A 223,871-nucleotide genomic window follows, 5' to 3' on the forward strand; every position below is an offset into this window, starting at 1 on the left:
TGCGCTCCAGCAGCAGCACCGCGACGTCGTCCGTCAGCGCCCCGCCGTTCAGCTCCTCGACCTCGGCGATCGCGCTGTCGACGAGCCGGCCCCGGGTGAGCCCGGCGGACTGGTGGTCGGCGATCAGGTCGGCCAGTCCGTCCTGGCCGAGGCGCCGCGACCCGGCCCCGACCCGGCCTTCGATCAGCCCGTCGGTGTAGAGCAACAGCCGCCAGCCGGGCTGGAGTTCGACCTCGTGGGCGGGCCAGGCGGCCCCGCCGTCGTGGCACGGCAGCAGGCCGAGGGCGGGCCCGGCGTGGTCGGCGGGCAGGGTGGCCGGGGCGTGGTCGCGGCCGAGCAGCAGCGGCGCCGGGTGCCCGGCGAGGTAGAGCCGGGCGCGTTCGCCGGTGCCGAGCGAGTCGAGGTCGGTGGTGCCGCCGGGCTCGATGACGAGCATGCAGAGCGTCGCGAAGATCTCGTCGCTGCGCCGTTCGTGCTCCAGCACGTGCTGGAGGGTGGTGAGCAGGGTCTCGCCGGTGAGACCGGCGAAGACCAGGGTGCGCCACGCTATCCGGAGTGCGACGCCGAGCGCGGCTTCGTCGGGGCCGTGGCCGCAGACGTCGCCGATCACGACGTGGACGGTGCCGTCGTCGGTGCGCACGGCGTCGTAGAAGTCGCCGCCGAGCAGGGCGCGGCGGCGGCCGGGGCGGTAGCGCCGGGTGAAGGAGAGCCCGGCGCCGTCGAGCAGCGGGGTGGGCAGCAGGTGGCGCTGCAGCCGGGCGTTCTCCTGGCCGCGCAACTCGGCTTCGACCAGGCGGCGCTGGGACTCGTCGGCCCGCTTGCGTTCGACCGCGTAGCGCAGTGCGCGGGCCAGCAGCGGGCCGTCGGTCTCGTGCTTGAGCAGGAAGTCCTGGGCACCCGCGGCGACGGCGGCGGCGCCGAGTTCGGCCCCGGCGGCGTCGGTGAGCACCACGACGGGGATGTGCGGGGCGCGGCGCAGCAGTTCGTGCAGGCCTTCCAGGCCGTCCGAGGGGTCGGACGGGTGCGGCAGGTCGGCGGGGGAGGCCAGGTCGAGCAGCACGCAGCCGAACTCGCCGCCGCGGGAGCGTCCGCGCCGGCCGGCGGGGGAGGACTGGGCGAGCAGCTGGGTGGCCTGTTCGAGGCCGCGGGCCCAGTGGATCTCGATCGAGGTGCCGCTGTCGGCGACCGCCGCCTTGATCAGCTGGGCGTCCGAGGCGTCGTCCTCGATGACCAGCAGCCGCAGGGGCGCGACGGCGCCGTCGACGGGTCCGTCTCCGGGCGCGGGGGCGTGACCGCCTCCGGTGGGGCGGGAGGGGCGGCGGGTGCCGTGCGCGGTCCGGGCCGGCTGCGAGCGGGGGTGGGGTATCGGGGGAGCGGCCGTGGCCGGGCCGGTGGTGGCCGGGCGGGTACGGGCATGGCCGACGGGGGCGCCGTCGTGGGCGCCCGGCAGGTCCGCGGCACCAGGTGCCCGCCCGTCTCCCGTTGCGGGCATCGGTGGTTCCTCCCTTTCCCCGCCTGCGTAACGGCCGGCGTCCGTCCGCAGTGCCCGCCTGGCACCGCGCGTCGGGGAACTTCTCGCGACCATAACGTGATCTCCGGGGATTTCTCTGGCCGACCGGCGCCGTTGTGGCTATTGCCACGCCGGTGGCGGTGTGGTGATCGGATTCGGACGACGGCTCGGATCCCGGCCCGGCGGCTGCCGGGCGGGTCCGGGGAAGGGGGTAGGTGGTGGTGACGCGGATCACCCTGGTCGAGGGTGACATCACGGCACAGGAGGTGGACGCGGTGGTGAACGCGGCCAACTCCTCGCTGCTGGGCGGCGGCGGGGTGGACGGCGCGATCCACCGCCGGGGCGGGCCGCAGATCCTGGAGGAGTGCCGCCGGCTGCGGGCCTCGCACTGGGGCAAGGGGCTGCCCACCGGGCGGGCGGTGGCGACCACGGCCGGGCGGCTGCCGGCCCGCTGGGTGGTGCACACCGTCGGGCCGGTGTACCTGGCGGAGGAGTACGAGGAGCGGGCTGGGCTGCTGGCCTCCTGCTATCGCGAGTCGCTGCGCACGGCGGCCGGGTTGGGCGCGCGCACGGTGGCCTTCCCGGCGGTGTCGGCGGGGATCTTCGGCTGGCCGCCGGCGGACGCGGCCCGGATCGCGCTCGGCACCGTCGCCGAGGTGCTGGGCGGCGGTGACGCGCTCGCGGGCGCGGAGCTGGCGGAGGTGCGGTTCGTGCTGTTCGGGACGGAGATGTACGAGGTGTTCGAACGGGCCCGGCGGGAGCTGCTCGGGCAGGGGGGCTGACGGGCGCGGTGCGCGCCGGGCGGCGTGTGGTGTCGCCGCCCGGCGGTCTCCATCGTGGCGTGACGAGGCGTCAACACGCCAGAGATATTCGATAACTCGTTCGAGTGAATGAGGCGCGTCGCTCACCAGCCCGGCCCCGCCGGGCCCCAGCGGGCCTCCGGGAACCCCGTCCGGGCCCCGCAGAATCCGGGCCCGACCCCGTCCTACGGGGCCAGCGCCGCCCAGGGCAGCGTGACCTCGCCCTGCCGCCACCGCCCGCGCGCGTCCACCAGCGGCCAGCTGCCCGCCAGCGCCGTGCAGGCCGCCACCCAGCGCTGCCGCGCCCCGAACGCCCCGTACGGCGCGGCCGCCGCCCAGGCCCGGTCGAAGTCGGTCAGGAAGGCGTGCACCGGCCGCCCCGGCACGTTGTGGTGGATCAGCGCCTTCGGCAGCCGCTCGGCCAGGTCGGAGGGCTGGCCCAGACCGCCCAGCCGGGCCGCGAAGGTCACCGTCCGGGGCCCTTCCGGCCCCAGCGCGACCCAGACGTGCCGCCGCCCGATCTCGTCGCAGGTGCCCTCGACCAGCAGCCCGTCCGGGGCCAGCCGGGCGCACAGCCGCTCCCACACCCCGGCCACCGCCGACTCCTCGTACTGCCGCAGCACGTTGGCCGCCCGGATCAGCTGGGCCGGCCCGCCGCCGTCCAGCGGCACCTCGAAGCCGCCGCGCCGGAAGGTGAGCAGCGGCGGCTCGGCGTACGGCAGCGCGGCCGCGACCCGTTCCGGCTCGATCTCGATCCCGACCACCCGGACGTCCGGCCGCACCGTGCGCAGCCGTCCGGCCAGCTCCACGGCCGTCCACGGCGCCGCGCCGTAGCCGAGGTCCACCGCCACCGGGGGCCGCTCGGCGGCGCGCAGCGCCCGGCCCAGGGTGTGGGCGATCCAGCGGTCCATCCGGCGCAGCCGGTTGGTGTTGGTGGTGCCCCGGGTGACCGTCCCGACCGGCCGTCCGGTCCGGCCGCGGGCGGGCGCGGCGGTCGCGGGGTCGAAGGAGGCAGCCATGCCCAGAAGGGTAGTCGGCGGTCGCGGGGCCGGGCGTCCCCGGCCTGAGCTGGGCGGATGCCGGCCCGGCGGACCGGTCGCCGGGAGCGGGAATGCCGGACGCCCGCCCAGTGGTTGGCACACTGGTGGTGATGTGTGCCCGGACGGGGCAGCGCACACCGGACATGTGGCGGGCCCGTTCACGCGGACCGCCGAGACGGGCCGCACACGAGGAGGCTTCAGCCAGGTGATCCAGCACCCCGTCCGTTCGGTACGCCGTGCCCAGTCCGCGACGCCCGCGCGCGGCCGGCTCCAGTCGCTCGTCCCGGGCCGTCGCCGCCCGCGCCGGATAGCCATGCTCAGCGTGCACACCTCGCCGCTGCACCAGCCCGGCACCGGCGACGCCGGCGGGATGAACGTCTACATCGTCGAGCTGGCCAAGCGCCTGGCCGAGCTCAACATCGAGGTCGAGGTGTTCACCCGGGCGATCTGCTCGGACGACGCCCCGACCGTCGAGCTGGCCCCCGGCGTGCTGGTCCGGCACGTCACCGCCGGCCCGTACGAGGGCCTGGTCAAGGAGGACCTGCCGGCCCAGCTGTGCGCCTTCACCCACGGCGTGCTGCGCACCGAGGCGGGCCACCGCCCCGGCCACTACGACCTGGTGCACTCGCACTACTGGCTCTCCGGGCAGGTCGGCTGGCTGGCCGCCCAGCGCTGGGGGGTGCCGCTGGTGCACACCATGCACACCATGGCGAAGGTCAAGAACGCCGCGCTGGCCGAGGGGGACACACCCGAACCCGCGGCCCGGGTGATCGGCGAGACCCAGGTGGTCGAGGCGGCCGACCGGCTGATCGCCAACACCACCGAGGAGGCCGCCGAGCTGGCGCTGCACTACGCCGCCCGGCCGGACCAGCTGGCCGTCGTCCACCCCGGGGTCAACCTCGACGTCTTCCGCCCTGGCGGCCCGCGCGCCGGGTCCGAGGCCCGGGCGAGGCTGGGCCTGCCGCAGGACGCGGCGGTGCTGCTGTTCGCCGGGCGGATCCAGCCGTTGAAGGCGCCGGACGTGCTGCTGCGGGCGGTCGCCGCGCTGCTGGAGGCCCGTCCGGGGCTGCGCGAGCGCCTGGTGGTGCCGGTGGTCGGCGGGCCGTCCGGCACCGGGCTGGCCCGGCCGGAGAGCCTGCACAAGCTCGCCGCCCAGCTCGGCATCGGCGACGTGGTGCGGTTCCACCCGCCGGTCGGCCAGGAGCGGCTGGCGGACTGGTACCGCGCGGCGACGGCCCTGGTGATGCCCTCGTACAGCGAGTCCTTCGGCCTGGTGGCGCTGGAGGCCCAGGCCTGCGGCACCCCCGTGGTGGCGGCCTCGGTCGGCGGCCTGCCGGTCGCGGTGCGGGACGGCGAGTCCGGCAGCCTGGTGCAGGGCCACGACCCGCTGGCCTGGGCGCGTGCACTGGAGCCGTACGTCACCGACCCGGCGCTGGTCGCCCGGCGCGGGGCGGCGGCCGCCCGGCACGCGGCCGCCTTCGGTTGGGACACCGCCGCGGCCTCCACCGCCGAGGTCTACGACGGCAGCCTGGCCCGCCCGGCCGGCCGGCTCGCGGTGGCCCGGCGCCGCTGAGCGCCGACGCCCGGGCCGGGCGGCGTCCTGGCCCGGGTCGGCGTCCTGGCCGGGTCGGCGGCTGCGCGCCGGGGGTACCGCCGAGTAACGTCACCCCCATGGCAATCCGCACCAAGGACGAGGCCCTGACCCTCCTGCGCACCGCCCTGGACGACGCCGGGGTGGCCTGGGAGCCGGCCGCCGCCGACCCGTACACCCTGGTGGCGACCCTCCCGGGCACCCGCAAGCTGAACACCGCCTGCGCACTGCGGGTCGGCGACCACACCCTGTCGGTGAACGCCTTCGTGATCCGCCGCCCGGACGAGAACCACCAGGCCGTCTACCGCTGGCTGCTGGAGCGCAACACCCGCCTCTACGGCGTCGCGTACGCGGTGGACGCTCTCGGCGACGTCTACCTGGCCGGCCGGCTGCCGCTGGAGGCGCTCACCCCGGACACCGTCGACCGGCTCCTCGGGACGGTGCTGGAGAACGCGGACGAGCCCTTCAACACCCTGCTGGAGCTGGGCTTCGCCTCGGCGATCCGGCGCGAGTGGGAGTGGCGCACCAAGCGCGGGGAGTCCACCCGCAACCTGGCCGCCTTCGCCCACCTGGCCGCCCCGGCAGCCGACGCCACGGCTGCCGACGCCCCGGCCGCCGACGCCCCGGCCACCGACTGACCGGGGCGGGCGGCACTCAGGCGTCGGCCGGGGCCTTCGCCGGCTCCGCGACGGGTGCCGCCACGGCCGTCACCTCCGACACGGCCCCGGTGCGCCGGCGCCCCGTCGCACCGGTCCGGCGTGCCAGCACCACGTACCCGAGCGCCGCCGCCGTCCCGATCGCCCCGCAGACCGTCCACAGCACCACGGGACCGGCGTACTGCAGCAGCAGCCCGCCGCCCGCCGGGCCGAGGAGCGAGGCGAGCGACCAGGACAGCCCGTAGACGCCCTGGTAGCGGCCGCGTCCGTGGGTCGGCGCCAACTCGGCGACCAGGCCCATCATCACCGGGGTGTGCAGGATCTCGCCGACCGTCCAGACCACCACCGAGAGCGCGAACAGCCAGGCCGAGGAGCCGGCCAGCGCGGCCAGCCCGAAGCCCCAGCCGGTGAGCAGGCAGCTGGCGATCAGCATCCCGGTCCGTGAACGGCCCTCCATCCACCGGGTCAGCGGGATCTGCAGCACCACGATCAGCAGCCCGTTCAGGCCGACGACCAGCCCGTACTGGGTAGACGAGATGCCGGAGGCGCCCATGTCCACGGCCAGCGTGGTGCTGCCCTGCTGGAAGACCAGGGCGACCAGCAGGGTCAGCCCGACCAGCACCATGAAGGGGGCGTCCCGGAGCACGGTGAGCAGGCTGATCCCCGGCTCGGCCGGGTCCCCGGCCTTGCCGGGTACGGCCTGCGGCCTGGTCTCCGGGATCCGGATGAAGATCACCACGGCGCAGACCAGCGTGCTCAGGGCGTCCAGCAGGAAGAGCGTGAGGTAGCCGTGGGTGGCGATCAGCCCGGCCGCGGCGGCGGACAGGCCGAAGCCGATGTTGATCGCCCAGTAGTTCAGCGAGTACGCCCGGACCCGGTCCTCCGCGGGGACGAGGTCGGCGATGATCGCCGAGGTGGGCGGCCGGGTGGCGTTGTTGCACAGGCCGACCACGAAGGCCACCGAGGCGATCGCCACCTGGCCGTCCATGAAACCGAGCACGGCGGTGGAGGCGGCGGTGCCGAGCTGGGCGGCGACCAGCGTGGGGCGGCGCCCGATCCGGTCGGTGAGCACGCCCGCGCCGATCGCCGAGACCGCCGAACCGGCGCCGAACAAGGAGGCCACCAGGCCCGCGTAGGAGGCCGAGTACCCCCGTTCGACGGTCAGGTAGAGGGCCAGGAACGTCACCACGAACGAACCGAGCCGGTTCACCAGCGTGCTCACCCAGAGCCACCAGAACTGCCTCGGCAGCCCGCCCACCGTCTCGCGCACCAGTCTTCGGATCCGGGGATTGGCGGCCAGGGCGACGAGCATGTGGGGGCTCCCGAGGGCAGGCGTCCGCCGGGCGGCGCGGGCGGGCCCGACCGCCCGACGCATGTAAGTGGCAGATAAGCGCTGCACACATTACTCATCCCCCGAGGTGCCCACCAGGGGTTTTCCCGCCCTCCACTAAGCTGGGCGCCATGGCTGACACGACCTACCGACTCATCCTGCTCCGTCACGGCGAGAGCCAGTGGAACCAGAAGAACCTCTTCACCGGTTGGGTCGACGTCGACCTCAACGAGAAGGGCGAGAAGGAGGCCGCCCGCGGTGGCGAGCTCCTGGCCGCCGAGGGCCTGTTTCCCGACGTGGTGCACACCTCGCTGCTGCGCCGCGCCATCCGGACCTCGCAGATCGCCCTGGACAAGGCCGACCGCCACTGGATCCCGGTCAACCGCAGCTGGCGCCTGAACGAGCGCCACTACGGCGCGCTCCAGGGCAAGGACAAGGCCCAGACCCTGGCCGAGTTCGGCGAGGAGCAGTTCCAGCTGTGGCGCCGCTCCTACGACACCCCGCCGCCGGTGCTCGCCGACGGCGCCGAGTACTCGCAGGCCGGCGACGCCCGTTACGCCGACATCCCGAGCGAGCTGCGCCCGCGCACCGAGTGCCTCAAGGACGTCGTCGACCGGATGCTCCCGTACTGGTACGACGCCATCGTCCCGGACCTGGCCGCCGGCAAGACCGTCCTGGTCACCGCCCACGGCAACAGCCTGCGCGCGCTGGTCAAGCACCTCGACGGCATCTCCGACGCCGACATCGCCGGCCTCAACATCCCGACCGGCATCCCCCTGGTCTACGAGCTGGACGCCGACTTCAAGCCGCTCGCCAAGGGCGGCCGCTACCTCGACGCCGACGCCGCCGCGGCGGCCATCGAGGCGGTCAAGAACCAGGGCAAGAAGTAACCCGCTTGCCGACGAGGCCCCGCTCCCGGTTCGCCGGGGGCGGGGCCTGTTTCGTTCAACCGGCCGGTGTGGGGCGGGAGTTGGGGTGGGCTCGAAAATGGTTCAGACCATTGACGGGTGGTGGCGCCGACTCCTACCGTGGGGGCACCGGGCTGGCGCAGGCATGCCAAGGATTCCCCCATGTCCCGGCCGCCGCACCCCCAACGCGCGCGCGTCTGCGCCCCGGCGCACTCTCCATCCACCCCCACGGAGGAGCACCATGCGCACACGTCATCTGGTCGGGGCGGCCGTCGCCGCGCTCGCGATCCCGCTCACCCTGGCCCTCCCGGCCCAGTCGCACGGCTTCATCACCACGCCGCCCAGCCGCGCCGCGCTCTGCGACGAGAGCGCGAACGCCGTCCCGTGGGACTGCGGCGACATCCAGTGGGAGCCGCAGAGCGTCGAGGGGCCGAAGGGCTTCCCGGCCGGCGGGCCCTCCGACGGCACCATCTGCGCCGGCGGCAACTCCCGCTTCGCCGAGCTGGACGACCCGCACGGCGGCGCCTGGCCGACCACGCCGGTGACCGCGGGCCAGCGGCTCACCTTCACCTGGAAGTTCACCGCCCGGCACGCGACCACGGACTTCCGGTACTACCTGACCAAGCCGGGCTACGACGCGAGCCAGCCGGTCACCCGGGCCAACCTCGACCTGACGCCCTTCCTGACCGTCCCCTACGGCGGGCGGCAGGTGCCGGGCACGCTCAGCCACACCGGGACCCTCCCGAGCGGGCGCACCGGGCACCAGGTGGTCGTCTCGGTCTGGACGATCGCGGACACCGGGAACGCCTTCTACTCCTGCACCGACGTCCAGTTCTGACGGTTCCGGAACGGCCGGGCGGGCGTCCCGGGGTGCACGACCGCGCACCCCGGGAGGCCTCGGCGGCTGCCCTGGCGGCCGTTCCGGCCGCCGTGCCTCAGTGGCCGCCGCAGCAGCCGCCGTCGGCGCCGCCGCACTGGCAGGGCGCGCCGGACTGGCAGCCGCAGCCGCAGCCGGGGCCGCAGCCGCAACCGGCCGCGAGGACGGGCAGCAGCTTCGGGGCGGGCGGCTCGGCGGTGTGGTGGGCGGATGCCGGTCGGGTCGGGTTGGCCTTCATCGAGCTCTTCCCTCCTAATGACGGGAACACTCCGGTGCCCCCACCGTCGAGTGAAGCGGCCGTTCGGAGGGAGCGTCAACAGGCGCGCAGTGGTGGGGCGTCCGGAAATCCGTGCACCCGCACCACCCTCGCCACAGGTTTACTCACCCCCGGGGGTGAGCGGCACTCACTCCGCCCCGGCTGCCTCGGCCGCCTCGGTGGCGGCCACGAACTCGGCCACGTGCTCGCCGGTCACCAGGTACACGACGCGCTTGGCGACGGACACCGCGTGGTCCGCGAAGCGCTCGTAGTAGCGGCCGACCAGGGTGATGTCGACGGCGGTCTCGATGCCGTGGTGCCAGCGCTCGTCGATCAGGTGCGACAGCAGCTCGCGGTGCAGGGCGTCGATCCGGTCGTCGTCCTGCTCCATCTCCAGGGCCTTGTCGACGTCCTTGGTGGCGATGACCAGGCCCGCCTTGGCGACCAGGCGCTGGGCGAGCTGGCCCATCTCCAGGACGGTGGAGTGCAGGTCGGCGGGCACCGCCGAGTCCGGGTAGCGCATCCGCGCGACCTTGGCGACGTGCCGGGCGAGGTCCCCGCAGCGCTCCAGGTCGGCGCTCATCCGCAGCGAGGTGACCACGATCCGCAGGTCGGTGGCGACCGGCTGCTGCCGGGCGAGCAGGTCGATGGCGCGGTTCTCGAGCTCGTGGTGGAGCTCGTTGACCTTCTCGTCGGCGGCGATCACGCTCTCCGCCAGCGCCAGGTCCGCGTCCAGGAGAGCGGTGGTGGCCCGGCCCAGGGCCGACCCGACCAGCCGGGCCATCTCGACCAGGCTGTCGCCGATCGCATCGAGTTCCTCGTGGTACGCGTCGCGCATGTTCTCTCCTCAGTAGCTGTGTCGGTGGCGGTGCCGACCGGTCAGCCCGTCCGACCATCGTTCCGGTGTCCGGGTGACCGCTGCTGGTGGCGCGAATGGTACGCGCACACCCGAGACCGTGGCCGCTCTTCGGCGCACCGATCTCTCCCACACGGGCTGCATGGCCAACTCTGTGCCGTTCGGGCGACGGCGCACGGCCGGTGTGGTGAATCAGTAGCTACGTGGAGGTGAATTCTCGGCAACGCCTGGTCGATGCCTTGACCCAGCCCTTGGGGAGTGGCCAGGCCGTGCGCTTACGCTGGCCACATGGACGTGAACGTGGCCGCTGCCGCTGCCTGCGCCATAGCCGGGCTCGGTGTCGGCCTCACCGCCTCCATCGCCTTCCGTTGGAGCGAGCGCGAGCAGGCCAAGGGCAAGTACACCAGCGGCAAGCAGTACGGCCGGTACCAGACGCTGGGCACCGGCACCCCGGAACCCCCGCTGCCGCCGGGGGTCGACACCGTGCTCTCGGTGCTCCGCTCCTGCGCGATCGTGCTGGGCGAGGGCGACGAGGTGGTCAAGGCCAGCTCGGCCGCGTACGCGATGGGCCTGGTGCGCGGCGGCGCGGTCGCCGTGGACCAGATGCTGGCCCTGGCCCGCGCCACCCGCCGGGACGGCGAGATCCGGCAGGTGGAGCTGGAGCTGCCCCGCCCCGGCGCGGCCCGCGCGTCCGAGCCGCTCGCGGTCTCCGTCCGGGTCGCCCCGCTGGGCTCCCGGCTGGTGCTGGTGCTGGTCGAGGACCAGACCGAGCGCCGCCGGGTGGAGGCCGTCCGCCGGGACTTCGTGGCCAACGTCAGCCACGAGCTCAAGACCCCGGTCGGCGCCCTGTCGCTGCTCTCCGAGGCGGTCGCCGACGCGTCCGACGACCCGGAGGCGGTGCAGCGCTTCGCCGGCCGGATGCAGGTCGAGGCGACCCGCCTGGCCAGCCTGGTGCAGGAGATCATCGACCTCTCCCGGGTCCAGGACGACCGGCTGATGGTCGACCCGGAGCCGGTCGCGGTGGACGAGCTGATCGCCGAGGCGATCGACCGCTGCCGCCAGCAGGCCGCCGCCAAGCAGATCCTGATCGCGGCCGGCGGGATCGCCGGGCTCTACCTGCACGGCAACCGCGGCCAGCTCGCCGCGGCGCTCGGCAACCTGGTGGAGAACGCCGTCAACTACAGCCCGCCCCGCACCCGGGTGGCCATCGCCACCCGCCGGATCTCCAGCGCCGCCGCGCTCGGCGAGGCGGACGGCGAGCTGATCGAGATCTCGGTCACCGACCAGGGCATCGGCATCTCCGAGAAGGACCGCGAGCGGGTCTTCGAACGCTTCTACCGGGTCGACCCGGCCCGCTCCCGGCAGACCGGCGGCACCGGACTCGGCCTGTCCATCGTCAAGCACGTCGCCGCCTCGCACGGCGGCACCGTCTCGGTGTGGAGCGTGGAGGGGCAGGGTTCGACCTTCACCATCCGCCTGCCCGCCGGCCAGGCCCCCGCCGACGCCCCCGACGAGGACTACGACGACCTGGACGACGCCCCGGACGACGACCTGGGCGAGGACTTCGACGACCACCTCGACGCCGTCGACGCCGCGCCGGACCACGACGAACCCCGCAGCGCACGCCGCGCCGAGCCCGGTGCCGACACCGCCGGGCCCGCCACGGCACCCCGGACCCTCACCGCGGACCGCACCGAGCGTGCGGCCCGTTCGCTCCCCGCCGGGGAGCGGGAACAACCCCTGACACAGACAACCCAGCTTGCCCCGGAGGCCTGATCGTGACCCGAGTACTGGTGGTCGAGGACGAGGAGTCGTTCAGCGACGCCCTCTCGTACATGCTCCGCAAGGAGGGCTTCGAGGTGGCCGTCGCCGCGACCGGCCCCGACGCCCTGGAGCAGTTCGAACGCAACGGTGCCGACCTCGTCCTGCTCGACCTGATGCTCCCGGGCCTGCCGGGCACCGAGGTCTGCCGCCAGCTCCGGGTGCGCTCCAGCGTGCCGGTGATCATGGTGACCGCCAAGGACAGCGAGATCGACAAGGTCGTCGGGCTGGAGATAGGCGCTGACGACTACGTCACCAAGCCGTACTCCACCCGGGAGCTGGTCGCCCGGATCCGCGCGGTGCTGCGCCGCCGCGGCGAGGACGGCGGCGCGGGCGACAATGGCGGCGGTCCGGGCGCCCTGGAGGCGGGCCCGGTCCGGATGGACGTGGACCGGCACGTGGTGACGGTGGACGGCGCCAAGGTCGACCTGCCGCTCAAGGAGTTCGACCTGCTGGAGATGCTGCTGCGCAACGCGGGCCGGGTGCTCACCCGCATGCAGCTGATCGACCGGGTCTGGGGCGCGGACTACGTCGGCGACACCAAGACCCTGGACGTCCACGTGAAGCGCCTGCGGGCGAAGATCGAGCCCGACCCGGGCGCGCCGCGCTACCTGGTCACGGTCCGCGGCCTGGGCTACAAGTTCGAGCCGTAAACCGCGGGCCCGCGAGGGACGAGGACGCGGGAGGCCCCTGCCGGCAGTCGTCGGCGGGGGCCTCCCGCGTTCCTGCCCGACTGCCTGGCTGCCCGGCCACAGGGTCAGGCCACGCGGCCACGCGGCCACGCGGCCCACGGGGGCACGCGAAAGCCTCCCGCAGGCCCCGGAAGGGCCGGCGGGAGGCTTTCGCGCGCTGCGTCAGGGTGCGCCCGGTCGGCAGCGCGTCGTGTCAGTGGGCGGCCGGCGCGGTGGTGCCGGTGGCCGGGGCGGCCGGGGTGGTCGCCGTGCCGGCACCGGTGGCCGGGGTGGCCGGGGCGCTCGGCGTGGTGCCGGCCGGCGGCGTGGCCGGCGTGCCCGGCGTGGTCGGGGCGGTCGCGGCGGGGGAGGTGCTCTTGGAGGGCACGGCCGCCGGGGTCGGGCCGAAGCCCTTGTAGAGGTTCTTGTCCGAGTCCGGGCTGACGCCGGCCTGGACGTCGACCTTCTGGCCGTCCTTGAAGGCGAAGGTGGTGTTGGCGAAGCCGCCGATGTGGACGGCGGCCGCGCTCACCGAGGCGGAGGGGTTGCCCTGGCCGCCGATCGCGACCGAGCTGCCGGCCGGGATGACGAGGGTGGGCTGCGGAGCACCCGCCGCGTCCGCGAAGGTGGCGGAAGCGTTGCCGACGGTGATCGACTGCAGCTCGGCCGGGGTGGTCGCCGTGTTGGAGATGTTCACGACCACGTTGGCGGGGCCCGTGTAGTCACCCGAGGTACCGGCCCCGGTGACGATCACGATGTTGTTCAGTCGAAGGTTCGTCCCAAGGGTCGCCGCCGCGTTGTCCGGCTTGATCTGCAGGGTGTCCGGCGTGTTGCTGGCTGCGCAGGAGGACAGCGAGGCGATGGCGAGGGCGGCGATGGCGGCGATGCTGCCGCGTCGAAGGCTGCGGCTCATGCGGCGGCTACTCCTAGGTCACGTGTCGACAGGTCAGGTCTCAGATTATCGACCTCACTTATGCGCTCCTCACGGGGTGGTCCCCGTGTCGCACTCCCGGGGCCCCGCGGGGGCCGTCCGGCCGTACCCATGGCATGAACCGGTCATCGGTAGGACAAGCTTCGACCAAGATCGAATAACGATCCGGTCACGGCCCGGAACGGGGCGAAAGCTCAAGATCCAATCATGGTTGCGGGGGTGTTGCGCAAGGGTTTCGCCGGACCTCGGAACCGCCTCCGACCTGCGGGAAGCCCCCCTCGAACATCGGTCGCAGCACGTCACGGGGGTCCTTGTCAAGCCCCGGTACCGGCCCTGACCTGCGAAAACGCCCTTCGGGTGGGCCGCAAGGCGTGTTATTCTGGAAAGCCACGGAAGGGGTCCTGTCACATGACGTTCAAGGTTGGCGACACGGTGGTCTACCCCCATCACGGGGCCGCGCTGATCGAGGCCATCGAAATTCGCCAGATCAAAGGTGTGGACAAGACCTACCTGGTGCTCAAGGTGCAGCAGGGAGACCTGACGCTCCGCGTGCCCGCCGAGAACGCGGAGTTCGTCGGCGTGCGCGATGTGGTCGGCCAGGAGGGTCTGGACCGGGTCTTCGAGGTGCTCCGCGCACCGTACACCGAAGAGCCGACCAACTGGTCCCGTCGCTACAAGGCGAACCTGGAGAAGCTCGCTTCGGGCGACGTTATCAAGGTCGCCGAGGTCGTGCGCGACCTCTGGCGTCGCGAGCGCGAGCGCGGCCTCTCGGCCGGCGAGAAGCGGATGCTCGCGAAGGCGCGCCAGATCCTCGTCAGCGAGCTCGCGCTGGCGGAGAACACCAACGAGGACAAGGCGGAGACGCTGCTCGACGAGGTGCTCGCCTCGTAGTGCAGTCGGGCTTCCGCCCCACCGCCCACAGCGCCCGGTGCCGGCGTGCCGCTCCCAGGATGAACCGTCCGGGGGTGGTGCAGTGGCACTCCGGGCGCTGAGGCGTGTCCGGACGACGCCCCCCCACCCGATCCGGTCCAGGCCCGCAAGACCGTTTCTGCACCGTTTCTGCGCAGTTGTGCGGCGGGCAGTGGACCAGTTGTTCTTCGGAAGGGGCCCCGCGCCCGCCGGGCACGCCATGGCCATACCCACTTCGCCGAAGGAGTGAAACCTGAACGCGTCAGGAGCAGTTGCAGCAGCAGTGGTGCCCGCCGCCGGACGCGGTGAGCGGCTGGGGCCCGGTGCCCCGAAGGCCCTGCGGGAACTGGGCGGGGTGCCGCTCCTGGTGCACGCCGTTCGGGCGCTCGCCCGCAGCCGGGCGGTCGGCCTGGTGGTGGTCGCCGCGCCCGCCGACGGGGTGGCCGAGGTGGTCGCCCTGCTGGACGGCCACGGGCTGGCCGGCAAGGACGTCCGGGTGGTGGCCGGCGGCGCGACCCGCCAGGAGTCGGTCCGGCTGGGCCTGGCGGCGATCCCCGAGGACGTCGAGATCGTGCTGGTGCACGACGCGGCCCGTCCGCTCGTCCCGGTCGAGGTGGTGGACGCCGTCGCGGCCGCCGTCCGGGCCGGGGCTCCGGCGGTGGTGCCCGCGGTGCCGCTGGCCGACACCGTGAAGCGGGTCGAGCCGAACCCGGGCCGCCCCGAGCCGGTGCTCGACACGCCCGAGCGGGCCACCCTGCGCGCGGTGCAGACCCCGCAGGGCTTCGACCGGGCCGCCCTGGTCGAGGTGCACGCCAAGGCGCTGGCCGAGGAGGCCGCCGGCGGCGCCGACGCGGTGCCCGTCACCGACGACGCCGGACTGGTGGAGCGCTACGGCGGCACGGTCGTCGTGGTGCCCGGCCACGAAGAGGCGTTCAAGGTCACCCGTCCGCTGGACCTCGTGCTCGCCGAGGCCGTACTCGCCCGCCGGAGGGCCGCCGATGACTACTGAGCCCCTGATCCCCCGGGTGGGGATCGGCACCGACGTGCACGCCTTCGAGGCCGGCCGCCCGCTGTGGGTCGCCGGACTGGAGTGGCCGGACGCCGGGGACGGACTGGCCGGGCACTCGGACGCCGACGTGGCCGCGCACGCCTCCTGCGACGCGCTGTTCTCGGCCGCCGGGATCGGCGACCTGGGCGCCCACTTCGGCACCGACCGCCCGGAGTGGTCCGGGGCCTCCGGGGTGAAGCTGCTCGGCGAGGCGGCCCGGCTGGTGCGCGAGGCGGGCTTCGAGATCGGCAACATCGCGGTCCAGGTGATCGGGGTCCGGCCGAAGATCGGCAAGCGGCGGGCCGAGGCGCAGGCCGCGCTGTCCGAGGCGGCCGGAGCGCCGGTCTCGGTCTCCGGCACCACCACCGACGGCCTGGGCCTGACCGGCCGGGCCGAGGGGTTGGCCGCGATCGCCACCGCCCTGGTGTACGAACGGCGTTGAGCCGTTCGCCGGCGGTCCGGCCGGTCGGCGGTCGGCGGGCGTCGGCGGGCGGTCGGCGGTCCGGCCGGAAACAGACGGCTGTTGACGGGTGTTCACCGAATGCCGCGGGGGCCCGGATCGGTAGGGTTCGGTCCGGGCCCGTGCGGAGCTCACCCCCGGGTCGTACCGTCGCCGACGAGAAGAGGTTCCCGATGACTTCCCAACTCTCCGACCGCGCCAAGGCGTTGATCGACGGCAAGAGCTTCGCCGTGGTCTCCACGATCCAGCCGGACGGCAGCCCCCAGTCCTCGGTGGTCTGGGTCAAGCGGGACGGCGACGACATCCTGTTCTCCACGGTCCAGGGCCGCCGCAAGCACCTCAACCTGGTGAAGGACCCGCGGGCCTCGATCGTGATCAACCCGCCGGAGAGCCCGTACGAGTACCTGGAGGTCCGCGGTTCGGTGACGCTGACCACCGAGGGCGGCCGGGAGTTGATCAACGAGCTGGGCTTCAAGTACCGCGGTGACCAGGAGTACGGCTTCGACGGTCCGGACGACGTCCGGGTGGTCGTCCGGCTCAGCCCGCGCAAGGTGGTCGGCAGCATCTGACCGGCCGGACGGGCCGCGATTCCCCGGGGCGGTCCCGCCGTTCCCCGGGGAATGCCCGGTCCGTTCCCGGTTAATGTCGCGGGGCACCCCCCGCCGCCCACTACGCTTGACGCTGTGAGCATTCGTCTGTACGACACCAGCACCCGACAGGTACGCGACTTCGTCCCGCTTGTACCGGGTTGTGTCTCGATCTACCTGTGCGGCGCTACCGTCCAGTCGGCGCCACACATCGGGCACATCCGGTCCGGCCTCAACTTCGACATCATGCAGCGGTGGTTCGCCTACCGCGGCTACCAGGTGACCTTCGTCCGCAACGTCACCGACATCGACGACAAGATCATCGCCAAGGAGCGCGAGCTCGGCACGCCGTGGTGGCAGATCGCCTACGAGAACGAGCGCGCCTTCAACGACGGTTACAACGCGCTCGGCTGCCTGCCGCCGACCGTCGAGCCGCGGGCCACCGGGCACGTGCCCGAGATGATCGAGATGATGCAGGGGCTCATCGAGAAGGGCCACGCCTACGCGGTCGACGGCAACGTCTACTTCGACGTGAAGTCGTACCCCGACTACCTCGCGCTCTCCAACCAGAAGCTCGCCGACCTGCGCCAGCCCGAGGGCGAGGGCGAGACCGGCAAGCGCGACCAGCGCGACTTCGCGATGTGGAAGGCCGCCAAGCCGGGCGAGCCGAGCTGGGAGACGCCCTGGGGCCGCGGCCGTCCGGGCTGGCACCTGGAGTGCTCGGCGATGGTGCACAAGTACCTGGGCCCGGCCTTCGACATCCACGGCGGCGGGCTGGACCTGATCTTCCCGCACCACGAGAACGAGATCGCCCAGTCCAAGGCCTACGGCGACGACTTCGCCGCCTTCTGGGTGCACAACGCCTGGGTCACCATGGCCGGCGAGAAGATGAGCAAGTCGCTCGGCAACTCGGTGCTGGTCTCCGAGATGGTCCGGGCGTGGCGGCCGATCGTGCTCCGCTACTACCTGGGCGCCGCGCACTACCGCTCGATGATCGAGTACAGCGAGGACGCGCTGCGCGAGGCCGAGGTCGGCTTCGGCCGGATCGAGGGCTTCATCCAGCGGGCCGTCGAGCGCTGCGGCAAGGTCGACGCGGCGCCCGAGGTGCCGTCGGCCTTCGCCGAGGCGATGGACGACGACTTCGGCGTCCCGCAGGCGCTGGCCGTCGTGCACACCGCCGTCCGCCAGGGCAACAGCGCCCTGAACGCGGACGACAAGGAGAGCGTGGTGGCGCGACTGGCCGAGGTCCGTGCGATGCTCGGTGTACTGGGCCTCGATCCGCTCGACCCGCAGTGGGCCGGGGCGGAGCGCGGCGAGGACCTCCACGGTGTGGTCGACTCGCTGGTCCGTCTGGTCCTGGACCAGCGGCAGGCGGCGCGTCAGCGCAAGGACTTCGCCACCGCGGACGCCATCCGCGACCAGCTCGGCCTGGCCGGGTTGGTGATCGAGGACACCCCGTCCGGCCCGCGCTGGACGATCAACAGCCAGTAACCCCATCTGACGATCGGGGTGATGGGTGGGCCGTACCGGACCGGTGCGGCCCTCCCGCATGACGTAGCGCATGCCGTCGGCCGCCGCCGCACCGAGCGGAGCGGCCGGGCATGCCGGACAGACAGGAAGTACAGCCATGGCCGGCAACAGCCAGCGCAGGAACCGCCGCAACCCCGGGTCGAAGAAGGGGGCCGCTGTCGGTACCGGCGGGCACAGCCGGAAGGCGCTGCAGGGCAAGGGCCCGACCCCGCCCGGTGAGGAGCGCAAGGGCCACCCCAAGCAGCGGGCCGCCAACGCCGCGATCAAGCGCGAGCGGGACGCCAAGGCCCGGGCCGGCATGCGCCGGGCCGGTGCCGGCGGCCGGGGCGGCCGCGGCGGCGCGGGCAGTGCCGAGCTGGTCTTCGGCCGCAACTCGGTGGTCGAGGCGCTCAAGGGCGACGTGCCCGCCAACGCCCTGTACGTCCAGCAGTTCATCGACACCGACGACCGGGTGCGCGACGCCTTCCAGGCCGCCAACGAGCGCGGCATCCCGCTGATGGAGGCCCCGCGCGCGCAGCTGGACCAGATGACCGGCGGGATGAACCACCAGGGCCTGGTGCTGCAGGTCCCGCCGTACGAGTACGCCCACCCCGAGGACCTGCTCGCCGAGGCCTCCGACGCCGGCCAGGACGCGCTGATCATCGCGCTGGACGGGGTCACCGACTCGCGCAACCTCGGCGCCGTGGTCCGCTCCGCCGCCGCCTTCGGCGCGCACGGCGTGGTCATCCCCGAGCGCCGTGCGGCCGGCATGACCGCCGGTGCCTGGAAGACCTCCTCCGGCGCCGCCGCCCGGCTGCCCGTGGCCCGCGCCACCAACATGACCCGCACCCTGGAGGCCTACCAGAAGGCCGGCCTGATGGTCGTCGGCCTGGCCGCCGACGGCGAGGCCGAGCTGGGCGACCTGGAGCTGCTGAACGGCCCCGTGGTGATCGTCGCGGGCAGCGAGGGCAAGGGCCTGTCCCGCCTGGTCTCCGAGACCTGCGACATGCGGGTCCGGATCCCGATGAGCGGCCTGACCGAGTCGCTGAACGCCGGTGTCGCGGCGGGCATCGTGCTGTACGAGGCCGCCCGCATGCGCGCCAAGCGCTGATTCCCGGCAGGTCCGGACCAGCACGGACGGACCCCCGTCCGCAGGAGAACTTCTGAATTCTCCGCGATCCGAGTGAAAAGCGATCGGGCCCGACCGGGTCCGATCGCTTTTCTCATGATCACTTCAAGTATGCGCCGGACATCCACCCGGGAGAGTGTCCTAAGCGGCCGTCACCCGGTTAGACGGGCGTGGACGTGGACACCAGAACACCTCGGCGCCCCCTGTTCGGCGGGGGCAGCACCGGGATAGAGGCGGGCCCCGGGATCGACACCGTCAAGGTGCCGTCGGACCCCGCGCGCCTCAGCAGCACCCAGGCGAGCTTCCGACTCCGGCTCGGCACCCCGGTGGCGCCGCTGATCGACGCCCCGGCGGGACTGCTGTCCACCGGCGCCGCGTTCGGCGACCCCTACGCCAACCAGGGCCTGATCCGCCGTCCGCTGGTCACCCCGCAGGTCGTCGTGCCCGCCTCCGCCGTCCCGGCGCTGGCCGGAGCCGCGGCCGGGGCCGCCGGCGGCGCGCAGCGCCGCAAGGGCCGGGTCACCGCCGTCACCTGGACCGGCCAGGCGGCCCCCGGCGACCTCGCGGCCACCCGGCTCCTGGAAGCGGTGCGGACCAACGGCGCGCCCGGCGGCGGCCCCGACGGCGCGGACACCCAGGTGCTGCCCGCCTACGCGGGCGCCCGGACCGTCCCCCGCCAGCCGCGCGAGGGCAGCGGCACCGCCACCGACGCCGGCGTCGGCCCGGTCGGCGAGCCGCACGGCTGGACCCCCAGCGGCGAACTGCCGGAGGTCTCCGCCGCCTCCGCGGCCGACGGCAAGCAGCCCTGGTACCCCGGCCGCCGGGTCGACCTCGGCCTGGTGCTGCTGCCGCTGCGCGCGGTGCTCGGCTCGCTCTCCGTCTACGCCGGGTTCAGCAAGCTCTGCGACCCGGTGTACTTCGACGGCGGCGAGCGCGGCTCCATGATGCGCTGGCTCTCCTCCCTGCACCCGTGGAAGGTCGCCGAGCCGCTGCTCGCCTTCGCGATGGCGCACCCCGTCGGCTCCGGCCTGGTGGTGTCGTTCACCGAGATCGTGGTCGGCGTGCTGACCGTCCTCGGCCTGTGGCAGCGGCTCGCCGCCGGGGCGGCCATGCTGCTCTCCGCCGTGCTGCTGTTCACCGTCAGCTGGCGGGCCGTCCCGGTCTACGACACCCCCGACCTGATCTTCCTCGCGGCCTGGAGCCCGCTGCTGATCGCCGGGGCGCCGTTCGCCTCGCTCGACGGACGGCTCAACCTGGAGGCCTGGCGCCGGATCGGCACCGGTGCCCCCGGTGCGCTGCGCCGCCGGGTGCTGCGCCGCGGCGCGGTCGTCACCACCGTCGTGGTCGGCCTCACCCTGCTGCTCGGCTCGATGCTCGGCGCGGCCGTCCGCACCGGCGGCCGCCCGCACCAGGAGCCCGGCCGACCGTCCGGCGACTACGGCACCCCGGTGTGGCCGTCCGGCAGCCCGTCCGGCGCCCCCGGCGGCCAGGGCGCGTCCACCCAGCCCCAGCCCGCCGCCCCCCGCCCGGCCACCCCCACCCCGAGCGCCGGCACGCCGTCCACCGCCCCCGCCAAGTCGGCCGGGGCCACGCCCAGCGGCAAGCACTCCGGCAAGCCCGAGACCGGCGGCTCCTCCCCGGCGCCCGCCGCGCCGTCCGCCGGGTCCGGCTCCGCGCCCGCCCAGCGGACCCCGGCCCCCGGCGGCTCGGGCAACGCGCCCAAGCCCAGCCCGAGCAACGGCTCGGGGCTGCTCGGCGGGGTGCTGGGCAGCGGACCGGTACTGGGCAGCGGGCCGCTGGCCGGCCTGTCCGGCGGAGAGGCCGGTGGACAGGCCGACGGGCAGGCCGGTGGGCAGTCCTCCCGTCCGGGGACGCCGACCGCCACCTGAGGCCGCCGGACGCGCTACGGCCGGGTGCTCCGTGGGGGAGCACTCGGCCGTCGTGCTGCTCGGCGGTTCCGCGGGCTTGCCCTCGCCGGGCCTGTGTCCGTCCTCCGCCTGTTCTCGGCCGGTCTCCGCGTCGTCAGCGGGAGCTGTCGCGGTAGGCGGCGAGCTCCTTGGCCGCCTCGGTGAGGTCCTTCGCGGTGTCGATCGCGCGCCAGTACACGCCCTGCGGCAGCTGGTACCCGGCGAGCCGCTTGCTGCGGGCGAGTTGGGGGAAGGTGGTGCGCTCGTGGTCGCCCACGTCCGGCAGCAGCTCGGCGAACTCCGGGCTGAACACGTACAGGCCGGCGTTGATCAGGAAGGGCGAGGGCGGGGCCTCGATGAAGTCCAGCACGTTGCCGAACTGGTCGGTCTCCACGGCGCCCCACGGGATCCGCGGCCGGGCCAGCGCGAGCGTCGCGACGGCGTCCCGCTCGTGGTGGAAGGCGGCCATGTCGCGCAGGCTGAACCGGGTCCAGATGTCGCCGTTGGTGGCGTACCAGGGCTCGTCCGGGCGCGGCAGCGCCTTCGCCGCGTACTTGAGCCCGCCGCCGCGCCCCAGCGGCTCGGCCTCGACCACGGTGCGCACCCGCAGCGGCAGGTCCGCCGTGTCGAGCCACTCCTCCAGCACGTCGGCCAGGTGACCGCAGGACACCACGACGTCGGTGACGCCCTCGGCGGCCAGCCAGGCCAGCTGGTGGCCGAGGATCGGCGTGCCCGTCCCCGGGATCTCGACCAGCGGCTTGGGGCGGTCGTCCGTGTAGGGGCGCAGCCGGGAACCCTGGCCGCCGGCCAGGATCACGGCCTGGGTGACGGGAGTGGTGGTCGGCCGGGTGTGGTGGGGCTGCGGGGACGCGAGGTCGGCGGTGGTGCCGGAGTCAGCGGTCATGGCTGAACAATAGGGCGCCGGAAGGGGGTTGGCGCCTCAAGTGGACCGCTCGTCCGGTGATCCGCCGGCCGCCCGGCCGCCCGGCTGTCCGTCGGCCGACGATGCCGTCGGCCTTCCGGGGAACGGTCGGCCGTCCGGGGATCCGTCAGCCGACGACGCCGGCCGCGAAGGCGCCGTCGCAGACCGGGCGGGCGAAGGAGCGGGCCCGCTGTACGTCGCCCTGGTACTTGCGGACCGCCGCCTTGCCCAACTCGGTGGCCAGCGAGGTGCAGTACGGCGTCAGCGACGGCTGCTCGCGCATCGAGCGCTCCAGCAGGTCCAGCGCGGCGGACGGGTTCTTGGCGCGCAGCTCGTCGAGCAGCGCCACCCGCAGCGAGTCCTGCGGGGCGAGCCCGTCCGTCCTGGCGGGGGCCGCGGACGACCGCCCGATGCCGACGCCGTCGCCGCTGGAGGCCGCCACGACCTGCTGGTCGAGCGCGGTCGGCGGGGCCCACGGGACCCGGGTCACGGCGAGGGTGCCGGTGGTCACCAGGACGACCGGCAGGGTCAGGGCGACGGTCTGGCCGATACGGCGCACAAGCTGCTTCACCCTCAGGAGAGTAGCGGTGGGTAGGCCCCGGATCGCCCTCCGTCACGCCATCGAGTGACAGGGTGTCCGGGTTGTCCCTGCACCGTGTTGACGTGGGGGTGTACGGACGGAGCCCGTCGGACCGCGAACGGTCCGACGGGCTCCGGAGCTGCCCCGTGCGAGGGGAGGTGTGCCGGGCGTCAGCGGCCCAGGCGGGCCCCGGTGCTGGTGGAGAAGACGTGGGTCTCCTCGGCGGTCGGCACGACGTGGACGGTCTCGCCGCGGGCCGGGATCTGGCGGCCGGGCACGCGGACGACCAGGTCCTTGTCCACGCCGCCGATCTGGGTGGTGCCGTAGACGAAGCCGTCCGAGCCGAGCTCCTCGACCACGTTCACCGTCACCGCGACACCCTCGATGCCGCCAGCCGGGACGATCTGGAAGTGCTCGGGGCGGATGCCGACGGTCACCGTCTTGTCCGTCGCGGCGCCGGCCAGGTCCTCGCGGGAGATGTTGACCACCGAGCCGCCGAACTTCACGCCGCCGTCCACCAGCGGCACCTCGACCAGGTTCATGGCGGGCGAGCCGATGAAGCCGGCCACGAACAGGTTCGCGGGCTTGTCGTACATGTTGCGCGGGGTGTCGACCTGCTGGAGCAGACCGTCCTTGAGCACCGCGACCCGGTCGCCCATGGTGAGCGCCTCGGTCTGGTCGTGGGTGACGTACACCGTGGTGATGCCCAGGCGGCGCTGCAGGCCGGCGATCTGGGTGCGGGTCGAGACGCGGAGCTTGGCGTCCAGGTTCGACAGCGGCTCGTCCATCAGGAAGACCTGCGGCTGGCGGACGATCGCCCGGCCCATCGCGACACGCTGGCGCTGACCGCCGGACAGCGCCTTCGGCTTGCGGTCCAGGTAGTCGGTCAGGTCGAGGATCTTCGCCGCCTCCTCGACCTTGATGCGGATGTCCGCCTTGTTCACGCCGGCGATCTTGAGCGCGAAGCCCATGTTCTCGGCGACGGTCATGTGCGGGTAGAGCGCGTAGTTCTGGAACACCATCGCGATGTCCCGGTCCTTCGGCGGCAGGTGGGTGACGTCCCGGTCGCCGATCCGGATCGCGCCGCTGTTGACGTCCTCCAGACCGGCCAGCATGCGCAGGCTGGTCGACTTACCGCAGCCCGACGGGCCGACCAGCACGAGGAATTCGCCGTCCGCGATCTCCAGGTCCAGCGCGTCCACCGACGGCTTGGTCGCCCCGGGGTAGACACGGGTCGCCTGGTCGTACGTGACAGAAGCCATGGTCGTTCTCTCCTTCACCGGCAGGAACGTGCCGGACGATCCGAGTAAAGGGGGTTCGTTCGTCTCGGTCGGCCGGGCAGTGGTCTGAACCACTGCACACACCGACTCCCGGCGACGCTACCTGCGCTTCCGCCGCTTGTCAGCCCCCCGCCGCCCGCTTTTCCGCATCGGTTCCATCACGCCCACCCACCCCGCCAACCCCGGGATATCCCCCCACCCCACCACCCCGGCCCGGTAGACTGCCCCCGGTGCCGCCGTGATCCATCGCGGACGGCCACCGTGCCTCCTTAGCTCAGCTGGCCAGAGCACCGCTCTTGTAAAGCGGGGGTCGTCGGTTCGAACCCGACAGGGGGCTCAGCTTCCGGCGCAGGTCAGAGTGCCGAAGAACGCAGAACGCCCCGGGCCGTGATCGGCCCGGGGCGTTCTGACATCTCCGGATGACATCAGTCGGTCTTGCGGCGGCGCTTCAACAGGCGGTCCATGTGGCTCATCGCCTCGCGCTGCCTCTCCTGCACCACGTGCGTGTAGATCTCCATCGTGACGGCGATCTGGCTGTGGCCGAGGATCGCCATCAGGTCCCGGGGCGCGACGCCGGCGGCGGACAGGAGCGTCGCGCACCCGTGCCGGGTGTCGTGCAGCCGGATCGGCGGCAGGGCCTCGGCCTTGGCGACCCGGGTGAACGAGCGGGTGAGGTTCCGCGGCTCGATCGGCTGGCCGGTCGCCGTGGTGAAGACGGAGCCTGACTCCGGCCAGTCCCTCCCCGCCGCCAGCCGCAGGCGTCGCTGCTCGGCCTGGCGGAGTCGCTGCCAGCGAAGGGGAGCGACGCACATCATCGGGAGCGGGATGACCCGCTGGCGGCGCGACTTCGGGGTGTCCTCGTACAGCTCGCCGTCCCGGCGCTGGAGTTGGCGCCGGACGGTCAGGGTGCGGTTCTCCAGGTCGATGTCGGACCAGTGCAGCCCGAGGATCTCCCCTCGCCGCAGGCCGAGCGCCACGGCGAGGACGAACGCGGCGTACAGCGGGTCCCGCCGGGATCCCTCCAGGAAGATCAGCGTGTCGTCGAGGCTCCAGGGCTTGGTCACTCGGTACTCCACTCGGGGGGCTTGGACGAGCTTGGCGACGTTGCGGGTGATCAGTTCGTCCCGCACGGCGGCGGAGAGCGCCGTGCGGAGCACGAGGTGCGACTCTTTGGCGGTGGCCGCCGACACCTTCTTGGTCACGGTGCTGATGAGCTTGCGGACGTCGGCGGTGCCGAGCTTCTCCAGGCTCTTGGAGCCGAGTACCGGCACCAGGTGAAGCCGGACGTGCATCTCGTACTTGTCGTACGTCGTCCGCTTGCGGTGCGGCGCGATGAAGTGCTCCAGCCAGTAGGGGAGCCACTCGGCGAGCTTGGCCGACCGGGTGGGCGTCGGGACGCCCTGCCGGTCGCGCCGGACGAGTTCCTGGCGCTTCTCGTCGCACTCCGTCCAGGTCTTGCCGTAGACGAACTTGCGGGCCCGGGTGCCATCGGGCTGCGGGACGTAGACGGCAGCCTGGTACCGGCCGTCCTTGCGGAGGGTCACGGTGCCGGCGCCATTGGGGTTGCGCTTCTTCACCATCAGGCGGCTTCCTCCATCTTGGTGCGGACGTAGTCGTGCAGGGCGGTCACGGGGATGCGGCGGGAGGCGCCTTCCTTGAAGCTCGCAAGCTTCTTCGTGCGGATGAGGTCGTAGACCTTGCTGCGACTCAGCCGCAGGGCCTCCATGACCTCCGGGACTTCCAGAGCGAGGGGCGGGATGGTGCTCACGTGGGCTCCCTGGGCGGTGGCAGGGACAGGGGCTTCTCGCGGGGCGTGTTTGTCCGAGGTGGGGATTTCTGCGTCATCGCGTCATCTGCGTCATTCAGGTCTGTGACCTGCGGTTTTGCGTGACGCAGCGGGCGGGGTCTGCGTCACCGGTGCGTCATCGGCCGCGTCATCCGATGACGCAGGTGACGCAGGATGACGCAGCGGCCGTCGTCTGCGTCACCACCTTCGGCGCAGGTCAGAGGCGGTTTCCGAGGCCGTGTGACGCAGGTGACGCAGCGTCTTCCTACTTAGGAAAAGAAGGGGGCTGTTGATGTAGTTAGGCGTGCCTCAGAGCGTGAAGAAGGAGCCGCTTCGCGGCACGACCTTTGGGCGGCTTCGCCGAACAGCAAGAAGAGCACCCGGCGGCGACGGAGCCGAGTGCTCTTCTTGCTTGTCCGGAGCGGTCAGAGCAGCCGGGTCTGCTCGTGCTCGACGGGGGCCGCCGGTCGGGCCATTTCGAGGTAGCGGCGCTCCTTCGTACGGCCGGAGTCGATGAGGACGCCTCGGGCCGCAAGGGTGGGCTGGAGGCGCTTGAGTCGGTCGGAGAGGACCTTGCCGGTGGTCGGCCAGCCCTTGGGCAGGGGGCGGAGCTCGTCGCCGCTGTAGAGGCGGCTGAGGCACTGCAGCCACTCGGTGGAGGACATGCGTTGCGCCTGTCCCGGGGCGATGGTCTCGGCGTGCTGGAGGACGGTCTGCGCCAACAGGTCGCCTTCGATGACGTCGTCGTTGAGGTCGTCCAGGCTGGCCCGGTAGGCGGCCAGCGATCCGAAGCCGGTCGCGGTGTCGAGCTGTGCGCACAGGTGGGCGAAGTCGGCCATGCGCAGGTCGGTCGGGGTCTCGGCTTCGGCGGCGCGGACCTTGACCGTCAGGTCGAGCAGGGACCCGAGGACGACGGGCAGCACCTCGGCGTACTCCGCCCACAGCTCCGCCTCGGTGCGCCGGATGCTGGGGCGCTCCAGGCGCAGGGGCAGGAGGCGTTCGGCGAGGTCGGGGCGGATGACGCCGACGTCGATGCCGGTCAGCAGCAGGGGCCGGCGGTAGGCGGAGCGGTGCACGTCCCCGTCGGTGAACAGGGCGCGCTTGACGGACTCGGCTCCGGTGACGATGCAGCACATGGCGTCGGACAGGTCCGGGCCCATGTGGCTCAGGTTGTCCAGGGCGGTGACCCACCCGGCCGCGACCGCCGCGATCAGGTCTTCCTCGCCCTTCGGGGCCCGGCGCAGGTCCCCGCTCATGCCCTCGATGATCCTGGTCAGCATCCGGCCGCCGGTGGACTTGCCCGCGCCCTGCGGGCCGGTGAGGAACGGGGCCGGGACGGGCACGGACGGCCCCAGGCAGCCGATCAGCCACGCGATCGCGAGGCACTCGGTTGCCGCGTCGGCGAAGTTCGTCAGCCGCAACAGCAGGTCGATGCCCTTGCCGTCGGTGTCCCGGGCGGGCAGGGGGAGTTCTCCGGTGAGCTGGGTGCGCTTCCAGCACACCTCACGCGGGTCGGGGACGGTGATGTCCCAGCCGGTGGGGTGGATGCGCACGGACTGCCCGTCGGCGCGCCCGAGGTCGAGCCACGTGGCGCCGTCGAAGCCGGGGGCGACCCGGATGTGGACGGGCTGCACGTCCTCGGTCAGTGCGAGTGCTTCGATCAAGTCCAACGCCTCCTTGATGGCGGTGCCGTTGAAGACGCCGCGCCCGTCCTTGAACAGGCCGGCCATGAGTTCCTGGCGGTGGCTGCCGGTGGTGCCCTGGGAGCGGATCGGCCGGGCCACGGGGTGGCCGGTGCGCTGGGCGTACACGGCGCCGTCGGCGGTGCGGAAGTACCGGAAGTGCTGGCGGGCGTAGTCGGCGACGACCACGCGCGCCGGGTTCTTCTCGTCCTCGGCCACGGCTACATCCCCAGCCGGGTCAGGGCGTTGGCCCAGGCGTCGGCGCAGTGCCGGGGCGACTCGCCCTTGGCCTGCGCGGCGGCGAACAGCCGCTCGGTGTGCGCATCGGTCAGGCACCCGCACCGGCCGTGGGTGGAGAGCACGGCGAGGAACGTTGCGAACACCGTGCTGTGGACCGCGCTGAGCGCCTCGGTGATGCGCTGCTCGGCCATGGCGATTCCGCGGCTCAGGTACGCCGGGGTGCGGTGCGGGCACTTCCCGCCCCCGGCCAGAGTGGGCACCGCGACCGCCGCCGGTCGGACGACCGCGGGCGTCTTCACGACCAGGTCGCGGACGACGTCCGGCAGGGCCGTCATGGTGCCGGCGCCGGGGCCGAGCCACCGGGCGTACTGCATGGACGACTTGATGTCCACGTCGGGCCGGACCGCGTTCCGCGAGGGCATGACGCCCTGGTAGAGCCAGTGCTCTCCCCGGGTGGTGGGCACGGTCCGCGTGGCGGGCAGGGTCTCGCGCGCCCAGGTGATGGCCTCCGCGTTGTCGAGGTCGACGACGGTCCACCCGGCGCCGCCGGGGTGGTAGGCCACCGCCGCCGCCTCGCGCCACGCCCGCGCCCACTCGGGCGAGTTGATGACGTCGGGGTCGGTGGTCGCGGCGGCCCAGCCGTGGCACGGCCTCGGGCAGGCACAGGGGCCGGGGGTCTTCATGTTCGGCCGGCCGCCGCACGCGTTGCCGGTGCAGCGCTGGCAGTTGCCGAACGTGGCCTTCCCGGCCCGCAAGGGCAGGGCGGGCACGCCGTCGGCGGCCAGGGAGAGCGCGGTGGACAGGTGCTCTCCCCGGATCGGGGGCAGATGGGTCATGCTGGACTCCTCCAGTTCTGTGCTGGATTGGCGGCGCCCCGGTTCTTGGCGGAAGGGGGCCGCCGTTCTCGTTCGCCGCGTTCGCCTCGGCGCAGACCTTGTGGGAAGGCCTGCGCCGCTCGTCCCGCAGCGGGGTGGGGCGGCCGCACCAGCGGCAGGGGCGGTCGCCGGTGCGGTCGTAGTGGCGGGCGTCGCGCCAGTCGAGGTGGCTGCCCACCGCCGGTCAGTACGTTTCGGTGTCGGGCGGGGTCCAGCCGGGCCAGAAGCGGGCGGCCCAGGACGGGACGACGAGCAGGCAGCTGCGCCGGTCGGGGTTCCAGCAGCCGCAGTTCACGTACTCGGCGTCCGGGTGCTCGCCGGTCTCGTCGTCCCATCCGTCGGTCCACCAGCCGTCGCCCCCGCACTGGGGGCAGCGCGGGCGGGGGGTGTCGATCAGCCAGAGTTCGAGCCGGGGCAGGGTGTAGCAGGTCAGGCGCAGGGCCATGCGAGTCTCCCCAGGTCAGCGGTTGCGGTTGGTGACGTTGACGCTCACGTTCACGGCGCCCCCGCCGCCGCGGCTGCCCCCGCCGCTGTTCTTGAGCAGGTAGAGGACGCCGAGGGCGGCGACGAGCAGGCCGAGCCCGGTGGTGGCGGCGGCGAGGGTCTGGAGCAGGAAGCCGAGTCCGAGTCCTCCGGCGCCGATGCCGATGCCGCCGGCGAGCAGGCGGGCGGGCCACACGTCCCGGGCCGGAACGGCGACCGGCGCCGGGAGCGGGGCGGGGGCCACCGGGGCGGGCAGGTAGGTGAGCCCGGGGTGGTGGATCGGCGCGGGGAGCGGGGTGGGCGGGTGGTAGAGGGCGAGGGGCGCGGGGGCGGGCTGGTGGGCGTAGTAGGGGGTGCCGTCCGGGGTGTAGAGCACCGTGGGGACGGCGGGCTGCGGGGCGGTGTGGTCCACGGTGCGTCTCCCGTCAGGAGGTGTCAGGGCAGGCGTCAGAGCGGGGTGTCAGACGGTGTCAAGGGCCGTCTGACACCCCGTCTGCCTAGGGGAATGGGTGTCAGGGGGTGTCAGGTGTCAGGGGGTGTCAGACCAGCGCCGGGGTGGGGACGATCCGGTACCGGCCGCCCTTCGCGGTGGCCACGAGACGGCCTTCGTCCACGAGTCGGCGGAACTCCCCGGAGACCCACGGGCGGGAGCGGCCGAACTGGGCGGCCTGCTGCATGACGTCCTTGGGGCCGATCACCATCACGCCGGCCTGCTCGAAGGCGGCCACGATGGCGTCCATGGCGGCCCGGGCCTCTTCGGGGGTGAAGTCCGGGGCGGTCGACTCGGGGCCGAAGGCGATGCCGGCCATGCTGTCGGGGACCGGGGGGAGTTCGGCCTGCGGGTCCAGGTCGGCGTCCTCCGGGTCCACCCGCCCGTCGACGTCGTCACTGCCGTCGTTGTCCGGGGTGGCGTACACGCTGTCCTCGTCCTCGTCGGTGGCGCCCTGGTGGCGGTCGGTGTAGGCCTTGCCGGCGGTGGCGGCGGCGGCCTTCGCGGTGACGGGGTCGACCTTGGCGCCGTTGCGCACCGACCAGGCGGCGAGCTGCTCCATGACGCGGGCGGCCTTGCCGGTGAAGCGGAAGGTGCGGCCGGGGGAGCTGTAGCGCTGCTCTTCGACGCCGGGGGTGACGAGGTAGCAGTAGCCGGGGCGGCGGTTGGCCCAGGCACCGGGGCGGGCGCCGGCGTCCAGGACCGGGCCGGGCAGGGCCATGCCCTCGTCCCGGGCGTCCAGACCGAACGCGAGCGCGCTGGGCAGGCTGGCCCGGGTGCTGGTGGACATCTGGTCGTGACTGGGCCGCTGGAGGCTGATGACCAGCGCGATCCCGGCGGAGCGGGCTTCCTGGGCAGCGCCGGTGAACGCGTCCTCCCCCATGAACCGCAGGGTGTTCGCCGCTTCCTCGTACCAGGCGACCAGGAACGGCATCCCGGGGCAGCCGCAGGCGCGGCCCTTCTGGCAGGAGTGCGCCGGATCGGACTGCTGCTCGGCGGCGGCCGGCGTCCACTGGCGGTAGCCGTGGGCGCCGAGCCAGCGGGTACGGGCGGGGATGGCGGCCTGCATGGCGGTGACCATGGTCTCGGTCGGGGCGCCGCCTTCGACGGCCCAGTCCAGGCCGGGCCGCAGCGGGCCGAAGTCCTGGAAGGCCTTGGGGTCGCTGAGCCAGACGATGACGTCCCGGCGGCCCATGATCTCGGTCAGGACGTTCAGCGCGCCGTCGCCCTTGCCGGATCCGGACATGCCGCAGATCAGCAGGTGGGTGCTGTTGCGGCCGGCCTCCGGGTCGCCGGGCAGCCACAGCATGAGCGGGGAGCCGTCGTCGTAGCGGCCGATGACCAGCGGCTCGGCGATCGACCCACCCACGTTGGTGGGCATCTCCCACTCGACCACCTCGGCGAGCATGTCGCGGGGCACCACGACCAGCTCACCGCGCCGGGCGGAGTCGGGGTCGGGCAGGTAGCGCACGGCGGTCGGGGCGACGTCCAGGCCCGACGCGATGTTCGGCAGCGCCCGGGTGACGTCCTCGTTGGTCATCTCCCCAGCGGGGAGGGTGAGTTCGGCGGTGACGCGGTTCGGTTCGACTTCGGCCTTGCGGATCTTCGCTCCGGCGAGCTTGACCTTCTCCAGCAGCGAGCCGTCGGCGTTGTCGGCGGCCTGGACGGCGTCGGGGTTGCGGCGCATGACCTGGCGGATGTTCCAGGACAGGGCCACGACCGGGCCGCCCATCAGGAAGGCGTCCGGCAGCGGCCCGGCCGTCGGCCCGGCGAGCGCGGCCCCGGTCACCCACGCCGAAGCCGCGGCCACCGTCACGGCCGAGTGCAGACGCCGCTGCGGGCCCGTGCGCTTGCCCGCCCACCAGGTCATGCCAGTCAGGGCGACGGAGCCCAGGGTGAGGCCGACGCCGGCCGCCGCCGAGCCCTGCCACTCCAGGGAAGCGGCGGACCCGGCGATCCCGACCATGCCGGTCAGGATCCACGGCGGGGTGTAGGGCTTAGCCCGGTGCGCCAGCCACGCGGCGATGCCCCGCCCCGTGCTGGCCCCTTCCAGGTTCTCCCGGTGCTGCTGGTCAGGGTCGACGTCCTTCTTCGACATGGCGGGCTTCCTCTCAGAACTGGAACGGGCGCCGCTGCTGCTGCGCGGGGCGGGGGGTCATGACGTCGGCGTACTCGCGCTGGAAGGCCGCCCAGGCGCCGGCCGCGTCCTTGGCCGCGTCGGCCAGGGCGTCGGCGGCCTTGGAGACCTTCTTGGCGACGGCGCGGGCGCGCATCTTCGCCCGGAACCCGTGGTCGCCCGGGACGGGCGGGGCCTGCTCCAGCGCGGCCTTGAGGATCTCGGCCCCCACCTCCACCTCGATCGCGGAGTAGGCGGCGAACGCGCGCAGCGCCTCGCAGTAGGAGCGCACGTCGGCGGCCGAGTAGAACGCGGGCTCCGGCAGGACCAGGGGCGAGGTGCGGTCCACGCCGGTGCCGGGGTTCGCGGCGGCGCCCGGCCGCGGGGCGCCGCCACCGCCACCGTTGGTGGTCTTGTTGAGGTTGATGCTGATCCCGGGGGCGAACGTCGCCCCGGAGCCGAAGCCGTTGCGGTTGTTGTTGCCGCCGGCGTTGTTCGCGCCGCTGTTCGGCGACGTGGTGTTCACGCTCATTGCGGTGCCTCCCCTGCGGGCCGGGACTGTCCCGGCTCCCCGCCCCCGCCCGACCCCAGATGGGCCGGGCGAGGACAGGCAGCCGTCAGCCGCGGGACGGGGTGACGGCGTCGCCGTCGGCGGTGCGCTCGTGCACGGGCTTGTCGAGGTCGCGGTGCACGAGGTCGACGGGGATGCCGGTCTTGGACAGGCGCCGGGCCAGGGCCATGGCGACGGTCGCGGCGCGGTGGCGGCCGCCCGCGCAGCCGACCGCGATGGTCAGCGGCGCCTCGGCCGGCCCGGCCTCGTAGGCGTCGGCCAGCAGCGCGGTCGCGACGATCAGCTCCCGGATACCCGGGGTCGTCAGGACCGCCCCGCGGACCGGCAGGTCGTTCGCCGTGAGGTCGCGCAGGGTCGGGTCGACGTGCGGGTCACGGAAGTGGCGGCGCAGGTCGAGGGTCAGGTGCGCCTCGGGCGGGGCGCCGTGCAGGTAGCCGAACGAGGTGACGGTGATCTCGGTGACAGCCATGTCCGGGCCCCTCAGCGCTGGTTCTTGCGGCCGGAGATGGTGCGGGCGGTGACGTCGAGGCGACCGGCGCCGGTCAGGCCGATGTCGCCGGAGACCGTGCGCACGGACACGCTGCCGGTGGCGCGGGTGCCGGCGGTGAGTCGGACGTCGCCGGAGACGGTGGTGACGGTGGCGGTGTGGCCCTCGTGGACGGCGATGTGCACGTCTCCGGAGGTGGTGCGGATCTCGGCGTCGGTGCCGGTGCGCTGGGCGGTGACGTCGCCGGAGATCGTGGTGGCCGACAGGATGTCCACGGAGTCCAGGTGCACGTCGCCGGAGGTGGAGGTGACGGACACGACGCCCAGGTGGCCGGTGGCGTCGAGGTCGGCGGAGACCGTCTTGAGCGCGATGCCGAGAGCGGCGGCCGGCAGGAGCACGATGGCGGTGACCGGGCTGGCGCCGATGTGGTGGACACTGCCGCCGGTGACGATCCGGCCGTTGATGATCGTCATTCCGGTGACGTTGCCGGTGACGGTCCCGAAGGACTGGATCACGGTGTTGCCGCGGCCGCCGACGAGGGCGAGGCCGGTGTCGACGTGCGGGACGTCGATGCTCACGGTGTTGCGGCCCTCCGACATCCGGGCCCGGTTGACGGCGTCGGCGGCGGGGCCGTGGTCGTCGTCGGTGGTGAGGTGGACGGTGATGGCCGTGGCGGCGGGGTCGACGAAGACGCGCACCCGGCCGGTGGGCAGGTCAAGGGCGAGCCTGTCGGCGTGGGTGGCGCGGAAGGTGCGAGCAGTGCTCATAGCAGGTCTCCCTGGAGTCAGGCGGCGAGCGCGGTAGCGCAGGTCACGCAGGTGCCGAGGTGCGCGGGAAGGACGTAGCCGGCGTCCCGGCCGCAGACGGGGCAGGTGCGGCGGGCGGCGTTGGCCTTGGCCAAGGCCGCGGCCTTCGCGGGGGTCATCGGCCGCACCGGCTTGGCCCGGTCGAGCCGGTAGAGGTAGGCGACCCGGGCGCCGGTCTTGCTGCGACGGGAGCGCCACATGATCTGCGCGACGACGTCCTGTCCACCGGGACGCAGGCCCTTGGCGCGGAGCTGCCGGCGGGTGAAGAGGCCACGCGGGGCCATACGCCACGGGTAGGTCGGGGTGCCGCCGTGGCGGGCTCCGTCGGGGTCCCAGTGGCGGGGGCGGCTCACCGCTCGCCGTCCCTGGCGGACTCGGGCAGCTCGAAGTAGCCGACCAGCCTGATCGGCGTGCCGGCGTGGGTGGTGGTGACGTCGAGCCAGGCGAAGCAACCCGTCGTGGAGAGGTCGACACCGGCCGGGTCGATGCCGAGAGCCTGGCGCCACTGCTCGAAGTCGGCGAGGGAGTTGTCGCGGTGGAAGGCGAGGGTCATGCCCTCGGTGAGCGTCAGGTTGCCCGAGGCGTCGCGCTCGTCGGCGACGACGCGCTCGCTGGTGATCCTCGGCGCGGGGAGGCCACGGTGGGCGGTGAAGAGCGCGAGCAGAGAACCGACGGCGTTGATCTGAGCGCCGGCCGTGGTGGTGTCGGTGGTGGTGGTCACGATGCCTGCTCCTCGGTGCGGGGGGCGGTGGTCTCTTCGGTGGTGGCGGGTACGGCGTGCAGGGCAGGCCGCTCCGGACCGGCGCCGCGCAGTTCCTTGTAGCGGGCGGCGACCCAGCCGCCCGACCAGCCGGTCAGGTCGGCCGCCCGGCGCTGCGGGATGCCGGCCATCACGCAGTCCTGGATCTTCATCCGGGCCTGGTCCTCGGGCAGCTGCTCATCAGTGGCGGGGGCGGTGAGGAGTTCCTGCCGGAGCCGCTCGATCTCGCGCTCGGCGGCCTGCTCACGCTCGCGCTCACGGCGCTCACGCTCGCTCACCTCGCGCTCACGACGCTCGCGGTCGGCCCGCTCGGCGTCCTGCCGGCGCTGCCGTTCGTCGCGGTCGGCGGCGTCCCGGCGGGCCTGCTCGTCCCGTGCTTCACGGGCCATGCGCTGCTCGTGCTCACGCTGCTCGCGGGCCGTCTGCTGCTCGCGCTCATGGCGCTCACGGTCACGCTGTTCGGCCCGGGCGAAGTCGGCCAGCCGGTCCTCTCGTTCCTGCTGCCGGCGCTCCTCCTGACGACGCTCGCGCTCGGCCCGCTCATCGCGCTCACGGGCCGCTCGTGCGGCCAGTGCGGCGGCGATCGCCCGCCGGTAGGCGAGGGAGGTTTCCGCCGTGACGATCAGCAGCAGCGGCGCCACCGCGTGGACCGCCACCCCCACCCGATCACGGTCCAGGGCGGACTGACCCACGTTGAGCAGCACCGTCATGGCGCCGGTCATCCAGCGCAGCACGACCGGCCACCGGCCGCCGTCGCCGTCCAGGCGGGCGAGCGTGCTGTCCATCCGGACCACGATCACCACCGCCGCGTCCACGACCAGCGGCAGGATCGGAGCCGTCCACCCCCAGTCCTTCGGGGTGTGGTGGGACATGAGCGGGGTCACCGTGAGCACGCTGTAGAGGACCGCGCCGAGCGTGATCGTCCACGTGCCAACCGCCAGCGCCTTCTCGGCCGAGCGGATCTGTTCCGGGCTCATCGGCGCCTTCACCGCGACCACCTCCCGGCGAGCGGAGAGCCCGTCGTGAGCGCGTCGTGAGCAAACGTGAGCGCCGTGAGCGCGAGTCCGGCCGTCACGCGGCCACCCGCTCGACGCTCGCCGTGCGGCGGACGACCGCGGGGCGCCCCAGCGGCACCGGCGCCATGCTCAGCAGCCGCCCGGCGTAGCCGGCCAGCTCCAAGTCTTCCCGGCGCAGGTCCGCCAGCACCGCGTACGCCACGTCCAACCGGGCCTGGCGCTCGACCGCCGACTCACCGGCCACGCCGGCGAACAGCTCCTCGTCCACACCCAACGCCAGCTCCGCGAACTCCTCGGAGCCCACGGCGCGCTGGCCTGCAACAATCGACTTCACGGGTCTACCTCTTCCAGTAGGGAGGTGGGCCCCAGGGGCTGCCGCGCTCCGGCCAAGGAAGGCGCGGCGGCCCCGACTCATTCGGGCCCAGCCACTCGTCACATCACGAGCAGCCATGACCCCCGACCCGCGCCCGCAGTCATGGATACGGGGCGGATCAGGGACCAAAGACACTCGTTCTTGATCAACACACTGTTGAGTTCTCAAGGAGCAGCGATCCATGCAGCTCGTAGGGCGTGCGGCTGGGCCGCCTTCCCCCGACATCTGCGGGTCGCATCTGCGCAGGTCACGCCCGTTTTGGGCGTGACCCATTACAAGCATCTTGTTCCCATTGAGCCGCTGGCTCAACTGGTAGGTACAAGCTGCTGAACATGATGCTGCACTCACGGAGCGCGATCGTCAAGCCCATTGGTTCAACATGTAGGAACCAGTTGACTGGATGCGTCATGATTGAGGCATGAGCACCCAGCCGCTGTACCGTCGCGTGGCCGACATCCTCCGGAGCGAGATCAGCTCTGGAGTCTTCGCACCCGGTGCCCGCTTGCCGTCCGAGCGCGACCTCTGTGACCGCTTCGACGCTTCCCGGAACACTGTCCGCAATGGCCTGAAGGTGCTCGTGTCCGAGGGCCTCATCGCGCCCAGTCAGGGGTTGGGCTACGAGGTCAGGTCACACGAGGTCTTCAGCCTGAACGCCTCGCGCTTCGAGAACCTGACTTTCCCCCAGAATGGAGATGCCTACAACACCGACGTCACGCAGGCCGGGCGCCGACCGCACCAGGAGTTCCGCGTCGAGATGCAGCCCGCGTCCGCCGAAGTCGCGGAGAGACTTCACATCGCGGAGGGCGCGACGACGGTCCTGCGATTCTGCCACCGCTATGTCGACGGAGTGCCGTGGTCGACCCAGGCCACGAACTACCCGATGTGGCTGGTCGAGAGGGCTCCGCGCTTGGCCGAGCCTGGCGACATCGACGAGGGGACGACTCGGTACCTGGCCGGAGTCGGGGTCGAGCAGATGGGCTACTTCGATGCCATCTCGACCCGGATGCCCACACCCGAGGAGAGCAGGTTGCTCCAGACCGGTGACGGCGTTCCGGTGCTCGTTTGGCGCCGCACCGGCTACTCGGTGGACAAGCCGATCCGCTTCACGATCACGACGCTCCGTGGAGACCTGAACGAAATGAACTACGAGATCGGCGACCTGACTGCTCTGGGCGGCGAAAAGTGATCATTGAAACCGCCAAGCCTGCCGACCTTGAGTACCTGCTCGCCTCTCGGCGCGAGGCAGCTGCCTGGCTCCAGACCCTCGGCAGCGACCAATGGAGTCGCGACTACCCCGCAGACAAGCTGCTGGCCACGATCGACGCTGGCATCGTCTTCATGTTGCGAGACGGCGCGGAGACGGCCGGAACGATAACCGTCACACCGGAGGCTGAGCCGGGGCTCTGGAACGACGACGAACTCGCCGAGCCGTCACGATTCGTCAACAAGCTGACCGTGTCGCGAGCCTACGCCGGCCGCGACATCGGCGGACGCCTGTTGAATTGGGCAAGCGAGCGCGCCGCCACCGAGGGCGCTGCGTGGCTCCGGTTGGATGCCTGGACCACGAATGAACGTCTGCAGCAGTACTACCTGGACCACGGATTCACCCACGTGCGAACGGTGCGAGAGGGGGGCGCTGTGAACGGCGGTCCGCGCGTGTCAGGCTGGCTGGCCCAGCGTGTCGCAGGCTCGGCCGAGCATGGATTCACCGACGAAACCCTGCGCGCTGCAGCCTAGTTAGCGCCGGGGCCCGGCGGCTTTGCGCTGTCGGGCCCCGGGCCTTGTGAGCGCCGACCGGGGCTGCATCTGGGTAGTGCTGACATCACTATCCGACATCAACACGCTCGGACGCCGATGCATCCGGACGTCCCCGTGGGCACTCTGATTCGGCGGGCCGGATGCGTTCGGACCGGTCCCCGACGAGGGCGTTTGATCTTGTAAAGCGGGGGTCGTCGGTTCGAACCCGACAGGGGGCTCCGTGGCGGAGACGTCGGAGGGGCCAGCTCACCGGGGTGATCCGGTGCAGCTGGCCCTTCGTCGTTGCTGTGGTGCTACTCGGGCTGTGCCACGCGCGTGCCAGAACGCATCGGTCGCGGCCGATCTTGGGTAGCGAAAGGGTGGCCCCGTAGCGTGTGGCCATGGATGGCCCCCTTGCGGATGAGTTGCCCAGTGAGCTCGCGCGGATCAAGAAGCAGCGGACTGAGCTTCGACGTCTTGAGTACGCCCTTTCGAAGCAGGCGCGGGATGCAGTAGCCCGCGCACTACTTGCCGGGATGGCGCCGGAAGAGATCGCGGCCGCGACTGGATACAGCCTTCGGACCGTTGAGCGGTGGCACAGTTCCGTGAAGGCTGTTCAACGGCATCATGCGGCTATTGCTACGCGCCGGGAGCGGGCTTTTCCTCCGCTGGGGCAGCGTCTTGGCCGTCGAGAACGAGCGCGCATTCGACGCCTTCGTGCGCTTGGTGCGGAGGTCGACTATGAGGTTCAAGCGTCGCTGTGGAGCAAACGAAAGCGTCGACGCTAATGTGATCTGCGCCACTGCGGATCTTGTGTTAGACGCGCGCGCCCGGGCGTGCGCGCGCGATGTTGCGAGCATTCGATCCGGATGATCAACATCCGTTTCTGGAGCCCATTCTGACTGTCAATCTGGTGCTTAGATGCTGCTCAAACGCCAAGGGCTCCCATCGACCAGCGCCTCCTACAGCAATTGGTCGAGGGAGCCCACAAGTAAGCCCAGGGAGGCCTACGTGTTCGGAAAGACTAGGCGACTGAGTAGCGTGCTGCGCAGTCACCCAGGAAAGCGAGGGGTGGCCGGCAGGCGCCTGTTGCTTCGCAGCCTGGCCCGGTCGGCAGCGCTCAGTTTCGTCACGGGTGCGAGTGGTGCACTTGGCGCGCTTCTGGTGCAGCTCATCGTGCAGTAGCTGACGGGATTGGGGCATGCCGCCCGGCGCGTCATGGGTCGGCATGCCCTAGCCGTGAGTGGGATTCGCATCTTCGAGGGCCTGCCGGGCGGCCTCGCCCATCTTGTCGGCGATGGAGCGGTCCCGGTCGCTGGTCATGTGCTGATAGATCAGCGCGGCCCGGGTGGTGCTGTGGCCCATCCTGGTCATGAGCTCCCGGGTGCTGGCCCCGTTCTGTGCGGCGATGTTGTTGCCGGTGTGCCGGACGTCGTGGAAGTGGATGTCCGGGGAGACGCCGGCCTTCGCCTTGGCAGCCGTCCAGTCGTCCCGGAAGTTGCTCCGGCGGAGCCTGCCACCCCGGGGGCCGACGAAGAACAGGCCGTCCTGCCCCTCGGATGCGTGACGCTCCAGGTGGCGTTCGAGGTCGGGGACGATCAGGTCCGGGAACGAGACCGGGCGAAAACCGGCGCGGCTCTTGGGTGCCTTGGTGATCAGCTTGCCGCTGCTCAGCTCGGCCTGATTTCGGCGGACCCAGAGGATACGGGCGTCCAGGTCGACGTCCCGGCGGTGGAGCGCGGCCAGCTCGCCGAGCCGGAGCGTGGTGAACGCGGTCAGCAGCACGAGCGCCCGCCACTGCGGCTGGATGGCCGCCGCCACGGCGTACACCTCCGGGACGGTCAGGACGGGGCGTTCCGGGACGTCGTAGACGTCGGCGCCCTTGATCCGGCACGGGTTGCGCTTGATCAGTTCGTCGTCCACGGCGGTGGTCATGATGCTGCGGAGGAGCTGGTATGCCTTGACCACGGTCGGCTCGCCAACTCCGCCTTCCAGGAGGCGAGTTCGCCACGTACGGATGCGGGCGGCCGTGATCTCGGAGATGAACTTCTCGCCGAGCGCGGGCTTGATGTGCAGCCGAAGGACGCCCTCGTACCGCTCCCTGGTGGTCTCTTCCAGCTTGCGGTCCTTGAGCCACTCGTCGGCGAAGTCGCCCAACTTGACGTTCCCGGCATCCGGGTCCGTCCACTGCTCGCGCTTGATGTCAGCCTCGATGAGCGTGAGCGCGACCTCGGCATCCGTCTTGGTGGGGTAGGTCTCTTCACCGGGGCGCATCAGGCCGGTGACCGGGTCGGGATAGCGGATCTGGAAGCGGCCGGAGGGGAGCCTGCGGACCGAGCCGAAGCGCCGGCGGTTGCCCCTGTTGTTCGCCATCAGGCGGCCCTCCTGAGCTGTGTGCGCCGGACGGTGACCGGCTGGACGGTGCGAGCGGTGATGAACTCGGCGATGGCCGAGGCCGGGATGCGGACGTGGCGTCCAAGCTTCACGAAGGCGATGCGTCGCTCGGCGATCAGCCGGCGGGGGAACCGTTCGGTGGTCCCGAGCAGTTCGGCGGCCTGGGCGGTGGTCAGGAGGGGGTCCGGAGTTGTCATGCTGCCTTCCTCTCGGGAGCGATGGCGGTTGCCGCGGAGTCGAGCCCTTCGGCGCGGGTCAGGGCTTCGTCCAGTGCTTGGCGCCAGCGGACGCGTTCGGCGACGGCGCGCAGGAGGCGGGTGGCGAGGGGTGACATGTCGGGGTCGCCGGGGCGGACGGGCTCCCAGACGTAGCGGTTGGGCTCGGTTCGGCCGGCGGTGTCGCCGAGGACTCCCAGGACCCAGGCGCGACGTTCGGCGCGGTGGTCGGTGAGGGTCTTGCCGGACCACTTGCGGGAGACCAGGACGCGGCGGCCGCCGTAGCCGAGGTGTTCGCGCTTGTGGGCGCGGCAGCGGCAGGCGCCGGGGCGTAGGCCGGGGTGGGCGTTCTTGGGCTGGAGGCCGTAGAGGAGCCAGTTCGCGCAGGTCGGCGAGCAGGGTTCGTAGCGGAGTTCGGCGGCGAGGCGGTCGACGTGATTGGTCTCGGACTCGTCGGCCGGGGTGTGGCACTCGGCGACGGACTTGGTGAGGTACTTGGTCAGGTACCGGACGCAGCGGGCGGCCTGCGGGGAGCCGACGAGGACGCCCTGGGCGTCGAGTTGGGGTCCGAAGCGGAGCACGTGCAGGGGCTCGGCGGCGGGGTCGGTGTCGAGGCGGTCGAGTGCTTCGTCCCAGGTGGGGAGCGGTTCGCCGGTGGCCGGGTCGGTGAAGGCGCCGGGTTCGGGCAACCAGGTCGGTGCGCTCTCGGGGGTGTGGAGCAGCTGGTCGGTGCTCGGCCACCAGACCTGGTGGTAGGTGGCGGTGACGACCTGGCGCAGCTCGGCGCGGGAGATGGTGCCGCGCAGGGCGAGGTGTAGGTGCGGTGCGAGGCGGCGCTGAGGTTCTACGACGGCGAAGTACTGGACGTCGTAGCCGACGAAGCGGCGGAGGTTCTGGATGAACCGGTCGATGAGCTTGGGGAAGTGGAGCGCGTCCCGAGCGGCCCGGCGGTAGTCGTACGTGGTCGGGTCGACGGGGGTGCCGTCCCCGCGGACGCGGCCGTACGAGGGCAGGGTGAGGGTCAGGAACAGCGACGGGCGGAAGGTCTTGCCGTCCGGGGCGGTGTAGGCCTTGCCGAGGGTGCGGTTCTCCACCGGGCGCCGGGGCAGGTCGGGGGTGTCCTGGCGGCGCCGAGTGGAGCGGACCCGGCGAGCGGCCGGAGCCGGGGCGAGGGAGCCGCGTACGCCGCTGTCGGCGAGTTCGGTGTCGATCTCGGCGAGGAGGGAGGTGAGTTCGTTGGCCTCCGGGCCGGTGGCCAGGGCCTGCGCCGTGGTCAGGTCGGCCCGGAGTTCGGTGAGGTACTGCTGAGCGTTGGTGGCGGGGTCGGGTTCGAGGACGGGTTCCTCGGTGAGGTGCCAGCCTTCGCGGCACTGGGCGGCGCGCAGGCGGCGCTTCCGTTCGGCACAGCTCGGGCAGAGGCTGGCTCGGGTGGCGCCGCACGGGATGTCGACGATCTCGGTCTGGCCGGTGACGATGTCGGTGCGGCGGACGGCCACCGGCCGGACGCAGACGCCGTGTTCCTCGGCGACCTGGCGGAGCACGGAACGGGCCAGGGGCATCCGGGCCCGTTCCGCGCGGGTAGAGCCGGTGGAGCCGCTCATCGGCGGTCTTCCGAGTAGCAGAAGGTGTAGAGGGCCTCCATCAGGCGGACCAGGTCGCGGCCGGTGTTGATGGGCGGGTAGCCGGCGTCCTCGATCCGGCGGGCGATGTCGAACAGCATGCCGCGGGTGAAGCGCGGGTCCTGGCCGTCCTTCGGCGTGGGGACGGGGTAGTTGGCGGCGCTGGGGAGACGGTTGTCGGTCATGGCGGTACCTCCGGTCAGGGGTGGATGGTGGCGACGGTCTTCGCCAGCCAGGCGAGCAGGTTGTTGATCAGGGACGCGACGCCCGTCTCGGGGAGGAGGAAGCCGAAGACGCCGCAGAGGATCAGGTGGGTGACCCTCAGGGCCTTGTGGCGGAGGAGGACCGCGATCAGGGCGCCGAGGAACAGGACGAAGGAGCCGGTGAGGATCACGGGCGAGCACCACCTTCGGGATTGGTGTCCAGGGGGCTAGACACTGCGTAGATGGAGTTGTCTCCGTACTGGGCGACGAGGGCTTCGATCTCGGTGTCGGAGACGTAGGCGGCCCGAACGCGGAGCGGGGTCGGGCGGCCTTCGTTGCGGACGTAGCCGACGCCCGCGCCGGTCGTGGGGTCGGGAGAGATCAGGTCTGCGTACGCGCCCCGGTCGCGGGCGCCGTTGCCGAGGACCATGTCCACCTGAGTGGCTTCGTCCATGCGCAGGGCGATCCGGTCGGGGAACAGGTTGCGGAGGTTCATGACCTCCTTGCGCGGGTCCTGGATCGCGCCGACGAAGCAGAAGCCGACCGAACGACCCTGACTGGTCAGGGTGGCGATGGCCGCCTCGGCACGGCGACGGAGGTCCCGATCCGGCTGGTAGGCGGTGAGGAAGGCGAGTTCGTCGGCGAGGATGACGACGAACGGCGAAGCGAGGGTGGGGGTGTGGGCGCGGAGGCGGCCGGCGAAGGACAGGGCGCGTTCCTGCATCCGGTCGACGGCCTCTTCGAGCAGGTCGACCATGTGGGCAGGGTCGCTGGCGTACTTGGTGAACAGGCCTGCGCCGAAGGACAGTTCCATGCGCTTGGGGTCGAGTGCCCAGATCTGCACCAGGCCTTCGGGCACCGCGGGGAGCAGTCGGCGGACCACGCCCCACAGGACCGAGCCTTTGCCGGAGCCGGTGACCCCGGCAACCAGAACGTGCGTGCCGTGCAGCCGCAGCCGCCAGGGCTCGCCGTCCTCGCAGGTGCCGATCTCTACCGACCGCCACTGGACTTGGACCAGCGGTTCGGCCTCAGCTCCGCTTCCGCCGCCAGCTCCGCGAACAGCCGTCCCGCTCGGCGCGACAGCTTCAAGGCCGCCACCAGCGTCCGGAAGCTCAGGTGCCGAAGCCGCCCAGGCCGATGCAGCGACCTTCCGCGCTCCGCCCGCCAAGCGACGAAGGCGAAACCGACACCGGCCCGCCAGTGACCGGACCCGGCTGAACCACCCCCTCAGCCGGCCGCGGATCGAGAGCCGAACAGGCTTGGGAGCCTGGCCCGTTACCGTGAACGGCCGGGCGAGCGGATCGGATGTCCAGGCCCGCAGTACCACGGCCCCGCGCCGCGGACTGGTCACCTCCACCCGGTGAACGCGCCAGGCGTGCGCGATCCCGAGTGCATGCTCTGCGACTTGCTCGGGGACCTGCCCGGGCAGCAGCCCGATGAGGACGTCCAGGCCGCCAGGGTGCTTGCGCACCCGAGCGATGCGCGGCCAGACGTATTCGTACGCGGCATCGAAGCGGGGAAGCGGTGCCTGCTGCCAAAGCCCCAGGGCGTAGCTCAGCTCCGGCCAGCCGCGTCGGATGCGCGAACGCAGAGAGTTCGTCCGGTACACCAGCCAGCCGACGGGACCGGCGACGTAGAGCACGATGGCCAGCCGTCCGCCGGCCGGCCCGAGGTAGGTCGCGGCCCAGGAGTAGCCGATCCAGGCCGCGAGCAGAGTGAGGAGCGCGGTCGTGATGTTGCGGTTGCTCAACTTGGACATGACGGGTTTCGCCTCATCTCACATGTGGTTGCGGTTGGGGTGTCCCGCCCCGGCGCACGATCCAACGTCCGTCCGCACGCCGGGGCTTGCGGTGCCGGGTCAGGCCGCGGACTTCGCCGAGGAGCGATTCGCTGCGGGCGCCCGGACGCCGGTGGCCTTGAGCGAGTACGCGACCCGGCCGCCGTTGTTGACGTAGGCGGTGACCGTCAGGCCGTCGAACTCGACCGGCCGGAACGGCAGGCCCGGCGCGGCGTCCGGCAGGACCGGCAGCACGGGGGCCACGACCTTGACCCGCGCGGAGGTGTCGCGCGCCTCCGGGTCCGGGTCGATCACCGAGACGACCCACAGGGGCTGCCCGGTCGCCTTGTCGCGCGCCTGGACCTTCGCACCGCTCTTGCTCGCCTCGAAGTCCGCGACCGGCTCGACGGAGACGGCGAAGGCGCCGGCGGGGAACACGTCCTCGAAGCGGACGGGGATCGCACCACGGATGGCCATGAAGACCTCTCTTCACGTCTACCCCCCTAGACAGTCGAAGGCCGACCGCCCCGAGAGTGCCGTCTAGGGGGGTAGACAACAAGGTAGGCATCGAGGAGGACGTTGTCTAGGGGGATATACAAAGATCTTGACGGCGTGTCACGGCCGCGCGATGCGGCATCGACGGCAGATCGGGGCTGATCAGGGCTTATGGGGCGGGATGTCGATCTCGTACGACAGTCGGAAGTGGTCGGCGGCAAGCACGATGTCCGCCGTTTCGACTGCCAGTTCGCCTGCCCAGTGTGTACGTTCTATTGCGAGCACGGTGGAGCCCAGCGGGATGCCGAGCGGATCCGCCTCGATTTCAAGGACCGGCCGCGCGGACACGTCCTCGGCCACCCGCGTGACCGCAATGCCGACGCCGGCCATTCGTGCCACCACGCCCAGTCCGGCCATCGGTCCCATCTCGGGCAGCACCACGGCCGTGCCCCCGATAACGGCCATCGGCTCCCAGCTGGTGGCGAGTTGGGCCGGCGCGCCGTCGGCCCGGAAGAGGTACTGGCTCTGCATCACCGGATCGCCTTCCGCGATGCCGAGTCGAAGAGCGAGCGAAGCGGTTGCGTAGGTCTTCTGTGAGTCGCAGGACCACGAAGGCTCAACGCCGCGCGCACGGCTCTCCGCGGCAAACGGACTTCCGGTGACCTGGTAGCGCCCACGTGCCATCCGCGCCGGCACCGGCCGAACGCGCACGTACGTCCCCGAGCCCGGGCGCCCCTCGATCAACCCCTCGGCAGTAAGGACCCGGAGCGCCTGTCGGACTGGCTGTTCCGAAAGCCCGTGGTCACGGCACAGCTCCGCGATGCTCGGTATCCGAGAACCCGGTGCCCGGTCACCCGAAACGATCTCGGCGCGCAAGGCATCGGCCAGTCGCAGGTATGCCGGCCGCCCCAACTCTCCCACGAGCGCCTCCATCTCACGTTTTCTCACATCAGCTTGACAACCTCGGACCCGAGCTTTCAAGCTCGAATCCGAGCTTCACGCTACGTGTCTGGCCGATCGTGCCACAGAGAAGCAGAGGGGTACCCCCATGCCATGGATCGCCAAGTTCCCGGGAGTTCCCGAGTCCGCGAGTGCGGCTCGCAGGCTGGTCCGCGAAGCGCTCGGCGACGACCCCAGGGCCGCGGACGCCGAACTGATCATCTCCGAGTTGGTGACCAACGCCGCCCTTCACAGCAAGTCCGGCCAGGGAGGCTCGGTGTGGGTCGAGCTCCGGTACTCGCCGGCCTGCGTTCGCATCGAGGTCGCTGACGAGGGCAGCCGGGACGGTCTCCCCGCCCACCGGGCCCCCGACGAACTCTCCAACTTCGGCCGGGGCCTCATGCTGGTGGACTCCGTGGCCGACTCCTGGGGCGCGCACAATGACGGCGATGACCTCAGGTGCGTGTGGGCGGAGCTAACATCCACCGCAGAAGAACAAAGCCGCACCCAAAACCGCTTGCCCATTTCACGGGGTGTATAGCCCCCTATACAGCGACGGCTTTCAATGCCGTCAGGAGATCCCGCGATGCCCCACGACTCACAGCAAACTGGCCGACACCTGCGTTTGCTGATCCTGTCTATCCCCCTAGACTCTGCGTTGACTGGGGCAGACACCGGAGGAGACATGGCGGGAGAAACGCAGCGGATCGCCGCCATCAAGGATCCGTTCGAGCTACTCCGGGCGGCCACCGTCCGACTTGCCGAGGCTCAGCAGGAGGTCACCGAGCTGTCGCGGCTGCGGCAGCGGGTGATCTCCGAGCTGCACGAGCAGGGCATGTCCTACGCCCAGATCGCCGCCGAGGCCGGACTCACCCGAGGCCGGATCCACCAGCTCAAGCAGTCGGCCCCCGCGCCCGAAGGTGCGTTCCTGGGCAACGCGCGGCTGATCATCGCCACCCCGCTCAAGCAGGAAGCCGGCAACTCCCGCCCGGTCCTGGCCGCCGAGGACTTCGCGGCCGCCCAGCGGCTCGGCGATCTCGCCCGCTCGTACAAGCTGGAGCCGAGCTTCGAGCATGTGCCGATCGGCGGTGAGATCGACCTCAACCGCGAGGACATGATCGTCATCTGCGGGCCCAGGCTCTCCAGCCACGTCGCCGGCGTGCTCGCCCAGGACCCGTCGATCTGCTTCGAGCGCGCCGAGGACGGGCCCTGGACACTCCGCGACCGCGAGACCGGCATCGCCCACCGCTCCGGGATGGACTCCGACCCCAGCACCAACTCGGACGTGGCCTACCTCGGACGACTCCCGCGGCCCGACGGCCAAGGCCTGATCATGGTCCTCACCGGCATCCACCCCCAGGGCACCCTTGGCGTCGTCCACCTGATCGTCAACGACCTTGCCGACCTGTACCGGCAGGCCGGGACGGACCGGTTCTCCGTCCTGCTCAACGTGGACTACAACCCGCAGGACAACGAGCCCGTACGCGTCCGCCTACTGTCGCCGTTCTACCGGCACGAGGCAGACTGACCGGGTGCACCTGGAGATCGCGACCGAACCCGCCCGCCTGGACCGCCCCAACGAGGACTTCATCGCAGCCAGCCCGAGCGCCGTCGTCCTGCTCGACGGCGCCGGCACCCCGCCCGGATCCGACTGCGGTTGTGCCCATGGCGTGGCGTGGTTCGTCACCCGGCTCGGCGTCAACCTCCTTGCGAGCGTCACCAACCAGCCCGACCGGGCCTTGACCGACTGCCTCGCGGATGCCATCACCACCACCGCGGCACTGCACCCCGAGTGCGACCTCACCCACCCCGGTACGCCGTCCGCCACCGTCATCGCGGTTCGCCTCACCGGTCAGGACCTCGAATACCTGGTACTCGCCGACTCCACCCTGATCCTCGAACACACCGACCCCACCGCCGGCCCGGTCGCCATCACCGACGACCGCGAAGCCCAGGTCGGTGCAGCCCTCCGGGGCTCCATGGATGCCGTGCCCACCGGTACGCCCGCCCACGCCGACGCCCTTCGTGGCTACGTTGAGGCCATGCGCGCCCACCGCAACCAGCAGGACGGCTTCTGGGTGGCCACCGCGGACCCCTCCGCCGCGTACGCAGCCCTCACCGGTAGCGTCCCGCGCGCCGACGTCACCGGCTTCACCATGCTCAGCGACGGCGCGTCCCGCCTGGTCGACCGCTTCCACCTCGCCGACTGGACCGAGGCGTTGAAGCTCATCCGCGACCATGGGCCGGCCGCGCTCATCCGGGAAGTCCGCACTGCCGAACTCAGCGACATCAACGGCCAGCGCTGGCCCCGCGGCAAGGCTCACGACGACGCCGCCGTAGCCACCGTCACGCTGTAGTACGCGAACCCCGAAGCCGTACTGGAGTCACTGCCGAATTCCGCTCTACTGGGTCAAGGGCGCGCGCCCTGCGCGCGCCGCTGCCCCGCCCCGGGCGGCCGACGCCGGGCGTGCGGGCTGGCGCCCGGTCCCGGCGCGACCGCCCGGTCAGGGGCAGCAGGGTGGCTGGGGCGGGCGGCTCCGCGGTTTTACCCACCTCCCCGGCCAGGGACCCGCGTCGAGCAAGACCGGGGGGCCACTCGGCCAAACTGCGGTCAGGCCCCAAAGCCCTGACCGAGTCGCAGCAGCTTACGGCCCCCCGATCATGCTCGACCCCAGACCGGACAGGACACCGGCCAAAACCGCTCCACCGCCCTGGATGCCTGCCCTGGAAGCTCACGGGTCGGCAACGACGTACCACTGCCTCATGTCCGGATCCAACTCGTCCGGACCCTCCGTTAGGGGTGTGAAGCCATTCCGAGCAGCCATGCGCTCACTGGCACGGTTGCGTAGGTCGATCCGGCATACGACGAGAGTGCTTTCGCTCCGAGATCGTTCGACTGCGTCACTGAGCGCCCTGTCACAGAGCTCATCGGCTACGCCCCCGCCAGTCCCACGCCACCCCAACGCCACGCCCATCGCTGCCAGCAGCCGAATGGGTCCGTCGTAGCCGCCCAGCGCTTCCCGAAGCCAGCTGTCGTACTCAGGTGCAGGGAGCATGTGGGCAGCCGCGGCAGCGAGCTTCTCATCTGCCGCGACTGCTATACACACGCGTGAATCGTCAGTTCGCCCTGGCAGCGCCAGAGAGGGAGCCTTCTCATGGAACCACTTCTGGACGATCAGTTCCCAGGGGCGCGGATGAGGCACTGGCTTCTTCCGCTTAAAGGCGGAAGCAGGCGCCGGATGAGTGCATGTGAAGGTCTCAAGACGCTGCCGATCAGTTCCATCGGCGAAGCGCCAGACCAGATCGTTCAATCGTGCGACCGCACCTTGCGCCGAGCTAGCTGACCAGTTTGGAGGTGACGTCGAAGCTCTGCTGCTGCCTCCTGAGACATCGGTGCGCGCAGTCGACGGTCGTACGAGTCAACATCCATGGCTTGATCAGCCGCAGCGTATGGAACGGCTACGACAACGGGCCTGCTCTGCGCCACAGCGAGCATTCGGGTGACGTGGGCGACCAACGTGTTTGTTGTGGGCAAGCCAACTCGGATCTGGCCGACACCATTCCCACTACTTAGCGTCATCGTCTGCGGTGTCACCGAGATCACTCCCCCCTGTCTTGTCGAATATCTCAGCTGCGCCTTGCAGAACGTCGATCAGCTCCTGCAGCCGGGCACGCGAGAGCACGTATCGTCCCAGAGTCTCTACCCGGAGGGAACCCATCTCGCGTAGGCGCTGTTCCATCTGTGCCGGCGTTCCGTTTAGAACCGGCGGTTCTACCTGCCCGATCGTGAGGTAGACCGAGTCAGGTTGACCGCTTGTGTCCGGTAGGCCTACCGACACAAGGAACTGGTTGGCGGGTCGAGCGAGCTGGTCAGTGTTGTGCCAAGCCAGATCGATCGCAAAACGGCTGTCGGGGCTGGGCTCGGGCGCGGTCACACCAACAGTGTGCCACTGGTAGGTGAGGCCTACTCGCTTCCTGCAAAGCTGGTGCTTGATCGCGTTCCCCGCGTTACGGCAGGTCTTGTCTCTCATGACACCTGGCGTGCGGCCGTCTGCAGCCTTCCGGCTGCCTTCGGCTTGAGCGGAGAGACGTCGCCCGGCCGTGCCACGGGCGTGCCAGAACGGGCGGTACGTGGCGGTGAATCGCGGGCGCCCGCGGCGAGACAGCTCGGAAACCGGCAAGGTAGGCGTGCCGCAGGTCACGCTGGGTGTCGAACGACTGTCCTTGTAAAGCGGGGGTCGTCGGTTCGAACCCGACAGGGGGCTCCGTGGCGGAGACGTCGGAGGGGCCGGCTCGATCATGATCGAGCCGGCCCCTCCGCGTGTCGGGGCGTCCGTGCGGGACGTGGTCAATCGCTGGCGGCGGCCGGTGGGCCCGATTCCTTCGGTTCTTCGGATTCCGATTCCGATTCCGCTTCCTCTGTCTCTTCCTCTTCGGCCTCGGGGCGCACCGTGGCGGTGGTTCCCTCGTCCTTCTTCCAGGTCGCCGAGACCTTGAGGGAGGCCTTGCCGCTGGATCCCGCGACGGCGCTCACCAGGAGGCCGGACTTGACGGAGAGCTCGATGCCGAATTCGAGGGTGAACTCGTCCGGGGCGGCGGCCCGCAGGCCCGAGCGGACGCTGCCCACGACGGCATGGAGGGTGTCCGTGAGGTCGTCGAGCCGGTAGGTGAGGCCGCGGAAGGCCACGTCGCGGGGGCCGCCCTCGTCCTCGACGCGGGCCCAGAAGGTGCCTCCGTCGGGTGTCTCGACCCGGACGAGGTCCGACATTCCGCCTCCAAAGATGGCGTCGATTCCGCGCAATCGAAATGCGGGATTCCTGAAGCCGGCGGTCGGCCGGCGCTCTAGTATCCCCGACGGGAACTCCGGTGGAGGGGCGAAGGGTTGGTACCGATGGGCACGGAATCGCCGCCTGCGGGCGCGGAGCGCATCTACCTCTCCGACGTGGAGCCGCACGCCGCGGCGCCGATCGACCGGGCGTCCGACCTGCGGTCCCGGGTGCTGTTGCACGTGCTCTTCGCCGACGCCCTGTTGATCGGGGACTCGCAGAGCCTCAACAACCGGTACTTCAGGGCGCTGGTCTCGGCCGAGGAGGCCCGGCAGGTCCCGTGGGCGGAGGAGGGCGCGGAACTGCCGGACCTCGCCCCGCTGCTGGAGTCCGGCCGGATCCGGGTGGCGGTGCGCGCGGGGAGGACCCTGCGGGAGATCAGGGACGACCACAGGCGGCGGAACGTGACGAACGTGCCCGAGCCCGGCTACGTCGCACGGCTGACGGCGATGTCGGCGGCGCACGCGGTGGGCTACGACGGGACGGCGGTGGCGGCGCGCTTCAAGGCCGGTGTGCTGGCCAGGATCGACGTCGCGAGCCGGCACGCCACCGGTGGCACCCGGACCGCGCTGGAGGACGCGCGGAGCTGGATCGCCGACCAGCAGCCCTTCGACTACAAGGCGCTCCGGGACTGGCTGGACAAGTACCGGGTGAAGGACCCGGGCAGCAGCGCCGAGCTGATCCTCGCGCTGCAGTCGGTGGACGAGTGGGCGGGCGAGTCCTACCGCCGGGCCCTGCCCGGTGTGCTGGACGTCGGCATGGCCGGACCGCGGGACGGGTCGGGCACCCTGTCGGCCGCGCGGAGCCGCCGGATCGTGGAGGAGGCCGGGTTGCCCGCCGTCCTGCTCGACAACCTCCTGCTGTCCCAACTCCCCCTGGAGGTGGTGCTGGAGGCCGTCGAGCAGCCCTCCCGGAACGCCCTGGTGCGGGAGCTCGGCCAGGTGCGCCGGGGGCTGCGGCCGGACGACGCGGTGCTGCGGCAGTCGGTCGGCGAGTTCAGCGCGTGGATGCTGGAGGCGTTCGAGCGCACCTTCCGCGGTACGGACGGCCTGGCGTGGGCGCGGCTGCGGAGCGAGACCCGGCTGATGCGCTTCCGGCTGGACGAGGACACGGTGACCGGTCGGCTGGGGGTGGGCCTCGAAGTCCGCGGGGCGCCGCTCGACGGGGCCCGGGACCTCTCGCTCGACGTGGTGGCCGGGTTCGGCGCGGCCGCGCCGGACGGCGACGAGGTGCGGGTGGCGACGGGGCCGCGGCGGCACCTCGACCCGCTGCACCGGATGATCACCCTCGGCGGCTGATCACGCCCTGACGGTCGGGGACAGCACGCCGGAGTCGGCGGCCGCGAGGGCGTAGGCGGCCAGCGTGACCCCGCAGGTGATCCGGCCCCCGCGGAGCCACTCCGCCATCTCCTCCGGGGAGACCCAGACCGGCGGGCTCACCGACTCCATCGCCTCCGGCCGGGCGGAACCCTCCTCCGAGGGGAGCACGGTGGCGCAGCAGACGTGGATGCCGGTCTCGATCAGCCCGGTGTCCGCGTGCACCAGTCCGAGGGTCCGCACGGAGGAGGCGGAGAGGCCGGTCTCCTCCCGGAGTTCGCGTGCGGCCGCCTCCTCCGGGCTCTCGCCCGGCTCGCAGCCGCCGCGCGGGAACTCCAGGGAGACGGCGCCCACCGGGTAGCGGTACGAGGGCACCAGGGCGATGCCCTCGGGGCCGACCGGGACCACCACCACACCGGTCTGCGCCCACTGCCAGCGGAGGTACTTGCCGGGTGCGCCGCCCGGGCCGACGACGAGGTCGTTGTTGAGCTGCCCGAAGCGGTTCGCGAAGACCTCGACGGCCTCGTGGCGCAGGATCGGGGCGGGCGTGGCGGACGTCCGGTCGTCGATGGTCATGGCGCTCCCTACCGGCTGTCGGGTGGGCCTCCGGTGGGACGGCCCCGTTCGCCATGATCTCCCATGGCGGCCAGTTGCTCCACCCAAGAGTTCGTCTCGGCCGAAAACTCCCGTATCTCGCCGCCGAGTTGGACCAGCACCCGCAGGGACTGCCGTTGGGCCGCGAGGCGTTGACGGTTCCCGGCGGGAAGGTCGGCGCGCAGGTGCGCGGCCTCCCGCATGGCGAGGTACGCCTCCCGGTCCCGGCCGGCGCCGATCAGGGCGAGCGCCTGCCGGTGCAGCCCGTCGGGCAGCCGGGCGAGGTAGCGCCCCGGGTGCCGTTCGGCCAGGTCGCGCAGCAGGGTGACGACCCGTTCGCCGGCCGCCACCGCCTCGGCGGTCCGGCCGGTCCGCCGGTGGCACTCGGCGAGCACCTCGACGCAGGACAGCAGGGTGGCCTCCTGTCGGACCCCAGGAGCGGCCGCCTCGCACAGTCGTACGCTGCGGGCGGCCTCGCCGTGGGCCGCGTCCACCTGGCCGTCCTCCAGGCGCAGTACGGCGAGGAGGCTCAGCGCGGTCGCGGTGTCGAGCAGCCGTACCTGCCGCAGCCGGTCCCTCGGTTCGGTGTCGGCGAGCAGTTCCTCGTAGTGGGCGACCGCGGACCTGCTCTGCTCCAGGGCGGGCACGGTCCGGCCGGCGTGGTGCAGCAGCAGGCTCAGGTTGTGGAGCGCCGTCGCGTACTCCGGGAGGTGGCGTCCGGTCTGCTGGACCAGGTCGCGGCTGAGCCCGACGGCCTGCCGGGCCGCGGTCAGGGCCGCCGTGTCCCGCGCGCCGCCGGGGCCGGTGCCGTCGTGGCCGGTGTCGCCGGGGTCGGCGTCGTCGGGGTCGGCGTCGTCGTGGCCGGTGCCGTCGGGGTCGACGTCGTCGAGCCGCAGGCTGTAGCCGACCAGCCTGCGCAGCCTCAGCAGTTGGTCCGCCTCGGTGAACTCCTCGTCGGGAAGCTCCAGGAGCCGGCGCAGGACGACGACCGAGACCGGCGACATGCTCGACGGATAGCCGGGCAGCCGCTGTTCCACGGCGGTGAGCAGCGGGGGCTCGCAGGACTCCAGGGCGGTCAGCATGACGGCCGCGAGGGGCTCGGCGTGGGGCAGCAGGGCGCCGTTCGCCGCCAGCGCGGGCAGGAGCACGTCCGGCCGGTCGGCGACGGCGCGCGCCAGCACGGCGTCCAGGGCGCGGTGCGCGGGGTGGGCGGCGATCCGGCCCACGTCCGTGCAGCCGCGGGCGCGGGCGAGCACCTCGACGGCCGCCTTCGCCGCCTCGAACCGCTCCTGCGCGGGCCCGGCGAGGGCGGGGTCCGTACGGGTAGGGACCGTACGGGCGGGGTCCGTACGGGTGGGGGACAGCAGCGCGGTGAGGTACGCGTGGGTGTGGCCGGAGCTCTCCGGGGTGCTGAGCACCCGGCGGGCGAGGACCTCGCCGATCCGGTTCGGCCGCAGCGGGGCGACCTGGTCGCCCTCGGCGGGGTAGACCGCCCACAGCGCGGTGCTGACGCGAAGCATGTCGGGGACCGGCCGGTGCGGGAGGACCGCCGCGTGGACCTGCTCCAACACCGCGACGAGATCGGCCCGTTGCCTGCCGGGGGCCAGCGTGGGGACCAGCAGGAGCCCCGCGGCCAGCAGCCTGCCGCTCTCGCCGGCGAACGACGGCTCCCGGGGATCCCACCAGGTGAGCGTGGAGTGCCAGATCCTGATCTCGTGGTCGCAGACCCGTTCGAGCGGATCGCCGTCCGGGGACCAGGTGCGGCCCTGGCGCAGCGTCAGGACGGCGTCCAGCGCGAGTGCCAGCACCCCCAGGAGCGAGCCCTCCCGGTCGGCGCGGGCGTCCAGGGTGGACGGCGGGGTGAGTCGCGGGGAGCCGAGCCGCTCGGCGAAGACCCGGAAGGCGGTGGCGGCCACGGAGGCGTCCCCGGGGGCGGGGACGGTCCTGGCGAGCTGGACCACGCTCGCGTCGGCCAGTACCCCGTCGTCGAGGCCGCTCTGCAGTGCCTGCCAGAGCGGCTTGTCCGCGCGGGCGAGCAGCAGCACACGCAGCCGCATCCGGTCGGGCCCGTACCGGTCGACGTGTTCGAGCAGGGCGCAGACGTCCTCCGGCCGGGCCTGGGCGTGGTCGAAGACGACGAGCACGGGGATCCCGTCGGCGAGGGCGGCGGTGAGCCCGGCGGTCCACTCCGGCCGGTCCAGCGCCTTCCGCTCCGCGACGCCGGCGATCCAGCCCGCCCCGCCCATGAGGCCGCACAGTTCGGTGGCGAGCCGGGTCTTGCCGGAGCCGCCGGGCGCGTGCAGCAGACGCAGCAGGAGGTCGGGCTCCTCGTCGCACCACCGTCGGAGGTCCGCCAGTTCCGGGCGGTCCAGGAACGGCATCGCCCCGTGGGTGAGGAGTTGGGCCGGGGTCGGCGGACGTCTGCTCGGCCGGGGGCGGTCGCGTCCGAACAGCCTGTTCTGCCGTCCGGCCCGGTCCAGCGCGAGGTCGCACCAGTCGGTGCCGGGCCGGTGGTGCCCGTCGTTGGCCTCCGCCAGGGCGGGGAAGTGGGCGCGCACCGCGTCGACCGGGACCAGCCAGCCGCCCGCCTCCTGCCGGTCGTCGCGCGAGGTCTTGAGCACCCCGCACACCCGGCCGGTCCGGAGGTCGAGCACCGGGCCGCCGCTGAACCCCGCGACGACCCGGTCGCCCTGGAGCCTGACGAACCGTCCGCTCCCGCCGGCCACGTGGAGGCGCAGGCTGTCGTGCTGCGGGCCCGACTCCAGGGTCTCGTGGCTGAATCCGTGCACGACCACCTCGGTGCCCTCCTGGGGGGCGCGCTCGCCCAGCCACACACCGGGCAGTGGCAGCGGCTCCCGGAGGTGCAGCAGGGCGAGGTCGGGGAAGCCCTGGACCCGGACCGCGGGGTCGGGTTCGGGGAACACCGCGCCCACGTCGGCGACGAGGGTGCGGCCCTGGGCCGTCACCGTCACCTCCAGGTGGCCCTGGACGACGTGGGCACAGGTCAGCACGGTGTCCTCGGCGACCAGGAACCCGGAGCCGAGGCTCCCCGGGGCGTCGATGGCGACCGTGTGCGTGGCGGCCAGCCGGCTGAGCTCCTCCCGCCGCCGCCACGCCGCGTCCTCGTCCGTCACGTCCGCTCCTCCCCGGGCCCGGCGCGCCGGTCGTCCCGGGGCGCCGGTTGTCACGGCACCAGGGTTCCGTCCGGCGTCGGCGGAATCCAGAGGCTGTGGCGGTTCGGGAGTTCGCCGGTGGCGGACAGGGGGTGGCCGGGCGGGAGTTCGTTGAACGCTGGCGGGCCCTAACCGGGCGGGAGGGTGAGGGTGGCGACGGCGCCGCCGGCGGGGTGGTTGCTGAAGGTGAGGGTCGCGCCGATGACGCGGGTGTGGCCGGTGGCGATGGTGAGGCCGAGGCCGTGGCCGCGGCCGCGTTCGGGGGCGTTGGTGCGGAAGCGCTGGGGGCCGTGGTGGAGGAGGTCGTCGGGGTAGCCGGGGCCGTGGTCGCGGACGGTGATGCGGCGGCCGTCGACGTGGAGTTCGACCGGGCCGGCGCCGTGGCGGTGGGCGTTGAGCAGCAGGTTGCCGAGGATGCGGTCGAGGCGGCGCAGGTCGGTGCGGACCTGCCGGTCGGCGGTGTCGGAGGTGCCGGCGGTGTCGGAGCTGATGTCGACGGTGACGTCGAGGCCGGTGAGGGTGACGGTGCGGCGGACGGCGCGTTCCAGCGGGACGGCGGAGAGGTCGGGGGATTCGACGTCGGCGTCCAGGCGGGAGACCTCCAGGAGGTCCTCGACCAGGGCGCGCAGGGCCTGGACCCGGTTCTGCACCAGTTGGGTGGGGCGGCCGGGCGGCAGCAGTTCGGCGGCGGTGACCAGGCCGGTGAGCGGGGTGCGCAGTTCGTGGGCGACGTCGGCGGTGAAGCGCTGTTCGTCGGCGAGGCGGCGGTGCAGGGTGCGGGACATCAGGTCGACGGCGGCGGCGAGGTCGGCGACCTCGTCCCTGCCGTCGACGAGTTCGCCGATCCGGGTGTCGGTGCCGCCGGCCGCGATGCCCCGGGCGGCCGTGGCGGCGGTGCGCAGGCGGCGGCTGATCCGGTCGGCGACGAGCACGCCGGCCAGCACGGTGGTGAACACCGCGGCGACCACGGTGATCAGGATGATCCGGTCCAGGTCGGCGATCGCCCGGCGGTCCTGGGTGAAGTCCACCCGGACGGAGAGCACCCCGCCCTGGACCGGGCCCGCCGCCCACATCGACTCGCCCTGCGGGTCGGCGGCGAGGAGCGAGCCCTGCCGGCCGGCGGCGGCGAGTTCGCGCAGCCGGGCGGGGAGGGCCGGGTCGTCGACGGCGGCGCCGGGGCCGGGGGTGCCGCGGCCGTAGTCGGTCAGCGCGGAGCCGAGGGCGGTGGCGGCCGCGGTGCGGGCCTGGTCGACGTGCTGGCGGATCATCGCCTGGTGCACCAGCAGGCCGACGGTGACCGCGACCAGGACGGAGATGGTGGCGACGGCGGTGGCGATCTGCCGGCGCAGGGTCATGCGCCGCAGGGCCATGTGCCGCAGGGATATGCGCCGCAGGGCCAGGCGTCGCAGGGGTACGCGCCGCAGGGTCGGCCGGCGCGGGGTCATGCCGGGCGCCGCAGCTTGTAGCCGAAGCCGCGGACGGTCTCGATCCGGCCGGAGCCGATCTTGGCCCGCAGGCGCTGCACGTGGACGTCCACCACCCGGGTGTCGGCGCCCCACTCGTAGTCCCAGACGCGCTCCAGCAGCGCGGAACGTTCCAGCACGATGCCGGGGGCGGCGGTGAACTCCAGCAGCAGCCGCAGTTCGGTGGGGGTGAGCGGGACGAGGCGGCCGTCGACCCGTACCTCCATGCTGTCGGTGTCCACCTGCAGCCCGTCGACGGTGCGGAGGGAGGCGGCGGAGGGCGCGACGGGGTCGTCGAGGACCTCGGGGGCCGGGGTGACGGCGGCGGCCGGGCCGGGTTCGACGGCCGGGGCGACCCGGACGCGCCGCAGCACCGTACGGATCCGGGCCACCAGGACGGCGCTCTCGAACGGCTTCACCACGTAGTCGTCCGCGCCCGCCTCCAGGCCGGACACCACGTCGACCGGGTCGGTGCGGGCCGACATCATCAGGATCGGCAGCTGGCTCTCCTCCCGGATCCGGCGGCAGAGGCCGACGCCGTCGAGCAGCGGCAGCATGACGTCCAGCAGCAGCAGGTCGGGGCGGACGGCGTGGAAGGCCTCCAGTCCCTCCAGGCCGTCGGCGGCGGTGGTGACCGGGAAGCCGTAGCGCTCCAGGGCCATCCTGGTGGCCTCCCGGATCACCTCGTCGTCCTCGACGAGCAGGATGTGCGGCTGGGCGGGGGCGGCTGCGGTGGTCATCGCTTCGCTTCCGGGACGACGGCGGGGCCGGACGGCTGGGAGGTGGGTCGGGCGGCGGACGGGGAGGCGACCCCGGCGGCCGGGGGCTGCTTCGGCCCCGAGGAGGGGCGCGCCGGGCCGGGGACGGGCACGGGGACGCGGTCCGGGCCGGCGGCGGACGTCGCCTCGGCGCCCGGGTCGGCGGTCGGGAGCAGGCCGACGCCGTCCACCCGCCGCTCGACCAGGGCGAGCCGGTGCCCGTCCCAGTGGTAGTGGCTGCTGGTGCGGGTGGCGTAGGTGGTCGGCTCGTACAGCCAGAGGTCGGAGTCGACGGTCGCCGCGCTGGACATCTGCTGGACCTGGGCCCGCAGGATCGGTACGACCCGGTCGTCGGCGAGCGTGTAGACGTGCAGCACGAGGGCCCCGGGGGTGGCGACGGCGGTGATCAGCTCGGGCCGGCCGTCCCCGGTGAGGTCGCGGAACTCGGGGGCCCGCACCTCGCACCCGGCGCAGGAGTCGAGCGCGCGGCGCTCCTCGGCGCTCACCGCCGGGTCCTTGGCGAGCAGGGTGCGGACGTCGACGGCGGTGAGGTCGTGCCCGGGCACGGTCAGGTCGGGTACGGGCTGCGGCGGGGCCTGGGAGGTGGCGTCGGTCGGGGACGTGGGCGGCGGCGGCGCGGTGGCCAGGTCGGGCCAGAGCGGCTTGGCCACCGCGGACGGGCTGGGCGGGGCGACGGCCGGGCGCGGACCGTCGTCCCGCAGGCCGCCGGGGGCGGCGCGGCCGAAGGCCAGGACCCCGAGGGCGGTCAGGGCGGCGAGGACGGCGAGGGCGGCCGCGGGGACGGCGCCGGGGCGGCGGCGGAGCGGGGTCGGTGCTGCCACGGTCGGTGCTCGTCCTCCTCGGTCGCGGTCGGGCCTCTGACGCCGGGCGTCTGGTGTCGGACGTCAGGCGGGCGGTCGGTCGGGCGTCGGACGTCCGGCGTCAGGCGTCGGACGTCAGGCGGTCGGGCGTCCGGGTCCCGGAGTGGGACGCGGTGGGCCGCGGCGTCGGTTCGTCGCTCCCCGTGGTCGTCCCCAGTTCTACCGGGCCCGGCTCCGGCCCGGTCAGGCCGGGTCGGCCAGCACGATGATGTTGTCCGTCCAGTGCCCGTCCGGGCCGATCCGTCCGCCGCAGGTGATCAGCCGGAGCGCGGGCCCGGGGGTGTCGCCGTAGACGGCGTCGGTGGGGAAGCGGTCCTTGGCGGCCTGGAGCAGGCTGCGGACGGTGAAGTCGACGGTGCGGCCGTCCGCCCGCCGGATCCCGATCCGGTCGCCCACGTGGAGTTCCGGCAGGCGCTTGAAGACCGCCGGGCCGTTCTTGGTGTCGAGATGGCCGATCAGGACGGCGGGGCCGGCCTCGCCCGGGGCGGGGCCGTTGCGGTACCAGCCGACCTGGTCGGCGTGGTCGGCCGAGGGCACCTGGACGGTGCCGTCGGAGTTCAGGCCGAGGTCGGTCACCGGGGCGTCCACGCCGATCGAGGGGATCAGCAGGCGGTTCGGCGGCGAGGGGGCGAGCGGCTGGTCACCGGCGGTCGGCGCGCCGACCGGGGCGGGCGCGCCGGCGGTGGGGGCGGTGGCGGGTGCGCCGGCGGCGGGGGCACCGGCCGCCGGGGCGTGGCCGGAGGTCTCGATCCGCACCACCGGGGTGTCGCGGCCGGACAGGGCGAGGGTGCTGCCGAGGGCGATGCAGAGCAGGCCGGCCGTACCGAAGACGCTCCGCCGCAGCAGGCTCGGGCCGGGCGGGGCGGCCCGCCGCCGCCCACGACCGCCCCGCCGGTCGGTCCCCGCCGCCGGGGGCACCCCGGCGCCGCTTCCCCGCCCGGCCGGGTGCGGGGGAAGGGCGCCGGGGTGCCCGGCGGACCCGGGACGGGTGTCAGCCACGCGCACCGGAACGGCGGCGCAGGACGGCGAAGCCCAGCGCACCGGCGCCGACGGCGGCGACGGCGCCGCCACCGACCAGCATCAGCCCGTTGCCGTCGGTCGCGCCCGAGCCGTCACCGGCCTGGGCGGCGCCCTTCGGCACCTCGCGGACCTGCGGCTGGGAGCCGGCCGGGCCGTGCGACGGGGTGGCGGTGGCGGTGGCGACCGCCGGGGCGGCGCCCTCGGGCGCCGACGCCGACGGCTGGCCGGGCTTGGCGGGGGCGGCGCTCGGACGGACTCCGCCGACGGCCGCGCCGCCCGGCGCGGCGTTGGAGGGGGCGGCGGACGGCTTGGCGGGGGCCGGCTGCGGGGTGCCGTCGGCCCAGGCCTGTCCGCCGGTGACGACGGTCACCAGTGCGGCGCCGGTCAGTGCGCAGACGGCCAGCAGACGGCGGGCGGGCGAACGGTCGGTACGGCTCCTGCTCATGGCGGGGGTCTCCTTCGTGGCTCTGGTGGACGCGTCAGTGGCGGGACCGCGGTTCCCGCCAACGGCGCACCGGGGGCGCGGCCCGTGGTGCTGGTACGGCCGGTGCGTCGTCAGTGACGCTAGGAGGGCCGTGTCGCAGTCCCCGCCCGGCCGCGTCACGGTCGCCCATCGGCTGGGTAACGGTCCCCGGGCCCGCCGGAACGGCCCTGTGACGTAGGCGGGGCCGAGCCCGTGACGTACGCGGGAACGGCCCCGTCAGGAGACCGAACCGGGCCCGCGCCGAACACCGCTGAGCATCCCCGCCCGCCCGTCCGTACCTCCCGGTGTGGGGGTACGACCGAGTGAAAGGTGGCAGTGATGAGCATCCTCGCCAACCTCCTGCCGGCGATGCGGCAGTCCCGCAAGGACCGCGGGCACGACAAGGAGGACCGGAACACCAACAACACGACCAGTCGCGGTCGTCGTCACGGCCGCAAGAACAAGCACGGGCACTGACGACCGACGGACCGCTTCCGGTCCCCTGGTCAGGACGAGCGAGTGTGGTCACTGCGGCGGTTGACGGCCGTCGACACCGGTGACGGCGACGGCCGGACCGATCCGGTCGTCGCCCCGGCGCCGGCCGTGTCGCTGCGGCGCACGTTCCGGCGGTTCTGGCCCTACACCCGCGGGGGACGGCGCTGGCTGGCCCTGCTGGTGGTGGTCGTCCTGTTCGGCCCGGTCGTCGACGCGGCCATGGTCTGGCTGTTCAAGATCGTCGTCGACGACGTGCTGGTGCCGCGCAGGTTCGGGCTGTTCCTTCCGGTCGCGCTCGGCTACGCCGGGCTGACCGTGGTGGCGGGGGCCCTCGACTTCGCGGACCAGACGCTCTCCACCTGGGTCAGCGAGCGCTTCCTGCTGGCCCTGCGGGCGGACGTGTTCCGGCACTTGCAGGGCCTCTCGCTGGGCTTCTTCGAGCGACGGCGGCTCGGCGACGTGCTGTCGCGGCTGACCGCGGACGTCGAGGCGGTCGAGACCTTCCTGCTCTCGGGCGTCCTGGACGCGGTCGCGTACGCCGCCGAGCTGGCCGTCTTCCTGGGGGTGCTGTTCTACCTGCGCTGGGACCTCGCGCTGACCGCGCTGGTGGTCGCGCCGTTGTTCTGGCTCACCGCCCGGCGGTTCTCGACGAGGGTGAAGGACGCGTCCCGGGAGCGGCGGCGCCGCAGCGGTTCGGTCAGCGCCCTCGCGGAGGAGACGCTGGGCAACATCGCGCTGGTGCAGGCGTACAACCGGCAGGACTGGGAGCAGGACCGGTTCGTGCGGGAGAACCTGGCGCGGTTCCGGGCGACCATGGCGGCGACCCGGCTGCGCGCCCTGTTCGCGCCGATCGTGGAGATGCTGGAGCTGGTCGGCGCGCTGATCGTGCTCGGGCTGGGCGCCTGGGAGTTGGTCCACGGCCGGCTCACCCTCGGTGAACTCCTCGTCTTCGTCGCCCTGTTGAGCCGGCTCTACAGTCCGATCCAGGGCATCGGGCGGCTCAGCAACGGCTTCTTCTCGGCCTCGGCCGCCGCCGAGCGCATCATCGAACTCCTCGACCAGCAACCGCAGGTGGCCGATCCGCCGCGGCCGCTGCGCGCCGCCCGGGTGCGCGGGGCGGTGGCCTTCGACGGGGTGTGGTTCCGCTACCCGGGCACGGCCCGCGCCGCGCTGTGCGACCTCTCGCTCCGCGCCGAGCCGGGCGAGACGGTGGCCCTGGTCGGCGCGAGCGGGGCCGGCAAGTCGACGGTCGCCAAACTCCTGCTGCGCTTCTACGACCCGGAGCGCGGCGCCGTCCGGCTGGACGGCATCGACCTGCGCGACCTGGCACTGACCGACCTGCGCGAGCAGGTCGCCGTGCTGTGGCAGGAGACCCTGGTCATCCACGGCACCGTCCGGGAGAACATCGCCTACGGCCGCCCGGGCGCCACCGACGCCCAGATCACGGCTGCCGCCCGGGCCGCCGACGCCCACGAGTTCGTCAGCCGGCTGCCGGACGGCTACGACACGGTGGTGGGCCAGCGCGGGCGGCTGCTGTCCGGCGGCCAGCGCCAGCGGATCGCGATCGCCCGGGCGATGGTCCGGGACGCGCCCGTCCTGCTGCTCGACGAACCGACCACCGGTCTCGACCCCGAGTCGGGTCGGCGGATCCTGGAACCGCTGGGGCGGCTGATGAACGGCCGGACGACGATCATGATCTCGCACAACCTGCTGACCGTACGGAACGCCGACCGGATCGTCCTGCTGCGCGAAGGCCGCGTGGTGGCCTCCGGCAGCCACCGCCACCTGCTCGCCCACGACGACGACTACGCCCGGCTCGCCCGGGCCGCGACCCCGACGGAAGTCGCGCGGTGAGCTCCCGGGAGCCGATGACCGCCGGGGCGCCGATCGCCCCCGGCTACCAGGTGCTCGCCCACCTCTGCCGCACCGGCTGGCTGGACGTCTACGACGCCTGGAGCGAGGAGCGCGACTGCCGCTGCGTCGTCAAGGTGCTCCGGCCCGACCACCGCCGCGACCGCGAACTGCGCGAGCGCCTGCTCCGGGAGGGCCGCTGGCTGACCGCGTTCACCCACCCGCACCTGGTGCGCGGCTACGGCACCGGTGAACGCCCGCAGCCGTACGCGGTGCTGGAGACGCTCAGCGGCGAGACCCTCGCCCACCTGATCGACCGCAGCGCACGCCGCCCGGCCGCCACCGACCTCACGCTGCTCGGCCTGCACCTCTGCTCGGCGGTGCGCTACCTGCACGGCCGGCACCTGCTGCACCTCGACCTCAAGCCCGCCAACGTGGTGATCGACTGCCGCCGCGCCAAGGTGCTCGACCTCAGCATCGCCCGCCCGCCGGGCCCGGGCCGTCCGGGGGCCGGCACGGACGGCTACCTCGCCCCCGAGCAGCTCCTGGGCGGCGACCTCACGGCGGCCACCGACGTCTGGGGCATCGGGATCACCCTGTACGAGGCCGCCACCGGCGAACTCCCCTTCGACGGCGAGCCGTTGACCCCGGCGCCCCCGGTGTCCCGACGCCGCCGGCTGCCCCGCCCGCTCGCCGGGGCGGTCGACGCCTGCCTGCGGCTCGACCCGGCCGGCCGGCCGTCACCGGCCCAACTGTCGGCGGCACTCGACGACTTGCTCCCGCAGGGCCGCCGCGCTGTCATGCCGCCGGAGGGGTAGTCGAAGGCGCGCGGCCAGGCCCTGTCCGGCCTACCGGGCCCGGGACCGCAGCTGCCGCAAGGTCCAGCCGGCGCCGGGCGGTTCGGACAGCGGACGGGTGTGGGCGGTGAAGAGCTCGGCCGCGCGGCGGTAGGAGAGCCGGGCGCGGCCGGTGTGGGGGCAGCGGTCGGCGGCGGGGGTGCCGGCCGGGGCGCGGCGGTCGGTGAGGAAGAGCGGGCCGCCGGCGCGGCCGGCGACCAGCAGCGGGAGCAGCCGGGCGGTGCCGGTGCCCCAGCGGAGCCCGGGGCGGTCGGAGCGGGGGCGGGTGCGGCGGCCGGGGAGGTCCAACTGGTCGGTGTCGAGGGCTAGGACGGACTCGATGGCGGCGCCGGACTCGTGCAGCAGGTGCCAGAGCGTCTGCTCGCGCAGCGGCGCCCGGCGGGCGAACAGGGCGCGCAGCTGCTCCTTGCCCAGCGGGCCGCCCCCGGCCCTGGCCCCGCCCCCGGCGCGGCTCCCGCCCTCCGCCGGTTCGGCGGGCAGCGGGCCGGGGCGCAGGGCGGTGCTCGGGTCGCCGTCGATCCAGCCCTGGGCGCGCCACCAGGCCACGGCCGCGCGCAGGGTGGAGAGCTCGCGGTTGAGCGTGCGCGGGTCGGTGGCGGCGGCGCGGCGGGCGACGGCGGTGTGCAGCCGCCCGGGGGCGTCCGGGTGGTCGAGCAGGGCGAGCGGCAGGACGGGCGGGCGGGCGCGCCGCCGTTCGGGGCCGGTGGGGGCGGGTCGGTCGGCGAGCGCCCAGGCCCAGGTGTGGAGGGCGATCCGGTAGATCCGCCGGGAGCCCTCGGAGAGTCCGGAGGCGGCCAGGTAGTGCTCGACGGCGAGGCCGTACTCGACCGGGGGGAGCTCCGTCACATCGGCCTTCTTCCGCAGTAAACGACTGTCTCGCATCACCGTCCAGGCTAGCGGTGATCCGCAGTAAACCGCAGTTCAATGGCCACGAAAGGGCCAATTTACTGCGGCAGAACCGGCCCCTCCAGACATTGAGGCGAAAAGGCTCAACTTTTCCCCCGGAAACCCTTGAACCCGGCTCCCCGGCGCGCGCAGACTGACTGCCCATGGCAGTGGAAACCGAACGGACCCCGGCCCGCCCCCGGCGGCCGGGAGACCGGCTCGCCGTGCTGCGCGAGCGTGAATTCACCCGCTTCTTCGTCGGGTACACGACCTCCCTCCTCGGCTCCTCGATGGCTCCGGTCGCGGTCGCCTTCGCGGTGCTCGACGGCGGCGGCGCGGGTGGCGGCACCGGCGGCAGCGGCACCGACCTCGGCTGGGTGATGGCCGCCCGGATCCTCCCGGTGGTGCTGGTCCTGCCGGCCGGCGGGGTGATCGCCGACCGGCTGGGCAGCCGCCGGCTGATGCTGGGCACGGACGTCCTACGCGGCCTCGTCCAGGCGCTGTTCGCCGCACTGCTGGCGGCCGGGCACGCTCCGGTCCCGGCGATGGTCGTGCTGGTGGCGGTGTGGGGGGTCGGCGAGGGGCTGTTCATGCCCGCGTTCGGCGCGATCGTGCCCGCTCTGGTGCGCCGCGAGGAGCTGCGGGCGGACGGCAACACCCTGCTGGGGCTGGCGCGTTCGGTGTCCACGGTGGCCGGGCCCGCCCTGGCCGGGCTGGTCACGGCGACCCAGGGCCCGGCCGCGGTGCTGCTGATCGACGCGCTGACGTACGGCGTCGGGGCCCTGGCGCTGGCCGGCCTCCGGCTGCCCGGGCGGGTGCCGGCGGGCGGCGGGGAGTCGATGCTGCGGGAACTGCGCTCCGGCTGGTCGGAGTTCACCGCGCGCCCGTGGCTGTGGATCACCACCGTGCAGATGGGCCTGTTCAACCTGCTGGTCTGGGCCCCGTTCCTGGTGCTCGGCCCGCTCACCGCGCAGCGGGAGCTGGGCGGCGCCCGGGCCTGGGGCCTGGTGATGGGCGTGTACGGGGCCGGTGCGGTGCTGGGCGGGCTGCTGATGCTCGGTCGCCGCCCGGGGCGTCCGCTCGCGGTGGCGACCGTGGCCGGTCTGGCCTGGGCGCTGCCGTCCGCGGCGCTGGCGGCGGGGGTGGCGCTGCCCTGGGTGGTCGCGGGGGCGCTGGTGGCGGGGGTCGGCTCGGCGGTCTGCGGGACGCTGTTCAGCACCACCACCCAGCGCTGGGTGCCGGCCGAGCTGCTGGGCCGGCTGACCTCCTTCGGGGCGCTGGGCGCCTTCGTCCTCGGCCCGCTGGGACTGGCGGCGGCCGGTCCGCTGGCGGACCGGTTCGGCGCCGGTGACGTGTTGTTGCTCGGGGCGGTCTGGCAAGTGGCCGCCGGGGCCGTAGTGTTGGGCCTACCGGCCGTACGGAATCGACGCTGGGAGGAGGGCCCGGGCAGCTGACCCACCCCTCGGACGGCTCCGGGGCGCACCCCCGGCCACCACCGGTGCGGCCCACCGCGCACCGTGACCGGCCGGCCCCGGAGTGCCGCCGGTCGCTCCGCCCACGCGTGCGTGCCTCCGCGGCGGGCGGGGTGGCCGGGTCGGTCGTACGGTGGAGGGGCGGGGGTCACGGAGGAGGTTGACCATGCCCGGTTCGCTCACCATCGGCCACCACCAGGCCGCGGCCGTCCTGGACCACACCGATGCCGAACGGCTGGCCACCGTACTGGCCGAACTGGCCTACCTGCTGGAGATCCCGGGACCGAACCGGATCAACGAGGCGCAGCTCGCCGTGCTGTGCGAGGGCCGGGCGCCGGACCGCGCCGAACTGTCGCACTGGGCGCGGGCGCTGTCCGCGGAGCTCAAGGGGCAGCACTGAGGCCGGGGCCGCTCCCTTCCGGTACCCCGAGCCCGCACAACACCTCCGGCGCCCCGCCGCCCCGCCGTACGATGGCGAGCGGGGCGGACCAGCCCCTCGGACGCCGGTGCCCCCGCCGTCCGACCCGGTGGAGGGCGGGGGCCCGAGCGTGCCGCAGTCGTCGTTGTCCTGGCTGACCGTGCCCACCCCGCTGCCCAGCGGCCCGATGCACATCGCGGTGACGCCGCTGGGCGTGGCGGCGGCCGGTTACGGCGGGTGGGACGGCGAGGTGCCGCCGTGCACCGACCCGGCGAAGATCGCCGCCGTGACCGAGCGGATCGGCGCCTACCTGGCGGGCCGCACCCGCGAGTTGGGCCTGCCGATCGACTGGAGCCTCAGCTCCGGGCCGCACCGCGCCGTGCTGCGCACGCTCTGGGAGCAGGTGCCGTACGGGCAGACCGTCACCTACGGCGAACTGGCCGCCCGTAGCGGGGTGTTCGAGGACGTCACCGAGCCCGGCCTGGCCGCCCGGACGGTCGGGCAGATGATGGCCGCCAACCCGGTCCCGCTGCTGGTGCCCTGCCACCGGGTGGTGGCGGCGGACGGAATCGGCGGCTTCGGCGGCGGCCGGGTCGGGATCGACGTGAAGCGCTGGCTGCTCACCCTGGAGGGGGTGCTGGAGCCGACGCTGGACTGGAACGGCCCGCTCTAGGGTCGGTCGGCAAGCCCCTACGACCGCACCGGCACCCGCCGCGGCAGCACCGGCTGGATCCCCGACACCAGGGTGTACTCGATCCCCGCCACGTCCGGCGGCCCGCCGGCCTCGACCCGCTCCCCGAGCGCCAGCCGCACCGCGTCCCAGGCCAGGTTGAGCCCGCACAGCCCCAGTTGGTACAGCCCGGCGGCCGGGCGGGTGTTGACGTCGATGACCACCGGCCGCCCCTGCCACTCGCGGAACTGGACGTTGCACAGGTACGCCATCCCGCTCGCCGCGACCAGCCGCCGCACCGGCTCCAGGTAGCGCTCGTCGGTGGTGAAGCCCCGGCGGCGGCCGTCCTTGGTCCGTCCGACCACGGTGAGCGGGCGGCCGTCCCGGTCGGCCAGGCAGTCCACCGAGACCTCCGGCCCGTCCAGGTACGGCATCACCAGCAGGTCGAGCGGCTCGCCCCCGGCGGCGGGGGCGGCCAGTGCCGCGGCCACCTGGTCGACCTGCACCCGGTGGTCCCAGCCGGCCAGCCGGGCCGGGTCGTACGGTTTCCGGGTGAGGACCCGGAAGCCCGCGCCGCCCGCGCCGGTGGTGGGCTTGAGGCAGGCGGTGTGCCCGTCGTCCTCGATCCGCTCGACGGCGGCCAGCAGTTCGTCCGGGGTGCGGACCCGCCACCAGGGCGGGGTGGGCAGTCCGGCGGCGGCGATCGCGGCGTAGCCGTCCGCCTTGCCGGCGAAGGCGGCGACCGCGGTGGCGGGCGGGCAGAGCAGGGTGGTGCCGAGGGCCTCGAACTCCGGTAGGGCCAGGGCGACGGCGAGTTGGTGCAGTCGGGGCAGGAAGACGTCGACGGAGTGCCGGGCGCAGTAGTCGAGCGCGTAGCGGACGTAGGCGTCGGTGGGCAGGTCGGCGGGTTCCGGGGTGCCGTGGTCGGCGGCGGCGAGCACGGGGGAGTCCGGGTCGGCGTGGGTCGCGTGGACGACCACCGGGCGTGCGCCGGTGCGCAGTTGCTCGATGAAGTGGACGTTCTCGGAGTAGGTGCGGTTCAGCCAGACCCGTACGGGTGAGTTCATGCGACGCCTCCCGGACCGTAGTTGACGAAGGGTCAGGGCACCCTAGCGGTCCGTTCGACGGCTTCGAACGGCAGGGCGGGTGCGGACCGGATCTGTCAAGGGGTGGCGCGGGCGGGGCGGTCGATGGGGGAAGATGGCGGGTCGGGGTTCCGGTAGTTTCGAATAAATAGTCGAACAAATATCGATCAGGTGATCTAGTCGTACTATTTGTTCGGTTATTCGGAACCACTCGAATGAGTGATTGCGGGACGCCCCCGAACGGGCCCACCATGAAGCTGCAACATGAATGCGCAAGGCGACACTTCATCGGGCATGCGAAGGGCCTCCCTTATGTCGACCGAAACCAATGCCGGTATTCCTGCGCCGGGCGCGCAGCCGGAGATCCGGCAGCAGCAGTCACTGAGCACGGCGGGCGCGCGGAACCTCGCCACCACGACCAAGTCCGCGCCCCAGATGCAGGGCATCAGCCCGCGCTGGCTGCTCAGGATGCTGCCCTGGGTGGAGGTCTCCGGCGGCACGTACCGGGTCAACCGCCGCCTGCGCCACAAGGTCGGCCGCGGCCGGGTGGGTTTCGTCAAGACCGGTTCCGAGGTGCGGATCGTCCCGCAGACGCTGGCCGAGGTGCCGGTGCTGCGCGGCTACCAGGACGACGCGGTGCTGGAGGAGCTGGCCGGCCGCTTCGTGCAGCGCCAGTTCGCCCCGGGCGACGTCCTGGTCACGGCCGGCACGCCGATCACCGAGGTCTTCCTGATCGCGCACGGCAAGCTGGACCGGCTCGGCACCGGCAAGTACGGCGAGGAGACGGTGGTCGGCACCCTCGCCGACGGCGACCACCTGGGCGACGAGGCGCTCCAGGAGGAGGACGGCGCCTGGCCGTACACCGTCCGCGCCGCCACCTCCGGCACGGTGATGGCGCTCGCCTGGCCCTCCTTCCAGGAGCTGCACGACCGCTCCGAGTCGCTCCAGCTGCAGATCATGGAGTACCTGAACGGCTTCCAGCAGGCCCAGAACAAGCACGGCGAGGCGGCGATCGGCCTCTCCGCCGGCCACCAGGGCGAGTACGACCTGCCCGGCGCCTTCGTGGACTACGAGCTCAAGCCGCGCGAGTACGAGCTGAGCGTCGCCCAGACCATCCTCAAGGTGCACAGCCGCGTCGCCGACCTCTACAACCAGCCGATGAACCAGACCGAGCACCAGCTCCGGCTGACCATCGAGGCGCTGCGCGAGCGCCAGGAGCACGAGCTCGTCAACAACCCGGAGTTCGGGCTGCTGGAGAACGCCGAGTACGACCAGCGGATCCAGACCCACTCCGGCCCGCCCACACCGGACGACATGGACGAGCTGCTCAGCCGTCGCCGCAGCACCAAGATGTTCCTGGCCCACCCCAAGGCCATCGCCGCCTTCGGCCGGGAGTGCAGCAAGCGCGGCCTCAACCCGGGCACCGTCGAGGTCGAGGGCAAGCACGTCAACGCCTGGCGCGGGGTGCCGATCTTCCCGTGCAACAAGATCCCGATCATCGGCGGGCACACCAGCTCGATCATCGCGATGCGCGTCGGCGACCACAACCAGGGTGTCGTCGGCCTGCACCAGACCGGAATTCCGGATGAATACCAGCCGGGCCTTTCGGTCCGGTTCATGGGAATCGACGAGAAGGCCATCATCTCCTACCTGGTGAGCGCCTACTATTCGGCCGCGATCCTGGTCCCGGACGCCGTCGGCGTGCTGGAGAACGTGGACGTCGCCCAGCGCTGACGACGGGCTCCCGGCTCGGCCTCCGAGCCCGAATCCGCGCCGCCCGGCCGGGGCACCAGCCACCGGCCGGGCGGCGCGCCGCGGTGTGCACGGCCACCGGCCCGCCGCCCCGGCGCAACCCGGCCGCCCGACGGGCCGGCCGTCCCACGACATACGGGGGAGGAACCCATGACGAGCTCCACGCTGGAGCGGGACCACAAAGAGGGCCACGAGGCCGCGGACATCCTCGCCCGCGCCCGCGGCCTGGTCGACCCGGTCCTGCGGGCCGCCGTCGACTCGCTGCCCGGCACGATGCGCAAGGTCGCCGGGTACCACTTCGGCTGGTGGGAGGCGGACGGCACGCCCTCCGAGTCCTCCTCCGGCAAGGCGATCCGCCCGGCGCTGGTCCTCGCCGCCGCCCAGGCCCTCGGCGGCACCCCCGGGACGGCCGCCGCCGCGGCCGCCGCTGTGGAGCTGGTCCACAACTTCACCCTGCTCCACGACGACGTCATCGACCGGGACGACACCCGCCGCCACCGGCCCACCGCCTGGCGGGTGTTCGGCACCACCGAGGCCATCCTGGCCGGCGACGCGATGCACTCCCTGGCGCTGCGCCTGGTCGCCGAGGACGCCCACCCGGCCGCCCGCGGCTCGATCCGCCGGCTCGCCGACTGCGTGGTCGAGCTCTGCGAGGGCCAGCAGATCGACTGCGCCTTCGAACAGCGCAACGACGTCTCGCTCGCCGAGTGCCTGGCGATGGCCGAGGCCAAGACCGGCGCCCTGCTCGGCGCCGCCTGCGCGATGGGCGCGCTGTATGGCGGCGGTTCCGAGGAGGCGGCCCGGGCGATGGACGGCTTCGGCCGCGAGATCGGCCTGGCCTTCCAGCTGATCGACGACCTGATCGGCATCTGGGGGGACCCGACGGTCACCGGCAAGCCGGTCGGCGCGGACCTGGTCGCCCGGAAGAAGTCGCTGCCGGTGGTCAAGGCGCTCGGCTCCGGCACCCCCGCCGGGGCCCGGCTCGGCGAGCTCTACGCGCTCGAACGCCCGCTCACCGCCGAGGAGTTGGCGCAGTGCGCGGCCGCCGTCGACGAGGCCGGCGGGCGCGGCTGGGCGCAGGGCGAGTCCTGCGAGCGGATGGCCGCGGCGATGGCACAGCTGGCCGTGGCCGTACCGGAGCCGGCCGCGGCGGACGAACTGCTGGCGCTGGCCGAACTGGTGACCCGCCGCAGCCACTGAGCGAGGCCCGCCGGGGCGGGGAGCGACCCCCGCCCCCGCCCCCGCCCTCGGGCTCCGCGCTCAGGCTCCGCGCGAGGCCCCCGCCCCCGGGCGCCTCACCCGTGTGCGGCCAACAGCCGCTGCTCCTTGGCGGGTTCGATCCCCTGGGTGAACGGCGCCCCCGGCACCAGCTTCCGCCCCTCGGTGTCGGTGTCCTCGGCCGGTCCCCGGGCGCGCAGCCACTCCCAGGTGTCCCGGGCGGTCTCCGCGAACGGGCGGCAGCGCAGCCCGGCCGCCTCGGCGCGGCTGCTGTCGACCTGCCAGATGTACCTCCACTCCGGCAGGTCCGGTGCCCAGAAGGGCAGTTCGAGCCAGGGGCCGACCTGGTCCGGCCCCTCGGCCAGCAGGGCGGCGTCCCCGACCGGGACCAGTTCGGTGCCGGGCGCGCCTGCGAGCTCCCGGCAGGTCTCCAGCCACTGCCCGAAGGTGAGCCGCCCGGGCGGCGCCGTGGTGAGGAAGCGGCCGACCGTCCCGGCCGTCAGCAGGTCGAGCCCGAAGGCGGCGAAGTCCCGGACGTCGATCACCTGGATGGTCCGCTCCGGATCGCCGGGCGCGAGCACCCGCCCGCCGCGGGCCATCCGCTCCAGCCACCAGGGCAGCCGGCCGCCCAGCTCGTACGGGCCGATCAGGAGTCCGCTGCTGAGCACCAGGGTGCGTTCGGCGCCGAAGCCCGCCAGCACCGCGCGCTCGCCGCCCGCCTTCAACTCGCGCCCGAAGGGCTGGTCGGGCGGGGTGTCGGCGGGGCAGGGGAGGAGCGGGGAGTCCTCGGTGATCACCTGGGTGCCCCAGTCGGCGTAGGCGTGCACCGAGGAGACGAAGGTGTAGTGGTCGGCCCGTCCGCGCAGCAGCCGGGCGGAGAGCGCGGCCTGGGCGGGCTGACGGGCGGAGGTGTCGACGACGGCGTCCCAGCGGCGGCCCTCGACCAGTCGGGCGAGGTCCTCGGCACTGTCGCGGTCGCCCCGGACGGCCTCGACCCCGGGCAGGTCGGGGGCGCTGCGGCCGCGGTTGAAGGTGGTGACCTGGTGGCCGCGGGCGAGCGCCTCGGCGGCGTAGGCACGTCCGAGGAAGGACGAGCCCCCGAGCAGGAGGATCTTCATGCCACTCAGCCTGTCCCCGCCGGCCCGCCGCCACGCCCGGGTTAGCGCTGGGCAGAGCGCCGGACCGGATCCGCCCGCCGCAGGCGCCGCCCGACGTGCCACCCCCACCCACCCCCCTTAGCATCCCAGGTGTACCGATCTGCCCCGATCCATCCTGATCCACCCCTTGTCTGCCCTTGTCTGCCTGATCCGGCCTGGAGAGCGACAGCATGGTCAACCCGGCACTCGTCGATCCGGCCACCATCCGCGCGACCGCGGCCGAGGCCTGGATCCGCGCCCACCCCCTCCTGCGGAACTACCGGGCCCTCTACACCCAGGCCCTGGACGACGCCGACCCGGGCTACGTCGGCGGCTTCGGCGTCTTCCGCCACACCACCCGGCCGGCCGGGCCCGCCGACACCGACGCCGTCACCCCCGACAACGACACCCTCCCGTCCCGCGCCTGGCTCGACCTGCGCGCCGAACCCTGGGTGCTCTCGGTGCCCGCCACGGACGACTACCGCGCCCTCGCGGTGCACGAACTCGACACCCTGCCCGCCGGGTTGATCGGCTCCCGGACCACCGGCCAGGACGCCGGGGACTTCCTGGTGGCCGGCCCCGACTGGCAGGGCGAGGTCCCGCCCGGCATCACCGGCGTGATCCGCGCCGCCACCCGGCTGGTCGGCGTCGTCGGCCGCACCCGCCTGCCCGGGGACACCCCCGCCGACCTCACCGCACTACGGGCCGTCCAGGAGCAGTACCGGCTGCGCCCGCTGCACGCGTACGCGGGCACCCCGGCGCCCGCCCCGGCCCCCGAACCGGTCTGGCCGGTCTGGCGCGACGAGGTCCCGGAGGGCGTCGAGTTCCTCACCTTCCTCGACTTCCTGCTCGGCTTCTTCCCGCCGACCGACGCACTCCCGCCCGCCGAGACCGCGCTGCGCGGCCGCCTCACCGACCTCGGCGTCGACGGCCGCGGGGAGTTCGAGCCCGCCGCCCTCCCGCTGGAGGTGCGGGCCGAACTCGGCCGCGGGATCGCCGACGGCCGCGCCCGGCTGACCCGGGCGGTCGCCGAACTCCGCGACTCCGCAGGCCTGTTCGGCACCCGCGAGGAACTCGGCGGGGACTTCCTCCGGCTGGCCGTCGCCGCCGAGCTCGACCCGTACGGCCTGCCCACCGAGGAGGTCTGGTACGGCCGTTGGGCAGCGGACGGCGAGGGCCGCCGCCCGCCGAACGCCGCCGACCGCGACCATCTGATCCGCTTCGCCCCGGACGCCCTGCCACCCGCCCGCTTCTTCTGGTCGGTGACCGTCTACGCGCTCCCCGGGCACCGGCTGGTCGACAACACCCTGGACCGCTACTCGGTCGGCGGCGACACCCCCGGCCTGCTCCGCGACCCGGACGGCGGCCTGACCCTCTACCTCCAGCACAAGCGCCCCGCCAACGCCGACCACTCCGCCAACTGGCTGCCCGCCCCGGACGGCCCGTTCGCCGTGGTGCTCCGGATCCACGGCCCGGAGGCCGCCGTACTGGACGGCCGCTGGCAGCCCCCGCCGCTCACCCCGCGCTGACCCCGTGCCGACCCCGCGCTGACTCCGCCCCGCCCTGGCCCGCCCCGCCCCGGCGCCGACCCGACGAAGGACCCCGATGAACCTGCCCGAGCTGGAGGCCCTGGCCGCCGACGCCTACGTCTACGGCTACCCGCTCGTCGCCGGCCTCACCATGGTCGAGCGCTTCGCCAAGGGCGGCCTGGGCACCCTCCCGGCGGCGCCGTTCAACCACTTCAGCCACGCCACCCGGCTGGCCGGCCCCGGCGACCACTTCGTCTCGGTCAACAACGACACCATCTACTCGATCGCCCAACTGGACCTCTCCGAGGGCCCGCAGGTGCTGCACGTCCCGGACACCGCCGGCGCCTACTACGTGCTGCAGTTCATCGGGGCCTGGACGGACAACGTCGCCTACCTCGGCAGCCGCGCCACCGGCACCGCGGCGCAGACCTGGCTGGTCGTCCCGCCGGACTGGCACGGCACCGCGCCGGACCCGGCCCGGGTGATCGAACTGCCCACCACCGTCGGCACGATCGTCGGCCGGTTCGCCTGCGACGGCCCGGACGACCTGCCCCGGGTCAAGGCCCTCCAGGCCGCGCTCGCCCTGGAGCCGCTGGAGCCCGGCGGCCTGGTCGCCGGAGTCCCCGAGCCCGACCCGGACGTCCCCGAGCGGCTGGCCTTCTTCGAACGCCTGCGGGTGTGGATGCAGGCCTTCCCGCCGGCCACCCCCGACATCGAGTACCAGCGCCGCTTCGCCCCGCTCGGCCTGCTGGACGACGGCGCCTCCCCGTACCGCGCCGCCGCCGCCGAGTGGACCCTCGCACTCGCCAAGGGCCTGGCCGCCGGGCGGGAGCGGGTCGAGGACGCGACCCGCCCGCCCGAGGACCACCCGCTCGGCGAGTGGCGCTCGGCGCTCCACCTCTTCGACTACAACATCGACCACCTGGGCCCCGGCACCCTGGACGACCCCGAGTGGCGCATCCCCGACCGCCGCGCCGCCTACCTCAGCCGGGCCGCCGCCGCCCGGGCCGGCCTGTGGGGCAACCACGCCTACGAGGCCTCGTACGCGATGACCTACGACGACTCCGACGGCCGCCCGCTCACCGGCGCCAACAGCTACACCCTCCGCTTCGAGGAGCCCCCGCCGGCCGAGGCCTTCTGGTCCGTCACGATGTACTCGGTGCCGGACTACTACCTGGTGGAGAACCCGGAGGACCGCTACTCGATCGGCGACCGCACCCCCGGCCTGGTCTACGGCCCGGACGGCTCGCTGACCGTGACCCTCCAGCACGAACCGCCCGAGGACGCGACGGCCGCCGCCAACTGGCTCCCCACCCCGCTCGGCGAGTTCCGCCCGATCATCCGGCTCTACCGCCCGAAGCCGTCGGTCCTGGACGGCAGCTACCAGGTCCCCCCGATCCACCGCCACTGACGCCCCGCCCCCGCCTGCCCCCCGCTCCCGCCGCCCGGCCCACAGCACGCGGAGCAGGAAGTCGACCTGGCCGACTTCCCACTCCACGCGGCACCGCGGCCCGCCTGCCTAGTGCCCCGTCGCCGCCCCCGTCGGGTGGGGCGAGGCGCCGGCCGTCGGAGACGCCGTGGTCGCGGGTGCGCTGCTCGGCGATCCGGAGGGGGACGGCGGGACCGTCCGGCTCGGCGTCGCGGTGGGCTGGGCCGGGGCCGTCGTCGAAGGCGACGCCGGCGAGGAGGGCGAGGCGGAGGCCGACGAAGGCCCCGAGGGCGCAGGCCCCGAGGAAGGCCCTGCCGAGCTCCCTGCCGAACTCCCCGTCGAGTCCCCCGACGAGGGCTCCGCCGAGGAGGACGCGGTACCGCCCCGGTTCTGCGGTCCGCCCTCCAGGGTGACCACCGCCTGGGAGGGCGGCAGCGCGATCCGGGCGGTCCAGTGGGTGGTGGGCGCGAGGTCCTCGTCCACGGTGACGATCACGGTGATCCGCTGCCCCGGCGCCAGCGTCCCCGAGTCGCGGCTGAGCCGGAGCCAGCCGGCGTCCGTCACCGCGTGCCAGCGGATCTCCGTGGTGCCGGAGTTGGTCAGGGTGAGCACCGTCCGGCTGCCGTACTCCCCGGCCTCGACGGTGAGCAGCCCGGCGGGCGCGGGGTTGCCCGCGCCCGGTGCGGAGGCCTGTTCGACCGCGGGGGCCGGGGCGGCGACCAGGGCGGGGCTGCCGAGCGGGGTCGCGCCGCGGGCCGGCACGGGGACCAGCGGTCCCTGGAGGGTGAGCCGCGGAAAGCCGGGCAGCAACGTTTCTGCACCACTCCCGCCACCTCCGCCACCCGCCCCACTGTCACCCGCACCCGCCAGCTCCAGCCCGGGCATCCCCGCGCCGCCGCCCGCGCCCACCCCGGCCGACCAGGGCGGCCGCTGCCCGGCGTCCGACCCGGCCCCGTCCACCCGCACCGCCGACACCGAGGCCGCCGCCCCCGCCCCGGTGCCGCCCCGGTGCCCGGCCCAGAGCGCCACCACCGGCGCCGCCAGGACGGCCGCGAGCACCCCGGTGGTCACCACCCGCCGACGGACCGCCAGGCTCCGGCCCGCGTCCGGCGCCCGGTGCCGGGGGAAGCCGCCGTGGTCGAAGCGCAGCCCCGGTTCGGCCGCCGCGGTACCCCGCCGCCCCGCCGCCCCTGCCACCAGGGGCTGCGCCGCGCCGCCCACCGCGGCCGGCGCCGTCAGCAGCGGCAGCCCGGACAGTCCAGACAGCCCCGGCAGCCCGGACGCGCCCTCCGCCGCCCCGCCGGCGGCCACCCGCTCCGCCGTTCCCCGGCAGGTCGGGCAGTCCACCACGTGCTGCACCAGCTCCCGCCGCAGCGCCGGGCCGAGCACCCAGTCCCGCCAGGACTCGGCCCCGGCCCCGCCCAGCCGGTCCAGCTCGGGGCAGCTACCCACCCCGAGCACCAGCAGCGCCGCCCTGGTCCGGGCCACCTCGGCCTCGGCGGCGGCGAGCAGGGCCCGGGTCCGCTCGAACGGCAGGCCCAGGACGGCCGCCACCTCCAGCGGGGTCAGCCGGTGCCGGACGGAAAGCTCCAGCGCCTCGCGCTGCTCCGGGTCCGTACCGGCCGCCTCCGGCCAGGCGAGCGAGGCCAGCTCGCGCCGCCGCCGGACCGCCTCCGCGCCGGTCGCCTCCGCGCCGGTCGAATCGGCCCCTGGCCCCGTGCCGGTCCCGTCCTCCGACCCGCTGCCGCTCTCCGGCCAGCTCCCGCCCTCCGAGCAGGCCCCGTCCGCGAGCCGCCGCAGGCAGCAGTACCGGGCCAGTGAGAAGAGCCAGGCCCGGACCAGTCCGGGCTCGGCCAGCCGGTTGCCGTGCCGCCGGGCCAGTTCGCGGACCTCACGCAGGGCGCCGGCCGCCGCGTCGTGCTCGCACAGCACCGAGAGGCAGTAGGTGAACAGGCCGTCCACCTGCCGGTCGTACGCCGCGAGCACGGCGTCCGCAGCCCCGACGGGCCCAACAGTTCGCGTTGTCACCCGTCCGACGGTAGGAGCAGCGGGCGGTCCGTCCCCGCCGTTCGCCGCGTATGTACTTCTTTCGGGTAACAACATCGCCCATCTGTGTGGGCGCGCGTCCGGTCCGGCGGTGGTCCTCCGCTGTCACACCCAGCCGCTACCGTGGGCCGCATGCCTCCGCGTTCCAAGACCACCGCCAAGCCGCGCCCGGCCTACCGCTGCACCGAGTGCGGCAACCAGCTGCCGAAGTGGGTCGGCCGCTGCCCGGAGTGCAACGCCTGGGGCACGGTCGAGGAGTACGGCGCGGTGCCGATCCGCACCACCGCCGCGGGCCCGGTCAGCGCGCCCGCGCGGCCGATCGCCCAGGTGGACGGCCAGGTCGCGACGGCCCGCTCCACGGGCGTGCCGGAGCTGGACCGGGTGCTCGGCGGCGGCCTGGTGCCCGGCGCGGTGGTGCTGCTGGCCGGCGAGCCCGGCGTCGGCAAGTCCACCCTGCTGCTGGACGTCGCGGCCAAGGCGGCCACCGACCGGCACCGCACGCTCTACGTCACCGGCGAGGAGTCGGCCGGCCAGGTCCGGCTGCGCGCCGACCGGATCAACGCCCTCTCCGAGCACCTCTACCTCGCCGCCGAGCAGGACCTCGGCGCGGTGCTGGGGCACATCGAGGCGGTCAACCCCGGCCTGCTGATCCTGGACTCGGTGCAGACCATCGCCTCCGCCGAGCTGGACGGCGCCCCCGGCGGCCCGGCCCAGGTCCGCGAGGTGGCGGGCGCGCTGATCCGGGCCTCCAAGGAGCGGGGCATGGCCACCCTGCTGGTCGGCCACGTCACCAAGGACGGCCAGATCGCCGGCCCCCGCCTGCTGGAGCACCTGGTGGACGTGGTGCTGAGCTTCGAGGGCGACCGGCACGCCCGGCTGCGGCTCATCCGCGGGGTCAAGAACCGCTACGGCGCCACCGACGAGGTGGGCTGCTTCGAGCTGCACGACGAGGGCATCGTCGGCCTGGCCGACCCGTCCGGCCTCTTCCTGACCAGGCGTGACAAGCCCGTCCCCGGCACCTGCCTCACCGTCACCCTGGAGGGCAAGCGCCCGCTGGTCGCCGAGGTGCAGGCGCTGATGGTGGATTCGCAGATCCCCTCCCCGCGGCGCACCACCTCGGGCCTGGAGTCGCCCCGGATCGCGATGATCCTGGCCGTGGTCGAGCGGCACGGCGGGGTGAAGCTCGGCAAGCAGGACATCTACACCGCGACGGTCGGCGGGGTGAAGCTCACCGAGCCCTCCGCCGACCTCGCGGTCGCGCTCGCGGTGGCCAGCTCCTCCACCGACACCCCGCTGCCCAGCAACCTGGTGGCGATCGGTGAGGTCGGCCTGGCCGGCGAGGTGCGGCGGGTGACGGGTGTGCAGCGCCGGCTGGCCGAGGCGCACCGGCTGGGCTTCACCCACGCCCTGGTCCCGCCGGACCCGGGCAAGGTGCCGCCGGGCATGAAGGTGGTCGAGGTGGCCGACATCGGCGAGGCGCTGCGGGCCATCCCGGGCCGCCGCCGGGCCGCCGCCAAGTCGCGCTCCGAGAGCCGCTCCGAGACCCGCGGTGAGGCCCGTACGGAGGGGCGTGGTGAGGCTCCGTCGGCCCCGCCGGCGCCCCGCGCACCCCGGGTCCCGGCGTACCCGGAGGAGCTGATGGACGGCTGGGAGCCGCTCGACTCCGATGAACTGCGCTGACCCAAGCCCTGCCGAAGCCGCACGCAGTTAGACTTTCCCCAGTCTCATTGGCCAGAAGGCAGTACCGGAGCGGTACTGAGCGACAGAGCAACAGACCGCGGACCGGCGCACGGCGCGAGGCGCGCGGCACGGGGTCGACCGGAGGAGTCACGTGGCAGCCAGCGACCGGGGGGCGGACAAGGCCTCCCGTGAGGAGGCCCTGCTGCGGGCCTCCCTCACCGCCATCGCGCCCGGTACCGCGCTTCGTGACGGACTGGAACGGGTCCTGCGGGCCAATACCGGTGGCCTGATCGTGCTGGGCTTCGACAAGACCGTCGAGCCGATCTGCACCGGCGGCTTCGTCCTGGACGTCGAGTTCAGCGCGACCCGCCTGCGCGAGCTGTGCAAGCTCGACGGCGCGGTGGTGCTGGACAAGGACATCACCAAGATCGTCCGGGCCGGCGTCCACCTGATGCCGGACTCCACCATCCCCACCGACGAGACCGGCACCCGCCACCGCACCGCCGAGCGGGTCAACCGGCAGACCGGCTACCCGGTGGTCGCGGTCTCGCATTCGATGCGGCTGATCGCCATGTACGTCAACGGCACCCGCCGGGTGCTGGAGGACTCCACCACCGTCCTCTCCCGCGCCAACCAGGCGCTGGCCACCCTGGAGCGCTACAAGCTGCGCCTGGACGAGGTGGCCGGCACGCTCTCCGCCCTGGAGATCGAGGACCTGGTGACGGTCCGGGACGTCACCGCCGTGGCCCAGCGCCTGGAGATGGTCCGGCTGATCGCCACCGAGATCGCCGGCTACGTGCTGGAGCTCGGCATCGACGGCCGTCTGCTCTCGCTCCAGCTGGACGAGCTGATCGCGGGTGTGGAGCCGGAGCGCGAGCTGGTCGCCCGGGACTACTTCCCGGAGCGCGCCGCCAAGAAGGGCCGCACGGTCACCGAGGTGCTGGCCGACCTGGAGGCGCTCACCCACGCCGAGCTGCTGGACCTGCAGACGGTCGCCAAGGCGCTCGGCTACTCCGGCACGCCGGAGTCCCTGGACTCCGCCGTCTCCCCGCGCGGCTACCGCCTGCTGGCGAAGATCCCGCGCCTGCCCAACACGGTGATAGAGCGCCTGGTCGAGCACTTCGGCGGCCTGCAGAAGCTGCTCGCGGCCAGCATCGACGACCTGCAGACGGTCGAGGGCGTCGGCGAGACCCGGGCCCGCTCGGTCCGCGAGGGCCTGTCCCGCCTTGCCGAATCGTCCATCCTGGAGCGCTACGTCTGACCGGACGCGGACGCGCAGCGGACCACGAACGGCCCCCGGAGAAACGCTTCCTCGGGGGCCGTTCCGCGTCCCCGGACCCCGCGGCACGGAACGGCCGACGTGCCGCCGGGCCGACGTGCCGAAGCGCGGAGCCCCCGACCGCTCGGCGGCCGGGGGCTCCGTGGGGACGTGACGGGCGTTCAGCTGTCCAGTCGGATCGAGGTCCGGGCCGACACCTTGTCGCCGGAGAGCCCGGTGAGCTCCGCCAGCACCACGTACGTCCCGTTCGCCGGGGCGGTCTGGTCGGCGGTCGCGCACTGCGGCTTGCTGCGGCTGCGGTCCCAGGTGAAGGTCTCGGTCTGGCTGCCGTTCGCCGGGATCTGCACCCAGATGTTGCCCTTGTCGGGCGGGCAGTCGCCGGAGGACCAGACCCGGTCGTTGTTGCTGCCGCTGCTGACCGTGATCACGGAGGCGGTGCGGCCCAGGTCCACCCGGCAGTTGGCGCCGGAGGAGTTCTTGACCGTCAGCGCCAGCTTGGGCTTGTCCTTGGGCTGGTACGAGTTCTGGGTGCCGGCCAGCTCCAGGGCGACCTGCGAGGAGGAGCAGACCGGGAGTGCCATCACCTCGGCGGTGTTCACCGCCGGGGCGCCACCGCCCGAGCCGCCGGCCCCGCCGGGCGCCGGGCTGCCGCCACTGGAACCGCCCGCGCCGCCGGACCCGCCCGAGGTACCGGACCCACCGGTCCCGCCCGAGCCGCCGGTCCCGCCGCCGCCACCCGTGGCGCCGCCGCTGAGGCCGACCTCGCTGCCGCCGCCGCTGGCCACCGGCCCGCCGCCGGAGCCGCCGGCCGGGTGCGCCGCGGGGCCGCTCGGCGAGGCGCCGGGCGTGATCGCCTGAGCGGGCGTCTGGCTCTGGGACGGTACGGGCTGCGCGGCCTTGCTCGACGAGCCGCCGTCACCGCCCCCGCCCTGATCGGTCATCAGCCAGGCGATCAGGGCGACGACCGCCGCGACGGCGACGAGCACGACGACACGCCGACGCCAGTAGATCGAGGCCGGCAGCGGTCCCACGGGTTGACGCAAAGAGGGCACGATCAAACTCTATGGGACTGCGTGTGGCGATTGACTCACCAACACCGCACAGTCGCCCCTTCTTTCACATGATCCGCCATTTGATCCGTTCGAGGGAGTCCTTTCACCCGGATGCCCGGCCGGAAACCGGCGGAAAGCCGGCCGGAGACCCGCTGGAGTCCGGAAGGAGCCCGGGTGGCGACCCGAGCGGAAACCGGGGGAGAACGGTCCGTCCGGAGCTCCCGCATCCGCTTCGATCCGGCTCCGCGGCCGTGGGAGGATCGAAGGGCCATGACTGCCATCACCGCCACCGAAGCCGCCCCCGCGCCGCCACTGCCCCTGCCGCTGCTGCACTCGACCGTCATCGACTGGTACGAGGCCAGCAAGCGCGACCTGCCCTGGCGGACCCCCGACGCGACGCCCTGGGCCGTCATGGTGAGCGAGTTCATGCTCCAGCAGACCCCGGTGAAGCGGGTGCTGCCCGCCTGGCAGGCCTGGATGACCCGCTGGCCCACCCCCGCCGCCCTCGCCGCCGAGGCGCCCGGCGAGGCGGTCCGGATGTGGGGCCGGCTGGGCTACCCGCGCCGCGCGCTGCGCCTGCACGCGGCCGCCGTGGCGATCACCGAGGAGCACGGCGGGGAGGTCCCGGACGACCACGCCACGCTGCTCTCGCTGCCCGGGGTGGGGGAGTACACCGCCGCGGCCGTCGCCTCCTTCGCCTTCCGCCAGCGGCACGTGGTGCTGGACACCAACGTCCGCCGGGTCTTCGCCCGCGCGGTGACCGGCGTGGAGTACCCGGCCACCGCCACCACCGCCGCCGAGCGCCGCACCGCGACCGCGCTGCTGCCGGACGACGCCGGGACGGCCGCCACCTGGGCGGTCGGCGTGATGGAGCTGGGAGCCCTGGTCTGCACCGCCCGGGGCCCGGAGTGCGGGGAGTGCCCGCTGTTCACCGTCTGCGCCTGGCAGCGGGCCGGCCGCCCGCCGTACGAGGGCCCCGCCCGGCGCGGCCAGACCTACGAGGGCACCGACCGCCAGGTGCGCGGCAAGCTGCTCGCGGTGCTGCGCGAGGCGCACGGCACCGTCCCGCAGGCCCGGCTGGACGCGGTCTGGCCGGACGCGGTGCAGCGCGCCCGGGCCCTGGACGGCCTGGTCGCCGACGGCCTGGTCGAGCCGGTCGAGCAGGGCGTCTACCGGCTGCCCCAGTAGCCGGAGGCGAAGCCCCCCGGACAACGAGGACGGCGCCCCCGGGAGATCCCTTCCCGGGGGCGCCGTCGTCCGTGGGCGGTCGTCAGACGGCCGCCGCCTCCAGCGAGGCCTCGGCCGGCTTCTCGCCCTTGCCGGTGCCGCGCAGCGGCACCTCGCGCAGGAACAGTGCGGCGGCGATGGCGATCACGGCCACCCCGGCGCCCCACAGGAAGACGGTGTGCATGCCGTTGGACACGGCGTGGTGGTAGGCGTCCTGGACGACCTCGGGCAGCTTGCGCAGCTCGGCCGGGCTCACCTGGCCCGGGTCCTTCGCCCCGCCGCCGGCCGAGGCCTGCTCGCCCAGGCGCGAGGTCATGGTGTCCTTCACCCGGTTGTTGAACAGGGCGCCGAACAGCGCGACACCGAAGGAACCGCCGATGGTGCGGAACAGGGTGGCGGTGGAGCTGGCCACGCCCATGTCCTTGAGCTCGACGCTGTTCTGGGCGACCAGCATGGTGATCTGCATCAGGAAGCCCATGCCCGCGCCGAGTACGACCATCCAGCAGGCCGAGGTGAAGCTGCTGGTCCCGACGCCCATGGTGGAGAGCAGGACCATGCCGGCGGTCATCACGACGGTGCCGATGATCGGGAAGATCCGGTACTTGCCGGTCTTGGTGACGGCCTGGCCGACCACCAGCGAGACGACCAGCATGCCGAACATCATCGGCATCAGCAGCAGGCCGGAGTTGGTCGCCGAGGCGCCCTGGACGATCTGCTGGTAGAGCGGCAGGAAGACGGTCGAGCCGAACATCACGAAGCCGACCACGAAGCCGATGATCGAGACCAGGGTGAAGTTCAGGTTCTTGAAGAGGCTCAGCGGGAGCATCGGCTCCTGGGCCCGCTGCTCCACGTAGCAGAAGGCGATCAGCGAGGCGACGGCGAGCGCGGCCAGGCCGAGGATCTCCTTGGAGCCCCAGGCGTACTGCTGGCCGCCCCAGGTGGTGATCAGCACCAGCGAGGTGATGCCCGCGGTGAGCAGCACCGCGCCCGGGTAGTCGATCCGGGCGGTGTTGGTGACCTTCGGCAGCTTGAGGGTGACGACGACCACGGCGAGGGCTATCAGGCCGAGCGGCAGGTTGATGTAGAAGGTCCAGTGCCAGCTCAGGTGGTCGGTGATGAAGCCGCCGACCAGCGGGCCGCCGATGGTGGCGAGGGCCATCACGGCGGCGAACATGCCCTGGTACTTGCCGCGGTCACGCGGCGGGACGAGCGCACCCATGATCGACATGACGCCGACCATCAGGCCGCCGGCGCCGAGGCCCTGCACGGCGCGGAAGCCGATCAGCTCGTTCATGTTCTGGGACAGGCCGGACAGCGCCGAGCCCACCAGGAAGATCACGATCGAGGTCAGGAAGATGCCCTTGCGACCGTAGAGGTCGCCGAGCTTGCCCCAGATCGGGGTGGAGGCGGCGGTGGCCAGGGTGTACGCGGTGACCACCCAGGAGAGGTGCTCGGCGCCGCCGAGGTCGCCGACGATGGTCGGCATCGCGGTTCCGACGATCAGGTTGTCGAGCATGGCCAGCAGCATCGTGACGACCAGGCCGACCATCACGAGGCGGATCTCGCGGGGTGACCGCGGCTGCTCCTCCTCGGTCGCCTTGTCCTCCGGTACCGGGCCGGCGGTCTTGGACTGTGACATGGGGTGGGGTCTCCCGGAGGGGTGTTTCGGACGGGCCTCGCGCCGCGGTGCGGATCACTTACTTGACGCCCGGCTAGTTTATCGATCGTCGGCACGGTAGGCTTTTTACTAGCCGGTCGTCAAGCCAGTTTTAAGACCGAGCGCCTGGGCAGGGAGAATGGGCCCGGGGCGGACGCCACCCTGGGTCCGCAGCCGTCACCGCAGCAAGTCACCGCAGCAAGTCACCGCAGCCGTCACCGACGCAGTCAACGAGGCAGGCCATGGGCACTCCGCACAGCCCCCGCAGCGACACCCGGGCTCGCATCATCGAGGTGTCGTTGGAGCTCTTCTCGGAGCAGGGCTACGAGCAGACCTCGCTGCGTGAGATCGCCGACCGACTGGGCGTCACCAAGGCCGCGCTGTACTACCACTTCAAGACCAAGGACGACATCGTCCTGGGCATCGTGGAGCGGATGGCCGCGCCGATCGACGAGATCATCGCGTGGGGCCGGGAGCAGGAGGCCTGGAGCCCGGAGATGCGCGACGAGTTGATCCGGCGCTACGCGGACGGGATGACCGAGCGGGCCCCGCTGCTGCGCTTCTTCCACGAGAACCAGCCCGCGCTGCGGGAGTCCCCGGCCGGGCTGGCGTTCCGGGAGCGCGTGATCACCATGATGCAGCTGGTGCACGGGCCCGACGCCGGGTTCCGCGACCGGCTGCGGGCCACGATGGCGCTGTTCACCGCCCACTCGGCGTTCTTCCTGCTCAAGCAGGACTCCTCCGACTGCGGCGAGACCGAGAACGTGTGGGGCGAGAAGCTGCCGGCCGCGGACCTGGAGGAGGCGCTCGAAGCGGCCCGCGAGGTCGCGCTGGAGATCAGCAGCCGGATCGGCCGACCCACCACCGGCACCACCGGCTGATCACCGCGGCACCGCGGCACGGCGTCCTAGAACGCCGTGACTCCGTGCGCGGAGAGGTAGGCGATCGGGTTGACCACCGCGCCGTAGCGGTTGCTGGTGCGGATCTCGAAGTGCAGGTGCGGCCCGGTCGAGTTGCCGGTGTTCCCGGACAGTCCGACCCGTAGGCCCGCCGGCACCCGGTCGCCGGCCGACACCGAGACCGCCGACAGGTGCGCGTACTGCGCGAAGTGCCCGTCGGCCAGCCGCAGCACGACCTCCTTGCCGTACGCGCCGTCCCAGCCGGCCGAGACCACGGTCGCGTCGCCGACCGCCAGCACCGGCGTGCCGGGGGAGACCGCGAAGTCCACCCCGGTGTGGTACCCGGCGGCGTAGCTGCGGTTGGGCTTCCCGAACGGGTTGCTGGTCGGCGCGTCCGGCGCCGGCGCCGACCAGTCCGGCGCGGGCGCGGGTGCGGGGTCCGGTGCGGCCTCCGGCTGCGCGCCGGGCTGCTCGGCGGGCGCGGGCTCCGCGGCGGCCGGGTCGAGCGGCAGCAGGTTGGGCGCCACGGCCACGAAGGCCTGCGCCGAGGCGGCGTCGTCCGGCAGCTTGTACGGGCTCGGCCCGGCCACCTGCACCAGGCCCGGGTTGGGCACCTCCGCCCGCGGGGCCGTGAAGGCCGAGCTGCCGGGCGTGGTCGGCCGTACGGTCTGCGCCGAGGCGCTGCCCGGAGTGGCGATCAGCAGCACGCCCGCCAGCAGCGCGGCGGCCGCCCCGGCCGAGGCCACCGCGTGGTCGCGCTCGGTCCGCTGCCGGCTGCCCGGCAGGGTGGCGTGCCGGGGGGTCGTGAGCAGCCGCAGCGACGGTACGGCGCGGCTGCGGACGGCCTGGCCGATCCGCGGCTGCCAGACGGCCGCCTGGGCCGTCGCGCGGACGGCGAGCCGGCGCAGGGCCGGCCCCACGGGCGGGACGTTGGACATCGCGGGTCGTACCTCACGGTCGTGCGGGGGCAGCACGGAAACGGCCGGTCGGGCGGTCGGCTGCGCTGGGGAGCACTCAGCTTTAACCGTCACCGAGCGCAGCCCCAAACCCGGCGATGTACTACCCCGTGTAGTCGGCGTGGCGCCGGGGATTCCCACCGACGGAGTAATGATCATGAGATCGGATCGCCGAGGCCCGACCGGGTCCACGCCGCGGTCCCGCCCCGCCGACTACTAGGCCCGGTCGTACCGCGCCGAACCGCTGTGACCAGCGCCACCCGGTGCGCGCGCTCCCGGGCGGGGCCGGCCGACGGAAAGCGCCCGGCCTCCGAAGAGCGCCCGGCCGCCGAAAAGCGTCCGGCCCGCCCCCGCGTGGTGGCGGGGGCGGGCCGGACGTGGAGAACTCAGTGCCGCGCGATCACGGCCTGACCGTCAGGACGATCAGTTGTCGACCGGGCGGACCCGGATCCAGGTCTCCAGGTAGTTCGCGGACTCGTTCTCGACCTCGATGCTGGTGCCGGTCTTCGGCACGTCCACACCGGCGTACTGGTCGTCCTTCGACCACCAGGACTTCAGGTCGTTGAACTCGTCGACGCCCTTGGACTTCGGGATGACGGTCTCGACGTCGGCCTTGTGCAGGGTCAGCGCCGGGACGCGGCGCGAACCGAAGGTCGAGTCGAAGCCCTGCATGCGCGGACGCATCAGGGTGCCGTCGGACCACTTGATCGGGGCCGGGTGCGAGTCGACCGGCAGGACCAGGCCGTGGCCCGGGTGGGCGCTGACGTTGTTGTCGGTCTGCGACTCGTCCCAGTACCAGATCAGCAGGCCGGGCTGGTACGAGTAGTGCTCGACCCAGCTGGGCTTGGCGGCCGAACCGAAGTTGTACGGGCCGGTCTTGAGGGTCTGGTCGAACGACACGTACTGCTTGTTCTCCGCGATGTAGTACTGCGCGTAGTCCTTGGTGTACGAGCCGCCGAAGCGGGTGAAGCCGGCGGCGGTCCAGCCGTTGTCGCCGTTCTCCACGTCGTCGCTGAACACGGTGGCACCGTCGGCGACCACGGCGATGTTGTCCGCCGCGAAGCCGCGGTAGTGCAGACCGCCGTCAGTGGTGTTGTGGTAGCGGAACTGGATCTTCTTGCCCGCGTAGGCGTCCAGGTTGAACGACAGGTCGCCCCAGGCGGCGGTGAGGCCGCTGAGGGCCGGGCGGCCGTTCTCCTTCGGGAGGGCGGCGCCGTTCCAGGTGCCGTCCACCACGGTCCAGGTCTTGCCACCGTCGGTGGAGACCTCGCCGAAGGCGTAGTCGAAGTCCGGCTCCAGCTCGTACCAGGCCTTGGCGTTGATGCTGGCCTTGGTCTTGCCGGTCAGATCGATGTCGCGGGTCAGCGTGACGTTCAGGTTGTCGGCGCTGCCGCTCCACCACTCGTTGTTGCCACCGAAGGGCTTGTTGATGTCGGTGGTGATGCTCTTCTTCGGCAGGTCGACGATGAGCGCCTGCGGAAGGTTGGTGTTGTACTCGACCGGGCCGATGTGGTGCGTCGACTCGGTGCCCGCCTTGGCGCGGTCGACCTTGAGCCAGCCGAGCTGGTACTTGCTCCAGGCGTCGAGGTCGTTCGGCATGTCGCCGATGCTGTCCTTGCCCTCGCCGAGCCAGGAGCCGGAGGACATCAGGGACCAGAAGCCGACCGAGTTGTCGATGCCCTTGCCGGCGGTGTCGTAGAGGTCCGGCAGACCGAGGTCGTGGCCGTACTCGTGCGCGAAGACGCCGAGGCCGCCGTTCTCCGGCTGCATCGTGTAGTCGCCGATCCAGAAGCCGGAGTCACCGACCTGGACGCCGCCGAGCTTGTTGTTGTCCGGGCCGGCCTGGCCGGTCAGGTTGCCGTAGACGTACGAGCGGTGCGCCCACAGGGCCTTGCTGCCCTGCTTGCCGCCACCGGCCGACTTGTCCTCACCGGCGTGCACGATCTGGAAGTGGTCGATGTACCCGTCGGGCTGGTTGAAGTTCCCGTCGTGGTGCGACCCGTAGCGGTCCCACTGGTCGTACGAGGCCAGCGTCGCCTTGACCTGCTCCTTGGTCTGACCCTTCGCCAGCTGGTCCTTGTACCAGATGTCGACGGCGTCGCGGATCAGGTCCTGGGCGCTGGAGCAGACGTTGGAGCCGCAGTAGTCGGAGCCGTAACGGGCCTCGTTCCACGGCACCCGGACCCAGTCCGAGACCACGCCGTCGACCGTGTAGCGGCCCGAGGACTGCTTCTCGTAGAAGGTCTTCAGCGAGGGCTTGTCCTTGGCGAAGTACAGGTCCTGGTAGTGCTGCTGGTTGTAGTCGGCCTGCCAGGCGGTCGAGTTGTTCGTGGCGCGGTCGGGCGCCTCGATCTCGTTGTGCTTGGGGCCGGCCTCGCCGCCGTACTTGACCTTGCCGTCGGCGGTCTTGGTGGTGTTGTCGACCTGGTCGCCGAAGTCGACCAGGATCGTGAAGATCTTGTCCGAGCGCTCACGGGGGAGCTCGACGTACTTGTCCTTGCCGAGCTTCACGCTGGTGCTGCCGTTGTGCTGCTCGACCTGGGCGGTGCCGTTGAGCAGCTGCTCGGTGGCGGCCTTCTTCTCCGCGTCGACCTTGGCGGTCAGCGGGCCCGGGATGTTGTGCTCGGTGTTGACGGACTGGACGGCGTCGGCCGGGTCCTTCGGAACCGGTGCCGAGCCGGCCGCGACGGCGCTGCTCGGGAACAGACCCGCGCCGAGCGTGACTATGACCGCCGCCGCGGTGGTGACCGCTGCGGCTCTCCTGGTGGTCTTCAACGTTGTGACGCCCTCCCCGACCGAGCTGACTCTTGGCCAAGGCCCGGTAAACCAATATGAAAGACAGGTGGACGTCATTTGACCGAAGTGGAGCTGGAAAAGATAGACCTTGACCCTGACATGGCCACGGCGCTATGCTCGCCGATTTCATGTCAGCTGACGGCAGGTCAGAAAACGCCTGGTCCGGGCCCTGCGCGGGAATCCGGAACGCAACGAGCCCCCGGCGCGAACGCCGGGGGCTCGTGGCTGTGAAGTTGTCTGTTAAATGTTGGTCTACTTCGTCAGGTCCGGACCGGACGAAGCGACCTCGGCCGGGGTGTCCGCGACGGCCGACTTCTCCTCGCCGCGGAAGGTGAACTTGGCGTCCTTGCCGTCGCCGTCCACGTCCACGACCACGATGTGGCCGGCCCGCAGCTCGCCGAAGAGGATCTTCTCGGAGAGGTGGTCCTCGATCTCGCGCTGGATGGTGCGGCGCAGCGGACGGGCACCCATGATGGGGTCGTAGCCGCGCTTGGCCAGCAGCTTCTTGGCCTCGACGCTGAGCTCCAGGCCCATGTCCTTGTCCTTGAGCCGCTCGTCCACCTTGGCGATCATCAGGTCGACGATCTGGATGATGTCGACCTCGGACAGCTGGTGGAACACCACGATGTCGTCGACGCGGTTCAGGAACTCGGGGCGGAAGTGCTGCTTGAGCTCCTCGCCGACCTTCGCCTTCATCCGCTCGTACCCGGTCTGGGAGTCACCCGTGGCCGCGAAGCCCAGGTTGAAGCCCTTGGAGATGTCCCGGGTGCCGAGGTTGGTCGTCATGATGATGACGGTGTTCTTGAAGTCGACCACGCGGCCCTGGGAGTCGGTCAGACGACCGTCCTCCAGGATCTGCAGCAGCGAGTTGAAGATGTCCGGGTGGGCCTTCTCGACCTCGTCGAAGAGGACGACCGAGAACGGCTTGCGGCGGACCTTCTCGGTCAGCTGGCCGCCCTCCTCGTAGCCCACGTACCCGGGCGGGGAGCCGAACAGCCGGGAGACGGTGTGCTTCTCGGAGAACTCGGACATGTCGAGCGCGATCAGCGCGTCCTCGTCGCCGAAGAGGAACTCGGCGAGCGTCTTGGACAGTTCGGTCTTACCGACGCCGGACGGGCCGGCGAAGATGAACGAACCGCCGGGGCGCTTCGGGTCCTTGAGGCCCGCACGGGTGCGCCGGATGGCCTGGGAGAGCGCCTTGATGGCGTCCTTCTGGCCGATGACGCGCTTGTGCAGCTCGTCCTCCATGCGCAGCAGCCGGGAGGTCTCCTCCTCGGTCAGCTTGAAGACCGGGATGCCGGTGGCGGTGGCCAGGACCTCGGCGATGAGCTCCTCGTTGACCTCCGCGACGACGTCCATGTCGCCGGCCTTCCACTCCTTCTCGCGCTTGGCCTTGGCCTGCAGGAGCTGCTTCTCGTCGTCGCGCAGGGACGCGGCCTTCTCGAAGTCCTGCGCGTCGATCGCGCTCTCCTTCTCGCGGCGCACGTCGGCGATCTTCTCGTCGAACTCGCGCAGGTCCGGCGGCGCGGTCATCCGGCGGATGCGCATGCGCGAGCCGGCCTCGTCGATCAGGTCGATCGCCTTGTCCGGCAGGAAGCGGTCCGAGATGTACCGGTCGGCCAGGGTGGCGGCGGCGACCAGGGCGGCGTCCGTGATGGAGACCCGGTGGTGGGCCTCGTAGCGGTCGCGCAGACCCTTGAGGATCTCGATGGTGTGCGGCAGCGAGGGCTCGGCGACCTGGATCGGCTGGAAGCGGCGCTCCAGCGCGGCGTCCTTCTCCAGGTGCTTGCGGTACTCGTCCAGGGTGGTGGCACCGATGGTCTGCAGCTCGCCGCGGGCCAGCATCGGCTTGAGGATGCTGGCGGCGTCGATGGCGCCCTCGGCGGCGCCCGCGCCGACCAGGGTGTGCAGCTCGTCGATGAACAGGATGATGTCGCCGCGGGTGCGGATCTCCTTGAGCACCTTCTTGAGGCGCTCCTCGAAGTCACCGCGGTAGCGCGAGCCGGCCACCAGGGCGCCCAGGTCCAGCGTGTAGAGCTGCTTGTCCTTGAGCGTCTCCGGGACCTCGCCCTTGACGATCGCCTGCGCCAGGCCCTCGACCACGGCGGTCTTGCCGACGCCGGGCTCACCGATCAGGACCGGGTTGTTCTTGGTGCGGCGGGACAGCACCTGCATGACCCGCTCGATCTCCTTCTCGCGCCCGATGACCGGGTCGAGCTTGGCCTCGCGGGCGGCCTGGGTGAGGTTGCGCCCGAACTGGTCCAGGACCAGCGAGGTCGACGGGGTGCCCTCGGCGGGCCCGCCGGCCGTGGCCGACTCCTTGCCGCCGCTGGTCTGGTAACCGGAGAGCAGCTGGATGACCTGCTGGCGCACCCGGTTGAGGTCGGCACCCAGCTTCACCAGGACCTGGGCGGCGACGCCCTCGCCCTCGCGGATCAGGCCGAGCAGGATGTGCTCGGTGCCGATGTAGTTGTGGCCGAGCTGCAGGGCCTCCCGGAGCGACAGCTCCAGGACCTTCTTCGCCCGGGGGGTGAAGGGAATGTGACCGGACGGGGCCTGCTGGCCCTGGCCGATGATCTCCTCGACCTGCTGGCGCACGGCCTCAAGGGAAATCCCGAGGCTCTCCAGGGCCTTGGCGGCGACGCCCTCGCCCTCGTGGATCAGACCCAGGAGGATGTGCTCGGTGCCGATGTAGTTGTGGTTGAGCATCCGGGCTTCTTCCTGAGCCAGGACGACAACCCGCCGCGCGCGGTCGGTGAACCTCTCGAACATCGTTTATCGCTCCTCAGAGCGGTCGGGCAGTTCGGGGTCCGTCCCCGCCCTGTCCTTCCGCATGCTAGTCCCGCTCAGCGGCGCGGCCCACGGATTCACTCCCCGGTAGAGGAGCGAGATGCTGCGCGACCAGCCGACACCAATCCCAACCTGATGCTGGGAATCGGTGTTCCCACAGGTGGGCCGGATGCACCGGAAACCGCTACGCCATCGGCGAACAAGAGTCGCCGGGGCGGAGCCGGGTCCTCTTCGGCCGGTCGCACATGCTGCCCCTGGACGGGTCGAAGCACCCGTCCACCTGCATTCATACCCGGTATCGGGGCGGTTCTCGCGCAGTTTCCGCGGTGGCGGTGTTCGCCTGGCGAGAAGTCCGGCCGCGGTGACGGTGGTTCGACGGCGGCCGGGGACGGTCGTACGCCATCCCGGGGTGTCCGCGTTACCGCTTCGCCCCTACAGCGTTGCACAGCTCGTGATTGTTCCGCCGCCCGAGCCCGCAGCCCCGGCCGGCCGGGCAGGCCCGGGCCCCGGGGCCCCCGGTGCGGCGGCCGGCCCGGTGCGCGCCGCGGGGCGCGGAGGTGCCACCTCCGCGCCCCGCGCGTGTGTCGTCGGTGCCGTACGCGGCCGCCGGGGCCCCGCATCCGCTCCGGCGGGCCGGTGGTGGCGCCGGGGTCAGGCCACGTTGGCCTTGTCGTAGGCCTCGCGGACGGTGCTCGGCACCCGGCCGCGGTCGTTGACCTCCATGCCCTGCTCCTTTGCCCACGCGCGGACCTTCGCGGTGTCGGGAGCGCTGCCGGACGGCCGCGCAGCGGCGGCGCGGCCCGGGCGGCGGGGCCCGGCCAGCCGGCCGCTCTGCTTGCGGCCCTTCTCCAGGTAGGGCGCCAGCAGACCGCGCAGCTTGTCCGCGTTGGCGCTCTTCAGATCGATCTCGTAGGCAACGCCGTCGAGCGCGAACGTCACCGTCTCGTCCGCCGAACCGCCATCGAGATCGTCTTCAAGAATGACCTGCACCCTCTGTGCCACGGGCTTCCCTTTCCGCTAAACGACCCATTGCCTAAGGAAAGGAAAGCGCCTTTCTGCGGAAAACACAAACCCTTGACCGGCGCGGAGCCGCTCAGAGGTGCAGCAGCATGCGTGAGTTGCCCAGTGTGTTGGGCTTCACCCGCTCCAGGTCGAGGAACTCCGCGACACCTTCATCGTACGAGCGGAGGAGTTCTTCATAGACGTCCGTAGCGATCGCCGCCGGGTCTGTCGTACCATCATCGGTTTCCTGGAGCTCCCCGATCTCGACGAAACCGTGTTTCGCGAAGAACGGAACCTCGAACGTCAAGCAGAAAATCCGACGGACGCCCAGCCAGCGGGCGGTCTGCACCAGCTTCTCCAACAGCACGTGCCCGATCCCGAAGCCCCGGCAGGACGGATCGACCGCGAGGGTGCGGACCTCGGCGAGGTCCTCCCACATCACGTGCAGGGCGCCGCAGGCCACCACCGCGCCGTTGTCGTCGCGTTCCGCGACCCAGAACTCCTGGACGGATTCGAACAGTGTGACTGTGGGCTTGTCGAGCAGAATGCCGTCGCGCGAGTAGGCGTCGATGAGCCCGCGTACGGCCCGTACGTCCGTGGTCCGCGCGCGGCGGATGGTGACCTCCATGGCGGGACGTTATCGCGTCGCGCCCGGCGGGGTCTCCCCGGTATCCGCTCCGCCGGTATCGGGGCCGTCCGCGGGGGAATCCGGGGCGGGCTGATCCGCCGCTGGATCGGGCGGGAACAAGGCCGCGACCCGCAAGGCGTCCCGGAGGGCCTCGCGCTGCTCCGGCGACATCAGGCCGAAGAAGTGGACCAGGGCCGCCGCGGGATTGTCGCCGGTGGCCCAGGCGTCGTTCATCAGGGCCGCCGTGTACGCCTCACGCGAGGAGACCGGTTCATATCGATAGGCCCGGCCCACCCGCTCGCGGCGCAGCCAGCCCTTTCTGTGCAGCTTGTCCAGGACGGTCATCACCGTGGTGTACGCGATTTCGCGTTCCGACTGCAGATCCAGGAGAACCTCGCGAACCGTCACCGGTCGGTTCCACCGCCACACCCGGGTCATGATGGCGTTCTCAAGTTCGCCGAGTTGCCGGACCATAGTGCGGCCAGGATAGGGAGTGAATGGGGCAAATCTTGTGAAGTGCGCCAAACCGGCGCGCCGCCACCCCCGGGAATCGGGAATGGCGGCGCGGGTGGTTCGGAGCGGCTGACGACGCCAGTCGATCAGTCGGTGTCTTCCTTGGCCTTCTGGGCCCCGCCCTGGCTGCGGATGATGGCCCGCACCAGGAATCCGAAGCCGATCGCCATGACCAGCGGCGGCACGATCGCGCTGACGTAGTCCATCAGGTCACTCCTCCTCGGTCTTCTCCGCCGCGGCGGCGGAGGCCTTCGGCTCCGGCTTCACCAGCGGGAAGAGCACGGTCTCCCGGATGTTCTTGCCGGTCAGCAGCATGATCAGGCGGTCCACGCCGAGGCCCAGGCCACCGGTCGGGGGCATCGCGTACTCCAGGGCGCGCAGGAAGTCCTCGTCCACCTGCATCGCCTCGACGTCGCCGCCGGCGGCCAGCAGGGACTGCGCGGTCAGGCGGGCGCGCTGCTCGACCGGGTCGACCAGCTCGGAGTAGGCGGTGCCGATCTCGGTGCCGAAGATCACCAGGTCCCACTTCTCGGCCACGCCCGCGACCGAGCGGTGCTGGCGGGTCAGCGGGGAGACCTCGGTCGGGTAGTCCTTGATGAAGGTCGGCCGGACGGCGTTCTCCTCCAGCAGGCGCTCCACCATCTCCAGCACGATCTGGCCGTGGCCCCAGTTCTTCTCGAACGGGATGCCGTGCTCGGTGGCCAGCGCGCGCAGCTCCTCGACGGAGGTCTCCGGGGTGACCTCGACGCCCAGGTGGGCGGAGATGCCCGGGTAGACGCTGACCTCCGCCCACGGCTCGGCCAGGTCGATCTCGTGCTCCACGCCGTGCGGGTCGAGGCCCTTGATCACCGTGGTGCCCAGGGCGTCCCGGGCGGCGTTGACGATCGTCGCGCGGATCAGCTCGGCCTGGGTGTCGTAGTCGCCGTAGGCCTCGTACGACTCCAGCGAGGTGAACTCCGGGTTGTGGGTGGAGTCCGCGCCCTCGTTGCGGAAGTTGCGGTTGATCTCGAAGACCTTCTCGGCGCCGCCGACCACCAGCCGCTTGAGGTACAGCTCGGGGGCGATGCGCATGTAGAGGTCGATGTCGTACGCGTTGATGTGCGTCTTGAACGGACGCGCGTTGGCGCCGCCGTGCACCGGCTGCAGCATCGGGGTCTCGACCTCGATGTAGCCGCGGTCCTCGTAGGTGCGGCGGATCGAGCGGACGACCTTGCTGCGCAGGTGCAGGATCTCGCGCGCCTCGGGGTTCACGATCAGGTCGACGTAGCGCTGGCGGACCCGGGCCTCCGGGTCGGTCAGGCCCTTGTGCTTGTCCGGCAGCGGGCGCAGGCACTTGGCGGTGAGCTCCCAGCGGTCCACCATCACCGACAGCTCGCCGCGCTTGGAGGTGATCACCTCGCCCTCGACGCCGACCTGGTCGCCCAGGTCGATGTCGGACTTCCAGGCCGCCAGCCGCTCGGCGCCGAGCTTGTCCAGGGAGAACATCACCTGGAGGTCGCCGGAGCCGTCGCGCAGGGTGGCGAAGCAGAGCTTGCCGCCGGTGCGGGACAGGATCACCCGGCCGGTGATGCCGGCGCGCTCGCCGGTCGCGGTGTCGGGTTCGAGGTCCGGGTGCTTGGCACGCAGGTCCGCGATGGTGCTGGTGCGGGGGAATCCGACCGGGTACGGGTCGACCCCGGCCGCCCGGAGCCGGTCCAGCTTCTCGCGCCGGACGCGCATCTGCTCGGGAAGGTCGTCGGTCGCGGGGACAAGGCTCTGATCGCTCACCCCACAAGGGTAGCCAGCCACACACGGTGCTCCGCGACCGGATATCGCCGGAGGGGAGGCCGTCGGACCGACGGCCTCCCCTCCGGGGCGGGTGCGGGCGGCTCAGCCGGTGCCGGTGGCGAGCTCGACCTCCTCGCCGTCCCGCCCGGCCTCCGGGGCGGGCCGGGCCGGAGGCTTGGGGCGGCGGCCGAAGAGTTCGGCCGGGGTGGGCATCCGGTGCGGGCGGGGCGGGGTCTGCGCGGCGGCGGGCTGCTCCGGGCGGGAGTCCCGGGAGTCGGTGCTGCTCATCGTGATCCGTCCTCCTACAGGGGTGGGGTGACTGCTGGGTGGTGCGGCGGGGTTCGGTACGGCCACCAGGTGGCGCGGCTGCCCGGTGGAGAGCGCCAGGCGCTCACGGACGGCGGCCTCGGCCAGGGCGTGGCAGCGCCCGGCGAGCCGGGAGCGGCGGGCCCGCTCGCCGTGGCCGCAGGGCTGGCGGGTCAGCCCGCGCAGGGCGGTGAGGTCCTCGGGTCCGGGCAGGTAGCCGTCGGTCACCGCCTCCTCCAGGCGCTCCAGGTAGCCGGGGGCGCTGCCGGGCAGGGCGGCGCGGTAGCGGCCGAGGTCGGCGAGCAGGAAGGCGCGCAGCCGGCCGCCCTCCTGGACGGCCTCGTCGATGGCCTCGGTCAGGTGCAGGGCGTCCTGGACGTCCTCCGCCCACAGCTCGGCGCCGGGCCCGGCGAGCGCCGTCCGGTCGGGGGCCTGGAGGTGGACGGGGACGGCGGGGTGCAGGGCTTGGGCGAGGGCTCGGCGCAGCACGCGGACTTCGTCGGCGCTGAAGGCCATGCCGCCGCGCGATCCGTGTGGCGTAGGCATGGGTTGACACTACGTGAGGAATATCCGATTTGTCGGTAACGTCGCGCGGAATTCCGCGCGGTCGGCCCGCTGGAGAAACCTTTCGCCAAGCCTGTGACGCTGCCCCGCACCCACCGGGTCAGCCGAGTGACCGGGGGGTGCGGGGCAGCGGGGACGGCGGGCGGGGTCAGCTCGGCCGGTTGCGCTCGTACACCAGGCGCAGGCCGATCAGGGTCAGCCAGGGCTCGTGCTCGTCGATTGTGGTGGCCTCGCCGAGGACCAGCGGGGCGAGCCCGCCGGTGGCGATCACCTGGACGTCGTCCGGGTCCTTGGCCAGCTCCCGGGCCATCCGCTCGACCAGGCCGTCGACCTGACCGGCGAAGCCGTAGAGGATGCCGGACTGCATGCCCTCGACGGTGTTCTTCCCGATCACGTTGCGCGGCCGGGCCAGCTCGATCTTGCGCAGCTGGGCGCCGCGGACGCCGAGCGCCTCGACCGAGATCTCGATGCCGGGGGCGATCGCGCCGCCCACGTAGTCGCCGCGCGCGTTGACGGCGTCGAAGGTGGTCGCGGTGCCGAAGTCGACCACGATGCACGGGCCGCCGTACAGGTGGTTGGCGGCCAGCGCGTTGACGATCCGGTCCGCGCCGACCTCCTTGGGGTTGTCCATCAGGACGTGCACCCCGGTCTTCACGCCGGGCTCCACGATCACCGCGGGGACGTCGCCGTAGTAGCGGCGGGTCACCTCGCGGAGCTCGTGGAGCACGGCGGGGACGGAGGAGCAGATCGCCAGGCCCTCCACCGCGGCCTCCCGGACCGCGGTGCGACTGCCCGTCAACCCGTGCAGCAGCACCGCCAGTTCGTCGGCCGTGCGGCGCGGATCGGTGGAGATCCGCCAGTGTTCCACCACTTCCTCGCCGTCGAACAGGCCGAGCGTGGTCTGGGTGTTGCCGACGTCGATGGTGAGGAGCACGGGAACGCTTTCTGCGAGTCGGGACGGGATCGGGGCAGGAACCGCTCTCGACCTGACGGTCAGGCGCGCAGGTCCAGGCCGATGTCCAGGATCGGCGAGGAGTGGGTCAGCGCGCCCACGGCCAGGTAGTCGACACCAGTCTGGGCGACCTCGCGCGCGCCGGCCAGGGTCAGTCCGCCGGAGGCCTCCAGCTTCGCCCGGCCGGCCACCAGCGCGACGGCCTCCTTCAACTGCTCGACGGTGAAGTTGTCCAGCAGGATCAGGTCCGCACCGGCCTCCAGCACCGGGGGGATCTGCGCCAGCTCGTCCACCTCGACCTCGACCGCCAGCTCCGGGTACGCGGCCCGGACGGCCCGGAAGGCCTCGGCCACGCCGCCCGCGGCGACCACGTGGTTGTCCTTCACCAGGGCGGCGTCCGAGAGCGCCATCCGGTGGTTGGCGCCGCCGCCGCAGCGGACCGCGAACTTCTCCAGGGCGCGCAGGCCCGGGGTGGTCTTGCGGGTGTCCCGGACGACCGCGCCGGTGCCCTCCAGGGCGTCCGCCCAGGCCCGGGTCGCGGTGGCGATGCCGGACAGGCGGCAGAGCAGGTTGAGCGCGCTGCGCTCGGCGGTCAGCAGGTCGCGGGTGCGCGAGCGGACCGACAGCAGCACCTGGCCGGCCTCCACCCGGTCGCCGTCCTGGACGTGCCGCTCGACCTCGAACTCCTCCTCGCAGACCAGCGAGACGACCGCCTCGGCGACCCGCAGGCCGGCCACCACACCGGCCTGGCGGGCGGTGAAGTCGGCGGTCGCGACCGCGTCGGCGGGCACGGTGGCCACCGAGGTGACGTCCTCGCCGCCGGCCAGGTCCTCGGCCAGCGCCAGGGTGGCGATGTCCTCGACCTCGATCGGGTCCAGCCCGGCCTCCTCCAGCAGCTCGGCCAGCTGCGGGTCCAGGCCGGTCTCGTAGCCCTCGCCGTCCCCGCAGGCGCAGCCGTCGCCGCAGCCGCCCTGGTCGGCCAGGGGGAGTTCCTCGTGCGCGTGGGTCATGGTTCTACTGCTCCTCGGGAGTGCTGACGGGGTCGCCGGAGGCGGCGAGGGTGGTGATCAGGTGGCGCCGCCAGTGGGCGTCGTCGCGTTCGGGGAAGTCCTCGCGCCAGTGGCCGCCGCGGGTCTCCTCGCGCTGCGCGGCGGCCGCCACCAGGGCGGTGGCGACCAGCAGCAGGTTGGCGGCCTCCCAGGTCTCCACCCGGGGGTCGGCCGGCTTCTCCTCGGCCACGTGGGAGCGGGCCTGCTCGCCGAGCAGGGCCAGCCCGGCCGCGGCGTCGGCCAGCGAGGCGGCCGAGCGCAGCACGCCCGCGCCGCGCGACATCAGCCGCTGGATCTCGGCGCGCGCCTCGGAGGCCGGCAGCGGCACCGGCCGGGCGGCCTGCGCGGCGGCCACGTCCACGGTGCGCTCGGGCAGTTCGCCGGCCGCGTGCCGCTCGGCCAGGTCGGCGGCGATCCGCTCGGCGAAGACCAGGCCCTCCAGCAGGGAGTTGGAGGCCAGCCGGTTGGCGCCGTGCACCCCGGTGCAGGCGACCTCGCCGCAGGCGTACAGGCCGGGGACGGAGGTACGGCCGTGCCGGTCGGTGCGGACGCCGCCGGCGGCGTGGTGCGCGGCCGGGGCGATCGGGATCGGCTCGGTGACCGGGTCGATGCCGTGCGAGCGGCAGGAGGCCAGGATGGTGGGGAAGCGGTGCTCCCACATCTCGGCCCCGAAGTGCCGCCCGTCCAGGAACATGTGGTCGGAGCCCTGCTCCTGCATGCGCCGGGTGATGGCCTTGGCGACGATGTCGCGCGGGGCGAGTTCGGCCAGCTCGTGCTGGCCGACCATGAAGCGCACGCCGTCCGCGTCCACCAGGTGGGCGCCCTCGCCGCGCACGGCCTCGGAGACCAGCGGCTGCTGGCCCGCGGCGTCCGGGCCGAGCCAGAGCACGGTCGGGTGGAACTGGACGAACTCCAGGTCGGCGGCGGCGGCGCCGGCCCGCAGGGCCAGGGCCACGCCGTCGCCGGTGGAGACGGCCGGGTTGGTGGTGGCGGAGAAGACCTGCCCCAGGCCACCGGTGGCGAGCACCACGGCGCGGGCCCGGACGGCGCCGACGCCGTCGCGCTGGCCCTCGCCCATCACGTGCAGGGTCAGCCCGGCGGTGTGGCCCTCGGCGTCGGTCAGCAGGTCGAGGACGAGCGCGTGCTCGATCAGTTCGAGGTCCGGGTCGCTGCGGACGGCGGCGACCAGGGCGCGGGAGACCTCCGCGCCGGTGGCGTCCCCGCCCGCGTGCACGATCCGGTGGCGGTGGTGGCCGCCCTCGCGGGTGAGCAGGATCTCGCCGTCCGCGTCGCGGTCGAAGGCCGCGCCGACGGCGATCAGCCGGCGGACGGCGTCCGGGCCCTCGGTGACCAGGGTGCGGACGGCCTCCTCGTCGCAGACGCCGGCGCCGGCCACCAGGGTGTCGTCCAGGTGCTGCTCCGGGGTGTCCCCCTCGCCCAGGGCGGCGGCTATGCCGCCCTGGGCCCAGCGGGTGGAGCCCTCGTCCAGCACCGCCTTGGTGACCACCATGGCCCGCAGGCCGGCCTTGCGGACGTTGAGGGCGACGGTGAGACCGGCGATGCCGGAGCCGACCACGACCACGTCGGTGGCGGCGGTCCAGCCCGGGGCCGGGGCGGTGAGGCGGTGCGTAGCGGACATGACTCAGTGACTCCTTCAGCGCGTGGCCGTGGTGGCCGCGCCGTCCTCGTCACGGTACGCCGCGTCGCCGCGGAGCAGTCCGCTGCCCTCCGGGGCCTGCGCCGGGTCGCCGCCGAAGCCGGTGATCCGGTTGTTCCCGTCCACGAAGACCACCTTCGGCTCGTAGCCCTTGGCCTCGGCCGTGTCCATCTGCCCGTAGGCGATGAGTATGACGAGGTCGCCCGGGTGGACCAGGCGGGCGGCGGCGCCGTTGATGCCGATCACGCCGGTGCCGCGCGGGCCGGCGATGGTGTACGTCTCCAGCCGGGCGCCGTTGTTGATGTCGACGATGTGGACCAGCTCGCCGGGGAGCAGGTCGGCGGCGTCGAGCAGGTCCTCGTCCACCGTGACCGAGCCGACGTAGTGCAGGTCGGCCTGGGTCACGGTGGCCCGGTGGATCTTGGACTTGAGCATGGTGCGGAGCATTGCGGGTCACGCCTCCTGTGAGTGCATGCCTGAGGGGTTGAACTACCTGTTCGGCGAACTGTTCAGCGAACGATTCCGTGCTGGACGGTCAGCTGCCTAGCGGCAGATGACGTGAACGTTGTCGATCAGGCGGGTCGAGCCCACCTGCGCGGCGACGGCCAGCACCGCCTCGCCCTGGAAGTCGTCCGCCGCCTCCGAGAAGTCGTGCGGGTCGATCAGGGCGAGGTAGTCGAGGGTGACGCCCTCGGCGCCGTCCAGGACGGCGGAGGCGGCCTCGCGCACGGCCTTCGGGCCCTGCGCGGCGACGTCCCGGCCGGCGAACAGGGCCTTGGACAGGGCGAGGGCGCGGGTGCGCTCCTCCTCGGAGAGGTAGCGGTTGCGCGAGGACAGCGCCAGGCCGTCCTCCTCGCGGACGGTCGGCACGCCGACGATCTCGACGTCGAAGTCCAGGTCGGCGACCATCCGCTGGATGAGCGCCAGCTGCTGGGCGTCCTTCTCGCCGAAGAAGGCGAAGTCCGGGTCGGTGATGTGCAGCAGCTTGGCGACGACGGTCAGCACCCCGTCGAAGTGGCCGGGGCGGGTGGCGCCCTCGAAGCGCCCGCCCATCGGGCCGGCCGCCAGGCGCACCTGCGGCTCGCCGTTCGGGTAGACCTCCTCGACGGACGGCGCGAACACCACGTCGGCGCCGTTCTCCTCGGCCAGCTTGACGTCGGCGTCCAGGGTGCGCGGGTAGCGCTCCAGGTCCTCGGCCGGGCCGAACTGCAGCGGGTTGACGAAGACCGTGACCGCGACCCGGCCCTCCCGGCCGACCTGCTTGCGGGCGGCCCGGACCAGCGCGGCGTGGCCCTCGTGCAGGGCGCCCATGGTCATCACCACGGCGTTGTCCACCGGGCTCTCGTCCGGCCAGAACGCGGCCTCGAAGTCGTCCACGGTGTGGGTGACGACGGCCCGGTGGACCTTCGGCGCCCGCTGGGCCTTGCTCGGCTGCTTCCCGCGTGCCATCAGTGCTTCTCCTCGTTCAGTACGTCCAGCAGCGCCGCCGCCGACGCGTCGTCGATCGTCCCGTTGGCGAGCGCCCGTTGCGCGGTGGCGCGGGCCATCGCCCGGTACGCCGCCGGGATGTCCGGGGACACCGTACTGAGCTGCGCCAGGTGGCGCCGTACGGTGCCCGCGTCGCCCCGGGCGACCGGGCCGGTGAGGGCCGCGTCGCCGGAGCGCAGGCTGTTGTCCAGGGCGGCGCCGAGCAGCGGGCCGAGCATCCGGCCGGGCTCGGCGACGCCGGCCGTGCGCAGCAGGTCCATCGCCTGGGCGACCAGGGTGACCAGGTGGTTCGCGCCGTGCGCGAGGGCGGTGTGGTAGAGCGGGCGGACCTCCTCGGGCACCCACTCGGGCTCGCCGCCCATCTCCACCACCAGCGCCTCGGCGACCGGCCGCAGCTCCTCGGGGGCGGTCACCCCGAAGGGGCAGCCGGCCAGCCGGGCGAGGTCCACCGAGGTGCCGGTGAAGGTCATCGCGGGGTGCAGGGCCAGCGGCAGCGCCCCGGCCCGGGCGGCGGGCTCCAGGATGCCGACGCCGTGCGCGCCTGAGGTGTGCACCAGCAGCTGGCCGGGGCGGACCGCCCCGGTGGCGACCAGCCCGGCCACCAGGTCGGCGAGCGCGTCGTCCGGGACGGTCAGCAGCACCAGGTCGGCGGCGGCCATCACCTGCGGCGGGGTGACGATCCGCACGCCCGGCAGCAGGGACTCGGCGCGGCGGCGGGAGGCGGCGGACACCCCGGAGGCGGCGACCACGGTATGCCCGGCGAGCTGCAGGGCGGCGCCCAGCGCGGGGCCGACCCGGCCGGTGCCGACCACGCCGACGGCGAGCCGGGCCGGTCGGCTGCTGGGGTCGCCGAGGCCGTCGGCGAGCGGGGCGAACTCTCCGAAGTCGGCGAAGTCGGACGAATCCATGTCCACCCTTGTCCTGAATGACCGTTCCGGTCCGCGTCGGGTACCGGACGTACCGCCCCAGTGTACGGGCGGCCCCGGCAGTCGTCCCTGGGCGTGGCTAGGCCCTGTCCGGCCTAGTCGGACGCCCCGGCCCGGATCAGCCCGGCCTCGTACGCCAGCACCACCGCCTGGACCCGGTCGCGCAGCCCCAGCTTGGCCAGGATCCGGCCGACGTGGGTCTTCACGGTGGCCTCGGAGAGCACCAGCCGGGCCGCGATCTCGCCGTTCGACAGGCCCTGGGCGACCAGCAGGAACACCTCCCGCTCGCGCTCGGTCAGCGGGCCCAGGACGTCCGAGCCCGGCGCGCTGTGCGGGGTCGGCAGCACCTCGGCGAAGCGGTCGATCATCCGCCGGGTGGTGGTCGGGGCGACCACGGCGTCCCCGCCGTGCACCGCGCGGATCGCGGCCACCAGCTCGGTCGGCGGGACGTCCTTGAGCAGGAAGCCGCTGGCCCCGGCCTTGAGCGCGGCGAAGGCGTACTCGTCCAGGTCGAAGGTGGTGAGGATGAGCACGTGCGGGGCGTTCGGCAGCGGGCTGCCGTCCTCGGCCAGGCAGATCCGGCGGGTCGCCTGCACACCGTCCAGGCGCGGCATCCGCACGTCCATCAGGATCACGTCCACCTGCGTGTGCCGCAGCCGCTCCAGCGCCTGGGCGCCGTCGCCCGCCTCGGCGGCGATCTCGATGTCGCCCTGCGACTGGAGGATCATCCGGAAGCCGGTGCGCAGCAGTTCCTGGTCGTCGACGAGCATCACGCGGATGGTCAAGGTGGCTCCTAACAGAGGACGGGGGGCTAGTGTGCCGCCTTGAGCGGGAGGACGGCGCGGATCCGGAAGCCGCCGCCGGGGCGGGGGCCCACGTCGAGGCTCCCGCTGACCATGCCGACCCGCTCGCGCATGCCGATCAGGCCGTGGCCCAGACCGTCCGTGCCGCCGGCGGCCAGTTGTTCGTCGGTGCTGCCGCGGCCGTCGTCCTCCACCAGGACGGCCAGCTCGCGTTCGCCGAAGTCGACCGCCACCCGGGCGTGCACGTCGGGGCCGCCGTGCTTGCGGACGTTGGTCAGTGCCTCCTGGACGATCCGGTAGACCGTCAGCTCGACGCCGCGGGGGAGTTCGCGCGGGTGCCCGGAGGTCGCGTAGTCGACCTCCAGCCCGGCCGTGCGGACCTGCTCCAGGAGGTCGGGCAGCTCCTCGACGCCCGGCTGCGGGACGTACTCCTCGGCGGTGCCGGCGGTGCGCAGCACGCCCAGCAGGCGGCGCATCTCGACCAGGGCCTGCCGCCCGGTGGAGGCGATCGTGCCGAGTGCCTCCTTCGCCTGCTGCGGGGAGTTGTCCAGCACGTAGGCGGCGCCGTCGGCCTGGACGATCATCACCGACACGTTGTGCGCGACCACGTCGTGCAGCTCGCGGGCGATCCGGGCCCGCTCGGCCGCCACGGCCACCTTGGACTGGGCGTCCCGCTCGCGCTCCAGCCGGGCCGCGCGGTCCTCCAGCTCGGTCAGGTAGGCGCGCCGCACCCTGGTCAGCCGGCCCCAGGCCCAGCAGAGGATGAACGGGGTGCTCATCAGCACGGTGACCAGCAGCGCCTCGGCGACGCCGTACGGCCGGGAGACGTACACCCCGGTGTGGTCGGTGGTGGACGTCTTCACCAGGTGCATCCGCCAGAACGCCAGCGGACCGGCGGAGAGCCCGGCGAGCAGGGCGAGCCGGGAGGTCCACTTCTGGCCGAAGGCGGCGCCGGTGTAGGCGAACACCAGGTAGGCGATGGAGGAGGCGCCCGGGTCGATGTCGGCGGCGACCTGCCCGAGGCCGACGCCGGTGGCGGCGGCGACGGTGACGTCGGGGAAGCGCCGGCGGAAGACCATCAGCAGCGGCAGCAGCACCGCGACCAGGATCTCGGAGTTGAGGCGCCAGCCGCTGTCGGAGGAACTGTCGGACACCAGGGCGAAGAAGAGCACGAGCGACGCCCAGACGGCGTCGACCACCATGGGGTGACGGCGGAGCCAGGCGTTGAGTCGATGCACGTGTCCAGCCTAGGCAGTCGCACGAGGTGCCCAGGTCCGCCGGTAGGGCGATCCGTCCTACTCCGTAGGTCGGAGACGCCCCCGCTCCGGTTGGGAGGGGCCGCGCACCGGCGGGTAGCGTCCCGCCCCATGACGTGGATGCGGTGGGCGCCCGCCATGGAACGGGCCCTGTACGACCGGGACGGCGGCTTCTACCGCAGGCCGGAGGGCCCGGCCGGGCACTTCCGGACCTCGGTGCACGCCTCGCCGAGGTTCGCCCGTGCGGTGGCCCGGCTGCTGCTGGAGGTTGACGAGGCCCTCGGTCGTCCGGAGGAGCTGGCCCTGATCGACGTCGGGGCCGGGCGCGGGGAACTGCTGGCCGGGGTGCTGGCCGAACTGCCCGGGCCGGTGCTCGCCCGGCTGCGCCCGTACGGCGTGGAGCTCGCCGACCGGCCCGCCGGACTCCCGTCCACAGCCCTGTGGACGACGGAGCCGCCGCGCGGGGTGACCGGGCTGCTGTTCGCCAACGAGTGGCTGGACAACGTGCCGCTGGACGCCGGGGAGGTCGACGAGGACGGGGTGCTGCGCTACCGCGAGGTGGACACCGCGACCGGCGAGGAACGCCTCGGCGAACCCGTCTCGGCGGCCGACGCGGCCTGGGCCGAGCGCTGGTGGCCGGCCGTCGAGCCCGGGGAGGTGGTGGAGTTCGGGGCGCCCCGGGACGCCGCCTGGGCCCGGGCGGTGGCCGGGCTGGAGCGCGGCCTGGCCGTCGCCGTCGACTACGGGCACACGGCCGGGCGGCGGCCGCCGTTCGGGACCTTCACCGGTTTCCGGGACGGCCGGGAGGTGGCCCCGGTGCCGGACGGCTCCCGCGACGTGACCGCGCACGTGGCGCTGGACGCCGTCGCCGTCCCCGGTCTCCACAGCCTGTGGACGACGCAGCGCGAGGCCCTGCGCGCGCTCGGGGTCAGCGGCGGGCGCCCGCCGCTGGCGCTCGCCTCCACCGACCCGGCCGGCTACCTGCGGGCGCTCAGCGGCGCGGGGGAGGGGGCCGAACTCACCGACCCGGCCGGGCTGGGCGGCTTCGGCTGGGTCCTGCAAGCCGTCCGCATGCCGGTACCGACGAGCCTGGCGGCCCTGCCGGGATGGCAGACTCTGGGGTCATGAGGGAGACCACGGTCGGCATCGGGGCGGGAGCCGAGAACTTCACCGGCGGGGCGGGCACCACCGACATGGTGCTCAACATCGGCCCGCAGCACCCGGCCACCCACGGCGTGCTGCGGCTGCGCCTGCTGCTCGACGGCGAGCGGATCGTCACCGCCGAGCCGGTGATCGGCTACATGCACCGCGGCGCGGAGAAGCTGTTCGAGGCCCGTGACTACCGGCAGATCATCATGCTGGCCAACCGGCACGACTGGCTCTCCGCCTTCTCCAACGAACTCGGCGTGGTGCTCGGCGTCGAGCGGATGCTCGGCATGGAGGTCCCCGAGCGGGCGGTGTGGATCCGCACCCTGCTCGCCGAGCTCAACCGGGTGCTCAACCACCTGATGTTCCTCGGCTCCTACCCGCTGGAACTCGGCGGGATCACCCCGATCTTCCACGCCTTCACCGGCCGCGAGGACCTCCAGCACGTGCTGGAGGAGGCCTCCGGCGGCCGGATGCACTACATGTTCAACCGGGTCGGCGGCCTCAAGGAGGACCTCCCGGCCGGCTGGCTCGGCCGGGTCCGCGCCGCCGTCGCCACCGTCCGCTCCCAGCTGCCGGTCTTCGAGGACCTCGTCCTCGGCAACGAGATCTTCCGCGCCCGCACCGCCGGCGTCGGCGTGCTCACCGCGGCCCAGGCGCAGGCGTACGGGGTCAGCGGCCCGATCGCCCGGGCCAGCGGCCTCGACCTCGACCTGCGCCGCGACGAGCCCTACCTCGCGTACGGCTCCGAGGAACTGCGGCAGGTGCTCACCGTCGTCACCCGCGAGGAGGGCGACTGCCTCGCCCGCTTCGAGTGCCTGCTGGAGCAGACCGGCAACGCGCTGGACCTCGCCGACGCCTGCCTCGACAAGCTCGCCACCCTCCCGCCCGGCCCGGTCAACCAGCGGCTGCCCAAGGTGCTCAAGGCGCCCGAGGGCAGCACCTACGCGTGGACCGAGAACCCGCTCGGGGTCAACGGCTACTACCTGGTCTCGCGCGGCGACAAGACGCCGTGGCGGCTCAAGCTGCGCTCGGCGTCCTTCAACAACATCCAGGCGCTCACCGAGCTGCTGCCCGGGACGCTGGTCGCCGACATGGTGGCGATCCTCGGGTCGATGTTCTTCGTGGTCGGCGACATCGACAAATAGACCGACCGGTCTACTGACGGTTGTCTGGACCGACCGGTCTACCGAGGGTCGTCTGGACCGACCGGTCTACTGGTAGCTCTGGACCGACCGGTCTACCGACGGCAGGCCCGGCTCCCCTGAGGGGGACCGGGCCCGCAGCCGCTACTTCTTGTCCTTGGCCTTCTTGACCGGGTCCGCCGGGTGCGGGGCCACCCTGCGGTCGCCCTTGGTGGCGATGCGCTCCTCGCACAGCCGGGCCAGCACCTCGTACGCCTCGCGGCCCATCAGCTCGGTGAGCTCGGGGCGGTAGCTGACGTACACCGCCACCGCGCCTTGGTGCGCGGCCGGGGCGCCGGTGCACCACCAGTGCAGGTCGTGGCCGCCCGGGCCCCAGCCGCGGCGGTCGTACTCGCCGATCGTCACCTGGAGGTAGCGGGTGTCGTCGGGGCGGTCGATCCAGTCGTAGGTGCGGCGGACCGGCAGCTGCCAGCAGACGTCCGGCTTGGTCTCCAGCGGCTCGCGGCCCTCCTTGAGGGCCAGCGCGTGCAGGGCGCAGCCGGCGCCGCCCGCGAAGTCCGGGCTGTTCACGAAGATGCAGGCGCCGTCGACCCGGCGGGTCTGGCGGTCGCCGTCCTCGTCCAGCATGGTGACGCCGCCGTCGTTGCGGATCCGGCCCTTGGCGTCGGTGCCCTCGGCGAAGTTCTCCCACAGCTCGGGCGTCAGCCGGGCCGCGTGGCCGAGGACGCGCTTCTCGTCGTCCTCGTCCGAGTAGTGGGCGCCCAGCGTGCAGCAGCCGTCCGACTCGCCGCGGCCCTCGCGGATGCCGTGGCAGCCCTGGCCGAAGACGCAGGACCAGCGGGAGGTCAGCCAGGTCAGGTCGCAGCGGAAGACCTGCTCCTCGTCGGCGGGGTCGGCGAACTCGACCCAGGCGCGCGGGAAGTCGAGCGGGACCTCGTCGCGCGGGATCTCGCGGCGCAGGGTCGGCATCGCGAGGTCGACGGGGGCGGGGGCGGCCGGGGGCTTCGCCTGGGCCTTCTTCTTGGACGTTTCTGCTGGTGCCACCCGGCAAGGGTAGAGCTTCGCGGGGGTGTACGGGCCGGTGGGCGACGCCCGCCGCGCGCCCGGGACGCGTCCGGCACCCGCCCGGGTCGCGTTGGGCACGCGCCCGGGACGCGGTGAAGGCGGGGTGAAGAGGTGCGGCCGTCCGCCGGGCGGAGGCGGCCGCGTGCCTAGGATGGCGGCCGCGGTCCGCTACGGGGAGGTACGGGGATGGCAGGCGGCAGCACCGGCGAGTCCGACGGCGACGGCACCGGGTTCGCCCTCAAGCCGTGGGAACTCCAAGGCGAGGGCAGGGAGTTCGAGAAGCTCGGACGTGAACTCGGCAAGGCCGTCGGCACCTTGGAGAAGGACCTGGCCGCGCTCGGCGCGCCCTGGGGCGCCGACCAGCCGGGCAGCGCCTTCGCCGCCGTCTACGGCCCGGCGCACGGTGAACTCCTCGGCGGGCTCAGAGCCCTGGCCGGCCAGGTGGGCCAGGTCGGCGCCGGACTGCACACCATGGCCGAGCGGACCACCGACACCGACACCTCGACGGCGGACGGCTTCGGCGCGCACACCGGACCGGCCGCGGCCGCGCCGGGGGCGGTCGCCAGGCCCGCCGTGTACCAGGGCCCGCCGACGGCTTCGGGAACCGGGGCAACCCCGGGGGCGGCACCGGCCGTCCCCCAGGACATGTCGGTCTGAACGGCCCGGCTCGAAGGGGGAGAAGCGCGTGTCCCGGAAACTGCCCGAGGAACTGGTCCCGCTCCTGGCCAGGACCGGCCACCCGTGGCCGCAGGCCGACGAGGGGGCCCTGCGCACGGCGGCCGCGCACTGGCGGGAGTTCGCGGCGGAGGCCGAACGGATCACCCGCCGAGGCGGCGAGTCCGCCCAGCGCGTGGCCGCCGACAACACCGGCCACGCCGTCGACTCCTTCACCGCCTACTGGCGCACCTGCAGCGACGGCGGCAAGGGCCGCCTGCCGGACGCCCACACCGCGGTCGGGCTGGTCGCCGCCGCCTTCGACACCGCCGCGCAGGACGTCGACGGCTGCAAGGCCGAGATCATCGCCACCCTGCGGAACCTGGCCGCCGAGCTCCAACAGGCCCGGGAGCAGGCCGCCGAGGTCCGGCGGACCGCGGCCGAGGTGGCCCGCAACGCCGACCGGACCGGGCAGACGGGGCAGAGCGGGCAGACCGGCCGGACGGGAGTGTTCGGCGGACTGGCGAAGTCCGTCGCCGGCTTCGCGGCCGGCGTCGAGAACACCGCCGCCGACCAGGTCGCCGCGGGCATCGAGGCCGTCGCGGTGGAGACCGCCGCCCTCAAGATCGCCGGACTGCTCGCCGAACTCGGCCGCGGCATGAAGGACGCCCTGGCCACCGCGCTCAAGGACCCCTCCGCCGTCGCCCTGCTGCGCCTGGGCGCCGCGGCCACGCCCGGCGTCACCACCGCCTCCTACCGCACCGCGGCCGGCTTCGACCCGCTCGCCGCCGGACTGCCCGCCGCCCTGGGCGAACCGGGCGTGCTCGGCAAGGACGGCACCGGCCTGGTCGTGCTCTCCGGGAAGGACGGCAAGCCGCTGGTCGGCGTGCCCGGCCTCAGCGTCGCGCTCGACGCCCACGGGCAGCCCGTCCTCGGCACGGACGGCAAGCCGGTCATCCTGCGCTCCGACGGCACACCGGTGGCCGATGCCGCCGGGCTGCTGGTGGTGACCGGGCCGGACGGCAAGCCGGTGGTCGGGGTGGCCGGCCTCGCCGTCCGGCTCGACGAGCACGGGCAGCCGGTGCTCACCGACCGGGCGGGCAAGGACCTGCACGGGCTGCCGCTCGCCGACCTGACCGACCTGACCGACCTGACCAACCCTCGGGACCCCAGGGACCCCAGGGCTCCCGGGGCTTCCGGGGGCGACCCGAAGGTGCCGGGGGAGCCGACGGCGGACCGGGCCGGCGCGCCGGTGGTCCCGTCCGTGCTCTCCGTGGCGTCGTACGTCGCGGACCCCACCGCGGACCCCACGGCCGTCTCGGCCCCGGTGCCGACGGCCGACCCGGCCGCGGCGGCCACCGGCCCCGCGTACGGAGGCTCGTACGGCGGATCGCACCGGGCCGTGGCCGCGGCCGCCGACTGGTCGCCGCCCGCCCGGGACGACGGGCCGTCGGTCCGGGCGGCGGCCCCCGCCCACCAGGGCGGCTCATCGCCGGCGGCGGGCTGGTCGGACGGGGACTACCCGCTCCAGGCGCCCACCCGCACCAACGGCGGTGGCGGCACCGTGCCGGTGACCGTACGGACCGACTCCGTGGCCGCGCCGCCCGCGCCCGTCACCGCGCCGTCCACCGGCGGACCCGTCTACAGCCCGGCGCCGGACACACCCCCGGTCGTCCGACCGATCGGCGTGGTCGGTGTCGGCGGCGTCATCGGCGCGCCCGGGCCGTTCGGGACACCGGCCTACTCGGGCGGCTACCCGGTGGCCGGCCCGATCGGCGCCGTCGGGCCCGGCCCGATCGGCGCCGTCGGGCCCGGCCCGCTCGCCGCCGGCGGCGGCGGATACCCGGCGCACCCGGCCACGCCCTTCGGCAGCGGTGTCGGGGCGGGGACGCCTGCCATCGGCGCGCCCGTGGTCGGCACCCCCGTGGTCGGCACCCCCGTGGTCGGCACCCCCGTGGCCGGTGCACCCGCCGTCGGCGCGCCGGTGGCCGCCGGACCGCAGCCCGGCGCACCCCGCACCCCGGCCGGAACCCACGGCCCGGCCACCGCACCGCCACCGCCACCGCCACCGCCGACCGAGCCGCCGATCGTCGGCACCACCCCGGTCATCGGCCGGCCCGAGCCCCACCACCCCGACGGCCGCCGCCGGGACACCGCCGTGCCCCTCGCCGACCCGGCCCTGGCCTGGGGCGCCGTCCCGGTCGCCACCGCCCACGCCCTGGCCCTCCAACTCGCCCTGCGTGCCCGCCGCGGCCCGCTCGCCGACGACCCCGAACCCCGACTGCGCACCATCGCCGACAGCCGCCCGTACGGACGGCCCGGCGGGCTCGGCCCGGTCGACCCCCAGCACCAGGCCGAACTGGAACGACGGGTCCCCCGCGACCAGGACGACCGGCCGGCCCGCCACCCCGACCCGGCGGCCGGCGGCTGGACCGAGGCCGTCAACGCGGGCGGCCACCACCAACCCGGCCGGGCCAACAACAGCCTGGAGATCGCCCTCTCCGCCGTCGACACCTACACCGGCCGCCCCACCTGCGCGGCCCCGCGCATCCCCACCGAGGGCGACGCCGGCGAACGCGGCGGCCGCGACCGCGCCGAACGCGAACTCGGCGCCCCCTTCCGCGACCTCGGCGACGGCGGCCAGGCCTTCACCCGCCTCGCCGCCGAACTCCGCCGGGCCGGGCACGGTGCCCAGGCCGTCCTGCTCACCCTGGACGCCTACGGCCGCCCGCACGCCTGGAACGCGGTCAACCACCGGGACGCCGTCACCTACCTCGACCACCAACTCGCCCGCCGCGGCCCCGCCCCCCTCCACCCCGCCACCCAGGGCCTCTGGGCCATCGCCCTGACCCCGGACGGCCGCCCCCTCGACCTCGCGGTGGCCTGAGCGCCTTTGCAGCCGGGAACAGCGCTGCTGCACGCGGAGACGCGTGCAGCAGCGCTACCTTCCAGGCATGACCGCCCTGACGATCCGGGACGTCCCGGAAGACCAGCTCCGGATCCTCGAAGTTCGTGCGGCCCGGGCCGGCAAGTCGCTCAACGCCTATGTCCTGGACCTCATCGTGCGCCAGACCTCCAAGCCCACGCTGGCGGAGACGGTGGCCCGACTGGATCGGGAGACCAGCGCCGGCGTCAGCACGGTGGACGTCCTGGCCGCGATCGACGAGGGGCGGGAGCGGTGCCCCGAGTCGCGGACCTGAGGCTCACGGCGCCCCGAGCCGGCGCAGGACCGTGGACGCGGGAGTGCCGGGAGCGGTGCCGGACCGGACGGCGGTGTGGATGCGGTCGCCCTCCGGGTCGCGGTAGAGCTGTGCGCGCAGCCACCAGCGGCGCAGGACGCCGTCGATCGTCTCCTCGTCTGCCTCGTCCATCTCCCGGTGGAACTCCTTCCGCTGTGCCGGGGGGGGAGGGCTGCGGCGACGGCGCCCTGGGTGCGGGCGACGGGCTGTCGGCCGTGCACGGGTGTGGTGTTCACCGTTCCTCCGGATGTCATGGTCGGGCGGGCGGGGTCCAGTGTCGTCCCCGGTGGCTGATCGGGGCTGGATGATGGTGGCGTTCGGATTCGGTTCGACGGGGGTGGACGCGTGATCGCTCGGGCGCAGGCGGTGGAGGCGGGGCACCGGTGGATCAACGGGGATCTGCCGCAGGGGGCCGGGGTGGCGCGGCGGGTGTGCGCGCATGAGTTCGAGCTGGGGTGGGTGGTCTGGGCGGAGCCGCCGCGGGTGGAGGTGGATCCGCGGACGGGGGAGCGCCGGGCGCCCGAGGAGGTCGGGGCCGCGTGTGCCGTGGTGGACCGGGAGAGCGGGCGGTTCACGGTCTGGCCGTCCGTGCCGGTGGACGAAGTGGTCGGGCTCTACCGGGACTTCGTCGGTGCGGGCGGCCACGACCCGACCCGGCCGCTGGCCACCGGCCGTGGTGCCCGGGCCGAACTGACGTACCGGGACGGCACCGGCGGCACCCGCACGTTGGCGCTGCGCTCGGCCGCCGGGCTGCCGCATCCGGCGCTGCGCGGCTGGTGGTGGCTGCGGGAGCGGGGCGTCGCGGCGGAGGACGTGCTGGCGGTGCGGACCGACCTGCGGATGGCGGCCCTGCCCGGCGGCTACTGGTCGTACGCGCTGGCGGCCGAACTGCCGCACGCCCGGCTGGACTTCGACCTGCCGTACGGCCCGCGCTTCGACCACCGGGCCGCCGCCGTACGGGAGTTGCCCGCCGGGACCGCCGGTCCGGACGCGTCGGACGCGTTGGACGGGCCGGACGGGCCGGGGCGCAACCGGGTGCCGTTCCCGCGGGCGGTGCCGCCGCTGCCGCCGGAGCCGGACGCCGCGCTGGCGCAGCGGCTGGCCGGGCGGTTCGGTCCGGCGGGCGTGCAGCGCTTCGACCCGGCGGAGGTGGTGCGCGCGGAGCTGCCCGGGGAGGCGGCGGCGCTGCTGCTGGCGGTCGGGCTGCCGAGGGCGGTGGACGGCTTCTTCGCGCTGCACCACCCGGGTGCGGAGGCGATCGCGGACGGCTCCCGCCCGGGCACCGTGCTGCCCCCGCTCGCGCCGTACCTCGCCGCGCTCGGCCGCGGCACCCGGGCGGCCGAACGGGAGCGGACGGCGGCGGCCGGGCAGCTGGTGCTGGGGACGGACGGCTGGGCGCTGATCACCCTCGACCCGGCGGACGGCGCCGTCCGGGCGGTCGACCCGGACGACGCGACGGCCCGGCACTGCAACGCCGACCTGCGGGCCTTCGTCCGCTGCCTGGAGCTGTTCGCCGGCTGGTGGCCGACCCTGCGCGGGCTGGACCCGGCCGCGGCGGGTACGGCGGTGGACGCCCTGCAGCGGGGGCTGGCGGAGCTGGACGGTACGGTCTACGGCGATCCGGAGAACTGGTGGGCCGTCATCGTGGAACAGTTGTGGGACGGCCTGCTCTGATCCGGCCGCGGGCCGTGGCGATCCGGCCGATCCCGGCGATCCCGGCGGACCGGGGAACCGGACGTCGGTGCGGGGCTGTCAGGAGGATCAGACGACCGCGTACCAGCCGACCCCGAGTGACCGAAACCGACCGACCGACCCCGAGTGACCGAAACCGGAGCACCGAGCCGTGACCGCCCCGCCCCGCGCCGCCCAGACGGCCGCCCTCGCCGCGCTCGCGGTCCTGGCCACCGGGTGCGCCTCCGCCGGTCCCGCGCTGCAGGCCCGCTCGGCCGCCGCGCCGCAGGTGTGCGCGTCCCCGGTGGTGATCGGGCACCGGGGTGCGCCGTTCAACGCGCCCGAGAACACCATGGCCTCCTTCGACACCGCGCTGAACCAGGGCGCGGACTGGCTGGAGACCGACGTGCAGACCACCCGGGACGGCGTCCCGGTGCTGATGCACGACCCGACCGTGGACCGCACCACCAACGGCAAGGGCGCCGTCGCGGACCTGACCGCCGCCCAGGTCGCCGCCCTGCGGGTGACCGTCGGCCCGGGCGGCGCCCAGCCCGTCCCGACCCTGGAGGAACTGCTGACGCGCCTCTCCACCAGCAGCGCCACGCTGCTGATGGAGATCAAGTGGCAGCGCCCCGAGGACGTCGCCCGGATCGCCCGGATCGCGGCCGGCAGCCGGGCGCACGTCGTGCTCTACTCCTTCTCGGTCGCCAACCTGCGCCAGGCCCACGCGGTGGCCCCCGCCCTGCCGGTGGTGCTGATCCAGAGCGGCGGGATCGCCGAGGACCCGGGGGACCTCAAGCTGGACGGCATCGCCCTGGACGCGGGCCTGGCCAGTGCCACCCGGATCGCGGCCGAGCGCAAGGCCGGGCGCGAGGTCTACGTCTGGACGCTGGACGACGCCGAGGCCTGGCAGCTGATGACCGCCCGGGACGCCGACGGCCTGATCACCGACACCCCGGGCCCGGCCCGCCGCTGGGTGGACGCCAACTGCCGCACCGAGCGCCGGTCCGGTCCGCGCGGCCACTGAGCGCGCGGCCACTGAGCGCGCGGCCACTGAGCGGGCGGCCACTGAGCGCACGGTCGTCGGGCACCACCCACCGATCGCACCCGGAACGGTCGGGAACGACCTGGACCAGCGCGAATACGGTCACAACCGATCTCCTCCACGGCCGGATCGCGTAGCGTGGAGAGTTATGCGACTCGGTGTACTCGACGTAGGTTCCAACACGGTCCACTTCCTCGTGGTGGACGCCCATCCGGGTGCCGCCCCGCTGGCCGCTTACTCGCACAAGGCCGAACTGCGCCTGGCCGAGCTGCTCGACGGCTCCGGCGCGATAAGCGAGGCCGGCGTCGACCGGCTGATCGGCCACATCGCCTCCTCGCTGCGGGTCGCCGAGGACAAGGGCGTGGTCGACATCCTGCCGTTCGCCACCTCGGCCGTCCGCGAGGCCGCCAACGGCGAGCAGGTGCTGCGCCGGGTCGCCGCCGAGACCGGGGTCGAACTCCGGGTGCTCTCCGGGCAGGACGAGGCCCGGCTCACCTTCCTGGCCGTCCGGCGCTGGTTCGGCTGGTCCTCGGGCCGGCTGCTCAACCTGGACATCGGCGGCGGCTCCCTGGAGATCGCCTGCGGCCTGGACGAGCAGCCGGACGTCGCCTGCTCGCTGCCGCTCGGCGCCGGGCGGCTGACCGCCCGCTGGCTGCCCGGGGACGTCGCCGACCCGGACGCGCTGCGCGAGTTGAGACGGCACGTCCGCGCCGAGATCGCCAACGTGGTCGGCGAGATCTCCCGGCTCGGGGCCCCGCAGCACGCCGTCGCCACCTCCAAGACCTTCAAGCAGCTGGCCCGGATGACCGGCGCCGCCCCCGCCGACGCCGGCCCGTACGCCGACCGCCGGCTCACCCGCAGCGGGCTCGCCGCCTGGCTGCCGCGGCTGTCCACGATGACCGTCGCCGAGCGCGCGCAGATCCCCGGGGTCTCCGAGGGCCGGGCCAAGCAGCTGCTGGCCGGGGCCCTGGTCGCGGACGCCGCGATGGACCTGTTCGGCCTGGACGAGCTGGACGTCTGTCCGTGGGCGCTGCGCGAGGGCATCATCCTGCGCGAGCTGGACGCCATGGACAGTCCCACCGACCAGCGCCGCCCCGCGCTCACCCAGTAGCGGGGGAGCGTGCCGGCGGTCACTCCGCCGGGCGTCCGCCCCCGTTCGGGGCGCGCTCCGCTTACGCTGTCTCCCGTGGTGCAACCAGCGGGCGAGGACGGAACGCAGGAGGGCCGCGCTCCCGGAGCGGACGGGCAGCCGCGGCCGGCCGGCCCGCGCGGCCGACTCGGCACGGCCGGGCTCGGCAAGGCGGTCAAGGGCGCCACCGCGGCACAGGCGGGCAAGGTGGCCAAGGTGGCCAAGGCCGCGAAGGTCGCCAAGAGCGCGAAGGCCGCCAAGGCGGCCAAGAGCGCCAAGGCAGCCAAGAGCGCCAAGGCCCCCGCCAAGGCCACCTCCGCCCCCGCCAAGAAGACCGCGGCGCGCAAGGCCGCCGGCGCCGCCAAGGCCGCCGTCCAGTCCGTCCGCTCGGTGAAGGCCGCCAAGCGCGACGCCGCCCGCCCGCCGCTGCTGCGCACCACCGACCGGCTGGTGCTGCCCCAGCACCCGACCCTGCACATCCCGGACACCAAGGTGGCGCTGTCCACCGCCTCGGTGTACCCGGCGAGCACCGCCGTCGCCTTCGAGCTGGCCGCCAAGCTCGGCTACGACGGGGTCGAGGTGATGGTCTGGAACGACCCGGTCAGCCAGGACCTGGAGGCGCTGCGCCGCCTCTCCGACGCCCACCAGCTGCCGATCCTGGCCGTGCACGCCCCCTGCCTGCTGATCACCCAGCGGGTCTGGACCACCGACCCGTGGACCAAGCTGGTCCGGGCCCGCGCGGCGGCCGAGAAGCTCGGCGCGAGCGCCGTCGTGGTGCACCCGCCGTTCCGCTGGCAGCGGCAGTACGCCCGCGAGTTCGTCGAGGGCATCAACCGGATGGCGGGCGAGACCGACGTCCGCTTCGCCGTCGAGAACATGTACCCGTGGCGCTACCGCGACCGCGAGGTGCTGGCGTACGCCCCCGGCTGGGACGTCACCGACGAGGAGTACCGGCACTTCACCATCGACCTCTCGCACGTGGCCACCTCCCGGATCGACGCCTTCGAGATGGTCGAGCGGATGGGCGACCGGCTCGCCCATGTCCACCTGGCCGACGGCAGCGGCTCCGGCAAGGACGAGCACCTGATCCCCGGCCGGGGCAAGCAGCCCTGCGCCGAACTGCTGGAGCACCTCGCCCGCACCGGCTTCGACGGCCACGTGGTGCTGGAGGTCAACACCCGCCGCTCCGCGTCCCCCGCCGAACGCGAGGCCGACCTGGCCGAGGCCCTGGCCTTCACCCGCTTGCACCTCGCCACCCCCTCCCGCGTACGCTGATCGCCCGGCCCGATCGGGCGTGAACTGCCGTACGCAGGGGGAAATGTGACGGACTACCAGAACTACCGGGAACTCGCCGTGAGCTTCGGCGCGGTCGCCGCCGAGTACGACCGGGGGCGCCCCGGCTACCCGGACGAGCTGTTCGACGCGGTGGAGCGGCTCTGGGGCCGCGGCCTCAAGGGCGCCCGGGTCCTGGACGTCGGCGCCGGGACGGGCATCGCGACCCGACTGCTGGCCGCCCGGGGCGCCGAGGTCGTCGCGGTCGAGCCCAGCGACGGCATGGCCGCCCAGTTCCTGGCCTCCTCGCCCGCCCTGCCGCTGGTCCGCGGCACCGGCGACGACCTGCCCTTCCACGACGCCTCCGCCGACCTGATCACCTACGCCCAGGCCTTCCACTGGACCCGCCCCGAGCGCTCCGTCCCGGAGGCGGTCCGGGTGCTGCGGCCGGGCGGCGCCGTCGCCACCTGGTGGAACGTGCACGACGAGACCGTGCCGTGGGTCCGGGCCCGGGCCGAGCGGATGGCCGCCGCGCTGCCCGACCGCTACCGCGGCTACGGCGGGATCAGCGGCCACACCCGGCACTTCGCCCCGGCCGGCCTGGTGGTCGAGCGGACGGTGCTGCACTGGGAGCGGCAGGTCACCGTCGAGCACGTGCTCACCGACCTGACCTCCCGCTCCTACCTGGCCTCGCTCAGCCCCGAGGAGCGCGCCCCGGTGCTGGCCGCCGAGCGGGCGGCGATGGCCGTCGAGTTCCCGGACGGCCTGGTCGCAGAACCGTTCAGCCTGGACCTCACCGTGGCCGTCAAGCCGGCCTGACCGCAGGCCGTCCGCACGCCGTCCGCAGGCCGCCCGTCCCGCCGCCCGGGGCCGCCCGTCCGCCGCAGGCCCCCGCACGCACCCCGCCCCGGCTGCCCGCATCGCGGACGCGCCGTCCGCCGGCCGGACGGCGGGCGTAGGCTCGTAAGCCACAACGGCCCCCGCACCCTGATCACCGGCGGGGCGCCGGCGAGAGCCCCGAAGGAGTGGAGCACAGTGCCCGAGCTGAGGTCCCGTACGGTCACCCACGGTCGCAACATGGCAGGCGCCCGGGCGCTTCTCCGGGCCGCCGGCGTAGCCCGCGAGGACTTCGGCAAGCCGATCATCGCGGTCGCCAACTCTTTCACCGAGTTCGTCCCCGGCCACACCCACCTCCAGCCGGTCGGCCGGATCGTCTCCGAGGCGATCAAGGAGGCCGGGGGCATCCCGCGCGAGTTCAACACCATCGCCGTCGACGACGGCATCGCGATGGGCCACAGCGGCATGCTCTACTCGCTGCCCTCGCGCGACCTGATCGCCGACTCGGTCGAGTACATGGTCAACGCGCACTGCGCCGACGCGCTGATCTGCATCTCCAACTGCGACAAGATCACCCCCGGCATGCTGATGGCCGCGCTGCGCCTCAACATCCCGACCGTGTTCGTCTCCGGCGGTCCGATGGAGGCCGGCAAGGCCACCCTGGTCGACGGCACCGTGCGCAAGCTGGACCTGATCGACGCGATCTCCCAGGCGGTCAACGAGAACGTCTCCGACGAGGACATCGCGATCATCGAGGAGAACGCCTGCCCGACCTGCGGGTCCTGCTCGGGCATGTTCACCGCCAACTCGATGAACTGCCTCACCGAGGCGATCGGCCTCTCGCTGCCCGGCAACGGCTCGGTGCTCGCCACCCACACCGCCCGCCGGGCGCTGTACGAGCGGGCCGGGCGCACGGTCGTCGAGATCACCAACCGCCACTACGGCCAGGACGACGCCTCGGTGCTGCCGCGCGCGATCGCGAGCCGCGCCGCCTTCGAGAACGCCATGGCCCTCGACATCGCCATGGGCGGCTCGACCAACACCATCCTGCACCTGCTCGCCGCCGCCCAGGAGGCCGAGCTGGACTTCGACATGCGGGCCATCGACGCGGTCTCCCGCAGGGTGCCCTGCCTGTCCAAGGTCGCGCCCAACGGCTCGTACTACATGGAGGACGTGCACCGGGCCGGCGGCATCCCGGCCATCCTCGGCGAGCTGTACCGGGGCGGGCTGCTCAACGAGGACGTCCACACCGTGCACTCCGACTCGCTCGCCGAGTGGCTCAAGACCTGGGACGTGCGCGGCGGTTCGCCCTCCGCCGAGGCCGTCGAGCTGTGGCACGCCGCACCCGGCTGCAAGCGCTCCGCCGAGGCCTTCTCGCAGTCCGAGCGCTGGGAGTCGCTGGACACCGACGCCGCCGGCGGCTGCATCCGCAGCGTCGAGCACGCCTACTCGGTCGAGGGCGGCCTCGCCGTGCTGTACGGCAACCTCGCCGAGGACGGCTGCATCGTGAAGACGGCCGGCGTCGACGAGTCGATCTGGACGTTCAGCGGCCCGGCGGTGGTCTGCGAGTCCCAGGAGGCCGCGGTCGAGGCGATCCTCGCCAAGCGGATCAAGGAGGGCGACGTCGTCGTCATCCGCTACGAGGGCCCCAAGGGCGGCCCGGGCATGCAGGAGATGCTCTACCCGACCTCCTTCCTCAAGGGCCGCGGCCTGGGCAAGGCCTGCGCGCTGGTCACCGACGGCCGGTTCTCCGGCGGTACCTCGGGCCTGTCCATCGGCCACGCCTCCCCGGAGGCGGCCTCCGGCGGCATCATCGCGCTGGTCGAGGACGGCGACACCATCGCCATCGACATCCCGGCCCGGACGATCTCCCTGGAGGTCCCGGACGAGGTCCTCGCCGAGCGCCGTCGGGCGCTGGAGGCCGGGCACGGCTACCGGCCGCAGAACCGCGAGCGCCAGGTCAGCCAGGCGCTGCGGGCCTACGCGGCGATGGCCACCTCGGCCGACAAGGGCGCCGTCCGGGACGTCAGCAAGCTCGGCTGACCCCGCACACCCCGGAGGAGCCGTCCCGGCCGGGACGGCTCCTCCCTCGTTCCGCGGCGCCCGGGTGATAATCGACGACGTGAGCGAGCAGCCCCCCACCCCCGCCCCCAAGCCCGCCGGCGCCCCCGAGCCGGAGCCGATCCGCTTCTTCGGCACCTCCTGGCTCCACCGGGACAACGGCTACTGGCTGCGCCGGGTCGGCGTCTCGGTCGGCGCCCTGGCCGCCACCGCCGCCGCCGCACTGGTGCTGCGCTTCGGCGTCGAGGGCATCGCCCTCTCCGAGAGCGGCGGCTTCCTGAACGGGCTGCTGACCGCCGCCATCGCGGTCTGCTCGCTGATGGCCGTCCGACGCACCTGGAAGGTCCTCACCGAGGGCAAGGAGCAGCTGACCGGCTGGATGGCCGAGGACAAGTCGCTCGGCGCCGTCTGGCTGATCGGCGGGGTCGGCAGCCTGGCCGCCTACTTCGCCCGCAGCCTGGTCGAGGCCCCCGGCGAGGCCGTCCGGCGGGACGCCCACCGGAAGGCCGTCGAGCAGTACGAGAAGCGCCAGGCCGGCCGCAGCGGCCGCCCCGGCGGCAAGCGCAAGCGCTGACCGCCGACCCGCCGCCCCTCCGCCCCGATCCTCGCCGCGGGTTCCTAACCCTTGCCGCGGGCCTGCTTCACCGAGCCCACCACCCCGGCGATCACCAGCAGCAGGCCGGCCGGCAGCAGCGAGATGAAGAAGGACCCGAACAGCCCGCTGTCGCCGAGGAAGTACTGCGCCAGGGTGTTCAGCACCAGCAGTCCGCCGGCCGCCGGGAGCGCCGACTGCCACGGGTGCGCGTCGGCCCAGCGGCGCAGCCGCCGGTCGGTGGTGTCGCGGCGCAGCTGACCGCCGACGGTGCCGACCAGGAAGAGGAAGAACAGGGCCCAGCCGGCCGGTCCGGCCAGCATGGCCAGTGACCAGTCCCCGGAGATCGCCTCGACCCCCAGGGCGGTCGCGCCCACCACCGCACCGACTCCCGCGGCCGTCCGCCACGGGCCCATCGTCGCCGAGGCGGCGGCGAGTTGCCGGTTCTCACGTCGGGACATTTCGTCGTGTGCCATGGCTCCACGGTGCGCCCGCCCGGGCCCGGAGGCCATAGGGGAAACCCCCGAGTTTTCTCCCTAGGGGCAAAGCCCGCGCCCGGACCCTTCCGGCGCTCCCGGGCCGTCCCCGCCCCTGCGGGGCCCTGCGGACCACGGACCGGACGGTCCGGACGGGCGCCGCCGGGCGGTGCGAGGATGGCCGCAGTACCGAGGCAAGGAGCGGACCATGGGCAGCAGCGCAGCACACGGACAGAAGATCGCCTTCCTGGGCACCGGCAAGATCGGCGAGGCCCTGCTCTCCGGCCTGCTGCGGGCCGGCACCGACCCGGCGGACGTCCTGGTGACCGCCCGCCGCCCCGAGCGCGCGGCCGAACTCGCCGACCGCTACGGCGTGGTGGCCGTCTCCAACGCCGAGGCCGCCAAGCTCGCCGACACCCTGATCCTCGCGGTCAAGCCGCAGGACATGGGCACCCTGCTGGAGGAGCTGGCCCCGCACATCAGCCCGGACCGGCTGGTGATCTCGGCGGCGGCCGGCGTCCCGACCGCCTGGTTCGAGGAGCGGCTCGCGGCCGGCACCCCGGTGGTCCGGGTGATGCCCAACACGCCGGTGCTGGTGGACGAGGGGATGAGCGTCATCTCCGGCGGCTCGCACGCCCGGGAGGAGCACCTGGCGCGCGCCGAGGGGATCTTCAGCTCGGTCGGCAAGGCGCTGCGGCTGCCGGAGGCCCAGCAGGACGCGGCCACCGCGCTGTCCGGCTCGGGCCCGGCCTACTTCTACTTCCTGGTCGAGGCGATGACCGACGCGGGCATCCTGCTCGGCCTGCCCCGGCAGGTGGCGCACGACCTGATCGTGCAGTCCGCGATCGGCGCCTCGGTGATGCTGCGCGACTCCGGCGAGCACCCGGTCAAGCTGCGCGAGGCGGTCACCTCCCCGGCCGGCACCACCATCGCGGCGATCCGCGAGCTGGAGAACCACGGGGTGCGGGCCGCGCTGCTCGGCGCCCTGGAGGCGGCCCGGGACCGCTCCCGGGAGCTGGCCTCCGGCGGGAAATGACCCCTGCGCGACCCCTCCCGCAAAGGCGGCGCACGCCCTACGCTCTCGGCCAACATCGTTCTACCGGCCAGTAGCGAGGTCCCGCATGAGCGTCGTCCCCCCTGTCCTCCCGCCCGGCCTGCGGGCCGGGCGGGCCGCGCTCGCCGTCAGCTTCCTGCTCCAGGGCACCACCTTCGCGCTGCTGGTCACCTGCATCCCGGAGATCCAGCACCGGTACGGGCTGAGCGACGGCCTGCTGCCGGTCTTCCTGGCCGCGGTGCCGATCCTGGCCGGGGCGGGCTCGATCCTCTCCGAGCAGCTGGTGAAGCGCACCGGCGCCCGGGCCGTGCTGCGGGTCGTCCAGCCGGCCGTCTGCCTCAGTCTGGCGGGCGCCGGGCTGGGGGACACGCTGTGGCAACTGGCCCTCGCGCTGGGCGCCTTCGGGCTGCTGGTGGGGGCGCTGGACGCCAGTATGAACATGCTCGGGGTCGGCCTCCAGCACCGCTACGGCCGCTCGATCATGATCGGCTTCCACGCGGCGTTCAGCCTCGGCGGGATCCTCGGCGCCGCGGTCGCCGGCCTCGGCTCGCACTACGACCTGGGACTGCCGGTGCTGTTCGGTACGGCCGCGGCGGTGGTCGCCCCGCTCGCGGTGCTGACCGGCACCCGCTTCGCCGGACCGGCCGAACTCGGCGACGCCGTCCGGGAGGCCGCCGAGGCCGCCGCCCGGACCATCCCCTGGCGCCCGCTGCTGCCGCTCTGCCTGGCGATGGCCTTCGCGTACATCGCGGACGCCTCGGTCTCCAACTACAGCGTCAAGTACCTCACCGACGGCCTGGGCAGCCGGGAGGACCTCGCCAAACTCTCCTACCTCGGCTACATGGTGGCGATGCTGCTCGGCCGGGTCCTGGGCGACCGCGCGGTGCAGCGCTTCGGCGCCGTCCCGGTGGTGCGCTCCGGCGCCGCGCTGGCCGCGCTGGGCTTCGGGCTGGCCGCGCTGGCGCCCACCGCCTGGGCGGGCATCGCCGCGTTCACCGTGCTGGGCTTCGGCATCTGCGCGATCATCCCGCAGGTGTTCGCGGCCGGCGGCCGGCTCTTCCCGGCCAACTCGGACGCCGCCGTGGCCCGGCTCAACCTCTTCAACTACGTGGGCTTCCTGATCGGTTCACCACTGGTCGGGGCGATCGCGGACGCCGGCTCGTACCGCTGGGCGCTGCTCGCCCCGATGCTGCTGGTGCTCGCCGTGCTGCCGCTGGCCGAGCGCTTCGCCCCGGAACCCGCACGGCTGCCGGCCCCCGCCGCCGTCTGACGGTGGGGGCGGGCGGGGCCCGCCGCCCCCACCCACTACGGTGGAGGCCATGCCCGAAGCCGAGCGTGACTCCTCCTGCGGCCTGCACCTCTACTGGGACGAGGCCGTCACCGCCTACGACTTCGGCCCCGGCCACCCGATGGACCCGGCCCGGCTCGCGCTGACCATGCGCCTGGTCGAGGCCCTCGGACTCGCCACCGGGCCCGGGGTGACGGTGCGGTCCGCGCCGGCCGCCGGGGAGTCCACCCTGCAGCTGGTGCACACCAAGGAGTACGTCGAGGCGGTCAAGCACGCCGCCGCCCACCCCGAGCAGTCGGACCCCCGGCACGGGCTCGGCACCGACGACAACTGGTCGTTCCCGGCCGTCCACTCGGCCGCCGCGCTGATCGCCGGCCAGTCGGTCGCCGCCGCCGAGGCGGTCTGGCACGGCGAGACCCCGCACGCCGTCAACTTCGCCGGCGGACTGCACCACGCGATGCCCGGCAAGGCCTCCGGCTTCTGCGTCTACAACGACCCGGCCCTGGCGATCGCCCGGCTGCTCGAACTCGGCGCCGAACGGGTCGCCTACGTCGACGTGGACGTCCACCACGGCGACGGCGTCCAGGAGGCCTTCTGGAACGACCCGCGGGTGCTGACCGTCTCGCTGCACGAGCACCCGGCCACGCTCTTCCCGCAGACCGGCTGGCCCACCGAGACCGGCGGCCCGGACGCCCCCGGCTCCGCCGCCAACCTGCCGCTGCCCGCCGGCACCGGCGACGCCGGCTGGCTGCGCGCCTTCCACGCCCTGGTGCCCGAACTGCTCGCCGCCTTCCGGCCGCAGGTCCTGGTCACCCAGCACGGCGCGGACACCCACCTGGAGGACCCGCTGGCCCACCTCGCCGTCACGGTGGACGCCCAGCGGCTGATCGCCGAGGAGCTGCACGGGCTGGCCCACCGGCTCACCGGCGGCCGCTGGGTGGCCACCGGCGGGGGCGGCTACGCCGTGGTGGACGTCGTCCCGCGCAGTTGGACCCACCTGGTCGCCACCGCCGCCGGCCGGCCCGTCGACCCGGCCACCGAGACCCCCGAGTCCTGGCGCGCCGAGGTCTACCGCCGCACCCGCGGCCCGGCCCCGCTGCGGATGACCGACGGCGCCCGCCCGTCCTGGCGCGACTTCGACTCGGGTTACGATCCGGCCGACCGTCTCGATCAGGCCATCCTCGCGGCCCGCCGCGCGGTGTTCCCCCACCACGGTCTGCTGGCCTGAATCCGCCGTCCCGGCCGCGCGCCGGCGGGGCCGTGCGTACGCCCCCTGGGGCGAACCGCCGAGTGACTACGTACTGCAACGGTCCTATCTCTCACCGTACGAGGACTGCACTTCCCCTCTTCCCACTGGTACCACCCATAACTACTCTGGGGATACACGTGTGCCGGTGGAGTCACCGGAGGGGAAGCCGGTGCCTTGCACACGGGTAAGGGTCGGGTGATGGTCATGAGTTCCGTCGAGCGTCCCCTGCAGGAAGTCGTCTTCCTGACCGTGGCCGAGGTGGCCGCGGTCATGCGGGTGTCCAAGATGACGGTGTACCGGTTGGTGCACAGCGGAGAGCTGCCGGCCATCCGGGTCGGACGGTCCTTCCGGGTGCCCCAGCAGGCGGTGCACGAGTACCTCAAGGAGTCCTACGTGCGGCTCGAGAGCGCGTAGCACCAGGCCGGGCGGGGGCGGGTCCACAGCCGTGGATCCGTCCCCGTTCGCCCCGGATTTCCCGCGAGTTTCCCGCTTCAGGGGAGCGCGATTACGGCCCGGGCCACGCGGACGGTAGGCTAGGCCCTCACGTCAGTCGTATGGACTCCGTCTCTCACGGACGAGAGTCTCAGTGAGCGAGGGTTGTTCCGTGGGCTCTGTCATCAAGAAGCGTCGCAAGCGTATGGCCAAGAAGAAGCACCGCAAGCTTCTGAAGAGGACCCGCGTTCAGCGTCGCAACAAGAAGTAAGCGCCCCCGGCCGCGCTGAGCGCGCCCAGCGCTTCCACCGCCCGTCCCGGCCCTCGTGGCCCGGGGCGGGCGGTGTCGTTTCACGGCCCGGTGGGGCGGCGCGGTACGGTGCACGCAGGCCGCTCGGGTCGAGGGAATGGGGTGCAGCACCGTGGGTGTGGTCGTGCTCGTCACCGGCGTGGCACGCCATCTCGGTGCCCGCTTCGCCGCCGAGCTCCGTCGCCGCCCGGGGGTGGACCGGGTCGTCGGCGTGGACGTGCAGCCGCCGCGGCTGCCGCTCCGGGAGCCGGACGGACCGGCCGCCCCGTACACCTTCCACCAGCTCGACCTGCGCCGCCCCGCGGTCTCCCGGGTGATCGCCGAGCACCGGGTGGACACCGTGGTGCACCTGAGCGTCAGCGCCACCGGTCTGGGCTCCACCAACCGCTCCGCGGTGAAGGAGTCCAACGTCATCGGCACCATGCAGCTGCTCGGCGCCTGCCAGAAGGCGCCCGGGGTGCGCCGGCTGGTGGTGAAGTCCACCACCGGCGTCTACGGCTCCGCGCCCCGCGACCCGGCGGTGTTCAGCGAGCGGATCCAGCCGAAGGACCCGCCCGGCGGCGGCTTCGCCAAGGACGCGGCCGAGGTGGAGGGCTACGTCCGCGGCTTCGCCCGGCGCCGTCCGGACGTCGCGGTGACGGTGCTGCGCTTCGCCAACATCGTCGGTCCGGGCGCCGACACCCCGCTCAGCGAGTACTTCGCGCTGCCGGTGCTGCCGACGGTGCTCGGCTACGACCCCAGGCTGCAGTTCGTGCACGAGGACGACGCCGTCGCGGTGCTCTGCCGGGCCGCCGGCGAGCCCGAGCCCGGCACCGTCAACACCGGCACCTTCAACGTGGCGGGGGAGGGCGTGCTGCTGCTCTCCCAGTGCGCCCGCCGGCTCGGCCGCCCCACCCTGCCGCTGCTGCTGCCCGCGGTCAGCTGGATGGCCGTGCTGGCCCGGCAGACCCGGCTGGTCGACGTCTCGCCCGAACAGCTGCGGCTGCTCACCCACGGCCGGGTGGTGGACACCACCCGGCTGCGGGAGACCTTCGGCTACCGTCCGGCGTTCAGCACTCCGGAGGCCTTCGCCGACTTCGCCGCCGCCCGGGGCCCCGGCCTGCTGCCGCCGGAGCGGCTGGCCGCCGTCACCGACCGGCTGACCGCCCTGCTCGGCCCCGAAGGGGCCGCCCCCGCCGTACCGACCCGCCGCCCGAGGAGCTGAACCCGCGATGAGTGCCGCCGCCGACAACGCACCGGGCGAGGCCAAGGTCATCCCGATCGAGTCCGCCCCCAGCTGGAGCTCGCCGCAGGCCCCCGGCCTGGCCGACCGGCTCGCCGGGGCCGTCGGCGGGGCGCTGTCCGGGCAGCTCGGCCCGGCGGCCACCCGGCTGTTCGGCAAGGGCTGGGAGGGCCGGGCCACCGAGGGGCTGGCCTTCCTGCGCCGCCGGATCACCGGCGACTACGAGGTCGACGAGTTCGGCTTCGACCGGGAGCTCACCGAGGAGGTGCTGCTCTCGCTGCTGCGCCCGCTGGCCGAGAAGTACTTCCGGATCGACGTCCAGGGGATCGAGCACGTCCCGGCCGAGGGCGGCGCCCTGATCGTCGCCAACCACTCCGGCACCATCCCGCTGGACGCCCTGATGACCCAGGTGGCCATCCACGACCACCACCCGCACCGCCGGCACCTGCGGATGCTCGCGGCCGACCTGGTCTTCGTGCTGCCGGGCGTCAACGAGCTGGCCCGCAAGGCCGGCCACACCCTGGCCTGCAACGAGGACGCCCAGGCGCTGCTGGAGCGCGGCGAGCTGGTCGGGGTCTGGCCGGAGGGCTTCAAGGGCATCGGCAAGCCGTTCTCCGAGCGCTACAAGCTCCAGCGCTTCGGCCGCGGCGGCTTCGTCTCCTCGGCGCTGCGCGCGGGGGTGCCGATCGTGCCCTGCTCGATCGTCGGGGCGGAGGAGACCTACCCGATGATCGGCAACGTGAAGACGCTGGCCCGGCTGCTCGGCCTGCCGTACGTGCCGATCACCCCGACCTTCCCGTGGCTGGGGCCGCTCGGGATGCTGCCGCTGCCGACCAAGTGGACGATCCGCTTCGGCGAGCCGATCGCCACCGACGGCCATCCGCCGGAGGCGGCGGACGACCCGATGCTGGTCTTCGACCTGGCCGACGAGGTGCGCGAGACCATCCAGCACACCCTGTACCAGTTGCTGGTGCAGCGGCGGTCGGTGTTCTTCTGACCGTGCTCTCCTGACCGTGCTCTTCCGGCCACGGTCCTCCGGTCGTCCCGCTCGGGACCGGACGCGGTGGGGGCCCGGCCGGACGCGCGTCCCGCCGGGCCCCCACCGCCCCGCTCAGCTCCCGCCGAGGATCCGCAGCCCGGGCAGCAGGCCGGGGATCAGCGGAGGCACGTCCACGCCCTGCTGGGCGCCGCTCGGCGTGCTGGGCGCACCGGACGGCGGCTGCGGCACCTGCGGCGGGGCCGCGTCGGCGCTCGGCGAGGGCCGGCCGCCGGTGAGCCCGCTGGTGAGGTTGCCGACCAGTCCGTTGACGGCGTCCGGTGCGCTGCTGGGCAGGGTGCTCGGCAGTCCGCCGCCCTTGGCCCCGCCGCCGGCCGTGCTGCCGCTGCCGGCGGTGTCCGGGGCGCGGTCGGTGCCGGGGCGGTTGCCGCTGCCCGTGCCGCCCTGGGACTGCGCGGAGCCGGGTGCGGCGCCGGAGCCGTCGGGCCCGGTGCCGGCCGGGGAGCCGCCGGTCGAGGAGGAGGAGTCGTCGCCCGCTCCGGTGCCGCCCGGTCCACCGCTCTTGGCGGGGGGCTGGGTCAGGCGCAGGGGCGCGACGTCCTCGGTTATGTCGTCGAAGAGCTGGTTCACCAGGTGGGCCTGCTCGGTGAGTTGGACCGGCAGCCGGCCCTGCAGCTCGCTCCAGCGGCCGTCCTCGTCGTGGGCGAAGCCGGCCAGCGCGCGCATCGGGCCCAGTGAGCCGTTGCTGCGGTAGACCGAACGCAGCAGCTCGCGGCCCTTGAGGGCGTCGGCGTGCATGTCGTCCAGCGCGCGGCGGACCCGGTCGACGGTGCCGGGGCTGAGCCCGGTGGTCGAACCGGACGGCCCGACCAGGGCGTTGGCCTCGCCGAGCCGGGTGGCGGCGTTGCCGAGCAGCAGTTCGCCGCGCTCCGAGTCGGAGTCCGCGAGGTCGAGTCGGAGCCCTTCGAGGCCGCGCTTCATGCCGTACAGCGTGTCCCCGGGGAGGGCACTGGTGCTTGCGGCGGCCGCGCCGGCCAGGCTGCCGACGGCGAGCCCGGCGACCAGTCCGCCGATCGCGAAGCGGCGGCTCCACCGGCCGCGCGGCGCCGTCCGGATCGCCCGGTGGCGGCGCTGGCGGGGCACCGCGGCGCCCGGCCCGCCCGCGAAGGCCTGCTCGAACGCGGCCATCAGCTGGGCGCGTTGGACCGTCCGGACCTCCTGGTCCAGGACTGGCCCGGGCAGTGCCCCCAGCGCGTCGGCCACCCCGACCAGTTCGGCCATCGCCACCGAACCGGCTTCGGCGGCAGCGATGTTGGCCGATTCGGCGGTGGCCGCGCGGAGTTGCTCCGCCTGGTGGGCCTCCAGCGCCTCGGCGAAGGCCTTCGCCCGTCGGTGCTCCAGCACGTTTGCCGTCACGGGCCACACCTCCCTTCGTCGTTGTCGACACCCCGGCCCGCCGGACGGTTGCCCCGGCGGGCCAAAGCCACTCCATCGGGTGACAGGTCACAATTCGGCTTGACCGTATGCCTGGTGGGGGCTTGCATGCTGGCCAACGAGCGGTACGGGCGGTCGGTTACGCACGGCTGATCATCGGACCGACCGTTCACCCGGACGTGTCGCCCGGGTGGCAGTGGTGACGGGCCGTCGGGCCGGCGCCGGGTCGGGCCCCGCCCGGGCCCTATCGCTCCCTCGGTCACCGTCGCCTCACCGCGCGTCGGGCGGCAGGAGCCGGGCGAGGGTGCGTACGGCGCGGTACTGGAGGGTCTTGATCGCACCCTCGTTCTTGCCCATGATCCGCGCCGTCTCGGCCACCGACAGCCCCTGGAGGAAGCGCAGCGTCACGCACTCCTGCTGCTGGGGGTTGAGCCGGCGCACCGCGTCCAGCAGGGCGGCGTTGGAGAGCGACTCCAGCACCGACTCCTCCGGGCTGCGCTCGCACTCGTTGGAGTCGAGCATCTCGCCGGTGGTGACCTCCAGCCGGAACCGGCTGGACTTGAAGTGGTCGGCGACCAGGTTGCGCGCGATGGTGACCAGCCAGGCCCCGAAGTCGCGGCCCTGCCAGGTGAAGGTGCCGATCCGGCGCAGCGCGCGCAGGAAGGTCTCGCTGGTGAGGTCCTCGGCGGTGGCCCGGCTGCCGACCCGGTAGTAGATGTAGCGGTAGACGGTGTCCGCGTAGTGGTCGTAGAGCCGGCCGAAGGCCTCGCTCTCGCCGGCCTGGGCCCGCTCGACCAGCTCCATGATCGGGTTGTGCTCGGTCTCGTAGCCGGGGCTCGGCGCGGTGCGGGTGCGGCTGCGGCCGACGCCGGTGCTGCCGGTGCGGCTGCGCGAGCCGGTGCCGGTGGAGCCGGCGGCGGTGGTGCGCAGCGCGGTGCCGGGGCCGTGCTGGTGGCCGAACGGCACACCGGCGGGCACGAGTTGGGGCGAGGCGGCGAGCTGGCTGCGGAGCAGGGTGCGCAGCAGGTCCAGGCCGGTGGAGATCTGCCGCTCGGCCGGGCGGCCGCGGAGGCCGGTGCGGGGGCGCAGGGGCGCGGACGACGGGCGGGAGGGTGCAGGCGCGTCGTTCCGGACGGGTGGGTACACGGGACTCCCAGAGGCAGAACTGTGGACGGATCACCTCCGCCTGCGCGGAGAGCACTCCCCATGACATCCGTTCGAGCGGGACGCATGGGTGACGTGCATCCAGGAGAGAATAACGCTTTGTGCAATGACAGCTACACCGTGTGGTCGAAGTGGTCGTTTGGGATCCATTTGTTGCGCATATTCGGCTGACACTGACCGGAGATGTCGGCGTTCATCCGGCTCAACGTGACCGTTCGGGCGCCCAGGGTGACCAATTCGGCGGCACTGCGGGCGGTTTCCCAGCCTTGGGGCCCCGCAACCCCCGACTTTCCCGGCCTGGCGAACGATCAGAACCGGTCACCGGGTGACAAGTTCGCACAGCGGGCCCGGACAGCCTTGTCGGAGCCGGGAGTTCGCTCGTACGAGGGGCCAGGTCAGGCCCCTGATTGACGCCCTCTCACCCGCACGGGGGAGCGGCAGAAACGGTTCCGTGGACGGCCGTCCGGCCCGGACCGGGGCTCAGCCGCGCCGACGGCGGCGCCGCAGCGCCACCCCGGCCGCGGCCGCACCGGCCAGCACCCCGAGCGCGGCCGCCGCCGGCAGGCCCGCCCGGGCCGCCTTGCGCCCGGTCCGGAAGTCGCGCACCCGCCACCCCTGCGCCCGGGCGTGCCGCCGCAGCGCGCCGTCCGGGTTCACCACGTACGGGTGGCCGACCAGCGAGAGCATCGGGATGTCGTTGGCCGAGTCGCTGTAGGCCGCGCAGCGGTCGAGGTCCAGCCGCTCGCGCCGGGCCAGCGCGTTCACCGCGGCGGCCTTGGCCGGGCCGTGCAGCAGGTCGCCGACCAGCCGGCCGGTGTAGTGGCCGTCCCGGGCCTCCGCGACGGTGCCCAGCGCGCCGGTCATGCCGAGCCGCCGGGCGATGATCCGGGCCACCTCCAGCGGGGCGGCGGTGACCAGCCAGACCCGCTGGCCGGCGTCCAGGTGCATCTGGACCAGGGCGCGGGTGCCCGGCCAGATCTTGTCGGCGACGACCTGCTCGAAGACCTCCTCGCAGATCACCTCCAGGTCGGCGGTGCGCTTGCCGGCCACGATGCCCAGGGCGGTGTTGCGGGCGTCCGAGATGTGGTCCGGGTCCTCGGTGCCGTGCAGCCGGAAGAGCGCCTGCTGCCAGGCGAAGCGGGCGATGTCGCGGCGGGTGAGGAAGCCGTGGCGGTAGAGGCCGACGCCGAGGTAGAAGATCGCGGCGCCGCGCAGGATGGTGTTGTCGCAGTCGAAGAAGGCGGCGGCGCGCGGGTCGTCCCGGTCCGGGGTGTGGTTCCCGGCCGGGGCCTTGGGGGCCTTCCCGGGCCGGCCGGGTGCCGGGCTCCCCTCGGTGGCGGGGGCCGCCCCGGGCTCCTGCGCCACCGGGGCGTCCGTCGCGGGGGAGAGCAGCGGTTCGGCGCGCAGCGCGGCCTCGGCCGCCGCTGCCGCGGCCTCGCCCGCCAGGGCGCTCCGCTCGGTGGTGGAGCGTCTCGCCTGGGTGAGCCTTCGGAGCACGGCCATGTCACCGAGCATAGCCAGCCGGGCGGGGAGCGGCCGTGACGGAGCCGTGCCCGTGCGGTGAACAGCTGCCGGGCGGGCGCCGCCCCGGGCCGGAGGGGCGGGTCGAGGACAATGGGCAGGTGAGCCCACTGCTGCGACGCAAGAGCCCCGAGCCGGCGGCCCGTACCGTGACCCTGGTCGGCAAGCCCGGCTGCCACCTGTGCGACGAGGCCCGGGAGGTGATCGTCCGGGTGGCGGCGGAGCTGGGCGCGACCTTCGAGGAGAAGGACATCACCCGGGACGAGGAGCTGTACCGCCGCTACTGGGAGCAGATCCCGGTCACCCTGGTCGACGGCCGCCAGCACGACTTCTGGCGGGTCGACGAGAACCGCCTGCGCAAGGCCCTGGGCGGCTGAGGAGGGGTTCGTGCGTGCACCACCTCCCCCGCCGACCGGCGGGGGAGCTTCGCCGAATCGTTGTCGAAGACACTCCGTTCCGGCGTGGGGCCGGGCGCCCCGGTCGGCTTACGATCGAACGCGTTTACGCCCGTGGGGGGCTGAGCACGCGAGGAGTGCCGCCATGCTTCCCCGTCCGACCCCCGCGCTGCCCGCAGCCCCGGGCTTCGCCGTGGTGGACGTGGAGGCGACCGGCCGCAGCCCGTGGCGGCACCGGGTGGTCGAGGTCGCGGTGGTGCTGCTGGACGAGCGGCTCCGCCCCGAGGGCGAGTTCGCCACCCTGCTGGACCCGCTGGGCCCGGTCGGCCCGACCCATGTGCACCGGATACGCCAGGCCGACGTCGAGGGCGCGCCCCGCTTCCGGGAGATCGCCCCCCGGCTGCTGGAGCTGCTGGCCGGCCGGGTGCTGGTCGGTCACCACGTCAGCTGCGACCACGCCTTCCTGGAGCGCGAGTTCGCCCGGATCGGGGTGCCGCTGCCGCCCGTCCCCCTGCTGTGCACGATGCGGCTGGCCGGCGCCCACCTGCCGCAGGCCCGCGGCCAGGGCCTGGCGGCCTGCGCGGAGGCGGCCGGTCTGGGCTGGTTCCCGGCGCACACCGCGCTGGGCGACGCCCGGGTGACGGCGGAGCTGCTGCGGCACTGCGCGGGCGTCCCGTCCTGCCCGCCGGACGACTGGACCGGGCCGCTGCGCGAGGCCGCCCGGGTGCCCTGGCCGCGGCTGGGGCGGGCCCGTTCCCGGCCGTCCGGCGGTACGGTGCCACTGCTGCGCCGGGAGGCGCCGTACGGCCCCTGGCTGCCCGGCGCCCGAGCCCCGGAAGTGGTCCTGACACAGGCCGGTGCTATGAGCTCATCGGCGTGATGCGTGTCACTGTGCCGGGACAAATCGGACACCATCTTTGTGCACACGTTCACAAACGCTTAGCCTGGCTGCCAAAGCCCAGCTTCACCCACAGGAGCACCGTGGCAATCGGCCGATCACCACAGAGCAGTTCGCAGACGCCCGACCAGGGCGCCGCGCGCCGACCCGCGCGCGCCCGGGGCATCCCGGAGGCGACCGTCGCCCGCCTCCCCCTCTACCTGCGGGCCCTCACCGCGCTCTCCGAGCGTTCGGTGCCGACCGTGTCCTCCGAGGAACTGGCCGCCGCCGCCGGTGTGAACTCGGCCAAGCTGCGCAAGGACTTCTCCTACCTCGGCTCCTACGGCACCCGGGGCGTCGGCTACGACGTCGAGTACCTCGTCTACCAGATCTCCCGCGAGCTCGGCCTGACCCAGGACTGGCCGGTCGTCATCGTCGGCATCGGGAACCTCGGCCACGCCCTCGCCAACTACGGCGGTTTCGCCTCCCGCGGCTTCCGGGTCGCCGCCCTGTTGGACGCCGACGCGAACGTGGTCGGTTCCACCGCGGCCGGACTGCCGGTGCGCCACATGGACGAGCTGGAGTCGATCGTCGAGAGCCAGCACGTCTCGATCGGTGTGATCACCACCCCGCCCGGCGCCGCCCAGCAGGTCTGCGACCGACTGGTCGAGGCGGGCGTCACCAGCATCCTGAACTTCGCCCCGACCGTGCTGACCGTCCCGGACGGCGTGGACGTGCGCAAGGTGGACCTCTCCATCGAGCTGCAGATCCTCGCCTTCCACGAGCAGCGCAAGGCCGGCGAGGAGCCCGACCGCACCGAGTCGGTGCTGGACCGCGCCCCCGGCCCGGTCCGCGCGGCCGCGGCCAAGCTGCGCCGGGCGGCCGGCGGCAGCGGCAAGGGCCGCACCGGCGTCGAGCCGGCGGCCAAGGAGCCGGCCGAGCCGTCGGCCAAGGGCAAGCCCGCCAAGGGCGGCGAGGGCGAGCTGTCCGCGGTGATGCCCGCGTGAACACCGAGAGCTGTGGGGGGCGGGCATGAGTCTTCTCGTCGTCGGACTGAGCCACCGGACGGCACCGGTCGGCGTGCTGGAGCGTGCCGCGCTGACCGGTGAGGTCCCGACCCGGCTGCTGCACGACGCGGCCGCGTCCTCGACCGTCGCCGAGGCCGCCCTGCTCAACACCTGCAACCGGATCGAGCTGTACGCGGACGTGGACAAGTTCCACGGCGGCGTCGCCGAGCTGTCGCTGCTGCTGGCCCACCACAGCGGGGTGGACCTGGAGGAGCTGACCTCCCACCTCTACGTCCACTACGAGGACCGCGCCGTCCACCACCTCTTCTCGGTGGCCTGCGGCCTGGACTCGATGGTGGTCGGCGAGGGCCAGATCCTCGGCCAGCTGCGCGACGCGCTGGCCAAGGCGCAGGACGAGCACACCGCCGGGCGCGGCCTGAACGAGCTGTTCCAGCAGGCCCTGCGGGTCGGCAAGCGGGCGCACAGCGAGACCGGGATCGACAAGGCCGGCCAGTCGCTGGTCACCTTCGGCCTGGAGCAGGTCGCCGCGGGCGCGGGCGAGATCGCCGGCAAGCGCGCGCTGGTGGTCGGGGCCGGCTCGATGAGCTCGCTGGCCGCCGCCACCCTGGTCCGCTCCGGGGTCACCGACCTGCTGATCGCCAACCGCACGCCGGCCCGCGCCGAGCGCCTGGTGGAGATCCTCGGTCCGGACGTGGCCCGCACCCTGGACCTCGCCAAGGTGCCGCAGGCGCTGGCCGACGTCGACCTGGTGATCTCCTGCACCGGCGCGGCCGGCGTGGTGGTCCGGGCCGAGGACGTCGCCGCCGCGGTCGCCGTGCGCACCGCCCCCGAGCCGCTGGCGCTGCTCGACCTCGCCATGCCGCGCGACGTCGACCACGCCGTGCACGAGCTGGACGGCGCCCTGCTGGTCGACCTGGAGAGCCTCTCCCACGCGCACGCCGCCAGCCCCGGCGCCGGCGACGTCGACGAGGTCACCCGGATCGTCTCCGACGAGGTGACGGCCTTCGGCGCCGCCCAGCGGGCCGCCCGGATCGCGCCGACCGTGGTCGCGCTGCGGGCGATGGCCTCCGACGTGGTCGCCGCCGAGCTGGGCCGGCTGGGCTCCCGGCTGCCCGACCTGGACGAGCGCTCCCGCGCCGAGATCACCCAGACCGTCCGCCGCGTCGTCGACAAGCTGCTGCACGCCCCGACCGTCCGGGTGAAGCAGCTGGCCGCCGAGCCCGGCGGCGCGTCCTACGCGGACGCCCTGCGCGAGCTGTTCGACCTCGACCCGGCGGCCGTGCACGCCGTTTCGGGCACGCCCGTCGGCGGCCGCCCCCAGCCTTCGGCCGGGAGCACCAGATGAACCGTCAGCCATCCCACGAGTACCACCGGGACGATCACCTCATGAATGGTCAACCGCTCACCGAGCAGGCTCCGGCCGCCGCCCTGCGGCTCGGCACCCGGCGCAGCGCGCTCGCCATGGCCCAGTCGGGCATGGTCGCCCGCGAGGTGATCAGGCTCACCGGCCGCCCCGTCGAGCTGGTCGAGATCACCACCTACGGCGACACCTCGCGCGAGGCGCTCGCCCAGATCGGCGGCACCGGCGTGTTTGTCTCCGCCCTGCGGGACGCCCTGCTGGAGGGCCGGATCGACTTCGCCGTGCACTCGCTCAAGGACCTGCCCACCGCCGCGCCCGAGGGCCTGGCGCTGGCCGCCGTCCCCGCCCGCGAGGACGTCCGGGACGCCCTGGTCGCGGCCGAGGGCCTGGCCCTGGACGAGCTGGTGGAGAAGCTGGCCGGGGCCGGTCGCCCGGCCCGGATCGGCACCGGCTCGCCGCGCCGGATGGCCCAGCTGAACGCCTGGGCCCGGGCCCGCGGCGCCCAGCTGGAGACCGTGGCGATCCGCGGCAACGTGGACACCCGGATCGGCTACGTGAGCGCCGGCGAGCTGGACGCCGTGGTGCTGGCCACGGCCGGCCTCAACCGGCTCGGCCGCAGCGCCGAGATCTCCCAGCACCTCGACCCCGAGCTGATGATCCCGGCCCCCGGCCAGGGCGCGCTCGCGATCGAGTGCGCCGCCGCCGACACGGACCTGACCGCCGCGCTCGCCGCACTGGACCACGCCCCCACCCGGGTCGCCGTGGCCGCCGAGCGCGCCCTGCTGGCCACCCTGGAGGCCGGCTGCTCGGCCCCGGTGGCCGCGCTGGCCACCTGGGGCCGGGAGAACGAACTGCAGCTGGACGGGGTGGTCGGCGATCCCGACGGCACCGCCCTGCTGAAGATGTCCGCCAACGGTCCGATCGTCCTCGACGAGACCGCCGAGCAGCAGGCGCGGGCCCTCGGCCACGCCCTGGCCGCCCGGCTGCTCGACGCGGGCGCGGCCACCCTGATGGGGGAGCGAGCCCGATGAGCGAGCGAAGCGAGCGAATCATGAAGAGCTGCGCGTTTCGCGAAGAGACCGCCGAGCGCAGCGAGGTGGGCGCATGAGCCCCACCGCCGCCACCGACGCCCTCTTCCCGGCCGGCCAGCCCACCGGACGGTGCACCTTCCTGGGGGCCGGTCCCGGGGACCCGGGGCTGCTGACCCTGCGCGCGGTCGAGGTGCTGTCCTCGGCCGACGTCCTGGTCGCCGACCCGCTGACCGCGGCCGCCGTGCGCACCCACTGTCCGGCCGGCGTGCAGGTGCACGCCCCGGCCGCCGAGGGCGCCGACTTCGACCTGGCCAAGCTGGTCGCCGAGGCCGTCCGGGCCGGCAAGCACGTGGTCCGCACCGTCGACGGCGACCCGGGCCTGGACGGTTGCGCCGCCGAGGAGATGCTCAGCTGCGCGGGCGACGGGATCCCCTTCGAGGTGATCCCGGGCGTCGCCCAGTCGGTCGGCGTCCCGGCGTACGCGGGCGTCCCGCTGCGCGGCGCGGCCGGCACCGACGTCCGCTTCGTGGACGGCGGCCAGCTGCTGTCCGGCGCCCCGGTCGACCTGGGCGCGCCGGAGACCACCCTGGTGGTCCGCACCACCCTGGGCCAGCTGCCGGCCACCGCGGGCGCGCTGGTCTCCAACGGCCGCAAGCCGGACTCGGCGCTGAGCGCCACGCTGTCCGGCACCACCACCCGCCAGCGGACCTTCACCTCCACGCTGGCCACCATCGCGGCCGACCTCAAGATCGCCCGGGTGCTGCCCTCGCCGGTCTCCGCCCCGGTGGACCCGGCGACCTCGGTGATAGCCGTGGTGGGTGAGCAGGTCGCCCACCGGGCCTCGCACTCGTGGTTCGAGACCAAGCCGCTGTTCGGCTGGAACGTCCTGGTGCCGCGCACCAAGGAGCAGGCCCACGGCCTGTCCGAGCAGCTGCGCTCGTACGGCGCGGTGCCGCAGGAGGTGCCGACCATCGCGGTCGAGCCGCCGCGCACCCCGCAGCAGATGGAGCGGGCCATCAAGGGCCTGGTCACCGGACGCTACGAGTGGATCGCCTTCACCTCGGTGAACGCCGTCCGCGCCGTCCGGGAGAAGTTCGAGGAGTACGGCCTGGACGCCCGCGCGTTCGCCGGGATCAAGGTCGCGGCGGTCGGCGAGACCACCGCCCAGGCCCTGGTGGACTTCGGCGTGAAGCCGGACCTGGTGCCCTCCGGGGAGCAGTCCGCGGCCGGGCTGCTGGAGGACTGGCCGCCGTACGACCCGGTCTTCGACCCGATCGACCGGGTGCTGCTGCCGCGCGCCGACATCGCCACCGAGACCCTGGTGGCCGGCCTGGTCGAGCTCGGCTGGGAGGTCGACGACGTGACGGCGTACCGGACGGTGCGCGCCTCGCCGCCGCCGGCCGAGACCCGCGAGGCGATCAAGGGCGGCGGTTTCGACGCGGTGCTGTTCACCTCGTCCTCGACCGTCCGGAACCTGGTCGGCATCGCCGGCAAGCCGCACAACGTCACGGTCATCGCCTGCATCGGCCCGGCCACCGCGAAGACCGCCGAGGAGCACGGCCTGCGGGTCGACGTGATGGCCCCGGCGCCGTCGGCGGCCGCGCTGGCCCAGGCGCTGGCAGACTTCGGCGCCAAGCGCCGGGACACCGCGACGGCCGCGGGCGAGCCGGTCTACCGGCCCAGCGAGCGCCGTCCGGGATCCCGCCGCAAGGCCCGCTGAGATCCCTCAACTATGGTGCTGGGGGCGGCGGTTCGTCGCCCCCAGCACTGCACAACCGTTCGGAGAGAGAAGCCGTGTCCGCTGAATTCCCGTACGTTCGCCCCCGTCGACTGCGGCAGAGCCCGGCGATGCGCCGACTGGTCGCCGAGACCCGGCTGCACCCGGCGGAGCTGATCCTGCCCGCCTTCGTCAGCGAGGGCATCAGCGAGCCCAAGCCGATCGCCGCGATGCCCGGCGTGGTCCAGCACACCCGGGACAGCCTGCGCAAGGCCGCGGTGGAGGCCGCCGAGGCGGGAGTCGGCGGCATCATGCTGTTCGGCCTGCCCGAGGTGAAGGACGCCGTCGGCTCCGAGGGCACCAATCCGGACGGGATCCTCCAGCGGGCCATCAGCGACGTGGTCGCCGAGGTCGGCGACCGGCTGGTGGTCATGTCCGACCTCTGCCTGGACGAGTTCACCGACCACGGCCACTGCGGCGTGCTGGCCGAGGACGGCAGCGTGGACAACGACGCGACCCTGGCGCGCTACGCCGAGATGGCCGTGGTCCAGGCCGAGGCCGGCGTCCACATGGTCGGCCCGTCGGGGATGATGGACGGTCAGATCGGCGTCGTCCGGCGGGCGTTGGACGCGGCCGGGTACCAGGACGTCAGCGTCCTCGCCTACACCGCCAAGTACGCCTCCGCGCTGTACGGGCCGTTCCGCGAGGCCGTCAACTCATCGCTCAAGGGCGACCGCAAGAGCTACCAGCAGGACCCGGCGAACGCCCGCGAGGCGCTGCGCGAGCTGGAGTTGGACCTCGCCGAGGGTGCGGACCTGGTGATGGTCAAGCCCGCGATGCTGTACCTGGACGTCCTGCGGCAGGTCGCCGACGCCTCGCCGGTGCCGGTGGCCGCGTACCAGATCTCCGGCGAGTACTCGATGGTGGAGGCCGCCGCCGCCAACGGATGGATCGAGCGGGAGCGCACCATCCTGGAGACGCTCACCTCGATCCGCCGGGCCGGCGCCGAGCAGATCCTCACCTACTGGGCGGTCGAGGCCGCCGCGTTGCTCAAGCAGCAGTAGCACCGCTACAGCAGAAGGCCGGGCCGCTCCCCCGCGGGGAGCGGCCCGGCCTTCCTCGTTGCTACTTCCAGCCCTTGATGTGCGCGAAGCCCCCACCGCCGCCGATCAGGTCGGTCGAGGTGGCGGCACCCTCGGCGAAGCCGCCGGCGACGACGTCGGTGGTGTGGCCGACGCCGAAGCCCCCACCGGCCACGAACGGGTGGTCACCGGAGGCGACGATGCCGCCGCCGCCCACCAGGCCGACGTGGGCGAACGCCGGGGTGGCGGCACCGGCGAGCGCGAGCGCGGCGGTGGCGGTCAGGGCGGCCTTGGCCAGCGTGCTCTTCATGGATCTGCCCTCTCTGTGGGGGCGCCCCGCGGCGCCCGTCCTCTGACTGGTGCTGTGACTCTTGTCTGCCAAGCCCGGAGGGCCCGGGGAGCTTCTCCTCCCCGGGCCCTCCGTCCGTGCCGTGCCCCTTGATCAGCCGATCAGGTGCGAGACACCCGCGTCGCCCGAGGACTGGGTGTTCTGGCCGACGTTGCAGATCTGCTTCGGGGTGCTGTTCAGGACGGGCACCTCGACCGGAACCGCGACGCCGACGACGGCGACGGCGATGTTGTGGACCTCCGGCAGGCAGATGTTCGCGTTGTCCAGGGTGTGGAAGTTCGGGCTGCCGTTGCCGTGGGTGCCGGTCTGGTTGGTGCCGCCGTTGCCCTGGACGGAGGTGGCGGCGCCGTCCGAGTCGACGATGGCGGAAGCCGAGCCGGCGGACATCGCGATGGCGGCGGCGGCCAGGCCGGCGGCGGCGAGGGACTTCTTGATCATTTCCGGTTTTCCTCTCAAGGGTGAATCGGGGAGCGATTCGAGGGTGGTTCAGGGGGTGGTGCGGAGGTGGGCTGGGGGAACGTCAGCCGACCAGGTGGGACACGCCCGCGTCGCCGTGGCTCTGGGTGCCCTGGCCCTGGGTGCAGTACTGCTTGCCACCGCTGTTGGCGATCGGGACCTCGACCGGGACGGCCACACCGAGAACGCCGACGGCGATGTTGTGGATCTCGGGGAGGCAGACGTTCGCGTTGTCCAGGAAGTGGAAGTTCGGGCTGTTGTTCCCGACCGTCCCGGTGAAGTTGGTGCCGCCGTTGCCCTCGATGGAGGCGGCCGAGCCGTCCGCGTCACCGATGGCCGAAGCGGGAGCGGCGGCGCCGGCGAGCGCGGCGACGGCCAGGCCGGCGGCGGCGAAGGACTTCTGGATCATGGGGAGATCCCTCTCTGAAATGCTTTCGGTTTCCGTGCGTAGCAACGCGTCGGACGCTCAGACCCGGTCTGCAGTCACTGACGTCCAGATCAAAGAATGACGGCACGGAAGGTTACGGGGATTTTTGAAAAGAGTCCGGGAGGCGCGTCCGAGGGTGGTTTCCGGTCGGATTATTACGCCGAATCGGTTAACGCCCGCAATCCGAACTCCTGGTCACTCGTTGCGCAGATTGCTTTCCGGCTGCGGCCCCGCAGCCCTCCCCGAAGGAACGGTGAAAAGCATGAAGTTCTCCAAGCGGGCCGGCGCGATGCTGTTGGCGGTCGGTGCGGGCGTGCTCGCCTCCCAGGGAGCGGCCTCCGCCGCCCCGGTCAGCCCCGACCAGGTCGGAGCCCTGGAGGACAAGCTGGCCACCCAGCAGGTCCCGGCGGACGTACCGCTCACCCCGCTCGGCAGCCACGTCACGGCCGGCATCCCCACCTCCCTGCTCATGCCGCCGGTGGCCGGCCGGACCACCGACAACGGGCTGCTCCCGGACCACCTGGTGCCCCAGCTGGCCACCGGCAAGGTCGGCCCGAGCGCCAAGGCCCAGCTGCCGCTGCCGCTGGTCGACCAGGGTGCCGACCTCGGTGAGGTGCTGCTGGAGGCCCCGGCCGCGCCGCTCCAGGCCAAGACCCCCGGCCTGGACGTGGGCAAGCCGCTCTCCCTGGTGCACGACGGCACCGGCCAGCTGGCCGACGGCCGGCTCCGGGTGGACGAGGTGGACCCGCACCTGGTGCCCGGCGCCGTGCAGACCGTCCCCGGGGCCACCGCGAGCCTGGGCGGCGACGAGAGCCGGCTCTCCGTCACCGACGAGGCGAACGACCTGGCCAACACCACCACCGCCACCGCCACCGGCGTCCTGGGGCAGACCGACGCGACCGGCACGGCGACCTCGACCGTCACCGGCCTCGTCCAGCAGAGCGGCCTGGCCGACCTCACCCAGCTCTGAGCCCAGCTCCGAGCCCGGCTCCGAGCCCGGCACTGCGCCCGGCACTGAGCCCGGCTCCGGGCTGCCGCCCGACGCGCCGGAGCCCGGCACCCCTGGCCACCAGGAGGGGTGCCGGGCTCCGGCGCGTCCGCGGTCAGCCCGGCAGGACGCCGGAGAGCCCGCCCACCAGCGGGAGGTCCTTGACCCCGCCGCCCGCGCTCAGCGGTCCGGTCAGCGTGCCGGTGCCCACCGGGGCCAGGCCCTGGTCCGGCCGGACGGTCGCCCCGTTGTTGAGCACGTCGGCCGAGGAGTTGGCCCACGGGTCCAGGCGCAGGCTCTTGATCGGCGCGACGCCGTAGCCGAGGCCGGCCGTCGTCCCGTTCAGCGCCTGCCCGACGTCGGTCTTCGCCAGCGTGGCCGGGCCCGCGGCGGGCTCCTGCCCGGCGGCGGGAGCGGCCTGCGCCGAACCCGCGCCGAGCAGCACCACGGCGCCCACGGCGGCGGCCAGCCCGGCCCCGCCCTTCTTCGAAACCATGCGGTTCACCCTTCGGTGGAGTGCGGCCCGGCCCGGCGGAACCCGAGGGAGGGGCCCTGAGCATCCGGACGTCCCGTCCGGAGAAACCGAACTGCCCCCCGGCCGGCTGGTCGGGGGGCAGGACGGCCGAAACGCGTGCCGATCGGGGATCAGCAGTCGTCCGCGGGCTGCGGGTGCATCTCGACGTTGGCGCAGCTGTTGCCGAAGGCCGGGTTCAGCAGGCCGATCACGTCGATGGAGTTGCCGCACAGGTTGATCGGGATGTGCACCGGGACCTGGATCTGGTTGCCGGAGGCGACACCCGGGGAGCCGGCGGCCACGCCCTCGGCGCCCGAGCTGGCGGCGGCGGAGCCCGCCGCGCCCATCACCAGGCCGGCAGCGGCGGCGGAGAGGACGGCGACCTTCTTCACGTTCTGCATGGGGGTTGATCTCCTCGATCACACACGGGTGGAGCGCGCCGCGCCCCGGCGCTGCGGGGCGCGGCACGGGCTCGGTGAATCAGCTGTCGCCGGGTCGGCGACCGCGGGTTCAGCCGACGTTGGCGCAGGAGTTGCCGAACGCCGGGTTCAGCAGGCCGATCACGTTGACGGTGTTGCCGCAGACGTTCAGCGGGATGTGGATCGGCACCTGGATCTGGTTGCCGGAGAGCACGCCGGGGGAGCCGGCGGCCACACCCTGGGCGCCCGAGCTGGCGAACGCGCCGCCCGCGGCACCGAGCACCAGGCCGGTGGTGGCCAGCGACAGGATGGCGGCCTTCTTGAGGTTACGCATGTCTGTTCCTCCGATTTCTGCCCGACGCAAGGGGAATGTCGGGAAACGGGCGAGTACGAATACTCACCCGAACGGTTCAGGGATTGCCGTGTTTGTCACTCCGGCGGCGCACACCGGCGTGTTGCGCCCGTGGCTCGGGCGTCGACGCAGCCGCCGCGTTCTTCCGGTACCTCGCGAACATTTCCCGCACGGCCGGGAACGGTCCGGACAGAGGTGCGACCGGGAATTCCCGGTCAGGCGTTCAGGCGGTGTCGCCGAACGCCGGGTTCTGGGGGGCCCGCCACGTCGACCGGCCCGCCGTGGGCCGCGGTGCCGACGTGGCCGTGGGCGAGCTGCGCATGGGCGGTACTCGATTCGTGTGAGCAGGGCCTGGTGGATCGTCTTCGTGAGGGAGAACGAGGCAGCACGCGAGGGGAAACGGTCCGGACCGGTGATCACCCGAATGCCGGTCGGCGGCCGGATTGCTCCAGACGGGTGACAGTGCGGGCACCGTCGCAACCGCTCCGGACGGGTGTCGTTCTAGATGTCGCACTCCCCGTGCATCTCTGTATGAACAGTCAGGAGGCTCGCATGAGCATCAAGAAGACCGCCGCCGTCGGCGCGGCCGTGGTGGGCATCGTGGCCGCCGGCGCCGGCACCGCCATGGCCAGCTCCGGCGCCGAGGGTGTCGCTGCGGGTTCCCCCGGCGTCATCTCGGGCAACCAGATCCAGATCCCGGTGCACGTTCCCGTCAACCTGTGCGGCAACAGCGTCGACATCGTGGGTCTGCTGAACCCGGCGTTCGGCAACCACTGCGCCAACGTGGGCTGAACCCACCCCCGGTTCGGCCGGTGAGAGCCGCCGTTCCGTGCTTCCCTCCTGGGGCGCGGAACGGCGGCTCTTTTTCGTGCTCTCCCGGGTCCTTCCGGGTCCGCTCGTGCCCTCCCGTGCCGCCGCCGTTCCGGGGGCGGTTTCCCGGTGCTGTCACGAGCCTTGTTGCACTACTTGTCAGTACCTAGAATGTGAGACCTGCTCACCTTTTCGGCACCTCTCTTGCCCCGCACCGCCCGGCAGCACGGGCCGGGCGGCCCCCACCCCCGCAAGGAGTCGCGTGTGATCAGGTTCCGCACCCCCGCTGCGCGGCGGGCGCGAACGGGCTCGTCCCGGTCCGCCGCACTGCTCGCCACCGGCGTCCTCGTCGCCACCCTCGGTCTGGCCGGCGCCCCCGCCGCGTTCGCCGACAGCGCCCCGGCTCCCGCCCCGGCGCCCACCCGCCCGGCCGCGATCGTCGCCCTCGGCGACAGCGCCATCTCCGGGGAGGGCGCCGGCACCGACACCAACGACGGCTACTTCCCGGAGACCGACACCTCCACCAACTACTGCCACCGGCACCCCAAGTCGGAGATCTTCACCACCGACATCCCCGGGGTCACCCCGATCGACCTGGCCTGCTCCGGCGCCCAGACCGGCGACCTGGTCAGCGACCCCGAACTGGCCAAGATCACCGGCGGTGGCAGCGGCGACTTCGGCGAGCCCAAACAGGACGTCAAACTCGCCGACACGGCGGCCGAGTACGACGTCAAGATGGTCGTCGTCACCATCGGCGCCAACGACGACTTCGACTTCAGCGGCATCATGATGCACTGCCTCGCGCAGTACTTCCCGATCCCCAAGGACCAGGGCTGCCGGGACACCATCGGCAGCGACGAGATCCGCCGGCGGGCCAAGGCGGTCCAGCCCAAGGTGGTCGCCGCGCTGCAGAACATCCGGCAGACCATGCGCCGGGCCGGCTACGCCGACTCCTCGTACCAGCTGGTCTACCAGTCGTACTTCGACCCGATCACCCCGGACATCCGGCGCAACGACTACCTCGGCAAGATCGCCGACGGCTGCCCGGCCTTCCCCGAGGACCTCGCCTGGGGCCACAACCTGGTGGTCCCCACGCTCAGCGACGCGCTCCGCGGCGCGGCCGAACAGGTGCCCGGCGTCCGGTACTTGGACCAGCGGCGGGTCGCCTTCGGGCACGAGGTCTGCGCGGAGTGGACGAGTTCGCCGTACGAGTACAGCAACGGGGACGTCATCAACCTCTCCGAGTGGGCCCGCAACGGCTGCGACTCGCAGATCGGCATCCCCGGGCTGTGCATGAACATGGTCCGCCAGTCGTACCACCTGCGGGTGGCCGGCTACCGCGGCGAGGGCGTCTGCCTCGGCCAGTTCTTCGCCAAGCCGGACCAGACGGAGGCGTACTGCACCCTCAACCAGCAGAACACCACCTCGATCCAGCCGCTCACCCCCGGCAAGCCCTTCGGTGACACCCCCGAGGACGGCTCCTGGTACCAGCTCACCAACGCGGCCACCGGCAACGCCCTCGACCTCACCGGCGGCGGCAGCTACGGCGACTCCACCAACGGCCGGGCCGCCATCAGCTACCCGGCGACCGGCGGACTGAACCAGTCCTTCGTCCTGGAGGCGAAGGCCGGCGGCAGCTACGAGCTGGACTTCAGCGGCAACCGCGGCATGTGCCTGGACGCCAACGCGGCCTCCACCGCGCCCGGCACCCGGATCCAGCAGTGGGGCTGCAACGGCGGCGCCAACCAGCACTGGGTGTTCACACCGGCCGGCAACGGCAACTACCGGATCGCCGACTCGGCGGACCCGACCAAGGTCCTGGCGGCCGGCGCCACCCTCGACGCCAAGGGCAACCCCTACGTCGAACTCGCCACCGACACCGGCGCCCCCACCCAGCTCTGGCAGCTCACCAAACTCGGCATCGTCTACCTCCACAGCTGACCCCAGCCGACCTCAGCCCGCCGCCGCCCCCACCCGGGCGGCGGCGGCCGCACCCAGCGGGTAGGCCGTCTCCACCGGCAACAGCGCGGCATCCCGCTCCCGCCGCACCCGGTCCGCCAGCGCCGTGACGTCCGTGATGCCCCGGATCCACTCGTCCGCGTAGCGCCGCACCGCCTCGCCGCGCAGCCCGACCTGGATCGTCCGCCACTCCAGCGCCCGCAGGTCCGGCCCGCGCTCCGGATCCCACTGCACCCGCACCGGGCTCTGCCGCAGCTCCCGCTTCCAGGCCGCCTGCGAGGCGTGCACCCGCCCGGTGTAGCCGCTCAGCACGGCCCGCTCCAGCGCCCAGTCGAAGCCCTCGCGGCTGATCTCCAGGGCCAGCACCCGCTCCTGGCCGGGGCTCCGGCCCCAGTCGCTGCGGTGCATCATCCAGAGGAACGAGGGCTTGATCCAGGTCATCCGGTCCCGCTGGAACGCCTCCGGGAACCGCCCCTCGGCCGCCGCCGGTTCGGCGATCGCCGGCGGGAAGGCCTGGTAGACGGTGAGGGTGTCAGCGGTGTGGAGCGCCCGGATCTGGTGCTTCGGCGGCTGGAGCGGCATGCGGGCATCGTCGGGGGCGGCGGCGGCCGGGCGCCACGGGTTTTCCGGGGCGGGCGGGGGCGGGGTGGGGTGCGGGGGTGTGCCGTAGGCTCTCCGGAACGTCGTTGCGCCGGAGCCGCGCGCACCATGAGCGGGGCGGGGAGTACCCAGAGCAGATGAGCACGGCATCGAGCACCGAGTCGTCCAGCACCGAACCGTCCAGCGCCGCTCCGGTGGCCGGGCCGGGGGAGCCGGTCGAGGAGCGGGCGGACCGTACGCCCGGCCGGTTCATGGCGCTGGTGGACCGCTTCGCGCCCGCGCTGGGCGCGTATGCGGTGGTCAAGGCGATCGGCCTGACCGTGTTCCTGATGCTGCTGGAGCACACCGGCGACTACTTGAAGAAGCAGCCCGGCCGGGGCGGCGGCGCCCACTCCTGGGACGTGCTGGGCACCTGGGACGGCGTCTGGTACCAGCGGATCGCCGAGAACGGCTACGACCCGCAGCTGATCGAGCTGCACGGGTTCCCGCTGGCCACCTACTACGAGAACTCCTCCGCCTTCTTCCCGCTCTACCCGTGGCTGATGCGGCTGGTCGGCGCGGTCACCGGCCTCGGCCCGTACGGCTCCGGGATAGCGGTCTCGGTGCTCGCCTCGCTGGTCGCCGCGGCCGGGATCTTCGCGATCGCGGAGCGGCTCGCGGGGTTCCGGGCCGGTGTGATCGCCGCGGTGGTCTGGGGCCTGTTCCCGGGCTCGGGCGTGGAGTGGGCAGTCTACTCGGACTCGCTGTTCGTCGCGCTGTCCACCTGGGCCTGCTACTGCGTGATGACCCGCCGCTGGCTCGCGGCCGGGCTGCTGGCCCTGGTCGCGGGCCTGAACCGGCCGACGGCGGCCGCGCTGATCGCGGCGGTGTCGATCGCCGCGCTGGTCGCCCTGGTGCGCCGCACCGACGGGGTGGCCCGCCCGCTGACCGCGATGCTGATCACCCCGTGGGGCCTGTTCGGCTACGTCGCCTGGGTGGGCTGGCGGATGGGCGACTGGGGCGGCTACTTCAAGCTCCAGCGCGGCGCCTGGAACCGCTACTTCGACTTCGGCGCCTCCACCGTGCGCACGGTGATGGACGTGATCACCGGCCACTGGGACTTCTGGCAGTCCAATCCGGTGCCGGACCTGATCGCGATCGCCCTGCTGATCGCCCTGCCCGGCCTGCTGGTGCTGCTGGCGCGGGCCCGTCCGCCGCTGGTGCTGTGGGTCTTCACCGCGCTGACCGTCTTCACGGCGCTGAGCAGCAACCAGATCTTCGGCAACATCTCCCGCTACCTGCTGCCGGCCTTCCCGCTGTGCATCGGCCTGGCGGTGGCGCTGCGCAAGGTGCGGACCTCCTCGCTGGTCGGGCTGTTCGCGATGCCGGTGATCGCGGCGGGCTGGTACGCGGGCTATGCGCTGTTCGAGTTGGGTATCCCGTAACCCCGATGTTGGTTGGCTACGGGATCATCCGGCAGCAGACGGGCCGTTGCTAATCTCGGACGTATGACGACGACCCCGCCCGTGCGCCAGATCCGCGACATCTCCGGCCTGCTGGACCACGCGAGCCACGTGCTGGCGACTCGGATGGCGGCCGCCTTCACCGAGCTCGGGATCACCCCGCGCGCGTACGGCGTGCTGTTCCACGCGCAGGAGACCGAGCGCACCCAGATCCAGCTGGCCGAGCTGGCGGACCTCGACAAGACCACCATGGTGGTCACCGTCGACGAGCTGGAGAAGGCGGGCCTGGCCGAGCGCCGCCCGTCCGCCACCGACCGCCGGGCGCGGATCATCTCGGTCACCGAGGCGGGCGAACGCGCCGTCGAGCAGGGCACCGCGATCGCCGACCGGGTCCACCGGGAGGTGCTGGAGGCGCTGCCGCGGCCCGAGCAGGAGGTCTTCGTCTCGGCCCTGTCCCGCCTGGTGGACGGGCACCTGGCGGAGCCGGTCGAGAGCGAACGCACCGTCCGACGGGCCCGCCGCTCCCGCGGCTGACCCGCCCGGGGAGCCGATCCCGGGTCAGGGGAAATCGACGGACCGTCAACCACCCTTGCCCCGAGCGGCGTTCAGCGAGCCGGGCGCGGTGCGCTCAGGGCCAGACCAGGCAGTACAGCTGGTGCCCGGCGTCGTGCAGCCGGTTGGCGAAGTCCTGCCACTCGTGCAGCATGCTGTAGATCACGAAGGCGTCGCGCGGTCCGCGGCGGTCCGGGACGGTGGACCAGATGAAGGCGGCCGCGCCGAGTTCGGTCTCGTCCGCCTTGCGCAGCGGCTCGACCACGTTGTGCGGGAGTTGGACGACCGCGTAGTCGGGGTGCAGCACGACGAGTTCCAGCGGCGGCACCTGGTGCAGCGGGACGCCCTGGATGCCGGTGAGGACCATGGCGCTCATGGTCTCCGGCTTGATCTTGGTGGAGAGGTGGCCGGTGGGGGAGCCGCTGGTCTCCATCAGGTCGCCGAGCCGCCCCAGCGCGCCGAGTTCGCCGGCGTCCAGGCCCAGCCCGCCCGGGCCGAGGGCGGTGGGGACTCTGGCGGCGGTGGCGCGGTCCGGTGCGCCGAAGTACTTGTACGTCACCCCCACGTGTCCCTCACCCCGCCTCTCGCCGCCGCGACGACCACGACCCGTACCCGCTCCCGTACCCCCGCGTGCGGTCTCGGCGGGCCTGCGGGGGCCACCCGCTGCCTCGTCGAACCCGTCCTGCGCCTCGGACACTCGGACCATCCTCACCGGAACTCGCCGGAATCGACAGACCCCCGCACGTCCGGCGTCCCGCCGGCCGTGCTCCTTACCGTCATTCGCCGCCGTGCCTACTCGCGGGCCGTACCCACCAGCGGCACACAGCAGTCCTCTCCACACCCCTGTACACAACCGGAGCGCTCGCGCACTCTGTGCACACAGTCTGACTGGTCCGTGTGACGGAACAACCAGCGGCCCCGCCCGTACACCACCGCCACGGGCGACCGTCAGGGACAACCGTACAGACAACGGTGCCCGGATCATCGTTCCAGATGATCGGGCCGGACATGCAGAGCCCAAGGACACGATTTGAGACCATGTCTCCCGTGAGCTACCCCTACGAAGCCCCCCAGTCCCAGTCGCTGTTCGATCGTGCCTCCGTGGTCACGCCCGGCGGCGTCAACTCCCCGGTGCGCGCCTTCCGCGCGGTCGGCGGCACACCGCGCTTCATGGTGTCCGGCACCGGCCCCTACCTCACCGACGCCGACGGCCGCGAGTACGTCGACCTGGTGTGCTCGTGGGGTCCGATGATCCTCGGCCACGCGAACCCGGCCGTGATCGAGGCCGTCCAGCGGGCGGTCTCCCGCGGCACCTCCTTCGGCACGCCCGGTCAGGGCGAGGTCGAGCTGGCCGAGGAGATCGTCTCCCGGGTGGCCCCGGTCGAGCAGGTCCGCCTGGTCTCCTCCGGCACCGAGGCCACCATGTCCGCGATCCGGCTCGCCCGCGGCTTCACCGGCCGGGCGAAGGTGGTCAAGTTCGCCGGCTGCTACCACGGTCACGTGGACGCGCTGCTGGCCGCCGCCGGTTCCGGCGTGGCCACCTTCGGCCTGCCGGACACCCCGGGCGTCACCGGCGCCCAGGCCGGCGACACCATCGTGCTGCCGTACAACGACCTGGCCGCCGTCGAGCAGGCCTTCGCCGCCCACCCGGGCGAGATCGCCTGTGTGATCACCGAGGCCTCGCCCGGCAACATGGGCGTCGTCCCGCCGCTGCCCGGCTTCAACGCCGGCCTGGCCCGGCTCTGCCGGGACAACGGCGCGCTGTTCGTCTCCGACGAGGTGATGACCGGCTTCCGCGTCTCCAAGGCCGGCTGGTACGGCCTGGAGGCGGCGCACGAGGGCTGGGCGCCGGACCTGCTGACCTTCGGCAAGGTCATGGGTGGCGGCTTCCCGGCCGCGGCCTTCGGCGGCCGGGCCGACGTGATGGCCCACCTGGCCCCGGCCGGCCCGGTCTACCAGGCGGGCACCCTGTCCGGGAACCCGGTCGCCACCGCGGCCGGCCTGGCCCAGCTGCGCGGCTGCACCGACGAGGTGTACGCGACGGTGGACGAGGTCTCCGCCGAGATCTCCGGCCTGGTCTCCGAGGCGCTCACCAAGGAGGGCGTGGCGCACCGGCTGCAGACCGCCGGGAACATGTTCTCGGTGTTCTTCACCGAGGCGCAGGTCACGAACTACGACCAGGCGAAGACCCAGGAGGCGTTCCGCTACACCGCCTTCTTCCACGCGATGCTGGCCGAGGGCGTCTACCTGCCGCCGTCCGCCTTCGAGTCCTGGTTCGTCTCGGCGACCCACGACGCCCGGGCGATCGAGCGGATCGCCGCCGCGCTGCCGGCCGCGGCCCGCGCCGCTGCCGCCGCCACGGCCTGAGCCCCCTCCAGACCACAGGAGCAGTTGAGAAGTGAGCGCCAAAGAGATCACCGTCGTCCACGTGATGCGCCACGGTGAGGTGCACAACCCGGAGGGCGTGCTGTACGGCCGCCTGCCGGGCTACCACCTGTCCGAGCTGGGCCGCCAGATGGCCGACCGGGTCGCCGAGGACCTCGCCGGGCGGGACATCACCCACGTGGTGGCCTCCCCGCTGGAGCGGGCCCAGGAGACCGCCGAGCCGATCGCCAAGGCGCACGGCCTGGAGGTCGCGGTGGACCCGCGGCTGATCGAGGCGGAGAACGTCTTCGAGGGCAAGACCTTCGGCGTCGGCGACGGCTCGCTGCGCAACCCGGGCTACTGGAAGTACCTGACCAACCCGTTCAAGCCCTCCTGGGGCGAGCCGTACCTCGACCAGGTGGTGCGGATGATGGGTGCGCTCGGCGCCGCCCGGGACGCGGCCCGCGGGCACGAGGCGGTCTGCGTCAGCCACCAGCTGCCGGTCTGGATCCTCCGCTCCTTCGTGGAGCGCCGCCGGCTCTGGCACGACCCGCGCAACCGGCAGTGCTCGCTGGCCTCGCTGACCAGCTTCACCTTCGAGGGCGACAGCATCGTCTCGGTCGGGTACCGCGAGCCGGCCCGTGACCTGCTGCCGGCGCACCTGGTCGGCAAGGGCCGCAAGGGCGACAAGCCGGTGGGCAGGAGCTTCGGCGCCTGAGGCCCGTAAGCGGTGCGTAAGTATGACTTCGGGTCACCTGACGAAAGTCGGGTGGCCCGAAGTCTTCGCAGGTCAGAGGGTGTGCGACGCGCAAGGTAGGACCCCGGCGAACCCGCTCGGAACTCCATGCGAAACTTTTCACATGTCTGCCATGACGCGCCCCCGTCCCCGTGTCGCCGCAGCCGCCGCCACAGTCGCCGCCGCTGCGCTCGTCCTCACCGGCTGTTCCTCCTCGGGCTCGTCGAGCAGCAGCGAGGGGCAGGTCGGGTTCGTGACCGTCAAGGGGACCAACCTGTCGAAGGCGGACACCGGCAAGCGCGGGGACGCGCCGGACATCTCCGGGGAGACCCTGGAGGGCAACCAGGTCAAGCTCTCCGACTACCGCGGCAAGGTCGTGGTGCTGAACGTCTGGGGCTCCTGGTGCGGGCCGTGCCGGGCCGAGGCGAAGAACCTCCAGGCCGTCGCGGACGAGTACAAGGACAAGGGCGTCCAGTTCCTGGGCATCAACACCCGGGACACCGACAAGACCAACGCCGTCCGCTTCGAGCAGGAGCAGGGCGTCTCCTTCCCGAGCATCTTCGACCCGGCCGGCACCCAGCTGCTCAAGTTCCCCAAGGGCAGCCTCAACCCGCAGTCCATCCCGACCACCCTGGTCGTCGACCGCGACGGCAAGCTGGCCGCCCGCGCCGTCGGCGGGACGACCCAGGAGGCGCTGGAGTCGATCGTCCAGCCGGTGGTCGCGGAGCAGCAGCAGTGAGTGGGCCGCTGAACGCCGCCGCCCTCCCGCTGGCCGACACCTTCACCACGGTCCAGAGCGGGGCGCTGCTCGCCGCCGCGCCGGTCGCGCTCGCGGCCGGGCTGGTCTCGTTCTTCTCGCCCTGCGTGCTGCCGCTGGTGCCCGGCTACCTGTCGTACGTGACGGGCTTCTCCGCCGCCGACCTCGCGGACGCCCGCGGCGCCAAGCGCGGCCGGATGCTGCTCGGGGCGACCCTGTTCATCCTCGGCTTCACCGTGGTCTTCGTCTCCGGCGGGGCGCTGTTCGGCCAGTTCGGCAACACCCTGCAGGAGCACAAGCGGGCCATCGCGATCGTGCTCGGCTCGCTGACCGTGGTGATGGGCCTGGCCTTCATGGGCCTGGTGCCCGGCCTGAGCATGCGCGAGGTGCGCTCGCACCGCCGCCCGGCCGTCGGCCTGCTCGGCGCGCCGCTGCTGGGCATGGTGTTCGGCGTCGGCTGGACGCCCTGCATCGGCCCGACCCTGGCGGCCGTCCAGACGCTGTCGCTGAACCAGGCGGACGCGGCGCGCGGGGCCCTGCTGATGACCTTCTACTGCCTGGGCCTCGGCGTACCGTTCATCGTGGCCGCGCTGGCCTTCCGCCGGGCGCTGGGCGCCTTCGGGTGGGTCAAGCGGCACTACCCGCTCGTGATGCGGATCGGTGGCGGCATGCTCGTCGCGGTCGGTCTGCTGCTCGTCACCGGGATCTGGGATTCCTGGATGAGCGAACTGCAGTCCTGGACCGCCGACTCCCAGATCGGAATCTGACCGTGAGCAAGACCACGACCGATACCGAGCTGCCCCCGGCGCCGGACGACGCCGCCGCCGCCGAACGGCTCAGCACCGCGCCGGTCGAGTCCGAGGGACCGACCGGCATAGGGGTGCTCGGCTGGGCGCGCTGGATGTGGCGCCAACTGACCTCGATGCGGGTCGCCCTGATCCTGCTGTTCCTGCTGTCGCTGGCCGCCATCCCGGGCTCGCTGATCCCGCAGAACGGCCAGAACCAGTTCAAGGTGCAGACCTGGAAGGCGCAGCACACCGCGGTCGCGCCGATCTACGAGAAGCTCCAGCTGTTCGACGTCTACAGCTCGGTCTGGTTCTCCGCGATCTACATCCTGCTGTTCGTCTCGCTGGCCGGCTGCATCATCCCGCGCACCTGGCAGTTCGTCGGCGTGCTGCGCTCCCAGCCCCCGGCCGCCCCGCGCAACCTGACCAGGATGCCGGTGTACGCGGTCTGGCGCACCGGCGCGGAGCCGGAGCAGGTGAACGCGGCCGCCCACCGGCTGCTGCGCAAGCGCGGCTTCCGGGCGAACCTGTCCGGCGGCTCGGTGGCCGCCGAGAAGGGCTACCTGCGCGAGGTCGGCAACCTGCTGTTCCACCTGTCGCTGTTCGCGCTGCTCGGCGGCTTCGCCTGGGCCAGCCTGGCCTCCGGCACCGGCGGCAAGCTGATGGTCGAGGGCCAGGGCTACTCCAACACCATCACCCAGCTCGACGACTTCACCGGCACCCGGTTCTACGGCAACCAGGACCTCGACCCCTTCTACCTCAAGCTCGAGAACTTCACCTCGAAGTTCCAGAACACCGGTGACCAGATGGGCGCCGCCCGCCAGTTCACCGCGAACGTGGAGTACTACGAGGGCAGCGACGAGTCGAAGGTGAAGAAGGGCACGATCGAGGTCAACCACCCGCTGGAGATCGGCGGCAGCAAGGTCTTCCTGATCGGCCACGGCTACGCCCCGGTGATCACCGTGAAGAACGGCAAGGGCGACGTGGTCTACCACGACGTCGTGCCGTTCCTGCCGCAGGACGCCAACCTGACCTCGACCGGCGTGGTGAAGGCCTCCGACTACGGCGTCGGCCCGGACGGCAACAAGACCCAGCTGGGCTTCTCCGGCTTCTTCCTGCCGACCGCCCCGCTGAGCTTCGCCGGCACCGGCCCGGTCTCGCTGTTCCCCGGCGACGCCGCCCCCGAGCTGGTGCTGAACGCCTTCGCCGGCGACCTCGGCACCGACTCCGGCCTGCCGCAGAACATCTACCAGCTGAACACCTCCAAGCTCACCCAGCTGCAGCAGGACGGCCAGCCGGCCAAGGCCCTGCTCAAGCCCGGCCAGGGCTGGACCCTGCCGGACGGCTACGGCACCGTCACCTTCGAGGGCTACAAGCAGTGGGCGAGCTTCAACGTCTCGCACCGCCCCGGCAACGAGATCGCGCTGACCGGCGCGGTGCTGGCGATCCTCGGCCTGATCGGCTCGCTGTTCATCCAGCGCCGCCGAATCTGGGTGCGGGCGGTGGCCCTGCCGGGCGGCGGCACCCAGGTGGAGCTGGCCGGCCTGGCCCGCAGCGAGTCGGCGAAGATCGCCGAGGAGCTGGCCGAACTCGCGGTGGACCTCCAGGACGACGCCCCGGCGTCGGAGGAGGACCAGGAAGCAGACGAAGCGCCGGAAGACCCCGCAGCAGAAGACCCCACAGCCCCTGCCGACCAGAACTCCAAGGAGTAGACGGTGCACCTCGCCTCGGGAGTCGACCCACAGCTGGCCGACCTCTCCAACAAGCTGATCTATTCGGCGATGGCGGTCTACACGATCGCCATGTTCGCCCACATGTTCGAGTGGACGTTCGGTAGCAAGGGCGCGGTCGCCGTCCGCTCCAAGGAGCAGTCCGGCAACCTGGCCGAGACCGTCGCCGCGGCGGAGCCCAAGGCCGCCAAGAAGGTCACCGTCACCGTGGCCGGGGCGAAGGGCGGCACCACCACGCTGACCCGCACCGTCCTGGCGGGCGAGGGTGCGACGGTGGTCACCGGCGGGCGCGGCGAGGACGAGGTGGACGGCCCGGGCGCGGCCGGCACCAGCGAGAAGGCCGACCTGGCCGGCCGGATCGCGGTCTCGCTGACCGTCCTCGGGCTGCTGCTGCACGGCGGCGGCATCGTCGCCCGCGGCCTCTCGGTGTCCCGCTGGCCGTGGGGCAACATGTACGAGTTCTCCTGCGCCTTCGCCTTCACGATGACCGCCACCTACCTGGTGCTGCTGGCCGCGCGGAAGAACGTCCGCTGGCTCGGCCTGCCGGTCGCCGTCGCGGCGCTGCTGACCCTCGGCATCGCCACCCAGGTGCTGTACACCGACTCCGAGCAGCTCGTCCCGGCGCTGCACTCGTACTGGCTGGCGATCCACGTCTCCACCGCGATCTTCTGCGGCGGCGCCTTCTACGCGGCGTTCATCGCCACCCTGCTCTACCTGGGCAAGGACTCGTTCGACAAGCGGATGGCGGCCGGCCTGACCACCGGCCCGCTGGGCACCTCGGCCTCGATCTGGCGCCGGCTGCCCGCCGCGTCCACCTTCGACAAGCTGTCGTACCGGATCAACGCCCTGGTCTTCCCGCTGTGGACGTTCACCATCATCGCGGGCGCGATCTGGGCCGAGGCCGCCTGGGGCAAGTACTGGGAGTGGGACCCGAAGGAGACCTGGTCGTTCATCACCTGGGTCGCCTACGCCTGCTACCTGCACGCCCGCGCGACGGCCGGCTGGAAGGGCCGCAAGGCCGCCTACCTGGCACTGGCCGCCTTCGCCTGCTGGCTCTTCAACTACTACGGCGTGAACATCTTCGTCACCGGCAAGCACTCGTACGCGGGGATCTGACCGGAGGCACGCACCCACCGGCCCGGCTTTCCGCACGAGATCGCCGGGCCGAGGTGCAAGAGGGGTACGACGTGCCGGCCGTCCGTGCCGGTACGGGGAGGAACGAGGAGGAGATCGCGCAATGGAGTGCGACGAGGTCATGCTGACCGTCCGAATCACCGCCGCCGAGCGCATGTTGCTCCGACGGCTCGCCCAGGGACACCGGAGCGACGTGTCCGAAGTGGTGGCCGACGCTCTGCTGGACATCATCCCCACGCTCAGCGCGCCGGGGGACGCCTACCGGCTGCTGGGCGCCCTCGCGACGCCCGCGCCGTGCGCGCTGACCGTCTGGCTGCCGACCGCACTGGCCGACCTGCTGGTGCCCGGTGCGGCCCGGATCGCCCAGATCACCGAGGTCCGGATCGAGTCGGCCAGCGCGGCCCTGGGCGCGGCGCTGCGGCTCTGGCTGGCCCAGGACCCGGTCCGGCTGGCGGCCAACCTCAGCGTGATGCACGCCGGGCGGCGGCCGTCCGCGCTGGTGGCCGCCTGACCCCCGGCCCGCCGGACCCCGGCCCACCTGACCTCGCGCCGGGCCTCAGCTCGCCAGCGGCAGCAGGCCGGTCGCGGTGGGGCGGCCCTCGAAGGCGTCCCGCCGGACCGGCACCCGCGGACCGTCGACCGGCTCGGTGAGCAGCCGGCACTCGGCCGCCGTCCGCCCGTCCTGGAGCAGTCGCACCAGGACGGGGGTGCGGCGGCCGTCCGGTGTCCGCTCGCGGACGGCCCGGACGAAGCACGGCCGGTCCAGCTCGATGTAGTGGTCGAAGGCGGTCACCAGCTCGACCGGCACCACCGGCTCGGGGTGGTGCAGCCGCTGGGCGGCCTGCCGGGCGGCCTCCAGCACCAGCATCCCGGGCACGTGGTCGAGCCCGTGGTCGAACAGCACCGGGTGCCCGGCGTCGGCGCGCAGCAGCCAGGTGTCCGGCCGCAGGGTCGGGCTGAGCACCACGTCCGCGGCCTGCGCCCGCCCGACCAGCTCGGGCGCGGCGGGCTCCGGCGGGCGCGGCGGGGTGGCGGCGCCGCGGCCGGGGCCGCGCAGCCGCCGGTACGAGGCGGGGGTGACCACCCGCAGCTGGCCGTCGCCGTGGCCGATCCGCCGGCCGTCCCGGGTGACCTCGGCGTGCACCCGCAGCGAGGCCAGCCGGCCGTGCCGCATCCGGACGTCCTGGCAGCCGACGGTGAGCATCAGCGAGGCCGGGTCGGCGGTGACCGCGAGGCCGGGCAGGCCGGCCTCGCCGAGCGCGTAGCCGAGCTCCTCCATGACGAAGTGGTGGTCGCGCGGCACCCCGAAGCCGGCGTGGCCGATCAGCAGCCCGGCCTGCCGGACGGTCTCGGCCATCAGCACCGGGTCGTGGTAGCGGTCCCCGGGCAGCCGGTAGAAGCCGTGCAGCCGGGGCCACTGGGCGCCGAGCAGGAAGTCGTACGGGCCGGTGGCCTGCCAGCCGGTGAGGAACACCTCGGAGACCGAGGCGCGGTGCACCAGGTGCCGGGAGACGGTCCGGTCGTGGAAGTCGTAGCCGGTGCCGGAGTGGCCGGTGCCGGAGTGGGTGCCGTAGCCGGTGCCGGGGTGGGCGTACGGGCCGTGGGCGTCCGGCTCTACGATCAATGGCATGACTGGCCCCAGCTCCAGGGTGTCGGTCGAGCGCCCGCCACGGACGCCCCACAGCAAAACATACATACCACCCGGTTTGTCTTCTACGGCCGGGGGTGGCCCGTCGCAAGACCCGGACCGACCACGCTACCTGGCCTCTGGTCTGCGGGAATGCCTGAACTGGGGACGGCAGACCTTGGGCGGGGGGTGGTCCCCGCTGGACGGCGGGGTCGACACAGGCGCTAGATTAGATACCAACCATGCGGTTTCGGCCAGTGCCCTCCGCATGCGAGGCGTCGCCTCCGACCGAGGGCGCGCCGACAGCGGCCGGGTGGGGCGGGGAACGCGTCCGGCGGAGTCCGGGGGGATCAGTGGTCAAGCAGGAACGCGCGGGGCGGACCAGGCGGGCCGTGCTGCTCGCCGCCGCGGACACCTTCGCGGGGGCCGGGTTCGAGGCCGCCAGCCTGGTCGACATCAGTCGCCGGGCCGGGGTGAGCAAGGGCGCCCTCTACTTCCACTTCGTCTCCAAGCAGGCCCTCGCCGACGGTGTGCGGGCCGCCGCCGGACGGGAGATCGGCGCGGCCGCGCTGCGCGCCCTGCGCACCGAGGACCGGGCCGTCCAGGCACTGATCGACTTCTCGCACGAGCTGGCCCGGTTGCTGCGCGAGGACGTGGTGGTCCGGGCCGGCGTCCGGCTCGGCCGCCAGGGCCTGCGGCTGGCCGACGGCTGCGCCGGACCGGGCACCGCCTGGCGCAGCCTCGCCGCCGTCGTCCAGCGGCTGCTGGAGCGCGCCGAACGGGCCGGGGAGCTGCGCCCCGGGGCGGACCGGCGGGCCTGCGCCGAACTGCTCACCGCGGTGGTGGCCGGCCAGGTGCTGCTGGCCGCCGAGGAGCCCGGCCGACCGGCTCCGGAGGCCGTCCGGCAGCTCTGGGCGGCCGCCCTGCCGGCCCTGGTGGGGCCGGACGACTGCCCGGGCTACCGGGTCTGACCGGGGCCGGTCGGGTCCGACCGGGGCGCGCTGGGCCGCCGGCCCCGGGCGGCGCCCAGTCGTGCGGTGCGGCGCTCAGCGGCGCTCAGCGGCGTTCGGCGACGCTCAGCCGGGCCAGGGCGTGCGGCTGGACGAGGCCCGGGAGCAGCAGCGTCCACAGGTCGGCCATCCGCTTGATCAGGTCCTGCCGGTCGGCCAGCACCTGGGAGCTCAGCTGGATCCCGGTCACCGCGCCGGTGATCACCCCGGAGGCCGCCACCAGGTCGACCCCCGGGTGGAGGTCCCCGGCCTCCCGGGCGCGCTCCAGCAGTGCGCCCACCAGGTCCATCCAGCCCTGGTAGGCGGCGATCTGCGGCTGGGTGAAGCTGCCGTGCTCGATCGTCAGCCGGATGCTGCCGCGCACCAGCGGGTCCTCCTGGAGCGCGCGGGCGAACGCGTACCCGAGGTCGATCAGGGTCTGCACCGGGCTGTCCGAGGAGGGCTCCCAGGTGGCGATCCAGGCGCCCTGGCCCTCGATCACGGCGAGCGCCAGCTCCTCCTTGGAGCGGAAGTGGAAGTACAGCGCGCCCTTGGTGACACCGGCCCGGTCCAGGATCTCGGCCATCGTGGCGGCGGCGTAGCCCCGCTCGTCGAACACCTCGGCCGCCGCGAGGAGTACCGCCTGGCGGGTTGCCAGCGCGCGGGCCTGCCTGGCCATCGCAGCCTCCCTGGAAAGTTCTGTACCTCGGCAGCGGCCGATCCTATGGGGGCCGACGGGGCGACGGGCGTGAACCGTCCGGTAGGTATCCTACCGAGCCGCTCCGCGCCCGGTCGGACGGGCACGAACGGCGCCGGGGGCCCCGGGTGCCCGCGCCGCGGCGGCCGGCGGAGCACGGCCGGGCAGCCCGACGGCCGGTCACCCGATGGGGGTGACCGGCCGTCGAGGTCGGACTCTCGGGGCCCGGGGCCCGGAGGCGTCAGGCGGCCTGCTGCCAGCTCACCGGCGAGTAGTAGGCCGGGCGGCGCTCCAGGCGCTGCCAGTTGGCGATGGGCTCGACCTGGGCGGCGGCCGCGGCCTGCTGCGCCACGGCGGCGCGGGCCATCAGGACGGCGGTCAGGGCGGCGAGCTCCTCGTCGGAGAGGCTGCCGCGGACGATGCGGACGAGGGGTTCGGCGGAAGCGGTCATGTCCTTGGTTTCTCCCCCGGTTGCTGTGGTGTGTGGTGTGCTCGGTACGGCCTGCTGCTGCGAACCGTGCCGCTGCTACATCGGCGGGTTGCCGTGCTTGCGGCTGGGCAGGTCGGCGTGCTTGGTACGGAGCATCGCCAGGGCGGAGGCGATCACCTGGCGGGTCTCCGCCGGGTCGATGACGTCGTCCACGAGGCCGCGCTCGGCCGCGTAGTACGGGTGCATCAGCTCGCTCTTGTATTCCTTGATCTTCTCGGCGCGCATGGCGTCGGGGTCGTCAGCGCCGTTGATCTCGCGGCGGAAGATGACGTTGGCGGCGCCCTCGGCGCCCATCACCGCGATCTCGTTGGTCGGCCAGGCGTAGGACAGGTCCGCACCGATGGAGCGGGAGTCCATGACGATGTAGGCGCCGCCGTAGGCCTTGCGCAGGATCAGCGAGATGCGCGGCACGGTGGCGTTGCAGTAGGCGTACAGCAGCTTGGCGCCGTGCCGGATGATGCCGCCGTGCTCCTGGTCGACGCCGGGCAGGAAGCCGGGCACGTCCAGCAGGGTGACCAGCGGGATGTTGAAGGCGTCGCACATCTGGACGAAGCGCGCGGCCTTCTCGCTGGCGTTGATGTCGAGCACGCCGGCCAGCGACTGCGGCTGGTTGGCGATGATGCCGGTGACGTGGCCGTCGACCCGGGCCAGCACGCAGAGCACGTTGGTGGCCCAGCGCTCGTGGACCTCCAGGAACTCGCCGTGGTCGACGATCTCCTCGATCACCTTGCGCATGTCGTACGGGCGGTTGCCGTCGACGGGCACCAGGTCCAGCAGGCTGTCGTTGCGGCGCTCGACCGGGTCCTCGCTGACCACCGACGGCGGCATCTCGCGGTTGTTCTGCGGCAGCAGCGACAGGAGGAAGCGGACCTCCTCGATGCAGGACTGCTCGTCGTCGTAGACGAAGTGCGAGACGCCCGAGACGCCGGCGTGCACGTCGGCGCCGCCCAGGCCGTTCTGGCTGATCTTCTCGCCGGTCACGGCCTGGACCACGTCGGGGCCGGTGATGAACATCTGCGAGGTCTCGCGGACCATGAAGACGAAGTCGGTCAGCGCGGGGGAGTACGCGGCGCCGCCGGCGCACGGGCCGAGCATCACCGAGATCTGCGGGATGACGCCGGAGGCCTTGGTGTTGCGCTGGAAGATGCCGCCGTAACCGGCCAGGGCGGTGACGCCCTCCTGGATGCGGGCGCCGGCGCCGTCGTTCAGCGAGACCAGCGGGGCACCGGCCGCGATGGCCATGTCCATGATCTTGTGGATCTTCTGCGCGTGGGCCTCGCCCAGGGCGCCGCCGAAGATCCGGAAGTCGTGCGCGTAGGTGAACACGGTGCGCCCGTGCACGGTGCCCCAGCCGACGACCACGCCGTCGGTGTGCGGCTTCTTGGCCTCCAGGCCGAAGCCCTGGGCGCGGTGCCGGCGCAGCGGCTCGACCTCGCGGAAGGAGCCCTCGTCCAGCAGCAGGTCGATGCGCTCGCGGGCGGTCAGCTTGCCCTTCGCGTGCTGGGCCTCGGTGGCCTTGTCGCTCGGGCCGCGGCGCACCTGCGCGCGGAGCTCGTGGAGCTCGGCGACCCGCCCCTTGGCATCGGCCGGGACCTCGGGGACCTCGCCGCCGACCGGCGCCTCATGCACAACCGTCATCTCGAACCACTCCAAGGGTGAGGGAACTGTCCGACAGCCAGCGTCTGCTGTACCCCCAGCTGCGAATCAACTTCTTCACTTATGACTGTACGAGGGGCCGTGCGCTGGTTTCGGCGTCGATTCCGTACAAGGTCGAGTTCGTTTAGCTGTCAGGCCTGTACAGAAGCGGTCGTCCCGAGGGCTGTGCGCTCGGTGGCCGTTCGAATACCGGGGGTTGTCGGGCAGATGATGGTCCGATGATCTGAGCATGAAGGAAAACGCAGGTCAGGACCGTCCTCCAGCAGTGTGGGGCGGCCGTCCGGAGTACCGCTCGAGGACGGCTGGACCGTGGCGCCGGGAACGGGGCGATCAAGGCCGGACGCTTCCCGGTCGTAGGGAAGCGCCAAAAAGGCCGCAGCCCACCCGTGGGTGCCCGGGTGGGCTGTCCGGGGGAGCGGCGGACCCGCTCCGATCAGCTCTTTCGCCCGTCCTCGGGCTCCTCGCCGCCGCGCAGCTCCTGCTCCCGGCGGCGCAGATCGGCCTCCCACCGCCGGAGCATGTCCTCGTGGTCCTTGTCGTCCTTCTGCAAGGACCCGCCCTTCGAGGGGGCGTCCTTCTTCTCGGGGCCGTTCTCGGCGGACCCGTTCCTCGCGGACCCGTTCCCGAGGGAGGCCAGGAACTCCGGGTCGTCGTCCGGGGCCACCGGCCGGCCGCGGCGCGGGGCGGCGGAACCGCTCCGGCCGTCCGCGTCCGTCCGTCCCGGTCCTCCGTCCGGCGCGCCCGTGCGCAGGAAGCCGCGCCGCTTCCCGGCCACCAGCCAGGCGATCGGGCCGAGCGGCGGGAAGAGCAGCACGATGATCAGCCAGATCGGCTTCGGCAGGTGCCGGACCTCTCCCTCGGGCGTGACCAGGCAGTCGATGAACGCCCACACCCACAGCGCGAGCGGAAGGACGATGGTCAGAAGAATCCTCAGCACGGCTGTGATCTCCCCCGCGAGGGCCGGAGCGGCGGGCGCCTCCCGGGGCCCTTGACGCAAGCCAGGCTATCGGGTGGCGGATACTGACTGGCATGGCATACGACGATCTCCGCTCGTTTCTCCGAGCCCTCGACCGCGAGGGCGACCTCAAGCGCATCAAGGCGGAGGTGGACCCCCACCTGGAGATCGGCGAGATCGTCGACCGCGTGCAGAAGGCCAAGGGCCCGGCGCTGTTGTTCGAGAACGTCAAGGGCTCGTCGATGCCGATCGCGATGAACGTCTTCGGCACCGAGCGGCGCCTCGCCAAGTCGCTCGGCCTCAAGGGCCCGGAGGACATCTCCGAGAAGATCGCCGGCCTGCTCAAGCCCGAACTGCCGCAGGGCTTCACCGGGTTCCGGGACGCCTTCGGCAAGCTCGCCTCGATGGCCCACGTCCCGCCCCGGAACGTGAAGTCCGGCGATGCCCCGGTCCAGGAGGTCGTGCTCACCGGCGACGACGTCAACCTGGACGAGCTGCCCGCGCTGTTCACCTGGCCGCTGGACGGCGGCTCCTTCTTCAACCTGGGCCTGACCCACACCAAGGACCCGGACTCCGGGGTCCGCAACCTCGGCCTCTACCGGCTCCAGCGGCACGACCGCCGCACCATCGGGATGCACTGGCAGATCCACAAGGACAGCCGCAACCACTACGCCGTCGCGGCCAAGCGCGGCGAGCGCCTCCCGGTGGCGATCGCCTTCGGCTGCCCGCCGGCCGTCACCTACGCGGCCACCGCACCGCTGCCCGGCGACATCGACGAGTACCTGTTCGCCGGCTTCGTCGCGGGCGAGCGGGTCCGGATGGTCGACTGCAAGACCGTCCCGCTGCAGGTCCCGGCCGACGCCGAGGTGGTCCTGGAGGGCTGGCTGGAGCCCGGCGAGATGCTCCCCGAGGGCCCGTTCGGCGACCACACCGGCTTCTACACCCCGCAGGAGCCGTTCCCGGCGCTGACGATCGACTGCGTGACCATGCGCCGCCGGCCGATCCTGCAGTCCATCGTGGTCGGCCGCCCGCCGACCGAGGACGGCCCGCTGGGCAAGTTCACCGAGCGGTTCTTCCTGCCGCTGCTGAAGATCATCATCCCGGACATCGTCGACTACGACCTGCCCGAGGCCGGCGGCTTCCACAACTGCGTGATCGTCTCGATCGACAAGAAGTACCCCAAGCACGCCCAGAAGACGATGCACGCGATCTGGGGCGCCCACATGATGTCGCTCACCAAGCTGATCATCGTGGTGGACTCCGACTGCGACGTCCACGACTACCAGGAAGTGGCCTGGCGGGCCTTCGGGAACGTCGACTACAGCCGCGACCTCACCGTGGTCGAGGGCCCGGTCGACCACCTCGACCACGCCTCCTACCAGCAGTTCTGGGGCGGCAAGGCGGGCATCGACGCGACCCGCAAGCTCCCCGAGGAGGGCTACACCCGGGACGGCGGCTGGCCGGAGATGGTCTCCTCGGACCCGGCCACGGCCGCACTGGTGACCCGTCGTTGGAAGGAGTACGGGCTGTGAGCACCGCCGCCGTCGAGACCCCGGGGCGCACCAAGGCCTTCCTGCGCCTGGTGATGATCGAGCACTCGGTCTTCGCGCTGCCCTTCGCCTACATCGCCGCGCTGACCGCCATGTTCCTGGCGGACAAGCGGGTGCACTGGGGCGAACTGTTCGTCGTCACCGTCTGCATGGTCGGCCTGCGCACCTTCGCGATGGCCGCCAACCGGATCATCGACCGCGAGATCGACGCCCGGAACCCGCGCACCGCCGGGCGTGAACTCGTCACCGGCGCCGTCTCGTTGAGGACCGCGTACGCCGGCTCGGCGGTCGCCCTGGTGGTCTTCCTCGGCGCGGCGGCCCTGCTCAACCCGCTCTGCCTGGCCCTCGCGCCGGTGGCCGTGGTGCCGATGGTCGTCTACCCGTACGGCAAGCGGTTCACCAACTTCCCGCAGGCGATCCTCGGCCTGGCCCAGGCGATGGGCCCGGTCGGCGCCTGGCTCGCGGTGACCGGCACCTGGTCCTGGGAGGCCGTGGTCCTCGGGGTCGCGGTCGGCATCTGGATCGGCGGCTTCGACCTGATCTACGCCTGCCAGGACGTCGAGTCCGACCGGGAGCACGGCGTCGGCTCGCCGCCGGCCCGTTTCGGCGTCCCGGCCGCCATCCGCGGCGCCCGGGTCTGCCACGTCCTGACCACCCTGCTGCTCGGCTGGTTCGCGGTGCTCACCGACGCCGGCCCCGCGTTCTGGGTCGGCCTGGCCGTCGTCGCGGGCGCCTTCGTCTACGAGCACACCATCGTGAAGCCGAACGACCTGTCGAGGCTCAACCGGGCCTTCTTCCAGACGAACAGCTTCGTCGGCATCTCGCTGTTCTTCTTCGCCCTGGTCGACCTGGTCATCCGCGGCCTCGGCATCTGACCCCTGCGGGCCCGGCCCCGGCCGGCCCCGGATCCTCTCTGGAACAGATGTACATCTGTTACATTCGTGCCATGAGTGAGTCTGTCGTGGAATCCATGGCCGATGTGCGCAGCCACCTGGCGGACGTCATCGACCGGGCCCGTAGGGACGGCACCCCGACGATCATCACCCGGCGGGGGAAGCAGGAAGCCGTGGTGATCGACATCGACGAGTACCGGCGCCTGAGCCGACTGGCCGAGGAGGCCGAGGACGCCTGGCTCAGCGGGCTCGCGAAGGAGGCCGAGGCCGAGGGGCGCGAAGGGTCCGTCTCCCTGGAGGAGATGGCCGCGATGCTGCGCGCCCAGCAGGGGTGACCCGATGGGCCACGTGACACGCTTCACCCCCCAGGGGCAGCGCGACATGCTCAAGGTGCCGCGCCCCGACGCCCTGCGGATCATGTACCGCCTCACCGAGTTCCAGCGGGCGCTCGACAGCGGCGGCACGGAGCCCTTCGACATCAAGCCGCTCCAGGGTCATCCGGGGCACTGGCGCCTCCGGGTCGGCGACTACCCGGTCGTCTACACGATCGAGGACGGGCTGCTGGTCGTGTGGGTGGTGGCCGTGGGCAACCGGCGCGAGGTCTACCGCCGGTACTGAGACGTCGCCCCGGTCCGGCCCCGGCCGGGCCCCGGGGGGTCATGCGGGCTCACGGGGCTCTCCTCTCGTCCCGTCCGAGCCTACTCGCCGCCGGTTCGCGGTAGCGCTCCGCGGCTCAGTTGTGGAGGAAGGCCTCCATCGCGGTCGCCAGTGCCACCGGCGCCTCGTACATCGGGTAGTGCCCGGTGCCGCCGAGCTCCTCCAACTCGGCGTTGGGGTAGTGCTCCAGCCAGGTGCCGCGCATCACGTCGGCGGTCAGCGCGAGGTCGTGCTCGCCGACGATGACCTTGACCGGGACGGGGTTCCCGCTGATCCGGTGCTCCAGGTCGGCCGTGGTCCAGTCCTGGACGTAGCCGTCGAAGGCCTCGACGGTCGACAGCCGCAGCGACTGGTCGACCATCCGGTCCAGCCAGACCCGGCCCGCCCGCTGCCCGGTGACCAGGTCGAGGATCGCGTACCGCTTCTCGCGGTCCTCGGCGGCGCCGTAGAACAGCGCCTCGCCCGCCTCGTCCAGCGGGTACGCCCCGGCCGGAACCGGCGACAGGCCGACCAGCTTGCGCACCCGCAGCGGGGCCTCGGCCAGGACCTGCTGGGCCGCCTTGCCGCCCATCGAGTGGCCGACCAGCGAGAAGCGGTCCCAGCCGAGCTGGTCGGCGAGGGCGAGCGCGTCGGCGGCGATCTCGGCGAGGGTGTAGGCGCCGGTCACGTCCTTGCGCTCGCCGTAGCCGCGGTAGTCGAGGAAGGCGTAGCTGAACGCCCTGCCGTCGAGGTAGTCCAGGAAGGGGCCCCAGCCCGCGCTGGTGCCGAACCAGTCGTGCAGGACGAGGACGGGGTGGGCGCCCGTACCGGTCAGGCGATGAGGGATCGTCATGCCGGGGGTCGTTCCCCGGAAACCGCCCGCCCGAACGGCCGGTCCGGGGCGGGCCGTTCGGGCCCGGGCTCGAGCGGCCGGCCGGGCGGAGGGTCAGGCGGACGGCCGGCGGGCGAAGGCTGGGGCGTGTTCGGGGCGCGGCCCGATGGCGAGCAGCCGGGACAGGCCGATCCGGACGGCGGGCACCCGGCGGGCGACCGCGGCGAAGGCGGTCGGCGGCCCGGAGCGCCGGCCGGTGAGCACCGGGACGAACATGATGCCGTGCAGGACCCGCTGGAGGCGCTGCATGACCACGGTCGGCCACCAGCGGCGCCGCTGGACCCGGGCCAGCGCGGCGACGGTCGGCCGGCCGCGGCGCAGCGGTTCGGCGAGCAGGGCGGCGGCCGCGACGGCGTCCTGGATGGCGAGGTTGATGCCGACGCCGCCGGCCGGGGACATCGCGTGGGCGGCGTCGCCGATCAGCAGCAGCCCGTCGACGTACCAGCGGTCCAGCCGGTTGAGCTTGACGTCGAGCAGGTGGAGCTCGTCCGTCCCGGCCAACTGGTCGACCCGGTCGGCGAACTGCGGCATGAGCCGGGCGATCCGGGCGCGGAAGCGCTCGATGCCCTCGGCGCGCAGCTCGGGGTCGAAGCCCTTGGACTTGAAGTAGGCGATCTGGAAGTAGTCGTCGCGGGTGAAGCTGAGGGCCAGCTCGCGCTCGCCGAAGCCGGGGGTGAGGCTGGGCGGCGCGGCCTGCTCGTGGGCGTGCCGGGGGAGCCGGAACCACCAGACGTCGAAGGGCACCGGGTACTCCTCGGGCACCAGGCCGGCCTCCCGGCGCAGGGTGGAGTGCCGGCCGTCGGCGGCGACGGTGAGGTCGGCGCGCAGCTCGCCCTCCTCGCCGTCCCGGGTGCGGTAGCGGACGCCGACCACCCGGCCGTGCTCCCGGAGCAGTCCGGTGGCCTCGGTGTTCATCCGCACGGTGAAGGTGGGTTCCCGCTTCGCCTCCTCGACCAGGAAGTTGAGCAGGTCCCACTGCGGCATCATGGCGATGTAGTTGTACGGCGCGGGCAGCCGGTCGAAGGCGCTCAGCGCGACGTCCCCGACGCCGGGCACCGGTACCACCAGGTTGCCGAGCCGGCTCTGCGGCAGGGCGGCGAACTTCCGGCCGAGGCCCAGTTCGTCCATCAGGCGCACGGTGGACGCGTGGACGGTGTCGCCGCGGAAGTCCCGCAGGAAGTCGGCGTGCTTCTCCAGCACGGTCACCTCGACGCCCGCTCGGGCCAGCATCAGGCCCAGCACCATTCCGGCCGGTCCGCCCCCGGAGATGACGACGCTCATGGCTCTCTCCCCTTCGATCCCTTGCCGTTCCTGGGTGGAACTTGCCTATAGAGCGTCTCTGGAACCGTCTCAGGTGTCAAGTAGTACGATGTCTCACATGAACGAACTGGTGGCGGCCGCCCTGGCGGCCGCGAAGGCACGGGGGCGGGACGTCGCGGACGTCCCGCTGACGGCGATCGCCTCGGCGGCCGGAATGTCGCGCAGCACCCTGCTGCGCCGCCTCGGCGGCTCCCGGGCCCCGCTGGACGAGGCCGTCCGGCAGGCCGGCGTCGACCCGGGCGGACGGCCGCCGGTGCGGGAACGGGCGATCGAGGCGGCGGGCCGGCTGGTCGCCGAACGCGGCCTCGCCGGAGTGACCCTGGACGCCGTGGCCGACCGGGCCGACTGCTCACTGCCCAGCCTGCACACCGTCTTCGAGGGGCGGGACGGCCTGTTCACCGCCGTCTTCCTCCAGTACGGCCCGCTGCCGGACCTGGAGACACTGGCCGCGGACCCGCCGGAGAGCCTGGAGGAGACCGTCCGGGCGATCCACCACACCTTCGCCGCGGCCTTCGACCGCGAGCCGAGGGTCGTCCCGGCGGTCTTCGCCGACCTCTTCGGCCGCCCGGACGGCCCCGCCGCCCGGATGATGGAGGCCCACCTGCCGCGGATGTTCGACGGCCTCTCCCGCCTGCTGCTGCCGTACGCCGAGGCGGGGCGGCTGCGCCCGCTGCCGCTCCCGGTGCTGGCCCAGCTGATGCTCGGCCCGCTGCTCAACCACGTCCTGATGAGACCGGTGCTGGAGCCCGCGTTCGGCGCCGGACTGCCGTCGCCGGACGAGGTGCTGGACCTGTTCGTCGAGGCCTACCTACGGGCGGTCGCCCTGCCCGGGCCGGGCCACCGGAACCCCTGAACCGACCCCGAGGAGAACCGTGATCGGCACCCTGCAGTGCCTGGTGCTCGACTGCCCGAGCCGGGCCCGGGGCTGAGGGGCGGCCGGAACGGCCGAGCCCCGGCCGCCGGACGGTGCCGGGAGCCGGGGCTCGGGTGCTTCTCGGAGCGGGATCAGGCGTTGCGACGGCGACGCGCGAAGAAGAGGGCGCCGATGCCGCTGGCGAGCAGGCCGGCGGCGGCCGCGGCGGACGCCAGCATGCCGTCCGAGCCGGTGTGGGCGAGCGAGCCGCCGGCCAGCTGGGTGTCGGTCGTGGTGCCGGTGCCGGTGCTGTCGGCCGTGGTGCCGGTGCCGGTGCCGGTGGTGAGACCGGCCTTGACGGCGGTGCCGTTGCCCTTGTCGGCGCCCTTGCCCGCGTACTCCGCCGGGGTGGCGGTCAGGTCGAGGGAGAAGCCCTGGGTGCTGGCCCACGCGTCCGCGTACGGGCTGCCGGCCGGCTGCTCGCCGAGGATGACCGCCGGGGTGACGGAGACCCGGCCGATCGGGGCGTCGGCGGTGAAGGCCAGGCGCACGTGCTTGGTGAAGGACGACTTGGCCGCGAGGTTCTTGTCCGCGGTGAGGTGGTACACCACCGGACCGCCGGACTGGGCGCTCGGCGTGCCGGTGATGTCCGCCCAGCTGCCGTCGGCCTGCTGCACCTGGAGCTTGGTGTACCGGTCGACGACCACGACGGGGGAGAGGTTGTCGTAGTCCGAGGCGCTCTGGTTGTCCACGGTGAAGTCGAACTCGATCGGGGCGCCGCCGATCGCGGCGGTGCTCGGCGCGTTCTTGACCGCCAGGCCGAGGCCCTTCATCTCGACGTTCTTGGTGCTCTCGGACACGACCGTGTTCGCGCCGTCCACGATCGCGGAGTAGAGCGTGACGTCCCCGTGCGCGTTGGGCCAGTCGTTGTTGACCGGGGCGGAGAGGCGCAGCTGGAGGGTCTTGGTGGTACCGGCGGCGACCGACACGCCCGGGATCTCACCGCTGAAGTTGAAGGTCCTCTCGCCCTGGCTGAAGTTCAGCGTGACGGGCTTCCAGCTGCCGTCGGCGGCGCGGTAGTCGACGGCGAAGCGGCCCGCGCTGCGGGCGGCCGGGTTGCTGACGTTCAGCTTGAGCGTGTACGTGGCGTCGGTGCCGCCCGGGTTGGTGACGGTCTCGGTGAACTCGACCGGCTTGCCGGAGTTCCCGATGGACGACGGCTCCTGCACCGACAGGCTGGGGCCGGCGGTGAGGTTGATCGCGACGAACTGCGGGCCGCAGACGACGGGCGCGAACGCCCCGCCTTCGCCGAGCATGGCCCACGGGTGGATGTAGGTGGTGCCGATCGGGGCGTCGGCGGTGAAGGAGAGGCGGACGTGCCGGGTGAAGGAGGCACCGGGGGCGAGGGTCTTGTCCGCGGTGAGGCGGTAGAGGACCCGGCCGAACTGGTCGGGGGCCGCGGTGACGGTCTCCCAGCTGCCGTCCGCGTTCTGCACCTGGAGCTTGCTGCGCTTGTCGGCCTCGATGACCTTGGCGACGTCGGTGTAGCGCGCGGCGCTGGGGTTGGTCACCGTGACGTCGAACTCGACCGGGGCGCCGCCGGCGACGGCGGTGGTCGGGGCGTCCTTGACCTGCACCGTGATGGCCTTGGCCGTCACGTCCTTGGTGCTCTCGGCGAGAACGGTGTGCCCGGACTCGTCGAGGACGGTGGAGTCGAGCTTGATGGGCAGGTCGTGGCTGCCCCAGTTGTTGTTGATCGGGAGGCCGAGACGCAGCTGGACCGTCTTGGTGGCGCCGCCGGCGACGGTCAGAGCGGTCGGGATCCCGCCGGCGAAGTGGCCGCCGGAGTTGGTGAAGGCCAGGTCGACCGGCTTCCAGGCGCCGTCCGCGTCGCGGTAGTCCATGGTGAGCTGGGTGCGGGAGGCGGCCGCCGGGTTGCTCGCGTCGAACCACAGCTTGTAGGAGGCGTCGGTGGCGCCGGGGTTGGTGACGGTCTCGGTGAACTCGACCGGCTCCCCGCCGTTGCCGAAGGACGCGGGCGCGTTGACCGTCAGCGACGGCTTGCCGGCCTCGGTCGAGGTCTTCGGGGCGGTCGGCTCGGCGGAGGCGGTGGCGGCCGGGGCGTCGGCGGCGTAGGCGGCCGGGGCGGCGACCACGGCGCCGGTGGCGAGCAGCACGCCCAGGGTGGCGGCGGTGACGACGGCGGAGCGGGAACGGCGTGCACGCACGACGGACATTCTGAATACCCCCCAGGGTGTTTCACCGGCAGCTTTGCGCTGCTGGTCGATCAGTTCGGTACGGGTCGGACCTGAGGTCCGGGGTCGGTGTCCCCGGTGTCGCCTGCGGTCCGCTCCGGCGGGTTTCCCCGCCGCTCACTCACATAGACGTGCAAGGGTCGCGGGGGTTGCAGGTGAGTTCGAAACTTTTTCGGGGAATCTTCGAGACCGCTCTGACCTGCGGTTATATCGGCGCTGGTGTCGGCATCGTGGCACCGTGACCAGGACTCAGTCCAGCACCAGCCGGTCGCCGAGCCGCAGCCGCCCGGGGGCGGCGACCTCGGCGAGGGCGTCGAGCCGGCCGTCGTGGGCGTGCACGATCGCCTTGAGGATCTCCGGCGCGTGCGGCAGGCCGGGCTGCGGGGCGCCGCTCATCGCGCAGCGCTCGCTGGCGGAGACGAAGGCGAGCCGGGCGCTGTCCGGTGCCCCGCCGTGGGCCTGCCGGCCGAGCCAGGCGTCCTCGACGAAGGGCGGGGTGCCCGGCGGGGTGCGCAGCACGATGTTGGGGCGGAACCGGCGTTCGTCGACCACGGCGAAGGGGACGGCCTCGCGGACCCAGTCCAGGGTGGCGGTGCTGAGCACGCTGACGGGCAGTCGGTCGAAGTGCGGGACGGCGTCCTCGCGGGCGAGTTCGACGTCCTCGCGCTGGAGGTAGGCGCGCAGGAAGGCGGTCGGGTGGTCGACCGGGCGGCCGAGCGGGTCGAACAGTTCGGGGCCGTCGATCCGGCGGCCGAGGCGGGCGGAGAGCCGGAGCAGCCCGTCCATCCGGCGGAAGCGGCGGGTGTTCTTGCCCGAGCCGAGCTTCCCGGAGGCGTCGCGGACGGCGTAGAGGCGGTCCCCGGCCAGGCCGCGCACGTCCACGTCGACGGAGTCGAGCCGCTCGCCCCCGGTGGACTTCACGGGGTAGCGCCAGAGTCGCTCGACCACTCCGATGATCTCAGCCATGGCCGGAAAGCCTAGTGGCGCCATCGGAGTTGGTCTAGACCAAGTGCGGCCCGGGTCGGGGCCGGTCAGCCCAGTCGCGCCACCGCCCGCACCGGGGCCCCGTCCGCGGCCACCAGGCGCAGCGGGAACAGCGACACCTCCACCGGCCGGCCGGCCTCCTGCGCCGCCAGCAGCGCCCGCAGGTCGGTCAGGTTCTCCGCGATCACCCCGCCGCCGTCCGCGCCCAGCAGCACCCGGTGGGCGGCCAGCGTCGGCTCCTCCACCGGGTCGGGCCCGTCGTGCTCGTCGGTGAGGTCGGCGAGCAGTGCGGCGACCGCCGGGTCCTCCGGCCCCGGGTCGGGGGTGGGGTCCACGCTCAGCGCGTCCACCCCGACCGTCCGCACCCCGGCGGCCACGATCGCCTCGGCGGCGGCCGCGGTCAGGCTGGGGTGGGCCAGGTAGGCGTCGGTGCCCCAGTGCCGGGCCCAGCCGGTGGCCAGCAGCAGGACGGTGCCCTCGGCGCAGCGCGCCAGCGCGGGCGCCAGCAGGTCGGGGGTGACGGCCGTCCGGGGCTCCAGCCCGCGCAGGTCGGCGACCACGGCCGGGCCGGTGAACCGCTCCAGCGGGAGCCCGTCCAGGGTCGGCCAGGTGACGTCCACGTGGTACGGCGCGTCCACGTGCGTCCCGGACTGCGAGCCGAGGTGCAGGGCCAGCACGTTCACCCCCGCCGTGGCGGTGGTGAGCGCGGGCGCCAGCAGGACGGCCGGGTCGCCGGGGTAGACCGGCATCGCGGTGGTCACCTGATGGGTGAGGTCGACGAGGGTCGCTGCCATGCGCCCATCCTCCCAGGGGGCGGGCCCGCGCGGGCCCGGTCCGCGGTGCCCGGGGCGGAGCCGCAGGTGGGGGCGGGACAGAATTGCCTCCATGGGAACTGCGAAGCGTCAGCCGTGGGTGGTCGGGGTCTCGGGAGCGTCGGGGACGCCGTACGCGGCCTCGGTGATCCGGGCGCTGCTCGCCGCCGGCGAGGCGGTGGACCTGATCGTCAGCCGGGCCGCCCGGCTCACCATCCTGGACGAGACCGGCATCTCCTTCCGGGACGCCCACTGGCGCGCCGACCTCGCCCGCTGGCTGGGCACGGACGAGGGCCTGGACGACGTCCGCTACTGGCCGGCCGGGGACTTCGCGGCCGGCCCGTCCAGCGGCTCGTACCCGGCCAAGGGGATGCTGGTGGTCCCCGCGACCACCGGCGCGGTGGCCGGGATCGCGCTCGGCCTGAGCAAGGACCTGCTCCAGCGGGTGGCCAGCGTCACCCTCAAGGAGCGCCGTCCGCTCGTCGTCTGCGTGCGCGAGGCACCACTCAACGGGGTGACGTTGAAGCACCTGGTGGAACTCGACGCGCAGGGCGCCGTCGTGCTCCCCGCCTCGCCCGGTTTCTACGCCGGCGGCTCCACCGTGCGCGAACTGGTGGATTTCGTGGCCGGCCGGGTGCTGGACGCCGTCGGCGTGCCGCACTCCCTGTACCTGCGCTGGGAGGGCGAGTTGGGCGCGGCCGCCCGCAAACCGGGCGACGGGGAGGCCGCTCGGGCTGAGGGGGAGTAAGGAGAGCGAGGGCGGGAGAGTATCTTCTCTGCGATATCCGGGTCGTTCAGCGCACGGCGCCTTTGAATCCGGATAATGATCTGTGGGTCTGGTGAGGTTCGGAAGGACGCGGACGGTATATGGACACGGTGGACAGACAGCTCATCCAGGCGCTCCGGGAGAACGGCCGTGCGTCCTACGCCGAGCTGGGCCGACTGGTCGGACTCTCCGGCCCGAGCGTCACGGACCGCATCAACCGCCTGGAGCAGGCCGGTGTGATCACCGGCTACCGGGCGACGGTCAACCCGGCCTCGCTCGGCTTCGGCGTCACGGCCCTGATCGGTCTCCAGTTGACCGACGCCGCCGACCACGAGGACGTCGCGTTCCGGCTGAAGGACCTCAACGAGGTCGAGGACTGCTGGTTCATCGCGGGTGACGACTCCTACATGCTCAAGGTCCGGGTGGCCGACGTGGCCGGCCTGGAGTCGGTGGTCAAGCGGATCTCGGGCACGAAGGGCGTGGCCCGCACCCGCACCACCGTCGTACTCTCCACGAAGTGGGAGAACCGGGTGAGCGAGCTCCCCCCCGAAGGAGAGTGACGGCATGGCACTGGTCGGTCTGGAGGAGCTGCACGCCGCCCGGGAGCGGATCGCCGGGGTCGCCGTGCGCACCCCGCTGGTCCCCGCCCCCTGGGCGTCCGAGGACGGGCGGCGGCTCTGGCTCAAGCCCGAGAACCTCCAGCCGACCGGGGCCTTCAAGACCCGCGGCGCCTACAACCGGCTGGCCGCGCTCACCCCGGACGAGCGCGCCCGCGGCGTGGTCGCCCAGTCCAGCGGCAACCACGCGCAGGCGGTGGCCTACGCGGCGCAGCTGCTCGGCCTCAAGGCCGTGATCGTGATGCCGGACACCTCGCCCGCCGTGAAGGTCGAGGCCACCCGCGCGTTCGGCGCCGAGGTGATCCTCGTCCCGCCGGGGGAGCGGGACACCCTGCCCGGCGAGCTGGCCGAGCGGTTCGGCTTCGTCTGGGTGCCGCCGTACGACGACCCGTTCATCATCGCGGGCCAGGGCACGGTGGGCCTGGAGATCGCCGAGGACGCCCCGACCGGGCTGGACACCGTGCTGGTGCCGGTCAGCGGCGGCGGCCTGATCAGCGGGACGGCCGCCGCGCTCAAGCTCACCCGCCCGGGCGTCCGGGTGATCGGGGTGGAGCCGGAGCTGGCCGCCGACGCCCAGGAGAGCCTGCGCTCCGGGCGCCGGGTGGAGTGGCCGGTCGCCGACACCTACCGGACGCTCGCGGACGGGCTGCGCACCCCCTCGGTGGGCGTGCTGCCGTACGAGCACCTCACCGCCTACGTCGACGACATCGTCACCGTCACGGAGGACGAGATCCGCGCCACCGTCGCCCTGCTGGCCCGCCGCGGCCGGCTGGTCGCCGAGCCCTCCGGCGCGGTCGCCCCGGCCGCCTACTTCCACCGCGCCGCCGAGACCGGGGGCCGGACGGTGGCCGCCGTGGTCAGCGGCGGCAACATCGACCCGGGTCTGCTCGCCGAGCTGCTCAGCGCCTAGGGGCACGCCCTCGCCCGGCCTCCGTCGGCATAGGCGTAACCTCGTCTCCGGCAAGGAATCGAATGTCTGAGGAGGCGGGTCACCGCATGGACGCAGGGCTCAAGCGCGAGCTGGAGGCGAAGGTCTACGCGGGTGAGCGGCTGACCCGCGAGGACGGGATCGCGCTCTACGGGAGCGACGACCTGGCCTGGCTGGGCGGGCTGGCCCACCACGTGCGCACGCGGAAGAACGGCGACGTCGTCCACTTCAACGTCAACCGCCACCTCAACATGACGAACGTCTGCAGCGCCTCCTGCGCGTACTGCTCGTTCCAGCGCAAGCCGGGCGAGAAGGACGCCTACACGATGCGCATCGAGGAGGCCGTCCGTCTCGCCAAGGCGATGGAGAGCGACTCCCTCACCGAGCTGCACATCGTCAACGGCCTGCACCCCACCCTGCCGTGGCGCTACTACCCGCGCTCGCTGCGGGAGCTCAAGGCGGCGCTGCCGAACGTCTCGTTGAAGGCCTTCACCGCCACCGAGATCCACTGGTTCGAGAAGATCAGCGGCCTGCCCGCCGACGAGATCCTGGACGAGCTGATCGACGCCGGTCTGGAGTCGCTGACCGGCGGCGGCGCGGAGATCTTCGACTGGGAGGTCCGCCAGCACATCGTCGACCACGACACCCACTGGGAGGACTGGTCGCGGATCCACCGCCTGGCGCACGCCAAGGGCCTCAAGACCCCGGCCACCATGCTGTACGGCCACATCGAGGAGCCCCGCCACCGGGTCGACCACGTGCTGCGGCTGCGTGAGCTCCAGGACGAGACCGGCGGCTTCCAGGTCTTCATCCCGCTGCGCTACCAGCACGACTTCCACGACTCCAAGGACGGCGTCGTGCGCAACAAGCTGATGGCCCGTACCGAGATGGCCACCGGTGCCGAGGCGTTGAAGACCTTCGCGGTCTCCCGGCTGCTCTTCGACAACGTCCCGCACGTCAAGGTCTTCTGGGTGATGCACGGCGTCACCACCGCCCAGCTGGCGCTCAGCCACGGCGCGGACGACATGGACGGCTCGGTGGTCGAGTACAAGATCACCCACGACGCGGACAACTTCGGCACCCCGAACAAGCTCGGCCGCGAGGACCTGCTCGGCCTGATCCGGGACGCCGGCTTCCGCCCGGTGGAGCGCAACACCCGCTACGAGATCATCCGCGAGTACGACGGCCCCGACCTGACGCGTCGCGAGACCCCGCAGGCGATGCGCCTCTGACCTGCGCTTTCCCCGCCGCCCGGACCGCACCCGCGCTCCGGGCGGCGGCGTCTTCACGGCTCCCGCACGCGCCCCGGGTTTACCAACGGGTAGGGCGTTTGGCAGGATCGACGGCATGTCCGGTTCCCATCGCGCCACCGAGTACCCGCCGTACGAGCCGATGCCGGAGCCGGGGTACGGGGTGCCGCAGCAGTCGCACGAGGCGCCGTACCAGGCGTACGAGCCGTACCCGCAGGCCGTCCCGCAGCCCGCCGCGCAGGAGTACTACGGCGAGTACCGGCAGCCGGCCGACGGGTACTCCGGGGCGTACGAGCAGCCGTTCCAGCCCTTCCAGCCGTACGTCGTCGAGCCGGAGCTCGCCTACCAGGGGACCGCTCACCAGGAGCCGTCGGTCTACCAGGAGCCCGCCTACCAGGAGCCGGTGTACGGGCAGCCGGAGTACGAGCAGCCCGAACCGGTCGAGCCCCTCGCGCCCCTCGCCTCCGTCACGCCCATCGCCGCCGCGGCCCCCGCGCCCGGTGGCCGGGCCGCCTCCCGGGGCCGGCGGCGCAAGGCGAAGCAGAAACGACACGGCAAGGCCGTCATGGCCGGCACCGCGCTGCTGGTCGCGGCCGCCGCCGGCTGGTACACCGTCGGCCAGGACGGCGCCAAGTCCGTCGCCGCGGCCGCCGACGGCCCCGGGCCGGAGGGCGTCAGCAAGCCCGACCACCCCGTCACGCCCGCCCCCGCGGCCGTCCAGGCCGCCGCCGACCGGCAGAGCGCCCCCGCGGCCGCCGGCCGCAGCGAGACCCGCCCGGACGGCTCCCTGACCGCGATACCCGGCCTCGGGGCCGCCTTCACCGCGAAGATCCCCGCCGCGACCACCCAGGTCGTGGTCGCCACCGGCCAGGGCAAGGACACCGACAGGAACAGCGTCACGCTGTGGACCCGCACCCCCGAGGGCCGCTGGCTGGCCGGTGAGACCTGGCAGGGCCACAACGGCAAGAACGGCTGGACCACCGACCACAACGAGGGCGACCTGCGCAGCCCGATCGGCGTCTTCGACCTCACCGACGCCGGTGGCCGCAACGCCAACCCCGGCAGCAAGCTCCCGTACGACAAGGACGCCAGCTTCGTGGTCTCCGGGACGGGCTTCTTCGGCGACCAGCTGGCCGGCTCCTTCGACTACGTGGTCGCGATCAACTACAACCGGGTCGCCGGCAGCTCCCCGCTCGACATGCGCCGCCCGATGGGCAGCAAGAAGGGCGGCGGGATCTGGCTGCACGTCGACCACGACGGCCCGACCCACGGCTGCGTGTCGATACCCGAGGACAAGATGGCCCAGCTGATCCGCACCCTGGACCCGGCCGCCCATCCGGTGATCGTGATGGGCGACGCCACCTCGCTGGCCGCCTGACCTCGGCGGACGCCCGGGCCCAGGCGCCCCAAGGGCCTTGTGGAGCCCCTACAGATCACAGCTGCGGATCCTGTAGCCGGTCGTGCCCGGCTGACCAGCGGGTAACCCGGTTCCATGGCAGCATGAGCGGTTCGCGCATTGTGGCACTCGGGCACTACCAGCCTCCCAAGGTGCTCTCCAACGACGACCTGGCGGCATTCGTCGACACCGACGACGAGTGGATCCGCACCCGGGTGGGGATCCGCACCCGGCACATCGCCGAGGGCGAGACCCTGGTCGACCTCGCCACCGAGGCCGCGCAGAAGGCGCTGGCCAACAGCGGCCGGACGGCGGCGGAGATCGACCTGGTGGTGGTCGCCACCTGCACCGCGATCGAACGCAGCCCCAACACCGCCGCCGCGGTGGCTGCCCGGCTGGGCGTCCGCGCGCCCGCCGCCTACGACATCAACACGGTCTGCTCCGGCTTCTCCTACGCGCTGGCCACCGCCGACCACGCGATCCGGGCCGGTGCGGCGCGGCGCGCGCTGGTGATCGGCGCCGAACGGATGTCCGACACCCTCGACTGGACCGACCGCTCCACCTGCGTGATCTTCGGCGACGGCGCCGGCGCCGCGGTGGTCGAGGCCCAGGAGGAGGACGCCGAGCCGGGCATCGGACCGGTGGTCTGGGGCTCCGAGCCGGAACGGGGCGACGCCGTGGTGATCACCGGCTGGGACCCGGTGATCAGCCAGCAGGGCCAGTCGGTGTTCCGCTGGGCCACCACCCAGCTCGCCCCGCTGGCCCGGCAGGCCTGCGAGCGGGCCGGGATCGACCCGTCGGAGCTCAAGGGCTTCGTCCCGCACCAGGCCAACCTGCGGATCATCGACGCGATCGCCGCCAAGCTGGGCCTCGGCGACGCGGTGGTGGCCCGGGACGTGGTCGAATCCGGCAACACCTCGGCGGCCTCGATCCCGCTCGCCTTCTCCAAGCTGGTCGAGCGCGGCGAGCTCTCCCCGGGCGACCCGGTCCTGCTCTTCGGCTTCGGCGGCGGCCTGGCCTACGCCGGCCAAGTGGTCCGCTGCCCGTAAGCCACCCGCCCTTGAGCCGAAGGGCGGGCGACCCCGCCCCGAGCCGAAGGGGCGCGCCGGTGCCGAAAGGGAGAGCGCGAGGGAGCGACGGAGGAGCGAGGGAGCGCCGACCGTCGGCACCGGACGAAAGCGCCCCGGAGGCGAGCGGGCGAAGATACGACATGCACGGTGGGCGGGCACCCTGTGTGAGGGGTGCCCGCCCACCGGCATGTCTGGCGCGCGTGCGGTACGTCGGCGGACCTCCCCCGAGGACACGGCCGCCGTCCGTCGTACCCCGGACAGGAGGCCGGGGCTGCGCGCGGGAGCGGATGGTGGGTCGGAGGAGGGTCCTACTTGGGCGCCTTCTTGCCGGTGACGCCCAGGTACACCAGGGGAGCGAGGTTGGGCTTGAGGTCCTTGACCTTGACGCCCCAGGAGGTGAAGGCCTTCTGGTGCTCGGCCGCCGAGGCGAGCAGCGAGACCAGGGCCCCGGCGACGGCGTTCGGGTCGAGTGACTTGTCGGCCTGACCCTTCGCCTGGAGTTCCTTGACGGCCTCCGCGAGCGGCTTGGCGACCGAGTTGAGGACGGTCATGCGGATCTTGAAGAACCGCTTGTCCCCTTCTGCGGCACCGAGCGTGACCACTCGGAGAATGGCGTCGTTCTTGCGCCAGAAGGCGAGGAATCCGTCGACCAGTTCTTCCGAAGTGGTCGGTCCGGACTTCCCTGCCCAGGACTTTCCGGCCACCAGCTCTTTGAGGGTGTCGGAGTCCTTGGCCATTTCCTCGGCGATTTCGAGGACTGCGCCCTCGACATCCGGGAAGTACTGGTAGAAGGTCGCGGGGGAGGTACCCGCCATACGGGCGACGTCGATGACCTTGACGTCCCGATAGGGCGACGTGCTGAGCATCTCGCGGAGGCAGTCGAGCAGCTTCTGCCGCGTCTCCTGTCCGCGTCGCCCGGCGACGCGACCGTCGACGGTGCGAACTTGTCCTGTCATGCCGTCAGCTTACCGTGGCACGATCTTGGCGCGATTCGGTGATGCGACTATTACTCCGCACGGGGGTCGCTATAGCGGCCTGAACCACTTCGGACGGATATTCACCGGGGTCCGAAGGCGCTCTTGAAGCCCCCCCGTGTGCTTTTGACCCCATAGCGTGACGGCGAGTCCGCTGAGGGGTGGTCGGGTGACAGAGCGTGACCGGTGAGGGGGGTCGGGACGTGGACGGTCCGGGCTCCGGGGCGCAAGCCGGGGCCGGATCGGGCGTCAGGATCCGGCCGTTCCGTCACCGCTGACCAGCGGACTGTCCGTCCGGGGCGGTGGCCGTCTCCCGGTGGGGGAGGTTGGAGTTGCGCGGGGCGGCATTGGAGAATCGGGTCCGGCACCACGCGGCGGGTGCGGACGACGGGGAGGTGGCTGCGGAGTGGACCAGCTGACGGCGCACGATCCGAGGAGGATCGGGCCCTTCGAGGTGCTGGGGCGGCTCGGCGCGGGTGGGATGGGGCTGGTCTACCTGGCGCGCTCCGCCTCCGGGCGCCGGGTGGCCATCAAGACCGTCCGGGGGGAGCTGGCCGAGGACGAGCTGTTCCGGGTCCGCTTCGCCCGGGAGATCGCGGCGGCCAAGACGGTCGGCGGTTTCTACACCGCGGCCGTGGTGGACGCCGACGCGGACGCCCGGGTGCCCTGGCTGGCCACCGCGTACATCCCGGCGCCCTCCCTGGAGGACCTGGTCGAGGAGTGCGGCCCGTTGCCGGTCGACGCCACCCGCTGGCTGGTCGCGGGCATCGCCGAGGCGCTGCAGTCCATCCACGCGGCCGGACTGATCCACCGCGACCTCAAGCCCTCCAACGTGCTGGTGGTCGAGGACGGCCCGAAGGTGATCGACTTCGGCATCGCGGCCGGGGTCTCCAGCACCCGGCTGACCATGACCAACGTCGCGGTCGGCACCCCCGCCTACATGTCCCCGGAGCAGGCCCGGGACAGCCGGACCGTCCGGGGCGCCAGCGACGTCTTCTCGCTCGGCTCGCTGATGGTCTTCTGCGCCACCGGGCACCCCCCGTTCCGGGGCTCCAACCCGGTCGAGACGGTGTTCCAGCTGCTGCGGGAGGAGCCGGACCTCACCGGGATGGCGCCCGAGCTGATGGACCTGGTCCGGGCCTGCATGCAGCAGGCGCCCGAGCGCCGGCCCACCCCCGCGCAGATCCAGGCCGAGCTGGCCCCGCACCTGTTCTCCCGGGACGACGCCGCCGGGGAGGTCGGCGACTGGCTGCCGCCCCACGCGCTGGAGCTGATCGAGCGCAAGCGCGGCCGCCGCCCGAGCGCCCAGCCCCGCTCGTACCCCGGCCCGGCCGAGCCGCCGCGGCCGCCGCACACCCAGGGCCCGCCGCAGCAGCCGCACGTGCCGCCGCCGCACCCCGGCCCGGACGACCCGCGCACCTACCCCGGGGCCGGGCACGCCCCGCCGACCGGGCCGGTGCACGCCGGGCCGCGCCCCGGGGGCCAGGACGACGGGATCCCGACCGCGAAGATCCCCTCCAAGAACAAGCACCGCGCGCCCACCGGCGGCATGGCCGTCGAGGTGCAGCTGTCCGGCGCCTCGGTGCGGATAGGCCCGGGGCCGCGGGCCGAGCACGAGCAGCCCGGTCCGAGCACCGCCCCGGCCACCACCGACTGGGTCCGCCGGGCGGCGCCGACCCCGCCGCCCGTTCCGACCCCGCCGCCCGCCGCGGCGGCCCGCTGGCGCCCCTGGCGGTTCCGGATGTCCAACGACGTCTGGGGCACCCCGGTGGTCGCCGACGGCACGCTCTTCGTCTCCAGCTTCGAGGTGCACGCGCTGGACATCGGCTCCGGCGAGCGCCGCTACAAGACCCGGGACGTCGCCTGGGCGCTCGCGGTGGACGCCGGCCGGGTGCACGCCGCGGACGGTCCGCACCTGTACACCGTGGACGTCGCGGACGGCACCGAGCGCTGGCGCACCTCGCTGGACGGCTGGGTCTACTCGCTCTCCGCCGCCGACGGCGTGCTCTGCTGCGGGGTGCGCGGCGGCGGCGTCCAGCTGCGCGCGGCCGCCACCGGCGCCGAGCTGTGGCGCGCCGACGACGCCCAGCAGGACTACGAGAACCCGCAGTCCGGCCCGGTCCTGGTGGGCGGCGCCGCCTACTACTTCGGCGCCGGACGGCTGCGCTGCGTGGATCCGCGCGGGGCCGGCCTGCGCTGGTCCTTCCAGGTCGGCGAGGACGTGCCCGCGCACCCGGTCGAGCGCGGCGGCGTGCTGTACGTGACGGCGGGCACCCGGGTGTACGCGCTGGACGCGGCCAGCGGCACCGAGCGCTGGCGCTTCGACGCCCCGGTGGTGCTGTTCACCCCGCCGGCGCTGGACGGCGACGCGGTCTACGTGGCCGACTACCTGGGCACCGTCTACGCGCTGGACGCGGCCACCGGCCTGGACCGCTGGCGCGGGGTCACCGGCAGCCGCCAGGGCGCCGAGCCGGTGGTGGTCGGGGACGGCATGGTGCTGGTCGGCAGCGGCGAGGTGCTGTACGCCTTCGAGGCGGCGACCGGCCGGGAGCGCTGGCGCTACACCACGCGCGGCGAGATCGTCGGCTCCCCGGCGGTGGCCGACGGCCTGGTGCACCTGGGCAGCCGGGACCACTCGCTGCACACCCTGGACCTGGCGACCGGTCAGCTGCGCTGGGAGCTCGGCACCAAGGGCGAGCTCACCGGCTCCCCGGTGGCGGTCGGCGGGCGGGTCTTCGTCGGCTCCAAGGACCGCTGCGTGTACGCGCTGGACGCCTACTACGGCACGGCGGTGCCCGCCCGCTGAGCGGGGCGGACACCGCCGTCCGGTGGTCCGGTCACCGACCGGTCAGGCCCTGCGGGCCCCGGGGTGGCGGCTGCACCAGCCCTCCCACGCGGAGGAGACCATGGCCTCGACGTCGTGGCCGGCGCTCCAGCCCAGCTCGCGGTGGATCAGGTCGGCGGCGGCCACCACCCGGGCCGGGTCGCCGGGGCGGCGCGGGGTCACGTCGGCGGTGGTGTCGTAGCCGGTCACCTTGCCGATGACCTCGATCATCTCCTTGACGCTGACGCCCTCGCCGCGGCCGATGTTCAGCACCAGCGCGGTCTCGCCGGCCGGGTCGGCGGCCAGCCGCTTGGCGGCCGCGACGTGCGCCGAGGCGATGTCGGAGACGTGGATGAAGTCGCGGACGCAGCTGCCGTCCGGGGTCGCGTAGTCGTCGCCGAAGACCCGCGGGGCCTCGCCGGCGGTCAGCCGCTCGAAGACCATCGGGATCAGGTTGAACACCCCGGTGTCGGAGAGCTCGGGCGAGGCGGCGCCGGCCACGTTGAAGTAGCGCAGGGCCACGGTGGACATCCCGTGGGCCTTGCCCGCGGCGGCGACCAGCCACTCGCCGGCCAGCTTGGTCTCGCCGTACGGGCTCATCGGGGCGCACGGGGTCGACTCGGTGACCAGGTCGACGTCCGGCATGCCGTAGACGGCGGCGGAGGAGGAGAACAGGAAGCGCTTGACGCCGCCCTCGGCCGCGGCCTCCAGGACCGTCTGCAGGCCGATCATGTTCTCCCGGTAGTACAGGAACGGCTGCTCGACCGACTCGCCGACCTGCTTCTTGGCGGCGAAGTGCAGGATGCCCTCGATGCCGTGCTCGCGGATCGCGGCGTCCAGGACGGCGCGGTCCAGGGTGGAGCCCTCGATCAGCGGGACGCCGGCCGGCACCCGGGAGGCGTCGCCGGTGCTCAGGTCGTCCAGGACGGCGACGCGCTCACCGGCGTCGAGCAGCTGGCGGACGACGTGTCCGCCGATGTATCCGGCACCGCCGGTGATCAACCAAGTCATGCGGCAATCCTAGGCGTTCGGTTTCGGTCGCCGGTGTTCGGGCGAGTCGGGACGGCAAAACGGACAAATCGGTGAAATGCTGACAAAGATTTCCGTGCTCTCATGCCCGCGCCCGCGCGGTGACGAATCGGAGGCAGCCAGGTGAGCCGAAAGAAGGAACACAACCGACCGCTGCCGGCCGGCCCCCGGCCGACCGGTCCCAAGGCGGCGCACCGGCGGCTGCTCGCGTCCGGCGGGGTCGCGGCAGTCACGGCGCTCGCCCTGGCGCTGGCCGGGTGCAGCAGCTCGTCCTCCTCCTCGGCCTCTTCCTCCTCGTCCTCGGCCTCCTCCCCCGGCGCGAGCAAGCAGGCCTCCGCCGCGCCCGCCGCCCAGCCGGGCGGCGCCAACCAGCTGCAGGACGCGTACCAGAAGGTGATCGCCGACGTGCTGCCCTCGGTGGTCCAGATCACCACCGGCGACAGCCTCGGCTCCGGGATCGTCTACGACGACAAGGGCGACATCGTCACCAACGCCCACGTGGTCGGCTCGGCGACCACCTTCACCGTGACGCTGGCCAACTCCACCAAGTCGCTGGACGCCACCCTGGTCGCCAGCTACCCGGACTCCGACCTCGCGGTGATCAAGCTCAGCAGCCCGCCCGGCGGCCTCAAGCCGGCCGCCTTCGGCGATTCGAGCAAGGTCCAGCTCGGCCAGATCACCCTGGCCATGGGCAGCCCGCTCGGGCTCTCCAGCAGCGTCACCCAGGGGATCGTCTCGGCCACCGGGCGGACCGTCTCCGAGCCCCGCGGCGGCGGCTCGCCGGGCGCCACCATCGGCAACATGGTGCAGACCTCGGCCGCGATCAACCCGGGCAACAGCGGCGGCGCGCTGGTCAACCTGGACAGCCAGGTGATCGGCATCAACACCCTCGCCGCGACCGAGCCGCAGACCAACGGCGCGGCGGCCCCCGGCATCGGCTTCGCCATCCCGGCGTCCACCATCACCAACATCACCGACCAGCTGATCAAGCAGGGCAAGGTCACCAACTCCGGGCGGGCCGCGCTCGGCGTCACCGCCCGGACCAGCTTCAACCAGCAGTTCCAGCCGGCCGGCGCGGTCATCGTGGCGGTCAGCCAGGGCGGCCCGGCCGCCTCGGCGGGGCTCCAGGCCGGCGATGTCATCACCAAGCTCGGCGACACCCCGGTCGACTCGCTGAACGCGCTCACCACCGCGCTCGCCTCGCTCACCCCGGGCAACAAGGTCACCGTCGGCTACACCAGGGACGGCAACGCCGCGACCGCCGACGTCACCCTCGGCACGCTGGAGAGCAGCTCCTAGCGCACCCGCCCCCCGACCCCGGTACGCCGGCCGGCCCGTCCACCGCGCAAGGGTTCCGCGGGGCGGCCGCCGCACCGGACCGGCGCCGGGACCCGTCCACTGCCTCGACGGGTCCCGGCGCCCCTTCGCGTTCCCGGGCGTCCGGGGCGCCTCCTAGCGGCGGGCGGTGCGGGTGCGCCAGGGCAGCTCGACGGTGACGGTGGTCGGGCCGCCCTCCGGGCTCTCCACCAGGAACACCCCGTCCACCGCCCGGATCCGCTCGGCCAGCCCGGCCAGGCCGCTGCCCGGGTAGGGGGCCGCCCCGCCCCGGCCGTCGTCCTGGACCAGCACCATCAGCTGGTCGTCCGAGCGCCAGACGTCGACCGAGGCGCTGGTGGCGCCGGCGTGCTTGGAGACGTTGGTCAGCAGCTCGCTGACGGTGAAGTACGCGATGCCCTCGACCGCCGAGTCCGGGCGCTCGGGCTCGCCGTCCGGCCCGGCCAGGTCGACGTTCACCTTCACCCCGCCCGGGACGGTGCAGCGGGCCGACACCGCGGACAGCGCCGCGTCCAGGCCGCGGTCGGTGAGCACCGCCGGGTGGATGCCGCGGGCCAGGTCGCGCAGCTCCTGGAGGGCCAGCTTCACCTCACCGTGCGCGTTGTCGACCATCCGGGCGGCGACCGCCATGTCCTCCTGGGTCTCCACCTCCCGCAGCCGCTCCTTGGCCATGCCGAGGTCCATCGCCAGCGCGACCAGCCGGGCCTGGGCGCCGTCGTGCAGGTCCCGCTCGATCCGGCGCAGGTCTGCGGCGGCGGTCTCGACCACGGTGCCGCGGTCGTCCTCCAGCTCGCGCACCCGCTCGGCCAGCGCGCCGGGGAAGAGCAGCGACTCGATCAGGATCCGGTCGACCGCGGCCATCGCGCGCACGACGAAGGGCAGCACCGGCCACAGCGTGATCACCGAGACCAGGGTCAGGGTGAAGCTCAGGATGCCCCAGGGCAGCATCAGCACGTTGTAGAGCGCCGAGCGCCAGTTCAGCAGGTCGGTGAGGTGGGCGATGGTGTAGCCGACCAGGCCCGGGCGGCGCTGCTTCACCGGCTGCGGGTCGTCGATCGCGGAGCCGTACGCCGAGCGGGCCCGGCTGCGGCCCAGGGCGCCCAGGGCGCGGGACCCGGCCAGGCCGGCGGCCAGCACCGGCAGGCCGATCACCGTCACCGACAGGCCCAGGCCGACCGAGAGCGCGGTCACCGAGAGCACGAAGCCGGCGATGCCCAGCGGGAAGTTGAGCATCAGGTGTCCGACCTGGCGCCACATCCGCGCGCCGTACAGCGGCGGGCGCTCCATCCGAGCGTCCTGCTCCTTGATGGCGTCCACGGCGCGGTTCAGCGACTTCATCGGATCATCCGTCCCCTCGTTCGAGCTGGCGGCCCCCAGCATCCCGAACGGGGGAGGGGATGTGCCATGGGGGTGATACATCTTCCGGGGCGGGGGTTATCCCCACCCCGGAGGGCCTCCGGGCGTTCACCGGGTTGTCCACGGGACGTCTTGCGGAGCGGGCAGGTTTCGGGGGGAGTGGAGCCCTCCCCTTAGACTCACGCATTGGCCATGGTTAAGACCGTGTGAGGAAAAGTCGTAGAACTGTCTTGAGGGCGGGTTCGCGGCCGAGGTGGAGGCGAAGGCATGGAGGGGCAGCAGGTGGCTGCCGTCGCGGCCGACCCGTCGGTCGGCGGCGGCTACTTCGACGCGTACGCCGCGATGGGCCTGCTGGCCGTCATCGGGGTGCTCTTCGTGACCGTGGCGTTCACCGCCAACCGGCTGCTCCGGCCGGTGGTGTACTCGCCCGAGAAGCTCCTCGCCTACGAGTGCGGGGTGGACCCGGTGGGCGAGGACTGGGCGCACACCCAGATCCGCTACTACGTGTACGCCTTCCTCTACGTGATCTTCGCGGTCGACGCGATCTACCTGTTCCCGTGGGCGACCGTCTTCGCCACCGCCGGGTACGGCGCCGGAACGCTGATCGAGATGTTCCTCTTCATCGGCTTCCTCGCGGTCGGACTGCTCTACGCCTGGAAGAAGGGCGTTCTGGAATGGACGTGACGCACACCCACTCGCACGGTGGCCAGGGCGGTCCCGTCCCGCTCGGACTGCCCGACCCGGCCGCCCCCGGCGCCGTCGGGCGCCGCAGCATCGGCCCGCTGGCCCGGCTCGCGCCGGACCCGGTCAAGGTCGTGCTCAACTGGGGCCGCCGCTACAGCCTCTGGTGCTTCAACTTCGGCCTGGCCTGCTGCGCGATCGAGTTCATCGCCGCGTCCATGGCCAAGCACGACTTCATCCGGATGGGTGTGATCCCGTTCGCGCCCGGCCCCCGGCAGGCGGACCTGATGATCGTCTCCGGGACGGTCACCGACAAGATGGCGCCCGCCGTCAAGCGGCTCTACGAGCAGATGCCCGAGCCGAAGTACGTCATCTCCTTCGGGGCCTGCTCCAACTCCGGCGGCCCGTACTGGGACTCCTACTCCGTCACCAAGGGCGTGGACCAGATCATCCCGGTCGACGTCTACGTGCCCGGCTGCCCGCCGCGGCCGGAGGCGCTGCTCCAGGGCATCCTCAAGCTCCAGGAGAAGATCGCCGCCGAGTCCCTGCCCGGCCGCTACACCGCGCCCGCGGCGGCACTGCGCCGGCCGCTGGTGGCGGGGCCCCCGAACGATGGAGGAGTGTCGTGAGCGAGCGCGGCGAGCGACCTGTCGAGACGCTCACGGCGGAGCAGTACGCGGCGTCGGTCGGGGAGTGGGCGACCGGCGCCGAGGCGTACGGCCTGATCACCGTCGACGTGCCGGCCGAGCGCTGGACCGAGGCGCTCACCACCGCCCGCGACGTGCTGGGCCTGGGCTTCTTCGACTGGCTGAGCGCCGTCGACGAGCTCGCCGAGGGCTTCTCCGTGGTCGCCCACCTGGCCGCCGTCGAGGCGCCGGGCGTGCGGCACCTCGCGCTGCGCACCCGGGTGCCACGGGACGGCGCCGCACTGCCGAGCGCCGTCGCGGTGTACGCCGGGGCCGCCTGGCACGAGCGCGAGACCCACGAGATGTTCGGCATCGACTTCCCCGGGCACCCCCACCTGGCCACCCTGCTGCTGCCGGACGGCTTCGAGGGGCACCCGCTGCGCAAGGAGTTCGTGCTCGCGGCGCGGGTCGCCAAGGACTGGCCGGGCGCCAAGGAGCCGGGCGAGTCGGACCACGGCGCGGGACCGGCCCGGCGCAAGATGCAGCCGGCCGGCGTGCCGGACCCGAACGAGTGGGGGCCGCTCAAGGGCACCCTGCCGCCGGTGGCCGAGCGGCCCGCGCGCGGTGCGCGGGCGGCCGGCGCGGCGGCGCGTACGCCTCGGGCGGGCGCGGCCGCGGCTGCGGCTGGGGCTGCGGCCGGCGCGGGCGCACCTGCCGCCGAGGGCGCTCCGGCGGTGCGGGCGGACCGGCCGCGGCGGACCAGGTCGGTCTCCGAGGGCTCGGCGAGCCAGGCGGGCTGCGAGGAGGCGGCGGCTCCGGAGGCCTCGGCTGCTCCCGGCGTGCCCGCTGCCGAGGGCGCTCCACCGGTGCGGACCGACCGGCCGCGGCGGACCCGGTCGGTGTCCGCCGGCTCGGTCAGCCAGGCGGCCGAGACCGCCGCCGAACCGACGGCCGAATCGACGGCCGAACCGACGGCCGAGCCCCAGGCCCCGGCCCGGCCCCGGTCCTCCGACGCGCCCTGGCACCACCCGGTGCCCGCCCACGAGGAGAAGCCGTCGGGCGGGCCCGGCGAGCAGGAGCCCGGCGGGGCGAAGGACGAGAACTCGGCCGGAGCGGCCGACCAGGACGGAGACGGCGCGTGAACCTGCTCGACACGGTGCTCCGCTGCGTCGCCACCCTGGTCGTCTTCCTGGTCTTCCCGCTGCTCATCGGCCAGACCGAGCACAAGGTGATGGCGCACATGCAGGGCCGGCTCGGCCCGATGTACGCGGGCGGCTTCCACGGCTGGGCCCAGCTCGTCGCGGACGGGGTGAAGTTCGCCCAGAAGGAGGACATCGTCCCGGCCGACGCGGACCGCCGGGTCTTCCAGTTGGCGCCCGCCGTCTCGCTGCTGCCGTACCTCTTCGTGCTGCTGGCGATCCCGGTCGGCCCGAACGGCTTCGTCGGGCAGGCGATCGACGCCGGGCTGTTCTTCGTGCTGGCCGTGATGGGCGTCGGCGTGATCGGCAAGCTGATGGCCGGCTGGGCCTCGGCGAACAAGTTCTCGCTGCTCGGCGGCCTGCGCACGGCCGCCCAGCTGATGTCCTACGAGCTGCCGATGGTGCTCGCGGCGGCCTCGGTGGCGATGGCCGCCGGCACCCTGTCGCTGCCCGGGATCCTGGACGCCTGGCAGTGGTACTGGCTGCCCTGGCAGATCATCGGCGCCTTCGTGTTCTTCACGGCCGGTCTGGCCGAGCTCCAGCGGCCGCCGTTCGACATGCCGGTCGCCGACTCGGAGATCATCTTCGGCGCGTACACCGAGTACACCGGGCTGCGCTTCGCGCTGTTCCTGCTGTCCGAGTACGTGGGCATCCTGGTGGTGTCGGCGCTGACGGCGGTGCTGTTCCTCGGCGGGTGGCACGGGCCGATGGCGGACCAGCTCGGCTGGCTCTGGATGCTCCTCAAGACCTTCGCGCTGGCCTTCGTGGTCATCTGGCTGCGGGTCACCTACCCGCGTCTGCGCGAGGACCAGCTGATGCGCTTCGCCTGGATCGTGCTGATCCCGCTCGCGCTCGTCCAGCTGGCCCTCACCGGCATCATCAAGGTGGCGATCGCATGAGTTTCCCCGGTGCCGGCCTCGCCAAGGGCCTGGCCGTGACGCTGCGGACGATGACGAGGAAGACCGTCACCGCGCAGTACCCCGAGGTCCAGCCGGTGCTACCGCCGCGTTCGCGCGGCGTCATCGCGCTGCTGGAGGAGAACTGCACGGTGTGCATGCTCTGCGCGCGCGAGTGCCCGGACTGGTGCATCTACATCGACTCCCACAAGGAGACGCTGCCGGCCGCCGAGCCGAACGCCCGGGCCCGCACCCGCAACGTGCTGGACCGCTTCGCCATCGACTTCTCGCTCTGCATGTACTGCGGGATCTGCATCGAGGTGTGCCCCTTCGACGCGCTGTTCTGGTCGCCGGAGTTCGAGTACGCGGAGACCGACATCCACGAGCTGACCCACGAGCGGGAGAAGCTCCGCGAGTGGATGTGGACCGTCCCGGCGCCGCCGGCGCTGGACCCGGCGGCCGAGGAGCCCAAGGAGATCGCCACCGCGCGCAAGGCGGCGGACAAGCTGGCCGCCGCGGCCGTCGCGGCGATCGAGGCCGCCGCCGAGGCCGCCGAGGCTGCTGACGCTGCCGAGGCCACCGAGGAGAAGGGTGACGACGCGTGAACGCCGCTGCCACGTTCCTCGCGGCGACCGGTTCCCTGGAGCCGGCCGCCCGTTCGTTCCTGTCCCCGACCGGGCAGGAGGTCGTCTTCCTGCTGGTCGGCATCGCGGTGCTCGGCTCGGCGGTGGTCTCCGTGACCACCAAGCAGCTGGTGCACGCCGCGCTCTGGCTGGTGGTCGCGCTCGGCGGGCTGGCGGTGGAGTTCCTGCTGCTCACGGCCGAGTTCATCGCCTGGGTGCAGGTGCTGATCTACCTGGGCTCGGTGGTCGTCCTGGTGCTGTTCGGGCTGATGCTCACCAGGGCGCCGATCGGGCGCTCGCCGGACGCGGACTCCGAGAACCGCTGGGTCGCCCTGGTGGTGGCGCTGGCCGCGGCCGGGACGCTGGTGACCCTGGTGGTCGACGCCTTCCGGACCTCCTGGATCGACCTCGGCGCGGGCGGCGGTTCGGCCGCCGTGACCGGCGCCAGTCTGTTCCGCAACTGGGTGCTGCCCTTCGAGGCGTTGTCCGTGCTGCTGCTGGCGGCGCTGGTCGGCGCGATCGTGCTGTCGCGCGGGTCCGGGCGCCGGGTGCCGGCGCCGCGGGCGGGCAAGCTGCGGGCCGGACGGCCGGTCGGGTCCAACGGGACCGTGGCCGCGACCACGCCCAAGCCCGAGCCCTCGGCACCCGCGTCGTCCTCGTCGTCCGCGTCGGAGGAGAGCTGATGCACCTCGCCTACCCCGTCGTCCTCGCCGCGCTGCTGTTCGGCGTCGGCGTGTACGGCGTGCTCGCCCGGCGCAACGCCGTCCTGGTGCTGATGTCCGTCGAGCTGATGCTCAACGCCGTCAACCTCGACCTGGTCGCCTTCGACGCCTGGCTGCGCGACTCGCTGCACGCCGGGCAGGCGCTCACCCTGTTCACCATCACCGTCGCCGCCGCCGAGATCGGGCTGGGGCTCGCCATCGTCCTGCTGCTGTTCCGGGCCCGGGGCACGGCGGACATCGACCGGGCCACCGCGCTCGGCGACCCGGCCGAGCCGCACACCCCGGCCGAGGACGAGCCGGTCGCAGCCGAGGCACTGAAGGGCCGGGCCACCGCATGAACCTCGCCCTGCCCGTCCTCGTCCCCGCGCTGCCCGCGCTCGGCGCCGCCGCGACCCTGGCCGTCGGCAAGAAGGCGCCCGGGCTGGCCCGGCCGCTGGCGATCGTCCCGGTCGCCGTCTCGGCCGTGCTCGCCCTGGTGGTCGCCCTCCAGCTCGGCACCGGCCGGACCCTGGACGCCGCCACCCGGCTCACCCCGACCGGCGGTCCGGACATCGCGCTCTCCGTCCACCTGGACGGCTTCACCTCGCTGATCTCGGTGCTGGTCGGCCTGGTCGCCACCTGCGTCCAGGTCTACTCGACCGCGTACCTCAAGGAGGACCGGCGCTACCCGTCCTACGCGGCGCTGGTCTCGCTGTTCACCGCGGCGATGTTCCTGGTGGTCTACTCGGGCGACCTCGTCGTGCTGCTGGTCGGCTGGGAGGTCATGGGCGTCTGCTCGTACTTCCTGATCGGCCACCACTGGGAGAGCGCCGACGCCCGGTCGGCCTCGCTCAAGGCCTTCCTGGTCACCAAGCTCGGTGACGTGCCGTTCCTGTTCGGGATCTTCCTGCTCGCCGCGGACGCCGGCAGCTTCCGGATCACCGACGTGCTGTCGGCCGCGACCGAGGGCCGGCTCGGCCACCCGACGCTGGTCGCGCTGCTGCTGCTCGCCGGTGTGGCCGGCAAGAGCGCCCAGTTCCCGCTGCACACCTGGCTCCCGGACGCGATGGCCGGTCCGACGCCGGTCTCCGCCCTGATCCACGCCGCCACCATGGTCGCGGCCGGCATCTACCTGGTGGCCCGGCTGCTGCCGGTGTTCCTCCAGTCGGGGGCGGCCCTGGTGGTGCTCGCGGTGATGGCCGCCGTGACGATGATCGGCTCGGCGCTCTGCGCGCTCGCCCAGGACGACCTCAAACGGGTCCTCGCCTACTCCACCGTCGGCCAGCTGGGCTACATGGCCGGCGCGCTGGCCAGCGGGGACCGCGAGGCCTCGGTGTTCCACCTGGTCAGCCACGGTGCGTTCAAGGCGCTGCTGTTCCTGGCCGCCGGCGTGGTGATCCACGCCGCGCACACCAACTCGATCTCCGCGATGTCCCGGATCCCGGGCCTGCGCAGGACCGTCCCGGACGCCCACTGGACGATGGGCATCGCGCTGTTCGCGCTGGCCGGGCTGCCGCCGTTCTCCGGCTTCTTCAGCAAGGAGGCGGTGCTCACCGCCGCCGAGCACGCCGCCAACGGCGAGGCGCTGACCAACGGCCTCGGCCCGGCCTCGGCGGTGCCGCAGGCGGCCGGCTGGATCGTGCTGATCTCGGCCGCGCTCACCGCGCTGCTCACCGGCGCCTACGCGGCCAGGCTGTTCCTGGTCACCTTCCACAGCCCGGCCGGCGCGGCCGCACCGGTTCGGGCGGCCCAGGCCGCCCCGGCCGCCCCCGAGGCCGACGCGCCGTACTCGCCCGAGCCGGACGAGGCCGACCCGGCCACCGCCGAGCCGCCCGCGATGCGCTGGCCGCTGTGGGTGCTGGCCGTCCCGACCATCGGCTTCGGCGTCGCCGGGCTGCGCTCGGACTGGCTGCCCGCGCTGCTGGACGGCGGCTCGCTGCGACCCACCGGCGTCACCGCCGTCACCGGTACCGGGCTCGCCGTGGTCGGCGTGCTCGCCGCGTACGGCGCCTGGCGCTCGGCCACCGCACGGCTGACCACCGGCCGGCCGGCCCCGGCCGCCGCCGGGAGGGTGCCCGAGCAGGCCGGAGCCCCGGCCGCCGAGGTGGTCGTCGCCGACCCCGGGCGCACCCTGCTCGGCCCGCTGTTCGGCCCGGCCCGGCACGGCTTCGGCGTCGACCGGCTCTACCACCTGCTGTTCGTCCGGCCGGTGGTCGCGGCGGCCCGGCTGGTCCGCTTCCTCGACCGCGAGGTCGTCGAGGGCTACGTGCAGGGCAGCGGGATCGGCGCCAACCTGCTGGGCCGGGCCGTCCGGCTCGCGCAGACCGGCAACGCCCAGACCTACCTCAGCGCCCTGCTGGCCGGGGTCGTCCTGCTGGCCGTCCTGGTGGCGGTGTAGCCGGTGCTGTCGTTCCCCACCCCCGTCCCCTCCGTCCCGTCCGCCGCCGAAGCTGGGAGCCCCCGATGAACGCGGTCCTCATCGCCCTCCTGGTGCTGCCACTGCTCGGCGCCGCGCTCACCCTGGCGCCGGTGTTCGGCCCGGACCGGGCCGTCGCCGGCCGCCGGGCGCTGCGGCTGAACTCCGTCCTCACCGGCGCGGTGCTGCTGCTCTCCGTCCTCCTCGCGGCCGGCTTCGACCACGACGCGCCGGCCCGGATGCAGGCCACCACCGACCTGGACTGGATCCCGGCCCTGCACGTGCGCTTCCACCTCGGCGTGGACGGCGTCTCGCTGCCGCTGGTCGTGCTGACCGCGCTGCTCACCTTCCTCTGCGCGCTGTACTCGGAGAAGCGGCTGCCGGAGGGGGACGGCGTCCCCTCGCCGCAGGCCTTCGTCGGGCTGTTCCTGCTCCTGGAGGTCGGCATGCTCGCCACCTTCGCGGTGCTGGACCTGATCCTCTTCTTCCTGTCCTTCGAGATCGTGCTGATCCCGATGTACTTCCTGATCGCCCGCTGGGGCAGCGGCGCGAGGACCCCGGCGGCCAACCGGTTCATCCTCTACACGCTGCTCGGCTCGGCCGTGATGCTGCTCGGCTTCCTGCTGATCGGCAGCAAGGCCGGCACCTTCGACATGCAGGCGCTGGCCGCCGGGCACGGCAACGGCCTGAGCCACACCACCCAGGTGGTCGCCGCGCTGGCGATCATGGTCGGGCTGGCGGTCAAGGCCCCCGCCTGGCCGCTGCACAGCTGGCTCCCCGACGCCCACACCGCCGCCCCGACGGTCGGCTCGGTGCTGCTCGCCGGCGTGCTGCTCAAGATGGGCACCTACGGACTGGTCCGGGTGCTCCTCCCGGTCGTGCCGGACGGCACCGCGACGCTCGCCCCCTACCTGGGCGCCTTCGCCGCCGTCGGCATCGTCTACGGCTCGCTGGCCTGCCTCGCGCTGGCCCGCCCCGGCGCCAAGGGCGACCTCAAGCGCCTGATCGCGTACTCCTCCGTCGGCCACATGGGCTTCGTGCTGCTCGGCATCGCCTCCCTCACCCCGGTCGGCGTCAACGGCGCGCTGTTCGCCAACATCGCCCACGGACTGATCACCGGCCTGCTGTTCTTCCTGGTCGGGGCGGTCAAGGACCGCTACGGCACGGCGGACCTGGACACCCTCGCCGGGGCCACCGGCGCCGCCCTGTACGGCCGGGCACCCCGGATCGGCGCGCTGCTCGCCTTCGCCGCCGTCGCCAGCCTCGGCCTGCCCGGCCTGGCCGGCTTCTGGGGCGAGCTGCTCGCCATGTTCGGCGCCTTCGACCCGGCCGCCGGGCTGTCCCGCCCGGCCTTCGTCACCTACATGGTCCTGGCCGGCCTCGGCACCCTGCTCACCGCCGGCTACCTGCTGATCGTGGTCAAGCGCGTCTGCATGGGCGACCCCGAGCAGCCCGCGCCGGTGCCCGAGGTGCCCGACCTGCGGCCGTACGAGGCCGTCAGCTGGACACCGCTGGCCGCGCTCACCCTGGTGGCCGGACTCTGGCCCGCCCTCCTGCTCGGGCTCTCCGACCCGGCCGTCAAGCACCTCCTCGGGGGTGGCTGACCGTGCTCGCAGCCCACACCGCCGCACTCGGACCTCACTCCACGGGGCAGCACACTGTGACCTCCCTCGCCGTAGCCAACCCGGGCAGCCTGATCCAGTCCGTGGACTGGGTGGCGATCGCGCCCCCGCTGATCGCCGCCGTGGCCGCCCTCGCGGTGCTGGTCACCGACCTCTTCCTGCCCGAACGGCACAAGCGCTGGCTCGGCCGCCTGGCCGCGGCCGGACTCGCCCTCGCCCTGCTCGCCCTCCTCCCCCTCACCGGGGGATCACCCCGGGCCACCTTCTGCCTCCGGAACGTAGCAGGGGCCACTGACACCACCGGGTGCTCCTACGTCGCCGACCACTTCGCGCTGGTCTTCCAGCTGCTGGCGCTCGGCGGCGCGCTGATCGCGGCGCTGCTGTCGATGCACACCGTCGAGGACCAGAAGCTGCCCCGCGGCGAGTACTGGTTCCTGCTGCTCTCCAGCGCCACCGGCGCCGCCCTGCTGCCCGCCTCCCGCGACCTCGCGACCATGGTGATCGCCCTGGAGGTCGCCTCGCTGCCCGCCTTCGCCCTGGTCGCGCTGCGCCGGGACGGGCGGGGCGCGGAGGCCGCGTTCAAGTTCTTCGTCTCCTCCGTCACCGCGACCGCCGTGATGCTGCTCGGCATCGGCTTCGTCTACGCGGCCAGTGGCAGCCTGCACCTCGGCGCCGTCGCCCAGGGGCTGGAGCACGCGCCCGCCCAGCTCAAGGCGCTGGCCGAGGCGGGGGCGGTGCTGACGCTGGTCGGCTTCGCCTTCAAGGTCGCCGCCGTCCCCTTCCACTTCTGGGTGCCCGACACCTACACCGGCGCCCCGCTGCCGGTGGCCGGCTACCTCTCGGTGGTCGGCAAGGCGGCCGGCCTCTCCGGGCTGGCGCTCGCCACCACCGTCGCGTTCCGCCCGTACGCCCACACCTGGGGCCTGGTGCTCGCGGTGCTGGCCGCCGTCACCATGACCGTCGGCAACGTCGGCGCGCTGCGGCAGCGCTTCGACACCCGGTACAGCGCGGTGCGGCTGCTGGCCTGGTCCTCGGTCGGTCAGGCCGGGTACCTGCTGGTGCCGCTCGCGGCGGCCGGCTACGCGCCCACCGGGGCCGATCCGCTGGGCGCGACCGCCGCGTACGCGCTGATCTACGGCGTGGTGAACCTCGGCGCCTTCGGGGTGGTCGCCGCCGTCGGCCGCCGGGCCGGGACGAGCGTGGACGACTTCCGCGGCCTGTTCGCCCGCAACCGGTGGACGGCGCTGGCGCTGGCCTTCTTCCTGCTCTGCCTGGCCGGGCTGCCGCCCGGTGTGATCGGCCTGTTCGGCAAGGTCGTGGTGTTCCGCGCGGCCGTGGACGCCGGGCTGGGGTGGCTGGCCGTGGTGATGGCCGTCAACGTGGTCGTCGCCCTGTACTACTACCTGCTGTGGACGGCCCGGCTGTTCGCCCCGGCCGACGCGTCCGCCGTCGCGGCCGAGGACGGTGCCGAGCGGCGGCTGCCGGTCGGCCTGACCGCCACGCTGGGGCTCACCGCCTCCGCGGCGGTGGTGCTCTCGGTCGCCCCGCAGTTGGTCCTCCAAGTGGCCGGCGGCTCGCTGTTCTGAGCCGCCGACCGGGTGTCGCGTCGGTCACAAGGGAACAAGGTCCCGGGGCCCGCCCGTTGAGCGGGCAAGAGGGACGAGGCAGAAAGGGCTTCCCCACCGCACCACTGGAGGGCCTGACGTGCACAGCCGGCACAACGGACTGAGGACCGCCGTCCTGCTCGGTGGCCTCTCGGCACTGATCCTGGTGATCGGCGGTTTCTTCGGCCGGACCGGCTTCGTGATCGCCCTGCTGGTCGCCCTCGGGACCAACGCCTACGCCTACTGGAACAGCGACAAGCTCGCGCTGCGGGCCATGCGGGCCCGGCCGGTCAGCGAGTTCGAGGCACCCGGGCTGTACCGGATCGTGCGCGAGCTCTCCACCTCGGCCCGGCAGCCGATGCCCCGGCTCTACATCTCCCCGACGCCGGCCCCGAACGCCTTCGCCACCGGCCGCAACCCGCGCAACGCGGCGGTCTGCTGCACCGAGGGCATCCTGCAGATCCTGGACGAGCGCGAACTGCGCGGGGTGCTCGGACACGAGCTCAGCCACGTCTACAACCGGGACATCCTGATCTCCTCGGTCGCCGGGGCGCTGGCCTCGGTGGTGATGTTCCTGGTGAACTTCGCCTGGCTGATCCCGTTCGGCCGCAGCGAGGACGACGACGGCCCCGGGCTGTTCGGGATGCTCGCCATCATGGTCCTCGGGCCGATCGCCGCCGGGCTGATCCAGATGGCCGTCAGCCGCTCCCGCGAGTACCAGGCCGACGCCGACGGCGCCCGGATCACCGGCGACCCGCTCGCCCTCGCCAGTGCGCTGCGCAAGCTCGACGCCGGTACCCGCCAGCTGCCGCTCCCGCCGGAGCCCCAGCTGCAGACGGCGAGCCACATGATGATCGCCAGCCCGTTCCGGCCGGGCGAGGCCGGTGCGCGGCTGTTCTCCACCCACCCGCCGATGGCGGAGCGGATCGCGCGGCTGGAGCGGATGGCCGGGTACCGGGCGTAGCGGCCGCCGCGCGGGGCCGGGGCCGGGGTCGGGGTCGGGGTCGGGGTCGGGGTCGAAACGCGGTCAGCCGGTCGACTCCTGGTAGGCCGTCCGCAGTCGGTGGATGCCCTCGGCGACCTGGGCGGGGCCGTCGGCGGCGGCGTAGCTCAGCCGCAGGTTCGGGGCCGGGGGTTCGGCGGCGTGGTACGGCCGGCCGGGGGTGACCTGGACGCCCCGGCGCCGGGCGGCGGCGACCAGGGCGGCGTCGTCGGTGCCGTCCGGCAGCCGCAGCCACAGGTGGTAGCCCCCGGGCCGGTGGGCGCCGAGCACACCGGGCAGTTCCCGGTGCAGGGCGGCCACGGCGGCGGTGCGGCGGTCGCGCAGTTCGGCTCCGAGGGTGCGCAGGTGACGGGCCCAGCCGGGGTCGGAGACCAGCTCCAGGGTCGCCTCCTGGAGCGGCCGGGGCACGAAGAAGCTGTCCACCACCTGGGTGGCCCGCAGCCGGGCGAGCGCCGGGCCGCGCGCGGTGAGGGCGCCGACCCGCAGGTTGGGGGAGGCGGCCTTGGTGAGGGAGCGCAGGTGCACCACCACCCCGTCCCGGTCGTCGGCGGCCAGCGGGCGCGGCAGCGCCGGGGCGTCCGCGTGGACCAGCAGCCGGGCGAAGTCGTCCTCGACCACGAACGCCCCGGCGGCCCGGGCGATCCGCAGCACCTCTGCCCGGCGCGCGGGCGAGAGCACCGCGCCGGTGGGGTTCTGGAACAGCGGCTGGCAGACGAACACCCGGGCCCGGGTGGCCTCGAAGGCGTCGGCCAGCAGATCGGTGCGGACGCCGTCGGCGTCGACCGGGACGGGCACCGGCCGCAGCCCGGCCGCGCGCACCACCGCGAGGATGCCCGAGTAGGTCGGCGACTCGACCAGCACCGGCGAGCCGGGCGCGGCCAGCGAGCGCATCGCCACGGTCAGGCCGCCCTGCCCGCCGGAGGTGATCAGGACGTCCCCGGCGCTGATCGGTCCGGCGTGGCCGCCGATGTCGCGGGCGAACCAGCCGCGCAGTTCGGTGAGGCCGTCGGTGGGCGGCCGGTCCCAGGCGCCCGGGCGGCGGCCGGCCCGGGCGAGGGCGGCGGCGAGCAGCCGCTCGGGCAGCAGCGAGGAGTGGGGGTAGCCGCCGTTGAGGTCGATGACGCCGGGCGGCGGCACCTGGAGGGTGGCGAACACCGGTGCGGCCAGCAGGTCGCGCGGGCCGGAGTCGGCGCTGAGCGCGACCTCCTGCCAGGACAGGTCGCCGGGCCGGGCGGCCGGGGCTGCCGGGGAGTCGGGGGCCGCGGCGAAGGCCGCGGCCCGGAACACCCCGGCGCCAGGCCGGGAGACCACGAGCCCCTCGGCGACCAGCACCGCGATGGCGCGGGAGACCGTCACCGGGCTGACCTGGTGGCGCTCCATCAGGGCCCGGCTGGACGGCAGCTTTCGCCCTTCCGGGTAGCGCTCGACCTCCCGCCGGAGGCTTTCGGCGAGTTCGGCCACGCTGCTACGCTCGTTCATGACGGCACAAGATAGCGCTACCCGGCCCGCGGCGATAGCACCCGGGGCGGGCGCCCCCGGCACCGCCTCCGGAACGGCCCTCGCCGCCCTCGGGGTGGCCTCCTTCTCGCTCACCTTCCCGGCCACCGTGTGGTCCCTCGACGGCTTCGGCCCGTGGACCTCGACCGGACTGCGCGGCGCCCTGGCCGGGCTGCTCGCCGGGCTCTACCTGCTGGCCTCCGGCGCCCCGCTGCCGACGGCCCGGCAGTGGCCCGGCCTGCTGGTGGTCTCGGCCGGCTGCGTCATCGGCTTCCCGCTGCTCACCACGCTCGCCCTGCGGACCTCCTCGACCGCCCACTCGGCGGTGGTCATCGGCCTGCTGCCGCTGGCCACGGCGGTGGCCTCGGCGCTGCGCACCGGCCGCCGGCCGTCCCGGGCGTTCTGGGCGGCGGCGCTGGCCGGGGCGGCGGCCGTGCTCGGCTTCACCCTGCTGCAGAGCCACGGCCGGCCGACCGTCGCCGACCTCTACCTGTTCGCCGGGGTGCTGGTCTGCGCGGCCGGGTACGCGGAGGGCGGGCGGCTCTCCCGGGACCTCCCGGGCGCCCGGGTGATCGCCTGGGCGGTGGTGGCCGCGGCGCCGGTGATGCTGCTGACCGCCGCCTACGGGCTGTCCGCCGAGCCCGTCCGGCTCGGCGCGAAGGCGCTGGTCGGACTGGCGTACATCGCGGCGGTCTCCCAGCTCGGCGGGTTCGTGTGCTGGTACCGGGGGATGGCGGCGATCGGGGTGCCGCGGGCCAGCCAGCTGCAGCTCGCCCAGCCGCTGCTGACGCTGGTCTGGTCGGTGCTGCTGCTCGGGGAGGAGCTGCCGGTGGCCGCGCCGGTGACGGCCGTGGTGGTGCTGGGCTGCATCGCGGTCACCCAGCGGGCCCGGGCGTAGGGCCTGTCTCTCGGGCCGTTGCCGGGTCCTCGCCCCGGGCCGTTCGGTGGTGCGGGCCCGAACCCTCGCGTTGGGCCGTCCTGAGGAGGCGTCGGCTCGTTAGGATGGCCCCGCGCCCCGCGTCGGTCCGGGGAGCGGCATCCGGAGGGAGTGGGCCGTCATGGCAGACGAGAGGCACGCCCCGGCGTCCGGGGACGCGCCGACCCGACGGCGTGGTCAGGGCGAGCTGGAGGCGCAGGTGCTGGCGGTGCTCCAGCGGGCGCCCGGCCCGGCCACCGCGGGGTGGGTCCAGGAACGCATCGACGGCGACCTGGCGTACACCACGGTGATGACCATCCTGTCCCGGCTGCACGCCAAGAACGCCGTCTCCCGGAGCCGCTCCGGCCGCTCCTACCTGTGGCAGGCCTCCGCCGACGCCGCCGGGCTGGCCGCGCTGCGGATGCGCCGGATGCTCGACGGCGAGGCGGACCGGGACGCCGTCCTCGCCAGCTTCGTCACCGCGCTGCTGCCGCACGACGAGGAACTGCTGCGGGCGCTGTTGGACGCCGCGTCCGCGGAGCCCGCAGCGGCCGACCGTGAGAGCTGACCCGTGGGCTTCTTCGTCTTCCTCCCGCTGATCCTGCCGCTGACCGCGGTGCCGATCGCCCGGCTGACCGAGCAGCACCTGCACCCGCGCGGTGCCGCCCGGCTGATGACCGTGATCAGCGCCGTGATGGCGGTGTGCAGCGTGCTCTGCCTCGGGCTGATCGGCGTGGTGGGCACCGCGCAGATCCCCGGCAACCCGCTGCCGGACAGCTGGTCCGACCCGGAGGTGCGGCACGCGCTGCCGTACCACGAGACGGTCGGCACCGCCGCGATGTGGCTGCTGGTGCTGGTCGGCTTCGCCTGTTCCCGGACGGTCGTGCGGCACCTGCGGGTCCGCTCCCGGGCCCGGCGGGCGCTGGCCGGACTGCCGGAGGCGCCGGCCGAGGCCGGTGACCTCGCGGTGCTGCCGGACCGCAGCCCGTACGCCTACGCGCTGCCCGGCTCGCCCGGGCGGGTGGTGGTCTCCACCGGGATGCTGGCCGGGCTGGCCGAGGACGAGCGGGAGGCGCTGCTCGCGCACGAGCGGGCGCACCTGCGCCACCGCCACCACCGCTACCTGCTGACCACCCAGCTCGCCGCCTGCGTCAACCCCTTCCTGCGGCCGTTGCAGGCGGCGGTGGCGTTCAGTGCCGAGCGCTGGGCGGACGAGGAGTCGGCCCAGGCGGTGGGCGACCGGCGGATCACGGCCCGGGCGGTGGCCCGGGCGGCCCTGGTCTCGCACGCCGCCCCGGTGCCCGGCTTCGCGGCCTTCGCCGCCCCGGCCCCGGCGCCCGGCCCGGTGCCGCGCCGGGTGGCCGCGCTGCTCGGCCCGGTGCCGACGGCCCGCAACTGGCCGCCGGCCAAGACCCCGGCGGGCCTGGCGGCGATGGTGGCCGCGGTCGGCACGGCGGCCTCGGCGCTGTGCGCGCTCAACGCGGCGGTGGCGCTGCTGGTGGTGCTGAAGGCCGTCACCCCCCTCTAGGGCCTGTCCGGCCCTAGCCGCCGCCCTGCCTGGGCCCCGGGGTCAGATCCGGACGATCATCTTGCCGGTGTTGGCGCCGCGCAGCACGCCCAGGAAGGCGTCCACCACGTGGTCGAAGCCGTCCACGACGGTCTCGTCCGGGACGAGGGCGCCGGAGCGCAGGTGCGGGACGGCGAGGTCGTACAGCTCGGGCCGGGCGTCCAGGTGGTCGCGGACCAGGAAGCCCTCCAGACGCAGGCTCCTGCCGACCACGTCGTAGAGGTTGCGCGGCGCGGGCGGCGGGTCCAGCGGGTTGTTGTACTGGGCGACGGCGCCGCACCAGGCGATCCGGCCGTGGTCGCGCATCGCGCTGATCGCGCCCTCCAGGTGCGTGCCGCCGACGTTGTCCAGGTAGACGTGCAGTCCGTCCGGGGCGGCCTCGCGCAGCCGGTCGGCGATCGGGCCGTCGTGGTGGTCGAAGGCGGCGTCGAAGCCGAGGTGCTCGGTGAGGTGGGCGACCTTGGCGGCCGAACCGGCGCTGCCGATGATCCGGCCGGCGCCGAGCAGTCGGGCGATCCGGCCGGCGGCGGTGCCGACGCCGCCGGCCGCGGCCGAGACGAACAGGGTCTCGCCGGGCTGGAGCCGGGCGATCCTGGTCAGGCCGACCCAGGCGGACAGCCCGGTGCCGCCGAGGATCGAGAGGTGGGCAGTGAGCGGGACACCCGCGAAGTGGGGCAGCAGGCCGGCCCGGTCGCCGGTCACCACCGAGTGGGTGCGCCAGGCCTGCCGGTGGGAGACCAGGGCGCCGACCGGCAGCGCGTCGGCCCGGGACTCCACCACCCGGCCGAGGGTGCGGCCCTCCAGCGGGGCGTGCAGCTGCCAGCCGCCCTCGTCCATCTCCTCGCGCATGTACGGGTCGACGGACTGGTAGAGGTTCTCGACCAGGGCCTCGCCGGCGGCGAGCGCCGGGACGGTCACCTCGACGAAGGCGAAGTTCTCGGCGCTCGGCGCGCCCGAGGGGCGGGAGACCAGGTGGACGGCGCGGGCGGTGGGACGGGACATCGGCGGTGCTCCGTACGGGGAGGTCGGCGGGGACGTTGACCACCGTAGGAAGCGGGGGCGCGGCCGGGCAGGGGCCGGCGGCGATGGACCGGCGCCTTCCATGAGCGGATTCGATGGGAGGTAGGTTCGCCGCATGACCGAACTCGCCCCGCACGAGCTGCGCGTCCTGGTCGCCGTCGACGAGGAGCTGAGCTTCACGGCGGCCGCCGCGCGCCTGGAGACCACCCAGTCCGCCGTCTCGCACGCCGTGCGCGCCTGCGAGCGGAAGCTCGGCGCGGTGCTCTTCGACCGCGGGCGCCACGGCGCGCGCCCCACCGAGGCCGGCGCGCGGGCGGTCGGCTACGCCCGCCGGATCCTGCGGCTGCTGGCGGTGATGGGCCCCGAGGTGCGGGGCGCGGGTGCCGGCCCGGCGGGGCCGCTGACCGGCACGCTGCGGATCGCGGCCTTCCGCAGTGCCGCCGCCAACCTGCTGCCGCCCGTCCTGGCCCGGCTCGCCGCCGAGCACCCGGGGCTCACCCCGCGGGTGCGGATCGTCCGGGAGCTTGGCCGGGGCACCGCCGGGGAGGTCGCGGACGGGCGCGCCGACCTCGGGCTGGCCACCCTGGACGCGGGTGGTCCGCCGTCCGTGCCCGGGCTGGTCGCGGTGCGGCTGTACCGGGAGTCGTACGCCCTCGCCCACCCGCAGGGCCACCCGGAGCCCCGCCGGCTGCCGCTGGTGGACTGGGCGGAGAACTGCGGCTCGTACACCAGGGACTGGTGGCGGCGGCAGGACTGGCTGCCGCCCGCGACCGTCGACGCGGAGGACGACACGGTGGCGCTCTCGCTGGTCGCCCAGGGCCTCGGCATGGCGGTGATGCCCCGGACGGCCCTGCTCGGCGCGCCGCCCGGGCTGGCCGTCACCGACCTCGGCCCGCGGCCGCCCAGCCGCTTCGTCGGGTACGTCACCACCCCCGAGCTGGCCGGGACGGCGGCCGTCCGGGCGCTGATCCGCGAACTGCGCGAGCTGCCGCTGCCCGCCGGGCTGACGGCGGCCTGACCGGTCGCCCCGGCCGGTCGGCCCAGGCGGCTCGGGCGGTCGGCCCGGTCGGCCCGGTCGGCCCGATCAGTCGTCGAGGCTCTCCCGGAGGGCGCGGAACTCGGCCGCCAGCGCGTCCAGGGTGTAGTGGGCGTTGAGGCCGCTGGGGTTGGGCAGCACCCACACCTCGGTGTCGCCGATGCCCTCCGGCTGGCGTCCGATCGCGGCCCGGCGCTGCCCGAAGGCCGTCCGGTAGGCGCCGATGCCGAGCACCGCGAGGACGCGCGGCCGCAGCCGCAGCACCCGCTCGCGCAGCGCCGCGCCGCCCGCGCGCAGTTCCTCGGCGGTGAGCTCGTCCGCCTTGGCGGTGGTGCGCGGGGCGACGTTGGTGATGCCGAGGCCGAGGGCGGGCAGTTCGTCCTGCTCGTCCGGGCGGTACTGGCGCCCGGTGAAGCCCGAGCGGTGCAGGGCGGGCCAGAAGCGGTTGCCCGGCCGGGCGAAGTGGTGCCCGGTGGCCCCGGACCACAGGCCAGGGTTGATGCCGCAGAACAGCACCCGCAGCCCGGGCCCGGTGACGTCCGGGATGGTGGTGTCCTGGGCGGCCCGCAGCTGCTCGGGGGTCGGCTTCATCGGTGTCGGGATTCCCCTCACGGATTGGGAGTGCACCCGGCCGATTCTGCCCTGGCCGCCGTCCGCGCGGTGCGGCGGTCGCGCAGCCACCGCAGGCCGAACACCACCACGGCGGCGTACGTCCAGCCGGCCAGGATGTCGATGATGAAGTGCTCGGCGCCGTAGACCAGGGTGAACGCCATGGCGAGCGGATAGGCGACCAGCAGGGCGCGCAGCCAGGGCCGGGCGGTGGGCCAGAACAGGAACAGCAGCATCGCCGGGTAGGCGGAGTGCAGCGAGGGCATCGCGGCGACGTCGTTGGCGAACTGGCTGCCGTTCTCCAGCAGCGAGTCGGCCTGCGGCAGGCCCGTGTTCGAGATGGTCTCCCAGACCACCCGGTGCAGTTCGGGCATGTTGCCCTGCTGGCCGACCAGCCACGGCGGGTCGGCGGGGTAGAGCAGGTATGTCGCGAAGCCGGCGAAGGTCAGCGTGAAGTAGCAGGCGAGCAGTTGGCGGAAGCGCTGGTGGGAGCGCCGCCACAGGACGGCGAGCAGGACGAACACGACGAGGAAGTGCGAGAGGTAGACGGTCGTCGCCGCGTAGTCGTACCAGTGCGGCGAGCCGGGGGTGTAGAGCGCGTGCTGGAGCCGTACGGTCCAGGTCTCCCCGAAGCCGAGCACCTCGTCGAAGCGCAGCTGGGGCAGCCAGTGCGGGGCCCAGGGGGTGTGGGCGCCGTAGCCGCGCAGCAGCGAGTAGGCCCAGACCACGGCCATCACCGGGACCCAGTCGCGCAGCACCAGCAGGAAGCCGCGGGGGCCGTGTCCGCTGTGGACGGCGGCGGTGAGCAGGGCGCCGATCAGCCAGAGGAAGACCACGTCGTTGGCGAAGGCCATGCCCTGGGTGGCCAGGAACCAGACGAAGGCGGTGAGGTAGGCCGGCCAGGCCAGCAGTCGCAGTCTGGCCAGGCCTCCCCGGCGGTTGCGTTCGGTCACGGGACGCAGACGTCCGGCCCGCACCGGGGTCGGCGGGGCCGGGCTCAGCAGCTTCGTCATGTTCAGCGAAACTAGCAACGCAAGCTTGGAGGACTCTGGGCGAACGATGACCGGCTCGTAAGAAAATCGCACGGTTGGGTCAAATCTTGGCGGACGAAGGTCCCGTGACGGGGACGAACGGTCCGGCGGAGCGGCCTCGCCGCCCCGGTCAGGCGACGGCACCGAGCTCATGCGGGGTGTTGTTGAAGCGTCGTCCGCCGTTGGCCGTCACCGTGACGATGTCCTCGATCCGCACCCCGAACCGGCCGGGCAGGTAGACGCCGGGCTCGATCGAGAAGCACATGCCGGGCACCAGCGGCCGCTCCTCGCCCTCGACCAGGTACGGCGGTTCGTGGGTGGTGATCCCGATGCCGTGGCCGGTGCGGTGGATGAAGTGCTCGCCGTACCCGCCGTCGGTGATCACCCGTCGGGCGATCCGGTCGATCTCCTGGCAGCTCACTCCGGGCCGGACCGCCTCGAAGGCGGTCTGCTGGGCGAGCCGGACCAGGTCGTGCACCTGCCGCACCTCGTCCGGGACGTCCGGGCCGACGTGCACGGTGCGGGTGGTGTCGGAGCCGTAGCCGTCCTTGAGGCCGCCGAAGTCCAGCACCACGGTGTCCCCGGTGCGGATGATCCGGTCCCCGGCCTCGTGGTGCGGGTTGGCGCCGTTGGGGCCGGAGCCGACCACCGTGAAGTCGACCTGGCTGTGGCCGTACTGGATCAGCAGCGCGCCGAGGTCGGCGGCGACGTCGGTCTCCCGGCGGCCGGCGAAGCCGACCTCCAGGATGCCCCGGTAGGCGGCGTCCGCCGCGCCGCCGGCCGCGGCCAGGCGCTCCAGCTCCTCGGTGTCCTTGACCGCGCGCAGCATCGGCAGCGCCTCGGTGAGCGAGGTGAAACCGCTGCCGGGCAGGGCGGACTGGAGGCCGAGCAGGTGCATCGCCCAGGCGTTGTCGGAGATCCCGTAGCGCCCGGCCGGTTCGAACAGCGGGCGGGCGGTGGCGTACGGGTCCTCGCCGTCGGACCAGTCGAGCAGCTCGACGGCCGGGGCGCCGAGCGCCTTCTCGGCGTCCGGGCGCTCCAGCCTGGGGACGATCAGCGCGGGGCGGCGGCCGGGGGCGAGGACGAGGGCGGTGAGCCGCTCCGTGACGGCGGTGGGCCGGTAGCCGCACAGGTAGCTCAGGTCGGGGCCGGGGGCGACCACCAGGCCGGCCAGCCCGGCGGCCGTCGCCTCGGCGGTGGCCCGGGCCATCCGGGCGGCGTGGTCCTCGGTGGTGAACGGACGGGGCACGGTTGCTCCTCCTCGGGGTCCTTCGGCGTCGGGTCGTCCGTTGGCGGGTCGTTCGACGTCGGCTCCTTCGATGGTGGCCGACTTCCCGCAACTGCGCCATGGTCAGCGGCTGTTGGCGAAGTGCCGGAGGAACAGCGCCTCGACGTGGGCCATCCGCCGGATCTCCTCCGGGTCGACGCTCTCGTTCGGCGCGTGGATCAGGCAGCGCGGCTCCTCGACGCCCATCAGTACGAGCTCCGCCGCCGGGAAGGTGGTGGCCAGGACGTTGCAGAGCGGGATCGAGCCGCCCTGGCCGAGGAAGGACAGCGGCTTGCCGTAGACCTCCTGCGCGGCCTTGTCGAGCGCGGCGTACGCGGGCCCGCCGGTGTCGGCCCGGAACGGCGCGCCGGCGCTCTCCCGTTCCGCCGTGACCCGGACGCCCCAGGGTGCGGCCGCCTCCAGGTGGGCGACCAGCGCGTCCTGGGCGGCGCGGGCGTCGGTGCCGGGCGGCACCCGCAGGCTCACCCGGGCCCGGGCGGTGGCCGGGACGGCGGCCGCGGAGCCGACCACGGGCGGGCAATCGATGCCGAGGACGGTGACGGCGGGGCGGGCCCAGAGCCGGTCGGCGACGGTGCCGGAGCCGGTCAGCCGGACGCCGTCCAGCACCCCGGCGTCGGTCCGGAAGGCGCCCTCGTCGTAGCCGACGCCGCTCCAGCTGCCGGTGCAGTCCAGGCCCTCGATCCGGGTGCCGCCGTCGGCGTCGCGCAGCGAGTCCAGCATCCGGACCAGCGCGGCCAGGGCGTCCGGGGCGGGGCCACCGAACATGCCGGAGTGGACGTCGCCGGTGAGCGCCTCGACGCCGACCACCACGGTGACCACCCCGCGCAGCGAGGTGGTGGCGGTGGGCACGCCGACGGCGGCGTTGCCGGTGTCGCAGATCAGCAGGGCGTCCGCGTGCAACTCCCCGGCGTGCGGGGGCACGTACTGCTCCAGGCCGCCGGTGCCCTGCTCCTCGGAGCCCTCGACCACCAGCTTGAGGCCGACCGGGACGTCCTCGCCGAGCGCCCGCAGCGCGGTGAGGTGCATGACGATGTTGCCCTTGCAGTCGGCGGCGCCGCGCCCGTACCAGCGGCCGTCGCGCTCGGTGAGCCGGAACGGCGGGGAGGTCCAGGCGGCTTCGTCCAGCGGGGGCTGGACGTCGTAGTGGCTGTACAGCAGCACGGTCGGGGCGCCGGGCGGGGGCGGGCGGTGGCCGACCACGGCGTGGCTGCCGTCCGGGGTCTCCTCCAGGTGGACGTCGCGCAGGCCGGCCCCGGTGAAGGCGTCGGCGACCCACTCGGCGGCCTCCCGGCACTTCTCCGGCGGGTACTGCCGGGGGTCGGCGACGGACGGGATGGCCACCAGCTCGGCCAGGTCGGCCCACGCGCGGGGCATCAACCCGTCGATCCGCCGGGCGAGTTCGTCGGTCATCTGGGGCTCCTACTTGCGCACGGTGTCGCGCAGGTCGAGGTCGTCGATCTTGTCCTGGATGGCGGCGAGCCGGTCCGGGCAGTAGACCGAGAGCACGATCGCCTCGGCCTTGACCACCTCGCGGTCGGAGAGCACCGGGCGCTGGCCCGGCCCGCCCGCGCCGTTGGACATCCCGTACGTCCACTGCGCCTGGTTGAGCGCGTTCGCCGGGTCGGCGCAGACCGCGCCGCCGTCCTCGCCGAGGGTGTGGGTGATCTGGTCCCGGGTGGGCACCGGGTAGCCGGCCGAACCCAGCCGCGTGGCGAGCTCCCCGGCCTTCTCGTTCGCCAGGTTCGTGGCGTGCAGCTGGGTGAACGACAGCAGGCCGGTGACCAGCATCGCGACCAGCAGCACGATCGAGCCGAGGTAGATCCAGCGGTGGCGGGAGGCCATCAGGCCGGTGGTCATGACGTCGTACCCCCTTCGGTCCGGCGCAGCTCCTGCGCCTCCTGGGCGGCCAGCTCGGCCGCCGCCTCGGGCGAGCGCCAACTCGGCCTGCGCAGCCGCAGGAAGAGGAGGGGGATGACCAGCCCGAGGAGCAGCAGGCCGCCGCCGACGATCCCGATGTACGACCAGACGCTGCCGCTGCCGAACTGCGAGGACGGCACGAAGCCGATGCCCATCGCGGCGGCCGACGCGAGCAGGCCGATCACGCAGATCGGCACCAGGGCCGGGGCCCGGTAGCCGCGCGGGTGGTCCGGCTGGGTGCGGCGCAGCCGGATCGCGGCGCTGAACATCAGCAGGTAGACGATCAGGTACACCTGGGTGGTGATCACCGAGAAGATCCAGTAGGCGCTGGAGACGTTCGGGATCAGTGCGTAGAGCAGGGCGATGGCGGTGGTGACCACGCCCTGGGAGACCAGCAGGTTCTGCTGGACGCCCTCGCGGTTGAGCTTCTGCAGGAACGGCGGCAGGTAGCCCTCCTGACGGGAGATCAGCAGCAGGCCCTTGGAGGGCCCGGCCAGCCAGGTCAGCATGCCGCCGAGCGAGGCGGCGATCAGGGCCACCGCGATGACCGGGGTGAGCCAGCCGATGTCGAAGTACTGGAAGAAGGCGTCGAAGGCCTGCATCACCCCGGCGGTGAGGCTCAGTTCGCTGGACGGCACCACCCAACTGATCGCCAGCGCCGGCAGGATGAAGATCGCCAGCACCATCGCGGAGGCGGTGAACATCGACCGCGGGAACTCCCTGGCCGGGTCGCGCAGCGAGGAGACGTGCACCGCGTTCATCTCCATGCCGGAGTAGCTGAGGAAGTTGTTGACGATCAGCACCAGGCTGGCCAGCCCGGTCCACTGCGGGAACAGGTGCGAGGCGTCCATCGGGGCGGCGGAGGAGTTGCCCTCGCCGAGGAAGACGAAGCCGAGCACCACCAGTAGGGTGCCGGGGATCAGGGTGCCGATCACCAGGCCCATCGAGGAGAGTCCGGCGACCGCCTTCGTCCCGCGCGAGGAGACCCAGACGCCGGTCCAGTACAGCACCATGATCACAACCGCGGTGTACGGGCCGTTGCTGGCCAGCCGGGGGTTCACCACGTAGGCGATGGTCGAGGCCACGTAGGCCAGCAGCGACGGGTAGTAGAAGATCGTCATCGCGAACTGGCACCAGACGGCCAGGAAGCCCAGCGGCTTCGACAGGCCCTCCGAGACCCAGCGGTAGACGCCGCCCTCCCAGCCGGAGGCCAGCTCGGCGGAGACCAGCGCGGTCGGCAGCAGGAACACCACCGCGGGGACGAGGTAGAGGAAGACGCAGGCCAGCCCGTACACCGCCATGGTCGGGGCGGAGCGCAGGCTGGCGACCGAGCTGGTGGTCATCAGGGCGAGGGTGATCCAGGACATCCGCGGCGCGGCGGCCAGTCGGCCGGCCACCGAGCCGCCGCGCTCCCGGGTGGCGGGGCCGGCCTCACCCCCGGGGCCGGTCGTACCCCCGGGGCCGGCCTCGCCGCCGGGGCCGGGCGGGGGCGCGTCCGTGGCACTCATCGGTCCTCCTCCGGTACGGCCCCGGTCGGCTGCGCGGGGGAGCGGGGCGCCGGGGAGGGAGCCCCGGCGGCGGGCCGTACCCGGCCAGTTCACCCGGTTGCCGCGCCCGCCGCATGCGGCGGGCGGCCGTGCGGGTGACCGGCGTTCAGCCCTGGGCTCACACCGGCGCGGCGGCGGGCCAGGTGGCGCGGCGCAGGGTGCGGCTCGCGGTGGCGGGCAGCAGGGCGGCGGCGAGCAGGGCGGCGATCGCGGCGAGCGTGACGGCGGGGGAGAAGCGGTCCAGCAGCAGGCCGGCGGCGAAGGAGCCGGCCGGCATCCCGGCGGTGAGCAGGGTCATGGTCGCGGCGATCACCCGGCCGCGGAGCCGGTCCGGCACCTGACGGAAGACCAGCAGGTCGAGCATCACCCGCAGGGCCGGGACGCCCGCGCCGACCAGGAACAGCGCGGCGAACACGGTGACCGCCCCGCCGGGCAGCAGCGGTGCCAGCGGGACGGGCACGGCGGTCCAGGCCACCACGAGCAGCAGCACCCCGGGGCCGGCCAGCCGGTGCAGCCGGGAGACCAGGGTCGCCCCGGCCAGCGCGCCGACCGCCTCGCCGGCCAGCGCCAGACCGATCCCGCCGCTGCTGGTGCCGTGTTCGCGCAGCAGCACCATGACGGGCAGCAGCAGTGCCGCCCCGGTCAGGTTGATCACCAGCAGGACGGCCAGTGCGGGGCGCAGCAGCGGGGAGGCGGCGAGGAGGCGGAAGCCGGCCAGCGCGCCGCCCTCGTCCTCCTGCTCCTCCTGCGCGTCCTGCCCGTCCTGCGCGTCCTGGCCCGCGCGGCTCGGCTGCCCGGCCGCGGCCGCCGGTCCGGCCGGGAAGCGCACCAGCAGTGCGGTGATCAGCGCGACCAGCGAGGCGAACGCGGCGCCGAGGAAGGGCACCGAGCGGCCGAGTCCGAACAGGAACCCGGCCAGGGGCGGGCCGGCCAGCGCGGCGCCGCTCATCCGGGCCTCGTCCTGGGCGAGCGCCTGCGACAGCTGCTCCGGCGCGACCACCGAGCGCAGGGCCAGCAGCCGGACCGGGCCGCTGTAGGCGATGGTCGCGCCCACCAGTGCGGCGACCACCAGCAGGTGGGCCAGGGCCAGCCGGTCGAGTGCCAGGGCCACCGGGACGCTGGCCAGGGCCAGCAGCCGGACGGCGTCGGAGGCGACCAGGACCCGGCGGCGGTCCCACCGGTCGGCGACCGAGCCGCCGTGCACGCCGAGCAGCAGGGTGGCGGTCATCTGGACGGCGCCGAAGGCTCCGGCGGCGGTGGACGAGCCGGTGAGGGCGAGCACCAGCAGGGGGAAGGCGGTCTCGCCGATCATCAGGCCGAGGGTCGCGCAGGAGGTGCCGGCCCACAGGGCCTGGAACCGCAGGTTGCGCCGCAGCGGGACGGGCGGCGGCGGGTCCGCCGGTCCGGGTGCCGCTGCCTGCTCGGCCGCCCCCAGCCCGACCGCCGTCCGCTCGGCCGTCGCCGTGGTGTGCTCCGTCATGGACCGACCCCCATCGTTCGCGTTCTCCGACACCGTTCACGCTCACGTGAATGATGGCGTGAGCGTGAGTGATTGCGCAAGGGTGAGCGCTCACCGAGCGGTGATTGCGGGCGGAGTGGCCGATCTGCGAGGGTGGGCCCGTGGCCGAGCACGAACAGGAACCCGCCGACGGGGACGAGCAGCAGCAGCCCACCACCTGGGTCAAGGAGCGCCAGGTGGGCGACGTCGCGGTGCTCAAGGCACTGGCCGACCCGCTGCGCCTCGCCATCCTCGGCGCGTTGAAGACCGCCGAGGACCGTCCGCTGACCGCCAAGGAGCTCGCCGCCGAGCTCGGCGAGCCGCAGACCAAGCTCTACCGGCACATCAAGCAGTTGGAGAAGGCCGGGCTGGTCCTGGTGGCGGGCACCCGGCTGGTCTCCGGCATCGTGGAGAGCCGCTACCGGGTCGCCCAGGACTCCATCCGGCTCGCCCCGGAGATGTTCACCGCCGACTCCCCGGCCCGCTCCGAGGCGTACGACGCCATGCTGGCCGCGATCGACCGGGTCCGCGGCGAGTTCCGCGCCCATGTGGCCGACGGGCGGCTGGATTTCAGCCGCCCGCAGGACGGTTCGGGCCCGTCGGCCGGACTGTTCGCGCACTTCACCCTCCGGCTCGACCCGGACCGGCTGGCCCGGCTCCGCGCCCAACTGGCCGACATCTTCGACGGCTTGTCCGAAGAAGGTCCGAGTACGGCCGACGACGCCGTGGACGTGACCCTCTTCACCCTGCTCTACGGTCTCCGCGCGGGCACGGAACGATAAATTCCGGGCCGACTGTCGGTGCGGTGGGACAGCATGTCGGGCATGTCGTATGAACTCCAAGCGCTGATCGGCATGTTGGAGCTGCTGACGGTGGCGGCGGCGGAGGTGCCGGCGGCCCGGGTGGTGCCGCTGGCCCAGGGGCTGGCGCTCATCCCGGTCACCCCCGCCGTGCTGTCCGCGCTCCAGGGCGACACCGCGGTGTCCAGGTCCGTCGGCGGGCCGGGATCCGGTGGGGCGGGATTCGGCGGGTACTCCGACGGGTTCGAACTCCGGCTCGCCGCCTGGTCCAAGGCCGGTCCGATCGTCCGCGTCGAGGCCGAGTACTTCGGTGGCGGCGGGACCCAGCGCGCCGTCGGCTGGTTCGACGGCCGGGTCGTCCTGGGCCCGCTCGCCAGTGGCGAGTTCGAGCCCGCGCCGGCCGAGGGCACCCCGATCTCGCGCGCCCTGCGGTGGCTCGGCGGGTCCGTCGCACCGGGGCGGGCGGACGAGTTCGACTCGGTCGGGCTGGGGGCGCACCGCAGCACCGCGGAATGGGCGCAGGGCTGAGCCGCCGTCCGGCGCGCCGCCGTTCGGCGTACCTGCGGTGGCCGGGCCCGGGCGGCGACCGCACGGTGTGAGTCAGGCGATCTCGCCTGACTCGCACTGAGAGGAAGCAGTACCCATGCGTTCCACCCGGATGGCCGCCACCCTGACCGCAGCCCTCGCGCTGACCATGGTCGCCACGGCGTCCGCCACCGCCGCCGGCCAGGCAGCCTCGGCCCCCCGCACCACCGTTTCCGCCCCCGTCGTCCCGACGGCCCCGACCGCGCCGGACGCCCCCACCGCGCCGGACACTCCCACGGTGCCGACGGCGCCCACCGCGCCGGACGCCCCGACCGTGCCGACGGTGCCTACCGTTCCGGACGCCCCGACCGTGCCGACGGTGCCCACCCTGCCGGACACCCCCTCCGTGCCCGGAGCCCCGACGGTCCCGGCCCTGCCCGCCCTGCCGACCCTGCCCGCCGTCCCGGCCGCGCCGGACCCGAGCGCGGCCCTCGGGGCGCTCGGCGACGTCGTCAAGCTGGTCACCGGCCTGCTCTCGACGGTGACCTCGGCCGTCCCCGACGTCGGAGGTGTCGTCCAGCAGCTCCTCGCCGCGTTGCAGGGCCTGCTCGGCCAACTCCCGAGCGTGCCGGCGCTGCCCACCGTCCCGGGCACCGCCGCGAGCCCGTCCCGGCAGCTCCCCGGTTCCGCACCCGCGGGCCTCCAGGAGCAGCTCGACGCGCTGCGCGCCCAGGCGCAGGCGCTGACCGCTGCCGCCCGCTCCCGCCCCGCCACCGACTGACCGTCATCGGTCGGCCGTGACCGGCCGACCCCTGTCGGCCGCCGCGCGAGGCCCCGCTCCCCGGTCCGGGAGCGGGGCCTTGTCGTCGTCCCGACGTCTGCCAACAGATCTTCCTGTCGAAGCGTCAGATGAGAACAGATCTTCATGTCGACGCAGAAAATGGATCTAGCTTTTCCGTTTTCGACGGGCTACGGTCGTGCTCATGCCGGGCTTCGAACAGCCCGGCCGGGGTGGCGATTTCCGAGGTTCACGGGGGAACTTCCATGGCGTCCGGCCGTACGGTGGGTTACTTCGCGCTGCGCTCGATCGGCTGGCTGGTGGACAACCTCCTGGTCTTCGGGATCCCCCTGCTCTGCTACCGGGTGACCGGCGGGCTCACCTGGTCGGGTGTGGCCGTGGTGCTGACCTGGACGCCCCGGCTGCTCTCGCTGGCCGGTGCGGGCTACCTGGTGGACCGGCTGTCGATCCGCCAGATCTTCCTGGTCAGCGACGCGGGACGGCTCGCCCTGGCGGCCGTCTGCTGCCTGCTGATCCTGCTCCGGCCGAGCACCGCGGTGCCCGTGGTGCTGGTCTTCGGCATGCTGTCCGGCGCGTTCTTCGAGCAGACCTTCGTGGCCGGCGAGAAGGCCGGGCGGCTGCTCACCCCGCCGGAGCGGGCGGCCCGCACCCAGTCGGTGCTGACCGGCCTGGAACAGGCCGCCATCATCGCCGGGCCCGCGCTCGGCGGACTGCTGCTGCTCTTCCCGCCGGTGGTGTTCGTCGCCACCGCGGGAGCCGGCTACGCGGCCAGCCTGCTGCTCGCCCTCGCCCTGCCCGCCGGCAGGGCCGACCCGGACGCGGCGCCGTCCCCGCTGGCCGGCCTGCGCCGGACCGTACGGGATCCGGTGCTGCGCAGCGTGGTGCTGCTGACCATGGGGCTGAACTACCTGCTCAGCCTGCTGATCGGCAGTGCCCCGGCCCTGGTCGCCACCCGGTACGGCGTCTCGGAGAGCGCGCTCGGCTTCGTCTACTCGGCGGCCGGCGTCGCCTCGATCGCGGTGGTCGGCATCGCCCCCTGGCTGATCGGCCGGCTCGGACTGTGGCGCTACGGCATCGGCCTGGCCGTCGCCTCCGCGCTGGTCTGCCTGGGGCTGTCCGTGGCCCCGGACCTGGCGCTGTTCGGCGTCGCCCTCGGGGTGTTCCTGGCCCTGGACTCGCTGTTCAGCGTCTACCTGCGCACCACCAGGGCCGAGCGGGTGCCGACCGGGGAGTACGGCAGCGCGGTCGCCGCCTTCGGCCTGCTGCTGGTGGCGCCGATGCCGGTCGCCGGGGCGACCCTCGCCCTGGCCGGCTCCTCGGTCGACCCGGCCACCCTGCTGCGGGTGGCCGCGGTCGGGGCGCTGGTCCTGGCCCTCGCGCTGCTGCCCGGGCTGGCCCGGGCCGGCCGCCCGGCCCCCGCCGACCCCCACCACCCTCACGACCCCCACCCTCACGACCCCCACCACCACGACGCCGGAACGGCGACCGTGGCCCACGAACGGGAAGACATAGCACGATGACCAAGCATTCGGACCGGCGCATCCTCGTGATCGAAGCCCTCTCGGGGGGTGTGCTGCTGGTCGAGGCCGCCCTGGACCTGGGGATCGGCGTCGTGGTCGCCAGCGCGGACACCGAGGACCGGGTGATGCCCGCGCACCTGCGCGACCGCATCGACGCACTGGTGACCGTCGAGACCAACGACCTGCCCGCCCTGCTCGCCGCGGTCCGCGAACTGCACGAGCGCCTCCCGCTGTCCGCGGTCTTCCCCGGCTGCGACGTCTACGTCCCCAACGCCGCGCACCTCGCCGCCGAACTGGGCCTGACCGGCCTGGACGTGCGGACGGTGGAGCAGGTCCGGGACAAGACCCGGATGCGCGAGGCGGTCGAGGCCGCCGGGCTGCGCAGCCCGCGCTTCCTGGAGGTGAGCTCCGACCAGCACCTCGCGAAGGCCGCCGAGCTCACCGGCTTCCCCTGCGTGGTCAAGCCGGTGGACCAGTCCGGCAGCCTCCACGTGTCGGTGGTCCACGACCTGGACCAGCTGACCGACGCGTACCGCCGGCTCAGCACCGACGACTTCGTCGACCTCGGCCGCCCGATGATCGAGCGGGCCCTGGTCGAGGAGTACCTGGACGGGCCGGAGTACAGCGTCGAGGGCTACGTCCTCGACGGCACCACCACCGTCGTCGCGGTGACCGAGAAGCTCCTCGCGCCGGAGCCGTACTTCGCCGAGATCGGCCACCAGCTGCCCGCCGCCCTGTCGGCCGAGGCCTCGGCCGCGATCGAGGAGTACGTCCAGGGCGTCGTCCGGGCGGTCAACCTGAGCGTCGGGCCGTTCCACTGCGAACTGCGGCTCACCGCCCAGGGCCCGGCCCTGGTCGAGATCGGCGCCCGGATGGGCGGCGACCGGATCGCCGAACTGGCCCAGCTCGCCACCGGCGTCAGCCTGCCCAGGGTCTGGCTGGCCGGGCTGCTCGGCCTCGACCCGCAGGAGACCGGCGCCTTCGGCGAGCCGGTCGCGGCGGTCGCCGGCATCCACTTCTTCACCGCCCCCGGGGAGACCCGCTTCGACCGGGCCACCGGCCTGGACACCGCGGCCGCCCTGCCGGGCGTGCGCGAGGTCCGGCTCGACCTCGCCCCGGGCGACCCGATCCACCCGCACCTGGACGACTTCCGCTGCCGGCTCGGCCAGGCGGTCTTCACCGCCGACTCCCCGGCCGCCGCCACCGCGCTGCGCGGCGCGGTCGACGCCGCCGTCCGGATCAACCCCCAAGCGGAGGACGAACGGTGAGCGAGCTCCTCGACTACCTGGCGGTCGGCGCCGGCCCGGCCAACCTCAGCCTGGCCGCCCAGGCCGAAGCCCACCCGGGCACCACCGGACTGCACCTGGACCGCCGCGAACGGCCCGCCTGGCACCCGGGACTGCTGCTCCCCGACGCCACCCTGCAGAACTCGCCGTTCAAGGACCTGGTCACCCCGGTCGACCCGACCAGCCGGTTCTCCTTCCTGGCCTTCCTCGCCGCCAAGGGCCGGTTCTACCAGTTCCTGACCGCCCGCTTCCCGGCCGTCCACCGCGCGGAGTTCAACCAGTACCTCGGCTGGGTGGCCGACCAGCTCGGCGACACCGTCCGCTACGACCACGACGTGACGGAGGTCCGCTTCCACGGCGACCACTTCGAGACCGAGACCTCCCGGGGCACCTTCCGCTCCCGGCACCTCGTCCTCGGCGCGGGCCCGCAGCCGTACCTCCCGCCGGTGCTGGAGGGCGCCACCGGGCCGGCCGTGTTCCACTCCAGCGAGTTCGTCCAGCACGCCGAGGCACTGGCCGGCCGCCGGGTCGCCGTGGTCGGCGGCGGGCAGAGCGGCGCCGAGATCGTCCGCCACCTGCTGGTCGGCCAGGCCCGCCCGGAGCGGGTCACCTGGGTCAGCCGGCGGCCCGGCTTCCTGCCGCTGGACGAGTCGGCCTTCACCAACGACCTGTACCTGCCGGAGGCCGCCCAGGACTTCTTCGGACGGCCCAAGGAGCAGCGGGCCGCCCTGCTGGCCGAGCAGAAGTACGCCAGCGACGGCGTCAACGAGGGCCTGCTGGCCGAGCTGTACCGGATCGTCTACCTGACCAGCCACGTCGAGGGGCGCCCGGAGCTGATCCGGCTGCTGCCCGGGCACGAGGTCGCCGGGCTCGCCGAGCGGGCCGACGGGCTGCGCCTGGAGCTCAAGTCCGACGGGGCCGAGACCGCGGTGGACTGCGACGCGGTCGTGCTGGCGACCGGCTACGTCCAGCAACTGCCGCAGTGCCTGGGCGCCTTGACCGGGCGACTGCGGCTGGAGGACGGCCTCCCGGTCGTCCGGGAGGACTACTCGGTGGAGTGGGACGGGCCGGACGGCCACCGGATCTACCTGCAGAACGGCGCCCGGCACGCGTTCGGCATCACCGATCCCAACCTCGGCCTGCTCGCCTGGCGCAGCCGGGCGATCCTCGACAGCATCCGTACGAACGGGGGTTCCTGACGATGCATCAGGTGAACGAGACGGCCGGCCCGGACGCCGTGGCCGAGGGGCGGTCCGTCGAGGTCCGCTACCTCGCGCCCGACGTCGACGAGACCGGCACCTCCAGCCTGGAGGCCGACCTGGACGCGGCCGAGGTCCTCGCGGCCGTCGGCCGGTTGCCCGTCAACCTGGCGGTGTTCACCGTGCCCCCGCACTCGGCCACCATGGCCGACTGCCACGCCTCGCAGGAACTGTGGCTGGTCCAGCGCGGCCACGGGGTGATCACCTGCGGCGGCCGCGAGCACCCGGCCCGCCCGGGCGGGCTGTACGCGCTCCCGGGCGGCGAGGAGCACCGGCTGCACACCGCCGACGAGGAGATGACGGTGCTCTCGATCTGGTGGCGGGAGGCCGGCGCGTGAGCGGGCACGGGACGTACGACCTCGCGGTGATCGGCACCGGCATCGTCGGCGCCACCGCCGTCGGCCTGGCCGCGCTGCGCCATCCGGACGCCTCGGTGGTCGCGGTCTGCGCGGGCGCCGTGCACGACGGCTCGACCGTGCGCTCGCTCGCGGTGGACATCCCGGCCGGGCGGACCGGGGAGCAGCGGGCCCTGGCCCGGCGCAGCCTCGAAATCCGGGCCGAACTGGCCGCGCTCGCACCGGCGTTGAACGCCGAGGTGCGGCGCGCGTACTGGGTGGTGCCGGCCGGTGGCGCGGCCGGGGTCGACGGCCAGCTGGTCGGCGACGCGCTGGCGCCCTGCCGGTCCGAGCAGGAGGCGCAGCTGCGGGCCGTGTTCGGCGGACAGGTCGGCGGGGCGGGCACCGAGCTGCGGCGCTCCGCCGAGGCGACGTTCTCCGAACCAGCCGAGGCCGTCGAGCAGTTGCTCCGACCCCTCACCGCCGGGGGCCCCGCCGCCGGATCGCCCGTCGCCGGATCCCTCACTGCCGGATCCCTCACTGCCGGAGCCCGGGCCGGCGGCCCGCGGCGGGACCTGGTCGAGGGCTTCGCGGTGCGCGCCGTCGAGCCCTGTGCGGAGGGCTACCGGCTGATCGCCGAGGACGGCGGCGAGCTGACCGCCCGCCGGGTGCTGGCCGCCCCCGGCGCCGCCGCCCTGGCCGGCCCGTTCGCCGCGACGGCGAAGCGGCTCGGCGCCCGGACCAAGAAGGTGGTCGCCTACCGGCTGCGCGGCGGAGAGCCCGGCGGGCACCGCCCGCTGCTGGTGCTGGACGAGCCGGACGCCTTCCTGCTGCCCGTCGGCGAGGGCCGGGACTGGTACTACAGCATCACCAGCACCGACTGGGACTGCCCGCCCGAGCGCACCCGGCTGGCGCCGAACCCCGCCGACCGGGCCCTGGCCGAGGCCGTCCTCGCCGAGCAACTCCCGTGCTTCCGGCCCGAGTTCATCGGCTGCCGGACCGGTGCCGACCTCTACCTCCCGGACTTCGCCCCGCTGATCACCCCGCTGGACGGCCTCGACGGCGTCGTCCTGGCGACCGGTGGCGCGGGCTCCGGCTTCCGGCTCGCCCCGGCCATGGCCGAGGGCGCACTCGCCCTGCTGGGCCTCGACTGACCTCCCGACAGCCCGTGAGGACCACGATGCGCACCAACGCCACCCCCCGCCACTACCTGCTCGTCCCCCCGGAGCCCACGCCCAACGGGCACCTGCACCTGGGCCACATCGCCGGCCCCTTCCTGCGGGTGGACGCGCTCGCCCGCTTCCTGCGGATGCGCGGCGACCGTCCGGCGATCATGACCGGCACCGACGCCTACGAGCCCTGGGTCGCCATGAAGGCCCGGGTCGACGGCGTCGACCCGGGCGAGATCGTCGCCCACTACCACGAGGTCATGCAGGCCGACCTCGCCGCGCTGCGGATCGGCATGGACGAGTTCGTCAACCCCGCCGAGGAGCCCTGGCACGGCCTGTTCCAGCGCGAGATCGACGGGAGCGTCGCCCGGCTGGACGCCCGCGGCGCGGTGAGCACGCTGATCGAGAAGGTCCCGTACGAGCCGGCCGCCGGCCGCTTCGTGGTCGGCCCGCTGCTGCTCGGCCGCTGCCCGGACTGCGGCACCGAGGTGGCCAGCTACTTCTGCGAGGGCTGCGGCGCGCACTTCCGTCCGGAGGAGGTGGTCGAGCCGCGCCCGCGGCTGGCCACGGACGCCGACTGGCAGTGGCGGCAGATCGCCACCCGCTTCCTGCGCACCGCCGGACTGGCCGAACTGGAGCCCGAGTTCGACCGCCTGGACCTCGCCGAGCGGTACCGCTCGACCGTCCGGGCGCTGCTCGGCCGGGGCGGCGCCACCATCCGGCTGAGCGTCCCCGAGACCTGGGGGATGACGCTGGCCGGCGGCGAGGACGGCGTCCCGTCCAGCCTGTTCTCGTACACCGGCGGCTTCATGTTCGCCCGGCTGCTCGGCGAGATCCACCGGCAGCGGATCGGCGCCGAGGTCAACTCCTTCTCGCCCGACTCCGACGTGGTCACCGTGACCAGCCTCGGCTGCGACAACGTGGTGTCCGCGCTGGTCTGCATCAACGCCGTCGCCCTGGTGCACGGGGACACCCGGCCGTACGACCGGGTGCTGATCAACGAGTTCTACCAGCTGGCCGGGGAGAAGTTCTCCACGAGCCGCCGGCACGCGATCACCGCCTCGGGCGTCGCGAAGGTCCGCGGGCTGACCCCGGACGCCGTCCGCTACCACCTCGCCCTGGTCAACCCGGAGACCTCGCAGACCAGCTTCGAGCCCAAGGAGTTCCTGGACGCCGTCAACCACCGGCTGGCCGGCGTCCTGGAGGACCGGATCGCCGCCGCCTGGGAGCGGCTGCCGGCCGAGCCGGCGGCGCTCCCCGCGCCGGTGCTGGCCGCGCTCGACGCGCACCTGGACCGGCTGGAGCGGGCCCTGGACGGCCCGACCGTGCGGATGGCCGAGGCCGGCGCGGTGCTGGACTCCTGGATCGACCGGATCGACGCCCTCCCCGACGCCGACCGCACCCCCGACCAGGGCTACTGGTGGCTCAAGGGGCTGGCCCTGCTGGGCTTCCCGATCATGCCGGACTTCGCCGCCGACCTCTGGCGGCGGCTCGGCGGCACCGGCGACCCGGGCTTCGCCGCCTTCCCGGAGCGCCCGGCCCCGGCCACCGCCGCGCACCGGCGGTGGTTCACCCCGGTCACCGCGGCCGACTTCGCCGCCTGCCTGCCGGAAACCCTGAGCTGATCCCCACCACCCCTTCGGAGCCCCCGCGTGCCTGAACACCCGCACTACCTGGTCGTCAACCGCTACGACGACGAGGACGCCGAGTACCGGCGGTACTGCGCCGGCCACCCCTGCGACCTCTCGGTCGTCACCACGCCCGACGGCGTGGCCGCGCTCGGCCCGATCGAGCCCGGGCGCGTGGTCACCGTGCCCGACCTGGAGTTCGCCACCGTCCTGGCGGCCGCACGGGAACTGCGGGAGCGGCACGGCGCCTTCGACGGCGTGGTCGGCCTGTCGGAGTACGACGTGCTGACGGCCGCCCGGGTGCGCGAGGCGGTCGGCGCCCCCGGCCCCTCGGCCGACCTGGTGCGGGCGTTCAAGGACAAGGTGGTGATGAAGGAGCGGGTGGCCGCGGCCGGACTGGCGGTGCCGCGGTTCGCCGCGCTGGCGGGCGGCGCGTCCGCCGCCGAGCTGGAGCGCGCGGTCGGCTTCCCGATGGTCCTCAAGCCGCGGGCCCGGGCCGGTTCGGCCGGCGTCCGGATCGTCCACGACGCCGCCGCCCTGACGGCGGCGCTCGCGGAGACCGACGCCGAGGAGTACGAGTGCGAGGAGTACGTCTCCTCGGAGATCTACCACGTCGACGGGGTGCTCGCGGCGGGCCGCGAGCACTTCGTCAGCGTCTCCGGCTACGTCAACACCCCGCTGGAGTTCACCGAGGGCCGCCCGCTCGGCTCGGTGTTCCTGGACCCGGGCGCGCTGCGGGACGAGCTCGCCGCCTTCGCGCTCGCCTGCGTCCGGGCGCTCGGCCTGGAGACCGGCTGCTTCCACCTGGAGGTGATCCGCCGGCCGAGCGGCGAACCGGTCTTCCTGGAGGTCGGCATGCGCCCGGGCGGCGCCGAGGTGCCCTTCGTCCACCGGGAGGTGCACGGCATCGACCTGATGGCGGAGACCTTCCGCACGGTGCTCGGCCTCCCGCTGGAGTCGGCCGGCCGCGGCTTCGAGCACGCCAGCGCCGGCTGGGTCGTCATGCCCGAGCCCGCGGTCCGGCCCGCCCGGGTGCTGGACCGCACCCCGATGACGGGCGTGGTGCCGCAGGTGTACGCCGAGGTGCTGCCCGAGCCCGGCGCCGTGTACGACGGCACCGGCGGCTACTTCCACGTCCCCGGCCGCTTCCGGCTGACCGGACCGGACGAGCGGAGCGTACGGGCCGCGGCCCGCCGGATCATGGCCGAGTACCGGCTCGACGTCGAACCGGTCCGACCGTGACCGCCCTGACCCCCGTGACCGCCCTGACCCCCGTGACCGCCCTGACTCCCGTGAGCCCCGTGGCCCCCGTGACCCCCGACCCCGTGCCAGTGGAGGACAGCACCCGATGACCCCGCAGCGACGACACGACCCCGAGCTCCGCGCCTTCGCCAGCGACAACTACGCCGGCGTCCACCCCGAGGTGCTGGCGGCGATCGCCGTCGCCAACGGCGGCCACCAGGTCAGCTACGGCGAGGACGTCTACACCGAGCACCTCCAGGAGGTGTTCCGCGGCCACTTCGGCCCGTCCGCCGAGGTGTTCCCGGTGTTCAACGGCACCGGCGCCAACGTGGTCGCGCTGCAGGCCATGATGGACCGCCGGGACGCCCTGGTCTGCGCCGAGAGCGCGCACGTCAACGTGGACGAGGGCGGTGCGCCGGAGGTGATGGCCGGCCTCAAGCTGCACACCGTCCCGGCCTGGGACGGCAAGCTCACTCCCGAGCTGATCGACCGCCAGGCCTACGGCTTCGACAACGAGCACCGGGCCCGCCCCGCCGTCGTCTCGATCGCCCAGTCCACCGAGGTCGGCACCTGCTACACGCCCGAGGAGATCCGGGCGATCTGCGACCACGCGCACGGCCTGGGCATGAAGGTCTACCTCGACGGCGCCCGACTGGCCAACGCCGCCGCCACCCTGGGCGTCCCGATGCGGGCCTTCACCACCGACGCCGGCGTGGACGCCTTCTCCCTCGGCGGCACCAAGAACGGCCTGCTGCTCGGCGAGGCGATCGTGGTGCTGAACCGGGAGGCCGTCCAGGGCATGCGCTACCTGCGCAAGACCTCGATGCAGCTGGCCTCCAAGATGCGCTTCGTCTCCGTCCAGTTCGAGGCCCTCCTGGGCACCGACCTCTGGCTGCGCAGCGCCTCCCACGCCAACGCGATGACCCAGCGGCTGTTCACGGCCGTCCGGGACCTGCCCGGCATCCGGATCGACCGCCCGGTGCAGGCCAACCAGATCTTCGCCGTGCTGCCGCCGGCCGCCACCGAGGCCCTGCAGAAGCGCTTCCGCTTCTACACCTGGGACGTGCAGAGCGGCGAGGTCCGCTGGATGACCTCCTTCGACACCACCGAGGCCGACGTCGACGCCTTCGCCGCCGCGATCGCCGAGGAACTCGCCGCGGCGCTCTGACCGGCCTGCCGCGCCGACGCGAACGGCCCCGCCCCCGAAATCCGGGAGCGGGGCCGTGCCGTCCTGCCGTCCAGCCGTCCGCCCGCGCGCGGGGTGCGGGCCGGCCGGGGTCGACTAGCGGTAGTTCACGTACTGGACCGCGAAGTCCAGGTCCTTGCCCTTGAGCAGGGCCTGGACGGCCTGGAGGTCGTCGCGGCTCTTGGAGCTGACGCGCAGCTCGTCGCCCTGGACCTGGGCCTTGACGCCCTTCGGGCCCTCGTCCCGGATGATCTTCGCGACCTTCTTGGCATCCTCCGTGGTGATGCCTTCCTTGATGTCCGCGAAGATCTTGTACTCCTTGCCGGACAGCTGCGGCTCACCGGCGTCCAGCGCCTTCAACGACAGGCCGCGCTTGACGAACTTCGTCTGCAGCACGTCCAGGATGGCGCGCACGCGCTCCTCGCCGTTGGCCTTCATCTCGATCTTCTCGCCGGAGCGGCTGATCTCGCCGCCCACGCCCTTGAAGTCGAAGCGGGTGGCGATCTCACGGGAGGTCTGGTTGATCGCGTTGTCGACCTCCTGCCACTCGACCTTCGAGACGATGTCGAAACTGGAGTCGGCCATGGGTGTTGGTCTCCTTGATGCTCTGGCTTCACTGACACGGCCCGCCCCACCGGGCGCCCGCCGCCCAAGCCTATCCAGCGTCACCCCGGCCCCGCCCGTGACCGCCGCGCGGCGGTCCTCGATCGTCGGGTGATCTACCGAGTGGCGTAGCACCCCCCCGGATCAGGTATGGTTTACCACGTCGAACGGGGCCGAGAAGCCCCGCGAGACACCATCCTGGCTGGTTGCCCGAGCGGCCAAAGGGAGCAGACTGTAAATCTGTCGCGCAAGCTACGCAGGTTCGAACCCTGCACCAGCCACAGGATAGAAAACAGGCCCTGATCTGCGGAAACGCAGATCAGGGCCTGTTTCGTTGTGTTCGAACGCTGGTCACGCCGGATGGTCGTTTTGGATGGTTTGTCTCACCTCGTTTCGCCCGAATCCCAGCCCTGACCAGCGCATCCGGACCAGCTACGGACCAGGATCCGGAGCCGGCGGCACCGGGCGGTTCCGGTTGAGCCGCTTCGAGATCAGCTCGTTGGCGTACTCGACGGTGCCGTGCAGGCACTTCGCGTAGACCCGGAGCATGACCGCGACGCTGTGCCCGGCCCGCCGAGCGACCTCGGTCGGGTCGACTCCGGAGTTCAGCCCGAGCGAGATCCCGGCGTGCCGCAGGTCGTACGGCCGCTTGCCGAGCTTCGTCGCGCAGTCGGCCGGCGACAGCACCTCGGCGCGGGCCCGCTGCCAGACCACCCCGTACCCGCTCTCCTGCACCATCCCGCCCCGGGACGTCCGGAACAGCCGCCCGTCGGGCGCGGCGCCGAAGGCGGCGATGTGCTCCCGCAGGATCGCCACCAGCTCGGGCGGGATCGGAACGCGGCGGGTTGCCTTCTCGGCCCGGTGCTTGAGCCCGCGCTTGTCGTGCGACGTCCCGTCGTCCGTCCAGGACGAGCCGACCCGCGGTCGGGTCTCGTCCAGCACCACGTAGCCCCAGCCCTCGGCGGGCAGGTGGCAGCGCGAGAGCGTGAGGAACACGGCCTCCGCCGGCCGCAGCCAGCCGAAGTAGAGGCAGGCGAAGAAGGCTTTGAGGTGGGCGCCGCGCTTCCCCTGGCGCCCGACCGCCTCGATGAGCACGGCGGCCTGGTCCTCGTTGACCACCAGGCCCGGGTCGACCTCTTCCTCGGCCTCCGGTGGCTGCCACTGGACGGTGGGCAGGGGGTTGGCGGTCAGATAGCCCTCCTCCATGGCGTAGCCGAAGAGGTGCCCCAGAATGCGGCGCTTCCGCAGGATGACCGAGGGGGCCGCCTTCTTGCCGTCCAGCTTCACCGCGAGGGCGTTCAGCAGGCGGCGCACCATCGGCGGCTCCTCGAAGGCGGAGACCAGCACGGACTGCTTCTGCACCCACGCCAAGGCCTTGGCCCAGTCCGCCGGCGGCTCCTCCTCCCACGCGTTCATGTTGAACGCCCAGCTGTAGAGCGCCCGGCGGACGAGCCGCTTGTCCGGCATGCCGGCCTTCGACTTCACCAGCTCGAACGTGACCGTGGCGAGGGCGTCGGCCCAGGTCGTACGGGTCTTGGCCGGGGCCCCTTCCCAGCGGGCCTCAACGTACTTCCGGCCGAGCTCGTACCAGCTGATCTGCTTCTCCTTGCGGAGCTCGGAGAGCGGCAGGCCGCGGTCCACGTCGAACGGCTGCCCGTCGCGCAGGGCGGAGATCAGCTCGGACTTCCGGCCGTCGGCCGCGGTCTTGGTCAGGAAGGACTCGGAGAACTCCCTCCCGGCGACGGTCCAGCGGACCATCCAGGGGGCCCGCCGGTCCGGGCGGTGGCGGTGGTCCCAGAACTTGACCTTGTACGAGGTGGGCATCAGGCGGCGTCCTGCTCCTGCGCGGCCCACCAGGCGTCGAGGGCACTGCGACGGATGCGGAGCTGGCCGTTCGGGAGCTTCAGGATCTTCGGGGCCTCGCCTCGGGCCCTCATCCGGTAGAACGCGGCGCGAGACATGTCGATCTCTTCGA

213 protein-coding genes and 2 tRNA genes (2 of these 215 only partly in view) are annotated in these 223,871 nt (G+C 73.3%); 114 read left to right on the forward strand and 101 right to left on the reverse strand.

The window, feature by feature from the left end; all coding sequences use genetic code 11:
- Window positions 1–1,492, reverse strand: the 5' portion of a protein-coding gene (locus ACFY2K_RS00530; RefSeq protein WP_387708999.1) for a SpoIIE family protein phosphatase. The gene continues 26 nt to the left of window position 1, outside the view; the window shows 1,492 of its 1,518 coding nt (coding positions 1–1,492); it begins with the start codon at window positions 1,490–1,492; its stop codon lies off the left edge, out of view.
- 239 nt (window positions 1,493–1,731) lie between these two features.
- Here ACFY2K_RS00530 and ACFY2K_RS00535 point away from each other — a divergent pair, with 239 nt between their 5' ends.
- Window positions 1,732–2,292 (forward strand): O-acetyl-ADP-ribose deacetylase, encoded by a 561-nt coding sequence (locus ACFY2K_RS00535; protein ID WP_375881478.1) that lies wholly within the window; start codon window positions 1,732–1,734, stop codon window positions 2,290–2,292.
- Between the two features lie 203 nt (window positions 2,293–2,495).
- Here the strand turns inward: ACFY2K_RS00535 and ACFY2K_RS00540 are convergent, their stop codons facing one another.
- Window positions 2,496–3,329 carry a class I SAM-dependent methyltransferase gene (locus tag ACFY2K_RS00540; protein ID WP_380526203.1) on the reverse strand — a complete coding sequence of 278 codons (834 nt, stop codon included), beginning with the start codon at window positions 3,327–3,329 and terminating at the stop codon, window positions 2,496–2,498.
- Window positions 3,330–3,555: 226 nt separating this feature from the next.
- On the opposite strand from ACFY2K_RS00540, the gene mshA reads away from it, so the two are divergent.
- Together mshA and ACFY2K_RS00550 are read left to right on the forward strand one after the other, a co-directional pair.
- A complete protein-coding gene (mshA, locus tag ACFY2K_RS00545) occupies window positions 3,556–4,923 on the forward strand; it encodes a D-inositol-3-phosphate glycosyltransferase (protein WP_387709001.1) in 1,368 nt (455 codons plus the stop codon).
- A gap of 98 nt (window positions 4,924–5,021) precedes the next feature.
- Window positions 5,022–5,579: a YbjN domain-containing protein gene (locus ACFY2K_RS00550; protein WP_387709003.1), complete on the forward strand. Its 558-nt coding sequence runs from the start codon at window positions 5,022–5,024 to the stop codon at window positions 5,577–5,579.
- A gap of 16 nt (window positions 5,580–5,595) precedes the next feature.
- Here the strand turns inward: ACFY2K_RS00550 and ACFY2K_RS00555 are convergent, their stop codons facing one another.
- Window positions 5,596–6,909: an MDR family MFS transporter gene (locus ACFY2K_RS00555; protein ID WP_380640412.1), complete on the reverse strand. Its 1,314-nt coding sequence runs from the start codon at window positions 6,907–6,909 to the stop codon at window positions 5,596–5,598.
- Window positions 6,910–7,058: 149 nt separating this feature from the next.
- Here ACFY2K_RS00555 and ACFY2K_RS00560 point away from each other — a divergent pair, with 149 nt between their 5' ends.
- Entirely contained in the window at window positions 7,059–7,817 is a 759-nt protein-coding gene (locus tag ACFY2K_RS00560; protein ID WP_375881490.1) for a phosphoglyceromutase, read from the forward strand.
- A gap of 259 nt (window positions 7,818–8,076) precedes the next feature.
- Window positions 8,077–8,673, forward strand: a complete 597-nt coding sequence (locus ACFY2K_RS00565) for a lytic polysaccharide monooxygenase (protein WP_387709005.1) — start codon at window positions 8,077–8,079, stop codon at window positions 8,671–8,673.
- 97 nt (window positions 8,674–8,770) lie between these two features.
- Here the strand turns inward: ACFY2K_RS00565 and ACFY2K_RS00570 are convergent, their stop codons facing one another.
- Window positions 8,771–8,950 carry a hypothetical protein gene (locus ACFY2K_RS00570; protein ID WP_387709006.1) on the reverse strand — a complete coding sequence of 60 codons (180 nt, stop codon included), beginning with the start codon at window positions 8,948–8,950 and terminating at the stop codon, window positions 8,771–8,773.
- 166 nt (window positions 8,951–9,116) lie between these two features.
- Window positions 9,117–9,806 (reverse strand): phosphate signaling complex protein PhoU, encoded by a 690-nt coding sequence (phoU, locus tag ACFY2K_RS00575; protein WP_380526211.1) that lies wholly within the window; start codon window positions 9,804–9,806, stop codon window positions 9,117–9,119.
- Between the two features lie 306 nt (window positions 9,807–10,112).
- Here phoU and ACFY2K_RS00580 point away from each other — a divergent pair, with 306 nt between their 5' ends.
- Window positions 10,113–11,600 (forward strand): sensor histidine kinase, encoded by a 1,488-nt coding sequence (locus ACFY2K_RS00580; protein WP_387709008.1) that lies wholly within the window; start codon window positions 10,113–10,115, stop codon window positions 11,598–11,600.
- Window positions 11,601–11,602: 2 nt separating this feature from the next.
- Window positions 11,603–12,298, forward strand: a complete 696-nt coding sequence (locus ACFY2K_RS00585; protein WP_218199074.1) for a response regulator transcription factor — start codon at window positions 11,603–11,605, stop codon at window positions 12,296–12,298.
- A 232-nt stretch (window positions 12,299–12,530) separates the two neighbouring features.
- Here the strand turns inward: ACFY2K_RS00585 and ACFY2K_RS00590 are convergent, their stop codons facing one another.
- Window positions 12,531–13,229, reverse strand: a complete 699-nt coding sequence (locus ACFY2K_RS00590) for a DUF461 domain-containing protein (protein ID WP_380526215.1) — start codon at window positions 13,227–13,229, stop codon at window positions 12,531–12,533.
- A 426-nt stretch (window positions 13,230–13,655) separates the two neighbouring features.
- Here ACFY2K_RS00590 and ACFY2K_RS00595 point away from each other — a divergent pair, with 426 nt between their 5' ends.
- The 7 genes from ACFY2K_RS00595 (at window position 13,656) to ACFY2K_RS00625 (ending at window position 20,778) form a co-directional block, all read left to right on the forward strand.
- Complete coding sequence (locus ACFY2K_RS00595) at window positions 13,656–14,138, forward strand: CarD family transcriptional regulator (RefSeq protein ID WP_030244332.1); 483 nt, start codon at window positions 13,656–13,658, stop codon at window positions 14,136–14,138.
- Window positions 14,139–14,409: 271 nt separating this feature from the next.
- Window positions 14,410–15,165: a 2-C-methyl-D-erythritol 4-phosphate cytidylyltransferase gene (gene ispD, locus ACFY2K_RS00600; protein ID WP_375882312.1), complete on the forward strand. Its 756-nt coding sequence runs from the start codon at window positions 14,410–14,412 to the stop codon at window positions 15,163–15,165.
- Window positions 15,155–15,646 (forward strand): 2-C-methyl-D-erythritol 2,4-cyclodiphosphate synthase, encoded by a 492-nt coding sequence (gene ispF, locus ACFY2K_RS00605; protein ID WP_360225686.1) that lies wholly within the window; start codon window positions 15,155–15,157, stop codon window positions 15,644–15,646. The genes ispD and ispF overlap by 11 nt, the downstream gene beginning before the upstream one ends.
- Window positions 15,647–15,837: 191 nt before the next feature.
- Window positions 15,838–16,233: a PPOX class F420-dependent oxidoreductase gene (locus tag ACFY2K_RS00610; RefSeq protein ID WP_375881507.1), complete on the forward strand. Its 396-nt coding sequence runs from the start codon at window positions 15,838–15,840 to the stop codon at window positions 16,231–16,233.
- A 114-nt stretch (window positions 16,234–16,347) separates the two neighbouring features.
- Entirely contained in the window at window positions 16,348–17,742 is a 1,395-nt protein-coding gene (gene cysS / locus ACFY2K_RS00615; protein ID WP_375881509.1) for a cysteine--tRNA ligase, read from the forward strand.
- Window positions 17,743–17,878: 136 nt separating this feature from the next.
- Window positions 17,879–18,871, forward strand: a complete 993-nt coding sequence (rlmB, locus tag ACFY2K_RS00620; RefSeq protein WP_375881511.1) for a 23S rRNA (guanosine(2251)-2'-O)-methyltransferase RlmB — start codon at window positions 17,879–17,881, stop codon at window positions 18,869–18,871.
- 278 nt (window positions 18,872–19,149) lie between these two features.
- On the forward strand, window positions 19,150–20,778 hold the full coding sequence (locus ACFY2K_RS00625) for a DoxX family membrane protein (RefSeq protein WP_380526220.1): 1,629 nt from the start codon (window positions 19,150–19,152) through the stop codon (window positions 20,776–20,778).
- 133 nt (window positions 20,779–20,911) lie between these two features.
- Here ACFY2K_RS00625 and ACFY2K_RS00630 read toward each other — a convergent pair whose 3' ends face one another.
- The 3 genes from ACFY2K_RS00630 to ACFY2K_RS00640 all read right to left on the reverse strand — a co-directional run bounded on the left by ACFY2K_RS00630 (window position 20,912) and on the right by ACFY2K_RS00640 (window position 23,560).
- Complete coding sequence (locus ACFY2K_RS00630) at window positions 20,912–21,700, reverse strand: NDP-sugar synthase (protein ID WP_375881517.1); 789 nt, start codon at window positions 21,698–21,700, stop codon at window positions 20,912–20,914.
- Window positions 21,701–21,845: 145 nt separating this feature from the next.
- The gene (locus tag ACFY2K_RS00635; protein ID WP_380526222.1) at window positions 21,846–22,289 is read right to left on the reverse strand and encodes a hypothetical protein; all 444 of its coding nucleotides are present in this window, start codon (window positions 22,287–22,289) and stop codon (window positions 21,846–21,848) included.
- A gap of 179 nt (window positions 22,290–22,468) precedes the next feature.
- Window positions 22,469–23,560 (reverse strand): ABC transporter ATP-binding protein, encoded by a 1,092-nt coding sequence (locus ACFY2K_RS00640; protein ID WP_375881521.1) that lies wholly within the window; start codon window positions 23,558–23,560, stop codon window positions 22,469–22,471.
- 281 nt (window positions 23,561–23,841) lie between these two features.
- Here ACFY2K_RS00640 and ACFY2K_RS00645 point away from each other — a divergent pair.
- Window positions 23,842–23,915 (forward strand) — tRNA-Thr (locus ACFY2K_RS00645).
- A gap of 88 nt (window positions 23,916–24,003) precedes the next feature.
- Here ACFY2K_RS00645 and xerC read toward each other — a convergent pair.
- From xerC to ACFY2K_RS00715, 14 genes are all read right to left on the reverse strand, one after another.
- Complete coding sequence (gene xerC / locus ACFY2K_RS00650; protein ID WP_387709012.1) at window positions 24,004–25,158, reverse strand: tyrosine recombinase XerC; 1,155 nt, start codon at window positions 25,156–25,158, stop codon at window positions 24,004–24,006.
- Window positions 25,158–25,346 (reverse strand): helix-turn-helix domain-containing protein, encoded by a 189-nt coding sequence (locus ACFY2K_RS00655; protein WP_387709014.1) that lies wholly within the window; start codon window positions 25,344–25,346, stop codon window positions 25,158–25,160. Before ACFY2K_RS00655 ends, xerC begins: the two co-directional genes overlap by 1 nt.
- 443 nt (window positions 25,347–25,789) lie before the next feature.
- On the reverse strand, window positions 25,790–27,265 hold the full coding sequence (locus ACFY2K_RS00660; RefSeq protein ID WP_387709016.1) for an ATP-binding protein: 1,476 nt from the start codon (window positions 27,263–27,265) through the stop codon (window positions 25,790–25,792).
- 2 nt (window positions 27,266–27,267) lie between these two features.
- Window positions 27,268–28,122 carry a DNA primase gene (locus ACFY2K_RS00665; protein WP_387709018.1) on the reverse strand — a complete coding sequence of 285 codons (855 nt, stop codon included), beginning with the start codon at window positions 28,120–28,122 and terminating at the stop codon, window positions 27,268–27,270.
- 223 nt (window positions 28,123–28,345) lie between these two features.
- Window positions 28,346–28,606, reverse strand: coding sequence for a hypothetical protein (locus tag ACFY2K_RS00670; RefSeq protein WP_387709020.1), 261 nt, complete (start codon window positions 28,604–28,606; stop codon window positions 28,346–28,348).
- Window positions 28,607–28,621: 15 nt separating this feature from the next.
- Window positions 28,622–29,056, reverse strand: coding sequence for a hypothetical protein (locus tag ACFY2K_RS00675; RefSeq protein WP_387709022.1), 435 nt, complete (start codon window positions 29,054–29,056; stop codon window positions 28,622–28,624).
- Between the two features lie 127 nt (window positions 29,057–29,183).
- A complete protein-coding gene (gene traB, locus ACFY2K_RS00680; RefSeq protein ID WP_387709023.1) occupies window positions 29,184–31,232 on the reverse strand; it encodes a plasmid transfer protein TraB in 2,049 nt (682 codons plus the stop codon).
- Between the two features lie 13 nt (window positions 31,233–31,245).
- Entirely contained in the window at window positions 31,246–31,782 is a 537-nt protein-coding gene (gene traA, locus ACFY2K_RS00685) for a plasmid transfer protein TraA (protein ID WP_380531955.1), read from the reverse strand.
- 85 nt (window positions 31,783–31,867) lie between these two features.
- The gene (locus tag ACFY2K_RS00690; protein ID WP_387709025.1) at window positions 31,868–32,290 is read right to left on the reverse strand and encodes an ATPase; all 423 of its coding nucleotides are present in this window, start codon (window positions 32,288–32,290) and stop codon (window positions 31,868–31,870) included.
- Between the two features lie 11 nt (window positions 32,291–32,301).
- Entirely contained in the window at window positions 32,302–33,075 is a 774-nt protein-coding gene (locus tag ACFY2K_RS00695) for a DUF4097 family beta strand repeat-containing protein (RefSeq protein ID WP_380531960.1), read from the reverse strand.
- A gap of 17 nt (window positions 33,076–33,092) precedes the next feature.
- Entirely contained in the window at window positions 33,093–33,467 is a 375-nt protein-coding gene (locus tag ACFY2K_RS00700) for an RRQRL motif-containing zinc-binding protein (RefSeq protein ID WP_387709027.1), read from the reverse strand.
- A complete protein-coding gene (locus tag ACFY2K_RS00705; RefSeq protein WP_387709029.1) occupies window positions 33,464–33,835 on the reverse strand; it encodes a hypothetical protein in 372 nt (123 codons plus the stop codon). The genes ACFY2K_RS00700 and ACFY2K_RS00705 overlap by 4 nt, the downstream gene beginning before the upstream one ends.
- Window positions 33,832–34,851 (reverse strand): DUF2637 domain-containing protein, encoded by a 1,020-nt coding sequence (locus ACFY2K_RS00710; protein WP_387709031.1) that lies wholly within the window; start codon window positions 34,849–34,851, stop codon window positions 33,832–33,834. The genes ACFY2K_RS00705 and ACFY2K_RS00710 overlap by 4 nt, the downstream gene beginning before the upstream one ends.
- Before the next feature lie 94 nt (window positions 34,852–34,945).
- Complete coding sequence (locus ACFY2K_RS00715) at window positions 34,946–35,224, reverse strand: hypothetical protein (protein ID WP_387709033.1); 279 nt, start codon at window positions 35,222–35,224, stop codon at window positions 34,946–34,948.
- Window positions 35,225–35,681: 457 nt separating this feature from the next.
- Here ACFY2K_RS00715 and ACFY2K_RS00720 point away from each other — a divergent pair, with 457 nt between their 5' ends.
- Both ACFY2K_RS00720 and ACFY2K_RS00725 read left to right on the forward strand, forming a co-directional pair.
- Window positions 35,682–36,449 carry a GntR family transcriptional regulator gene (locus ACFY2K_RS00720; protein ID WP_387709035.1) on the forward strand — a complete coding sequence of 256 codons (768 nt, stop codon included), beginning with the start codon at window positions 35,682–35,684 and terminating at the stop codon, window positions 36,447–36,449.
- A complete protein-coding gene (locus tag ACFY2K_RS00725) occupies window positions 36,446–37,000 on the forward strand; it encodes a GNAT family N-acetyltransferase (RefSeq protein WP_387709037.1) in 555 nt (184 codons plus the stop codon). The genes ACFY2K_RS00720 and ACFY2K_RS00725 overlap by 4 nt, the downstream gene beginning before the upstream one ends.
- Window positions 37,001–38,233: 1,233 nt before the next feature.
- Here ACFY2K_RS00725 and ACFY2K_RS00730 read toward each other — a convergent pair.
- From ACFY2K_RS00730 to ACFY2K_RS00765, 8 genes are all read right to left on the reverse strand, one after another.
- Window positions 38,234–39,373 (reverse strand): tyrosine-type recombinase/integrase, encoded by a 1,140-nt coding sequence (locus tag ACFY2K_RS00730; protein WP_387709038.1) that lies wholly within the window; start codon window positions 39,371–39,373, stop codon window positions 38,234–38,236.
- Window positions 39,373–39,591: an excisionase family DNA-binding protein gene (locus tag ACFY2K_RS00735; protein ID WP_387709040.1), complete on the reverse strand. Its 219-nt coding sequence runs from the start codon at window positions 39,589–39,591 to the stop codon at window positions 39,373–39,375. The genes ACFY2K_RS00730 and ACFY2K_RS00735 overlap by 1 nt, the downstream gene beginning before the upstream one ends.
- Window positions 39,588–41,168, reverse strand: coding sequence for a replication initiator (locus ACFY2K_RS00740; protein WP_387709041.1), 1,581 nt, complete (start codon window positions 41,166–41,168; stop codon window positions 39,588–39,590). Before ACFY2K_RS00740 ends, ACFY2K_RS00735 begins: the two co-directional genes overlap by 4 nt.
- Window positions 41,169–41,206: 38 nt before the next feature.
- Window positions 41,207–41,413, reverse strand: a complete 207-nt coding sequence (locus ACFY2K_RS00745; RefSeq protein WP_380588248.1) for a hypothetical protein — start codon at window positions 41,411–41,413, stop codon at window positions 41,207–41,209.
- Between the two features lie 14 nt (window positions 41,414–41,427).
- Window positions 41,428–41,622: a hypothetical protein gene (locus ACFY2K_RS00750; protein WP_387709043.1), complete on the reverse strand. Its 195-nt coding sequence runs from the start codon at window positions 41,620–41,622 to the stop codon at window positions 41,428–41,430.
- Entirely contained in the window at window positions 41,619–43,190 is a 1,572-nt protein-coding gene (locus ACFY2K_RS00755) for an FtsK/SpoIIIE domain-containing protein (protein ID WP_387709045.1), read from the reverse strand. The genes ACFY2K_RS00750 and ACFY2K_RS00755 overlap by 4 nt, the downstream gene beginning before the upstream one ends.
- A 99-nt stretch (window positions 43,191–43,289) precedes the next feature.
- Complete coding sequence (locus ACFY2K_RS00760; RefSeq protein WP_387709047.1) at window positions 43,290–43,685, reverse strand: plasmid replication, integration and excision activator; 396 nt, start codon at window positions 43,683–43,685, stop codon at window positions 43,290–43,292.
- 180 nt (window positions 43,686–43,865) lie between these two features.
- Complete coding sequence (locus ACFY2K_RS00765; RefSeq protein WP_387709049.1) at window positions 43,866–44,636, reverse strand: GntR family transcriptional regulator; 771 nt, start codon at window positions 44,634–44,636, stop codon at window positions 43,866–43,868.
- Between the two features lie 115 nt (window positions 44,637–44,751).
- Between ACFY2K_RS00765 and ACFY2K_RS00770 the strand changes: the two genes are divergently transcribed.
- From ACFY2K_RS00770 to ACFY2K_RS00780, 3 genes are all read left to right on the forward strand, one after another.
- The gene (locus tag ACFY2K_RS00770) at window positions 44,752–45,183 is read left to right on the forward strand and encodes an ATP-binding protein (RefSeq protein ID WP_387709051.1); all 432 of its coding nucleotides are present in this window, start codon (window positions 44,752–44,754) and stop codon (window positions 45,181–45,183) included.
- A 144-nt stretch (window positions 45,184–45,327) separates the two neighbouring features.
- Entirely contained in the window at window positions 45,328–46,170 is an 843-nt protein-coding gene (locus tag ACFY2K_RS00775) for a sigma factor-like helix-turn-helix DNA-binding protein (RefSeq protein ID WP_363648594.1), read from the forward strand.
- Between the two features lie 4 nt (window positions 46,171–46,174).
- Window positions 46,175–46,999 carry a protein phosphatase 2C domain-containing protein gene (locus tag ACFY2K_RS00780; RefSeq protein ID WP_387709053.1) on the forward strand — a complete coding sequence of 275 codons (825 nt, stop codon included), beginning with the start codon at window positions 46,175–46,177 and terminating at the stop codon, window positions 46,997–46,999.
- 1,209 nt (window positions 47,000–48,208) lie between these two features.
- Here ACFY2K_RS00780 and ACFY2K_RS00785 read toward each other — a convergent pair.
- Window positions 48,209–48,577, reverse strand: coding sequence for a hypothetical protein (locus tag ACFY2K_RS00785; RefSeq protein WP_387709055.1), 369 nt, complete (start codon window positions 48,575–48,577; stop codon window positions 48,209–48,211).
- 413 nt (window positions 48,578–48,990) lie between these two features.
- Complete coding sequence (locus tag ACFY2K_RS00790) at window positions 48,991–49,410, reverse strand: CU044_2847 family protein (RefSeq protein WP_380594521.1); 420 nt, start codon at window positions 49,408–49,410, stop codon at window positions 48,991–48,993.
- A 123-nt stretch (window positions 49,411–49,533) separates the two neighbouring features.
- Between ACFY2K_RS00790 and ACFY2K_RS00795 the strand changes: the two genes are divergently transcribed.
- The gene (locus ACFY2K_RS00795; protein ID WP_380526226.1) at window positions 49,534–50,766 is read left to right on the forward strand and encodes a hypothetical protein; all 1,233 of its coding nucleotides are present in this window, start codon (window positions 49,534–49,536) and stop codon (window positions 50,764–50,766) included.
- Here the strand turns inward: ACFY2K_RS00795 and ACFY2K_RS00800 are convergent, their stop codons facing one another.
- From ACFY2K_RS00800 to ACFY2K_RS00830, 7 genes are all read right to left on the reverse strand, one after another.
- Window positions 50,767–51,360 carry an NUDIX hydrolase gene (locus ACFY2K_RS00800; protein ID WP_375881606.1) on the reverse strand — a complete coding sequence of 198 codons (594 nt, stop codon included), beginning with the start codon at window positions 51,358–51,360 and terminating at the stop codon, window positions 50,767–50,769. It abuts the gene before it with no gap.
- 8 nt (window positions 51,361–51,368) lie between these two features.
- The gene (locus ACFY2K_RS00805; RefSeq protein ID WP_380526228.1) at window positions 51,369–54,512 is read right to left on the reverse strand and encodes a trypsin-like peptidase domain-containing protein; all 3,144 of its coding nucleotides are present in this window, start codon (window positions 54,510–54,512) and stop codon (window positions 51,369–51,371) included.
- A gap of 167 nt (window positions 54,513–54,679) precedes the next feature.
- Window positions 54,680–55,921 (reverse strand): sensor histidine kinase, encoded by a 1,242-nt coding sequence (locus tag ACFY2K_RS00810; RefSeq protein WP_380594513.1) that lies wholly within the window; start codon window positions 55,919–55,921, stop codon window positions 54,680–54,682.
- A 71-nt stretch (window positions 55,922–55,992) separates the two neighbouring features.
- A complete protein-coding gene (gene cseB / locus ACFY2K_RS00815; protein ID WP_380526232.1) occupies window positions 55,993–56,754 on the reverse strand; it encodes a two-component system response regulator CseB in 762 nt (253 codons plus the stop codon).
- A complete protein-coding gene (locus ACFY2K_RS00820) occupies window positions 56,751–57,614 on the reverse strand; it encodes a hypothetical protein (RefSeq protein WP_387709059.1) in 864 nt (287 codons plus the stop codon). The genes cseB and ACFY2K_RS00820 overlap by 4 nt, the downstream gene beginning before the upstream one ends.
- A 222-nt stretch (window positions 57,615–57,836) precedes the next feature.
- The gene (locus tag ACFY2K_RS00825; RefSeq protein WP_380594509.1) at window positions 57,837–58,652 is read right to left on the reverse strand and encodes a class F sortase; all 816 of its coding nucleotides are present in this window, start codon (window positions 58,650–58,652) and stop codon (window positions 57,837–57,839) included.
- Entirely contained in the window at window positions 58,645–59,118 is a 474-nt protein-coding gene (locus ACFY2K_RS00830) for a hypothetical protein (protein WP_375881622.1), read from the reverse strand. The genes ACFY2K_RS00825 and ACFY2K_RS00830 overlap by 8 nt, the downstream gene beginning before the upstream one ends.
- A 357-nt stretch (window positions 59,119–59,475) precedes the next feature.
- On the opposite strand from ACFY2K_RS00830, the gene ACFY2K_RS00835 reads away from it, so the two are divergent.
- Genes ACFY2K_RS00835 through ACFY2K_RS00845 form a run of 3 tightly spaced genes read left to right on the forward strand, consistent with a single transcriptional unit; the run spans window position 59,476 to window position 62,300 of the window.
- Entirely contained in the window at window positions 59,476–59,613 is a 138-nt protein-coding gene (locus ACFY2K_RS00835) for a hypothetical protein (protein WP_375881624.1), read from the forward strand.
- 60 nt (window positions 59,614–59,673) lie between these two features.
- On the forward strand, window positions 59,674–61,485 hold the full coding sequence (locus ACFY2K_RS00840) for an ABC transporter ATP-binding protein (protein ID WP_387709062.1): 1,812 nt from the start codon (window positions 59,674–59,676) through the stop codon (window positions 61,483–61,485).
- Window positions 61,482–62,300, forward strand: a complete 819-nt coding sequence (locus tag ACFY2K_RS00845) for a serine/threonine-protein kinase (RefSeq protein WP_387709064.1) — start codon at window positions 61,482–61,484, stop codon at window positions 62,298–62,300. Before ACFY2K_RS00840 ends, ACFY2K_RS00845 begins: the two co-directional genes overlap by 4 nt.
- Before the next feature lie 30 nt (window positions 62,301–62,330).
- Here the strand turns inward: ACFY2K_RS00845 and ACFY2K_RS00850 are convergent, their stop codons facing one another.
- Window positions 62,331–63,185 carry a hypothetical protein gene (locus ACFY2K_RS00850; protein ID WP_387709066.1) on the reverse strand — a complete coding sequence of 285 codons (855 nt, stop codon included), beginning with the start codon at window positions 63,183–63,185 and terminating at the stop codon, window positions 62,331–62,333.
- Between the two features lie 203 nt (window positions 63,186–63,388).
- Between ACFY2K_RS00850 and ACFY2K_RS00855 the strand changes: the two genes are divergently transcribed.
- From ACFY2K_RS00855 to ACFY2K_RS00865, 3 genes are all read left to right on the forward strand, one after another.
- Window positions 63,389–64,678: an MFS transporter gene (locus tag ACFY2K_RS00855; protein ID WP_380526244.1), complete on the forward strand. Its 1,290-nt coding sequence runs from the start codon at window positions 63,389–63,391 to the stop codon at window positions 64,676–64,678.
- Window positions 64,679–64,862: 184 nt separating this feature from the next.
- The gene (locus ACFY2K_RS00860) at window positions 64,863–65,096 is read left to right on the forward strand and encodes a hypothetical protein (RefSeq protein WP_380526246.1); all 234 of its coding nucleotides are present in this window, start codon (window positions 64,863–64,865) and stop codon (window positions 65,094–65,096) included.
- A 148-nt stretch (window positions 65,097–65,244) separates the two neighbouring features.
- On the forward strand, window positions 65,245–65,787 hold the full coding sequence (locus ACFY2K_RS00865; protein WP_380526248.1) for a methylated-DNA--[protein]-cysteine S-methyltransferase: 543 nt from the start codon (window positions 65,245–65,247) through the stop codon (window positions 65,785–65,787).
- Window positions 65,788–65,804: 17 nt separating this feature from the next.
- On the opposite strand, the gene ACFY2K_RS00870 is transcribed toward ACFY2K_RS00865, so the two are convergent.
- On the reverse strand, window positions 65,805–66,851 hold the full coding sequence (locus tag ACFY2K_RS00870) for an ATP-grasp domain-containing protein (protein ID WP_380526250.1): 1,047 nt from the start codon (window positions 66,849–66,851) through the stop codon (window positions 65,805–65,807).
- Window positions 66,852–67,181: 330 nt separating this feature from the next.
- Here ACFY2K_RS00870 and ACFY2K_RS00875 point away from each other — a divergent pair, with 330 nt between their 5' ends.
- Together ACFY2K_RS00875 and ACFY2K_RS00880 are read left to right on the forward strand one after the other, a co-directional pair.
- Window positions 67,182–68,603, forward strand: a complete 1,422-nt coding sequence (locus ACFY2K_RS00875; RefSeq protein ID WP_375881641.1) for a family 2B encapsulin nanocompartment shell protein — start codon at window positions 67,182–67,184, stop codon at window positions 68,601–68,603.
- Window positions 68,604–68,771: 168 nt separating this feature from the next.
- Window positions 68,772–69,821, forward strand: coding sequence for a family 2 encapsulin nanocompartment cargo protein polyprenyl transferase (locus ACFY2K_RS00880; protein ID WP_375881644.1), 1,050 nt, complete (start codon window positions 68,772–68,774; stop codon window positions 69,819–69,821).
- Window positions 69,822–69,916: 95 nt separating this feature from the next.
- Here ACFY2K_RS00880 and ACFY2K_RS00885 read toward each other — a convergent pair whose 3' ends face one another.
- Complete coding sequence (locus ACFY2K_RS00885) at window positions 69,917–70,957, reverse strand: NAD-dependent epimerase/dehydratase family protein (protein WP_380640383.1); 1,041 nt, start codon at window positions 70,955–70,957, stop codon at window positions 69,917–69,919.
- 209 nt (window positions 70,958–71,166) lie between these two features.
- Between ACFY2K_RS00885 and ACFY2K_RS00890 the strand changes: the two genes are divergently transcribed.
- Together ACFY2K_RS00890 and ACFY2K_RS00895 are read left to right on the forward strand one after the other, a co-directional pair.
- Window positions 71,167–72,504 carry a DUF1254 domain-containing protein gene (locus ACFY2K_RS00890; RefSeq protein WP_380595313.1) on the forward strand — a complete coding sequence of 446 codons (1,338 nt, stop codon included), beginning with the start codon at window positions 71,167–71,169 and terminating at the stop codon, window positions 72,502–72,504.
- 76 nt (window positions 72,505–72,580) lie between these two features.
- The gene (locus ACFY2K_RS00895; RefSeq protein WP_387709069.1) at window positions 72,581–73,915 is read left to right on the forward strand and encodes a DUF1254 domain-containing protein; all 1,335 of its coding nucleotides are present in this window, start codon (window positions 72,581–72,583) and stop codon (window positions 73,913–73,915) included.
- 108 nt (window positions 73,916–74,023) lie between these two features.
- Here the strand turns inward: ACFY2K_RS00895 and ACFY2K_RS00900 are convergent, their stop codons facing one another.
- A complete protein-coding gene (locus ACFY2K_RS00900) occupies window positions 74,024–75,961 on the reverse strand; it encodes a hypothetical protein (protein ID WP_387709071.1) in 1,938 nt (645 codons plus the stop codon).
- Window positions 75,962–76,111: 150 nt separating this feature from the next.
- Here ACFY2K_RS00900 and radA point away from each other — a divergent pair, with 150 nt between their 5' ends.
- Both radA and disA read left to right on the forward strand, forming a co-directional pair.
- Window positions 76,112–77,659, forward strand: a complete 1,548-nt coding sequence (radA, locus tag ACFY2K_RS00905) for a DNA repair protein RadA (protein WP_375881658.1) — start codon at window positions 76,112–76,114, stop codon at window positions 77,657–77,659.
- Window positions 77,660–77,861: 202 nt separating this feature from the next.
- Complete coding sequence (gene disA / locus ACFY2K_RS00910; protein ID WP_350507754.1) at window positions 77,862–78,920, forward strand: DNA integrity scanning diadenylate cyclase DisA; 1,059 nt, start codon at window positions 77,862–77,864, stop codon at window positions 78,918–78,920.
- 179 nt (window positions 78,921–79,099) lie between these two features.
- Here disA and ACFY2K_RS00915 read toward each other — a convergent pair whose 3' ends face one another.
- On the reverse strand, window positions 79,100–79,969 hold the full coding sequence (locus tag ACFY2K_RS00915) for a hypothetical protein (protein ID WP_387709074.1): 870 nt from the start codon (window positions 79,967–79,969) through the stop codon (window positions 79,100–79,102).
- 291 nt (window positions 79,970–80,260) lie between these two features.
- Between ACFY2K_RS00915 and ACFY2K_RS00920 the strand changes: the two genes are divergently transcribed.
- Window positions 80,261–81,178, forward strand: coding sequence for an A/G-specific adenine glycosylase (locus ACFY2K_RS00920; protein ID WP_380586259.1), 918 nt, complete (start codon window positions 80,261–80,263; stop codon window positions 81,176–81,178).
- Between the two features lie 82 nt (window positions 81,179–81,260).
- Here the strand turns inward: ACFY2K_RS00920 and ACFY2K_RS00925 are convergent, their stop codons facing one another.
- A complete protein-coding gene (locus ACFY2K_RS00925; protein WP_380522913.1) occupies window positions 81,261–82,856 on the reverse strand; it encodes an MDR family MFS transporter in 1,596 nt (531 codons plus the stop codon).
- Window positions 82,857–83,116: 260 nt separating this feature from the next.
- Between ACFY2K_RS00925 and ACFY2K_RS00930 the strand changes: the two genes are divergently transcribed.
- A complete protein-coding gene (locus tag ACFY2K_RS00930) occupies window positions 83,117–83,755 on the forward strand; it encodes a TetR/AcrR family transcriptional regulator (RefSeq protein ID WP_380522912.1) in 639 nt (212 codons plus the stop codon).
- A 26-nt stretch (window positions 83,756–83,781) separates the two neighbouring features.
- On the opposite strand, the gene ACFY2K_RS00935 is transcribed toward ACFY2K_RS00930, so the two are convergent.
- From ACFY2K_RS00935 to ACFY2K_RS01010, 16 genes are all read right to left on the reverse strand, one after another.
- Window positions 83,782–84,711, reverse strand: coding sequence for a M23 family metallopeptidase (locus ACFY2K_RS00935; RefSeq protein WP_387709077.1), 930 nt, complete (start codon window positions 84,709–84,711; stop codon window positions 83,782–83,784).
- A 441-nt stretch (window positions 84,712–85,152) separates the two neighbouring features.
- Entirely contained in the window at window positions 85,153–87,504 is a 2,352-nt protein-coding gene (locus ACFY2K_RS00940; RefSeq protein WP_375881672.1) for an immune inhibitor A domain-containing protein, read from the reverse strand.
- A 273-nt stretch (window positions 87,505–87,777) separates the two neighbouring features.
- Complete coding sequence (locus tag ACFY2K_RS00945) at window positions 87,778–90,297, reverse strand: ATP-dependent Clp protease ATP-binding subunit (RefSeq protein WP_375881675.1); 2,520 nt, start codon at window positions 90,295–90,297, stop codon at window positions 87,778–87,780.
- Between the two features lie 669 nt (window positions 90,298–90,966).
- Window positions 90,967–91,317: an Lsr2 family protein gene (locus tag ACFY2K_RS00950; RefSeq protein WP_375881678.1), complete on the reverse strand. Its 351-nt coding sequence runs from the start codon at window positions 91,315–91,317 to the stop codon at window positions 90,967–90,969.
- Window positions 91,318–91,408: 91 nt separating this feature from the next.
- On the reverse strand, window positions 91,409–91,945 hold the full coding sequence (locus ACFY2K_RS00955) for an amino-acid N-acetyltransferase (RefSeq protein WP_375881681.1): 537 nt from the start codon (window positions 91,943–91,945) through the stop codon (window positions 91,409–91,411).
- Window positions 91,946–91,954: 9 nt separating this feature from the next.
- The gene (locus ACFY2K_RS00960; RefSeq protein WP_375881683.1) at window positions 91,955–92,419 is read right to left on the reverse strand and encodes a BlaI/MecI/CopY family transcriptional regulator; all 465 of its coding nucleotides are present in this window, start codon (window positions 92,417–92,419) and stop codon (window positions 91,955–91,957) included.
- A gap of 249 nt (window positions 92,420–92,668) precedes the next feature.
- Complete coding sequence (gene lysX, locus ACFY2K_RS00965; protein ID WP_375881685.1) at window positions 92,669–94,225, reverse strand: bifunctional lysylphosphatidylglycerol synthetase/lysine--tRNA ligase LysX; 1,557 nt, start codon at window positions 94,223–94,225, stop codon at window positions 92,669–92,671.
- 102 nt (window positions 94,226–94,327) lie between these two features.
- A complete protein-coding gene (locus ACFY2K_RS00970) occupies window positions 94,328–95,077 on the reverse strand; it encodes a hypothetical protein (RefSeq protein WP_375881688.1) in 750 nt (249 codons plus the stop codon).
- Window positions 95,078–95,243: 166 nt separating this feature from the next.
- Window positions 95,244–96,029 (reverse strand): type III pantothenate kinase, encoded by a 786-nt coding sequence (locus ACFY2K_RS00975; RefSeq protein WP_375881691.1) that lies wholly within the window; start codon window positions 96,027–96,029, stop codon window positions 95,244–95,246.
- A 59-nt stretch (window positions 96,030–96,088) separates the two neighbouring features.
- Window positions 96,089–97,057, reverse strand: coding sequence for a carboxylating nicotinate-nucleotide diphosphorylase (nadC, locus tag ACFY2K_RS00980; RefSeq protein ID WP_375881694.1), 969 nt, complete (start codon window positions 97,055–97,057; stop codon window positions 96,089–96,091).
- Window positions 97,058–97,061: 4 nt separating this feature from the next.
- Complete coding sequence (locus ACFY2K_RS00985) at window positions 97,062–98,735, reverse strand: L-aspartate oxidase (RefSeq protein ID WP_380522910.1); 1,674 nt, start codon at window positions 98,733–98,735, stop codon at window positions 97,062–97,064.
- 15 nt (window positions 98,736–98,750) lie between these two features.
- On the reverse strand, window positions 98,751–99,200 hold the full coding sequence (panD, locus tag ACFY2K_RS00990; RefSeq protein WP_375881700.1) for an aspartate 1-decarboxylase: 450 nt from the start codon (window positions 99,198–99,200) through the stop codon (window positions 98,751–98,753).
- Between the two features lie 96 nt (window positions 99,201–99,296).
- Entirely contained in the window at window positions 99,297–100,202 is a 906-nt protein-coding gene (gene panC / locus ACFY2K_RS00995; RefSeq protein WP_375881702.1) for a pantoate--beta-alanine ligase, read from the reverse strand.
- Window positions 100,202–101,149: a Rossmann-like and DUF2520 domain-containing protein gene (locus ACFY2K_RS01000; protein ID WP_375881705.1), complete on the reverse strand. Its 948-nt coding sequence runs from the start codon at window positions 101,147–101,149 to the stop codon at window positions 100,202–100,204. The genes panC and ACFY2K_RS01000 overlap by 1 nt, the downstream gene beginning before the upstream one ends.
- A 113-nt stretch (window positions 101,150–101,262) precedes the next feature.
- Window positions 101,263–101,952: a response regulator gene (locus tag ACFY2K_RS01005; protein ID WP_375881707.1), complete on the reverse strand. Its 690-nt coding sequence runs from the start codon at window positions 101,950–101,952 to the stop codon at window positions 101,263–101,265.
- Window positions 101,953–101,978: 26 nt separating this feature from the next.
- Window positions 101,979–103,172: a sensor histidine kinase gene (locus ACFY2K_RS01010; protein WP_375882323.1), complete on the reverse strand. Its 1,194-nt coding sequence runs from the start codon at window positions 103,170–103,172 to the stop codon at window positions 101,979–101,981.
- 165 nt (window positions 103,173–103,337) lie between these two features.
- Here ACFY2K_RS01010 and ACFY2K_RS01015 point away from each other — a divergent pair, with 165 nt between their 5' ends.
- On the forward strand, window positions 103,338–104,354 hold the full coding sequence (locus ACFY2K_RS01015; RefSeq protein WP_375881710.1) for an SAM-dependent methyltransferase: 1,017 nt from the start codon (window positions 103,338–103,340) through the stop codon (window positions 104,352–104,354).
- Complete coding sequence (locus ACFY2K_RS01020) at window positions 104,351–105,520, forward strand: NADH-quinone oxidoreductase subunit D (protein WP_375881712.1); 1,170 nt, start codon at window positions 104,351–104,353, stop codon at window positions 105,518–105,520. The genes ACFY2K_RS01015 and ACFY2K_RS01020 overlap by 4 nt, the downstream gene beginning before the upstream one ends.
- Before the next feature lie 141 nt (window positions 105,521–105,661).
- Here ACFY2K_RS01020 and ACFY2K_RS01025 read toward each other — a convergent pair whose 3' ends face one another.
- Window positions 105,662–106,486: a hypothetical protein gene (locus tag ACFY2K_RS01025; protein ID WP_380522919.1), complete on the reverse strand. Its 825-nt coding sequence runs from the start codon at window positions 106,484–106,486 to the stop codon at window positions 105,662–105,664.
- A 282-nt stretch (window positions 106,487–106,768) separates the two neighbouring features.
- On the opposite strand from ACFY2K_RS01025, the gene ACFY2K_RS01030 reads away from it, so the two are divergent.
- The 3 genes from ACFY2K_RS01030 (at window position 106,769) to ACFY2K_RS01040 (ending at window position 110,436) form a co-directional block, all read left to right on the forward strand.
- Window positions 106,769–107,239 carry a hypothetical protein gene (locus ACFY2K_RS01030; RefSeq protein ID WP_387709083.1) on the forward strand — a complete coding sequence of 157 codons (471 nt, stop codon included), beginning with the start codon at window positions 106,769–106,771 and terminating at the stop codon, window positions 107,237–107,239.
- Window positions 107,240–107,267: 28 nt separating this feature from the next.
- Window positions 107,268–110,123 (forward strand): toxin glutamine deamidase domain-containing protein, encoded by a 2,856-nt coding sequence (locus tag ACFY2K_RS01035; RefSeq protein ID WP_387709085.1) that lies wholly within the window; start codon window positions 107,268–107,270, stop codon window positions 110,121–110,123.
- A 67-nt stretch (window positions 110,124–110,190) separates the two neighbouring features.
- Window positions 110,191–110,436, forward strand: coding sequence for an antitoxin (locus ACFY2K_RS01040; RefSeq protein ID WP_387709087.1), 246 nt, complete (start codon window positions 110,191–110,193; stop codon window positions 110,434–110,436).
- 3 nt (window positions 110,437–110,439) lie between these two features.
- Here ACFY2K_RS01040 and ACFY2K_RS01045 read toward each other — a convergent pair whose 3' ends face one another.
- On the reverse strand, window positions 110,440–110,607 hold the full coding sequence (locus ACFY2K_RS01045) for a hypothetical protein (protein WP_387709089.1): 168 nt from the start codon (window positions 110,605–110,607) through the stop codon (window positions 110,440–110,442).
- Between the two features lie 213 nt (window positions 110,608–110,820).
- On the opposite strand from ACFY2K_RS01045, the gene ACFY2K_RS01050 reads away from it, so the two are divergent.
- The 7 genes from ACFY2K_RS01050 to ACFY2K_RS01080 all read left to right on the forward strand — a co-directional run bounded on the left by ACFY2K_RS01050 (window position 110,821) and on the right by ACFY2K_RS01080 (window position 119,064).
- Window positions 110,821–112,149: an SUKH-4 family immunity protein gene (locus tag ACFY2K_RS01050; protein ID WP_387709091.1), complete on the forward strand. Its 1,329-nt coding sequence runs from the start codon at window positions 110,821–110,823 to the stop codon at window positions 112,147–112,149.
- A gap of 169 nt (window positions 112,150–112,318) precedes the next feature.
- Window positions 112,319–113,173 (forward strand): glycerophosphodiester phosphodiesterase, encoded by an 855-nt coding sequence (locus tag ACFY2K_RS01055; RefSeq protein WP_380522902.1) that lies wholly within the window; start codon window positions 112,319–112,321, stop codon window positions 113,171–113,173.
- A gap of 166 nt (window positions 113,174–113,339) precedes the next feature.
- Window positions 113,340–114,302, forward strand: coding sequence for a Ppx/GppA family phosphatase (locus ACFY2K_RS01060; protein ID WP_375881728.1), 963 nt, complete (start codon window positions 113,340–113,342; stop codon window positions 114,300–114,302).
- Between the two features lie 489 nt (window positions 114,303–114,791).
- The gene (locus ACFY2K_RS01065; protein WP_375882328.1) at window positions 114,792–115,595 is read left to right on the forward strand and encodes a sugar phosphate isomerase/epimerase family protein; all 804 of its coding nucleotides are present in this window, start codon (window positions 114,792–114,794) and stop codon (window positions 115,593–115,595) included.
- A 45-nt stretch (window positions 115,596–115,640) separates the two neighbouring features.
- Window positions 115,641–116,411, forward strand: a complete 771-nt coding sequence (locus tag ACFY2K_RS01070) for a class I SAM-dependent methyltransferase (RefSeq protein WP_375881731.1) — start codon at window positions 115,641–115,643, stop codon at window positions 116,409–116,411.
- A 216-nt stretch (window positions 116,412–116,627) separates the two neighbouring features.
- A complete protein-coding gene (gene ilvD / locus ACFY2K_RS01075; protein ID WP_380522901.1) occupies window positions 116,628–118,472 on the forward strand; it encodes a dihydroxy-acid dehydratase in 1,845 nt (614 codons plus the stop codon).
- Between the two features lie 79 nt (window positions 118,473–118,551).
- The gene (locus tag ACFY2K_RS01080) at window positions 118,552–119,064 is read left to right on the forward strand and encodes a hypothetical protein (protein WP_380522900.1); all 513 of its coding nucleotides are present in this window, start codon (window positions 118,552–118,554) and stop codon (window positions 119,062–119,064) included.
- A gap of 44 nt (window positions 119,065–119,108) precedes the next feature.
- On the opposite strand, the gene ACFY2K_RS01085 is transcribed toward ACFY2K_RS01080, so the two are convergent.
- On the reverse strand, window positions 119,109–119,558 hold the full coding sequence (locus ACFY2K_RS01085) for a hypothetical protein (protein WP_375881738.1): 450 nt from the start codon (window positions 119,556–119,558) through the stop codon (window positions 119,109–119,111).
- Between the two features lie 208 nt (window positions 119,559–119,766).
- Between ACFY2K_RS01085 and proC the strand changes: the two genes are divergently transcribed.
- The 7 genes from proC (at window position 119,767) to ACFY2K_RS01120 (ending at window position 126,110) form a co-directional block, all read left to right on the forward strand.
- The gene (gene proC / locus ACFY2K_RS01090; protein ID WP_375881741.1) at window positions 119,767–120,594 is read left to right on the forward strand and encodes a pyrroline-5-carboxylate reductase; all 828 of its coding nucleotides are present in this window, start codon (window positions 119,767–119,769) and stop codon (window positions 120,592–120,594) included.
- Window positions 120,595–120,679: 85 nt separating this feature from the next.
- Complete coding sequence (locus ACFY2K_RS01095; protein ID WP_387709094.1) at window positions 120,680–121,882, forward strand: MFS transporter; 1,203 nt, start codon at window positions 120,680–120,682, stop codon at window positions 121,880–121,882.
- A 49-nt stretch (window positions 121,883–121,931) separates the two neighbouring features.
- The gene (locus ACFY2K_RS01100) at window positions 121,932–123,128 is read left to right on the forward strand and encodes an acetoin utilization protein AcuC (RefSeq protein ID WP_375881746.1); all 1,197 of its coding nucleotides are present in this window, start codon (window positions 121,932–121,934) and stop codon (window positions 123,126–123,128) included.
- Between the two features lie 225 nt (window positions 123,129–123,353).
- Complete coding sequence (locus ACFY2K_RS01105) at window positions 123,354–123,563, forward strand: helix-turn-helix domain-containing protein (protein ID WP_045699258.1); 210 nt, start codon at window positions 123,354–123,356, stop codon at window positions 123,561–123,563.
- Between the two features lie 190 nt (window positions 123,564–123,753).
- Window positions 123,754–123,852 carry a 30S ribosomal protein bS22 gene (locus ACFY2K_RS01110; RefSeq protein ID WP_003948845.1) on the forward strand — a complete coding sequence of 33 codons (99 nt, stop codon included), beginning with the start codon at window positions 123,754–123,756 and terminating at the stop codon, window positions 123,850–123,852.
- A 151-nt stretch (window positions 123,853–124,003) separates the two neighbouring features.
- Window positions 124,004–125,095: an NAD-dependent epimerase/dehydratase family protein gene (locus tag ACFY2K_RS01115; RefSeq protein ID WP_375882331.1), complete on the forward strand. Its 1,092-nt coding sequence runs from the start codon at window positions 124,004–124,006 to the stop codon at window positions 125,093–125,095.
- A 7-nt stretch (window positions 125,096–125,102) separates the two neighbouring features.
- Entirely contained in the window at window positions 125,103–126,110 is a 1,008-nt protein-coding gene (locus tag ACFY2K_RS01120; protein WP_380522897.1) for a lysophospholipid acyltransferase family protein, read from the forward strand.
- Window positions 126,111–126,224: 114 nt separating this feature from the next.
- Here the strand turns inward: ACFY2K_RS01120 and ACFY2K_RS01125 are convergent, their stop codons facing one another.
- From ACFY2K_RS01125 to ACFY2K_RS01135, 3 genes are all read right to left on the reverse strand, one after another.
- The gene (locus ACFY2K_RS01125) at window positions 126,225–127,526 is read right to left on the reverse strand and encodes a DUF5667 domain-containing protein (RefSeq protein WP_380522896.1); all 1,302 of its coding nucleotides are present in this window, start codon (window positions 127,524–127,526) and stop codon (window positions 126,225–126,227) included.
- A 288-nt stretch (window positions 127,527–127,814) separates the two neighbouring features.
- Window positions 127,815–128,633 carry an ECF subfamily RNA polymerase sigma factor, BldN family gene (locus tag ACFY2K_RS01130; RefSeq protein ID WP_375882333.1) on the reverse strand — a complete coding sequence of 273 codons (819 nt, stop codon included), beginning with the start codon at window positions 128,631–128,633 and terminating at the stop codon, window positions 127,815–127,817.
- Between the two features lie 555 nt (window positions 128,634–129,188).
- Window positions 129,189–130,211, reverse strand: a complete 1,023-nt coding sequence (locus ACFY2K_RS01135) for an HAD family hydrolase (protein WP_375881755.1) — start codon at window positions 130,209–130,211, stop codon at window positions 129,189–129,191.
- 119 nt (window positions 130,212–130,330) lie between these two features.
- Here ACFY2K_RS01135 and ACFY2K_RS01140 point away from each other — a divergent pair, with 119 nt between their 5' ends.
- The 7 genes from ACFY2K_RS01140 (at window position 130,331) to hemB (ending at window position 137,701) form a co-directional block, all read left to right on the forward strand.
- On the forward strand, window positions 130,331–130,606 hold the full coding sequence (locus tag ACFY2K_RS01140; RefSeq protein WP_375881756.1) for a glutaredoxin family protein: 276 nt from the start codon (window positions 130,331–130,333) through the stop codon (window positions 130,604–130,606).
- A gap of 163 nt (window positions 130,607–130,769) precedes the next feature.
- Window positions 130,770–131,504 (forward strand): exonuclease domain-containing protein, encoded by a 735-nt coding sequence (locus ACFY2K_RS01145; protein WP_387709098.1) that lies wholly within the window; start codon window positions 130,770–130,772, stop codon window positions 131,502–131,504.
- A 107-nt stretch (window positions 131,505–131,611) separates the two neighbouring features.
- Window positions 131,612–132,508, forward strand: coding sequence for a redox-sensing transcriptional repressor Rex (locus ACFY2K_RS01150; protein WP_387709236.1), 897 nt, complete (start codon window positions 131,612–131,614; stop codon window positions 132,506–132,508).
- A gap of 25 nt (window positions 132,509–132,533) precedes the next feature.
- Window positions 132,534–133,874 (forward strand): glutamyl-tRNA reductase, encoded by a 1,341-nt coding sequence (locus tag ACFY2K_RS01155; RefSeq protein WP_380644948.1) that lies wholly within the window; start codon window positions 132,534–132,536, stop codon window positions 133,872–133,874.
- A gap of 41 nt (window positions 133,875–133,915) precedes the next feature.
- A complete protein-coding gene (gene hemC / locus ACFY2K_RS01160; RefSeq protein WP_387709100.1) occupies window positions 133,916–134,920 on the forward strand; it encodes a hydroxymethylbilane synthase in 1,005 nt (334 codons plus the stop codon).
- A gap of 73 nt (window positions 134,921–134,993) precedes the next feature.
- Entirely contained in the window at window positions 134,994–136,640 is a 1,647-nt protein-coding gene (locus ACFY2K_RS01165) for a uroporphyrinogen-III synthase (protein ID WP_380586229.1), read from the forward strand.
- 74 nt (window positions 136,641–136,714) lie between these two features.
- Window positions 136,715–137,701, forward strand: coding sequence for a porphobilinogen synthase (hemB, locus tag ACFY2K_RS01170; RefSeq protein WP_375881769.1), 987 nt, complete (start codon window positions 136,715–136,717; stop codon window positions 137,699–137,701).
- A 61-nt stretch (window positions 137,702–137,762) separates the two neighbouring features.
- On the opposite strand, the gene ACFY2K_RS01175 is transcribed toward hemB, so the two are convergent.
- From ACFY2K_RS01175 to ACFY2K_RS01185, 3 genes are all read right to left on the reverse strand, one after another.
- On the reverse strand, window positions 137,763–138,029 hold the full coding sequence (locus ACFY2K_RS01175; RefSeq protein WP_380522889.1) for a hypothetical protein: 267 nt from the start codon (window positions 138,027–138,029) through the stop codon (window positions 137,763–137,765).
- Between the two features lie 132 nt (window positions 138,030–138,161).
- Complete coding sequence (locus ACFY2K_RS01180) at window positions 138,162–138,506, reverse strand: rodlet layer protein (RefSeq protein ID WP_188309838.1); 345 nt, start codon at window positions 138,504–138,506, stop codon at window positions 138,162–138,164.
- A gap of 82 nt (window positions 138,507–138,588) precedes the next feature.
- Window positions 138,589–138,933, reverse strand: coding sequence for a rodlet layer protein (locus ACFY2K_RS01185; protein ID WP_375881773.1), 345 nt, complete (start codon window positions 138,931–138,933; stop codon window positions 138,589–138,591).
- A gap of 280 nt (window positions 138,934–139,213) precedes the next feature.
- On the opposite strand from ACFY2K_RS01185, the gene ACFY2K_RS01190 reads away from it, so the two are divergent.
- Window positions 139,214–139,921 (forward strand): hypothetical protein, encoded by a 708-nt coding sequence (locus ACFY2K_RS01190; RefSeq protein WP_375881776.1) that lies wholly within the window; start codon window positions 139,214–139,216, stop codon window positions 139,919–139,921.
- Window positions 139,922–140,054: 133 nt separating this feature from the next.
- Here ACFY2K_RS01190 and ACFY2K_RS01195 read toward each other — a convergent pair whose 3' ends face one another.
- From ACFY2K_RS01195 to ACFY2K_RS01205, 3 genes are all read right to left on the reverse strand, one after another.
- On the reverse strand, window positions 140,055–140,435 hold the full coding sequence (locus tag ACFY2K_RS01195) for a hypothetical protein (RefSeq protein ID WP_375881779.1): 381 nt from the start codon (window positions 140,433–140,435) through the stop codon (window positions 140,055–140,057).
- A gap of 149 nt (window positions 140,436–140,584) precedes the next feature.
- Window positions 140,585–140,854, reverse strand: coding sequence for a chaplin (locus tag ACFY2K_RS01200; RefSeq protein ID WP_380522886.1), 270 nt, complete (start codon window positions 140,852–140,854; stop codon window positions 140,585–140,587).
- Window positions 140,855–140,963: 109 nt separating this feature from the next.
- Window positions 140,964–141,206 carry a chaplin gene (locus tag ACFY2K_RS01205; RefSeq protein ID WP_380399087.1) on the reverse strand — a complete coding sequence of 81 codons (243 nt, stop codon included), beginning with the start codon at window positions 141,204–141,206 and terminating at the stop codon, window positions 140,964–140,966.
- Window positions 141,207–141,776: 570 nt separating this feature from the next.
- On the opposite strand from ACFY2K_RS01205, the gene ACFY2K_RS01210 reads away from it, so the two are divergent.
- Both ACFY2K_RS01210 and ACFY2K_RS01215 read left to right on the forward strand, forming a co-directional pair.
- On the forward strand, window positions 141,777–142,016 hold the full coding sequence (locus ACFY2K_RS01210; RefSeq protein ID WP_380522885.1) for a chaplin: 240 nt from the start codon (window positions 141,777–141,779) through the stop codon (window positions 142,014–142,016).
- Window positions 142,017–142,298: 282 nt separating this feature from the next.
- Window positions 142,299–143,975 (forward strand): RICIN domain-containing protein, encoded by a 1,677-nt coding sequence (locus tag ACFY2K_RS01215; RefSeq protein ID WP_387709105.1) that lies wholly within the window; start codon window positions 142,299–142,301, stop codon window positions 143,973–143,975.
- Between the two features lie 12 nt (window positions 143,976–143,987).
- On the opposite strand, the gene ACFY2K_RS01220 is transcribed toward ACFY2K_RS01215, so the two are convergent.
- Window positions 143,988–144,575 carry a DUF4291 domain-containing protein gene (locus tag ACFY2K_RS01220; protein WP_375881791.1) on the reverse strand — a complete coding sequence of 196 codons (588 nt, stop codon included), beginning with the start codon at window positions 144,573–144,575 and terminating at the stop codon, window positions 143,988–143,990.
- A 155-nt stretch (window positions 144,576–144,730) separates the two neighbouring features.
- On the opposite strand from ACFY2K_RS01220, the gene ACFY2K_RS01225 reads away from it, so the two are divergent.
- Window positions 144,731–146,017, forward strand: a complete 1,287-nt coding sequence (locus ACFY2K_RS01225) for a hypothetical protein (RefSeq protein WP_387709107.1) — start codon at window positions 144,731–144,733, stop codon at window positions 146,015–146,017.
- 63 nt (window positions 146,018–146,080) lie between these two features.
- A complete protein-coding gene (locus ACFY2K_RS01230) occupies window positions 146,081–146,569 on the forward strand; it encodes a MarR family winged helix-turn-helix transcriptional regulator (RefSeq protein ID WP_375881795.1) in 489 nt (162 codons plus the stop codon).
- A 94-nt stretch (window positions 146,570–146,663) separates the two neighbouring features.
- Here the strand turns inward: ACFY2K_RS01230 and ACFY2K_RS01235 are convergent, their stop codons facing one another.
- On the reverse strand, window positions 146,664–147,146 hold the full coding sequence (locus tag ACFY2K_RS01235; RefSeq protein ID WP_350507657.1) for a hypothetical protein: 483 nt from the start codon (window positions 147,144–147,146) through the stop codon (window positions 146,664–146,666).
- Between the two features lie 479 nt (window positions 147,147–147,625).
- On the opposite strand from ACFY2K_RS01235, the gene hemL reads away from it, so the two are divergent.
- The 7 genes from hemL to ACFY2K_RS01270 all read left to right on the forward strand — a co-directional run bounded on the left by hemL (window position 147,626) and on the right by ACFY2K_RS01270 (window position 154,604).
- Window positions 147,626–148,954, forward strand: coding sequence for a glutamate-1-semialdehyde 2,1-aminomutase (hemL, locus tag ACFY2K_RS01240; protein WP_380522882.1), 1,329 nt, complete (start codon window positions 147,626–147,628; stop codon window positions 148,952–148,954).
- A gap of 64 nt (window positions 148,955–149,018) precedes the next feature.
- On the forward strand, window positions 149,019–149,669 hold the full coding sequence (locus tag ACFY2K_RS01245; protein WP_380522918.1) for a histidine phosphatase family protein: 651 nt from the start codon (window positions 149,019–149,021) through the stop codon (window positions 149,667–149,669).
- A 151-nt stretch (window positions 149,670–149,820) separates the two neighbouring features.
- Window positions 149,821–150,426 carry a TlpA family protein disulfide reductase gene (locus tag ACFY2K_RS01250; RefSeq protein WP_380586214.1) on the forward strand — a complete coding sequence of 202 codons (606 nt, stop codon included), beginning with the start codon at window positions 149,821–149,823 and terminating at the stop codon, window positions 150,424–150,426.
- Window positions 150,423–151,211 carry a cytochrome c biogenesis CcdA family protein gene (locus ACFY2K_RS01255; protein ID WP_375881810.1) on the forward strand — a complete coding sequence of 263 codons (789 nt, stop codon included), beginning with the start codon at window positions 150,423–150,425 and terminating at the stop codon, window positions 151,209–151,211. The genes ACFY2K_RS01250 and ACFY2K_RS01255 overlap by 4 nt, the downstream gene beginning before the upstream one ends.
- Window positions 151,212–151,213: 2 nt before the next feature.
- Window positions 151,214–152,941, forward strand: coding sequence for a cytochrome c biogenesis protein ResB (locus ACFY2K_RS01260; RefSeq protein ID WP_387709111.1), 1,728 nt, complete (start codon window positions 151,214–151,216; stop codon window positions 152,939–152,941).
- Window positions 152,942–152,944: 3 nt separating this feature from the next.
- Window positions 152,945–154,075, forward strand: a complete 1,131-nt coding sequence (gene ccsB / locus ACFY2K_RS01265) for a c-type cytochrome biogenesis protein CcsB (protein ID WP_387709113.1) — start codon at window positions 152,945–152,947, stop codon at window positions 154,073–154,075.
- Between the two features lie 121 nt (window positions 154,076–154,196).
- Window positions 154,197–154,604 carry a hypothetical protein gene (locus ACFY2K_RS01270; protein WP_375881817.1) on the forward strand — a complete coding sequence of 136 codons (408 nt, stop codon included), beginning with the start codon at window positions 154,197–154,199 and terminating at the stop codon, window positions 154,602–154,604.
- A 45-nt stretch (window positions 154,605–154,649) separates the two neighbouring features.
- Here ACFY2K_RS01270 and ACFY2K_RS01275 read toward each other — a convergent pair whose 3' ends face one another.
- Window positions 154,650–155,723 (reverse strand): ScbA/BarX family gamma-butyrolactone biosynthesis protein, encoded by a 1,074-nt coding sequence (locus ACFY2K_RS01275; protein ID WP_380644272.1) that lies wholly within the window; start codon window positions 155,721–155,723, stop codon window positions 154,650–154,652.
- A 350-nt stretch (window positions 155,724–156,073) separates the two neighbouring features.
- Between ACFY2K_RS01275 and ACFY2K_RS01280 the strand changes: the two genes are divergently transcribed.
- Window positions 156,074–156,691: a ScbR family autoregulator-binding transcription factor gene (locus ACFY2K_RS01280; RefSeq protein ID WP_380586202.1), complete on the forward strand. Its 618-nt coding sequence runs from the start codon at window positions 156,074–156,076 to the stop codon at window positions 156,689–156,691.
- Window positions 156,692–156,776: 85 nt separating this feature from the next.
- Here ACFY2K_RS01280 and ACFY2K_RS01285 read toward each other — a convergent pair whose 3' ends face one another.
- The 4 genes from ACFY2K_RS01285 to ACFY2K_RS01300 all read right to left on the reverse strand — a co-directional run bounded on the left by ACFY2K_RS01285 (window position 156,777) and on the right by ACFY2K_RS01300 (window position 160,489).
- A complete protein-coding gene (locus ACFY2K_RS01285; RefSeq protein ID WP_375881825.1) occupies window positions 156,777–157,388 on the reverse strand; it encodes a ScbR family autoregulator-binding transcription factor in 612 nt (203 codons plus the stop codon).
- A gap of 259 nt (window positions 157,389–157,647) precedes the next feature.
- Window positions 157,648–157,857, reverse strand: a complete 210-nt coding sequence (locus tag ACFY2K_RS01290) for an acyl-CoA carboxylase subunit epsilon (RefSeq protein WP_375881827.1) — start codon at window positions 157,855–157,857, stop codon at window positions 157,648–157,650.
- 75 nt (window positions 157,858–157,932) lie between these two features.
- Window positions 157,933–159,534, reverse strand: a complete 1,602-nt coding sequence (locus ACFY2K_RS01295) for an acyl-CoA carboxylase subunit beta (protein ID WP_375881829.1) — start codon at window positions 159,532–159,534, stop codon at window positions 157,933–157,935.
- Window positions 159,535–159,985: 451 nt separating this feature from the next.
- A complete protein-coding gene (locus ACFY2K_RS01300) occupies window positions 159,986–160,489 on the reverse strand; it encodes a PLD nuclease N-terminal domain-containing protein (RefSeq protein ID WP_380522877.1) in 504 nt (167 codons plus the stop codon).
- A gap of 92 nt (window positions 160,490–160,581) precedes the next feature.
- Between ACFY2K_RS01300 and ACFY2K_RS01305 the strand changes: the two genes are divergently transcribed.
- From ACFY2K_RS01305 to ACFY2K_RS01320, 4 genes are all read left to right on the forward strand, one after another.
- A complete protein-coding gene (locus ACFY2K_RS01305) occupies window positions 160,582–162,039 on the forward strand; it encodes a menaquinone biosynthesis decarboxylase (protein WP_375881834.1) in 1,458 nt (485 codons plus the stop codon).
- Window positions 162,036–162,932, forward strand: coding sequence for a menaquinone biosynthesis prenyltransferase MqnP (gene mqnP, locus ACFY2K_RS01310; RefSeq protein ID WP_387709117.1), 897 nt, complete (start codon window positions 162,036–162,038; stop codon window positions 162,930–162,932). The genes ACFY2K_RS01305 and mqnP overlap by 4 nt, the downstream gene beginning before the upstream one ends.
- 71 nt (window positions 162,933–163,003) lie before the next feature.
- Window positions 163,004–163,285: a type II toxin-antitoxin system Phd/YefM family antitoxin gene (locus ACFY2K_RS01315; RefSeq protein WP_375881838.1), complete on the forward strand. Its 282-nt coding sequence runs from the start codon at window positions 163,004–163,006 to the stop codon at window positions 163,283–163,285.
- A 4-nt stretch (window positions 163,286–163,289) separates the two neighbouring features.
- The gene (locus ACFY2K_RS01320; RefSeq protein ID WP_387709120.1) at window positions 163,290–163,568 is read left to right on the forward strand and encodes a type II toxin-antitoxin system RelE/ParE family toxin; all 279 of its coding nucleotides are present in this window, start codon (window positions 163,290–163,292) and stop codon (window positions 163,566–163,568) included.
- A gap of 115 nt (window positions 163,569–163,683) precedes the next feature.
- Here the strand turns inward: ACFY2K_RS01320 and ACFY2K_RS01325 are convergent, their stop codons facing one another.
- Both ACFY2K_RS01325 and ACFY2K_RS01330 read right to left on the reverse strand, forming a co-directional pair.
- Entirely contained in the window at window positions 163,684–164,439 is a 756-nt protein-coding gene (locus ACFY2K_RS01325; protein ID WP_375881847.1) for an alpha/beta fold hydrolase, read from the reverse strand.
- Between the two features lie 93 nt (window positions 164,440–164,532).
- Window positions 164,533–165,759, reverse strand: coding sequence for an FAD-dependent oxidoreductase (locus ACFY2K_RS01330; protein ID WP_380522873.1), 1,227 nt, complete (start codon window positions 165,757–165,759; stop codon window positions 164,533–164,535).
- Between the two features lie 97 nt (window positions 165,760–165,856).
- Between ACFY2K_RS01330 and ACFY2K_RS01335 the strand changes: the two genes are divergently transcribed.
- A complete protein-coding gene (locus tag ACFY2K_RS01335; RefSeq protein ID WP_387709123.1) occupies window positions 165,857–166,651 on the forward strand; it encodes a TetR/AcrR family transcriptional regulator in 795 nt (264 codons plus the stop codon).
- A 152-nt stretch (window positions 166,652–166,803) separates the two neighbouring features.
- Here the strand turns inward: ACFY2K_RS01335 and ACFY2K_RS01340 are convergent, their stop codons facing one another.
- The 3 genes from ACFY2K_RS01340 to ACFY2K_RS01350 all read right to left on the reverse strand — a co-directional run bounded on the left by ACFY2K_RS01340 (window position 166,804) and on the right by ACFY2K_RS01350 (window position 170,684).
- Window positions 166,804–168,879, reverse strand: a complete 2,076-nt coding sequence (locus tag ACFY2K_RS01340; RefSeq protein WP_387709125.1) for an LPXTG cell wall anchor domain-containing protein — start codon at window positions 168,877–168,879, stop codon at window positions 166,804–166,806.
- 276 nt (window positions 168,880–169,155) lie between these two features.
- Complete coding sequence (locus ACFY2K_RS01345) at window positions 169,156–169,872, reverse strand: MOSC domain-containing protein (protein ID WP_375881856.1); 717 nt, start codon at window positions 169,870–169,872, stop codon at window positions 169,156–169,158.
- A gap of 65 nt (window positions 169,873–169,937) precedes the next feature.
- A complete protein-coding gene (locus ACFY2K_RS01350) occupies window positions 169,938–170,684 on the reverse strand; it encodes a cyclase family protein (protein WP_380399047.1) in 747 nt (248 codons plus the stop codon).
- A 91-nt stretch (window positions 170,685–170,775) separates the two neighbouring features.
- Between ACFY2K_RS01350 and ACFY2K_RS01355 the strand changes: the two genes are divergently transcribed.
- From ACFY2K_RS01355 to ACFY2K_RS01380, 6 genes are all read left to right on the forward strand, one after another.
- A complete protein-coding gene (locus ACFY2K_RS01355) occupies window positions 170,776–171,450 on the forward strand; it encodes a UbiX family flavin prenyltransferase (protein ID WP_375881861.1) in 675 nt (224 codons plus the stop codon).
- 119 nt (window positions 171,451–171,569) lie between these two features.
- Entirely contained in the window at window positions 171,570–172,028 is a 459-nt protein-coding gene (locus ACFY2K_RS01360; protein ID WP_030232219.1) for an Lrp/AsnC family transcriptional regulator, read from the forward strand.
- A gap of 4 nt (window positions 172,029–172,032) precedes the next feature.
- Complete coding sequence (locus ACFY2K_RS01365; RefSeq protein WP_375881863.1) at window positions 172,033–172,995, forward strand: threonine/serine dehydratase; 963 nt, start codon at window positions 172,033–172,035, stop codon at window positions 172,993–172,995.
- An 86-nt stretch (window positions 172,996–173,081) separates the two neighbouring features.
- Window positions 173,082–174,245, forward strand: coding sequence for an aminofutalosine synthase MqnE (mqnE, locus tag ACFY2K_RS01370; protein ID WP_375881866.1), 1,164 nt, complete (start codon window positions 173,082–173,084; stop codon window positions 174,243–174,245).
- A 115-nt stretch (window positions 174,246–174,360) separates the two neighbouring features.
- Window positions 174,361–175,641 carry a L,D-transpeptidase family protein gene (locus ACFY2K_RS01375; protein WP_387709129.1) on the forward strand — a complete coding sequence of 427 codons (1,281 nt, stop codon included), beginning with the start codon at window positions 174,361–174,363 and terminating at the stop codon, window positions 175,639–175,641.
- A gap of 122 nt (window positions 175,642–175,763) precedes the next feature.
- Window positions 175,764–176,708: a beta-ketoacyl-ACP synthase III gene (locus tag ACFY2K_RS01380; protein WP_380522867.1), complete on the forward strand. Its 945-nt coding sequence runs from the start codon at window positions 175,764–175,766 to the stop codon at window positions 176,706–176,708.
- 329 nt (window positions 176,709–177,037) lie between these two features.
- Here the strand turns inward: ACFY2K_RS01380 and ACFY2K_RS01385 are convergent, their stop codons facing one another.
- Window positions 177,038–177,685, reverse strand: coding sequence for a TetR family transcriptional regulator (locus tag ACFY2K_RS01385; RefSeq protein ID WP_188307623.1), 648 nt, complete (start codon window positions 177,683–177,685; stop codon window positions 177,038–177,040).
- Between the two features lie 424 nt (window positions 177,686–178,109).
- On the opposite strand from ACFY2K_RS01385, the gene ACFY2K_RS01390 reads away from it, so the two are divergent.
- Window positions 178,110–180,509 carry a PQQ-binding-like beta-propeller repeat protein gene (locus ACFY2K_RS01390; RefSeq protein ID WP_380522866.1) on the forward strand — a complete coding sequence of 800 codons (2,400 nt, stop codon included), beginning with the start codon at window positions 178,110–178,112 and terminating at the stop codon, window positions 180,507–180,509.
- 42 nt (window positions 180,510–180,551) lie between these two features.
- Here the strand turns inward: ACFY2K_RS01390 and galE are convergent, their stop codons facing one another.
- Window positions 180,552–181,538 (reverse strand): UDP-glucose 4-epimerase GalE, encoded by a 987-nt coding sequence (gene galE / locus ACFY2K_RS01395; protein WP_380522865.1) that lies wholly within the window; start codon window positions 181,536–181,538, stop codon window positions 180,552–180,554.
- Window positions 181,539–181,757: 219 nt separating this feature from the next.
- Here galE and ACFY2K_RS01400 point away from each other — a divergent pair, with 219 nt between their 5' ends.
- Complete coding sequence (locus tag ACFY2K_RS01400) at window positions 181,758–182,855, forward strand: S1C family serine protease (RefSeq protein WP_380586271.1); 1,098 nt, start codon at window positions 181,758–181,760, stop codon at window positions 182,853–182,855.
- Window positions 182,856–183,008: 153 nt separating this feature from the next.
- Here the strand turns inward: ACFY2K_RS01400 and ACFY2K_RS01405 are convergent, their stop codons facing one another.
- On the reverse strand, window positions 183,009–184,178 hold the full coding sequence (locus tag ACFY2K_RS01405; RefSeq protein ID WP_387709239.1) for a sensor histidine kinase: 1,170 nt from the start codon (window positions 184,176–184,178) through the stop codon (window positions 183,009–183,011).
- A 336-nt stretch (window positions 184,179–184,514) separates the two neighbouring features.
- Between ACFY2K_RS01405 and ACFY2K_RS01410 the strand changes: the two genes are divergently transcribed.
- From ACFY2K_RS01410 to htpX, 11 genes are all read left to right on the forward strand, one after another.
- Window positions 184,515–184,931 carry an NADH-quinone oxidoreductase subunit A gene (locus ACFY2K_RS01410; RefSeq protein ID WP_375881878.1) on the forward strand — a complete coding sequence of 139 codons (417 nt, stop codon included), beginning with the start codon at window positions 184,515–184,517 and terminating at the stop codon, window positions 184,929–184,931.
- Window positions 184,922–185,557: an NADH-quinone oxidoreductase subunit B gene (locus ACFY2K_RS01415; protein ID WP_380533039.1), complete on the forward strand. Its 636-nt coding sequence runs from the start codon at window positions 184,922–184,924 to the stop codon at window positions 185,555–185,557. Before ACFY2K_RS01410 ends, ACFY2K_RS01415 begins: the two co-directional genes overlap by 10 nt.
- The gene (locus ACFY2K_RS01420) at window positions 185,554–186,696 is read left to right on the forward strand and encodes an NADH-quinone oxidoreductase subunit C (RefSeq protein WP_387709133.1); all 1,143 of its coding nucleotides are present in this window, start codon (window positions 185,554–185,556) and stop codon (window positions 186,694–186,696) included. Before ACFY2K_RS01415 ends, ACFY2K_RS01420 begins: the two co-directional genes overlap by 4 nt.
- The gene (nuoH, locus tag ACFY2K_RS01425; protein WP_375881885.1) at window positions 186,693–187,652 is read left to right on the forward strand and encodes an NADH-quinone oxidoreductase subunit NuoH; all 960 of its coding nucleotides are present in this window, start codon (window positions 186,693–186,695) and stop codon (window positions 187,650–187,652) included. Before ACFY2K_RS01420 ends, nuoH begins: the two co-directional genes overlap by 4 nt.
- Window positions 187,649–188,254 (forward strand): NuoI/complex I 23 kDa subunit family protein, encoded by a 606-nt coding sequence (locus tag ACFY2K_RS01430; protein WP_380586170.1) that lies wholly within the window; start codon window positions 187,649–187,651, stop codon window positions 188,252–188,254. The genes nuoH and ACFY2K_RS01430 overlap by 4 nt, the downstream gene beginning before the upstream one ends.
- Window positions 188,251–188,955, forward strand: coding sequence for an NADH-quinone oxidoreductase subunit J (locus ACFY2K_RS01435; RefSeq protein WP_380531893.1), 705 nt, complete (start codon window positions 188,251–188,253; stop codon window positions 188,953–188,955). The genes ACFY2K_RS01430 and ACFY2K_RS01435 overlap by 4 nt, the downstream gene beginning before the upstream one ends.
- Window positions 188,955–189,332, forward strand: coding sequence for an NADH-quinone oxidoreductase subunit NuoK (nuoK, locus tag ACFY2K_RS01440; protein WP_380531890.1), 378 nt, complete (start codon window positions 188,955–188,957; stop codon window positions 189,330–189,332). Before ACFY2K_RS01435 ends, nuoK begins: the two co-directional genes overlap by 1 nt.
- Window positions 189,329–191,371, forward strand: a complete 2,043-nt coding sequence (locus tag ACFY2K_RS01445) for an NADH-quinone oxidoreductase subunit L (RefSeq protein ID WP_380531888.1) — start codon at window positions 189,329–189,331, stop codon at window positions 191,369–191,371. The genes nuoK and ACFY2K_RS01445 overlap by 4 nt, the downstream gene beginning before the upstream one ends.
- A 65-nt stretch (window positions 191,372–191,436) precedes the next feature.
- A complete protein-coding gene (locus ACFY2K_RS01450) occupies window positions 191,437–192,993 on the forward strand; it encodes a NuoM family protein (protein ID WP_380531885.1) in 1,557 nt (518 codons plus the stop codon).
- Between the two features lie 56 nt (window positions 192,994–193,049).
- Window positions 193,050–194,597 carry an NADH-quinone oxidoreductase subunit N gene (locus ACFY2K_RS01455; RefSeq protein ID WP_380586167.1) on the forward strand — a complete coding sequence of 516 codons (1,548 nt, stop codon included), beginning with the start codon at window positions 193,050–193,052 and terminating at the stop codon, window positions 194,595–194,597.
- A 118-nt stretch (window positions 194,598–194,715) separates the two neighbouring features.
- Window positions 194,716–195,579, forward strand: a complete 864-nt coding sequence (gene htpX, locus ACFY2K_RS01460; protein ID WP_387709137.1) for a zinc metalloprotease HtpX — start codon at window positions 194,716–194,718, stop codon at window positions 195,577–195,579.
- Window positions 195,580–195,642: 63 nt separating this feature from the next.
- On the opposite strand, the gene ACFY2K_RS01465 is transcribed toward htpX, so the two are convergent.
- A complete protein-coding gene (locus ACFY2K_RS01465; RefSeq protein ID WP_387709138.1) occupies window positions 195,643–197,097 on the reverse strand; it encodes a PLP-dependent aminotransferase family protein in 1,455 nt (484 codons plus the stop codon).
- On the opposite strand from ACFY2K_RS01465, the gene ACFY2K_RS01470 reads away from it, so the two are divergent.
- The 3 genes from ACFY2K_RS01470 to ACFY2K_RS01480 all read left to right on the forward strand — a co-directional run bounded on the left by ACFY2K_RS01470 (window position 197,096) and on the right by ACFY2K_RS01480 (window position 199,559).
- Window positions 197,096–198,013 carry a DMT family transporter gene (locus ACFY2K_RS01470; RefSeq protein ID WP_375881903.1) on the forward strand — a complete coding sequence of 306 codons (918 nt, stop codon included), beginning with the start codon at window positions 197,096–197,098 and terminating at the stop codon, window positions 198,011–198,013. The two genes, ACFY2K_RS01465 and ACFY2K_RS01470, sit on opposite strands and share 2 nt — an antisense overlap.
- Before the next feature lie 160 nt (window positions 198,014–198,173).
- On the forward strand, window positions 198,174–198,599 hold the full coding sequence (locus ACFY2K_RS01475) for a BlaI/MecI/CopY family transcriptional regulator (RefSeq protein ID WP_375881905.1): 426 nt from the start codon (window positions 198,174–198,176) through the stop codon (window positions 198,597–198,599).
- 3 nt (window positions 198,600–198,602) lie between these two features.
- Entirely contained in the window at window positions 198,603–199,559 is a 957-nt protein-coding gene (locus tag ACFY2K_RS01480; protein WP_375881907.1) for a M48 family metalloprotease, read from the forward strand.
- Between the two features lie 42 nt (window positions 199,560–199,601).
- Here ACFY2K_RS01480 and ACFY2K_RS01485 read toward each other — a convergent pair whose 3' ends face one another.
- Complete coding sequence (locus ACFY2K_RS01485) at window positions 199,602–200,600, reverse strand: NADP-dependent oxidoreductase (protein WP_387709141.1); 999 nt, start codon at window positions 200,598–200,600, stop codon at window positions 199,602–199,604.
- A 133-nt stretch (window positions 200,601–200,733) separates the two neighbouring features.
- Here ACFY2K_RS01485 and ACFY2K_RS01490 point away from each other — a divergent pair, with 133 nt between their 5' ends.
- Complete coding sequence (locus ACFY2K_RS01490) at window positions 200,734–201,636, forward strand: LysR family transcriptional regulator (RefSeq protein ID WP_387709143.1); 903 nt, start codon at window positions 200,734–200,736, stop codon at window positions 201,634–201,636.
- Window positions 201,637–201,702: 66 nt separating this feature from the next.
- Here the strand turns inward: ACFY2K_RS01490 and mug are convergent, their stop codons facing one another.
- The 7 genes from mug to ACFY2K_RS01525 form a co-directional block, all read right to left on the reverse strand.
- Window positions 201,703–202,245 (reverse strand): G/U mismatch-specific DNA glycosylase, encoded by a 543-nt coding sequence (mug, locus tag ACFY2K_RS01495; RefSeq protein ID WP_375881914.1) that lies wholly within the window; start codon window positions 202,243–202,245, stop codon window positions 201,703–201,705.
- A 17-nt stretch (window positions 202,246–202,262) separates the two neighbouring features.
- A complete protein-coding gene (locus ACFY2K_RS01500) occupies window positions 202,263–203,276 on the reverse strand; it encodes a phosphatase PAP2 family protein (protein ID WP_375881916.1) in 1,014 nt (337 codons plus the stop codon).
- Between the two features lie 148 nt (window positions 203,277–203,424).
- The gene (locus ACFY2K_RS01505) at window positions 203,425–204,504 is read right to left on the reverse strand and encodes an aminopeptidase P family protein (RefSeq protein ID WP_375882347.1); all 1,080 of its coding nucleotides are present in this window, start codon (window positions 204,502–204,504) and stop codon (window positions 203,425–203,427) included.
- Window positions 204,505–204,645: 141 nt separating this feature from the next.
- Entirely contained in the window at window positions 204,646–205,992 is a 1,347-nt protein-coding gene (locus tag ACFY2K_RS01510; RefSeq protein ID WP_380529200.1) for a dipeptidase, read from the reverse strand.
- Between the two features lie 9 nt (window positions 205,993–206,001).
- Window positions 206,002–206,439, reverse strand: coding sequence for a hypothetical protein (locus tag ACFY2K_RS01515; RefSeq protein ID WP_375881922.1), 438 nt, complete (start codon window positions 206,437–206,439; stop codon window positions 206,002–206,004).
- A complete protein-coding gene (locus ACFY2K_RS01520) occupies window positions 206,436–208,007 on the reverse strand; it encodes an APC family permease (RefSeq protein WP_380586155.1) in 1,572 nt (523 codons plus the stop codon). Before ACFY2K_RS01520 ends, ACFY2K_RS01515 begins: the two co-directional genes overlap by 4 nt.
- A gap of 157 nt (window positions 208,008–208,164) precedes the next feature.
- Entirely contained in the window at window positions 208,165–209,526 is a 1,362-nt protein-coding gene (locus ACFY2K_RS01525) for an MFS transporter (RefSeq protein WP_387709146.1), read from the reverse strand.
- A gap of 140 nt (window positions 209,527–209,666) precedes the next feature.
- Between ACFY2K_RS01525 and ACFY2K_RS01530 the strand changes: the two genes are divergently transcribed.
- The 11 genes from ACFY2K_RS01530 to ACFY2K_RS01580 all read left to right on the forward strand — a co-directional run bounded on the left by ACFY2K_RS01530 (window position 209,667) and on the right by ACFY2K_RS01580 (window position 221,275).
- Window positions 209,667–210,326 (forward strand): ArsR/SmtB family transcription factor, encoded by a 660-nt coding sequence (locus ACFY2K_RS01530; protein WP_375881929.1) that lies wholly within the window; start codon window positions 209,667–209,669, stop codon window positions 210,324–210,326.
- 42 nt (window positions 210,327–210,368) lie between these two features.
- A complete protein-coding gene (locus tag ACFY2K_RS01535) occupies window positions 210,369–210,872 on the forward strand; it encodes a hypothetical protein (RefSeq protein ID WP_387709148.1) in 504 nt (167 codons plus the stop codon).
- Window positions 210,873–210,987: 115 nt separating this feature from the next.
- A complete protein-coding gene (locus ACFY2K_RS01540) occupies window positions 210,988–211,650 on the forward strand; it encodes a hypothetical protein (protein ID WP_387709150.1) in 663 nt (220 codons plus the stop codon).
- 263 nt (window positions 211,651–211,913) lie between these two features.
- The gene (locus tag ACFY2K_RS01545; protein ID WP_375881938.1) at window positions 211,914–213,188 is read left to right on the forward strand and encodes an MFS transporter; all 1,275 of its coding nucleotides are present in this window, start codon (window positions 211,914–211,916) and stop codon (window positions 213,186–213,188) included.
- Window positions 213,185–214,456 (forward strand): ATP-grasp domain-containing protein, encoded by a 1,272-nt coding sequence (locus ACFY2K_RS01550; protein WP_375881940.1) that lies wholly within the window; start codon window positions 213,185–213,187, stop codon window positions 214,454–214,456. Before ACFY2K_RS01545 ends, ACFY2K_RS01550 begins: the two co-directional genes overlap by 4 nt.
- Window positions 214,453–215,673, forward strand: coding sequence for a lysine N(6)-hydroxylase/L-ornithine N(5)-oxygenase family protein (locus ACFY2K_RS01555; protein WP_375881942.1), 1,221 nt, complete (start codon window positions 214,453–214,455; stop codon window positions 215,671–215,673). The genes ACFY2K_RS01550 and ACFY2K_RS01555 overlap by 4 nt, the downstream gene beginning before the upstream one ends.
- A gap of 11 nt (window positions 215,674–215,684) precedes the next feature.
- Complete coding sequence (locus tag ACFY2K_RS01560; RefSeq protein WP_380529216.1) at window positions 215,685–216,071, forward strand: cupin domain-containing protein; 387 nt, start codon at window positions 215,685–215,687, stop codon at window positions 216,069–216,071.
- Window positions 216,068–217,222 (forward strand): FAD-dependent oxidoreductase, encoded by a 1,155-nt coding sequence (locus ACFY2K_RS01565; RefSeq protein ID WP_387709154.1) that lies wholly within the window; start codon window positions 216,068–216,070, stop codon window positions 217,220–217,222. The genes ACFY2K_RS01560 and ACFY2K_RS01565 overlap by 4 nt, the downstream gene beginning before the upstream one ends.
- A 26-nt stretch (window positions 217,223–217,248) precedes the next feature.
- Window positions 217,249–218,862 (forward strand): class I tRNA ligase family protein, encoded by a 1,614-nt coding sequence (locus ACFY2K_RS01570; protein ID WP_387709156.1) that lies wholly within the window; start codon window positions 217,249–217,251, stop codon window positions 218,860–218,862.
- A gap of 27 nt (window positions 218,863–218,889) precedes the next feature.
- The gene (locus tag ACFY2K_RS01575; protein ID WP_375881950.1) at window positions 218,890–220,107 is read left to right on the forward strand and encodes an acetyl-CoA carboxylase biotin carboxylase subunit family protein; all 1,218 of its coding nucleotides are present in this window, start codon (window positions 218,890–218,892) and stop codon (window positions 220,105–220,107) included.
- 106 nt (window positions 220,108–220,213) lie between these two features.
- Entirely contained in the window at window positions 220,214–221,275 is a 1,062-nt protein-coding gene (locus ACFY2K_RS01580) for a threonine aldolase family protein (RefSeq protein WP_380398980.1), read from the forward strand.
- 114 nt (window positions 221,276–221,389) lie between these two features.
- Here ACFY2K_RS01580 and ACFY2K_RS01585 read toward each other — a convergent pair whose 3' ends face one another.
- On the reverse strand, window positions 221,390–221,878 hold the full coding sequence (locus ACFY2K_RS01585) for a YajQ family cyclic di-GMP-binding protein (protein ID WP_375881954.1): 489 nt from the start codon (window positions 221,876–221,878) through the stop codon (window positions 221,390–221,392).
- A 218-nt stretch (window positions 221,879–222,096) separates the two neighbouring features.
- Here ACFY2K_RS01585 and ACFY2K_RS01590 point away from each other — a divergent pair.
- Window positions 222,097–222,177: transfer RNA gene (locus tag ACFY2K_RS01590), tRNA-Tyr, on the forward strand.
- A gap of 151 nt (window positions 222,178–222,328) precedes the next feature.
- Here the strand turns inward: ACFY2K_RS01590 and ACFY2K_RS01595 are convergent.
- Window positions 222,329–223,720 (reverse strand): tyrosine-type recombinase/integrase, encoded by a 1,392-nt coding sequence (locus ACFY2K_RS01595; protein ID WP_387709159.1) that lies wholly within the window; start codon window positions 223,718–223,720, stop codon window positions 222,329–222,331.
- On the reverse strand, window positions 223,720–223,871 hold the 3' portion of the coding sequence (locus ACFY2K_RS01600; RefSeq protein WP_387709161.1) for a helix-turn-helix transcriptional regulator. It continues 40 nt past the right edge of the window; the window shows 152 of its 192 coding nt (coding positions 41–192); its start codon lies beyond the right edge, outside the window — the gene reads right to left on this strand; it ends in the stop codon at window positions 223,720–223,722. The genes ACFY2K_RS01595 and ACFY2K_RS01600 overlap by 1 nt, the downstream gene beginning before the upstream one ends.

Origin of the sequence: Kitasatospora sp. NPDC001309, from assembly GCF_042896295.1 — a bacterium.
GTDB lineage: Bacteria > Actinomycetota > Actinomycetes > Streptomycetales > Streptomycetaceae > Kitasatospora.

Bases quoted from the DNA above. Each gene is read 5' to 3' on its own strand.
- ACFY2K_RS00540 (WP_380526203.1), bottom strand. From the start codon at position 3,329: ATGGCTGCCTCCTTCGACCCCGCGACCGCCGCGCCCGCCCGCGGCCGG.
- ACFY2K_RS00550 (WP_387709003.1), top strand. From the start codon at position 5,022: ATGGCAATCCGCACCAAGGACGAGGCCCTGACCCTCCTGCGCACCGCC.
- ACFY2K_RS00555 (WP_380640412.1), bottom strand. From the start codon at position 6,909: ATGCTCGTCGCCCTGGCCGCCAATCCCCGGATCCGAAGACTGGTGCGC.
- ACFY2K_RS00560 (WP_375881490.1), top strand. From the start codon at position 7,059: ATGGCTGACACGACCTACCGACTCATCCTGCTCCGTCACGGCGAGAGC.
- ACFY2K_RS00565 (WP_387709005.1), top strand. From the start codon at position 8,077: ATGCGCACACGTCATCTGGTCGGGGCGGCCGTCGCCGCGCTCGCGATC.
- ACFY2K_RS00570 (WP_387709006.1), bottom strand. From the start codon at position 8,950: ATGAAGGCCAACCCGACCCGACCGGCATCCGCCCACCACACCGCCGAG.
- phoU (WP_380526211.1), bottom strand. From the start codon at position 9,806: ATGCGCGACGCGTACCACGAGGAACTCGATGCGATCGGCGACAGCCTG.
- ACFY2K_RS00580 (WP_387709008.1), top strand. From the start codon at position 10,113: ATGGACGTGAACGTGGCCGCTGCCGCTGCCTGCGCCATAGCCGGGCTC.
- ACFY2K_RS00590 (WP_380526215.1), bottom strand. From the start codon at position 13,229: ATGAGCCGCAGCCTTCGACGCGGCAGCATCGCCGCCATCGCCGCCCTC.
- ACFY2K_RS00595 (WP_030244332.1), top strand. From the start codon at position 13,656: ATGACGTTCAAGGTTGGCGACACGGTGGTCTACCCCCATCACGGGGCC.
- ispF (WP_360225686.1), top strand. From the start codon at position 15,155: ATGACTACTGAGCCCCTGATCCCCCGGGTGGGGATCGGCACCGACGTG.
- ACFY2K_RS00610 (WP_375881507.1), top strand. From the start codon at position 15,838: ATGACTTCCCAACTCTCCGACCGCGCCAAGGCGTTGATCGACGGCAAG.
- rlmB (WP_375881511.1), top strand. From the start codon at position 17,879: ATGGCCGGCAACAGCCAGCGCAGGAACCGCCGCAACCCCGGGTCGAAG.
- ACFY2K_RS00630 (WP_375881517.1), bottom strand. From the start codon at position 21,700: ATGACCGCTGACTCCGGCACCACCGCCGACCTCGCGTCCCCGCAGCCC.
- ACFY2K_RS00640 (WP_375881521.1), bottom strand. From the start codon at position 23,560: ATGGCTTCTGTCACGTACGACCAGGCGACCCGTGTCTACCCCGGGGCG.
- xerC (WP_387709012.1), bottom strand. From the start codon at position 25,158: ATGGTGAAGAAGCGCAACCCCAATGGCGCCGGCACCGTGACCCTCCGC.
- ACFY2K_RS00665 (WP_387709018.1), bottom strand. From the start codon at position 28,122: ATGACCCATCTGCCCCCGATCCGGGGAGAGCACCTGTCCACCGCGCTC.
- ACFY2K_RS00670 (WP_387709020.1), bottom strand. From the start codon at position 28,606: ATGGCCCTGCGCCTGACCTGCTACACCCTGCCCCGGCTCGAACTCTGG.
- traB (WP_387709023.1), bottom strand. From the start codon at position 31,232: ATGTCGAAGAAGGACGTCGACCCTGACCAGCAGCACCGGGAGAACCTG.
- traA (WP_380531955.1), bottom strand. From the start codon at position 31,782: ATGAGCGTGAACACCACGTCGCCGAACAGCGGCGCGAACAACGCCGGC.
- ACFY2K_RS00690 (WP_387709025.1), bottom strand. From the start codon at position 32,290: ATGGCTGTCACCGAGATCACCGTCACCTCGTTCGGCTACCTGCACGGC.
- ACFY2K_RS00695 (WP_380531960.1), bottom strand. From the start codon at position 33,075: ATGAGCACTGCTCGCACCTTCCGCGCCACCCACGCCGACAGGCTCGCC.
- ACFY2K_RS00710 (WP_387709031.1), bottom strand. From the start codon at position 34,851: ATGAGCCCGGAACAGATCCGCTCGGCCGAGAAGGCGCTGGCGGTTGGC.
- ACFY2K_RS00720 (WP_387709035.1), top strand. From the start codon at position 35,682: ATGAGCACCCAGCCGCTGTACCGTCGCGTGGCCGACATCCTCCGGAGC.
- ACFY2K_RS00730 (WP_387709038.1), bottom strand. From the start codon at position 39,373: ATGGCGAACAACAGGGGCAACCGCCGGCGCTTCGGCTCGGTCCGCAGG.
- ACFY2K_RS00735 (WP_387709040.1), bottom strand. From the start codon at position 39,591: ATGACAACTCCGGACCCCCTCCTGACCACCGCCCAGGCCGCCGAACTG.
- ACFY2K_RS00740 (WP_387709041.1), bottom strand. From the start codon at position 41,168: ATGCCCCTGGCCCGTTCCGTGCTCCGCCAGGTCGCCGAGGAACACGGC.
- ACFY2K_RS00745 (WP_380588248.1), bottom strand. From the start codon at position 41,413: ATGACCGACAACCGTCTCCCCAGCGCCGCCAACTACCCCGTCCCCACG.
- ACFY2K_RS00755 (WP_387709045.1), bottom strand. From the start codon at position 43,190: ATGTCCAAGTTGAGCAACCGCAACATCACGACCGCGCTCCTCACTCTG.
- ACFY2K_RS00760 (WP_387709047.1), bottom strand. From the start codon at position 43,685: ATGGCCATCCGTGGTGCGATCCCCGTCCGCTTCGAGGACGTGTTCCCC.
- ACFY2K_RS00765 (WP_387709049.1), bottom strand. From the start codon at position 44,636: ATGGAGGCGCTCGTGGGAGAGTTGGGGCGGCCGGCATACCTGCGACTG.
- ACFY2K_RS00770 (WP_387709051.1), top strand. From the start codon at position 44,752: ATGCCATGGATCGCCAAGTTCCCGGGAGTTCCCGAGTCCGCGAGTGCG.
- ACFY2K_RS00775 (WP_363648594.1), top strand. From the start codon at position 45,328: ATGGCGGGAGAAACGCAGCGGATCGCCGCCATCAAGGATCCGTTCGAG.
- ACFY2K_RS00790 (WP_380594521.1), bottom strand. From the start codon at position 49,410: ATGTCGGACCTCGTCCGGGTCGAGACACCCGACGGAGGCACCTTCTGG.
- ACFY2K_RS00795 (WP_380526226.1), top strand. From the start codon at position 49,534: ATGGGCACGGAATCGCCGCCTGCGGGCGCGGAGCGCATCTACCTCTCC.
- ACFY2K_RS00800 (WP_375881606.1), bottom strand. From the start codon at position 51,360: ATGACCATCGACGACCGGACGTCCGCCACGCCCGCCCCGATCCTGCGC.
- ACFY2K_RS00810 (WP_380594513.1), bottom strand. From the start codon at position 55,921: ATGGCCCTGCGGCGCATGACCCTGCGCCGGCAGATCGCCACCGCCGTC.
- cseB (WP_380526232.1), bottom strand. From the start codon at position 56,754: ATGACCACCGCAGCCGCCCCCGCCCAGCCGCACATCCTGCTCGTCGAG.
- ACFY2K_RS00830 (WP_375881622.1), bottom strand. From the start codon at position 59,118: ATGAGCAGGAGCCGTACCGACCGTTCGCCCGCCCGCCGTCTGCTGGCC.
- ACFY2K_RS00835 (WP_375881624.1), top strand. From the start codon at position 59,476: ATGAGCATCCTCGCCAACCTCCTGCCGGCGATGCGGCAGTCCCGCAAG.
- ACFY2K_RS00855 (WP_380526244.1), top strand. From the start codon at position 63,389: ATGGCAGTGGAAACCGAACGGACCCCGGCCCGCCCCCGGCGGCCGGGA.
- ACFY2K_RS00860 (WP_380526246.1), top strand. From the start codon at position 64,863: ATGCCCGGTTCGCTCACCATCGGCCACCACCAGGCCGCGGCCGTCCTG.
- ACFY2K_RS00870 (WP_380526250.1), bottom strand. From the start codon at position 66,851: ATGAACTCACCCGTACGGGTCTGGCTGAACCGCACCTACTCCGAGAAC.
- ACFY2K_RS00875 (WP_375881641.1), top strand. From the start codon at position 67,182: ATGTCGACCGAAACCAATGCCGGTATTCCTGCGCCGGGCGCGCAGCCG.
- ACFY2K_RS00880 (WP_375881644.1), top strand. From the start codon at position 68,772: ATGACGAGCTCCACGCTGGAGCGGGACCACAAAGAGGGCCACGAGGCC.
- ACFY2K_RS00885 (WP_380640383.1), bottom strand. From the start codon at position 70,957: ATGAAGATCCTCCTGCTCGGGGGCTCGTCCTTCCTCGGACGTGCCTAC.
- ACFY2K_RS00890 (WP_380595313.1), top strand. From the start codon at position 71,167: ATGGTCAACCCGGCACTCGTCGATCCGGCCACCATCCGCGCGACCGCG.
- ACFY2K_RS00895 (WP_387709069.1), top strand. From the start codon at position 72,581: ATGAACCTGCCCGAGCTGGAGGCCCTGGCCGCCGACGCCTACGTCTAC.
- radA (WP_375881658.1), top strand. From the start codon at position 76,112: ATGCCTCCGCGTTCCAAGACCACCGCCAAGCCGCGCCCGGCCTACCGC.
- ACFY2K_RS00920 (WP_380586259.1), top strand. From the start codon at position 80,261: ATGACTGCCATCACCGCCACCGAAGCCGCCCCCGCGCCGCCACTGCCC.
- ACFY2K_RS00925 (WP_380522913.1), bottom strand. From the start codon at position 82,856: ATGTCACAGTCCAAGACCGCCGGCCCGGTACCGGAGGACAAGGCGACC.
- ACFY2K_RS00930 (WP_380522912.1), top strand. From the start codon at position 83,117: ATGGGCACTCCGCACAGCCCCCGCAGCGACACCCGGGCTCGCATCATC.
- ACFY2K_RS00935 (WP_387709077.1), bottom strand. From the start codon at position 84,711: ATGTCCAACGTCCCGCCCGTGGGGCCGGCCCTGCGCCGGCTCGCCGTC.
- ACFY2K_RS00945 (WP_375881675.1), bottom strand. From the start codon at position 90,297: ATGTTCGAGAGGTTCACCGACCGCGCGCGGCGGGTTGTCGTCCTGGCT.
- ACFY2K_RS00955 (WP_375881681.1), bottom strand. From the start codon at position 91,945: ATGGAGGTCACCATCCGCCGCGCGCGGACCACGGACGTACGGGCCGTA.
- ACFY2K_RS00960 (WP_375881683.1), bottom strand. From the start codon at position 92,419: ATGGTCCGGCAACTCGGCGAACTTGAGAACGCCATCATGACCCGGGTG.
- ACFY2K_RS00970 (WP_375881688.1), bottom strand. From the start codon at position 95,077: ATGCCTACGCCACACGGATCGCGCGGCGGCATGGCCTTCAGCGCCGAC.
- nadC (WP_375881694.1), bottom strand. From the start codon at position 97,057: ATGACCCACGCGCACGAGGAACTCCCCCTGGCCGACCAGGGCGGCTGC.
- ACFY2K_RS00985 (WP_380522910.1), bottom strand. From the start codon at position 98,735: ATGTCCGCTACGCACCGCCTCACCGCCCCGGCCCCGGGCTGGACCGCC.
- panD (WP_375881700.1), bottom strand. From the start codon at position 99,200: ATGCTCCGCACCATGCTCAAGTCCAAGATCCACCGGGCCACCGTGACC.
- panC (WP_375881702.1), bottom strand. From the start codon at position 100,202: ATGGCACGCGGGAAGCAGCCGAGCAAGGCCCAGCGGGCGCCGAAGGTC.
- ACFY2K_RS01000 (WP_375881705.1), bottom strand. From the start codon at position 101,149: ATGGATTCGTCCGACTTCGCCGACTTCGGAGAGTTCGCCCCGCTCGCC.
- ACFY2K_RS01010 (WP_375882323.1), bottom strand. From the start codon at position 103,172: ATGGTGGTCGACGCCGTCTGGGCGTCGCTCGTGCTCTTCTTCGCCCTG.
- ACFY2K_RS01015 (WP_375881710.1), top strand. From the start codon at position 103,338: ATGACGTGGATGCGGTGGGCGCCCGCCATGGAACGGGCCCTGTACGAC.
- ACFY2K_RS01020 (WP_375881712.1), top strand. From the start codon at position 104,351: ATGAGGGAGACCACGGTCGGCATCGGGGCGGGAGCCGAGAACTTCACC.
- ACFY2K_RS01025 (WP_380522919.1), bottom strand. From the start codon at position 106,486: ATGCCGACCCTGCGCCGCGAGATCCCGCGCGACGAGGTCCCGCTCGAC.
- ACFY2K_RS01030 (WP_387709083.1), top strand. From the start codon at position 106,769: ATGGCAGGCGGCAGCACCGGCGAGTCCGACGGCGACGGCACCGGGTTC.
- ACFY2K_RS01040 (WP_387709087.1), top strand. From the start codon at position 110,191: ATGACCGCCCTGACGATCCGGGACGTCCCGGAAGACCAGCTCCGGATC.
- ACFY2K_RS01045 (WP_387709089.1), bottom strand. From the start codon at position 110,607: ATGGACGAGGCAGACGAGGAGACGATCGACGGCGTCCTGCGCCGCTGG.
- ACFY2K_RS01060 (WP_375881728.1), top strand. From the start codon at position 113,340: ATGCGACTCGGTGTACTCGACGTAGGTTCCAACACGGTCCACTTCCTC.
- ACFY2K_RS01085 (WP_375881738.1), bottom strand. From the start codon at position 119,558: ATGGCACACGACGAAATGTCCCGACGTGAGAACCGGCAACTCGCCGCC.
- proC (WP_375881741.1), top strand. From the start codon at position 119,767: ATGGGCAGCAGCGCAGCACACGGACAGAAGATCGCCTTCCTGGGCACC.
- ACFY2K_RS01095 (WP_387709094.1), top strand. From the start codon at position 120,680: ATGAGCGTCGTCCCCCCTGTCCTCCCGCCCGGCCTGCGGGCCGGGCGG.
- ACFY2K_RS01100 (WP_375881746.1), top strand. From the start codon at position 121,932: ATGCCCGAAGCCGAGCGTGACTCCTCCTGCGGCCTGCACCTCTACTGG.
- ACFY2K_RS01105 (WP_045699258.1), top strand. From the start codon at position 123,354: ATGAGTTCCGTCGAGCGTCCCCTGCAGGAAGTCGTCTTCCTGACCGTG.
- ACFY2K_RS01120 (WP_380522897.1), top strand. From the start codon at position 125,103: ATGAGTGCCGCCGCCGACAACGCACCGGGCGAGGCCAAGGTCATCCCG.
- ACFY2K_RS01135 (WP_375881755.1), bottom strand. From the start codon at position 130,211: ATGGCCGTGCTCCGAAGGCTCACCCAGGCGAGACGCTCCACCACCGAG.
- ACFY2K_RS01145 (WP_387709098.1), top strand. From the start codon at position 130,770: ATGCTTCCCCGTCCGACCCCCGCGCTGCCCGCAGCCCCGGGCTTCGCC.
- ACFY2K_RS01155 (WP_380644948.1), top strand. From the start codon at position 132,534: ATGAGTCTTCTCGTCGTCGGACTGAGCCACCGGACGGCACCGGTCGGC.
- hemC (WP_387709100.1), top strand. From the start codon at position 133,916: ATGAATGGTCAACCGCTCACCGAGCAGGCTCCGGCCGCCGCCCTGCGG.
- ACFY2K_RS01165 (WP_380586229.1), top strand. From the start codon at position 134,994: ATGAGCCCCACCGCCGCCACCGACGCCCTCTTCCCGGCCGGCCAGCCC.
- ACFY2K_RS01175 (WP_380522889.1), bottom strand. From the start codon at position 138,029: ATGAAGAGCACGCTGGCCAAGGCCGCCCTGACCGCCACCGCCGCGCTC.
- ACFY2K_RS01180 (WP_188309838.1), bottom strand. From the start codon at position 138,506: ATGATCAAGAAGTCCCTCGCCGCCGCCGGCCTGGCCGCCGCCGCCATC.
- ACFY2K_RS01185 (WP_375881773.1), bottom strand. From the start codon at position 138,933: ATGATCCAGAAGTCCTTCGCCGCCGCCGGCCTGGCCGTCGCCGCGCTC.
- ACFY2K_RS01190 (WP_375881776.1), top strand. From the start codon at position 139,214: ATGAAGTTCTCCAAGCGGGCCGGCGCGATGCTGTTGGCGGTCGGTGCG.
- ACFY2K_RS01195 (WP_375881779.1), bottom strand. From the start codon at position 140,435: ATGGTTTCGAAGAAGGGCGGGGCCGGGCTGGCCGCCGCCGTGGGCGCC.
- ACFY2K_RS01200 (WP_380522886.1), bottom strand. From the start codon at position 140,854: ATGCAGAACGTGAAGAAGGTCGCCGTCCTCTCCGCCGCCGCTGCCGGC.
- ACFY2K_RS01205 (WP_380399087.1), bottom strand. From the start codon at position 141,206: ATGCGTAACCTCAAGAAGGCCGCCATCCTGTCGCTGGCCACCACCGGC.
- ACFY2K_RS01210 (WP_380522885.1), top strand. From the start codon at position 141,777: ATGAGCATCAAGAAGACCGCCGCCGTCGGCGCGGCCGTGGTGGGCATC.
- ACFY2K_RS01220 (WP_375881791.1), bottom strand. From the start codon at position 144,575: ATGCCGCTCCAGCCGCCGAAGCACCAGATCCGGGCGCTCCACACCGCT.
- ACFY2K_RS01225 (WP_387709107.1), top strand. From the start codon at position 144,731: ATGAGCACGGCATCGAGCACCGAGTCGTCCAGCACCGAACCGTCCAGC.
- ACFY2K_RS01230 (WP_375881795.1), top strand. From the start codon at position 146,081: ATGACGACGACCCCGCCCGTGCGCCAGATCCGCGACATCTCCGGCCTG.
- hemL (WP_380522882.1), top strand. From the start codon at position 147,626: ATGTCTCCCGTGAGCTACCCCTACGAAGCCCCCCAGTCCCAGTCGCTG.
- ACFY2K_RS01245 (WP_380522918.1), top strand. From the start codon at position 149,019: ATGCGCCACGGTGAGGTGCACAACCCGGAGGGCGTGCTGTACGGCCGC.
- ACFY2K_RS01250 (WP_380586214.1), top strand. From the start codon at position 149,821: ATGACGCGCCCCCGTCCCCGTGTCGCCGCAGCCGCCGCCACAGTCGCC.
- ACFY2K_RS01270 (WP_375881817.1), top strand. From the start codon at position 154,197: ATGGAGTGCGACGAGGTCATGCTGACCGTCCGAATCACCGCCGCCGAG.
- ACFY2K_RS01275 (WP_380644272.1), bottom strand. From the start codon at position 155,723: ATGCCATTGATCGTAGAGCCGGACGCCCACGGCCCGTACGCCCACCCC.
- ACFY2K_RS01285 (WP_375881825.1), bottom strand. From the start codon at position 157,388: ATGGCCAGGCAGGCCCGCGCGCTGGCAACCCGCCAGGCGGTACTCCTC.
- ACFY2K_RS01290 (WP_375881827.1), bottom strand. From the start codon at position 157,857: ATGACCGCTTCCGCCGAACCCCTCGTCCGCATCGTCCGCGGCAGCCTC.
- ACFY2K_RS01295 (WP_375881829.1), bottom strand. From the start codon at position 159,534: ATGACGGTTGTGCATGAGGCGCCGGTCGGCGGCGAGGTCCCCGAGGTC.
- ACFY2K_RS01305 (WP_375881834.1), top strand. From the start codon at position 160,582: ATGGCATACGACGATCTCCGCTCGTTTCTCCGAGCCCTCGACCGCGAG.
- ACFY2K_RS01315 (WP_375881838.1), top strand. From the start codon at position 163,004: ATGAGTGAGTCTGTCGTGGAATCCATGGCCGATGTGCGCAGCCACCTG.
- ACFY2K_RS01320 (WP_387709120.1), top strand. From the start codon at position 163,290: ATGGGCCACGTGACACGCTTCACCCCCCAGGGGCAGCGCGACATGCTC.
- ACFY2K_RS01325 (WP_375881847.1), bottom strand. From the start codon at position 164,439: ATGACGATCCCTCATCGCCTGACCGGTACGGGCGCCCACCCCGTCCTC.
- ACFY2K_RS01330 (WP_380522873.1), bottom strand. From the start codon at position 165,759: ATGAGCGTCGTCATCTCCGGGGGCGGACCGGCCGGAATGGTGCTGGGC.
- ACFY2K_RS01335 (WP_387709123.1), top strand. From the start codon at position 165,857: ATGAACGAACTGGTGGCGGCCGCCCTGGCGGCCGCGAAGGCACGGGGG.
- ACFY2K_RS01345 (WP_375881856.1), bottom strand. From the start codon at position 169,872: ATGGCTGAGATCATCGGAGTGGTCGAGCGACTCTGGCGCTACCCCGTG.
- ACFY2K_RS01350 (WP_380399047.1), bottom strand. From the start codon at position 170,684: ATGGCAGCGACCCTCGTCGACCTCACCCATCAGGTGACCACCGCGATG.
- ACFY2K_RS01355 (WP_375881861.1), top strand. From the start codon at position 170,776: ATGGGAACTGCGAAGCGTCAGCCGTGGGTGGTCGGGGTCTCGGGAGCG.
- ACFY2K_RS01360 (WP_030232219.1), top strand. From the start codon at position 171,570: ATGGACACGGTGGACAGACAGCTCATCCAGGCGCTCCGGGAGAACGGC.
- ACFY2K_RS01365 (WP_375881863.1), top strand. From the start codon at position 172,033: ATGGCACTGGTCGGTCTGGAGGAGCTGCACGCCGCCCGGGAGCGGATC.
- mqnE (WP_375881866.1), top strand. From the start codon at position 173,082: ATGGACGCAGGGCTCAAGCGCGAGCTGGAGGCGAAGGTCTACGCGGGT.
- ACFY2K_RS01375 (WP_387709129.1), top strand. From the start codon at position 174,361: ATGTCCGGTTCCCATCGCGCCACCGAGTACCCGCCGTACGAGCCGATG.
- ACFY2K_RS01380 (WP_380522867.1), top strand. From the start codon at position 175,764: ATGAGCGGTTCGCGCATTGTGGCACTCGGGCACTACCAGCCTCCCAAG.
- ACFY2K_RS01385 (WP_188307623.1), bottom strand. From the start codon at position 177,685: ATGACAGGACAAGTTCGCACCGTCGACGGTCGCGTCGCCGGGCGACGC.
- galE (WP_380522865.1), bottom strand. From the start codon at position 181,538: ATGACTTGGTTGATCACCGGCGGTGCCGGATACATCGGCGGACACGTC.
- ACFY2K_RS01405 (WP_387709239.1), bottom strand. From the start codon at position 184,178: ATGGAGCGCCCGCCGCTGTACGGCGCGCGGATGTGGCGCCAGGTCGGA.
- ACFY2K_RS01410 (WP_375881878.1), top strand. From the start codon at position 184,515: ATGGAGGGGCAGCAGGTGGCTGCCGTCGCGGCCGACCCGTCGGTCGGC.
- ACFY2K_RS01415 (WP_380533039.1), top strand. From the start codon at position 184,922: ATGGACGTGACGCACACCCACTCGCACGGTGGCCAGGGCGGTCCCGTC.
- ACFY2K_RS01430 (WP_380586170.1), top strand. From the start codon at position 187,649: ATGAGTTTCCCCGGTGCCGGCCTCGCCAAGGGCCTGGCCGTGACGCTG.
- nuoK (WP_380531890.1), top strand. From the start codon at position 188,955: ATGCACCTCGCCTACCCCGTCGTCCTCGCCGCGCTGCTGTTCGGCGTC.
- ACFY2K_RS01445 (WP_380531888.1), top strand. From the start codon at position 189,329: ATGAACCTCGCCCTGCCCGTCCTCGTCCCCGCGCTGCCCGCGCTCGGC.
- ACFY2K_RS01450 (WP_380531885.1), top strand. From the start codon at position 191,437: ATGAACGCGGTCCTCATCGCCCTCCTGGTGCTGCCACTGCTCGGCGCC.
- ACFY2K_RS01470 (WP_375881903.1), top strand. From the start codon at position 197,096: ATGACGGCACAAGATAGCGCTACCCGGCCCGCGGCGATAGCACCCGGG.
- ACFY2K_RS01465 (WP_387709138.1), bottom strand. From the start codon at position 197,097: ATGAACGAGCGTAGCAGCGTGGCCGAACTCGCCGAAAGCCTCCGGCGG.
- ACFY2K_RS01475 (WP_375881905.1), top strand. From the start codon at position 198,174: ATGGCAGACGAGAGGCACGCCCCGGCGTCCGGGGACGCGCCGACCCGA.
- ACFY2K_RS01485 (WP_387709141.1), bottom strand. From the start codon at position 200,600: ATGTCCCGTCCCACCGCCCGCGCCGTCCACCTGGTCTCCCGCCCCTCG.
- ACFY2K_RS01490 (WP_387709143.1), top strand. From the start codon at position 200,734: ATGACCGAACTCGCCCCGCACGAGCTGCGCGTCCTGGTCGCCGTCGAC.
- mug (WP_375881914.1), bottom strand. From the start codon at position 202,245: ATGAAGCCGACCCCCGAGCAGCTGCGGGCCGCCCAGGACACCACCATC.
- ACFY2K_RS01500 (WP_375881916.1), bottom strand. From the start codon at position 203,276: ATGACGAAGCTGCTGAGCCCGGCCCCGCCGACCCCGGTGCGGGCCGGA.
- ACFY2K_RS01505 (WP_375882347.1), bottom strand. From the start codon at position 204,504: ATGGCCCGGGCCACCGCCGAGGCGACGGCCGCCGGGCTGGCCGGCCTG.
- ACFY2K_RS01510 (WP_380529200.1), bottom strand. From the start codon at position 205,992: ATGACCGACGAACTCGCCCGGCGGATCGACGGGTTGATGCCCCGCGCG.
- ACFY2K_RS01515 (WP_375881922.1), bottom strand. From the start codon at position 206,439: ATGACCACCGGCCTGATGGCCTCCCGCCACCGCTGGATCTACCTCGGC.
- ACFY2K_RS01520 (WP_380586155.1), bottom strand. From the start codon at position 208,007: ATGAGTGCCACGGACGCGCCCCCGCCCGGCCCCGGCGGCGAGGCCGGC.
- ACFY2K_RS01525 (WP_387709146.1), bottom strand. From the start codon at position 209,526: ATGACGGAGCACACCACGGCGACGGCCGAGCGGACGGCGGTCGGGCTG.
- ACFY2K_RS01535 (WP_387709148.1), top strand. From the start codon at position 210,369: ATGTCGTATGAACTCCAAGCGCTGATCGGCATGTTGGAGCTGCTGACG.
- ACFY2K_RS01540 (WP_387709150.1), top strand. From the start codon at position 210,988: ATGCGTTCCACCCGGATGGCCGCCACCCTGACCGCAGCCCTCGCGCTG.
- ACFY2K_RS01545 (WP_375881938.1), top strand. From the start codon at position 211,914: ATGGCGTCCGGCCGTACGGTGGGTTACTTCGCGCTGCGCTCGATCGGC.
- ACFY2K_RS01550 (WP_375881940.1), top strand. From the start codon at position 213,185: ATGACCAAGCATTCGGACCGGCGCATCCTCGTGATCGAAGCCCTCTCG.
- ACFY2K_RS01570 (WP_387709156.1), top strand. From the start codon at position 217,249: ATGCGCACCAACGCCACCCCCCGCCACTACCTGCTCGTCCCCCCGGAG.
- ACFY2K_RS01580 (WP_380398980.1), top strand. From the start codon at position 220,214: ATGACCCCGCAGCGACGACACGACCCCGAGCTCCGCGCCTTCGCCAGC.
- ACFY2K_RS01585 (WP_375881954.1), bottom strand. From the start codon at position 221,878: ATGGCCGACTCCAGTTTCGACATCGTCTCGAAGGTCGAGTGGCAGGAG.
- ACFY2K_RS01595 (WP_387709159.1), bottom strand. From the start codon at position 223,720: ATGCCCACCTCGTACAAGGTCAAGTTCTGGGACCACCGCCACCGCCCG.